The 224337-nt window shown below is 64.4% G+C and carries 215 protein-coding genes (1 of these 215 only partly in view); 108 read left to right on the plus strand and 107 right to left on the minus strand.

Annotated features, from left to right (window positions below; translation table 11 throughout):
- Window positions 1–234, minus strand: a 234-nt coding sequence (locus QCE64_RS27675) for a membrane dipeptidase (protein ID WP_309927423.1), incomplete at its 3' end; no start/stop codon positions are given.
- A gap of 513 nt (window positions 235–747) precedes the next feature.
- Here QCE64_RS27675 and QCE64_RS27680 point away from each other — a divergent pair.
- A complete protein-coding gene (locus tag QCE64_RS27680; RefSeq protein ID WP_310007422.1) occupies window positions 748–1743 on the plus strand; it encodes a GlxA family transcriptional regulator in 996 nt (331 codons plus the stop codon).
- A 3-nt stretch (window positions 1744–1746) separates the two neighbouring features.
- Here QCE64_RS27680 and QCE64_RS27685 read toward each other — a convergent pair whose 3' ends face one another.
- Together QCE64_RS27685 and fdhA are read right to left on the minus strand one after the other, a co-directional pair.
- Window positions 1747–2277 carry a GNAT family N-acetyltransferase gene (locus QCE64_RS27685; protein ID WP_309927427.1) on the minus strand — a complete coding sequence of 177 codons (531 nt, stop codon included), beginning with the start codon at window positions 2275–2277 and terminating at the stop codon, window positions 1747–1749.
- Window positions 2278–2328: 51 nt separating this feature from the next.
- Window positions 2329–3525, minus strand: coding sequence for a formaldehyde dehydrogenase, glutathione-independent (gene fdhA / locus QCE64_RS27690; protein WP_309818915.1), 1197 nt, complete (start codon window positions 3523–3525; stop codon window positions 2329–2331).
- Window positions 3526–3764: 239 nt separating this feature from the next.
- Between fdhA and betI the strand changes: the two genes are divergently transcribed.
- The 4 genes from betI (at window position 3765) to QCE64_RS27710 (ending at window position 9580) form a co-directional block, all read left to right on the plus strand.
- Window positions 3765–4352 (plus strand): transcriptional regulator BetI, encoded by a 588-nt coding sequence (gene betI / locus QCE64_RS27695; RefSeq protein ID WP_310007424.1) that lies wholly within the window; start codon window positions 3765–3767, stop codon window positions 4350–4352.
- 26 nt (window positions 4353–4378) lie between these two features.
- Window positions 4379–5848 carry a betaine-aldehyde dehydrogenase gene (gene betB, locus QCE64_RS27700; RefSeq protein WP_310007426.1) on the plus strand — a complete coding sequence of 490 codons (1470 nt, stop codon included), beginning with the start codon at window positions 4379–4381 and terminating at the stop codon, window positions 5846–5848.
- 11 nt (window positions 5849–5859) lie between these two features.
- Entirely contained in the window at window positions 5860–7554 is a 1695-nt protein-coding gene (betA, locus tag QCE64_RS27705; RefSeq protein WP_310007429.1) for a choline dehydrogenase, read from the plus strand.
- Between the two features lie 127 nt (window positions 7555–7681).
- Window positions 7682–9580 carry a hypothetical protein gene (locus tag QCE64_RS27710; protein WP_310007431.1) on the plus strand — a complete coding sequence of 633 codons (1899 nt, stop codon included), beginning with the start codon at window positions 7682–7684 and terminating at the stop codon, window positions 9578–9580.
- Between the two features lie 1518 nt (window positions 9581–11098).
- On the opposite strand, the gene QCE64_RS27715 is transcribed toward QCE64_RS27710, so the two are convergent.
- From QCE64_RS27715 to QCE64_RS27745, 7 genes are read right to left on the minus strand one after another with little or no spacing between them, the layout of a single operon-like run.
- Entirely contained in the window at window positions 11099–11362 is a 264-nt protein-coding gene (locus QCE64_RS27715) for a hypothetical protein (protein WP_310007434.1), read from the minus strand.
- On the minus strand, window positions 11359–11796 hold the full coding sequence (locus QCE64_RS27720) for a dihydroneopterin aldolase (protein WP_309818925.1): 438 nt from the start codon (window positions 11794–11796) through the stop codon (window positions 11359–11361). Before QCE64_RS27720 ends, QCE64_RS27715 begins: the two co-directional genes overlap by 4 nt.
- On the minus strand, window positions 11793–12455 hold the full coding sequence (locus QCE64_RS27725) for a sarcosine oxidase subunit gamma (protein ID WP_309927438.1): 663 nt from the start codon (window positions 12453–12455) through the stop codon (window positions 11793–11795). The genes QCE64_RS27720 and QCE64_RS27725 overlap by 4 nt, the downstream gene beginning before the upstream one ends.
- Window positions 12445–15447: a sarcosine oxidase subunit alpha family protein gene (locus QCE64_RS27730; RefSeq protein WP_310007436.1), complete on the minus strand. Its 3003-nt coding sequence runs from the start codon at window positions 15445–15447 to the stop codon at window positions 12445–12447. Before QCE64_RS27730 ends, QCE64_RS27725 begins: the two co-directional genes overlap by 11 nt.
- Entirely contained in the window at window positions 15444–15743 is a 300-nt protein-coding gene (locus QCE64_RS27735) for a sarcosine oxidase subunit delta (RefSeq protein WP_309818931.1), read from the minus strand. The genes QCE64_RS27730 and QCE64_RS27735 overlap by 4 nt, the downstream gene beginning before the upstream one ends.
- 22 nt (window positions 15744–15765) lie before the next feature.
- Window positions 15766–17010 carry a sarcosine oxidase subunit beta family protein gene (locus QCE64_RS27740; RefSeq protein WP_309927440.1) on the minus strand — a complete coding sequence of 415 codons (1245 nt, stop codon included), beginning with the start codon at window positions 17008–17010 and terminating at the stop codon, window positions 15766–15768.
- Window positions 17011–17053: 43 nt separating this feature from the next.
- The gene (locus QCE64_RS27745) at window positions 17054–18448 is read right to left on the minus strand and encodes an L-serine ammonia-lyase (RefSeq protein ID WP_310007438.1); all 1395 of its coding nucleotides are present in this window, start codon (window positions 18446–18448) and stop codon (window positions 17054–17056) included.
- 274 nt (window positions 18449–18722) lie between these two features.
- Between QCE64_RS27745 and QCE64_RS27750 the strand changes: the two genes are divergently transcribed.
- The 7 genes from QCE64_RS27750 to QCE64_RS27780 all read left to right on the plus strand — a co-directional run bounded on the left by QCE64_RS27750 (window position 18723) and on the right by QCE64_RS27780 (window position 22997).
- The gene (locus tag QCE64_RS27750) at window positions 18723–19811 is read left to right on the plus strand and encodes a GlxA family transcriptional regulator (protein ID WP_309934245.1); all 1089 of its coding nucleotides are present in this window, start codon (window positions 18723–18725) and stop codon (window positions 19809–19811) included.
- A gap of 60 nt (window positions 19812–19871) precedes the next feature.
- On the plus strand, window positions 19872–20639 hold the full coding sequence (locus QCE64_RS27755) for a class II aldolase/adducin family protein (protein WP_310007440.1): 768 nt from the start codon (window positions 19872–19874) through the stop codon (window positions 20637–20639).
- Between the two features lie 13 nt (window positions 20640–20652).
- A complete protein-coding gene (locus tag QCE64_RS27760; protein ID WP_310007442.1) occupies window positions 20653–21153 on the plus strand; it encodes a hypothetical protein in 501 nt (166 codons plus the stop codon).
- A 9-nt stretch (window positions 21154–21162) separates the two neighbouring features.
- The gene (locus QCE64_RS27765; protein ID WP_309934252.1) at window positions 21163–21474 is read left to right on the plus strand and encodes a hypothetical protein; all 312 of its coding nucleotides are present in this window, start codon (window positions 21163–21165) and stop codon (window positions 21472–21474) included.
- Between the two features lie 241 nt (window positions 21475–21715).
- Window positions 21716–22195: a DUF2778 domain-containing protein gene (locus tag QCE64_RS27770; protein WP_310007444.1), complete on the plus strand. Its 480-nt coding sequence runs from the start codon at window positions 21716–21718 to the stop codon at window positions 22193–22195.
- Entirely contained in the window at window positions 22192–22488 is a 297-nt protein-coding gene (locus tag QCE64_RS27775; protein WP_310007447.1) for a hypothetical protein, read from the plus strand. The genes QCE64_RS27770 and QCE64_RS27775 overlap by 4 nt, the downstream gene beginning before the upstream one ends.
- Window positions 22489–22520: 32 nt before the next feature.
- Window positions 22521–22997 (plus strand): type VI secretion system tube protein Hcp, encoded by a 477-nt coding sequence (locus tag QCE64_RS27780; protein WP_309927452.1) that lies wholly within the window; start codon window positions 22521–22523, stop codon window positions 22995–22997.
- A 1-nt stretch (window position 22998) separates the two neighbouring features.
- Here the strand turns inward: QCE64_RS27780 and QCE64_RS27785 are convergent, their stop codons facing one another.
- The 7 genes from QCE64_RS27785 to QCE64_RS27815 form a co-directional block, all read right to left on the minus strand.
- The gene (locus tag QCE64_RS27785; protein WP_310007449.1) at window positions 22999–23946 is read right to left on the minus strand and encodes a choline ABC transporter substrate-binding protein; all 948 of its coding nucleotides are present in this window, start codon (window positions 23944–23946) and stop codon (window positions 22999–23001) included.
- 97 nt (window positions 23947–24043) lie between these two features.
- Window positions 24044–25036 carry a GlxA family transcriptional regulator gene (locus QCE64_RS27790; RefSeq protein ID WP_310007451.1) on the minus strand — a complete coding sequence of 331 codons (993 nt, stop codon included), beginning with the start codon at window positions 25034–25036 and terminating at the stop codon, window positions 24044–24046.
- Between the two features lie 11 nt (window positions 25037–25047).
- A complete protein-coding gene (gene choW / locus QCE64_RS27795; protein WP_309927458.1) occupies window positions 25048–25950 on the minus strand; it encodes a choline ABC transporter permease subunit in 903 nt (300 codons plus the stop codon).
- Window positions 25943–27121: a glycine betaine/L-proline ABC transporter ATP-binding protein gene (locus tag QCE64_RS27800; protein WP_309909234.1), complete on the minus strand. Its 1179-nt coding sequence runs from the start codon at window positions 27119–27121 to the stop codon at window positions 25943–25945. The genes choW and QCE64_RS27800 overlap by 8 nt, the downstream gene beginning before the upstream one ends.
- A 430-nt stretch (window positions 27122–27551) precedes the next feature.
- On the minus strand, window positions 27552–27704 hold the full coding sequence (locus QCE64_RS27805) for a hypothetical protein (protein ID WP_310007454.1): 153 nt from the start codon (window positions 27702–27704) through the stop codon (window positions 27552–27554).
- A 260-nt stretch (window positions 27705–27964) separates the two neighbouring features.
- Complete coding sequence (locus QCE64_RS27810) at window positions 27965–28933, minus strand: hypothetical protein (RefSeq protein ID WP_310007456.1); 969 nt, start codon at window positions 28931–28933, stop codon at window positions 27965–27967.
- Between the two features lie 175 nt (window positions 28934–29108).
- The gene (locus tag QCE64_RS27815; RefSeq protein WP_309927462.1) at window positions 29109–29792 is read right to left on the minus strand and encodes an MgtC/SapB family protein; all 684 of its coding nucleotides are present in this window, start codon (window positions 29790–29792) and stop codon (window positions 29109–29111) included.
- Between the two features lie 132 nt (window positions 29793–29924).
- Between QCE64_RS27815 and QCE64_RS27820 the strand changes: the two genes are divergently transcribed.
- Complete coding sequence (locus QCE64_RS27820) at window positions 29925–31049, plus strand: AGE family epimerase/isomerase (protein WP_309927463.1); 1125 nt, start codon at window positions 29925–29927, stop codon at window positions 31047–31049.
- A gap of 11 nt (window positions 31050–31060) precedes the next feature.
- Here the strand turns inward: QCE64_RS27820 and QCE64_RS27825 are convergent, their stop codons facing one another.
- Complete coding sequence (locus QCE64_RS27825) at window positions 31061–32602, minus strand: methyl-accepting chemotaxis protein (protein WP_310007459.1); 1542 nt, start codon at window positions 32600–32602, stop codon at window positions 31061–31063.
- A 272-nt stretch (window positions 32603–32874) separates the two neighbouring features.
- On the opposite strand from QCE64_RS27825, the gene QCE64_RS27830 reads away from it, so the two are divergent.
- A complete protein-coding gene (locus tag QCE64_RS27830; RefSeq protein WP_309934267.1) occupies window positions 32875–33315 on the plus strand; it encodes a PaaI family thioesterase in 441 nt (146 codons plus the stop codon).
- A 76-nt stretch (window positions 33316–33391) separates the two neighbouring features.
- On the opposite strand, the gene QCE64_RS27835 is transcribed toward QCE64_RS27830, so the two are convergent.
- The 4 genes from QCE64_RS27835 to QCE64_RS27850 form a co-directional block, all read right to left on the minus strand.
- On the minus strand, window positions 33392–34240 hold the full coding sequence (locus QCE64_RS27835) for an ureidoglycolate lyase (RefSeq protein WP_309925368.1): 849 nt from the start codon (window positions 34238–34240) through the stop codon (window positions 33392–33394).
- A 40-nt stretch (window positions 34241–34280) separates the two neighbouring features.
- Complete coding sequence (locus QCE64_RS27840; RefSeq protein ID WP_309925371.1) at window positions 34281–35024, minus strand: SDR family oxidoreductase; 744 nt, start codon at window positions 35022–35024, stop codon at window positions 34281–34283.
- Window positions 35025–35097: 73 nt separating this feature from the next.
- Window positions 35098–35934 (minus strand): amidohydrolase family protein, encoded by an 837-nt coding sequence (locus tag QCE64_RS27845; protein WP_310007461.1) that lies wholly within the window; start codon window positions 35932–35934, stop codon window positions 35098–35100.
- The gene (locus tag QCE64_RS27850) at window positions 35931–36977 is read right to left on the minus strand and encodes an aldo/keto reductase (RefSeq protein ID WP_310007463.1); all 1047 of its coding nucleotides are present in this window, start codon (window positions 36975–36977) and stop codon (window positions 35931–35933) included. Before QCE64_RS27850 ends, QCE64_RS27845 begins: the two co-directional genes overlap by 4 nt.
- Window positions 36978–37529: 552 nt before the next feature.
- Here QCE64_RS27850 and QCE64_RS27855 point away from each other — a divergent pair.
- Entirely contained in the window at window positions 37530–38318 is a 789-nt protein-coding gene (locus tag QCE64_RS27855) for an IclR family transcriptional regulator (protein ID WP_310007465.1), read from the plus strand.
- A gap of 90 nt (window positions 38319–38408) precedes the next feature.
- Window positions 38409–38954: a hypothetical protein gene (locus QCE64_RS27860; RefSeq protein WP_310007466.1), complete on the plus strand. Its 546-nt coding sequence runs from the start codon at window positions 38409–38411 to the stop codon at window positions 38952–38954.
- On the opposite strand, the gene QCE64_RS27865 is transcribed toward QCE64_RS27860, so the two are convergent.
- The gene (locus QCE64_RS27865) at window positions 38951–41383 is read right to left on the minus strand and encodes a GNAT family N-acetyltransferase (RefSeq protein WP_310007468.1); all 2433 of its coding nucleotides are present in this window, start codon (window positions 41381–41383) and stop codon (window positions 38951–38953) included. The two genes, QCE64_RS27860 and QCE64_RS27865, sit on opposite strands and share 4 nt — an antisense overlap.
- Window positions 41384–42090: 707 nt before the next feature.
- Between QCE64_RS27865 and parA the strand changes: the two genes are divergently transcribed.
- The gene (gene parA / locus QCE64_RS27870; RefSeq protein ID WP_309925386.1) at window positions 42091–42753 is read left to right on the plus strand and encodes a ParA family partition ATPase; all 663 of its coding nucleotides are present in this window, start codon (window positions 42091–42093) and stop codon (window positions 42751–42753) included.
- Between the two features lie 24 nt (window positions 42754–42777).
- Window positions 42778–43842, plus strand: a complete 1065-nt coding sequence (locus tag QCE64_RS27875) for a ParB/RepB/Spo0J family partition protein (protein WP_310007470.1) — start codon at window positions 42778–42780, stop codon at window positions 43840–43842.
- Between the two features lie 69 nt (window positions 43843–43911).
- Here the strand turns inward: QCE64_RS27875 and QCE64_RS27880 are convergent, their stop codons facing one another.
- Entirely contained in the window at window positions 43912–45279 is a 1368-nt protein-coding gene (locus tag QCE64_RS27880; protein WP_309925390.1) for a replication initiation protein, read from the minus strand.
- Between the two features lie 1702 nt (window positions 45280–46981).
- On the opposite strand from QCE64_RS27880, the gene QCE64_RS27885 reads away from it, so the two are divergent.
- The gene (locus QCE64_RS27885; protein WP_310007472.1) at window positions 46982–48181 is read left to right on the plus strand and encodes a DNA-binding protein; all 1200 of its coding nucleotides are present in this window, start codon (window positions 46982–46984) and stop codon (window positions 48179–48181) included.
- Window positions 48182–48252: 71 nt separating this feature from the next.
- On the opposite strand, the gene QCE64_RS27890 is transcribed toward QCE64_RS27885, so the two are convergent.
- Together QCE64_RS27890 and QCE64_RS27895 are read right to left on the minus strand one after the other, a co-directional pair.
- Window positions 48253–49248, minus strand: a complete 996-nt coding sequence (locus tag QCE64_RS27890) for a tyrosine-type recombinase/integrase (protein ID WP_309934275.1) — start codon at window positions 49246–49248, stop codon at window positions 48253–48255.
- A 256-nt stretch (window positions 49249–49504) separates the two neighbouring features.
- Window positions 49505–49861 (minus strand): DUF2471 family protein, encoded by a 357-nt coding sequence (locus tag QCE64_RS27895; protein ID WP_309925399.1) that lies wholly within the window; start codon window positions 49859–49861, stop codon window positions 49505–49507.
- 276 nt (window positions 49862–50137) lie between these two features.
- On the opposite strand from QCE64_RS27895, the gene QCE64_RS27900 reads away from it, so the two are divergent.
- Entirely contained in the window at window positions 50138–50326 is a 189-nt protein-coding gene (locus tag QCE64_RS27900; RefSeq protein ID WP_309925401.1) for a CsbD family protein, read from the plus strand.
- A 178-nt stretch (window positions 50327–50504) separates the two neighbouring features.
- On the opposite strand, the gene QCE64_RS27905 is transcribed toward QCE64_RS27900, so the two are convergent.
- Window positions 50505–51101 (minus strand): XRE family transcriptional regulator, encoded by a 597-nt coding sequence (locus QCE64_RS27905; protein ID WP_309925404.1) that lies wholly within the window; start codon window positions 51099–51101, stop codon window positions 50505–50507.
- A 161-nt stretch (window positions 51102–51262) separates the two neighbouring features.
- On the opposite strand from QCE64_RS27905, the gene QCE64_RS27910 reads away from it, so the two are divergent.
- A complete protein-coding gene (locus QCE64_RS27910; protein WP_309935394.1) occupies window positions 51263–52465 on the plus strand; it encodes a glycine C-acetyltransferase in 1203 nt (400 codons plus the stop codon).
- 141 nt (window positions 52466–52606) lie between these two features.
- Window positions 52607–53644 carry an L-threonine 3-dehydrogenase gene (tdh, locus tag QCE64_RS27915; RefSeq protein WP_309927466.1) on the plus strand — a complete coding sequence of 346 codons (1038 nt, stop codon included), beginning with the start codon at window positions 52607–52609 and terminating at the stop codon, window positions 53642–53644.
- A gap of 4 nt (window positions 53645–53648) precedes the next feature.
- Here tdh and QCE64_RS27920 read toward each other — a convergent pair whose 3' ends face one another.
- Window positions 53649–54287 (minus strand): YceI family protein, encoded by a 639-nt coding sequence (locus tag QCE64_RS27920; RefSeq protein ID WP_309934277.1) that lies wholly within the window; start codon window positions 54285–54287, stop codon window positions 53649–53651.
- Window positions 54288–54470: 183 nt separating this feature from the next.
- Here QCE64_RS27920 and QCE64_RS27925 point away from each other — a divergent pair, with 183 nt between their 5' ends.
- Entirely contained in the window at window positions 54471–54989 is a 519-nt protein-coding gene (locus QCE64_RS27925; protein WP_309925407.1) for a hypothetical protein, read from the plus strand.
- 21 nt (window positions 54990–55010) lie between these two features.
- Here QCE64_RS27925 and QCE64_RS27930 read toward each other — a convergent pair whose 3' ends face one another.
- Complete coding sequence (locus tag QCE64_RS27930) at window positions 55011–55904, minus strand: LysR substrate-binding domain-containing protein (RefSeq protein ID WP_309935396.1); 894 nt, start codon at window positions 55902–55904, stop codon at window positions 55011–55013.
- Window positions 55905–56037: 133 nt separating this feature from the next.
- Between QCE64_RS27930 and QCE64_RS27935 the strand changes: the two genes are divergently transcribed.
- The 4 genes from QCE64_RS27935 to QCE64_RS27950 all read left to right on the plus strand — a co-directional run bounded on the left by QCE64_RS27935 (window position 56038) and on the right by QCE64_RS27950 (window position 61338).
- On the plus strand, window positions 56038–57219 hold the full coding sequence (locus tag QCE64_RS27935) for a M20 aminoacylase family protein (RefSeq protein WP_309934279.1): 1182 nt from the start codon (window positions 56038–56040) through the stop codon (window positions 57217–57219).
- Between the two features lie 28 nt (window positions 57220–57247).
- On the plus strand, window positions 57248–58570 hold the full coding sequence (locus tag QCE64_RS27940) for an MFS transporter (RefSeq protein ID WP_309934280.1): 1323 nt from the start codon (window positions 57248–57250) through the stop codon (window positions 58568–58570).
- A 120-nt stretch (window positions 58571–58690) separates the two neighbouring features.
- Window positions 58691–60403: an IlvD/Edd family dehydratase gene (locus tag QCE64_RS27945; RefSeq protein ID WP_309934282.1), complete on the plus strand. Its 1713-nt coding sequence runs from the start codon at window positions 58691–58693 to the stop codon at window positions 60401–60403.
- Between the two features lie 14 nt (window positions 60404–60417).
- Window positions 60418–61338 carry a dihydrodipicolinate synthase family protein gene (locus QCE64_RS27950; RefSeq protein WP_310007474.1) on the plus strand — a complete coding sequence of 307 codons (921 nt, stop codon included), beginning with the start codon at window positions 60418–60420 and terminating at the stop codon, window positions 61336–61338.
- 6 nt (window positions 61339–61344) lie between these two features.
- On the opposite strand, the gene QCE64_RS27955 is transcribed toward QCE64_RS27950, so the two are convergent.
- A complete protein-coding gene (locus QCE64_RS27955; RefSeq protein ID WP_310007477.1) occupies window positions 61345–62325 on the minus strand; it encodes a helix-turn-helix domain-containing GNAT family N-acetyltransferase in 981 nt (326 codons plus the stop codon).
- 211 nt (window positions 62326–62536) lie between these two features.
- On the opposite strand from QCE64_RS27955, the gene QCE64_RS27960 reads away from it, so the two are divergent.
- Together QCE64_RS27960 and QCE64_RS27965 are read left to right on the plus strand one after the other, a co-directional pair.
- Window positions 62537–62758 carry a hypothetical protein gene (locus QCE64_RS27960; RefSeq protein WP_310007479.1) on the plus strand — a complete coding sequence of 74 codons (222 nt, stop codon included), beginning with the start codon at window positions 62537–62539 and terminating at the stop codon, window positions 62756–62758.
- Window positions 62759–62823: 65 nt separating this feature from the next.
- Complete coding sequence (locus QCE64_RS27965; protein ID WP_310007481.1) at window positions 62824–63870, plus strand: Gfo/Idh/MocA family oxidoreductase; 1047 nt, start codon at window positions 62824–62826, stop codon at window positions 63868–63870.
- Here the strand turns inward: QCE64_RS27965 and QCE64_RS27970 are convergent.
- Window positions 63867–64793: a LysR family transcriptional regulator gene (locus QCE64_RS27970; RefSeq protein ID WP_309934288.1), complete on the minus strand. Its 927-nt coding sequence runs from the start codon at window positions 64791–64793 to the stop codon at window positions 63867–63869. The two genes, QCE64_RS27965 and QCE64_RS27970, sit on opposite strands and share 4 nt — an antisense overlap.
- A gap of 111 nt (window positions 64794–64904) precedes the next feature.
- Here QCE64_RS27970 and QCE64_RS27975 point away from each other — a divergent pair, with 111 nt between their 5' ends.
- A complete protein-coding gene (locus QCE64_RS27975) occupies window positions 64905–65684 on the plus strand; it encodes an SDR family NAD(P)-dependent oxidoreductase (protein WP_310007483.1) in 780 nt (259 codons plus the stop codon).
- 58 nt (window positions 65685–65742) lie between these two features.
- On the opposite strand, the gene QCE64_RS27980 is transcribed toward QCE64_RS27975, so the two are convergent.
- Complete coding sequence (locus QCE64_RS27980) at window positions 65743–67152, minus strand: MFS transporter (protein WP_309925427.1); 1410 nt, start codon at window positions 67150–67152, stop codon at window positions 65743–65745.
- 264 nt (window positions 67153–67416) lie between these two features.
- On the opposite strand from QCE64_RS27980, the gene QCE64_RS27985 reads away from it, so the two are divergent.
- Entirely contained in the window at window positions 67417–68184 is a 768-nt protein-coding gene (locus QCE64_RS27985; RefSeq protein ID WP_309925428.1) for an IclR family transcriptional regulator C-terminal domain-containing protein, read from the plus strand.
- Window positions 68185–68427: 243 nt separating this feature from the next.
- On the plus strand, window positions 68428–68973 hold the full coding sequence (locus QCE64_RS27990; protein WP_310007484.1) for a Spy/CpxP family protein refolding chaperone: 546 nt from the start codon (window positions 68428–68430) through the stop codon (window positions 68971–68973).
- 249 nt (window positions 68974–69222) lie between these two features.
- On the opposite strand, the gene QCE64_RS27995 is transcribed toward QCE64_RS27990, so the two are convergent.
- Entirely contained in the window at window positions 69223–70557 is a 1335-nt protein-coding gene (locus QCE64_RS27995) for an MFS transporter (protein WP_310007485.1), read from the minus strand.
- A gap of 208 nt (window positions 70558–70765) precedes the next feature.
- Between QCE64_RS27995 and QCE64_RS28000 the strand changes: the two genes are divergently transcribed.
- The 5 genes from QCE64_RS28000 (at window position 70766) to QCE64_RS28020 (ending at window position 75506) form a co-directional block, all read left to right on the plus strand.
- A complete protein-coding gene (locus tag QCE64_RS28000; RefSeq protein WP_309934294.1) occupies window positions 70766–71152 on the plus strand; it encodes a TerB family tellurite resistance protein in 387 nt (128 codons plus the stop codon).
- A gap of 27 nt (window positions 71153–71179) precedes the next feature.
- Window positions 71180–71701 (plus strand): universal stress protein, encoded by a 522-nt coding sequence (locus tag QCE64_RS28005; protein ID WP_309925436.1) that lies wholly within the window; start codon window positions 71180–71182, stop codon window positions 71699–71701.
- A 26-nt stretch (window positions 71702–71727) separates the two neighbouring features.
- Window positions 71728–73344 carry an alkaline phosphatase D family protein gene (locus QCE64_RS28010; protein ID WP_310007487.1) on the plus strand — a complete coding sequence of 539 codons (1617 nt, stop codon included), beginning with the start codon at window positions 71728–71730 and terminating at the stop codon, window positions 73342–73344.
- A gap of 95 nt (window positions 73345–73439) precedes the next feature.
- Window positions 73440–74078, plus strand: coding sequence for a LysE family translocator (locus QCE64_RS28015; RefSeq protein ID WP_310007489.1), 639 nt, complete (start codon window positions 73440–73442; stop codon window positions 74076–74078).
- 135 nt (window positions 74079–74213) lie between these two features.
- Complete coding sequence (locus QCE64_RS28020; RefSeq protein WP_310007491.1) at window positions 74214–75506, plus strand: FUSC family protein; 1293 nt, start codon at window positions 74214–74216, stop codon at window positions 75504–75506.
- Window positions 75507–75539: 33 nt separating this feature from the next.
- On the opposite strand, the gene zwf is transcribed toward QCE64_RS28020, so the two are convergent.
- The 6 genes from zwf to QCE64_RS28050 form a co-directional block, all read right to left on the minus strand.
- Window positions 75540–77015: a glucose-6-phosphate dehydrogenase gene (gene zwf / locus QCE64_RS28025; protein WP_309925447.1), complete on the minus strand. Its 1476-nt coding sequence runs from the start codon at window positions 77013–77015 to the stop codon at window positions 75540–75542.
- A gap of 168 nt (window positions 77016–77183) precedes the next feature.
- The gene (locus QCE64_RS28030) at window positions 77184–78092 is read right to left on the minus strand and encodes a LysR family transcriptional regulator (RefSeq protein ID WP_309925449.1); all 909 of its coding nucleotides are present in this window, start codon (window positions 78090–78092) and stop codon (window positions 77184–77186) included.
- A 100-nt stretch (window positions 78093–78192) separates the two neighbouring features.
- Window positions 78193–80280, minus strand: a complete 2088-nt coding sequence (locus tag QCE64_RS28035) for a pyridoxamine 5'-phosphate oxidase family protein (RefSeq protein WP_310007493.1) — start codon at window positions 80278–80280, stop codon at window positions 78193–78195.
- A 51-nt stretch (window positions 80281–80331) separates the two neighbouring features.
- Window positions 80332–80952 carry a glutathione S-transferase gene (locus tag QCE64_RS28040; protein ID WP_309925452.1) on the minus strand — a complete coding sequence of 207 codons (621 nt, stop codon included), beginning with the start codon at window positions 80950–80952 and terminating at the stop codon, window positions 80332–80334.
- Window positions 80953–81115: 163 nt separating this feature from the next.
- Window positions 81116–81433, minus strand: a complete 318-nt coding sequence (locus tag QCE64_RS28045) for a hypothetical protein (protein WP_309925454.1) — start codon at window positions 81431–81433, stop codon at window positions 81116–81118.
- Between the two features lie 102 nt (window positions 81434–81535).
- A complete protein-coding gene (locus tag QCE64_RS28050) occupies window positions 81536–81721 on the minus strand; it encodes a DUF1289 domain-containing protein (protein WP_309925456.1) in 186 nt (61 codons plus the stop codon).
- Window positions 81722–81972: 251 nt separating this feature from the next.
- Here QCE64_RS28050 and QCE64_RS28055 point away from each other — a divergent pair, with 251 nt between their 5' ends.
- On the plus strand, window positions 81973–83991 hold the full coding sequence (locus tag QCE64_RS28055; protein WP_309925458.1) for an AI-2E family transporter: 2019 nt from the start codon (window positions 81973–81975) through the stop codon (window positions 83989–83991).
- Between the two features lie 9 nt (window positions 83992–84000).
- Here QCE64_RS28055 and QCE64_RS28060 read toward each other — a convergent pair whose 3' ends face one another.
- The 4 genes from QCE64_RS28060 to QCE64_RS28075 all read right to left on the minus strand — a co-directional run bounded on the left by QCE64_RS28060 (window position 84001) and on the right by QCE64_RS28075 (window position 88354).
- Window positions 84001–84234 (minus strand): hypothetical protein, encoded by a 234-nt coding sequence (locus QCE64_RS28060; protein ID WP_061120011.1) that lies wholly within the window; start codon window positions 84232–84234, stop codon window positions 84001–84003.
- Window positions 84235–84324: 90 nt separating this feature from the next.
- Window positions 84325–85884, minus strand: a complete 1560-nt coding sequence (locus QCE64_RS28065) for a methyl-accepting chemotaxis protein (protein ID WP_309934303.1) — start codon at window positions 85882–85884, stop codon at window positions 84325–84327.
- Between the two features lie 165 nt (window positions 85885–86049).
- Window positions 86050–86844: a 3-hydroxybutyrate dehydrogenase gene (locus QCE64_RS28070; protein ID WP_309934304.1), complete on the minus strand. Its 795-nt coding sequence runs from the start codon at window positions 86842–86844 to the stop codon at window positions 86050–86052.
- Window positions 86845–86953: 109 nt separating this feature from the next.
- Window positions 86954–88354, minus strand: coding sequence for a GntP family permease (locus QCE64_RS28075; RefSeq protein WP_310007495.1), 1401 nt, complete (start codon window positions 88352–88354; stop codon window positions 86954–86956).
- A gap of 322 nt (window positions 88355–88676) precedes the next feature.
- Here QCE64_RS28075 and QCE64_RS28080 point away from each other — a divergent pair, with 322 nt between their 5' ends.
- Together QCE64_RS28080 and QCE64_RS28085 are read left to right on the plus strand one after the other, a co-directional pair.
- Window positions 88677–90131, plus strand: coding sequence for a sigma 54-interacting transcriptional regulator (locus tag QCE64_RS28080; protein WP_309927468.1), 1455 nt, complete (start codon window positions 88677–88679; stop codon window positions 90129–90131).
- A gap of 91 nt (window positions 90132–90222) precedes the next feature.
- Window positions 90223–90480 (plus strand): hypothetical protein, encoded by a 258-nt coding sequence (locus tag QCE64_RS28085; protein WP_404987497.1) that lies wholly within the window; start codon window positions 90223–90225, stop codon window positions 90478–90480.
- An 11-nt stretch (window positions 90481–90491) separates the two neighbouring features.
- On the opposite strand, the gene QCE64_RS28090 is transcribed toward QCE64_RS28085, so the two are convergent.
- Window positions 90492–91055 carry a lipocalin family protein gene (locus QCE64_RS28090; protein ID WP_404987498.1) on the minus strand — a complete coding sequence of 188 codons (564 nt, stop codon included), beginning with the start codon at window positions 91053–91055 and terminating at the stop codon, window positions 90492–90494.
- Between the two features lie 535 nt (window positions 91056–91590).
- Here QCE64_RS28090 and QCE64_RS28095 point away from each other — a divergent pair.
- Window positions 91591–92523, plus strand: a complete 933-nt coding sequence (locus tag QCE64_RS28095; RefSeq protein WP_310007497.1) for an AEC family transporter — start codon at window positions 91591–91593, stop codon at window positions 92521–92523.
- Window positions 92524–92646: 123 nt separating this feature from the next.
- On the opposite strand, the gene QCE64_RS28100 is transcribed toward QCE64_RS28095, so the two are convergent.
- The gene (locus QCE64_RS28100; protein ID WP_310007499.1) at window positions 92647–92898 is read right to left on the minus strand and encodes a DUF4148 domain-containing protein; all 252 of its coding nucleotides are present in this window, start codon (window positions 92896–92898) and stop codon (window positions 92647–92649) included.
- A gap of 725 nt (window positions 92899–93623) precedes the next feature.
- Between QCE64_RS28100 and QCE64_RS28105 the strand changes: the two genes are divergently transcribed.
- Entirely contained in the window at window positions 93624–94178 is a 555-nt protein-coding gene (locus QCE64_RS28105) for an NADPH-dependent FMN reductase (RefSeq protein ID WP_309925474.1), read from the plus strand.
- Between the two features lie 82 nt (window positions 94179–94260).
- On the opposite strand, the gene QCE64_RS28110 is transcribed toward QCE64_RS28105, so the two are convergent.
- Window positions 94261–95595: a hypothetical protein gene (locus QCE64_RS28110; RefSeq protein WP_310007500.1), complete on the minus strand. Its 1335-nt coding sequence runs from the start codon at window positions 95593–95595 to the stop codon at window positions 94261–94263.
- Window positions 95596–95773: 178 nt separating this feature from the next.
- Complete coding sequence (locus QCE64_RS28115) at window positions 95774–98050, minus strand: response regulator (protein ID WP_310007502.1); 2277 nt, start codon at window positions 98048–98050, stop codon at window positions 95774–95776.
- Window positions 98051–98854: 804 nt separating this feature from the next.
- On the opposite strand from QCE64_RS28115, the gene QCE64_RS28120 reads away from it, so the two are divergent.
- The 8 genes from QCE64_RS28120 (at window position 98855) to QCE64_RS28155 (ending at window position 106498) form a co-directional block, all read left to right on the plus strand.
- Window positions 98855–99223 carry a response regulator gene (locus tag QCE64_RS28120; RefSeq protein WP_309819094.1) on the plus strand — a complete coding sequence of 123 codons (369 nt, stop codon included), beginning with the start codon at window positions 98855–98857 and terminating at the stop codon, window positions 99221–99223.
- 19 nt (window positions 99224–99242) lie between these two features.
- Window positions 99243–99863, plus strand: a complete 621-nt coding sequence (locus QCE64_RS28125; protein ID WP_309927472.1) for a chemotaxis protein CheC — start codon at window positions 99243–99245, stop codon at window positions 99861–99863.
- 18 nt (window positions 99864–99881) lie between these two features.
- Entirely contained in the window at window positions 99882–100823 is a 942-nt protein-coding gene (locus tag QCE64_RS28130) for a diguanylate cyclase (protein WP_309819098.1), read from the plus strand.
- Between the two features lie 237 nt (window positions 100824–101060).
- Window positions 101061–101909 carry a presqualene diphosphate synthase HpnD gene (gene hpnD / locus QCE64_RS28135; RefSeq protein ID WP_309925480.1) on the plus strand — a complete coding sequence of 283 codons (849 nt, stop codon included), beginning with the start codon at window positions 101061–101063 and terminating at the stop codon, window positions 101907–101909.
- A complete protein-coding gene (gene hpnE, locus QCE64_RS28140) occupies window positions 101909–103210 on the plus strand; it encodes a hydroxysqualene dehydroxylase HpnE (protein WP_310007503.1) in 1302 nt (433 codons plus the stop codon). Before hpnD ends, hpnE begins: the two co-directional genes overlap by 1 nt.
- Window positions 103207–105186, plus strand: a complete 1980-nt coding sequence (shc, locus tag QCE64_RS28145; RefSeq protein WP_310007504.1) for a squalene--hopene cyclase — start codon at window positions 103207–103209, stop codon at window positions 105184–105186. The genes hpnE and shc overlap by 4 nt, the downstream gene beginning before the upstream one ends.
- 53 nt (window positions 105187–105239) lie before the next feature.
- Window positions 105240–105896, plus strand: a complete 657-nt coding sequence (locus QCE64_RS28150; protein ID WP_310008588.1) for a phosphorylase — start codon at window positions 105240–105242, stop codon at window positions 105894–105896.
- 128 nt (window positions 105897–106024) lie between these two features.
- A complete protein-coding gene (locus tag QCE64_RS28155) occupies window positions 106025–106498 on the plus strand; it encodes a hotdog domain-containing protein (RefSeq protein WP_309819108.1) in 474 nt (157 codons plus the stop codon).
- Between the two features lie 47 nt (window positions 106499–106545).
- On the opposite strand, the gene QCE64_RS28160 is transcribed toward QCE64_RS28155, so the two are convergent.
- The gene (locus QCE64_RS28160) at window positions 106546–107481 is read right to left on the minus strand and encodes a VacJ family lipoprotein (RefSeq protein WP_309934313.1); all 936 of its coding nucleotides are present in this window, start codon (window positions 107479–107481) and stop codon (window positions 106546–106548) included.
- A gap of 47 nt (window positions 107482–107528) precedes the next feature.
- Window positions 107529–110195, minus strand: a complete 2667-nt coding sequence (locus QCE64_RS28165) for an MMPL family transporter (protein ID WP_310007507.1) — start codon at window positions 110193–110195, stop codon at window positions 107529–107531.
- A gap of 263 nt (window positions 110196–110458) precedes the next feature.
- On the opposite strand from QCE64_RS28165, the gene QCE64_RS28170 reads away from it, so the two are divergent.
- Window positions 110459–111076 (plus strand): ABC transporter substrate-binding protein, encoded by a 618-nt coding sequence (locus QCE64_RS28170; RefSeq protein WP_310007509.1) that lies wholly within the window; start codon window positions 110459–110461, stop codon window positions 111074–111076.
- Between the two features lie 4 nt (window positions 111077–111080).
- On the opposite strand, the gene QCE64_RS28175 is transcribed toward QCE64_RS28170, so the two are convergent.
- Complete coding sequence (locus QCE64_RS28175) at window positions 111081–111719, minus strand: response regulator transcription factor (protein ID WP_309819115.1); 639 nt, start codon at window positions 111717–111719, stop codon at window positions 111081–111083.
- Window positions 111709–113115 (minus strand): cache domain-containing protein, encoded by a 1407-nt coding sequence (locus QCE64_RS28180; protein ID WP_310007511.1) that lies wholly within the window; start codon window positions 113113–113115, stop codon window positions 111709–111711. The genes QCE64_RS28175 and QCE64_RS28180 overlap by 11 nt, the downstream gene beginning before the upstream one ends.
- A 162-nt stretch (window positions 113116–113277) precedes the next feature.
- On the opposite strand from QCE64_RS28180, the gene QCE64_RS28185 reads away from it, so the two are divergent.
- Together QCE64_RS28185 and QCE64_RS28190 are read left to right on the plus strand one after the other, a co-directional pair.
- The gene (locus QCE64_RS28185) at window positions 113278–115362 is read left to right on the plus strand and encodes a carbon starvation CstA family protein (protein ID WP_310007514.1); all 2085 of its coding nucleotides are present in this window, start codon (window positions 113278–113280) and stop codon (window positions 115360–115362) included.
- 10 nt (window positions 115363–115372) lie between these two features.
- The gene (locus QCE64_RS28190) at window positions 115373–115567 is read left to right on the plus strand and encodes a YbdD/YjiX family protein (RefSeq protein ID WP_310007516.1); all 195 of its coding nucleotides are present in this window, start codon (window positions 115373–115375) and stop codon (window positions 115565–115567) included.
- Between the two features lie 389 nt (window positions 115568–115956).
- On the opposite strand, the gene hpnH is transcribed toward QCE64_RS28190, so the two are convergent.
- The 3 genes from hpnH to QCE64_RS28205 all read right to left on the minus strand — a co-directional run bounded on the left by hpnH (window position 115957) and on the right by QCE64_RS28205 (window position 118556).
- A complete protein-coding gene (gene hpnH / locus QCE64_RS28195) occupies window positions 115957–117111 on the minus strand; it encodes an adenosyl-hopene transferase HpnH (protein ID WP_309819124.1) in 1155 nt (384 codons plus the stop codon).
- 13 nt (window positions 117112–117124) lie between these two features.
- Window positions 117125–118087 carry a 4-hydroxy-3-methylbut-2-enyl diphosphate reductase gene (gene ispH, locus QCE64_RS28200; RefSeq protein ID WP_309925502.1) on the minus strand — a complete coding sequence of 321 codons (963 nt, stop codon included), beginning with the start codon at window positions 118085–118087 and terminating at the stop codon, window positions 117125–117127.
- A gap of 82 nt (window positions 118088–118169) precedes the next feature.
- Complete coding sequence (locus QCE64_RS28205; RefSeq protein WP_309925503.1) at window positions 118170–118556, minus strand: hypothetical protein; 387 nt, start codon at window positions 118554–118556, stop codon at window positions 118170–118172.
- Between QCE64_RS28205 and QCE64_RS28210 the strand changes: the two genes are divergently transcribed.
- Window positions 118555–119757, plus strand: a complete 1203-nt coding sequence (locus QCE64_RS28210) for a glycosyltransferase (protein ID WP_310007517.1) — start codon at window positions 118555–118557, stop codon at window positions 119755–119757. The genes QCE64_RS28205 and QCE64_RS28210 overlap by 2 nt on opposite strands.
- Before the next feature lie 36 nt (window positions 119758–119793).
- Here QCE64_RS28210 and QCE64_RS28215 read toward each other — a convergent pair whose 3' ends face one another.
- The 3 genes from QCE64_RS28215 to hpnA all read right to left on the minus strand — a co-directional run bounded on the left by QCE64_RS28215 (window position 119794) and on the right by hpnA (window position 124056).
- Window positions 119794–120318: a hypothetical protein gene (locus tag QCE64_RS28215; protein ID WP_309925508.1), complete on the minus strand. Its 525-nt coding sequence runs from the start codon at window positions 120316–120318 to the stop codon at window positions 119794–119796.
- A gap of 232 nt (window positions 120319–120550) precedes the next feature.
- Window positions 120551–122800, minus strand: a complete 2250-nt coding sequence (locus tag QCE64_RS28220) for an NADP-dependent isocitrate dehydrogenase (RefSeq protein ID WP_310007518.1) — start codon at window positions 122798–122800, stop codon at window positions 120551–120553.
- 245 nt (window positions 122801–123045) lie between these two features.
- Window positions 123046–124056 carry a hopanoid-associated sugar epimerase gene (gene hpnA / locus QCE64_RS28225; protein ID WP_310007519.1) on the minus strand — a complete coding sequence of 337 codons (1011 nt, stop codon included), beginning with the start codon at window positions 124054–124056 and terminating at the stop codon, window positions 123046–123048.
- 172 nt (window positions 124057–124228) lie between these two features.
- On the opposite strand from hpnA, the gene QCE64_RS28230 reads away from it, so the two are divergent.
- From QCE64_RS28230 to QCE64_RS28250, 5 genes are all read left to right on the plus strand, one after another.
- The gene (locus QCE64_RS28230; protein ID WP_309925514.1) at window positions 124229–127378 is read left to right on the plus strand and encodes a response regulator; all 3150 of its coding nucleotides are present in this window, start codon (window positions 124229–124231) and stop codon (window positions 127376–127378) included.
- A gap of 17 nt (window positions 127379–127395) precedes the next feature.
- Window positions 127396–128232: a CheR family methyltransferase gene (locus tag QCE64_RS28235; protein WP_309925516.1), complete on the plus strand. Its 837-nt coding sequence runs from the start codon at window positions 127396–127398 to the stop codon at window positions 128230–128232.
- A gap of 2 nt (window positions 128233–128234) precedes the next feature.
- Window positions 128235–128843, plus strand: coding sequence for a chemotaxis protein CheB (locus tag QCE64_RS28240; RefSeq protein WP_309925517.1), 609 nt, complete (start codon window positions 128235–128237; stop codon window positions 128841–128843).
- Between the two features lie 62 nt (window positions 128844–128905).
- Window positions 128906–130045: a hybrid sensor histidine kinase/response regulator gene (locus tag QCE64_RS28245; RefSeq protein WP_309925518.1), complete on the plus strand. Its 1140-nt coding sequence runs from the start codon at window positions 128906–128908 to the stop codon at window positions 130043–130045.
- 83 nt (window positions 130046–130128) lie between these two features.
- Complete coding sequence (locus QCE64_RS28250) at window positions 130129–130425, plus strand: acylphosphatase (RefSeq protein WP_310007520.1); 297 nt, start codon at window positions 130129–130131, stop codon at window positions 130423–130425.
- A 34-nt stretch (window positions 130426–130459) separates the two neighbouring features.
- On the opposite strand, the gene egtD is transcribed toward QCE64_RS28250, so the two are convergent.
- Window positions 130460–131428, minus strand: coding sequence for an L-histidine N(alpha)-methyltransferase (gene egtD / locus QCE64_RS28255; protein ID WP_310007522.1), 969 nt, complete (start codon window positions 131426–131428; stop codon window positions 130460–130462).
- A gap of 405 nt (window positions 131429–131833) precedes the next feature.
- Between egtD and rarD the strand changes: the two genes are divergently transcribed.
- Entirely contained in the window at window positions 131834–132811 is a 978-nt protein-coding gene (gene rarD, locus QCE64_RS28260) for an EamA family transporter RarD (RefSeq protein ID WP_309925522.1), read from the plus strand.
- Here the strand turns inward: rarD and QCE64_RS28265 are convergent, their stop codons facing one another.
- The 3 genes from QCE64_RS28265 to QCE64_RS28275 all read right to left on the minus strand — a co-directional run bounded on the left by QCE64_RS28265 (window position 132812) and on the right by QCE64_RS28275 (window position 134336).
- Window positions 132812–133321: an Mpo1-like protein gene (locus tag QCE64_RS28265; RefSeq protein WP_310007523.1), complete on the minus strand. Its 510-nt coding sequence runs from the start codon at window positions 133319–133321 to the stop codon at window positions 132812–132814. It lies immediately after the preceding gene.
- 179 nt (window positions 133322–133500) lie between these two features.
- Window positions 133501–133974 (minus strand): hypothetical protein, encoded by a 474-nt coding sequence (locus QCE64_RS28270; RefSeq protein ID WP_309934329.1) that lies wholly within the window; start codon window positions 133972–133974, stop codon window positions 133501–133503.
- Complete coding sequence (locus QCE64_RS28275) at window positions 133971–134336, minus strand: hypothetical protein (RefSeq protein ID WP_309934331.1); 366 nt, start codon at window positions 134334–134336, stop codon at window positions 133971–133973. The genes QCE64_RS28270 and QCE64_RS28275 overlap by 4 nt, the downstream gene beginning before the upstream one ends.
- Window positions 134337–134405: 69 nt before the next feature.
- Between QCE64_RS28275 and QCE64_RS28280 the strand changes: the two genes are divergently transcribed.
- On the plus strand, window positions 134406–134732 hold the full coding sequence (locus QCE64_RS28280) for a hypothetical protein (protein WP_309934333.1): 327 nt from the start codon (window positions 134406–134408) through the stop codon (window positions 134730–134732).
- 285 nt (window positions 134733–135017) lie between these two features.
- On the plus strand, window positions 135018–135431 hold the full coding sequence (locus QCE64_RS28285; protein WP_309934335.1) for a hypothetical protein: 414 nt from the start codon (window positions 135018–135020) through the stop codon (window positions 135429–135431).
- Between the two features lie 131 nt (window positions 135432–135562).
- On the opposite strand, the gene QCE64_RS28290 is transcribed toward QCE64_RS28285, so the two are convergent.
- From QCE64_RS28290 to QCE64_RS28300, 3 genes are all read right to left on the minus strand, one after another.
- The gene (locus QCE64_RS28290) at window positions 135563–136126 is read right to left on the minus strand and encodes a transglycosylase SLT domain-containing protein (RefSeq protein WP_310007524.1); all 564 of its coding nucleotides are present in this window, start codon (window positions 136124–136126) and stop codon (window positions 135563–135565) included.
- 106 nt (window positions 136127–136232) lie between these two features.
- A complete protein-coding gene (locus tag QCE64_RS28295; protein WP_310007525.1) occupies window positions 136233–137642 on the minus strand; it encodes a DHA2 family efflux MFS transporter permease subunit in 1410 nt (469 codons plus the stop codon).
- 139 nt (window positions 137643–137781) lie between these two features.
- Window positions 137782–138336, minus strand: a complete 555-nt coding sequence (locus tag QCE64_RS28300; protein WP_310007526.1) for a phosphonate degradation HD-domain oxygenase — start codon at window positions 138334–138336, stop codon at window positions 137782–137784.
- A gap of 96 nt (window positions 138337–138432) precedes the next feature.
- Here QCE64_RS28300 and QCE64_RS28305 point away from each other — a divergent pair, with 96 nt between their 5' ends.
- The gene (locus tag QCE64_RS28305; RefSeq protein ID WP_310007527.1) at window positions 138433–138741 is read left to right on the plus strand and encodes a hypothetical protein; all 309 of its coding nucleotides are present in this window, start codon (window positions 138433–138435) and stop codon (window positions 138739–138741) included.
- Between the two features lie 76 nt (window positions 138742–138817).
- Window positions 138818–139399, plus strand: a complete 582-nt coding sequence (locus QCE64_RS28310; RefSeq protein ID WP_310007528.1) for a J domain-containing protein — start codon at window positions 138818–138820, stop codon at window positions 139397–139399.
- A gap of 10 nt (window positions 139400–139409) precedes the next feature.
- On the opposite strand, the gene QCE64_RS28315 is transcribed toward QCE64_RS28310, so the two are convergent.
- The 4 genes from QCE64_RS28315 to QCE64_RS28330 all read right to left on the minus strand — a co-directional run bounded on the left by QCE64_RS28315 (window position 139410) and on the right by QCE64_RS28330 (window position 142386).
- Window positions 139410–139658, minus strand: coding sequence for a hypothetical protein (locus QCE64_RS28315; protein ID WP_309925540.1), 249 nt, complete (start codon window positions 139656–139658; stop codon window positions 139410–139412).
- 342 nt (window positions 139659–140000) lie between these two features.
- Window positions 140001–140396: a VOC family protein gene (locus QCE64_RS28320; RefSeq protein WP_309925542.1), complete on the minus strand. Its 396-nt coding sequence runs from the start codon at window positions 140394–140396 to the stop codon at window positions 140001–140003.
- A 10-nt stretch (window positions 140397–140406) separates the two neighbouring features.
- The gene (locus QCE64_RS28325; RefSeq protein WP_310007529.1) at window positions 140407–140730 is read right to left on the minus strand and encodes a hypothetical protein; all 324 of its coding nucleotides are present in this window, start codon (window positions 140728–140730) and stop codon (window positions 140407–140409) included.
- Window positions 140731–140817: 87 nt separating this feature from the next.
- Complete coding sequence (locus QCE64_RS28330; RefSeq protein ID WP_310007530.1) at window positions 140818–142386, minus strand: hypothetical protein; 1569 nt, start codon at window positions 142384–142386, stop codon at window positions 140818–140820.
- A 358-nt stretch (window positions 142387–142744) separates the two neighbouring features.
- Between QCE64_RS28330 and QCE64_RS28335 the strand changes: the two genes are divergently transcribed.
- The 3 genes from QCE64_RS28335 to QCE64_RS28345 all read left to right on the plus strand — a co-directional run bounded on the left by QCE64_RS28335 (window position 142745) and on the right by QCE64_RS28345 (window position 146775).
- Window positions 142745–144940 (plus strand): SulP family inorganic anion transporter, encoded by a 2196-nt coding sequence (locus tag QCE64_RS28335; RefSeq protein WP_309927476.1) that lies wholly within the window; start codon window positions 142745–142747, stop codon window positions 144938–144940.
- Between the two features lie 87 nt (window positions 144941–145027).
- Window positions 145028–145555 carry a DUF3280 domain-containing protein gene (locus tag QCE64_RS28340; protein WP_310007531.1) on the plus strand — a complete coding sequence of 176 codons (528 nt, stop codon included), beginning with the start codon at window positions 145028–145030 and terminating at the stop codon, window positions 145553–145555.
- A 155-nt stretch (window positions 145556–145710) separates the two neighbouring features.
- Complete coding sequence (locus QCE64_RS28345) at window positions 145711–146775, plus strand: beta-propeller fold lactonase family protein (RefSeq protein WP_310007532.1); 1065 nt, start codon at window positions 145711–145713, stop codon at window positions 146773–146775.
- Window positions 146776–146828: 53 nt separating this feature from the next.
- Here the strand turns inward: QCE64_RS28345 and QCE64_RS28350 are convergent, their stop codons facing one another.
- On the minus strand, window positions 146829–149171 hold the full coding sequence (locus QCE64_RS28350) for a TonB-dependent receptor (protein WP_404987503.1): 2343 nt from the start codon (window positions 149169–149171) through the stop codon (window positions 146829–146831).
- A 191-nt stretch (window positions 149172–149362) separates the two neighbouring features.
- Between QCE64_RS28350 and QCE64_RS28355 the strand changes: the two genes are divergently transcribed.
- Window positions 149363–150412, plus strand: coding sequence for a histidine kinase (locus tag QCE64_RS28355; RefSeq protein WP_309935400.1), 1050 nt, complete (start codon window positions 149363–149365; stop codon window positions 150410–150412).
- Here QCE64_RS28355 and QCE64_RS28360 read toward each other — a convergent pair.
- The 11 genes from QCE64_RS28360 to QCE64_RS28410 form a co-directional block, all read right to left on the minus strand.
- Window positions 150322–151041 carry a response regulator transcription factor gene (locus QCE64_RS28360; protein WP_309819190.1) on the minus strand — a complete coding sequence of 240 codons (720 nt, stop codon included), beginning with the start codon at window positions 151039–151041 and terminating at the stop codon, window positions 150322–150324. The two genes, QCE64_RS28355 and QCE64_RS28360, sit on opposite strands and share 91 nt — an antisense overlap.
- Window positions 151038–152234 carry a pyrroloquinoline quinone biosynthesis protein PqqE gene (gene pqqE / locus QCE64_RS28365; RefSeq protein WP_309925553.1) on the minus strand — a complete coding sequence of 399 codons (1197 nt, stop codon included), beginning with the start codon at window positions 152232–152234 and terminating at the stop codon, window positions 151038–151040. Before pqqE ends, QCE64_RS28360 begins: the two co-directional genes overlap by 4 nt.
- A gap of 4 nt (window positions 152235–152238) precedes the next feature.
- Window positions 152239–152544, minus strand: coding sequence for a pyrroloquinoline quinone biosynthesis peptide chaperone PqqD (pqqD, locus tag QCE64_RS28370; protein ID WP_309819195.1), 306 nt, complete (start codon window positions 152542–152544; stop codon window positions 152239–152241).
- Entirely contained in the window at window positions 152541–153275 is a 735-nt protein-coding gene (gene pqqC / locus QCE64_RS28375; RefSeq protein WP_309927479.1) for a pyrroloquinoline-quinone synthase PqqC, read from the minus strand. Before pqqC ends, pqqD begins: the two co-directional genes overlap by 4 nt.
- A 38-nt stretch (window positions 153276–153313) precedes the next feature.
- A complete protein-coding gene (gene pqqB, locus QCE64_RS28380; RefSeq protein WP_310007533.1) occupies window positions 153314–154234 on the minus strand; it encodes a pyrroloquinoline quinone biosynthesis protein PqqB in 921 nt (306 codons plus the stop codon).
- Window positions 154231–154800, minus strand: a complete 570-nt coding sequence (locus QCE64_RS28385; protein WP_309925556.1) for a cytochrome b — start codon at window positions 154798–154800, stop codon at window positions 154231–154233. The genes pqqB and QCE64_RS28385 overlap by 4 nt, the downstream gene beginning before the upstream one ends.
- Before the next feature lie 30 nt (window positions 154801–154830).
- Window positions 154831–155697 carry a formylmethanofuran dehydrogenase subunit C gene (locus QCE64_RS28390; RefSeq protein WP_310007534.1) on the minus strand — a complete coding sequence of 289 codons (867 nt, stop codon included), beginning with the start codon at window positions 155695–155697 and terminating at the stop codon, window positions 154831–154833.
- Entirely contained in the window at window positions 155694–156635 is a 942-nt protein-coding gene (gene fhcD, locus QCE64_RS28395) for a formylmethanofuran--tetrahydromethanopterin N-formyltransferase (protein ID WP_309934345.1), read from the minus strand. Before fhcD ends, QCE64_RS28390 begins: the two co-directional genes overlap by 4 nt.
- A gap of 3 nt (window positions 156636–156638) precedes the next feature.
- Window positions 156639–158339, minus strand: a complete 1701-nt coding sequence (locus QCE64_RS28400; RefSeq protein ID WP_310007535.1) for a formylmethanofuran dehydrogenase subunit A — start codon at window positions 158337–158339, stop codon at window positions 156639–156641.
- On the minus strand, window positions 158336–159586 hold the full coding sequence (locus QCE64_RS28405) for a formylmethanofuran dehydrogenase (protein ID WP_309934349.1): 1251 nt from the start codon (window positions 159584–159586) through the stop codon (window positions 158336–158338). Before QCE64_RS28405 ends, QCE64_RS28400 begins: the two co-directional genes overlap by 4 nt.
- 1027 nt (window positions 159587–160613) lie before the next feature.
- Window positions 160614–161354: a HisA/HisF-related TIM barrel protein gene (locus tag QCE64_RS28410; RefSeq protein ID WP_310007536.1), complete on the minus strand. Its 741-nt coding sequence runs from the start codon at window positions 161352–161354 to the stop codon at window positions 160614–160616.
- A 13-nt stretch (window positions 161355–161367) separates the two neighbouring features.
- Between QCE64_RS28410 and QCE64_RS28415 the strand changes: the two genes are divergently transcribed.
- The 3 genes from QCE64_RS28415 to QCE64_RS28425 all read left to right on the plus strand — a co-directional run bounded on the left by QCE64_RS28415 (window position 161368) and on the right by QCE64_RS28425 (window position 164223).
- The gene (locus QCE64_RS28415) at window positions 161368–162405 is read left to right on the plus strand and encodes an ATP-grasp domain-containing protein (protein ID WP_310007537.1); all 1038 of its coding nucleotides are present in this window, start codon (window positions 161368–161370) and stop codon (window positions 162403–162405) included.
- Window positions 162402–163550 (plus strand): hydantoinase/oxoprolinase family protein, encoded by a 1149-nt coding sequence (locus QCE64_RS28420; RefSeq protein WP_309925569.1) that lies wholly within the window; start codon window positions 162402–162404, stop codon window positions 163548–163550. Before QCE64_RS28415 ends, QCE64_RS28420 begins: the two co-directional genes overlap by 4 nt.
- Window positions 163551–163635: 85 nt before the next feature.
- Window positions 163636–164223, plus strand: a complete 588-nt coding sequence (locus QCE64_RS28425; RefSeq protein ID WP_310007538.1) for an aspartate kinase — start codon at window positions 163636–163638, stop codon at window positions 164221–164223.
- Window positions 164224–164244: 21 nt separating this feature from the next.
- On the opposite strand, the gene QCE64_RS28430 is transcribed toward QCE64_RS28425, so the two are convergent.
- The 3 genes from QCE64_RS28430 to pqqA form a co-directional block, all read right to left on the minus strand.
- Window positions 164245–164949 (minus strand): (5-formylfuran-3-yl)methyl phosphate synthase, encoded by a 705-nt coding sequence (locus QCE64_RS28430; RefSeq protein WP_309925572.1) that lies wholly within the window; start codon window positions 164947–164949, stop codon window positions 164245–164247.
- A 28-nt stretch (window positions 164950–164977) separates the two neighbouring features.
- Entirely contained in the window at window positions 164978–165544 is a 567-nt protein-coding gene (locus QCE64_RS28435) for a DUF447 domain-containing protein (RefSeq protein WP_310007539.1), read from the minus strand.
- A 78-nt stretch (window positions 165545–165622) separates the two neighbouring features.
- The gene (gene pqqA / locus QCE64_RS28440; protein WP_008354335.1) at window positions 165623–165697 is read right to left on the minus strand and encodes a pyrroloquinoline quinone precursor peptide PqqA; all 75 of its coding nucleotides are present in this window, start codon (window positions 165695–165697) and stop codon (window positions 165623–165625) included.
- A gap of 366 nt (window positions 165698–166063) precedes the next feature.
- On the opposite strand from pqqA, the gene QCE64_RS28445 reads away from it, so the two are divergent.
- Genes QCE64_RS28445 through fba form a run of 7 tightly spaced genes read left to right on the plus strand, consistent with a single transcriptional unit; the run spans window position 166064 to window position 174119 of the window.
- Window positions 166064–167557: a form I ribulose bisphosphate carboxylase large subunit gene (locus QCE64_RS28445; RefSeq protein ID WP_309925574.1), complete on the plus strand. Its 1494-nt coding sequence runs from the start codon at window positions 166064–166066 to the stop codon at window positions 167555–167557.
- A gap of 28 nt (window positions 167558–167585) precedes the next feature.
- Complete coding sequence (locus QCE64_RS28450; protein ID WP_310007540.1) at window positions 167586–168002, plus strand: ribulose bisphosphate carboxylase small subunit; 417 nt, start codon at window positions 167586–167588, stop codon at window positions 168000–168002.
- Between the two features lie 13 nt (window positions 168003–168015).
- Window positions 168016–168927 carry a CbbX protein gene (cbbX, locus tag QCE64_RS28455; RefSeq protein WP_309934352.1) on the plus strand — a complete coding sequence of 304 codons (912 nt, stop codon included), beginning with the start codon at window positions 168016–168018 and terminating at the stop codon, window positions 168925–168927.
- 19 nt (window positions 168928–168946) lie between these two features.
- Window positions 168947–170053, plus strand: a complete 1107-nt coding sequence (locus QCE64_RS28460; protein ID WP_310007541.1) for a class 1 fructose-bisphosphatase — start codon at window positions 168947–168949, stop codon at window positions 170051–170053.
- Window positions 170054–170094: 41 nt separating this feature from the next.
- Window positions 170095–170967: a phosphoribulokinase gene (locus tag QCE64_RS28465; RefSeq protein WP_309925580.1), complete on the plus strand. Its 873-nt coding sequence runs from the start codon at window positions 170095–170097 to the stop codon at window positions 170965–170967.
- A gap of 35 nt (window positions 170968–171002) precedes the next feature.
- A complete protein-coding gene (tkt, locus tag QCE64_RS28470) occupies window positions 171003–173045 on the plus strand; it encodes a transketolase (RefSeq protein WP_310007542.1) in 2043 nt (680 codons plus the stop codon).
- Between the two features lie 36 nt (window positions 173046–173081).
- Window positions 173082–174119, plus strand: coding sequence for a class II fructose-bisphosphate aldolase (gene fba, locus QCE64_RS28475; protein WP_310007544.1), 1038 nt, complete (start codon window positions 173082–173084; stop codon window positions 174117–174119).
- Here fba and QCE64_RS28480 read toward each other — a convergent pair.
- Window positions 174113–174538: a type II toxin-antitoxin system VapC family toxin gene (locus tag QCE64_RS28480; RefSeq protein ID WP_309934358.1), complete on the minus strand. Its 426-nt coding sequence runs from the start codon at window positions 174536–174538 to the stop codon at window positions 174113–174115. The two genes, fba and QCE64_RS28480, sit on opposite strands and share 7 nt — an antisense overlap.
- Window positions 174519–174830, minus strand: coding sequence for a hypothetical protein (locus QCE64_RS28485; RefSeq protein ID WP_309934361.1), 312 nt, complete (start codon window positions 174828–174830; stop codon window positions 174519–174521). Before QCE64_RS28485 ends, QCE64_RS28480 begins: the two co-directional genes overlap by 20 nt.
- 99 nt (window positions 174831–174929) lie before the next feature.
- On the opposite strand from QCE64_RS28485, the gene QCE64_RS28490 reads away from it, so the two are divergent.
- Entirely contained in the window at window positions 174930–175478 is a 549-nt protein-coding gene (locus QCE64_RS28490; protein WP_310007546.1) for a thioredoxin family protein, read from the plus strand.
- Here QCE64_RS28490 and QCE64_RS28495 read toward each other — a convergent pair.
- Genes QCE64_RS28495 through QCE64_RS28505 form a run of 3 tightly spaced genes read right to left on the minus strand, consistent with a single transcriptional unit; the run spans window position 175475 to window position 179510 of the window.
- Window positions 175475–176875 carry a DUF6513 domain-containing protein gene (locus QCE64_RS28495; RefSeq protein ID WP_310007548.1) on the minus strand — a complete coding sequence of 467 codons (1401 nt, stop codon included), beginning with the start codon at window positions 176873–176875 and terminating at the stop codon, window positions 175475–175477. The two genes, QCE64_RS28490 and QCE64_RS28495, sit on opposite strands and share 4 nt — an antisense overlap.
- Window positions 176854–177453, minus strand: a complete 600-nt coding sequence (locus QCE64_RS28500) for a flavoprotein (protein WP_309819242.1) — start codon at window positions 177451–177453, stop codon at window positions 176854–176856. The genes QCE64_RS28495 and QCE64_RS28500 overlap by 22 nt, the downstream gene beginning before the upstream one ends.
- Window positions 177450–179510, minus strand: coding sequence for a sigma-54-dependent Fis family transcriptional regulator (locus QCE64_RS28505; RefSeq protein ID WP_309934366.1), 2061 nt, complete (start codon window positions 179508–179510; stop codon window positions 177450–177452). The genes QCE64_RS28500 and QCE64_RS28505 overlap by 4 nt, the downstream gene beginning before the upstream one ends.
- A 392-nt stretch (window positions 179511–179902) precedes the next feature.
- Between QCE64_RS28505 and QCE64_RS28510 the strand changes: the two genes are divergently transcribed.
- Window positions 179903–180379 carry a dihydroneopterin aldolase gene (locus tag QCE64_RS28510; RefSeq protein ID WP_309925594.1) on the plus strand — a complete coding sequence of 159 codons (477 nt, stop codon included), beginning with the start codon at window positions 179903–179905 and terminating at the stop codon, window positions 180377–180379.
- A 12-nt stretch (window positions 180380–180391) separates the two neighbouring features.
- Here the strand turns inward: QCE64_RS28510 and QCE64_RS28515 are convergent, their stop codons facing one another.
- From QCE64_RS28515 to QCE64_RS28555, 9 genes are all read right to left on the minus strand, one after another.
- A complete protein-coding gene (locus tag QCE64_RS28515; RefSeq protein ID WP_309925595.1) occupies window positions 180392–180802 on the minus strand; it encodes a hypothetical protein in 411 nt (136 codons plus the stop codon).
- 79 nt (window positions 180803–180881) lie between these two features.
- Window positions 180882–181391 (minus strand): formaldehyde-activating enzyme, encoded by a 510-nt coding sequence (fae, locus tag QCE64_RS28520; RefSeq protein WP_309925597.1) that lies wholly within the window; start codon window positions 181389–181391, stop codon window positions 180882–180884.
- Window positions 181392–181573: 182 nt separating this feature from the next.
- Entirely contained in the window at window positions 181574–182428 is an 855-nt protein-coding gene (locus tag QCE64_RS28525; RefSeq protein WP_310007550.1) for a triphosphoribosyl-dephospho-CoA synthase, read from the minus strand.
- On the minus strand, window positions 182415–183371 hold the full coding sequence (locus QCE64_RS28530; RefSeq protein WP_310007553.1) for a RimK family alpha-L-glutamate ligase: 957 nt from the start codon (window positions 183369–183371) through the stop codon (window positions 182415–182417). The genes QCE64_RS28525 and QCE64_RS28530 overlap by 14 nt, the downstream gene beginning before the upstream one ends.
- The gene (mch, locus tag QCE64_RS28535; protein ID WP_309925603.1) at window positions 183350–184354 is read right to left on the minus strand and encodes a methenyltetrahydromethanopterin cyclohydrolase; all 1005 of its coding nucleotides are present in this window, start codon (window positions 184352–184354) and stop codon (window positions 183350–183352) included. Before mch ends, QCE64_RS28530 begins: the two co-directional genes overlap by 22 nt.
- Window positions 184351–185544: an ATP-grasp domain-containing protein gene (locus QCE64_RS28540; RefSeq protein WP_310007555.1), complete on the minus strand. Its 1194-nt coding sequence runs from the start codon at window positions 185542–185544 to the stop codon at window positions 184351–184353. The genes mch and QCE64_RS28540 overlap by 4 nt, the downstream gene beginning before the upstream one ends.
- Window positions 185541–186470, minus strand: a complete 930-nt coding sequence (locus QCE64_RS28545) for a methylenetetrahydromethanopterin dehydrogenase (protein WP_309925606.1) — start codon at window positions 186468–186470, stop codon at window positions 185541–185543. Before QCE64_RS28545 ends, QCE64_RS28540 begins: the two co-directional genes overlap by 4 nt.
- A gap of 83 nt (window positions 186471–186553) precedes the next feature.
- Complete coding sequence (locus QCE64_RS28550) at window positions 186554–187609, minus strand: beta-ribofuranosylaminobenzene 5'-phosphate synthase family protein (protein WP_310007557.1); 1056 nt, start codon at window positions 187607–187609, stop codon at window positions 186554–186556.
- 150 nt (window positions 187610–187759) lie between these two features.
- Entirely contained in the window at window positions 187760–188134 is a 375-nt protein-coding gene (locus QCE64_RS28555; RefSeq protein ID WP_309925609.1) for a 4a-hydroxytetrahydrobiopterin dehydratase, read from the minus strand.
- A gap of 411 nt (window positions 188135–188545) precedes the next feature.
- Between QCE64_RS28555 and QCE64_RS28560 the strand changes: the two genes are divergently transcribed.
- The 10 genes from QCE64_RS28560 to QCE64_RS28605 all read left to right on the plus strand — a co-directional run bounded on the left by QCE64_RS28560 (window position 188546) and on the right by QCE64_RS28605 (window position 197711).
- Window positions 188546–190354, plus strand: coding sequence for a methanol/ethanol family PQQ-dependent dehydrogenase (locus QCE64_RS28560; RefSeq protein ID WP_309925611.1), 1809 nt, complete (start codon window positions 188546–188548; stop codon window positions 190352–190354).
- Window positions 190355–190451: 97 nt separating this feature from the next.
- On the plus strand, window positions 190452–190874 hold the full coding sequence (locus QCE64_RS28565) for a c-type cytochrome (protein WP_309819264.1): 423 nt from the start codon (window positions 190452–190454) through the stop codon (window positions 190872–190874).
- 64 nt (window positions 190875–190938) lie between these two features.
- On the plus strand, window positions 190939–191850 hold the full coding sequence (locus QCE64_RS28570; protein WP_309934378.1) for a substrate-binding domain-containing protein: 912 nt from the start codon (window positions 190939–190941) through the stop codon (window positions 191848–191850).
- A complete protein-coding gene (locus tag QCE64_RS28575) occupies window positions 191847–192593 on the plus strand; it encodes a hypothetical protein (RefSeq protein WP_309925615.1) in 747 nt (248 codons plus the stop codon). The genes QCE64_RS28570 and QCE64_RS28575 overlap by 4 nt, the downstream gene beginning before the upstream one ends.
- A gap of 377 nt (window positions 192594–192970) precedes the next feature.
- A complete protein-coding gene (locus QCE64_RS28580; protein WP_404987511.1) occupies window positions 192971–193429 on the plus strand; it encodes a glycoside hydrolase domain-containing protein in 459 nt (152 codons plus the stop codon).
- A 182-nt stretch (window positions 193430–193611) separates the two neighbouring features.
- Entirely contained in the window at window positions 193612–194583 is a 972-nt protein-coding gene (locus QCE64_RS28585) for a LysR substrate-binding domain-containing protein (protein WP_309819274.1), read from the plus strand.
- A 29-nt stretch (window positions 194584–194612) separates the two neighbouring features.
- On the plus strand, window positions 194613–195506 hold the full coding sequence (locus tag QCE64_RS28590; protein WP_310007561.1) for a quinoprotein relay system zinc metallohydrolase 2: 894 nt from the start codon (window positions 194613–194615) through the stop codon (window positions 195504–195506).
- A gap of 25 nt (window positions 195507–195531) precedes the next feature.
- A complete protein-coding gene (locus tag QCE64_RS28595; RefSeq protein WP_310007563.1) occupies window positions 195532–196410 on the plus strand; it encodes a quinoprotein dehydrogenase-associated SoxYZ-like carrier in 879 nt (292 codons plus the stop codon).
- A complete protein-coding gene (locus QCE64_RS28600) occupies window positions 196407–197354 on the plus strand; it encodes an MBL fold metallo-hydrolase (protein ID WP_310007565.1) in 948 nt (315 codons plus the stop codon). Before QCE64_RS28595 ends, QCE64_RS28600 begins: the two co-directional genes overlap by 4 nt.
- A 48-nt stretch (window positions 197355–197402) precedes the next feature.
- Window positions 197403–197711, plus strand: a complete 309-nt coding sequence (locus QCE64_RS28605) for an EthD family reductase (protein WP_309925625.1) — start codon at window positions 197403–197405, stop codon at window positions 197709–197711.
- An 11-nt stretch (window positions 197712–197722) separates the two neighbouring features.
- On the opposite strand, the gene QCE64_RS28610 is transcribed toward QCE64_RS28605, so the two are convergent.
- Together QCE64_RS28610 and QCE64_RS28615 are read right to left on the minus strand one after the other, a co-directional pair.
- Window positions 197723–198460, minus strand: a complete 738-nt coding sequence (locus QCE64_RS28610) for a Pr6Pr family membrane protein (protein WP_404987782.1) — start codon at window positions 198458–198460, stop codon at window positions 197723–197725.
- A gap of 50 nt (window positions 198461–198510) precedes the next feature.
- The gene (locus QCE64_RS28615) at window positions 198511–199908 is read right to left on the minus strand and encodes a dihydrolipoyl dehydrogenase (RefSeq protein WP_310007567.1); all 1398 of its coding nucleotides are present in this window, start codon (window positions 199906–199908) and stop codon (window positions 198511–198513) included.
- Window positions 199909–200142: 234 nt separating this feature from the next.
- Here QCE64_RS28615 and phnC point away from each other — a divergent pair, with 234 nt between their 5' ends.
- The 5 genes from phnC to QCE64_RS28640 all read left to right on the plus strand — a co-directional run bounded on the left by phnC (window position 200143) and on the right by QCE64_RS28640 (window position 204121).
- Window positions 200143–201015, plus strand: a complete 873-nt coding sequence (phnC, locus tag QCE64_RS28620) for a phosphonate ABC transporter ATP-binding protein (protein WP_309934387.1) — start codon at window positions 200143–200145, stop codon at window positions 201013–201015.
- 32 nt (window positions 201016–201047) lie between these two features.
- Entirely contained in the window at window positions 201048–202016 is a 969-nt protein-coding gene (gene phnD, locus QCE64_RS28625; RefSeq protein WP_309925632.1) for a phosphonate ABC transporter substrate-binding protein, read from the plus strand.
- Window positions 202017–202094: 78 nt separating this feature from the next.
- On the plus strand, window positions 202095–202835 hold the full coding sequence (gene phnE / locus QCE64_RS28630) for a phosphonate ABC transporter, permease protein PhnE (RefSeq protein ID WP_309821162.1): 741 nt from the start codon (window positions 202095–202097) through the stop codon (window positions 202833–202835).
- Between the two features lie 183 nt (window positions 202836–203018).
- On the plus strand, window positions 203019–203864 hold the full coding sequence (locus QCE64_RS28635) for a DUF4172 domain-containing protein (protein WP_310007569.1): 846 nt from the start codon (window positions 203019–203021) through the stop codon (window positions 203862–203864).
- A gap of 86 nt (window positions 203865–203950) precedes the next feature.
- Window positions 203951–204121 carry a hypothetical protein gene (locus QCE64_RS28640; protein ID WP_310007571.1) on the plus strand — a complete coding sequence of 57 codons (171 nt, stop codon included), beginning with the start codon at window positions 203951–203953 and terminating at the stop codon, window positions 204119–204121.
- Window positions 204122–204151: 30 nt separating this feature from the next.
- Here QCE64_RS28640 and phnN read toward each other — a convergent pair whose 3' ends face one another.
- Genes phnN through phnF form a run of 3 tightly spaced genes read right to left on the minus strand, consistent with a single transcriptional unit; the run spans window position 204152 to window position 206177 of the window.
- On the minus strand, window positions 204152–204712 hold the full coding sequence (gene phnN / locus QCE64_RS28645; protein WP_310007581.1) for a phosphonate metabolism protein/1,5-bisphosphokinase (PRPP-forming) PhnN: 561 nt from the start codon (window positions 204710–204712) through the stop codon (window positions 204152–204154).
- Entirely contained in the window at window positions 204709–205413 is a 705-nt protein-coding gene (locus QCE64_RS28650) for a DUF1045 domain-containing protein (RefSeq protein ID WP_309934394.1), read from the minus strand. Before QCE64_RS28650 ends, phnN begins: the two co-directional genes overlap by 4 nt.
- Entirely contained in the window at window positions 205410–206177 is a 768-nt protein-coding gene (phnF, locus tag QCE64_RS28655; RefSeq protein WP_309925640.1) for a phosphonate metabolism transcriptional regulator PhnF, read from the minus strand. The genes QCE64_RS28650 and phnF overlap by 4 nt, the downstream gene beginning before the upstream one ends.
- A gap of 161 nt (window positions 206178–206338) precedes the next feature.
- On the opposite strand from phnF, the gene phnG reads away from it, so the two are divergent.
- The 9 genes from phnG (at window position 206339) to QCE64_RS28700 (ending at window position 214204) form a co-directional block, all read left to right on the plus strand.
- On the plus strand, window positions 206339–206821 hold the full coding sequence (phnG, locus tag QCE64_RS28660; RefSeq protein WP_310007583.1) for a phosphonate C-P lyase system protein PhnG: 483 nt from the start codon (window positions 206339–206341) through the stop codon (window positions 206819–206821).
- On the plus strand, window positions 206818–207441 hold the full coding sequence (gene phnH / locus QCE64_RS28665; protein ID WP_309925642.1) for a phosphonate C-P lyase system protein PhnH: 624 nt from the start codon (window positions 206818–206820) through the stop codon (window positions 207439–207441). The genes phnG and phnH overlap by 4 nt, the downstream gene beginning before the upstream one ends.
- Window positions 207441–208541, plus strand: coding sequence for a carbon-phosphorus lyase complex subunit PhnI (locus QCE64_RS28670; RefSeq protein ID WP_309934396.1), 1101 nt, complete (start codon window positions 207441–207443; stop codon window positions 208539–208541). The genes phnH and QCE64_RS28670 overlap by 1 nt, the downstream gene beginning before the upstream one ends.
- Window positions 208538–209413: an alpha-D-ribose 1-methylphosphonate 5-phosphate C-P-lyase PhnJ gene (locus QCE64_RS28675; protein WP_309934398.1), complete on the plus strand. Its 876-nt coding sequence runs from the start codon at window positions 208538–208540 to the stop codon at window positions 209411–209413. The genes QCE64_RS28670 and QCE64_RS28675 overlap by 4 nt, the downstream gene beginning before the upstream one ends.
- Window positions 209410–210180 carry a phosphonate C-P lyase system protein PhnK gene (gene phnK / locus QCE64_RS28680; protein WP_310007585.1) on the plus strand — a complete coding sequence of 257 codons (771 nt, stop codon included), beginning with the start codon at window positions 209410–209412 and terminating at the stop codon, window positions 210178–210180. The genes QCE64_RS28675 and phnK overlap by 4 nt, the downstream gene beginning before the upstream one ends.
- Window positions 210181–210190: 10 nt before the next feature.
- The gene (gene phnL, locus QCE64_RS28685) at window positions 210191–210958 is read left to right on the plus strand and encodes a phosphonate C-P lyase system protein PhnL (RefSeq protein WP_309925648.1); all 768 of its coding nucleotides are present in this window, start codon (window positions 210191–210193) and stop codon (window positions 210956–210958) included.
- Window positions 210952–212085 (plus strand): alpha-D-ribose 1-methylphosphonate 5-triphosphate diphosphatase, encoded by a 1134-nt coding sequence (locus tag QCE64_RS28690; protein ID WP_310007587.1) that lies wholly within the window; start codon window positions 210952–210954, stop codon window positions 212083–212085. The genes phnL and QCE64_RS28690 overlap by 7 nt, the downstream gene beginning before the upstream one ends.
- Window positions 212086–212307: 222 nt before the next feature.
- Window positions 212308–213672, plus strand: a complete 1365-nt coding sequence (locus QCE64_RS28695) for an MFS transporter (RefSeq protein WP_309934403.1) — start codon at window positions 212308–212310, stop codon at window positions 213670–213672.
- A 244-nt stretch (window positions 213673–213916) separates the two neighbouring features.
- A complete protein-coding gene (locus QCE64_RS28700; RefSeq protein WP_309925654.1) occupies window positions 213917–214204 on the plus strand; it encodes a hypothetical protein in 288 nt (95 codons plus the stop codon).
- 64 nt (window positions 214205–214268) lie between these two features.
- Here the strand turns inward: QCE64_RS28700 and QCE64_RS28705 are convergent, their stop codons facing one another.
- Both QCE64_RS28705 and QCE64_RS28710 read right to left on the minus strand, forming a co-directional pair.
- Window positions 214269–215831, minus strand: a complete 1563-nt coding sequence (locus QCE64_RS28705; RefSeq protein ID WP_310007588.1) for a serine hydrolase — start codon at window positions 215829–215831, stop codon at window positions 214269–214271.
- Between the two features lie 130 nt (window positions 215832–215961).
- Window positions 215962–216396 (minus strand): VOC family protein, encoded by a 435-nt coding sequence (locus QCE64_RS28710; protein WP_309934405.1) that lies wholly within the window; start codon window positions 216394–216396, stop codon window positions 215962–215964.
- A 120-nt stretch (window positions 216397–216516) separates the two neighbouring features.
- Between QCE64_RS28710 and QCE64_RS28715 the strand changes: the two genes are divergently transcribed.
- Together QCE64_RS28715 and QCE64_RS28720 are read left to right on the plus strand one after the other, a co-directional pair.
- Entirely contained in the window at window positions 216517–217434 is a 918-nt protein-coding gene (locus QCE64_RS28715) for a LysR family transcriptional regulator (RefSeq protein ID WP_309925659.1), read from the plus strand.
- A 130-nt stretch (window positions 217435–217564) separates the two neighbouring features.
- On the plus strand, window positions 217565–218632 hold the full coding sequence (locus QCE64_RS28720) for an FUSC family protein (protein WP_309927481.1): 1068 nt from the start codon (window positions 217565–217567) through the stop codon (window positions 218630–218632).
- An 18-nt stretch (window positions 218633–218650) separates the two neighbouring features.
- Here QCE64_RS28720 and QCE64_RS28725 read toward each other — a convergent pair whose 3' ends face one another.
- Window positions 218651–220531 carry a PAS domain S-box protein gene (locus QCE64_RS28725; RefSeq protein WP_404987785.1) on the minus strand — a complete coding sequence of 627 codons (1881 nt, stop codon included), beginning with the start codon at window positions 220529–220531 and terminating at the stop codon, window positions 218651–218653.
- 550 nt (window positions 220532–221081) lie between these two features.
- Between QCE64_RS28725 and QCE64_RS28730 the strand changes: the two genes are divergently transcribed.
- The gene (locus QCE64_RS28730; RefSeq protein WP_310007589.1) at window positions 221082–222878 is read left to right on the plus strand and encodes an alkaline phosphatase D family protein; all 1797 of its coding nucleotides are present in this window, start codon (window positions 221082–221084) and stop codon (window positions 222876–222878) included.
- A 151-nt stretch (window positions 222879–223029) separates the two neighbouring features.
- Window positions 223030–223251: a hypothetical protein gene (locus QCE64_RS28735; protein ID WP_309819313.1), complete on the plus strand. Its 222-nt coding sequence runs from the start codon at window positions 223030–223032 to the stop codon at window positions 223249–223251.
- Window positions 223252–223258: 7 nt separating this feature from the next.
- On the opposite strand, the gene QCE64_RS28740 is transcribed toward QCE64_RS28735, so the two are convergent.
- Window positions 223259–224026 carry an AAA family ATPase gene (locus QCE64_RS28740; RefSeq protein ID WP_309934412.1) on the minus strand — a complete coding sequence of 256 codons (768 nt, stop codon included), beginning with the start codon at window positions 224024–224026 and terminating at the stop codon, window positions 223259–223261.
- Window positions 224027–224039: 13 nt separating this feature from the next.
- Window positions 224040–224337: the final stretch of an MDR family MFS transporter gene (locus QCE64_RS28745; RefSeq protein ID WP_310007591.1), read on the minus strand. 1232 nt of this gene lie beyond the right edge of the window; 298 of the gene's 1530 nt are visible here — the last part of the coding sequence; the start codon falls outside the window, past its right edge; its stop codon occupies window positions 224040–224042.

A 224337-nucleotide genomic window follows, 5' to 3' on the forward strand; every position in this document is an offset into this window, starting at 1 on the left:
CGCGCGCAGGATGTCGTCGGTCGTGCGCACGAGCGTCAGGATCTCGCTGTACTCGCGGATCTGCTGCTTCATCTCCGCGATGTTGTCGATGGTCTTCTGAAAGTCTTCCCACACCGAGACGGTGCAGTTGACGGCGGTGACGTTGCCTTTGCGCATGTCCTCGAACACGGAGCGCTCGAACTTCGAGATGTTCAGGCCGTCGATGATGATGCTGTTGTCGTGCAGGGTGCTCATCGTGAATTGCTCCGTGTTGCGCGGTAAATGGGAAAGCGTTCGCACAGCGACGCGAACGGTGTTTCGAAGCGAGGAGTCGGGTTCGACATGAAAGAGTCCGTGGGGTCATCAGGCAGGTCTGGCGCGGCTCGGAGCCGCTTCTCGCCGCCTTCTTTCGTTGCGTCTATTCTTGACTTTTGCCCCGTCGGTCAATTTACGAATTTAGACGTGTTCTTGACGTTTTCCGACATCCACGTCTGTTTTCGACAAGTGGCGAATCAGGATTCGGTGTAGCCCTTCGAACGGCAGTGCTTGCTGCACTGCGACGGGACGATCGTGCGCTGGACCGGTGCGCGCCTTTGTCCGTCAGGCCCTGCGTCAGTGCGCAGGTGCGTTCAAGCATGAGCGATGCCGTGAGCCGCTCAGGGTTTAGCCTGATGGCATGGTAGTTGCGATCGAAACCAAAATTGCAAAGTGGCAAAGCGCCGCGTCTGACGGCGCCAATCAAACAGATTCGAAGGAATCAGTTCTTACATGTCCCCCGATCGCACGGCGTCGCTGTCGCACTTCGCGTTCATGCCGCTTCCCAACTTCACGATGATCGCTTTCACCAATGCGATCGAAGTCCTGCGCATGGCGAACTATCTGACGGGACAGCCGCTGTATCGCTGGTCGATCGTCAGCCCGGACGGCGGCCCGGTGACCGCGAGCAATGGACTGTCCGTCGATACCGGTCCCGTGGATTGCGTCGGCCAACCGGATATTGTGTTCGTGGTCGGCGGCATCGACGTGCAGCGCGCCACCACCAACGAACATCTGTCCGCGCTGCGCCGCTTCGCGCGCACCGGCAGCGTGCTCGGCTCGCTCTGCACCGGCACCTACGCACTCGCCCGCGCCGGGCTGCTTGCCGGCTATGCATGCGCGATCCACTGGGAGAACATGTCGGCGCTCAAGGAAGAGTTCCCCGACACGCGCTTTCTCAAGGAACTGTTCGTCATCGACCGCGACCGCGTGACCTGCACGGGCGGCGTCGCGCCGCTCGACATGATGCTCAACCTCATCGCCGCACGGGTCGGCACGGCGCGCGTGACGCAGATCGCGGAGCAGTTCATCGTCGAACACGTGCGCGATACCAGCGCGCAGCAGCGCATGCCACTGGTGGCGCGGCTCGGATCGGCCAACAAGTCGCTCTTCGAAGTGATCTCGCTGATGGAGAACAACATCGAAGAGCCTTTGTCGCGGGAAGAACTGGCACGGCTCGCCGGCATGTCGCAGCGCCAGTTACAGCGGCTGTTCCGCGAGCATCTCGGCATGACGCCGACGCATTACTATCTGACGCTGCGCCTGCGCCGCGCGCGCGAGCTTCTGCTGCAGACCGACATGTCCATCATGCACATCACGATGGCGTGCGGCTTTCAATCAGCCTGCCACTTTTCGAAAAGCTATCGCGACGCGTTCGGCACCGCGCCAACCCGCGAGCGCCGCAAGCAGGTGCCGCCGCTTTCGTCGGTTTCGGCGATGGTCGCCTGACGTTCAGATGTGCATGCGCAGGCGCGTTTCGCAGACCTCGCAACCGCCTACCCGCTCCGTGCGGAACACGCCATCCAGCGTAAAGCCGAGCGCCTTGTAGAAGCGCAGGCCGCGCGCATTTTCCTCCAGCGCCCAGAGCGTCACCTGCCGATAGCCTTCGCTCGCGGCAGCGTTCACCGCCTCTTCGATCAGCATCCTGCCCGCGCCTTGCCGCCAATGCGGCGGATCGATATAGACCGCCTCGATTTCCGCATCCGTGCGGTTCTTGTCGTAGTCACGCGAGGCGCCCCACGCGATCCAGCCGAGCGTGACGTCGTTGCGCTGCGCCAGCATCACGCGCGGCATGCCGCGCGCGATCAGTTCAGACCATAGCGCCTGGCGCCGCGGCACCGAAAGCGAGGCGAGGAATTCTGCGGGGAAGATGGTCCGGTAAGCGACTTGCCACGCGTTGACGTGGATGCGCGCGATCTCCGCCGCATCGGCAGCAAGCGCGAGGCGGACGGAGAGCGCGGTGCGAAGATAGTCGGCGGTCATACATCGAGTATGCCGCCGTTTCGGCAGGAAAGCTCGAACTGATAAGCCGTCTTATGCGGCCTTCAGCAGCCCATGCGGATCGATGACGAATTTGCGCGGCGCACCACCGTCGAACTTGCGGTAGCCGTCGGGAGCATCATCGAGCGTCACCACTGAAACGTTCACGATGTCCGCAATCGGCAGACGGTCCCACAGGATGGCCTGCATCAGATTGCGGTTGTACTTCATCACCGGCGTCTGGCCCGTATGGAACGAATGCGACTTCGCCCAGCCCAGACCGAAGCGAATGCTCAGGCTGCCCTTTCGCGCGGCGGCGTCCACGGCGCCCGGATCGTCCGTGACATAAAGGCCCGGAATGCCAATCGCGCCCGCCGCCTTGGTGATCTCCATCAGCGAGTTGAGCACCGTGGCCGGCGCTTCGTGGCCGCTGTCCGAGCCATGACCGTGCGCCTCGAAACCCACGCAATCCACCGCGCAATCCACTTCAGGCTTGCCGAGCAGCTGCTCGATCTGCTCGCCGAGCGTCGCGTCCTTCGAGAGATTGATGGTCTCGAAGCCCATCTTGCGCGCATGCGCGAGACGCTCCTCGTTCATGTCGCCGACGATCGTGCACGCCGCGCCCAGGATGCGCGCCGAGGCCGCCGCCGCCATGCCGACCGGACCCGCGCCCGCGATATACACCGTCGAACCCGGACCCACGCCGGCCATCACGGCGCCGTGATAACCCGTCGGAAGAATGTCGGAGAGACAGGTGAGGTCGCGGATCTTGGACATCGCCTGATCCTTGTCGGGAAACTTCAGCAGATTGAAGTCGGCATACGGCACCATCACATACTCGGCCTGCCCGCCAATCCAGCCGCCCATGTCGACATAACCGTATGCGCCGCCCGCGCGCGACGGATTCACGTTCAGGCACACGCCCGTATGCTGAGCCTTGCAGGTCGGGCAACGGCCGCAGGCCACATTGAACGGCACGGAAACCAGGTCGCCGATGGCGAGCGTCTCGACATCGCGGCCCACCTCGATCACTTCGCCCGTGATCTCGTGGCCGAGCACGAGGCCGACCGGGGCAGTCGTGCGGCCCCGCACCATGTGCTGATCCGAGCCGCAGATATTGGTGGTGACGACGCGCAGGATGACGCCGTGGCCGATGTCGCGGCCGCGTGGATCGACCATCTTCGGATAGTCGATGGATTGCACTTCGACCTTGCCCTGCCCCAGATAAACGACACCGCGATTGCTGCTCATTGATCGTCTCCATGTTTCGTGGACGGCTCGCGCGACGTCCGTGCATGCACCTTTGCGGTCCATCGCGCCCGTGCATCGAGGGTAGCGCCGCTTGCACACCGCGACTGTCATTCAATGCGACGCGCGTTTGACTGAATCCGACATCGCCGCCCCGGACCGTTCCTTTCCGGTTTTTATTGATTGACCGTTCAAAATAAAAAACCTACCATCGGCGCACGATACTGACTGGAACGCCTGAGATGCCCAAGCTCGGCATGCGCGAGTTTCGCCGCGCACAATTGATCGACGCCACGCTGCACACCATCGACCAGTCCGGTCTCGCGGGGGCCACGCTGGCCTCCGTCGCGCAGCGCGCCAGCATCTCGACGGGCATCGTGAGCCACTATTTCGGCGACAAGGACGGCCTGCTCGAAGCCACCATGCGCCACGTGCTGCGGGCGCTTTGGCAAGGCACGGCGCGCCGCCGCAAGACGGCGAAGCCCGACCCGCGTTCGAAGTTGCGGGCCGTGGTCGCGGCGAATTTCGACGTCGAACAGGTGAACGGCCCGGTCATGAAAACGTGGCTGGCGTTCTGGTCGGAAAGCATGCACAAGGCCGAGCTGAAGCGGCTGCAACACGTCAACACGCGGCGTCTCCATTCCAATCTTTGCGCGGACTTCTCCCGCGCGCTGCCGAAGCCCGCCGCACGGCGCGCGGCGAGCGGGCTGGCCGCGCTGATCGACGGACTGTGGCTGCGCGGCGCGCTCGCCGGCGAGCCGTTCGACACCAAGGCAGCGCTGCGCCTGGCTTACGACTACATCGATCTCGTGCTGGACGCGCGCGGTTGACCTCATCTCACTTGAAGGAGCGCGACATGTCGGCTTTCGAAGAGCAACGGCTTTACATCGGCGGCGCCTACGTCGATGCAACCAGCGGCGAAACCTTCGACACGCTCGATCCCGCCAACGGCGAGTTGCTCGCCCGCGTACAGCAGGCTTCGCAAGCGGATATCGACCGTGCGGTGCGCAGCGCGCACGAAGGTCAACGTGAATGGGCCGCGCTGACCGCGATGCAGCGCTCGCGCATCCTGCGGCGCGCCGTCGATCTCCTGCGCGCCCGCAACGACGAACTCGCCGCGCTCGAAACGCGCGACACCGGCAAGCCCATTGCGGAGACGCGCGCCGTGGATATCGTCACGGGCGCGGACGTCATCGAGTACTACGCGGGACTGGCCACGGCCATCGAAGGCGAGCAGATTCCCTTGCGCGAGTCGTCGTTCGTCTATACGCGGCGCGAACCGCTCGGCGTGTGCGCGGGCATCGGCGCGTGGAACTATCCCATTCAGATCGCGTGCTGGAAATCCGCGCCCGCGCTCGCGGCGGGCAACGCGATGATCTTCAAGCCGAGCGAAGTCACGCCGCTGAGCGCGTTGAAGCTTGCGGAAATCTATACCGAAGCAGGCGTGCCCACAGGCGTCTTCAACGTCGTGCAGGGCGATGGACGCGTCGGCGCGATGCTGGCGGAACATGCGGGCATCGAGAAGATTTCGTTCACGGGCGGCGTCGAGACCGGCAAGAAGGTCATGGCACGCGCGGGTGGATCGACGCTCAAGGAAGTCACGATGGAACTGGGCGGCAAGTCGCCGCTCATCGTGTTCGACGACGCCCATCTCGAACGCGCGGCGGACATCGCGATGAGCGCCAACTTCTTCAGCTCCGGGCAGGTGTGTACGAACGGCACGCGCGTGTTCGTTCAGCGCGGCGTGATGGAGGCGTTCGAGGCGCTGCTGCTGGAGCGTGTGAAGCGCATCCGCACCGGCGCGCCCGATGATCCGCAGACGAACTTCGGTCCGCTCGCCAGTGCGGCGCAGTTGCAGAAGGTGCTGGGCTTCATCGAGAGCGGCAAACGCGAAGGCGCGCGGCTCATTGCGGGCGGCGCGCGTTTGACCGAGGGCATCTTCGCGCAAGGCCAGTACGTCCAGCCCACCGTCTTCACCGATTGCCGCGACGACATGCGCATCGTGCGCGAGGAAATCTTCGGTCCCGTCATGAGCATCCTTTCATTCGACGACGAAGACGAAGTGATCGCCCGTGCCAACGACACCGACTACGGTCTCGCAGCAGGCGTGGTGACGGAGAATCTGTCGCGCGCGCATCGCGTGATTCATCGGCTGCAGGCGGGTATCTGCTGGATCAACACCTGGGGCGAGTCGCCGGCGGAAATGCCGGTCGGCGGCTACAAGCAGTCCGGGATCGGCCGCGAGAACGGCATCGCCACGCTCAATGCCTACACGCGCATCAAGTCCGTGCAGGTGGAGCTCGGTCCCTATCAGCCCGTGTTTTAAGGAGCTTCACGATGAGCGCGAACGAATACGACTACATCGTCGTCGGCGCGGGATCGGCGGGCAATGTGCTCGCCTCGCGTCTCACCGAGGACGCGGACGTGACCGTGCTGTTGCTGGAAGCGGGCGGCCCCGATCATCGCTTCGACTTCCGCACGCAGATGCCCGCAGCACTGGCTTATCCGTTGCAGGGACGGCGTTACAACTGGGCCTATGAAACCGAGCCTGAGCCGCACATGAACAACCGCCGCATGGAGTGCGGTCGCGGCAAGGGACTGGGCGGGTCGTCGCTCATCAACGGCATGTGCTATATCCGCGGCAACGCGCTCGATTACGACAACTGGGCCTCGATGCCCGGTCTCGACAACTGGAGCTATCTCGACTGCCTGCCCTATTTCCGCAAGGCGGAGACACGCGACATCGGGCCGAATGCGTATCACGGCGGCGACGGCCCCGTACACGTGACGACGAGCAAGCCCGGCAACAACCCGCTCTTTGCCGCGATGGTCGAAGCAGGCGTGCAGGCAGGCTATCCGCGCACCGAAGATCTCAACGGTTATCAGCAGGAAGGCTTCGGTCCGATGGACCGCACCGTGACCGCGAAGGGAAGGCGCGCCAGCACCGCGCGCGGCTATCTGGACCGCGCGAAACCGCGCGGCAATCTCACGATCGTTACGCATGCAACCACCGACCGCGTGCTGTTCTCGGGCAAGCGGGCCACCGGCGTTGCCTATCTGCATCGCGGCGAACGCGTGACCGCGCATGTGCGCCGCGAGGTGCTCGTGTGCAGCGGCGCCATTGCCTCGCCTCAGTTGCTGCAACGCTCGGGCGTTGGACGGCCCGACTGGCTGAAGCCGCTGGAGATTGCCGTGGTGCATGATCTGCCGGGCGTCGGCGAGAATCTTCAGGATCACCTCGAGATGTACATGCAGTACGAATGCAAGGAGCCCGTGTCGCTGTATCCGGCGTTGCACTGGTGGAACCAGCCGGCCATCGGGCTCGAATGGATGTTGAACGGCACGGGCATCGGCGCGAGCAACCAGTTCGAGGCGGGCGGCTTCATCCGCACGCGCGACGACGATCCATGGCCGAACATCCAGTATCACTTCCTGCCTGTCGCGATCAACTACAACGGCTCAAACCCGATCCGCATGCACGGCTTTCAGGCGCACGTCGGCTCGATGCGTTCTCCGAGCCGTGGTCAAGTGAAGATCAAGTCGCGCGATCCGCACGCGCATCCTGGCATCCTGTTCAACTACATGGCCGATCCGCTCGACTGGCGCGAGTTCCGTGACGCCATTCGCATCACCCGCGAAATCATGCGTCAGCCCGCGCTGGAACGATACCGGGGCCGCGAGCTGCATCCGTCCGACGACCTGAAGAGCGACGCGGAACTCGATGCCTTCGTGCGCGCGAAGGCGGAGACCGCGTATCACCCGTCATGCTCGTGCAAGATGGGCTACGACGACATGGCGGTCGTGGATGGCGAAGGCCGCGTGCATGGCATGCAGGGTCTGCGGGTCGTGGATGCGTCGATCATGCCGCAGATCACGACCGGCAATCTCAATGCGCCGACCATCATGCTGGCGGAGAAGATCGCGGATCGCATCCGGGGCGTCGAGCCGCTGGCGCGGGTCGAGACGCCTTACTTCGTGGCGGGCGGAAAACGAGCGCGGGCGGCGCAGGTACTGGATCTGGCCGGACACTGATCGAGCCCGGTGAGGTTCGTCGTACTGCGGTACGACCGGGCTTGATTGGCTACGGTCTTTAATGGAATACGTGAAGGGCGGACGCATCGCTGCTCCCGCCCGACAACTCAAAGCCCGAGAGTGTTCCATGTCAGTCAGTTCCGTCGACAGCCGCCCTGCCGATTCAGCAACGCCCGCCGACTCGTCGGATTCCAGTACGTCGCAGCCCGTTCAACAAGACGCGCCTCAGCCAGAAAAGCCGGACGACAAGGACACAGGCGTCCAGGCCGACCAATCGCACGCGCCATCCATTCCAACTCAGCTCTCGGTCGACCCGCCGACCGACTCCACGCCTGCGCCGGACGCCACGGCGTCCGCACCCACGCCGCCAGCTCCGGAAGCATCCAAGCAGGACGACACCATCCTTCGAGGCGCCACCGCCGACGAACTCGAACGTCTCAACGAGACCTACGATCATGACGACAAAGCCTCTTGGCGCAATCAGGACAACGCCGCCAGCGCGCGCGAACTCAACAGCATCAACATGACGGGCCGTCCGGACTATGCCAAGGCGTTCCAGAATCAGTTGCCGGGCCTTCAGGCGCAGATCGCCGACATGCCCGACGACGCCTTGCGCGAACAGAACCTGGCTCAGCTCTCGATGTTCAGCACGGCTTTCGGGAACGCCGCCGATCCCGGCCAGCGCGCCATCATCGTCAAGCAGTTCGAGTCGTTTCGCCAAGCCGTGTCCGAAGAGCATGACGACACCCAGGCCGATCCCGTCAAGCATGCCGAGTCGATCTTCACGGCGCCCTTCGGCAGCGGCTATCTCGATGCCGACGGCAAGCGCGGCATCGAGCGTCTGGATAATCTGCGCGACAACTTCGAGAGCGCCACCACGTCTGCAGAGCGCGAAACCGCCATGGCCCAGGGCACCGCGCTCAAGCGTGTTCTGCAGTCGAAGATCGCCGACCGTATTTACGACGAGGTCGATGCAGCGAGACTCGCCCGCCAGAAGACCTTCGGCGAGGTGATCAAACGCCTGAACGAGACCTCCGGCATGACCATCTCCGACCCGGGCGACGATTCACCCGCACGGCTGGAGCACTTCGGCGCGATCCTGCAGGACGAGCAGCATGCGCTCGCCTTCACCGAACTGATGAAGATGAGCCCGGAGGGCTTCAGCAAGCTCAGGGAATGGGAGGACCGCACCCGCCGCCGGGACGCCAACGCGGAGCAAGCCGAGCAGAGCCATCTGTTCCATCGCTTCGAGTTGCCGCCTTTCTCCAGCATCTCCGATGTCCTCAAGAACCCGCCCTTGCCCAACGATGACTACGGCAAGAACCTGGTGGCCGGGTATCAATGGGCACAACGCCGGCTCGTGGCCGCGGAACAACGCATCAGCGTGCAAGGCAAGACCGACCTCAATCCGCTGCGCCGCGAATACCTGACCGCTTACTCACCGCCTCCGCCGGAATGGCTGCAGGAGCTCGACGAAGCGTTTTGCCGCCTGACCGTCGGCGCCATGCCGGTGGCGAGCCTGTTCACCAATTCGATCTGCCCGCACACTCATCTGAACGATACCGCTCGAACGTTCATCGATATGGGTGCGGGGGTGCTGGGCACAGCGCTGGGCTACAAGATGCCCGATGTGGACTTCGTCGGTCCGGCAATCAAGGGCGGCATGTCGAAGGCCGGCGCGCTGCTCGACCTGCTGCGCAAGCCCAAGGCTGTAGAAATAGCGGCCCCGGGCGCGGCGGAGGTTGCCCAGGCGGCCTCATCCGCAAAGGCGCCGCCGCTGAGCGACTCAACTCTGCCAGCGCACATATCAACGGCGAGCAGCCTTTGCCCCCGTCCTACAAGTACGACACGCCGATCACCCAATCGACGCCGGGCAGCGCGCCCGGCGTCATGGTCGACCAGCAAGGCCAGAACTTCATCACGATGGACGGTCAACCTTTTGCGGTCAAGTACGACAAGGACAACGGCACTTGGCGCGTCTACGATCGGAACAATCCGTGGCGGCCTTCGTTCCCGGTTCGGGTAAATGAGGAGGGCGTCTGGAAGTCCCATTCGGATACCGGGCTTGTCGGCGGAGCGCCGCGTCTTTCAGCCGAAGAGAAGAAAGCCATCCTGGACGATGTGAGGCAGCATCCCTACTTGACGCAGAGAGAGATAGCCCTCCGGAACGGTGTAAGCAGCGCTACGGTAGGCAGTATTCTGCAAGCGAACGACATGGAACAACGGGGACTCGAGCAGCAATGGCAAGCACGCGTGAACCAGCTCACCCCGGATGTCCGGTCGAGAATCACCGAGTCGCTGGCGGCCCATCCCTATCAATATGCGGAGATCGCCCAACAGTTCGACACCACGCCCGGCGTCGTGAAATGGCTGGCCAAAAACGCGCCGGAAAACCTGTCGTTAAAGACGACCGCTGAAGCGATCAAAACCGAACTCGCCGACTTTCCTGGGCTGGATCATGGGGAGCTGGCCAGAAGGTTCGATGTCACCCGCGAAGAGGTCGACGCCATCGCCGCCCTTCCGGTACAGAGTCCGGCGGGCGGAAATATGGCACGCCCCTTGAACAGAACTGCACGGATGCGGCCGGAAGTCATTCAAATGGTAACGAACTACCTGCAGGCTTATCCCGATGCAAGCTATTCGAACATCGCGGCAAAGCTTGCTGTCAATGCGCAGGCGGTCTCCAGCATTGCAACGGAAGCTGGACTGACGCGCGCGGTGCCCCGTGTGCGCATCTCAAATGCAACGACTGAAGCAATACAGCGCTACATCGCGACACATCCGGCTGCCGGGTCGAACGCCGTTGCCCGGGAGTTCGGCGTTTCAACCTATGCCGTCAGGAAAATCCAACAACGAACTTTGCGGCGGCAAGACCTGCAGCAGGCCGTTGCGACACACCCAACGATCAAGCACCGCGTGGTGCAGGATCTCCGGACGACATCTTTGACGTACGTTGAAATTGCCCGGAAAGAAGGAGCAGACGTCGCCACGGTCATCAAGCTTGCCGAAGCACAGGGATTGAACCGGGCCATGGCCCCTGCCGCCGAAGGCGCGCCACCGCCTGAAGCGGCTCAGGGCGCACCAGCCGCGCCTCCTGCCACCGAAATGGCGCCGCCAGGGCTCACGGAAGCCAACCAGGCCGACATCCGCAGTTTCATGGAGAACTGGGTCAGGCCCGAATACATCGCGCAGATGCTCGGGCTGGACGAAAACCTTGTCTCCCGGTACGTGCAGAACATCGCGCCGAATTACGCGACCACGGGTTACTTCCCTGTCAATCCCGCGCCGGTGGAGCGCAGCGCCCAGTGGTGGCAAGGATCTACATCCGAACAGCCGGGTTCGTCCACGCCATCCACCGCGCCGATGCTGACCCGGCAGGATCAGGAAACCGTCCAGATGCTCATGGGCGACAGCTATCAGTTTCCGCTGCAATCCATCGCGGACTGGATCCAGCGGCCCGTTGAAACGGTGCGAGCCTACATCCAGTCCGTCAACCCGGCGTACTTGCAGGCTCACGATTGATCGAGAGCACGCGACGCCCGCATCACATATCGAACCGTCCACGCGCCGTCGCGGCAATGCTCATCAACGCGTCCACGCTGAGCCGCGCCGCGACCGCCTTCACATAGTCGTGATGCCGGCTTTGCAGCGGCGCATCGAGATACTGGGCATGCAGATAGCGTATCAGCGCGATCCGCCGATGCTTCAGCGCAATGCTTCGGTCAAGCAACGCGAGCGCCGCATCCGCATCGTGCTTCTTGAAGGCACGTGCGGACAGCTGTGCGGCGGCATCGCGCGACGGATTCATGGCGTCGCGAATTCACGCGCAGCGCTACGCAACCGCCACGCCTCATGGTCCGCGCGACGCCAGTCCAGTTCCAGCCCGAGACGTTTCGTGCCCGGGCGGATCTTCGGCTTGTGCAGCGTGAGCGTCAGGGCATCGAGCGCGGGCCATTCATCGAACGAGAGCGCGGCAATCTCCACGGCCAGCGTTTCGAGGAGACGCGTATGCGGCTTCGTCTCGAGAAACGCGCTCACGCGATTACACCACGCTTCGTAGTCGATGAGGCCATCGTCCGATTCATCCGGCATCGCGCGGTAATGCAGGCTCGCATCGATGCAGACAGGCTGCGGCCCTTCATGCTCATGCTCGTAGAGACCGACGCGCGTCTGCACGATCAATTCGTCGACCACGACGCGCCAGCCTCGTCCGCCCATCTCCAGCGGCTCGAACGGCTTCATGAAAGCAGCGGCCCGGCGGCATCGAGCATGATCTTCACGAAGTAGTCCGCGAAGCTGCGGCGCACGATCAGCTCGAAGCGGTCGCCGCCCAGCGGCACCAGCGTCAGCGATGCCTTGAAGAAGTGGCTCTGCGCGCACTGGCCTTCGCCGAACAGCTTCGGATGCAGATCGAGCGGACAGCCGCGCGACAGCACCTCGCGCGTCTTCGGACCATCGATATCGAGCACCGTATAGCCGCTGCCGATATCCACCGCCGCCGAGAACTGGCCGACGAACGCTTCACGCAGCTTCGCTTCGAGCGGCGCGGGACGCGAGGCGTCGTGAGCGGCGTCGGAATGCACGAGCCATTCGTCGGGACCGAGCCACAGCATCGTGTAGCCATTGCCGCGCGCGACGGTGTTCGGCTTCTCGGGCGGCGTACAGCCGAGCACGTTCTGCACGGCCTTCACAAAACTCGCGTCACGCGTATCGCCACGCACGTTCACGAGTTCGAGGAACGGCCGCTCGGTAAGGCGGAATACCTTCGGCGAGCCGCCCTGATGCGCCTTGAGCAGCGCATCGGCGCCGACGAGCGGGGATTCCTGCCAGGTACCGCTCAGTCCTTGTGCGCCGATGGCACGATCGACGACCGCAGCGCCCGTTTTGATCTCATTCAACATGCTGACGTGCTCCTTCGCTGTCGTAGAACACCGAACTGGTGATTTTTGCCTTCACTTGCTTGCCGCTCGCGAGCGGGATCAGGACCGATTCGCCCATCTTGTCGAGTCCGCCCTTCACGACGGCCAGCGCGATCGAACGCTTCAGGATCGGGCTGTAATAGCTCGACGTCACGTGGCCGAGCATCGGCGCGGTGTCGCCCTGGAACGGGCCTGCCACGATCTGCGCGCCTTCCGGCAGCACGTATTGCGGATCGTCGGTCAGCAGGCCGACGAACTGCTTGCGTCCCTGCTTCGCCGTGTCCGAACGCGTCAGCGAACGCTTGCCGATGAAGTCCTTCGACTTCGCGACCAGTCCGCCCATGCCGAGGTCGTAAGGGGTCATCGAGCCGTCCGTATCCTGGCCGACGATGATGTACCCCTTCTCCGCGCGCAGCACGTGCATGGTTTCCGTGCCATACGGCGTGATGTCGAACTCGGCGCCCGCTTCCATCAGCGCTTCCCACACCGCTCGGCCGACGTTCGCCGGCACGTTGACTTCATAGGCGAGCTCGCCCGAGAAGCTGATGCGCATGATGCGCGCCGCCGCGCCCGCCACCGTGCCGTCGCGATAGCTCATGAACGGGAACGCCGCGTTGGCGAAATCCACGTCGTGACAGACCTTCTGCAGCACCTTGCGGCTGTTCGGCCCGACGACAGCAAAGGTCGCCCAATGGTCCGTCACCGACGCGAGCCGCACGCGCATGTCGGGCCATTCGGTCTGCAGCCAGCGTTCGAGCCACGTCAGCACGCGCGCCGCGCCGCCGGTCGTGGTCGTCATCATGTAGTGCTGTTCGCCGAGGCGCACGGTCACGCCGTCGTCGAAGATCATGCCGTTTTCGTCGAGCATCAGGCCGTAGCGGCACTTGCCCACTTCGAGCTTGCTCCACGGGTTCGTGTACATCCAGTTGAGCAGCTTCGCGGCATCCGGACCCTGGATGTCGATCTTGCCGAGCGTCGATGCATCGAGAATGCCCACGCTTTCGCGCGTCGCGAGCGACTCGCGCGCCACGGCCGCGTGCATGTCCTCGCCCGCCTTCGGGTAGTACCACGGACGCTTCCAGTTGCCGACATCCTCGAACATCGCGCCGTTCTCGACGTGCCACTCGTGAATGGCGGTCTTGCGCACCGGATCGAGAAACTCGCCCAGCTCGCGGCCCGCGAACGTGCCGAAGGTCACGGGCGTGTAGTTCGGGCGGAAGGTCGTCGTGCCGGTTTCGGGAATGGTCTTGTTCAGCGCCTGCGCGAGAATCGCCATGCCGTTGATGTTGCCGAGCTTGCCCTGGTCGGTGCCGAAGCCCATCGCCGTATAGCGCTTCACGTGCTCGACCGACTCGAAGCCTTCGCGCGCGGCGAGATAGATGTCCGCTGCGGACACGTCGTTCTGGTAATCGACGAACTGCTTCGGACCGCGCGTCGCCAGCTCCTTGTTGCCGACGATCCACAGCGGCAGCATCGGCGCCTCGACGATCTCGGCCACCTGCACCGGCTGCGGCTTCGCGACGATATGCCCCGCCGCTCGCGCTGCATCCGCGCCCGCCTCGACGCCAAACCGAAGGCCGCGCGCCAGCGAGAACTCGCCCGCGCATGCGCCGACGCTGCTCTCCGCCTGCATCGCCTTGCCCGGCACGAAGCACGCTTTCTCGTCGTGCCAGTGCGCCTTGCCGCCCGACTGCGCGAACAGGTGCAGCACCGGACTCCAGCCGCCCGACATGGCGACCAGATCGCATGACAGCTCTTCCTGCTTTTGCCCGACCTGTCCGTTCGCATAGGCCGCGACTTCCACCGACGCGACGCGCAGCTTGCCGTGCGCGGCCGTGATCACCGCGTTGTTCATCACGCGGATGCCTTGGCGGCGTGCGGCCGCCGGCAGCGTGCCCTTCGATTCGGCCGTGCGCGGATCCACGACGGTCACGGCAGCGCCGGCCGCCTTGAGGTCGAGTGCGCACTGATAGGCGTCGTCGTTGTTGGCGAACACCACCGCGTTGCGGCCCGGCAGCACCGCATAGCGATGCAGATACGTCGACACCGCCGACGCCAGCATGATGCCCGGCAGGTCGTTGTTGCCGAACACGATCGGACGCTCGTGCGCGCCGGTGGCGAGAATCACGCGCTTGGCGCGGACCTTCCACATCAGTTCGCGCGTGCCCTTGCGGGTCGAGACCGGCAGATGCTCGGTCAGACGCTGTGTGATCGTGACGAGGTTGTGGTCCTGATAACCGAACGCCGTGCTGCGCGACAGGATCTTCACGTCGGGCATGCGGCGCAGTTCGGCTTCGACCTTCTGCACCCATTGCAGCGCGGGCTTGCCGTCGATCTCCGCGCGGCACGACAGCAGCGAACCGCCGAGTTCGCGCTGGTCGTCGACCAGGATCACGCGCGCGCCGGACAGCCCCGCCGCATGCGCCGCCGCCAGACCGGACGGACCGCCGCCGATCACGAGCACGTCGCAATGCGCGAAGCACTTGTCGTAGCGGTCGGCATCGAGATGCTTCGGCGCTTCGCCGAGGCCCGCTGCGTCGCGAATCACTTCCTCGTACTTCGGCCAGAACTTGCGCGGCCACATGAAGGTCTTGTAATAGAAGCCCGCCGGAATGAAGCGCGCGATCTTCTGATTGACCGCCATGCGATCGTTCTCGATGCTCGGCTTCGCGTTCACGCTCTTGGCGACGAGCCCCTGATACAGCTCGACTTCCGTGGCGCGCGCGTTCGGCACCGTGTAGGCGCCGGTTTCCAGCTGCACGACGGCATTCGGCTCTTCCACGCCCGCCGTGATGATGCCGCGCGGACGGTGGTACTTCCAGCTGCGCGCGACGAAGCGCTCGCCGCTGGCGAGCAGCGCGGAGGCGAGCGTGTCGCCTTCGTAGCCCTGATAGGTCTTGCCGTTGAACGTGAAGGTCAGCGTAATGGCGCGGTTGATGCGCCCGCCCAGGCCGAGTCGGTCTTTCTGGCTCATTTCGACTGTGCTCCGTTGTCATTCATCACAGCCAGCGGACGGTCGAACGTCTCGTAGCCCTGAATCTCGTAGGAAACCGTATCGCGCTGCACCTTGAACCAGCGGCGGCAGCCTTGTGCGTGCATCCATTGCTCGCGCGCCGTGCCGCGGGGGTTCTTGCGCATGAAGAGGTAGTCGCCCCATTCGCGGTCGGTGAGCTTTTCGGTGTCGAGCGGACGCGCGATGTCCGCTTCGCCGCCGCAGGAGAATTCGGTTTCGGCGCGTGGCCCGCACCAGGGGCATTCGATCAGCAACATGGTTCTTTCCTCAGTGTGCGGGTCAGTGAGCCACGGCAGCCGCGCCGTGTTCGTCGATCAGATGGCCGGTATAGAAACGGTCCAGCGAGAAGGCCGCATTGACCGGATGCGGTTCGTCGCGCGCGATGGTGTGCGCATACGCCCAGCCCGAGCCGGGGGTCGCCTTGAAGCCGCCCGTGCCCCAGCCGCAGTTGAAGTACAGGCCCTTGACGTCGGTCTTGGAGATGATCGGGCAGGCGTCCGGCGAGACATCGACGATGCCGCCCCACTGCCGGTTCATGCGCACGCGCGAGAACACCGGGAACATCTCGACGATCGCCTCCAGCGTGCCTTCGATGATGTGAAAGCTGCCGCGCTGGCCAAAGCCCGTGTACTGGTCCACGCCCGCGCCGATCACGAGATCGCCCTTGTCGGACTGGCTGATGTACGCGTGCACCGCGTTCGACATCACCACCGTGTTCACCACCGGCTTGATCGGCTCGGATACGAGCGCCTGCAACGGATGGCTCTCAAGCGGCAGGCGCACGCCGGCCATGTCGGCCAGCGAGGTCGTGTTGCCCGCTGCAACCACCGCGACCTTCTTCGCCTTGATGAAGCCCTTGGTCGTATCGACGCCCGTCACCTGGTTGCCCTCGCGGCGAATGCCCACGACCTGGCAGTTCTGGATGATGTCCACGCCTGCACGGTCCGCGCCGCGCGCGAAGCCCCAGGCCACGGCATCGTGCCGGGCGACGCCGCCACGCCGTTGAATGGACGCACCCAGCACCGGGTAACGGCTGTTGAGGTTGATGGTCGGCTCGATTTCCTTGATCTGCTGCGGCGTCAGGAACTCGGCATCGACGCCGTTGAGGCGGTTTGCATTCACGCGGCGCTCGGTGTCGCGCACGTCCTGCAGCGTATGCGCCAGGTTCATCACGCCGCGCTGCGAGAACATCACGTTGTAGTTGAGGTCCTGCGAGAGGCCTTCCCAGAGCTTCATCGCCTTTTCGTAAAGCGCGGCGGATTCGTCCCACAGGTAGTTGGAACGCACGATGGTCGTGTTGCGCGCCGTATTGCCGCCGCCGATCCAGCCCTTCTCGAGAATCGCGACATTCGTGATGCCGTGTTCCTTCGCGAGGTAATAAGCGGTCGCGAGACCGTGGCCGCCGCCGCCGACGATCACCACGTCGTATTCGCGCTTCGGCTCCGGACTTCTCCACTGGCGTTCCCAGTTCTCGTGATACGACATGCCGTTGCGCAGCAGGCTGAATATCGAGTAGCGGCTCATGGTGTTTCCTTCTTCGTGCGGGGTGTTATGCGTTGAATCAGAATCAGCATTCGATGACGTTCACGGCCAGGCCGCCGCGCGACGTCTCCTTGTATTTCGTCTTCATGTCGGCGCCGGTTTCGCGCATCGTCTTGATGACCGAGTCGAGCGACACGTAGTGCGTGCCGTCGCCTTTCATGGCCATGCGCGCGGCGTTGAGCGCCTTGATGGCGCCCATTGCATTGCGTTCGATGCACGGAATCTGCACGAGCCCGCCGACCGGATCGCAGGTCATGCCGAGGTTGTGTTCCATGCCGATCTCGGCGGCGTTCTCGACCTGCGCAGGCGTGCCGCCCATGACCGCGGCGAGCGCGGCGGCGGCCATCGAGCAGGCGACGCCCACTTCGCCCTGGCAGCCCACTTCGGCGCCGGAGATCGACGCCGTTTCCTTGTAGATGATGCCGATGGCCGCGGCCGTCAGCAGGAAGCGCACGATGCCTTCGTCGTTCGCGCCGTGCATGAACTTCACGTAGTAGTGCAGCACGGCGGGAATCACGCCGGCGGCGCCGTTGGTCGGCGCGGTGACCACGCGGCCACCCGCGGCGTTTTCCTCGTTCACGGCCATGGCGTAGAGATTGACCCAGTCGAGCATCGACAGCGGATCGCGCAGCGACTCTTCGGAGCGCGAGCGCAGCGACGCGGACAGGTCCGCCGCGCGGCGCTTCACGTGCATCGGACCGGGCAGCTCGCCGCGTTCCTTGCAGCCGCGCTCGACGCAGGCGGCCATCACGCGCCACACGGCCAGCATGCCTTCGCGCACTTCGGCTCCGCTGCGGCTCGCGCATTCGTTCTGCATCGTCACTTCGGCGATGGAGAGACCGGTTTCGCGGCAGACGCGCATGAGGTCGTCGCCGGTGCGGAACGGATGCGGCACCGTGCCGCCCGCGCGCAGGCCGTTGACGCGATCGCCGTCGCGATTCACGACAAAGCCGCCGCCGACCGAGTAATACTCCTTCTCGACGAGCAACTGGCCGTTGTCGTCGAACGCCTGGAAGCGCATGCCGTTCGGATGCACGATGCTCGAACCGGGCGCGCCCGGCATCAGCTTGCGATAGAAGCCGATGTGCTCGCGCTCTTCGAACATCACTTCGTGCTTGCCGAGCAGCATCAGGCGCTTGCTCTTGCGGATGGCGTCCAGGCGCGGCGCGATCACGTCGGGATCGATCAGATCGGGCAGATTGCCTTCAAGGCCGAGCAGCACGGCCTTGTCGGTGCCGTGGCCCTTGCCGGTCGCGCCAAGCGAACCGAACAACTCGACGCGCACCCGCGTGACGAAGGCGAGCAGGTTGGCGTCCTCGATGTGGGACGCGAACCGGCACGCCGCGATCATCGGTCCGACGGTATGCGAGCTCGACGGTCCAATGCCGATCTTGAACAGATCGAAGACGCTGACGTTCATGTGCGAGTCCCTTTGCTTGGCTTTGACTGGGCGCAGCGCGGCAGGCGCGTGCGTCGTTTCGGTATGGCGCTCATTGCACCAAACCGCAAAAAGACTCGATAGAACAAAAGCGCCGTCGAAATGGGATGGCGGCGTCAGCGCGTGGCGCAGCGTGCACGCATCGGTGTAATCCCTAGGTTCTGAACCGGCCTGCGCGTTTTCTGACGCGGGTGCCGCGCGCCGCGCGCGAGTGCTATGCTCGCCGGATCACTTCGAGCCGCCGCACGTCACGCGCATGAACCCCGCAGAGTCCCTTCCACCGCTGTCCATCGACGGTCAATCGAAATCGCGTATCCGCTTCGGCATCATCCTGCTGCCGAACTTCACGCTGACCGCGTTCTCCGGTTTCGTCGACCTGTTGCGCCTCTCCGCCGACGAAGGCGATTTCAGCCGCCCCGTGCGCTGCTCCTGGAGCGTGATCGGCGAGACGCTCGCGCCGGTCCGCGCGAGTTGCGGCATCCAGGTCACGCCGTGGGAAACCTATGAGAAAGCCGAGCCGTTCGACTACGTGGTGGTGGTCGGCGGCCTGCTGCATTCCGGCCCCGCGACGAGCGATGCGACGCTGCAGTTCATTCGCCGCGCAGCCGCGGCGGATGCGACGATCGTCGGCATGTGTACGGGCGTGTTTTCGATGATGCGCGCCGGTGTGCTCGAAGGACACCGCATCTGCGTGAGCTGGTTTCACTACTGGGACTTCGTCGAGCGCTTTCCGCATGCGGATGAACAGGCGCTCGTCGCGGACCGGCTGTTCGTGATCGACCGGCGGCGCATTACGTGCTCGGGCGGACGCGCTTCCATCGACGTGGCCGCGGCCATTCTGCTGCGCCACTTCGAGACCGCGACAGTGCAGAAGGCGTTGCGCATCCTGCTCGTCGACGACATGCAGAAAGGCAACGCGCCGCAGCCGCATCCGCCCGGTCTCGCGCCGGCGACGCATCCGAAAGTCAAACGTGCGATCCTGCTGATGGAGCAGCACGTCGGGCGTTCGTTGACGCTGGACGAACTGGCCCACAAGCTCGACATGTCGACGCGCCAGCTTGAGCGTCTTTTCAAGGCGGAGACGGGCAAGGCGCCGCAGGCGTATGCGAAGCAGGTGCGGCTGCGCACGGCGGCATGGCTGCTGACGAGTTCGGACAAGACGGTGGCGGATATCGCGTCGAGCTGCGGCTTCTCGGATGCCTCGCATCTGGGCCGCGAGTTCCGCAAGCAGTTCGGCGTGCCGCCGATGATGTATCGAGAGCAAGGCGGTGCACAGGACGCGCAGGCCGCCGAGCAATCGATGGACTACGACGAGACTTTTCCGGGCCGCGCCCAGGCGCTGTAGAGCGCCTTCAGAGTACTTGGTTCACGTTTTCCGCGGCTCATCACACCAAGGAGGAACGGCATGGCGACTCACGGATACTCGCAGGAAGAATGGCAGGTGCGTTGCGATCTTGCGGCGCTCTATCGCGTGATCGGGCATTTTCGCTGGACCGACATGATCTTCACGCACATCAGTGCGCGCGTGCCGGGATCGGACCATCACTTTCTGATCAACCGCTATGGCGTGCTGTTCGACGAGATGCGCGCGTCGGATTTGGTGCGCATCGACAGCGAAGGACGGCCGGTCGAGCCCGGCGCCCGCGACGACCCGGAGCGCTATCGCGTGAACCCGGCGGGATTCACGATTCATTCGGCCATTCACATGGCGCGTCACGATGTGGCGTGCGTCGTACATACGCATACGGCGGCGGGTGCGGGGGTTTCGGCTCAGAAGCGCGGCCTGCTGCCGATCAGTCAGCATGCGTTGAAGTATTACGGGCATCTGGCTTATCACGATTATGAAGGGATCGCGCTGGATCTGGCCGAGCGGGATCGGCTCGTGAACGATCTCGGTTCGCATAACGCGATGATTCTCCGTAATCATGGGCTGCTGACTTGCGGGAAGTCGATTCCGGAGGCGTTTCAGGAAATGTATTTTCTTGAACGGGCTTGTGAGATTCAATTGCGGGCGCTGGCGGGAGGCGGGGAATTGAACTGGCCTTCGGAGAAGGTGTGTGAGGTGACGGCTTCGCAATATCGGCGGGATGAATCGGAGGGGATTACGCACATGCAGTGGGAAGCGGCGTTGCGGATGATTGAGGGTCGGGCTATGACGGATTATCGGAGTTAGTTCGATTTGCTTGTTGCTGATCGCAGTCTTATATGCCCTCGATTTTGTTGATCGGGGGCATTTTTGTTTTACAAATTTTTATGCATGTTTACGGCTTCAGGCGGTACCGTTCGATGCTCAGTCCATCACGAAAAGTCGAATGCCGTTTCAATACAAGTTCAATATTATTCGGAGAGGGCTTCATAGTAGCTGGCAAAGAACTAAACGCACCCTTCGTCATTTTCTGCAAATGGCCCTGTTTATCTGCGTCACTTTTCGCGCCGGAATTGCTTTGGCAGTCTTCTTGATAGAGAAGACATCCATCATGTCGGACTGGCTGGATGACGCCACTCGCTACGTCCTCAGGCTAACGCATTCGGACATCAATTATCACGAAGATATCTTCGTGATTTCGGATCTCACCGTTTTAATCGCGTGCTGGATTGTAGTAGACGTCACGGTGTTCGCGGCCTATGTTTTCGCTTCCAGATTTTGGCGTGGCAGGGAGCAAATCAAGAACGCGACTGCGAGGTGAGTCACTTCGATGCCTGTCTTCATTTTCGCAACAAAACGCATCTTCAAATTAATCCTTCAGTTTTCGCTTTGGCTCGTACTTTGGTATGGGCTCGGTGTTGTCCTTTTTCGTTATCTAAATGCGCGCGTCGAAGAAGCGCCGGGATGGATCGAATGGACCGTGCGCTTTGCGCTCGAAACCCTAGGCTACGGCGATGTGCAAGAACCTGAAACCATCGGCGCCTTTTGTGAGCTTGTCGCGCTCGTGCTCTGCTGGATATTCGTCGCGATGGTCTTGTTGATTGGATATCGATTGATCGCCCGATTCATTCACAGCGGCTGAAGCACGTGTGTTCTCCGTCCATGCATTTTGGTGCACGTTAAATTGTCAGGCGGTAAGAAAATCGTGCGCGGAGGCAACGAGTCTACTCTTATAGGTGCCAGCTCAAAGCGTATTCGATTTTCGCAGGTGGTGGCGGCAAGTTATCTATAAATTTATTACAGAACTTTTCACACTGCATGGCAATCAACCGCTAAGGTTGTGAGCGCGATTAATAACTCTACGAAGCGCGCTTGGAAAATCAATGCCAGTCAGCTGTGTATTCAAACTCAACCGACAGGTTTCCTCCGATCTGACCTGCACAGGTTTCGGCAGCATTGAGGCGTATTCAGGAAGAGGCGTGGGTCGTGACAATCCGGACGCCGTTTCGCTCGAAAGCGTGGGTCCCATTCCGCCTGGACGCTACTACCTTATTGATCGCCAAGCCGGCGGTCGTTTAGGTTGGCTTCGTGATTGGTGGACTGACTTAGTTATCGGTAGCGACCATACCCAATGGTTCACCCTCTGGAATCCCAAAACGGGCGACTCAACGATTGTAAATGGCGTCAAGCGCGAGAGTTTCAGGCTTCATCCGAACGGAGTCAGCGGGACAAGCATGGGTTGCATCACAGTAGTTGACAAGAAGGCCTTCGAAAAATTGAAAAGATTCATTCGTTCAAGGCCGCCGACTATCTCTATTCCTGGGACGTCATATAAGGCCTATGGCGTGGTGGAAGTTCAATGAAGAAGATGGCCTGGTTCGTTCTTCAGATTTCTCTTTGGATTTTCCTCTCCTACAAACTGGGCATTTTCCTTCTCCGTTTTATCGACGCGCACATTGAAGCGTGCCCGGAGTGGATTGAAAGGACCGTGCGCTTTGCACTCGATTCATTCGGCTACAACGACGTGCGGGATCCAGAAACCGTCGGTGCCGCCTGCGGCCTCTTCGCCCTGGTCCTCAACTGGATCTTCTCAGCCCTGGCCCTATGGCTGGCCTACCGCTTGATCACCCGCATCGTCCGTAGACGACATCAATAACCCCGCTTCCGTTCACCCTAAATCCCACCCCCATGCACTCCGACATCCTCCTCAACCTACAGGGCATCGACGGCGAATCGCAGGACAAAACCCATCCCAAAGCCATTCAGGTGATCTTCTGGGAATGGACCGTTTCCCAACCCTCCTCCATGCACGTCAATTCAGGGGGCGGCTCGGGCAAGGCGTCCTTCTCCGGCCTCGAATTCAAGCACGAGATCGACCGCGCATCGCCCAATCTGTTCCTCTACAGCGCCACCGGCAAGCACATACCCAAAGCGGAACTCATCATGCGCAAGGCCGGCGGCACGGCCCTCGAATACTTCCGGATCACCATGGAAGACGTGTTGATCACGAAGGTCCACCCATCCGCTGACGCCGGCTACGCCATCGAAAGCGTCGGCCTGTCCTTCGCGAAAATAAAGCAGGAATACGTCGTGCAAAACGCCCAAGGCGGCAGCATGGGCGCGGTCACTGCCGCCTTCGACATCAAGGCCAACAAGGCCCTGTAACTCAATTCGCCCCCGCCACATAAGTCTTCACCGCCGGCAGCCCGTCCTTCCCGTCGAACGTCTTCACACCCGCAAGCCACTTGTCCAGCACCGTCGGATTGGCCTTCAGCCACTCGCGCGCCGCCTTGTTCGCATCGGTCTTGTTCATGATCGGCAGCATCACGTGGTTCTCGATATCCGTCGTGAATTGCAGATTGGAAACCAGCTTCGCGACATTCGGACAACGCGAATCGTAATCCGTCGGCGTCACGGTCAGCACCTTGGCCTCGCCATAATTGGGACCGAAAACCTCATCGCCACCCGAGAGATAATCGATCTTCATCTGCACGTTCATCGGGTGCGGCTCCCACCCCAAAAATACGATCGGCTTCTTCTCGCGAATCGCGCGATTCACCTCCACCAGCATGCCCGCCTCGCTCGATTCCACCAGCTTGAACTTGCCAAGTCCATATTGATTCGAATCGATCATCTTCTTGATCAGCGCATTGCCATCATTGCCCGGCTCGATGCCATAGATCTTGCCATCGAGCTTGTCGTAGTTCTTCGCGATATCGTTGAAGTTGCGAATACCCGCCTGATACGCATAATCCGGCACCGCGAGCGTGTACTTCGCGCCCTTGAGATTCGGCGTCGCCAGTACCTTCACCTGATTGTTCTTTCTGAACGGATCGATGATCGGATCCATCGTCGGCGACCAGTAACCCAGGAACACGTCGATCTGCTTGCTCTTGACGCCCGCGAACGTAATCGGCACCGAGGCAATCGTCTTCGTCGGGTTGTAGCCGAGGCCCTGCAGGATCGTCGATGCGAGTCCGGTCGTCGCCGCGATATCGGTCCAGCCGACATCCGCAAAACGCACGTTCCTGCACGCCGCAGGCTCGGCCGCGTGCGCCACGCTCACACCCGCCAGCATCGCCGCAGCGAGCGACGCGATCCACAAACGCTTCATGTTTTTCCTCTCTCTCAGGTTCATCAGGACGCAAGTCAGCCCGCGCGCGGCCCGTCACGAACCGGCGCGGAACAGAATCATTCAGACAATGGACGCGCTAGGCCGAGAGGCGCCGCTCCACGCTGGGCGCATGCCCGAACTGCGCGCGATACGCCTTGCTGAAGTGACAAGGCGAATGAAATCCGCATACGCTCGTCACGCGTGCAATCGACGCATCTGTATTGCGCAACAGTTCGCGCGCGCGACGCAGCCGCAGCGTGAGGTAGTAATGCGTCGGCGAGACGCTGAGGAACATCTTGAACATGCGCTGCAAGTGCCGCTGCGACAAATGCACGAGCCGCGCAAGCTCATCGAGCGAGAGCGGCTCTTCGATGTTCGCCTCCATCAGCCGGACCACTTCCACGAGCTCGGCGCGCGAAAAGCCCACGCGGGCATCGACGGGAATGTGCTGGTAATCCGTCGAGCCGCGTATCCGTTCGACAATGAACTGTTCCGACACCTGCGCCGCATGCGCCTGCCCCAGCCGCATGCCGACGAGATTGAGCATCAGGTCGAGCGGCGCGGTGCCGCCCGTGCAGGTCAGTCTGTCCCGATCGATCACGAACAGTTCGTCAGCGAAACGCACATGCGGGAAGCGCTTGTTGACCGGCGACATGTCTTCCCAATGCAGCGTGCAGCGATAGCCATCCAGCAGCTTCGCGGCCAGCAAGGCATACGGCCCGGTGCAGATGCCGCCCAGCGGAATGCCCGCCTCATGCGCGCGTTGCAGAAGGCCGATCACCTTGTCGTCGACGTAATCCGCGACCTGCCAGCCCCCGCAGACGATCAGCACATCGGGCATGCCGGTTTCGTCGATCGTCATGGCCGGCTTGACCGTGATGCCGTTGCTGGCGCGCGCGGGTTCGCCGTCCGGCGTGATGATCGACCATCGATAATGCTGCGCACGGCCGACGTAATTGGCCATGCGCAACACCTCGACCGCGCTCGTGAACGCGATCATCGAGAAGTTCGGCAGCGTCACGAAGCCGAAGTGCGCGAGATTGGACAACGGTGAATCCACAGCCGCCGGGACGATCGCGTCGCGCTTCATGCACAAGCCTCTCAGCTTTGTTGGGTCGCCGGCGTGCGGCGCACTTTCATCACGCTCTTGAGACCCGCGAACAACGGAGCGCGCGCCATGCCAGGCGAACGGCCGAAGCTTTCCGTGATGCGGTCCAGGATGATCGCCAGCAACACCACGGACAGGCCGCTCTCGAAGCCCAGGCCGATGTCGAGGCGCTGGATCGACGCCAGCACGTCGTTGCCGAGGCCGCCTGCGCCCACCATCGACGCAATGATCACCATCGACAACGCCATCATGATGGTCTGGTTCACGCCAGTCATGATCGACGGCAGCGCGTTCGGGACCTGCACCTTGTAGAGCAGCTGCCACGGCGTGCAGCCGAAGGCCTGGCCGGCTTCCACGATTTCGCGGTTCACATGCTTGATGCCCAGCGACGTGAGACGCACGGCAGGCGGCATCGCGAAGATCACGGTGGCGAGAATCCCCGGCACGCGGCCGAGACCGAACAGCATGGCCGCCGGAATCAGGTAGACGAATGCGGGCATGGTCTGCATCAGGTCGAGCACCGGACGCACGATCATTTCCACCGTCCGGCTCTTCGAGGTCCAGATGCCGAGCGGAATGCCGAGCAGCAGGCTGATGAAGGTCGACGACAGCGTGAGGCCCAGCGTGATGACCATCTGATCCCAGAAGTTGGTCGCGTAGACCAGCAGCAGCGCGGCCAGCACGAACGCCGCGAATCGCCAGCCGACCCGCCACAGGCCAATGCCCACGAAGATGGCGATCATCAGCCACATCGGAATGGCCTGCAGGCCATGCTCGACCGCCGCGGCGAACGTTTCGATGACCTTGCCGATCGAGTCGAAGGTCTTCGCGTCGTGATCGAGGAGATAGTGGACACCGTGGTCCACCCAACTGCCAAGCGGAATGATTTCAGACATGGGAACCTCGATGGTGCGTAAGGACCTTCAGGACGTTGGCCTTGTTGATCGAACCGCAATAGAAGCCGTCGGCATCGACAACCGGCAGCGGCGCCGGACTCGCAACCACGCGGTTCACGACATCGTCGAGAGCCATGCCGCGCTCGATGCACTCGATGGGATTGATCTGCGGCACCGCGTTGCCATTGCCGTCGCGGCCGACGAAACCGCGAATGCGGCGCTCGCCGTCCATCACGAACGCGTAGTCCGCGCTGCCGTTGAGCGTCGCCGCCACGCTCGACGCGTCGATCTGCGGCGCATGCTTGATGAGCGGCACGGCATCGGTCTGCATCAGGTCGCCCGCGGTCAGATAGCGGCTCGTGTCGATACCCTCGAAGAAGGCCTCGACATAATCGTCGGCGGGATTGGTGATGATTTCCTGCGGCGTGCCTATCTGCACCACCCGGCCGCCTTCCATGATCGCAATTCGAGTGCCGATGCGCATCGCCTCTTCGAGATCGTGCGACACGAACAGGATCGTGCGACGCTGCTCGCGTTGCAGATCGAGCAGCACGTTCTGCATCTCCTTGCGCTTGAGCGGATCGAGCGCGGAGAAGGCCTCGTCCATGATCATCAGCGAGGGATTCACCGCCAGCGCGCGCGCCAGTCCCACGCGCTGCTGCATGCCGCCCGATAGTTGCGCAGGCAACTTCTGGGCGAACGGCGCGAGGCCGACTTGTTCGAGCACGGTCATCGCCCGTGTTTCGCGCTCCTTCTTGCCGACGCCCGCGACCTCGAGGCCGAATGCGGCGTTGGAAAGAACAGTGCGCTGCGGCATCAGTGCAAAGGACTGGAACACCATGCTCATGTCCTTGCGGCGCAGTTCGGTGAGTTCCGAGCGACGCACGGCGGCCACGTCGCGGCCGTCGATCAGCACTTTGCCGGCGGTCGGCTCGACGAGCCGGTTGATGAGTCGGATCAGCGTGGATTTGCCGGAGCCGGAAAGGCCCATCAGCACGAAAATTTCGCCTTCCTTGACGTCGAACGAGACGTTATGGACGCCGACGATCTGCCCGGTGCGCTTGAAGACTTCTTCCTTCGTCGCACCGCCGGCCAGCATGTCGAGCGCTTGCTTGGGACTGTTGCCGAAAACCTTGCACAGTCCCTCGACTACCACTTTGGGGGAATTCATCGAGTCTCTCCTGGCGGGGCGGACCTGCGTCCGCGCTGTGCATACATAGTTGCCAGAAAAAAGTCACGTCAGCCGACTAATTGCGACAGGCACATGTGGAAATACGACACTGGAATAAGGCCGGATGTGCGCAATGCTCGTCGGGGCCTTGCTGGATAAGGCTTTGCCGCCAGCGTAATGAAACGGCTCGGGGATTTTTGCGTGTCGCGTCAGGACAAGTCTGGATGCTTGTTGACGATGCAGGCGAGTTGCCGGGTAGACGTCAGACAGGCGAAAGGAAGGGCGATGCGATCGCGCGCAGGAGGCGCGTGGGGACAGCGAGGAGATGCTAGAAAAACTACATGTAGCGGTGACTTGGCGGGCGGGTCGTACGGCAAAGGGCCGTCGTGTGTTGCTTGTGTTGTGTTCCCGCGCCGCCGTCAGCGACGCATTACAGGCGAATGCCGAAAGCCGTACCGCGTGCCTTGCGCTGACGCTCCGAATCACGGAAACGTGCTTGGTAGCAGTAGTCTTTGTCGAGCGGAAGGTTCGGCGATTCGAACAGCGAAGCAAATTTTTGCAGCAGGGCGAAAAGGTAGCTCATGTCTGGCTCCGGTTAGCGTTAAAGGGTTTTCCCTTAGGACGCATTATAGGGTTTGCCCTGATTCATTCCAAGTGCGTCGCAGCATTTTCGAATAAATTTGTTGTAGTTTTTCTACATTTTACCGATTCCTGCGAGTGATTTCGCTGCTCTGAATGTGGGGACAGCCGGTAAACGCCCGTCCGGCCGCGTCTCGGCGTCGGAACACGCGAAAGCGCGACATGCCGCCGCAGCGCGTAACGATGAAACGGGAAGGCGAAGAATCAGTGTGCCGTCGAACCGGCGCGATGGTGCGCGGAACGCGCGTACTTCTTAGACGGATAGTCCGGGCTGTCCGCGCTCACCGGCTGCATCGGCGAGGCGTCGGTTCCGTACGGGTCGCGGCCATGCCGCAGGCTGACGGTGTCCGAGTCGGTATCGAAGAGCGAGGCAAGCGTCGCCTGTTGGTTGAGCATCAGTTGCTCCATGCGGTCCTGCTGCAATTTGCCGTCGCGGCCCATATGCACCAGCAGCACCGTCTGCGCGATACCGGTTGCCACGGTGACGAGCATCACGCAGACGATGATCGACAACATCGTCTTCATCCGGCGCGCGTGCGCGGTCGCGGACATGCGCTGCTCGATCATGACGGCGTGGAGCGCCTCCACCGTGTCGGCAAACGCGGCGGCCCGCGCGCGGTCAAGCTCGGGCCCGGCTCCGGCCTTGATCTGCGGCGGCACCTCGCCGGGCGCTCCAGAAGATTGCACCGGCTGCGACACCCCAACGGCGCCGTGCCCGTCGAGCGCGACGCTACTCACGCTTGCCGCACGCGGCACGGCGGCGGCGAGCGCACAGGATTTCGCTGGCTCCATGCCGTCGCCTTCGTTGGCTGGCGAGGGCTGCGCTTCGTCCTGAAACAACCCTTGCACCGGCTCGACCGGCGCCACGTTCGTCTTTGACGCCCGTTTCGCCGCGGCCGCCTCGGACGGCGACGCAGCGTGGTTCGACTGCACTGCTGCGAGAAACACCTCAGGCAGCTCGAAGCCTTCGAACGTGCCCTGACGGATATCGGTATTCAGTGCCTGAAGATGCGCGCGTTCGGCGTCTTCGGCGAACAGGTCGAGCGTTTCGCCATTGCGCGCGCCGTCGCTCAATTGCGCGAGACGCTGCGCGGAGCGCGCCGCGCGGGCGAGTTTCTTTTCGATGTCGACGCCGTCCTGTCTGGCCGGCGATTCGGGCTCCCGTCGCGGCATGGCGCGTCCGGCGGTATCGCCCGGGAGCGTGTCGGGCGTTTTGTTTGCAGCGGAATCTGGCATAGGTTCGAAAGGCCGCGGCCCTGGACGCACGGTGGTCCGGCGGTCGCGGCGAATTCTTCGAGAGGCCGCATTGTCTCACGCGGCGGGGCGCCGCCCGCATCCCTCAGGCAAATTAGCTGGCATCGTCCTCACGAAATTCGCGCACGACGTCGAGATGCCGCAAACGATCGCAGATCGCCTGATATTCCATCGCCGATGCGCGCGACAGCTCCACGCGCACTTCATCGAGATCGGGCGAGTCGTCGCTCTGCTGGACGACAAACTGCTTCACGCGCACGCTGCCGGGGCCCAGCGCTTCGTGCAGGCCATGAAACGTCAGCGAGCCGCGCTCGACCAGCATCGTCAGTTGCCGGCGCTGCTTGACGCTGATGAAGCGCCGTTCCAGCGGTTTGATGCCCGCGAGAATGACGAGAATGATCGCCGTCGCCGCGATCGACGCCGTGTACAGCCCGCCGCCCACCGCCAGCCCGATGGCCGCAACCGACCACAGGCTCGCCGCCGTGGTCAGTCCGCGCACGATCTCGCCGCGCAGGAGGATCGAGCCTGCGCCGAGAAAGCCGATGCCCGACACCACCTGCGCCGCGACCCGCGACGGATCGAGCACGACGTGATCGCCCTTCAAGGCTTCCTCGAAACCATAGGCCGACACGATCATGATCAGCGCCGAGCCGACGCACACGAGCATGTGCGTGCGCAATCCTGCTGCCCACGAGAGCCGTTCACGCTCGAAGCCGATCACGCTGCCAAGCGCCGCCGCCATCACGAGCCGCGAGATGATTTCAATATTGCCCAACATGTCAGTGACCTCCTCTGGTCGAAAGCCCGGCGAGCGGCCTCGAGAACCGGTCGGCGCCAGGCTGGTTTGTTATGCTTCCGTGCTGCGCGCCTCGGGCAAGGGCGCGTCCCCTGGGTCCATCCGAGTCTATCCATGCAGGATCAGCAAACCAACGCTCAGTCCAATGCTCAATCGCCGCTGCAAGCTGTGCGCCCGGACTCCGCCGCCGCGCTGCGCGCGCATTATGCGGATGTCGTGCTGCCGATATGGCGCGGTCCCGGATTCAACGCCGCGCTCGGCTTGGCGTACGAAGCCGTCGCGGCGCATGACCATGCGCCGCTGCCGCCCAGGCGTTATCGCGCGATGGCCTGCGCGCGGCAACTGTTCGCCTTCACGGACGCCGGCGACCTCGCGCATGCCGCCACGCTGTTCGACGCGCTACGGCACTATTTTCTGGACCGGCAAAACGGCGGATGGTTCTATAGCGTCGATGCGAACGGCGCACCGCTCGAGCGCCAGAAGGATCTCTACACCCATGCATTCGTGGTCTTCGCGTGCGCGCATTACGCCAAGCGCACCGGCTCGGCCGACGCCTTCGCGCTGCTCGACGAAAGCTCACGCCTGATCGAAGCACGCTTTTCGAGCGGCGGTGATCTGCTGAACGCGGTGCTTGCCGAAGACTTCGGCGCCACGCTCGAAACCCCGTTGCAGAATCCGCTGATGCATCTCGCGGAAGCATGGCTTGCCGCGCGCGAAGCCACCGGCGACGCCGCCTACGACCGGCGGCTTTTGCAACTTGCACGCTCCGTCGCGGACGCGTTCGTGCATGCGCCGAGCGGCTCGATCGCCGAATTGCCGATGGGCGCGCCAGGCAACCGGCTGGAGCCGGGCCATCAATTCGAATGGTTTTTTCTGGCGCTGGGAAGCCGGCACGAGGCGTTCGAGGCGGCCGGGCTCAACGAAGGACTCGCGCGCGCCTTCGAATTCGCACAACGTCACGGCGTGGACCCGGAAACGGGCGGGGTGTGCGCGGCCATCGACGAGAGTGGCCGCGTGATCGACGGCACCCAGCGCATCTGGGCCCAGACCGAATATCTGCGCGCGCTGGTCACGCGCGGCGAAGCGCCCGGCGAGCAGATCGCGCGCTTCGGCGCGCGCTTCCTGCATGACAAGGGCTGGGTGGAGGCCCGGTCGGCGCAGGGAGACGTCATTCGCGCCGAGATGCCGTCGACGACGCCGTATCACCTCGCGACGTCGTACGCGGCCTTGACTGACTGACGGGCGCTGTCTCAGGCGAGCTGGAACACCGACACCGCCGCCTTGAGCTGCCGCGTCTGCTCATGTAGCGACGACGCAGCAGCAGCAGCCTGCTCGACGAGCGCGGCGTTCTGCTGGGTCATTTCGTCCATCTGCGTGACGGCCTGGTTGACCTGCTCGATCCCGACGCTCTGTTCGAGCGACGACGCGCTGATCTCCGCCATCATCTGCGTCACGCGTGAGATCGACGCCGATACGTCGCGCATGGCCGCGCCCGCGCGTTCGACGAGCAGCGAGCCGTCGCTCACCTGCGCCACCGACTCGCCGATCAGCGCCTTGATTTCCTTCGCCGATTGCGCGGAACGTTGCGCGAGGCCGCGCACCTCTCCGGCCACGACCGCGAAACCGCGCCCCTGTTCGCCCGCGCGCGCCGCTTCGACGGCCGCATTCAGCGCGAGGATGTTGGTCTGGAAGGCAATCCCGTCGATGACGGAAATGATCTCCGCGATCTTGTCCGAGCTGGACGCGATGCCGCGCATCTTCTCGACGACATCATCCACGACGCTCGAGCCGCGCGAGGTGGCCTGCAGCGCTTCACCGGCCAGCGTGTTGGCCTCACGTGCGTGCTCGGCGTTCTGCCGCACCGTGGCGGTCAGCTCTTCCATGCTCGATGCCGTTTCTTCCAGCGAGGCCGCCTGGTTTTCCGTGCGCGCGGACAGATCCGCGTTGCCGCTTGCGATTTCGTCGGCGCCGAGGTTGATCGAATCCGACGTCGCGCGCACCGCCTTGACCGTGCTCGCGACGCTCGCCTGCATCGTCGCGAGTCCGGCGAACAGCCGGCCGATCTCGTTGCTGCCGCCGCGCTCGATGCGTTCATCCAGATGCCCGTTCGCGATGCGTTCGAAGTGCCGTCCCGCTTCCTCCAGCGGCGCGATCACGCCACGGCGCAGCGCCACGTGCGTTAGCGCGATGCCGGCCACGAGCGCCACCAGAATCACGATGCCGACCGCGCGAAACCATGCATAGCGCGTGTCGATCGACGCGAGATAGGCGCGCCCGGCCTCATCGCCGAAATTGACGAAATTTTGCTGTTCCGCGAGATAGCGGTCCTGGAAGCCTTGCGTGGGCTGATCCAGAAACGCCTGGATGTTGCCCGCATCGAGATACTGGACGAGCTCCGCCAGCGCCTTCGCATACTCCGCGTACTTGCCTTGCAGCGCAGTCGAGCGCGCGATGTTCTCGTCGCCGGTCTTGGGCGCATTCAGGAAGGCGTTGAAAGACTTGTCCGCCGCCGCGATCTGTGCGCGCGCGTGCTGCACGATGTCGGTCGGCTCGCTGCCGCCGCGCACCATGCGGGTGCCGGCGCGGGACAGGTTGATACGTGCATCCATCAGATGCTGCGTCGTCTGGTTGACTGCATTGACCTGCTTGAGCGCGATGTCGGAAAGATTGCCGACATCGTCATGCGTGCGTGAGAGGGACCAGAAACCGAGTCCCTCGGTGACCAGCTGAAAGAGACAGAACACCACCAGTACAGCCAGCAAACCCGTTGAAACCTTGATCCTTGCAAACATCACCCGCACTCCGAATTTGCGAAATCACACCCGCCCGAGCGGGAACAGTGAGGGTTTACGGCAATGCCGTCAGAAAGCTTGAATCGTTTGCGGAACCGGCTGTCTACGCGAATGCGGAGATCGCTGCGGGTTTGACTGGGCATCGTCGAAGGCGCACATCACGCGGCCCGAACGCTCCATTGCACAAAATTTGCAGGAGTTTCTTGCAGTGCGCGCGATCGCTTTCTATTGTCTTTGCAGGACGGCACCGAACCCACCCAAGGAGTGTCCGAATGGCCGAAATAGTCGATATCGCGCGCGGTGCGCTGAATGCGCAACCGTTCAGCGCCTTGCTTGGTACCAAACTGATGCAGGTCGATTCAGCGAGTCTCACGCTGTGTCTGACCATTAGGGACGAACTCAGGCAGCAACATGGCTTCGTACACGGCGGGGTGGTGAGTTATCTCGTGGACAACGCGCTGACCTTCGCCGGCGCGCTGCGGCTGGGCCCGAAGGTCGTGACGGGCGAGTACAAGATCAACTACTTGCGCCCGGCGGTCAGCGGCACGCTGATGGCCCGTGCGCGCGTCGTGCATGCCGGCATGACGCAGGCCACCTGCCAGTGCGACGTGTTCGTCACCGATGGCGGCGCTGAACGGTTGGTCGCCGTCGCACAGGGGACGATCACGCGCATCAATGACGGCGTCGCGAGCGAGCCGGTTTTCCACGCCTGAGCCGCATTCTTCCTTTATCCCGTCGTCCAGAAAAAAACCTCGCCGCAGCGAGGTTTTTTTCGTTGCGCCGCCAACGTTACTTGGCTGCGACCGTCTTCTGCGTCTGCTCGCCGAGCCCTTGAATGCCCAGCTTCATCGTCTGGCCGGCCTTCAGGTACACCGCGCTCGGCTTCACACCCATGCCGACGCCCGGCGGCGTGCCGGTGGAGATGACATCGCCCGGCTGCAGGCTCATCACCTTCGACAGATACGCCACCAGTTGCGCGACCGTGAAGACCATCGTCTTCGTGTTGCCGTTCTGATAGCGCTTGCCGTCGACTTCGAGCCACAGGTCGAGCTTTTGCGGATCAGCGATTTCGTCCTTCGTGACAACCCACGGTCCGATCGGGCCGAACGTATCGAAGCCCTTGCCTTTGTCCCATTGCGTGCCGTGCTCGAGCTGCCATTCGCGCTCGGAAACATCGTTGATCACGCAGTAGCCGGCGACGTAATCGAGCGCGCTGGCTTCGTCAACATACTTCGCTTCCTTGCCGATCACCACGCCCAGTTCGACTTCCCAGTCGGTCTTGACCGAGTTGCGCGGGATTTCGACGTCGTCGTCCGGACCGCTGATCGCGCTGGTCCACTTGTTGAAGATGACCGGCTCGGTGGGCACCGGCAGGTTCGACTCGGCGGCGTGATCCGCGTAGTTCAGCCCGATGCAGACGAACTTGCCGATACGGCCGACGCACGGTCCGATGCGCGGATTGCCGTCGACGACCGGCAGCGTCGCGACATCCACCGCGCGCAGTTTCGCCAGGCTCGCCTCGGTCAGCGTCGCGCCGGTGATGTCATCGACGACCTTCGACAGATCGCGAATCCGGCCCTCGGCGTCCAGCAGACCCGGTTTTTCCTGACCCTTGGGGCCGTAACGAAGCAGCTTCATCTGAGTTGATCCTCCTGGTTCGAAAAAGAACGATGACCGGTCAGTTCGACCAGCCACCATCGATGATGTGAATCTGACCCGTCGTGAACGACGAGTCGTCCGAGCCCAGATACAGCGCGAGCGCGGCGATTTCCTCGGCGCGGCCGACACGTCCCATCGGCTGGCGAGCGACGAAGGCGGCCTGCACCTGATCGACGGTGGCGCCCTGCGCCTTGGCCTGTTCCGCGATGCGGTCCTTGAGCGACGGCGACTCCACCGTGCCGGGACAGATTGCGTTGCAGCGGATGCCGCGCGTGACGAAATCGGCGGCAACGGACTTGGTCAGGCCGATCACGGCCGCCTTCGACGCGCCATACACGAAGCGGTTCGGCACGCCCTTGACGCTCGATGCCGCCGACGACATGTTGATGATCGACCCCCCGCCCGTCTCCAGCATTTTCGGCAGGAACGCGCGGATCGTACGATACATGGCCTTGGCGTTCAGGTCGAAGGCGAACTCCCAGTCTTCCTCGGTCGCTTCGAGAATCGAGCCGGCATGCACGTAACCCGCGCAGTTGAACAGCACGTCGACCGCCCCAATTTCCTGCGCGAGCGCGTTGACCGCCTGCGAGTCGCGGACGTCGAGCCTGCGCACTTCGAAGGGCTTGCCGTCGAGCGACTCCGTGCGGATATCGGTGGCGATGACACGCGCGCCTTCCTTCGCGAAAAGCTGAGCCGTCGCAAGGCCGATGCCCTGTCCCGCTGCCGTAATGAGCGCCGTCTTGCCTGCCAGTCTTTGTACCATCTACTGCTCCAGTCGAAGTTGTTTTTGAGACATCTTGGCTATAAGAGCCGGTTTGGGTTTCTTCCGAATCGCTTCAGAGTCGATAGAAATTTTGGGCGTTTGCGCCGAATATCGCGTCTTGCGCGGCTTTGTCGAGATGCGCGGTCAGACGGCTTGCCGTGGCGTGCCACACGGCATAGTCGCCGTTGAGATTGAGCACGGGCCAGTCGCTGCCCCACATCAACCGCGCGGACCCGAACTGTTCGACGAGATGCGCGACATAGGGTTTCAGCGTGGCCTCGGTCCAGCCAGCGTTTGCCTCAGTCGCGAGACCGGAAATCTTGCAGTGAAGTTGCTGCGGTAGTGCGGCTAGTCTCGCGATGCTGTCGGCCCACGGTTGCCAGCTGGATTCGATGCCGTCGCGGATCGGCGGCTTGGCCGCGTGATCGACGACGATTCTCAATGTCGGATAGCGCTCGACGAACTCGATCAGCGACGGAACATGCCGCGTGAAGATGAGCGCGTCGAAGGCCAGATCGAGATCGATCAAGCGATGGATCGCCGCCGGATGTGGCGCGTGGGCGATCCATGTGTCGTCGGGCAGATCCTGAAGCATCGGCCGCACGGCTTTGAACTTCGGGTCGCGAGCGAATGTGTCGATCATCTGCACGGCATCGGGCGAATCGAGCGGCACCCAGCCAACCACGCCGGCAATCGAATCCTCGGTGCGGGCCAGATCGAGCAGATAGCGCGTTTCATCGATGGTCGGCGCAGCCTGCACGACGACCGTTCGAGCGATACCGGTTGCTTGTCGCAAGGGCATGAGGTCATCGGGTGCGAAGACGCGGTAGAGCGGCTTCATGTCCGGCGTGAGCCAGCCGTAGTCGCCTCGCGCCGGATCCCAATAGTGTTGATGCGCGTCGATGTTCATCGCGGCACCGGCGCATCCGCATGCAGCAGGCCTTCGGCGCGCAATGCATCCCAAAGCGCCGGCGGAACCGGCGTCGCAAAAGATGCCGCGTTCTGACGCACTTCATCCGGCGTGCGGGCGCCCATCAGCACCGTGGCCACGACTTTATGCGCATAAGGAAACTGGATGGCCGCGGTCGACAGCGCTACGCCGTGCTCCCGGCACACGCGCTCCAGTTTGCCGACACGCTCGACGATGTCCTTCGGTGCATCGCCGTAGTTGAACTTGAGATCGCCATGCGCTTGATGGTCAAGCCCGCGTGCCAGAATGCCCGAGTTGAACGCGCCGCCCAGCAGGATGCTGACGCCACGCTTTTCGCATTCGGGCAGGAGATCGTCGAGGGTGTTCTGTTCAAGCAGCGTGTATCGTCCCGCGAGCAGCGCGCAGTCGATGTCGTACTCGGCCATCATCTCGCGCACTGCAGCGCCTTCATTCACGCCGAGGCCGACCGCCTTGACGCCGCGCGACTGCTTCAACTCGTCGAGCGCGCGAAAGCCGCCTTCGTTGGTCAGTTGCTTCCAGTAATGTGCGTTGTTTGCACCATGGGTGACCCGGCCGATGTCGTGAATCAGCACGATATCGATGTCCTTCATGCCAAGGCGCATCTGGCTGTCCTCGAAGGAACGCAGGATGCCGTCGAACGTGTAGTCGTAGATTGCCTGGAACGGCAGCGGCGCGGCCCAGCCTTCGCTGCCGTCGTCGGGCGTCGTGCGTGGGACGAAACGGCGCCCGACTTTGGTCGACAGCACGAAGTCTTCACGTGGATAGCGCCGCAATGCATCGCCAAGACGATGTTCCGCCTTGGTGTGGCCATAGTGTGGCGCGGTATCGAAGAAACGAATGCCGGCTTGCCAGGCGGCGTCGACCGTCGCACGCGCGGCTTCTTCAGTGAGTTCGTGATAGAGGCCGCCGAGCGGCGCAGTACCGAGCGACAGCGCGCTCACTTCCAGCGGCGTGCGGCCAATCTTGCGTCGGCGCGAAACAGCCTGGGTGTCTCCGGTCATGTGCAAGCCTCGGTGGTTTCCTTCAGTGTGAAGCGTTCTCGGCCGTGCGAGACGCCACAGTACCCTGTCGCGCTTCGCCTCGCAAACCTGCGGACCGGGACATTGACCTTATGAGGAATCCGCGAACTGCCGCTGCTTGCGATGTTCGAACTTCGAGGAGCTCGAGATCACGCGCGTTTGCAGCGGACTCGGCCAAGTGGCGATGCGCGCCTTTGATCGCAGTCGGCGCCGCGACGTCCGTGCCAACGCCTTTTGCTAACAGCGCGCGGCAATTCTCGCAGTGCGTCGATCTCCTGCAAGCCTCTCATCGGCGCCTGGTTTTGCGTGTACATGGCTGCCACTGGATTTACGGACGCCCATGCAAGCGCTCTGTCAGACATCATTTCCCGGCGCGTTTATTCATCAGTGAACGTAATATTCATATTCGCACGACACGAAGTCAAGAAAGCGTTGAGTCGGAACGGCAAGTAGTTTCCCGAACGCGCCGAAATGTGAACCCTTTCTGCGGCTTACACTGGCGCTCCTGACACCAGATATCCACCCAGACTGAGAATGCCTTCCGAACCGATGGACCAGGATGTCGATGCCGACCGCTACCGTGCACCCGCGCTCGACAAAGGCCTCGACATCCTCGAACTGCTGTCTGCGCAGAAGTCAGGGCTGACGCGCGCGGAAATCACGAAGCGGCTCGGGCGCAATGCGAGCGAGATGTATCGGATGCTGGAAAGGCTGGTTGCCCGTCAATATGTCGTGCGTTCGCCGGAAGGCGATCGCTACTCGCTGAGCCTCAAGCTGTACGCACTTGCGCATCTTCACCCGCCGATGAACCGGCTGATTGCAGCGGCCCTCCCAGCGATGCAGCGTTTCGCCGACGCTGCCGAGCAGTCCGTACACCTCGTGGTCTACGAGCGCGGGAATCTGCTGGTGATCGCCCAGGTGGATGGGCCTGGGACTTGGGGCATATCGGTGCGGCTTGGCGCGCGCGTCGGTCTGATCGATACCGGCTCGGGCCGCGTGATGCTTGCTTTTCAAACGGACGAGCAACGCGAACACATGCTCGCCGAACATACGAAGGTCAAGGGCGAGATGACCGTGGACGGTACAGTGCTGGACGCCGACTATCGGCAGATCCAGGAAGCGGGTTTTTCGAGGAAGGACAGCCAGCAGAGTTTCGGCGTGACAGACGTGACGTTTCCGTTGCTCGGTCCTTCGGGCCAGGCGATTGCCGCCCTCACCTGTCCATATATGCGACGCATCGACGACTATGTTGCACCGTCCGTTGAAGAAGTGACTGCCTTGCTGATGGAAGCATCGAACTCGCTTTCGATGACGCGTGACTGAGCACCGTGCGCGACGCGTTAGAATGGCGACCCTTCCAAAAGGCAAGGCGTCATGACGGCGCATTGCCGTGTTCAACCCGACGCATTTCCGATGGCGAAACTCCTTTCCGATACCGAATTCCTGCGCTTCTCCGAACTGCAGCAAAAGCAAGCCAGCTTCACCATCACGTCCGACGAAGCGGACGAGCTGCGCGAAATCGTCGCGCGCGCACAGAAGAAACGCGACGATCGGGCGGCTGCGATGCAATCGATCGAAACCTACATCGCGCAGTTCGAGATCTCACCGGACGAACTCTTCTCGGCTAAGCAGATCGGCGAAGCGGCGCGGACCTTTGGCCTCATTCCGGCCGCGAAAAAAGAACGCGCACTACCGCCTCAGTTGACGCACAACGGCAAGCCATATCAGTGGACCTCGCGCGCACTGCCCGAGGAGATTCGCGCGCCGCTCTTCGATGCGTTCGTCTCGGGACAGTCGGTCAAGCCGTTTATCGCGACGCTCAAGGACACATCGCGCTGTGCGCTGACCATTGCGCGGCTCGAGAAGGAAACGGGAAATTCGTATGCCGAAGCATTGCTCGATGAGCTCTCGATCTCGCGCGCGCAGGTCGATGACGCGCGAGACAAGCTCGCGGCCTAGTTCGAGGCCGGCTGTGTCGGCTTGACGCCCAGCCGCATCTTGAAGCCGACGACGCCTGGATCTTCAGTCTTCGTCAACTCGAAGCCGGCACGACGCGCCAGTGCGATCATGCCGGCGTTCTCCCGCAACGCCTCGCCCACCAGCCAGCGCGTGCCGCGCTTTCTCGCGTAGTCGATGATGCGCGAGAGCAGAAGCCCGCCTAAGCCCCTGCCTTTCATGTCCGAGCGCGCCGCCACGGCGAATTCGGCTGTCTCGTTGTCCGGATCGGCAATGGCTCGCGCGACGGCCAGCGTTTCGCCGGTGCCCGCATCGTCGGCGTGGGTGACGATCAACGCCATTTCCCGGTCGTAATCGATCTGCGTCATGCGGGCGAGTTGCGAGTGATCGAAGCTGCGCACGGCACCGAAGAAGCGAAGACGCAAGTCCTCCGCAGTATTGGCCGCGACGAAGGCGCGATGAGCGTCTTCGTCCTCGGGCCGGATCGGACGCACCGTAATGCGCATGCCACGCCAGTCCAGCGTCTCCTCGAGGCAGCGCGGATAAGGGACGATAGCCAACGGCTTGCGATGCACACCGAGTGTGAGTTGCGCCTCGTGCGCGGAGACGGAATCGCGCGTCACACGCAGAACCAGCCGAAGCGCGACGATTTCTTCGATATAGCAAACGAGTTGCGAAAGTGCGGTGAGTGCCGCGAGCAGCAACTCCGTTGGCAGTTCGCGCGAGCGCGGTGAGCGCATGACCAGATCCCGCGACAACACGGGATTGAGCGGCGGCAGCGCGAATTCGTGCAGCGCATCGGCCAGGCCCAGAGCCCCCTCGGCCTTGAACTCAAATACAGGACCGAACACACGATGGTTGAGCAGGCGCGCCTGGATCTCGACTGCGTCGCTCGCCAATGCATTCGATGGTCCGGGTTTGACCGGAATGCCGAAGCGTTCGAGTGCGCGTGCGGCTCGTTCTCCATCCAGTTCCGCTACGCCGTTCGCTAACGCAGCACGGATGTCGTTCTGCGCGGTGTGGAGATCTCGCGGGAGCTCGGCCGGCTGACCGTCCGGCGTCTGCATGAGCAGTTTGCGTCCTTGTCGAAAATCAACAAGACGGGCGAAGGCACGCGCCAGCCGATGCGGCGTCGTATGGACCGGGATTCCGTTCGTGTGCAGGGCGTCGCGGGTTGTGGAATCCACGCAACCGAAAAAGCACGCCAGCAATCCGCGATAGGCGTGATGGCGCTCATCGATCAACGCGCGTGCGACATCGGCTACGGGCGCACTGTGCGTCGGCGCGTGCACGATAAAAGCTGTGCCGGACTCGCGATGATCCGCAAGTGCGCGAATTGCGGAACCGAAATCGGCAGGCGTGGCATCGTCGCCAAGGAGAAGAGGATTACCGGCATGAGCGCGCGGAAGCGCAGCCGCGATGGCATCGCGCGTGGCGGCCGGCCAGTGAGCGAAATCGTCTCCTGCGCTGGAGAACGCATCCTGCGCAAGCGCGGCGACACCGCGGTCACTCGTGATCAACGTCGCGACGTCACTCGACGCGACCCGGCCGATACCCAGGGTTTCGATTTCATCGAGCAGATCATCGAGCGAATCGACGCGCACCAGACCCGCGCGGCGGAATACGGCACCGTAGAGCCGATCGAATGGATCGTCGCGACCGGTGCGCAGGACCAGCACGGGCTTGTTGCGCGCGGCGGCCCGGGCGGCGGAGATGAACTTGCGTGCGGAAGTCACTCTCTCGATGGCAAGCAGGATCGCTCGTGTGGAGGGATCGCTGGCGAGGAAATCGAGGATGTCACCGGAGTCGACATCGGCCTCGTCGCCCAGTGCAATGACTTTCGAAAAACCAAGGCCGCGTGCGTTCGCCCAGCCGAGAACGCCGTTAGTCAGCGCGTTCGATTCCGATACCCAGGCAACACCACCGGGTTTGACCTTGCAGGCGGGAGCTCCAAGACACGCACCGATGGCAGGTGTGACGACGCCTAGGCTCGATGGCCCTACGATGCGCATCAGGTAAGGGCGCGCAGCGGCGAGGGCCCGTGCGGTCCACTCCTGGGTGCCAAGACTTGCTGCTTTCCACTGCGCTGGTTGCGTGGCTGAGGAGCCTCTTTCTTGCCGATCGGCCTCACCGACGATTACTGCCGCCTTGGTTCCTCGTCTACCGAGGTCCTCGATGAGCGCTGGCCAAGTATCGGGGCGCGTACAAAGGATGGCGACATCAGCGCAGTCAGGCAATGCGGCGACAGTCGGATAGACGGGGGTATCGTTCAGCGTTTCATGCTTGGGGTTGACGGGCCATAGCGATCCAGCGAATCCGGCACATAGCGCGCGCGTCCAGACCATTTCTCCAACGCTTCCGCTCCGTGACGACGCACCGACCACGGCAATCGACTTCGGTCCAAACAGTGTGTCGAGGTTGCGAACGGTCATGGCAACTCCAGCATCGATGCTTGATAGAGCGCTCAAGGATAGGCGATTTCGCTTGATGGCATTGGCCGCGGCGGACAGTCGTGAGCCGTGCCTTTATGCGCATAAAGCCTCCCCATCGGATCCACGAGCTACGCCAGCGAGAGCTTCATATCGTTCGTGCGATGGGAGCGTCCAGGCTTTATGCGCATAAAGCTCGCAGTGATCGAGGCACACTGAGACGCTCATGCCTGAGACGACAGCAGGCAGCCGCCGAAAGATTCATTTCGCGACAAGTATCGGCGCTGATCGCGGGAAACCGGCAAGGGCTCGCCTTTCCTTTTGTTCTTGAATGTCTCAACGCCATAGCAAACGATGGCAAGCCTAAACGAGAAGAACCGTCCACGAATCACACGCGAACCACACTCAGGCCAAACTGCCTCGCCATGTGGCTTTATGCGCATAAAGATCTCGCAACGCGGGCAATTGGAAATGCGCCGCGGCCCCATTGAAACATCTGCGCATTGCCGTAACACGCGCAGCCGTGAAGCATTGACACCACCGCGCGGCGGCGTTGTTACTCAAACCTCCTGTCTTAGTTCGGCTCAATCGAAGCTTTATGCGCATAAAGCTAGGCCGAACGGCCAGCACACTCTGATTCAGCTAATTTGACTGGAAAAATCACTACGTCAATGTAGAATTCAACGAACTTCAAAAATTCGGAGCAGAACGTGGCAGCGGAAATCATAGCGATCACGCAGCAGAAGGGCGGGGTCGGCAAGAGCACCATTGCGATGCACTTGGGGGCAGCTTTCCACGAGAAGAAGAAGCGGGTTCTCGTCGTGGATGCGGATGGGCAAAACACACTTGTCCACTGGTCCAGCGCTGCCTCGGACGAGGCCCACGGTATTCCGTTTCCTGTGGTTAATCTGTCGGAAGCGGGGGGACAGATCCACCGGGAGATCAGGAAATTCGTCAACGACTACGACATCATCGTGGTGGATTGCCCGCCCTCCATTACGGAGAAAGTTTCCGGCGTGGTTCTTCTTGCAGCGAGTGTCGCTGTTATTCCGACGTCTTCATCACCAGCCGACTATTGGTCAAGCGTGGGCCTGGTCAAACTGGTCCAGCAAGCGCAAGTTATGAACGAAGACTTGCGCGCTGTCTTCCTCCTCAACAAGACCGAAGAGAAGCGCATGCTGACGCGCGAACTCAAGGTAGCCCTCGAAGAGCTTGGTTTTCCTCTGCTCAAAACTCAAATCCCCACCCGCGAGTGCTACAAGCAGGCAATGGCACTCGGCCAAACCGTGCTTCAGATGACCGATCGTGGTTCGCGTCTCGCTGCGATCGAGATTCGCGCCGTTGCCGATGAAATCCTCGGCATGCTCTCCTGACTTTATGCGCATAAAGGACCCTGAATGAAACCGTCCCAGTTTGCAAAGGGCTTCAAGGCCCGTCCCGACTCCACGAGCAGCGAGAAGCGCACGGCGCTTGACCGCCTCAATGCGATCGACGGAATCGTCGATATCCAGCAGGCAAGTCAGGCCGCTGCAAATGGCCGTTCCAGCGCCTTTGCTGCCGACGACACCGCCGATGTCACCACCGGCGCCGAAACCGATGATTACCGGGCCTGGAGACGAGCAAACCGTTACACCGCCGGTCAGATCATCGATTTGCCGCTCAAGTCAATCAAGCCAAGCCCATTCAATCCCCGCCACTTTTATCTGAAGACGTCGATCGCCGAACTTGCTGTCAACCTCGCGAAGCAAGGGCAGCAACAGGCTATCCACGTCATCCCGGACTACGCCAGCCCAGGAACCTTTTTCGTCAGTGACGGCGGCCGTCGCGTGCGCGCGCTGAAGGAGGCGAACAAGGAGACGGTCAAGGCGGTGGTGGTCGACTTGCCTATCGGCATCGAGAGTTACAAGCTTGGCTACGATCTCAACGTCCAGCGCGACTCCCAAACCGTGTTCGACAACGCCGTAGTCTGGCGGCGCTTCCTCGACGAGAAACATTTCCAGAGCCAGCGCGAATTGGCCGAGCATCTCGGACTCGACGAATCGACGATCGCAGTGGCCCTGTCCGTCGCCAAGCTTCCCGAGAACGTCATGCAGGAGATGGTCACTCGACCGGACCGGTTCGGCTCGAACATGGCCTATCAAATCGCGCGCTACCATACCGCCCGCGGCAGCGACGCTACGCTGCGCCTGATCAACAAGATCACGTCCGACGATCTCAGCACACGCCAGGTCGCTGATATCGTGAAGGGACGCGCGAGCGGTCAGGCTGGATCCAGGACACCGAGCCGTCAGCGCTATGCCCAGCGACTCGAAATCAAGCTGGACGGAATCGCGGTAGGTGATTTGAAGTCTTACGGAGAAGATCGGCTCGAACTTCGTTTGCGTGGCTTGTCGCGCGAAAAGCGTGATGAACTGCTGCATCAGATCGAGACGATGCTCGAATCGGGAAAGCTCAAGAAGTAAGTGTCGCCCGTCGTCGGGGCTGAGCCCTGCCGACGCTGTGGGCCAGTCGCCTTCCAGCGGAACCGAGGTTCAACCAGCGCGCGACTGGCTCAGCGTGAACGCGAGAAGGTCTCCATCGGTGGGCTCGCCCCAGGTCTTTCGCGCAAGCCAGTCGAAGAACGACGTTTCACCCAGTTTCGAATCCAGGCCGCGCTTGCGCCAATCCTCACGCATATGCGTACCCAGTCCCGGTAGCACATCTTCTTCGAACGACTGACGCGCAACTTCCCGTTCATCCTCACCTTGCTCGTCGTAGAGCACGCGTGCTTCCTTGCGTCGATAAGCCGAGAACTCGCTCAGCAGACGCGCCTTGAGATCGTCCGCGCCATTGACCGCTGCGGCCATCGCTGCACGCGGCACGGCACCGTTCGCAGCCGGCGGAGCGGCATCTACGGGAGGTGCGTAGCCTTTCTTGAGTGCATCCTTGAACAAGGCAGCTGCGCTCCGAACCGCCGGCAATGTCGTGCTGCGCATGCGCTGCTCCGTCATCTGCAAGGCCGCGCGAATACGGTTCTCTTCACTGTCTGCGTAGAGCGTTTGCGCATCCTTGAGCGGAATACCGATCTTTACCATCCGGTCGACCAGCGTGCTATCGAAGACATTCGGATGTTCGTCCAGCGCCAGCATGGGCTGTTTCCGCTCGGTCACGCGAAACTGGATCTCGGCGACTCGACGTCCCTCCCGGTGCTCCACCAACTCGACAAAGATGTTCGTCACCGCGTTCACTTCAGCAATGGCCGGACGCAAGTAATCCCGCTTAAAGTACTTGTATTCTCGTTTGGCTTCGTCGCCCGCTTCCGTGTCCGGCGTACCGGATAAAATCGGCCGCCACCACTCCCAGGTCTCGCGCATCGTTAGATGGCTGGGATTGGTCAGGTATCTCACGCAAATCTCATATAGCGCAAGGCCGGCGCTGCTGCGTAACTGACTCTGAAACTGAAGGCTCAGACGGGCGTACTGGACGGGATCGAGCAGCTTTTTCTTGATCTTCGGCGCGAAGGAAAACTCCACCCAGACCCGGCGTGTCGTTGGATCCTCGAGAATTTCGGCGTCAGCGATAAGCGTGGAAATGCCCCACTTGCGACCAGGCTTCTGACTCGATGTCCCCGTGCTCCATTCGACCTGCACTGAGACCATGCGCCGCAGATGTTCCTTGACCAATGCTGTGTCATTCGAATCGAATGCAGAGTTGGCCACAATATCCGACAACAGCGCGCGGTAAGTGTCACCGGATTCGTCCGCCTGCTGCGCAACGGCCAAGAGTACGTTGAACAACTTGCGAGTTAGCAGCGTGATCTTTCCGCTTTTTGGCTGAATTGCAATGGCTTCGACGGCCTTGCGCAGCTCCGCCGAGCTTGGGCTGACGACGTCGGTTTTCTTGGTGCGCTTGGTTGCCATGCGGTAAACGGATTCGAGATTGCGGTGAGCATACCGATTGGGGTGAACGGCGTCTATAGGGTCAATCTCACCGTCGAGCGGTGAAGCCTTGCAAGTCGTGTCGACTCACTGCGGTGCGATCCCGCAAACACTCACCCCTCACCGGTCGATCCCATCGGAGCAGCGCCGTATCCACGCGCGTAAACGGGAAGCGCCTTGTTTTCGAGGCTCCGGTGGACGAATCAATTAGTCCCGAAAAGACTCACCTTAAAAATTTTTCTGCTCGGCGGCCCTCGTGATGACGCTGGCGAAGTACGCCGGTGGTGGCCATGCAGTGCGTGTATCGGCGTCGAATGAAGTCGACGGATGCCACGAGGTGCCTCGATGGCCCAATCAATCCGAGATATCTCCCGGAAAACCTCACCTTTGCCCCGAAACCATTTGGTGCATATGCCTTCACGATGCCCATTCGACACGCCTTTGTGCTTGGCCAGCTCCCGAATTGCCTCACCTTAGCCCAGCAAAGGTGGCGCGAAGCCTCAAAACAACCGTAAGGCGTCTCCCGAAAATCCTCACCTTTCAGCAACTGCATGTCAGAACTCTCGTCTTTGCAGGCACTTATCTCGCTTTCCTCATGCCTATTCGAGCGTAAGAGCACCTGTAGAACCTCACCTTTTGTCCCTACCAGCTCTCGCCGCGGTGGATGTGACAGCTCCTGAAATGTCTCACCTTTCGCCGGATCCGAAACTTCGCGTCATCTATAACCCATTGTTTTAGAAGTATTTTTCAGAAAAAGAGAAAGTTTCGCCCTTATCGAAGAACTGCCGGGAGACTGCCGCGTCCCGTAATTCCTCACCTTTCTGATTGTGACTTGCATCAAAAACGAACGAGTCAGCATAGAGATGACGTCCCGAAAACTCTCACCTTAGGCTCGATAGAGGCCTTCCAAAGGAGAAGGGAAGACAAATCAGCGTTGGCTACTCCCGCAAGCTCTCACCTTTACCGGTTTCAGCAAGCAAAAATCGAGGCCAGCACCGCTTGGCGCCTGAAAAGACTCACCCTCATAGCGCGTTGAGTCCCGAATCGCCTCACCGATACGTAACAATTGCCGATTCAGTCCGAAATTTCGTTCTCTTCGGTTGCTCCCGAAAACTCTCACCTATGACTTGGGCTCGCCAACGATAATCAGCATGCAAATCAACGTATCGAGCCTGCCAAGTTCCCGGAAAGCCTCACTGCTGCTGAACACACGGTCCCTGAATCCGCTCACGATGCCTCCTGTTGAACCTCACGATGCTCCCCGAATCTCATCACCGCAGCTTCCCGTAGAGCTTCACCATCCATCCCGGAGGTTCTCACCCAATCGCGCGCAAAGCCTTATCCATCAAGGGTTTCGCTTGGCGTTAACGGTTTTAACTAGGTTCAAAGGTGTTTACTTTCTAACACTCTCAAGCTCCGCGAGTTCTCAGAAGAGCACAAACAGCAAACAGCCTTCGTGAAACAGCAGCGCATGGAACGCGCTAGCATTAATTTCATAAAAAACATAGAGTTGAGGCTTTTAGCTCACTATGTTTCACGAATAGGCCGCCTTGAGCGTCGATCAGCATGACCTATTCCGGCCAGCATCATGGCAAACCCGAGCAACGCTGTTGCAAAACTTCAAATTAGTATCAAACAGAACGTAAAACGTTATGATCGATATCTCGACATTGGCGTTTAAGCTATGAATCCAGACTTTCGCACCGCGCTTAGAGATGAAATCGAGACAATGCGAGCCAACGGCGCGCGGCGGCAGGATCTTTCCCAACATGCCTGCAAACGTCTCTTCTTTGACTTCGGCGTCAGGCCATCGGTAACGACGGTGCGTGAAATCACGCAAATCGGCAGCGCCAGCGATATTCCCCGAGACATCGACGCCTTTTGGACCGAGGTACGGACCACGCTTCGTCCCCGACTTGATGCGGGCGCGATTCCGGAATCGCTAAGAGATCGCGCCGGCGAGCTGTTCGCCGCGCTCTATGACGACGCACTTCAGCACGCCCGTAGCGCGCTTGCAGAAGACAGGGCTCATCTCGATACTGCCATACGAGCCGCTGAATCTCAGGCTCGCGACGCAGACATTCGCTGTGAAGCGACCGAGCAGGCGCGAGAACGGGCGGATGCGCGCGCCGAGGCCGAAGTCGCGCGTGTTGCCGTGCTCGAAGCCGAACTGAACTCACTCCGAAATCAGCGGGCTGAGGCACAGGCGGGCCTGCGCGAGATTGTCGCTCGTTGGGAAACCGAGAATGAAGCGCTTTCCGCTCGTCTGCAACAGGAGCAATCAACGGCGGCACGTCTGCACGACCGGGTTGATCAACTGCAGAACGAGATGCGTCAGAGCGCAGAGCACTACGCTCAGCAAATCAAGGATGCCGTCAAGGAAGCGGAACGGCGTGTAAGGCCCATGCTCGTCGAACTCGACTCCTTGCGTGGCATGGCAGCCACATACCAAGCGGGCACGCGCGAGACGAGTCAAAAGGAATTCGACTTCATTCAGCAACTGAGCGCGGCCAGAAGCCGCGCTGAGAGGCTTGAGTCTCAAGTGCGCGTTCAATCCGATGAAATCGACGCGCTTGTGCGCGAGCGCGACCTCCGGAGCACCCAAGCGAGCGTCAGCAAGGAAATTGGTGAACTGCTCGCGGTGCTGGCGGGAGACGGGCGCCTGAGTGCAGCGGAAATCGCCGGGCTCGGCACTCAGGTCGACAACTACGTCGTCACGCCGATCGTCTGTCCAGGCTGCGATGCTGGCGAGCCCGAGATGCAGCGCCACGAAGATGAGTTTGAGCTTTCCTGCCCGCATTGCGAAAGAACGTCGGGCGCGGTGGCGTCGAAACTGGCGGCGGTGGATGAGTTTTTCCGCTCCAGCCGCGTCAACCATCCCTGAGTGGCAGCAGAGCAATGCACCCGAAAATCAAAGGTGAGGATTTTCGGGACCACTGTCGAGGCGCCGTGGGCTCACGTATCGGCGCCCGATTCATGGGCATGGGCCAGATCTCGCTCCCGTATCTGCTCACCCATCCAGTCTTGCCACGCGCGATAGAGGCGGTGTGCTGACACTGTCTGCTGAAGCCCGAGCCACTGCCCAACTCTGTCTGGATCCGTTCCGTTCTCGAACAGTTCAGCTGCGTAAGTGTTACGAAGTGTTTGCGGACTCGCCCTGGCGACGCGCGATGCGGCAATGCCGGATGCGTCCACGACGGCGTCGATCGCACGCAGCATGGTCGCCTTGTGCATCGAGCGTCCGGCCAATGCCGCAGGGAACAGCAGATCGCCGGCATGTCCCGCTGCTTTGCGTTCTGCCATCCACTGGTCGAGCAAATCGAGCGCGAACGGCGCGAGGCGCGCCTGTCGGATCAGCAACGGGTTGGCCGCGTCCACGGTGAGATACGGCGCGCCGGTTGCGTAACACTCGACGGTCAGCTGCGCCGCTTCGCCCGTCTTCACGCCGGCGCCAAGAAAGGCCGCTACCAGCGCCCGATCGCGCCGCTCCTTCCAGCGCTGGCCGGCCAGCAGCGAGCCCAGGGGCGAGTGCAGATGCGCGATGAGCAAGGCACGCTCGTCGTGCGTGAGAAAGCCGGTTGGCTCGTTGTCGCGGGCCTTGCGCCATGCCGCGTCTCCATCCTGCGCGATGAATCGCGCAGGGTTCGTCGCCGCCGATTCGACTTCCCGCACATGATCGAGCACGCGCTCGATGAGTCGCAGATAGCGCATCCGCTGCGGCCGGCGAATGTCCAGTTGCGCCACGAATTGTTCGATGACAGGCCGTTGCACCGTATTCAGCGTCGCGCGACGAGACGTCAGCCACTCGAGAAAGTTGCCCCATTGCGCGCGATAAACGTCCGCCGACGATGCGCGGAACTCCTGTTGAGCAAGCCACGCGTCGAAGGCCGAGTGAGGGTCGGCTTGCCAGTCAGCGCGCTGTTGGTCGAAGAGATCGGAAGTGTTCGGCATGGTTTCGGTAGCGCGTGCCTCGCTGTGTTGCACTGTGCACAGGGTCGTGTGTCGTGCTTTCTACGTCAAGCACCGCTGTGATAGAGATCGGAACGCTCGTCTTGCGCGAGTCGGGTGCGGTGATAAAGCCCGCGAAACTCACTGATGAGAAAACTCTGATTTCTCGCCACCCACCGAGGAAGCATCGGGTGGCTTCGGCGGGAATTTAATGCTCGTGGGAGCACGCGGATTGTCCCGCGTGCCAGGACCCTTGGCCTCAGTGCGCGGCGATTGCCAGTTGCGGTCGGCCATGTCGAGCAGCGCGCTCGTAGGCATCGACAGCGAACGCGAATACTGCGGGTAAGGCGTCGGACGAAGCGACGTCGACTACGTCGTCGGTCTGAGGGAAATGGAAGTTATCAGGCCGCGAGAAGAGTTCGCGAAGCGTGGCTTCGTGCCGCCCGGCGAAGCCCAGATCCGCGACGGCCTCTGCTTCGATGGCATGCAGGAGGCGCCAGGTCAGCGGCACGCCCTTGTCGATATAGCGTGCGGCGATCTGCCGTGTGATGCGTTCCAGATCACGTACCGCACGAGCAAACTGCCTTCTGCTGAGACTTTCGCCGTTCGACTCCATGATTCACCCCTTTGCGAGCTGGTCTTATTGTACTGTATAAATATACAGTATTGGTGCGATGAAACTAGCGTCGCGCTACTGGTCGCGGCTGTATGTGCGATTCCGCCTACGCGTCTTTCAGACATCCGCCGCTATGCGCGCTTGCCAACGAAGCGCACTCTGGAGTCATGCTTGGGAATGGTCCTGGGCGAGGCGCGCAGAGAGCGGTTGAGAGCGGTTGAGTACGTCTGAACCGCATAGCGCACCCATTACGCTGCAAGACACGGGAGAACCGATATGAACAAGGATCAAGTGGAAGGCGTTGGCAAGCAAGTCAAGGGCAAGATCAACGAAGGCGTTGGCAAGATGACGGGCGACAAGGTCCAGGAAGCCAAGGGCGATATGCAGCAAGCCGCCGGTAAGGTGCAGAAGGGTGTGGGCGATGCACGCGAAGACGTCAAGGACAGCGTCAAAAAGAATCCGTAAGCGGATCTGACCGAGGCGATTTTGGCGCATCAGTTGCGCCGCTTTGAAGTGGGACGCTCATCGTTGAGCGTCCTTTTTTTATGCCGATCGGTCCAAGGAACCTTAGGCATGTCGAGTCGAGCGCGACGTCAGACGTTTATGCGCATAAAGCCCACCGCGGCGGTAAAGACCGCAGCAGCTACCCATGAATGACGATAAGGAGCGCCTTGGCTTCAGCACGTCCGACGTTGCAAATCGCATGCGCTTCATCTGCCGCATAACGCGCGGTATCGCCTGCTTTTAGTCGACGTGCCGATCCCGACGCCTTGATCTCTATAGCTCCGTTCAGCACGGTGAGATGTTCGCGCGTGCCGGGTTCATGAGCTTCCGAAGTAAGCGCCGCACCAGTTTGCAGCGTGAGTTCATACCACTCGAATTTACCGGCTAGCTCGATCGGCCCCCAGACACGCAGCTGATAGCCGCCGTTGTCGCCGGTCAAGGTCGGAATGTCGTGGGGGCTGGCGACGCGAATCGCTTCCACTGGCCTTTGTTGCGCGAATAGTTGATCGAGGCTGATCCCGAGCGCATTGGTCAGTCGCCATGCAACCGCGATAGTCGGATTGGCTTTGTCTCGTTCGATTTCCGACAACATCGATTTCGACACACCCGCCGCGCGAGACAGGTCGTCGAGCGTCAGCTGTCGCTCACTGCGCAAGCGCTGAATCATCTCGCCGACACGCGGCGGAGTCGCGCCGGCGGATTCGGTTGCCTTTCCTTCCGGTCCTGAACTTGCCATGACTCCCACAATCCCTTAGAGTGTTCGGTATATCGGAAATATGTTCGAAATATCGAACGTGTTCAACGTATTGAATGGACTATAACAGGGCTATTGGTTGCGCGCGCACGCATGTTGGACTGCGTGCAACCTCCACCGGCCGCCACGAACGAGGATTTGCCATGAACGACCGATACCTCAGTCATCTCCGCGAGACACTCGAAGAAATCAGGGCTGCCGGTTTTCACAAGACCGAGCGTGTGATCGCCAGCCCGCAGTCGCCAGACATTCGCCTTGCGAACGGAAACGGCGTGCTTAACTTCTGTGCGAACAACTATCTCGGGCTAGCGGACGATCGCCGATTGATCGATGCAGCCAAGGACGGGCTCGACATGGATGGCTTCGGCATGGCATCGGTGCGCTTCATCTGTGGAACTCAGACGGTGCACAAGGAACTCGAGCACGCCATCGCGCAATTCCTGAAGACCGAAGATGCCATTCTCTATTCCAGCTGCTTCGACGCCAACGGCGGCCTATTTGAGACGTTGCTGACCGAAGAGGATGCAATCATCAGCGACGAGTTGAATCACGCAAGCATCATCGATGGCGTACGACTTTCAAAGGCCAAGCGTCTGCGCTACAAGAACAACGATCTCGCGGACCTCGAAGCGCGTCTGCAGGAAGCCGACGCGGCCGGCGTCCGCTTCAAGCTCATTGCGACCGATGGCGTGTTTTCGATGGACGGCATCATTGCCGATCTCGCCGGCATCTGCGATCTCGCCGATCGTTATCAGGCGCTTGTCATGGTTGATGATTCGCATGCCGTCGGCTTCATCGGTGAGCACGGACGCGGTACGCCGGAACACTGCGGCGTGCTGGATCGCGTGGACATCATCACGGGGACACTGGGCAAGGCGTTGGGTGGCGCATCGGGCGGGTATGTCGCGGCAAGCAAGGAAGTCATCGACTTGTTGCGTCAACGCAGCCGGCCTTATTTGTTCTCGAACTCGCTGGCGCCGAGCATTGCGGCAGCATCGCTCAAAGTGCTCCAACTGCTCGCCAGCGACGAAGGCGCTTCTTTGCGCAAGCGGGTCAAGGAGAACGGCAGGCGTTTCCGCGGGGCGATGACATCGCTGGGCTTTGATCTCGTGCCCGGCGAGCATCCCATCATTCCCGTCATGCTGGGTGACGCACAGCTTGCGTCGAAGATGGCCGATGCGCTGCTCGACGAGGGCGTTTATGTCATCGGCTTCTCTTACCCCGTGGTGCCCAAGGGGCGTGCCCGTATTCGCACTCAGATGAGTGCAGCCCACACGTCGGAACAGATCGATCGCGCGGTCGAAGCATTCGGACGCGTCGGGCGCACGCTCGGCGTCGTTCGCTGAGCCTCAAGGCAGGCTTTATGCGCATAAAGCCTGAAACGGCCGCCTAAGCACCAAGGGACGCGTGCCGGGTCACAAGCCCGCACCACTCCATGCACGCGATTCCAGCACAAACCGTCAAGACCACCGTCAGGACCAAAAGCAATGAAAGCTCTCGCCAAACTGGAACGCGCCCCGGGCCTCACGCTTACACGAGTGAAGCGGCCCGAAGTCGGCCATAACGATGTCCTCATCCGCATTCGCAAGACCGCGATCTGCGGGACCGATATTCATATCTGGAAATGGGACGAATGGGCGCAGCGGACCATTCCCGTGCCAATGCACGTCGGACATGAATACGTTGGCGAGATCGTGGAGATGGGCCAGGAGGTGCGCGGTTTTGCCATCGGCGACCGCGTATCGGGTGAAGGTCACATCACGTGCGGCTTTTGCCGCAACTGTCGCGCGGGGCGGCGTCATCTATGCCGCAATACCGTTGGCGTCGGTGTGAATCGCGAAGGCGCGTTCGCCGAGTATCTCGTCATTCCCGCCTTCAACGCGTTCAAGATTCCCCCGGACATCTCGGATGATCTCGCCGCGATCTTCGATCCATTCGGCAACGCAACGCATACCGCCCTCTCGTTCAACCTCGTCGGCGAGGACGTGCTGATTACCGGCGCCGGGCCCATCGGCGTGATGGCGGCGGCGATTGCGCGGCATGTCGGCGCACGTAACGTCGTGATCACCGATGTCAACGACTACCGGCTCGAGCTCGCGCGAAAGATGGGTGCAACGCGTGCCGTCAACGTGTCGAATGAAAATCTGCGCGACGTGATGAGCGAAGTCGGCATGACCGAAGGTTTCGATGTTGGACTGGAGATGTCCGGCGTACCGAGCGCGTTCACCGCCATGCTGGAAGCGATGAATCACGGCGGCAAGGTCGCGCTGCTGGGTATCCCGCCGGCGCAGACTGCCATCGACTGGAATCAGGTCATCTTCAAGGGACTTGAGATCAAGGGAATCTACGGTCGCGAGATGTTCGAGACCTGGTACAAGATGGTCGCGATGCTGCAAAGCGGTCTGGATCTCTCACCCATCCTCACGCACACCTTCCCCGTCGACGACTATCAACGCGCGTTTGACACGATGCTCTCCGGCAACAGCGGCAAGGTCGTACTCGACTGGACCGCAGAAACAATCTGACACCTCACTGCGCCGAATCCGCGCGCGGCTTTGAAAACTCGGCCTGGATGGCGACGTGCACATCGTCGCCGACTGCCGGATACCACGTCGTCAGCCCGAACTGTGAGCGGTTGAAGTGTCCATCGGCCGAGAAGCCCAAGGTTTCCAGCTTCGTGAGCGGATCTACCGCGTGCCCGTTGAAGGTGACGTTCAGGCTGACCGGCCGCGTCGTACCGCGAATGGTCAGGTCGCCCGTCAGCGTGCCTTTGTCGTCACCCGTGCGCTGGAAGCCCGTGCTGACGAATACGATTGTCGGATAGCGCTCCACGTCGAACATGTCCGGTCCCTTCAGCATGCGGTCCAGCAGCGGTACATTCGTGTTGACACTCGATGCATCGATGGTCGCTCGCACCGAACTGCCGGACAATCCGTCCGCAATCCAGTCGAGTTGCGCCTTTGCCTTGTCGAATCGAATGACGAAGCGTGAATAGTGAAGATGATCGACGTCGAAACTCACATTCCAGTGATGCGCATCGAGTTGATACTGTCCTGGTGGAACGCTCGATTCGCTCGACGACACATGGTGCGTAACGACCTGCAACGGCGTGCAGGCCATCATCGACGCGACAAGACTGGTTGAAACCAGCGCCTTCAAAACGTTCATCGCTCACTACCTCGAATACGGAAATTACGAACTGGAAGATCGGATCGGACGCCTTGGAAACACACGCCCGCCGTCACGTCGATTTCGTGCGTCCACCCGATAATGACGCGATCCGGTAGAGTTCGCCTCGCCCTCTCTCTCAAAAAAAAGGCGCCGTCGCTGCCACGCGATGGCGGAGAACCTATGCGTCTGTCGCTACCCTGGCTCCGATCGTTTCATTCCGTGTTGCTGACCATTGCCGCAGTGCTGGCGTCCGGCTGGACATCCGCCGCTCATGCAAGTCTGTGCGGCGACGGTCTCTGGGCGGACGCGATGATCGCGTCGCATCACGTTCATCCGGACAAGGACTTCGAGCAGTTCAATCCGGGTATCGGCGTCGAATGCTGGGTCGCGCCGCAATGGGCGGTGACGGGCGGTTATTTCCGCAATTCGCTGTCGAAACCGTCTTTCTATGGCGGCGGTGTGTGGAGCCCGGATTTCCTGCACTGGCAGTATGTCCGTTTCGCGGTCATGGCCGGACTGATCTCCGGCTATGACTATGGCAGCTACGGAATCGGCCATAACCATACGGTCGGTCCCGTGGCCGCGCCGCTGATCATGCTCGAATACAAACGGGTCGGCGCCAATATCATTCTGATTCCGCCCATTCCATCGAGCGATCTTCCGTTCACGCTCGGCTTCATGCTTCGAGTGAAGTTCTGAGCCAGGCGATCCCGCTCCCCCTCACACCGTCCGGGCAGCATCTCTCAAACACTCGACCAACATCGTCGCGGCCGGCGTCAGCGGACTGTCGCGCCGCGTAATCACCCGCACTGATACCGCGGGCAACGGATCCGTCACCGGGAACACCGCGAGTCCGTCACGCGCCCACGGATGATCGAGCAAGCCCGCGGGCATCGACGCCACCGCATCCGATCCGCGCAACAGACCATGCGCGATGATGAAGCTCGGACATTCGATCACGCGTCGCGGCACCGCCAGCCCGCGCTTCGCATAGGCGTCGAGCAGCGCCTGAGTCGAGCTTTCCGGCGACGGATTCAACAGCCATTCGGCCTCTGACAATTCCGCGAGCGCCGTGGCATGCCGCAGCGGATGATCCGCGCGCCCGACAATCGAAGAGCGGCTCTCATACAGCTCCATGTGATCGAATTCCGGAGCGAGAAGCTCGGGCACGACCACCGCCACGACGAAGTCGAGCGAACCGTCGCGCAGACGCGGCATCGCCACGCCTGGAAAGCCCTCGATAAAGCTCACACGCGCATCCGGCATTCGCCGCCTGAACGCCCGATAAGCCTGCGGCAGGATCGAGAGCGCCGCGGTCGGCGTAACGGCCGCGCTCACGCTGCCCGCACCGGCGCCTTTCATCTGCGCGATGTCGTCTTCGGCACGGCGCATCTCGCTCACGATCAGATGCGCACGGACCCGCAACTGCTGACCGAACGCGGTCAACTGCACGCCGCGCGCGGTGCGCAGCACGAGCGCCACGCCCAGATCCTGTTCCAGTTCCTTGATGGCCTTGGTCAGCGCCGCCTGCGACAAATGCAGACTGCGCGCCGCAGCGCGAATGCTGCCTTGCTCGGCCGTGGTCAGAAACGCGCGCAGCTGGTGATACTTCATGCTCATGACCGACACCCTAGGGTTAGCACCGACAACTATCAGTAATCACGCATTCAATTTACCGTCTTTTGGTTGGCTTTTCGGCTTTATATGCTTGGTGCACGTCGAATCGCATCGAGCAAGGAGGAGCCTCATGTTGTCAGTCGAACCTGTAATCCCCGGCATTGCAGCCATCGCGCGGGAATTTGTCGAAGTACGCCGGCGCATCCATGCGCACCCGGAACTGGCCTTCGAAGAAACCCGGACCAGCGAACTCGTCGCCGGGATGCTCGCGCAATGGGGCTATGAAGTTCATCGCGGGCTTGGCCGGACGGGTGTCGTCGGAGTGCTGAAGCAGGGCGAGGGCGGCAAGCGCATCGGCTTGCGCGCGGACATGGATGCCTTGCCAATCGAAGAAGCCACCGGACTGCCCTACGCAAGCCAGCACGCCCGCACGATGCACGCATGCGGACACGACGGCCACACCGCCATGCTGCTGTGCGCCGCGCGCTACCTTGCCGAGAGCCGCCAGTTCTCGGGCACGCTGATCGTGATCTTCCAGCCGGCCGAGGAAGGCGAGGCGGGCGCGCGGGCCATGCTCGAAGACGGACTCTTCGAACAGTTCCCGTGCGATGCCGTATTCGGCCTGCACAACATGCCCGGCCTGCCCGCAGGCGACATGTTCTTCACGCCGGGTCCGGGCATGGCATCGTCGGATCGCGTGAATATCGTGGTGCGCGGCGTCGGCGGCCATGGCGCGATGCCGCACGCAGCGCGCGATCCGATGCCGGCCGTCGCCTCGATCATGCTGGGCCTCAACAGCATCGTGGCGCGCGAAGTCGATTCGCAGAAGCCCGCGGTGGTTTCGGTGGGCAGTGTGCAGGCGGGCGAAGCCAACAATGTGATTCCCGAAACCGCGCTGCTGAAGCTCTCGGTACGCGCGCTCGATGCAGGCGTGCGCGCGCTGCTGCAGGAACGCATCACCGCGCTCGTCCACGCGCAGGCGCTGGCCTACGGCTGCACCGCCGAGATCGGCTATGAACTCGGCTATCCCGTGCTGGTGAATCACGCAGGCCCCACGGCCTTCGCCACCGAGGTCGCCGTGCAGATGCTCGGCGCACAGCGCGTCGAACCGGCTGCGAAGCCGTTGATGGGCAGCGAGGACTTCGCCTTCATGCTCGAAGCGTGCCCGGGCACGTATGCGTGGATCGGCAATGGCGTCGGGTCGAAGGGCGGCTGCATGGTTCACAACCCGGGCTACGACTTCAACGACGACATCCTCGCGACCGGCGCGAGCTACTGGGTGCGCCTGGCCGAAGCCTGGCTCGCCGACTGACTTTCGGTCCGACACCGCGGAACTCACGATGAATACGTCCACACTGGCCAGCGCCACTTCCTCATCCATTGCTCCGGCTTCCGCCAGCCGGGCGGCGCGCACGCGCCTCGTTGCGGCGGCGGCTGTCGGCAACGCGCTCGAGTTCTACGACTTCACGGTCTATGCGTTCTTCGCGCTCGTCATCGGCAAGCTGTTCTTTCCGGTGCACGATCCAGTCGGCCAGTTGCTGCTCGCCGTGGCGAGCTTCGGCGTGGGTTTCTTCACGCGTCCCGTCGGCGGCTTGCTGATCGGCATGTACGCGGATCGCGCCGGACGCAAGAAAGCGATGCTGCTGACACTCGGCCTGATGGCGCTCGGCACCGCGATGATCGCGGTCGCGCCGACCTTCGCGCAAGCCGGCCTCGCCGCGCCGATCATTCTCGTGCTGGCGCGGCTGATCCAGGGATTTTCGGCGGGCGGGGAAGTGGGAGCGTCCACCACGTTGCTGCTCGAACAGGCGCCCGCCAACCGTCGCGGCTTCTATGCGTCCTGGCAGTTCGCCAGCCAGGGTTTGTCGGCGCTTGCGGGCGCGTTGACCGGCGTGGCGCTTACCGCGTCGCTGACTCAGGCGCAACTCGAAAGCTGGGGTTGGCGCGTGCCGTTCATCATCGGCACGGCGATCGTGCCGGTCGGCTGGTGGCTGCGCCGCACGATGGAAGAAGCGCCCCGCGATACCCTTGAAGCCGCGCCGAAGGCGGCGAAGCTCCCGCTCGTGACGGTGTTGCGCGAACATCGCCGCGCCGTGCTCAATGGCCTGGGCCTGACGATCGGCGGCACCGCGGCGCACTTCATCATCGTGTTCTACCTGTCCATCTACGGCGTGAAGACGCTCGGGCTACCGGGCTGGACGTCGATGTTGTCAGGCTGCGTGTCGGGCGCGATCCTCTTCGTCGTGGCGCCGATCGGCGGCTATCTGTCGGACCGCATCGGCCGCAACCGGCTTGCTCAAGTTACCCGCATCGCATTGATGATCGCGATCTGGCCGGCCTTCGTGCTGCTCAACAAAGTGCCGACCACCGGCACCTTGCTCACCGTGGTGACGGTGCTGTCCATCGTGCATTCGCTCAACGTCGGCCCGACCGGCGCGATGCTCGGCGAACTCTTCCCGCGTTCCGTGCGCGCGACGGGCGCGGCCATTGTCTACAGCCTCGGCGTCGCAATCTTTGGCGGCTTTGCGCAGTTCTTCGTCACTTCGCTGATCATCATCACGAAGAACGTGATGGCGCCTGCCTGGTATGTAATGGGCTGCGGCGTGCTGTCCGTGATCGCGGTGGCCTGCATGCGCGAGCGTTCGCAGGAGACGCTCGACTGAGCCTGAATCGTCGCGCCGCAATCCGGACCGGACAGGCGAACGAGGTGTATAACTCGACCTGTCCGGCGCACGAAAGCTTCCTCGCGCTGGACCCCAGGCCAACAAGAAAAGGGGACATCCATGCGCAAGCTGCGTTCGCAAAGCTGGTTCGGCGGTAGCGACAAGGACGCGTTCATCCATCGTTCATGGATGAAGAACCAGGGCATTCCTCACGACGAATTCGACGGCCGTCCGGTGATCGGCATCTGCAACACGTGGTCGGAACTGACGCCCTGCAACGCGCATTTCCGTGAGCTGGCCGACTACGTGAAGCGCGGTGTGCGGGAGGCGGGCGGCCTGCCGCTGGAGTTTCCGGTGATGTCGCTCGGCGAATCCAATCTGCGGCCCACGGCCATGCTGTTCCGCAACCTGGCGTCGATGGATGTCGAGGAATCGATCCGCGGCAATCCCATCGATGGCGTCATTCTGCTGGTCGGCTGCGACAAGACCACGCCCGCGCTGCTGATGGGCGCTGCGTCGTGCAATCTGCCTGCGCTCGCCGTGTCGGGCGGACCGATGCTCAACGGACGCTTTCGCGGCGGCACGATCGGCTCCGGCACGGGCGTGTGGCAGATGTCGGAGGAAGTGCGCGCGGGCCGGATGACGCAGGAAGAATTCGTCGACGCCGAATCGTGCATGAACCGCTCGCGCGGCCATTGCATGACGATGGGCACGGCATCGACGATGGCCTCGATGGTCGAATCGCTCGGCATGGGCCTGCCGCACAACGCGGCGATTCCCGCCGTCGACGCTCGCCGGCAAGTGCTGGCTCACATGGCGGGGCGGTGCATCGTGGACATGGTGAGGGACGATCTCACGATGGACCGGATCCTCACGCGCGAGGCTTTCGAGAACGCCATTCGCACTAATGCGGCCATCGGCGGTTCGACGAATGCGGTCGTGCATCTGATCGCGCTGGCGAAGCGCATCGGCGTTGCATTGACGCTCGAAGACTGGGAGCTCGGCAGCGAGGTGCCATGTCTCGTGAACCTCCAGCCATCGGGCGAATTCCTGATGGAAGATTTCTACTACGCGGGCGGACTGCCGGCGGTGCTGCGTCAGATGGGTGAGCAGGGACTGCTGCATCGCGACGCGCTCACGGTGAACGGGCGCACGATCTGGGACAACGTAAGCGACGCGCCGAACTACGATGAGAAGGTCATCACCACCTTCGCAAAGCCGTTCAAGCCGCATGCGGGCATCGCGGTGCTGAAGGGCAATCTTGCACCGAACGGCGCGGTGATCAAGCCATCGGCGGCAACGCAGTCGCTGTTGAAGCATCGCGGGCGCGCGGTGGTGTTCGAGAACGTCGAGGAACTGCACGCGAAGGTGGACGACGACGCACTCGACATCGACGAGCACTGCATCATGGTGCTGAAGGGCGCGGGGCCGAAGGGCTATCCGGGCTTTGCGGAAGTCGGCAACATGCCGCTGCCGCGCAAGGTGCTGCAGAAGGGCATCACGGACATGGTCCGCATCTCGGACGGCCGCATGAGCGGCACGGCCTACGGCGCGGTGGTGTTGCACGTGTCGCCCGAGGCCGCGGCGGGCGGGCCGCTGGCGCTGGTGCAAACCGGCGACATGATCGAACTCGACGTGCCGGCGCGGCGTCTGCATCTCGATGTATCGGACGAGGAGCTGGCAAGACGCCGCGCCGCATGGCAAGCGCCCGAATTGCCGCGACGCGGCTATTACCGTCTCTACGTCGAACATGTGTTGCAGGCGGATCAGGGCGCGGACCTGGACTTTCTCGTCGGTTCGAGCGGCGCGCCGGTGCCGCGCGACTCGCATTGAGCGGAGCGCGATCCATGTCCACGCAACTTCCGCCTCCGCCCGGCATGTGGCCGGTGCTCTACGCCTATTTCGATGCATCCAACCAGCTCGACACACGTGCCACGCGCATGCAGATCGACGCGACGCTTGCCGCCGGCGCGCCGGCCATCGTGACGCTCGGACTGGCGACCGAAGTGAATCGGCTGTCGGATGAAGAGAAGCGCTTGATGATCGATGTGTGCGCTGCGCACATCGCCGGCCGCGTGCCGCTCGCGGTGACGATTTCCGGCGACAGCGTCGCTGCGCAAGCCGCGCTCGCCTATCATGCGCTCGAACGCGGCGCGTCCTGGCTGATTCTCCAGCCGCCTTCGAAGCGCGGCGAGCCCGAGTCGTTCTACTACGACTTCTTCGCGGCCGTGCTCGAACGCACGGGCGCGCAGGCGGGCATCCAGAACGCGCCGGAATATCTCGGCGTGGGTCTGTCGCCGCAAGCGCTCGCGCAACTGGCCGGCGAGCGGCCCGGCTTCCGTCTGCTCAAGGGCGAAGGGCCGGCCGTGACGATACGCGCGACCATCGAGCATCTGCATGCACTCGGCCAGACTCTGTCCGTGTTCAATGGCCGGGGCGGACAGGAACTCATCGACAATCTGCGCGCCGGTTGCGATGGCCTGATCGTGGCGCCGGATGCGTTCGATCATCAGGTCGCGGTTCACACCGCGTTTGTCGAAGGCCGCGAGCAGGAAGCCGAAGCACGCTATGCAGAAGTGCTGCCCGAGATCGTCTTCGTGATGCAGTCCCTGGAAACACTCACCTGTTACGGCAAGCGCATCGCCGCGTGGCGCATGGGCTTCGACGTGGCCTTCGATCGCGGCGCACAGCCCACGCCGTTCGGCATCGAATGCGCGCGGCGTTTCGCGCAACGTCTCGGGCCGACGTCACGCGCCGTCAGGCTTTGAATCAACTCAGCCCGGTGACGTCGGACGCCGCGTGAAGCGCTGTTCGGTCACGGTGGCGCCCCATTGTGTGCCTTCGGCCTCTTCCGCAAGCGTGAAGCCGAACGACTCGTACAGATGGCGCGCGGCGTCGAGACTCTTGAAGGTCCAGAGGAAGGTTTCGTCGTAATGAGCATCGACGAAGGCCATCGCGCGCGCCATGAGTTCCCGGCCCATGCCGCTGCCCCGCAAGCTGCCGTCGATGATGAACCAGCGCAGATGCGCGACGCGCTTCTTCAGATCGCCGTCGATGGCGAGCGAGCCGAGCGTGCGCTCGCCTTCCATCACGAGCCACAAGGCCTGGCCCGGTGCCGGCAAACCTTCGGCGAACGCGGCGAGTTCCGTGGCGACCCTGCGCTCGAAGAACACGCCGAAGCCCGCATGATGCGCATAGAAGCGCGCGTGCAGGCTCGCGATATCGCCGATGCAGCCGGGCCGATAGCCATCGACGATACGTGCGTTGCTCACAGGCGGCGCGGCTGTGCGCGTGCGCTCGTGACCTTGCGCGAGCGCGTCTGCATAGAGCGCGAGGGAGCGCACCAGCGTCTGCTGATCTTCGGGTACGAGACGCCGCAACGCATCGGAGACCTGGTCGGTGGCGAACTTGTCGATCTTGCGGCGCAGTTTCTGCCCCGCCGCGGTGAGGTAGAGCTCGGACGAGCGGGCGTCGTCGCTCGATGTCTGCCGCGTCACCAGTTCCGCCGCTTCGAGCCGCGCGATCTGGCGGCTCGCATTCGACTTGTCGAGACGGAGAATGCTGGCGATATCGCGCGCCTGGATGCCTGGTTTCGCGCCGATCTCGATGATCGCGTGTACCGCCGAAGGCGCGAGTCCGCTGTCGGCGAGCGTATGCCGCATGAAGCCCAGTTCGCGTACGAGCTTGCGTGAGAATTCGCGCAGTTCGAGAATGGTCTGGGCGCGCGGCTGAAAGGGTGTATCGATGATGTCCATGCTTGCTCCGTCAATCACGCGACTGTTTTTCCTGGCTCGATATTAGTTGCGATGTGCAACTTTCGCAAGCCATCGGCGTTTCGGCGTGGTTCCCGAAAACGCTCACCTTCAATCGTCTGTGAATTACACGCCCGGAAGAGAGCGCAAGAATCGGCGTGCGTCCCTGCCGTGCAGACGCGATGCTGGTCAGTCCTGATTCAGGAGCACGTCGATGATGAAGTGCCTTACGCTGTCTCTCTGCCTGTGCGTCGCACTGCACGACGTGGCGCATGCAACGCAGGCATCGGCGCCTGTCGCGGCTTCGGCAGCCGAGCCCAGGACGCTCAAGGAACGCCTCGGCGACAAGGCCAGCGACCAGCAGCGTGTGGACAATTGCCATGTTCCGCCGGAGCGTCGTGGAACGAAGGTTCGCCCCGACACGTGCGCGCACTGAAGCGCACGCGATTGTGATACCGTTCCCGTGCGTGTACTAAATCGTACAAATAAGGAGAGCCCGCTGTGTCATCTCAATCGACTTCTTCCGTATTGCGTGTTGGCGTTCTCGGCGGCGCGAACATTGCGCGTCAGTTCACGCGCGACGTCCGTCCGAGCCAGACCGTGCGCGTCGTTGCCGTCGCGAGCCGCAGCGATGCAACTGCGCAGGTGTTCGCCGAAGCCAACCAGATCGATGCCTGGTTCGGCAGCTATGACGCCATGCTCGCCAGCCCCGACATCGACGCCATCTATCTTCCCTTGCCGAACAGCCTGCATGCCGAATGGGCGATCAAGGCCGCGAATCACGGCAAGCACATCCTGTGCGAAAAGCCGCTCGCGCTGGATCGCGATGAAGCTGCGCGCATGTTTGACGCCGCCGACCGCAACGGCGTGATGCTGCTCGAAGCGTTCCCGTTCTATTTCCAGCCGCAGACGGCCGCGATGATGTCGCTGATCGGCGAGGGCGCGGTCGGCGAGGTGCGCGCCATCCAGGCGTGCTTCGGTTTCACGGTGGGCAATCCGGGCGCGAACATCCGCATGAAGCCCGAACTCGGCGGCGGCGCGCTGCTCGACGCGGGCAGCTATCCGCTGAGCCTGATTCGACTCGTCATGGGCAGCGCGCCGAGCCGTGTCGATGCCGTGGCGACGTGGGCCGACAGCAACGTCGATATCAGTCTCATGGCGACGCTCGTCTATGAAGACGGCCGGCGTGCGCAGGTGTCGTGTTCGATGGATGCCGCGAATCATCGCTATGCAACCATCATCGGCACGCAGGGCACCATCGATACCGAGTACCTGAATCACACGAGCGACCAGGCGTCCGGCGATGCGTACGGCTATCTGCCGAGCCAGTTGCGCGTGCGGCGCGGCATTCCGAACTCGGTGCCGTTCGACGCGGTGCCTGCGGCAACGGGAAGCGGCTTCCTGTTCGCCGCCGAGAGCTTCGCGCGCATGGTCGCGACGCACGACACCGCCGCCATCGACTACTACGCGCAAGTCAGTCTCGACAATGCGGCGACGCTCGCGGCGATCATCGCCAGTGCGCGCAGCGGCAAGACCGTCACGCTTTAGGCGTCACTGCTGGCAGCCCCGGTCAGACCCACCACGAGATCAAGAAACGCGCGGGTCTTGGCCGGCGGATGATGCCGCGACGGATGATACGCATAGAGCGGAAAACGCTCGTCGGGCCAGTCGGGAAACAGGTCGATCAGCTTGCCGTTCTCCATCAGGTGTTCATGCCCGAGCGCGAGAATCTGCGCGATGCCATAGCCCGACAGCAGCGTGTTCAGCATCGTGCCGGGATCGTTGACGGTCAGGCGTCCGCGCGTCTCGACCGTCAGGCGCTTCTTCTTGCGATGAAACTCCCACACGAAGGGCCGTCCCGTTTCAGGATCGCGGAACTCGATGCAGGTGTGCGCGTCATCGGCGAGTGCTTGCGGCGTCGCGGGCTTGCCGCGACGCTTCAGGTAGGACGGCGCGGCCACCGTGTGGACCGGTGTATCCAGCAGCTTGCGCCCGATCAGGCTCGAATCGCGTGGCGCGCCAAACCGGATGGCGAGGTCGAAGCCGTCCGCGATCATGTCGCCGAGCCGGTCGCTCGTGATGAGCTCCAGTTCGAGATCGGGATGCGCTTTCAGGAACGCATCGAGCTTCGGTCCTAGCAGGAGCCGCGAGAAGATCGGATCCACATTCACGCGCAGGCGTCCGCGCACCGAGGTCGCGCTGCCCGATGCCATGGCCGCGGCTTCTTCCAGACCAAGCAGATGCGGCATGACGTGTTCGAAGAAGTGCCGGCCGTCGTCGGTGAGTGCGACGCTGCGCGTGGTGCGGTCGAACAGCCGGATCTTGAGGCGCGCTTCCAGCCGCGCAATGGCACGGCTCACGCCGGGCTGCGACATGCCGAGGCGGTCGCCCGCCGCCGCGAAGGTGCCCGCATCGACGATCGCCGCGAATACGCTGATGCCGTTCAGCATGCGTTCATTGAAACTGGCCATTCATGCCTCCGCGTCATTGACCTCGTGACATTCATGTTATCGCGAAGGCGGGAGATTGCGCGCAGAATGGGTCCGGTTCAATGGTGAAGGCCAAAGCAAGGGAGCAAGCACATGGCACGCATATTCATCACAGGATCGACGGACGGACTCGGCGCCATGGCGGCGCGACTGCTGCTCGACGAAGGACATCGCGTCGTGCTGCACGCACGCAATGCGGCACGCGCCGCTGACGCACATGCCGCCATGCCGGACGCCCAAGCAATCGTGACCGGCGATCTTGCGGGCATTGCCGCCATGCGCGACGTCGCCGCGCAGGTCAACGCACTCGGACACTTCGATGCGGTGATCCATAACGCGGGCATCGGCTACCGCGAACCGCGTCGCGTCGAAACCGAGGACGGCCTGCCGCAGGTCTTTGCGATCAATGTGCTCGCGCCTTACGTGCTGACGGCGCTGATCGAAAAGCCCGCGCGGCTCGTGTACCTTAGTTCGGGCATGCATCACGGGTCACGCGCGAACCTCGACGACCTCACCTGGACGCAGCGGCCCTGGCGCGGCGCGCAGGCTTATGCCGAAAGCAAGTTCATGGACGTGCTGCTGGCGTGCGCGGTGGCGCGTTACTGGCCGGGCGTGTTGTCGAATGCGCTCGAACCGGGCTGGGTGCCGACGAAGATGGGCGGCGCATCGGCCCCGGACGACCTGAATCTGGCGCATCGCACGCAGGCCTGGCTCGCAGTCAGCGACGATGAAGCCGCGCGCGTGACGGGCCGCTACTTCTTCCACATGCGGGAACGGGACTGCGATCCAGCCGCGCGCAACGAAGCGTTGCAAAATGCGCTGGTCGAACAGTGCGAGCGTCTGTCCGGCGTGAAAATCGAGCGCCAAGCATAAAAAAAACGGGCCCTGCGAGGTTGCAAGGGCCCGTCCAATCACTCCAACACAATCCGCATCAGGCGTGGCGTGCCTTGGCGACCTTTTCCACGTTCATCGAGTCGGCGCGCAGGCGCTCGTACTCCTGTTCGCTCATCGGCACAGCGTCCTTCTTGCCGAGATCGTTCAGGCGGATGCGATACGTCTCACGTGCCGAGTACGCTGCAATCGCGGCGATGATCGTCACGCCGAACGCAATCGCGCCGACCGTCAGCGGGATGTTGTTCGATCCCGGCGGCGCCACCGCCGCGAACAGCGCGGGCAGCAGGGCCGTGATGGTCGTGCCGATGTTCTGCGCAATCGCCATCGCCGAAACACGCGAGCGGGTCGGGAACAGTTCCGGGTAGAAGCTCGGGAAGATCGCGTTATAGCCTTGATACACGACGCCCCACATCAGCAGCGACATCAGGAACGCGAGCGGCACGTTGTGAATGCTGATCGCGTAGAGATAGCCGAACGACAGCAGGCCCGAGACCAGGGAGCCGCCGATCATCATCGGGCGTCGGCCGATCTTGTCCGACAGGTTGCCGACGAACGGAATCACCAGTACCGCAACGATGTTGCCGACCACCGGAATCCACAGATACACGCTCTTGTGGAAGCCGATGCCATACGAAGACTGCACCGCATAGGCCGCACCGAAGATCGTCGCGACGACGGGAATCACGTTCATCAGCGCCATGCAGACCACGCGGACCATGTCGGGCGTGCTGTTGGCGAAGGCTTCCTTGATCGGCGACTTGGGCAGGTCGCCGTGCGCGCCTTCGGACGTGAAGGCGGGCGTTTCATGCACTTCCTTCCGGATGATGTAGCCGGCCACCAGCACGAATGCGGACAGCAGGAACGGCACACGCCAGCCCCACGAATTGAACATGTCTTCCGGCATGAACGTGGCAAGCGGCAGGAACACGGCGGCCGCGAGAATCTGGCCGGCCTGCACGCCCTGCAGCGTAAAGCTCGCGTAGTAACCACGGCGTCCGAACGGCGCGTGTTCGAGAATCATCGAGCTGGCGCCGGAGATCTCACCCGCCACCGCAAAACCCTGGACCAGGCGCAGGACCACAAGCAGCGCGGGCGCGAACATGCCGATCTGGTGATAGGTCGGCAGGAGGCCGACGGCCATCGTCGAGAAGCCCATCAGGAACATGCAGATCAGCAGGACGTTCTTGCGGCCGTGCGTGTCGCCGAGATGGCCGAGCACGAATGCGCCGATCGGACGCGCCACGTAGCCCACGCCGTACGTTGCCAGCGACGCGATGATCGCCACTTTCGGATTGCCCGACGGGAAGAACAACTGCGGGAAAATCAGCGCGGCCGCTTGCGCGTAGATGAAAAAGTCGTAGTACTCGAGCGCCGAACCGATCCAGCCGCTCGCCGTCGCTTTTTTCGCCTGGCGGCCGCCGTGCGCGTCTTCCATAGGGCTAGCCATAGAAATGTCTCCGAAATAGGTTTATGGAGTTGAGCCTGGGAAACTGGCCGAGCGGCGGAGAGTCGAGTCTGAAAACACGCGTCGCTCTGAAAGTGATTGGAGAATAAGAGCGCAACCCCTTTCAATCAACATTCTGTGATAGATTTTGCGCGATTATCGTACGCGTGTGTGCGTTAATCGAACGCTTTTGGGGTTAGCACTAGCCAATGCGTTGCTTTAGCGGCCGAAACAGCCGCTGTTCCATAACTAAACAAGAATGTCTGCATGACTAAACCTGCACTCGACAAGCGCGACTGGATTGCGGGCCTGGAGAAGGGCCTGGCGATCCTCGAAGCCTTCGACGATCAGCACGCGCGCATGACGCCCACGCAGGCCGCCGTGCGCACCGGCCTCACGCGCACGGCCGCGCGCCGCTATCTGCTGACGCTCGCGCATCTCGGCTATGTGCAGACGGACGGCAAGCTCTTCAGTCTCACGCCGCGCGTGTTGCGCATGGGCTGGTCCTACTTCGAGTCGGCGCGTCTGCCGCGCATCGTGCAGCCTTATCTGCAACAGCTGAGTGCGCTGATCCACGAATCGGTCTACGTGAGCGTGCTCGATGAGTGGGACCTCGTCATCATCGCGCGCAACGGCTCCACGCGCGTGATGACCACCGGCTTCGTGCTCGGCGCGCGAGTGCCGGCTGCGTTGATGTCGGGCGGCATCGCGATGCTTGCGTATCGCGATGAAGCGGCCGTGCGCCAATGGCTGGACGACACCGAGTTCAAGCCCTTCACGCCGCTCACGATCACCGACAAGGAGCAGCTCTACGAGAAGATCCGCCATTCGCGCGTCGAGGGTTATGTCGAGATTGAGCAGCAATTGCAGATGGGTGTGCGCGGCGTCGCCGTGCCGATGAAGAACCGTCATGGCGAAGTGGTTGCCGCGCTTTCGGCCAACATGCCAATCGGAAAGGAAACGCGCGAAGCGGCGCTCGCTCGCGTGCTGCAGCCGTTGCAGGAAACGGCGTTGTCGATGTTGAACGTGATCTGAGTTTCAGCCGACCGGCCAGGACGCAAAGGTGAGGGTATTCGGGATCGGGCGCCTTCGTTCGAACAAAGCCCCTTGTTTGAAGGCTTTCCGACACTCGCAAACCGGCCAAAGGTGAGCGTTTTCGGGAATAAGGCAGAGCCCTCATTCTTCGCTCATTCACCATCCCTACACTCGGTCTCATGGTTGCAACAGCGAAAGCGCGCAACTCCATCCGAACATCGAACGAGGAAAAGGGGAACCGAGATGAGCCCGAACGTCAAAGCAAAACCTGTCGCCCATACGCACCTTGGCGGGCGTACCGCATTGCTGCTCAAGCTGTCGGTCGTGAGCGTGGTCACTGCGCTTTCACTTGGCGTCGGCTCCGCGCCGGTCTATGCGCAGACTGTGCCGCTGGACAGCAACACCGCCATCCACGTGCAGCCGGTCAACATGCGCACGCTGCATGACCAGTTGAATCTCACGCCCGATCAGGAAGTGCAATGGCAAGCCGCGCTCGATGCAATGCGTGAAAGTCACGCCGCCGAGCGCATGAACGCAGACCAGATGCAGTTGCGCATGCAGGCGTTGCTGAAGCAGCCGATCCTCGATCTTTCCGCGCTGCACGCGCTCGACCAGAAGACGGCGCAGCAGGACGCGCCGTTGTCCGGGCAATCAGCGAAGGCCTGGCTGACCTTCTACGGTTCGCTGAACAACCAGCAGAAGCAGACCTTCAGCGATGCGATGCGTCCGCAGTTCGAGAACATCGCGCATCATCCGGCGCGTCCTTACGATCCGCGAACCGGCCTCTGATGCGGCGGTGCGCTGTACACGCAGCGCAAAAAAACGGGCCGGCGCGCAAGGCAGCCGGCCCGGTCGCATCGCGTCAGTGGCAGGCAGCCGCGATGTGACGCACTCTCTCATGCATGCGGCATGCCAATCATCGCGACGAGGGCGTGAGCCTTGCGTGACAAGGCTCACGTCTTGAGACAGGAGAACATGCTGTCTCATGTAGCCCAACGCACTCGCCAAGCCTGTGCGGCCTCAGCCAACAGTCGTCACTCAATGCGCGGCCGCCATCGACGGATCCGCCTGGCCTTCGCCGGTGCGGATCGCGATCACGGCGAGCAGCGCGGCCGCGAGCGGCACCGCGAGCACGAGATAGAAGCCGCCCGGACCGCCGAGGTTGAGGAACATGCCGCCGACCGCCGAGCCCACGATCGCCCCCACGCGTCCCATGCCGATGGCCCAGCCCGTGGCGGTGGCGCGCAGTGTCGTCGGATAGGCGCTGACCACCAGATAGTTCAGCGCGATCTGTTGTCCGCCGATGCCGAGCCCCGCCGCGCCCGCGAGCGTGAACACCCATCCCCACGACGTACCCGCATAGGCCAGGCCGAGCGCAATGGCAATGCCCAACGCCAGCAGCGCGATCAACAGGCGTCGCGTGCTGATTTTCGGCAGCGCGATGGACAGCGGAATCGCGCAGACGATGAACACCGCATTCACCACGACCGTGCCGAACGGCGCCTGCGCGGCGGGCAGGCCGGCGGCCTTCAGCACCGTGGGCAGCCACGAAAGGAACATGAACCACGCGATCCAGTTGAAGAAGTACACGGCCCAGATCGCCACAGTGTTGCGCGCATTGCCTTCGCGGAACAGCGCGCCGACGCTCGCCCGCGCGGCAGCTTCATGCACGGCGAAGCGCGCGTCCGGCGCAAGCGGTTGCGAAACGATGCGCGCCAGCACCGCGCGGACGGCGCGATGATCGTCGCGCGAACGCGTCACGAGAAAGTGCAGTGACTCGGGCAGCACGAACCAGAGCAGCGCGAGCAGCACGAGCGGCGCCGCGCCGCCCGCGACGAACACGCCTTGCCAGCCGATCACGGGCAGCATGCGCGCGGCAAGCAGGCCGCCGAGCATGGCGCCGGCGGGCAGTCCGAGCAGCACGCCGGTCATGATCGCGCCGCGATGCCGCGCGGGACCGTACTCGGCGGCGAGCGCGAGCAGCACCGGCGTGCAGCCGCCCATGCCGAGGCCGGCGATGAAGCGCAGCGCGAGAATCTGCGTGGTATCACTCGCGAAAGCGGTCGCGAGCGAAGCAAGGCTGAACAGCGCGACGCCGCCGAGCAGCGCGGGACGCCGTCCCACGCGGTCACCGAACAGCCCGAGCGTCATGGCGCCGAGGGTCATGCCGAGCGTGCCCGCGATGAGAATCGGCGCGAGATCGCCGGGCGCGAGTCCGAATGCCGCGATGATCGCCGGGCCCGTATAGGCGATGGCCTGGGTATCGAAGCCGTCGAACAAGGTGGTCATGAAGCACAGCAGGAAGATCGTCCACTGGAAGGGACGAACGCGTTCGCGGTCGATCAGCGACGCGATATCGAGAGGCGGTCTCATGAAGTCTCCGTTGTGATTGGCATGCCGGAGAGTAAGAGCAGGGTGCGCCGCCCGTCCAATACCGATGAGGACTGAGGTCATACCGCCGAGGTATCGCGCTCATCTTCCGCTCATTCTGCGTTCCTACGATGCGAAGCAAAGGCGGTGCGTTCTCTCCAGTCATCACGTACGGCCTTTCCTTCAGGAACTTTGATCGAGGAGTTGAGCCATGCGTCACTATCCATCGGACAGCCCGCGTGCCGCGGCGCGCATCGTCGTGATGTCGCTGATCGCGGACGGGCATATCAGCGGCAAGGAAGTCGAAGCGCTCGAACGGCGCGGTTTTTACAGACGGCTCGGCTTGCATGCGGGCGAACTGCATGAAGTCGTGCGAGAGGTATGCGAGGACCTCACACGGTCCTCTTATCTGACGTGGGACGAAGCGTGCCGGGTCGATGCGGGCGTTGTCGAAGAGCTTGCGAAAGAAGTGCGCGACGAGCGCATCCGACGCGAGGTGCTGGCGCTGTGCCAGACAGCGGTGGTCGCGGATGGCCACATCACGTGGACCGAGGCGGTCGTGCTCGACGCCGTGAAGCGCGCGTGGCTCATGCACTGAGCCAGGTCATCGCAAGGAGGTGACATCATGCAGCAACATATCCTGGTAGCCGTGGGCCCGAGTCTCAGCCATGCCGCGCTCGCGCTCGGCATCGCGCGCGCCCGCGAAAGCAATGCACGCCTGACGGTGCTTCATGTCGTGGACCGTTTGCCGTTCTGGGCGCTCTCGTCGGTGCAGCACGACTTCGGCGCGTCGATGACCTGCATCGAGCAACAGGTGCGCGAAGTCGAGAAGCGCACGTTGCAGGCCATACTCGCATCGAGCGTAAACGGCGTGTGCGTCACGATCGACCTGCCGAACGGCGCGACGGTCGCACGCACGATCGCGCAGGCAGCGCGCGAGTTCGACGCGGACCTGATCGTCATCGGCCGCAGCCGGTCCGGCGCATGGCGCTTCTGGCAAGAGCGCATGGCCGACGCGGTGAGCCGTCACAGCAATCGCCGCGTGCTGATCGCGACGAACCGCGAGCCTGCCGACGCGGAGGCTGCAACAAAAGCGACACCATTGCGCTTTACCATCACCGGTTCGACGCAGCGCACACCTGCCTGATCGTACCGATCGAGAGGAAGCTCGCCATGCCGGATCGCATCGTCAAACCGTCCCGACGCACCTTGCTGAAGGGTCTTGTCTCCGGCACCGGACTTGCGCTCAGCGGCGCCGGTCTGGCCGACGCGCTGGTGCAAGGCGTGGCGCCCGCCGTCGTCACCTCGGACAAGTTGCGTCCGCAACTACCTGGCGGGGTGATGAGCGGCGATGTCACCGCAACGAGCGGCATCGTCTGGAGCCGCACGGACCGGCCGGCGCGCATGATCGTCGAGTACTCGACGAGCGAGAACTTCAGCACCTTCCAGCGGCGCATCGGGCCCGCGGCGCTGGAGGGCAGCGACTTCACCGCGCGCGTCGACCTGACCGGCCTGCCGCCGGGCGCGGATATGTTCTATCGCGTGCGCTTCCAGGATCTCGTCGATGGCAAGACCATCAGCGAAGCGGCGACGGGCCGCCTGCGCACCGCGTCGCTGGATGCGACGAAACCGGTCTGCTTCGTTTTCTCCGGCGATGAAGCCGGGCAGGGCTGGGGCATCAACGAAGGCTTCGGCGGCTACCGCATCTACGAAGCGATGCGCCGTGAAGCGCCGGACTTCTTCATCCATCAGGGCGACCAGATCTACTCGGACAGCGTGATCGAAGCCGAAGTCAAACTGCCGGACGGCTCGCTGTGGACCAACCTCGTGACCGAAGGCAAGTCGCACGTGGCGCAGACCCTCGACGACTATCGCGCGGCGTTCGCCTACAACCAGCTCGACCGCAACAAGCGCCGTTTCGCCGCCGAAGTCCCATTCCTCGTGCAATGGGACGATCACGAAGTGCGCAATAACTGGTATCCGGGACAGCAGATCGGCGCGGCGGAAAAGCGCTATCAGACGCGCGCCATCAACCTGCTCGAAGCGCGCGCGAAGCAGGCGATGTTCGAATACAACCCGTATCGCATCAACCAGCTGGATCCTGAGCAGGTGTATCGCGGCTTCCAGTTTGGTCCGCTGCTGGACGTCTTCATGCTCGACGAGCGCTCGTATCGCGGCGCCAATTCGCCGAACCGGCAGCCGCGGCTGGATGCGGACGCCGCGTTTCTCGGCTCGCAGCAGACGGCGTGGCTGAAGGCCTCGTTGCAGGCTTCGCGCGCGACGTGGAAGGTGATTGCGAGCGACATGCCCATCTCGCTCGTCGTGCCGGATGCGAATCCGGATGTGCCGAAGGGCACCTACGAAGCATGGGCCAACGCCGACAACGGCGCACCGCTCGGACGCGAACTGGAGCTGGCGGAGATCCTGCGTTTCATCAAGCAGGAGAACATTGAGAACGTCGTCTGGATCACGGCCGATGTGCACTATGCACAGGCGACGCACTACGATCCGTCGCGCGCGAAGTTCACCGACTTCAAGCCGTTCTGGGAATTCGTCGGCGGGCCGATCAACGCGGGCACCTTCGGTCCGAACGAGCTCGACACGACCTTCGGGCCCGAACTGCGCTATGTGAGCGTGCCGAAGGACAATCCGCAGAACCGCTCACCCGCGGCGCTGCAACAGTTCTACGGCCGCGCGAAGATCGACCCGGTGAGCCGCGCGCTGACCGTCTCGCTGCACGACCTGAACGGCAAGTCGCTTTACGAGGTGAAGCTGGACGTCGAAACCTGAAAATTGGCCTGCCGGTTCCGGCGTCATCCATGCATGGACGCCGCCGACGCGCCTTCGCGACAATGCGCACAACATTGAACGGAGACGCCCACGCCATGACCCCTCACGCCTTGTTCAGCGCGAACCTGCTGATTGCCTGGTCGGCGTATTTCGTCGGCACCGCGAGCCCCGGGCCGAGCAATCTCGCGATCATGTCGATCGCAAGCCAGTCCGGCCGCCGCGCCGCCTTTGCCTTCGCGGCAGGCGTGATGTCCGGCTCGTGCTTCTGGGCGATGCTCGCGGCGCTCGGACTGTCCGCGGCGCTCACCGCGTATTCGGGCTTTCTCACGGCTGTGAAGATCTGCGGCGGACTGTACTTGTTGTGGCTCGCGGTCAAGTCCGGACGCGCGGCGCTGCGTCCGCCGGTGCGGTCCTCCACCGCGCCCGCGCGCGACCTCGACGCCCGTGCGCTCTACACGCGCGGCGCGCTGCTGCATCTCACCAATCCGAAGGCGATTCTCGTGTGGATGTCGGTGGCGGCGCTCGGCTCGTCGGCGGGCGAGGGGCCCGGTCACATGCTCGTGGTGGTGGCGGGCTGCCTGTGTATCGGCGCGAGCGTGTTCGGCGGCTATGCCGCGCTGTTCTCGATGCCGTCCGCACGACGCATCTATCAGCGCATGCAGCGCGGCCTCGACGGCTGCCTCGCGCTCGTGTTCGGCGCGGCTGGCATCCGTCTTCTGACCTCGCGTTCCTGACTTGCGGCGCATTGCGTACATGGCGTCGCCGATGGCGCATATGCAACGCCCGATGCAATTCTTTCGTCAATTGTTTTGCGCTCGGCTCCGCAGGCGACTACGCTCAAGCTAAACGCCAGACGGATCCCGAGCCCGATGCCGACCGACGATTCACCCCGCAGCACCCCTTCCATCGAATCCCGCAGCAAGGCACTAGGCGCCGATGTCTTGCGCACCGTGCGCGACGCCTTCGTGTCGCTGGGACGTGAACTCGCCGCCTTTCGCCCGACGTCCGCGCGCGCACTCTTCGCGACCCAGGCCATGCTCTCGGTCGCGCTGGCCGTCGCACTGGCCTACGCGTTCCATCTGACCAACATCTGGTGGGCCGCCATCAGCGGCTTCGCGGTCATGCAGTCGAAATTCTCCGCCTGCGCGCAGCGCGGCGTGCATCGCGTGGTCGGAACCGTGGCCGGGGCCATCATCGGCGCGCTTGCCGGTCCGCTGATCGGCGACGTCCCGTGGATCTTCGTGCCGCTGCTCGGCGTGATTGCGGGCGTCTCGGTGTATCGCGCGCTTGCGTCCGATGCGGGCTATGCGTGGGTGCTGGGCGCCGTGACGTCGATGATGGTGACCTTCGAGGCGCATCGGCTCGTGTTCGCGTCGGCGACGGCTTCGTTCGCGTTGTTGCGTGTCGCCGAAGTGGTGGTGGGGACGTGCGCGTGCGTGGCGGTGTCGGCGCTGTTTCACGCGGGCCTGCAACACTTCCGCCGCACGCGCGGCGCGGCGCCGGTGCCGCGTGCGCAGGCTGCGTCCACGGTGGATCGCGTCGATGGCGCGAGCACGCAGGCCATCACCGTGATGCCTTCAGACGCGGCGCAGGCGGTGCAGGCCGTGTCGGCTTCACACGTTGCGCGCGCCGCGCAGGTTGCCCGCGAGATGCGCAGAAGGCTTGCGTGGCAGAGCGCATGGGCGGTCATGATCCTGGCCGCGCTGGCTTATGCGTGGAACCTGCCGGGCTTCGCACAGGCGATGGTGACCGCCGTCGCCGTGCTGATCCTGCCGGCCTCGGCGCTCGGCAAGCCGACGCGCAAGCCCGTTGCGGAGCGCATGATCCAGCGCTTCATCGGCTGCCTGCTGGCGGGGGCCGTGAGTCTCGCACTGCTGCCCTTGCTCGGCGATTCACCTTTGTTCTGCATGATCGCGCTGTGCGCGGGCGTGTGGATCGGCTGTCACGTGCAGACCGGAGCGCAGGGCGCGAGCTATGTCGGCCGGCAGTTCAGCATCGCCTTCATCATGGTGTTCGTGCAGGATCACCACTGGTCGTCCGACCCGACGCCCGCCGCGCTGCGGCTCGCGGGCATTCTCGGCGGAATCGTGGTGCTGTCCGCCGTGATGGCGGCCAGTGCCGTCTGGTGGGAGAAACGAACCGTGCGCACGGCGATGCGGTGACAGCATGCCGTCCGCATCGCCACGTTCAGTCCATCACGCTTCTTCTGCCCAGGCCAGATTCTCGCGCGCCATCAACGCGCTGGACGCCGCCGGTCCGAACGTGCCCGCCGTATAGCCGCGCGGACGGTCGCCGAGTTCCTTCCAGCCGTTGAGGATCGGCTCGACCCACGTCCAGGCCGCTTCCAGTTCGTCGCGGCGCATGAAATGCGTGAGCCTGCCGCGAATCACGTCGATCAGCAGCCGCTCGTACGCCTCCGCGCGCCGCTGCGTCATGGCCTGCTGCAAGTCCAGATTGAGCGTCACCGGCTGCATGTGCATGCCGCTGCCGGGTTCCTTCGCCATCATCTGCAACTGGATGGATTCCTCCGGCTGCAGCGTGATGGTGAGACGGTTGCCGTAGTGACGCGGGCCGTCGGGGATGATCGAGAACGGCAGGTCGGCGAAATCGATGACGATCTCCGAGCGGCGATTCTGCATCCGCTTGCCCGTGCGCAGGAAGAACGGCACGTTGGCCCAGCGCCAGTTGTTGATATGCGCGCGCACGGCGACGAAGGTTTCGGCGCGGCTGTCGGCGGGCACGTTGGCTTCTTCCAGATAACCCTTCACCGCCTCGCCGCCCACGGCGCCGGCCGTGTACTGGCCGCGCACGGTGTCGCGCGCGATGTCGGCGACACTCATCGGCCGCAGCGACTTCAGCACCTTGAGCTTTTCGTCGCGCACGGCGTCCGGATCGAGCGAAACGGGCGGCTCCATCGCGACGATGCACAGCAGTTGCAGCAAGTGGTTCTGCACCATGTCGCGCAATGCGCCGGTATGGTCGTAGAAGCCCGCGCGGCTGCCCACGCCCACCGTCTCCGACACCGTGATCTGCACGCTCTTGATGTACGGCGCCTGCCACAGCGGGCCGAAGATCGCGTTGCCGAAGCGCAGCACCATCAGGTTCTGCACCGTCTCCTTGCCGAGATAGTGATCGATCCGGTAGATCTGCTCTTCCTTGAAGTGCTTGCCGACTGCGTCGTTGATGGCTTGCGCCGACGCCAGGTCGTGGCCGAGCGGCTTCTCCAGCACGACCCGGGCGTGGTCGTCGAGGATGCCGGCGCTGTCGAGGTTGTCGCAGATGGTCACGAACAGCTCGGGCGAGGTCGACAGGTAGAAGACCCGCTGCGAGCCCGGGCGCGCGGCCTGGCCGAGACGCTGGAAGTCGGACGGGTTCTCCACGTCGACACGCACGTAGTCGAACAGCGCGAGAAATTTGTCCCACGATTGCGCGTCGAACACCTTGTCTTCGATGAACGGCCGCGCCTGCGCCTCCATGAAGTTCTTCAGATAGTCTTCGCGCGTCCAGTCCTTGCGGCCGATCGCGAGAATGCGCGTGTCGGCGGGCAGGTTGCAGTGCGAGTGCGCCATGTACAGCGCGGGCAGCAGCTTGCGCGCCGCCAGGTCTCCGCCGCCGCCGAAGATGATCATGTCGAGCGGGCGTTCGTTCGAGGGAGAAGTCGGTTGGGTCATGGTGCGTGAGCCGTGAAGGGGTCTGAGAAAGCCAAAGGCGCGGCGATCGGTCAGGATCGGACGAGACAGCTATGTTGCATGTTTTGCCGGTTTTTTGCACGGCAGCGTGCCTGACGGCCGTTCGATTCGACGCCGTCGCGCCCGCGTCCGGCCGGTCGCGCCGGGCGTTTAGCCGTTGTAGCTCAACGCGGGATCCGCGCGCAGCGTGGCGACGGCCAGATCGAGGAACGCCCGCACCTTCTGCGCGACATGGCGGCCTTCGCGATGCACGAGATGAACGGGAATGGCGGGCGGCTCGAAGTCCGGGAGCACAACGGCGAGCCGGCCTTCCTGCACATATTGCGCGACCTGATATGACAGCAGCCGCGCGATGCCGAAGTCCGCGAGCGCGGCGCCGATGGCGGAGTCGTTGGTGGTCGTGGTCAGGCGCGGATGCGCGCGCACGAGCACCTGCCGCTCACCGTCGTAGAGGCGCCATTCGGGCGGCGTCGATGCTCCGGTGGACGAGATGATGACGTGCGTGGCGAGATCGTCGGGATGACGGGGCGTACCGTGTTCCGCGAGATACGCGGGCGACGCGCACAGCACGCGCCGCACGTTGCCGACCCGGATCGCCTGCAATGACGAGTCCGGCAGTTCCGCGATGCGCACCGCGACGTCGATGCCTTCGTCCACCAGGTTCACGACGCGGTCGACGAACCAGCAGTTGGCATCGGCTTCGGGATAGCGGCGCAGATAGTCGATCACGATCGGCGTGACGTGCAGGCGGCCGAACATGACCGGCGCGGTGATCGTGAGCACGCCGCGCGGCGACGTGTGCGTGCCGGTGGCGGACAGTTCGGCGGTCTCGATTTCGCCGAGTATGCGGCGGCAGTCTTCGAAGAAGCCGCTGCCGGCGTCGGTGAGGCGCACGACGCGCGTGGTGCGCGTGAGCAGGCGCACGCCGAGGTGTTCCTCGAGTTCGGTCACGACCCGGCTCACGACCGACGGCGACACCTCGAGCTTGCGTGCCGCCGACGCGAAGCCGCCGGTTTCGACCACCGTGACGAAGGTCGACATTGCCTGGATTCGGTCCATGGGAGAAGCGTTGCATGCCGGCTGAAAGGATGCCGTGCATTCTCGGGGATATGTGCGCGGGGCACAATCCACCTCGCTGTCTCGGGGGCCTTTCCTGCCCTCACAAGTCGAGTTCGAGCGCAGCGTCCGAATCCGCTGCCGGCACGGCGCAGCAGATCAGGGCTTCGTCGTCGCCGACGTGAAACGCCGGTTCGTTCTCGTACGTCACCGCGCCTTTCGCGATGCGCGTCCGGCACGTGCCGCAGGTGCCACCGCGGCAGTTGAATTCCGGCGCGAGGCCGCTCGCTTCCGCGAGATCCAGCAGCGAACCGCCGTCCGGCTGCCATTGCGCCGCCGTGCCGGACTTCACGAACTGCACCGTCACCGGTTCGGCGGCGGCGGGACGCAGCGGCTTCACGTCCGCACCGCGATCCGCCGTGCGCCGCAACGCCGACGGACCAAAGGCTTCAGCGTGGATGCGCGTGTCGGCGACATTGAGCGCGCGCAGGCCGTCGTAGAGCGTTTGCATGAACGCGCCCGGGCCGCACAGGTAGAAGTCGTAGTCGTTGAACGGCAGGCGGCTCGTCAGCAGATCGAGATCAATCCGCCCCGACGCGTCGTAGTCGCGCCCGAGCACGGCGTCCCGCGTGTCGCTCAGCACGCGGATCAGGTTCACCGCGCCGCCCGAGCTTTGCACGAGCGCGTCGATTTCCTGCGCGAACGCGCGGCTGGCAAGCGCATGCGCCGACACGATCATCCAGGTTGGGCGTATGCGGCGCTTGCGCAGCCCTTCGTAGACAATGTGCCGCAGCATCGCGAGCATCGGCGTGATGCCGACGCCCGCTGCCATCAACACGGCTGGCCGCTTCTCCAACGCGTCGATCGTGAAATCGCCGGCCGGCGCGCGCGCCTCGATCGTGCTGCCGGTTCGCAACGTGTCGTGCAGCCAGGTCGAGACGCGGCCGTCGCGCTTCACGCTGATGCGGTACACGCCGTCCGACGGCGCCACCGAGAGCGTGTAGGTGCGGATCGACGGTTTCGTGTCGCCCGGCAACGTGACGCGGATCGGCAGATGCTGACCCGCGCGGTGCGGCACGAGTCCCGCGCCGTCAGCCGGTTCGAGATGGAACGAGCGGATCGAATCGCTCTCGTCGACGATCCGGCTCACGCGAAACGCGCGCCATGCATTCGCGAGCGCGGCGGCCTTCAGGCGTTCCGATACCTGCGTCCAGTCGCCGGTCATCAGTGCATTGGGCGACGCGCCGTCGTCGCGCGCCGTCCCGTGCAACGGCAGCGCATCTTCGCGGTACACGATGCGGTGCGGCTTGAAGCGCCACAGCCGCTCCGCGCCCTGGAAGGCGGCGATTTCCGGTGAATCGAGCAGCACGTGAGCCTCGCCCGAGAGTTGCAGCAGCGTGCCGTGTTCGAAATCCGCGAACACGAGGCCGGCGCGGCCGTTCTCGAGAATGTTGCCGAGCGTGTTGAAGAACAGGTTGCCGGCGAAGTCGGGAATGGTGAGAAAGCCGTCGTCGGAGATGCGCACGAAGCCCGGCTTGCCGCCCCGATGCGACACGTCCGCCTGCCGGTGCCCGTCATCGCGATCGAAGTACGACGCGACGTAGAACGAATCGGCGCCCGTGATCATGGCTTTGGCGCGCGGCGTCAGCGCGTCGAGTTCGACCGGCGCGACTGTGCCGGGCGTGCCCGGCTCGCGCACGAACTCGAAGTCGCGCAACTGGATGTATTGCGGGCAGTTGCCGTAGCTCTGCTCCACGGCGACGTCGAAGCGCGCGTGCGCCCCGTCGCGATGGATCACGCCGTTCATGCGGTTGCGGCGGCGCGTGTGCAGTTCGATGCCGAGCAAACCGATGGACGCGCCGTCCGCCATGCCGGTTTCGGCGGGATCGCGAGGATCGCGTGCGTGGCCGATGCGCAGCGTGTGTGCGTCGGGGGTCTGCATGAAACCGGGATGCCCGGCGATCAGCGTGGCCCACGGATCGCCGCGGCTGTCGACCGCGCCGACGACCACGAACGGCAGTTGCGCAAAGAACTGGCGATGCTGGTCCGGCATGTGGTCGCGCACGACGCGCCGGCCCATGCTGTCCATCCGCTCATGCACGCCCGCGGCCTTCTGCAGCGCGATTTCGCCGCGATGCCAGGGTGCGGGCGCGAGTTGGGGAACAGGATTGAGGACCGCTGGGCTGGACATGATGGGTTGCCTCCACACGCCGGTGAGGCGGCGTCGCCGCCTCGGATGACTTTACGCCGCGAGCCCCGCGGCTGTCTTTTTGAAGGGAACGAAACCGGGCAGCGCCTCGACGCGGCGCAACCAGGCGTTGACGTTCGCGTAACCCGACAGATCGACGTTGCCTTCGGGCGCGCTCGCGATATAGCTGTACAGCGCGACATCGGCGATGGTCGGATGCGCGCTGCCGATGTCCGCGATCCAGTCACGCGAGGCCAGTTGGGCATCGATGACGCCGAGGATCGAATGAGCGCGCGCGATGACTTCTTCCGTGTTGAATCTGGCGCCGAAGACGGTGACGAGACGCGCGGCGGCGGGCCCGAAGGCAATCTGCCCCGCTGCAACCGACAGCCAGCGCTGGACGGCGGCTTCCTTGGCGGGATCGTGCGGCAGCCAGTTCGTGTCGACCGACTTGCGGGCGAGATACACGAGGATGGCGTTCGAATCGGCGATGACGTGCTTGCCGTCGACCAGAACAGGAACTTGGCCGAAGACATTCAGCTTGAGGAAGTCCGGCGTCTTGTGGGCGCCTTTGGCGAGATCGACGAATTCTTCGTCATGCTCGATCGCCAGCAGATTGAGCATGAGTTGCGCACGGTGCGCATGTCCGGACAGCGGAAAGGTGTAGAGCTTCACGGCAAGATTCCCTGGTTGATTGTCGGCCGCGTTGCGGGTGCGGCCGGTGAATCAAGTATGGGTTCTTGCCTTCAAGAGGAGAATGGGACGGAAATTCAAATCACTCTTCTCGAAACGAGAATGGTGACGGGTAAAACGCTTCAAGACTCACCGCGCGGCAATGTTAGTTCGAAGCTGGCACGTTTGCCTTGTTGCCCGCGAGCGGCGAGCCATAGCCGCCGCTGTTGGCATTGTTCGGCAGGCCGTTGACGAGTTGCGCGCGGGGATCGGACGGGTTGAGGTTGAGCTCGCCGGCCTGCGCATTGCCGTGGGATGGATATTGGCTGCCGAGCGGCGCATTCGGCATGAGCTTCGTGCTGTTCTGCGGCGCGTACATGTCGGTTTCCGGGCTCGGATGAAGCTGTGCGAGCGCGGCGGGCGCCGCCAGGATTGCGGCAAGTGCGAAGGTGAGGGACGTGCAACGCGGAATACTCACTTTCATGACAGGCTCCTGTGAGGATGGGCCATACAGAAACCCAGTGTAGTCCTCCGGACGCAGGCATTTCCGCATCACCCTACCGCCGACCAGTCCAGCCTTTGTTCCTTATTTCTTCTTGTGTTTCTTGAGCTTGGCCTTGCGCTGCGGTTGCTCGTCGATGATGCGCACGCGATGCTTGTCCTTCATCTTCTTCCACTGCTTGCACTCGTCCTTCGTGCGCATGCAACCGATGCAGAAGCCGGTCTTGTCATCGAACTTGCAGATGCCGATACAGGGTGATTCGACTGCCATGATGTCCTTGTTCGTCGTTATGCAAAATGCGAGAGGCGACAGCAAGACCGTCGCATGTTCATTTGCGGGAAGCACGACGCGCTCCCGCATGTCCTCACCGTTGCAATGAATGAAGTAAAATCCGGCTCCCGCATCGTCTCACCTCAGGCGCGCGCAGGCGCGTCGAGCGGCACGCGCCTTGCTTGATGCGAAGCAGGCGGACAGCGACGTCGGCCGTGCCCCTTAGCCCTCTCCAGAAGCGAGCCGACTCCATGCCTCAAGCTCCCGGCCCGCGCCGGCCTCCCGCCAAGATCCTGCCGCCCGAGGCGCCGGGCGTGCGCGCGCTGGCCTCGCTGATTACCGGAGTCGTCGTGATCTGCGCGCTGTACTTCGGGCGCGCGGTAATGATCCCGATCATTCTCGCCATCCTGCTGAGCTTCCTGCTCGCTCCGTTCGTCGATTTCCTGCGCCGCCTGCGCTTCGGCCAGGTGCCTTCGGTGATCGTCGCGGTGGTGGTCGCGCTGTCGGTGCTGACGGCCGTGGGCGCGTTGATCGGCGCCCAGGTGGCGCAACTCGCCGGCGATCTGCCGAAATACCAGGTTGCCGTCGAGCGCAAGGTCGATGCCGTCCAGCGCGTCACGGTAGGCCGCGCCGACGAGTTCCTGGGCCGCGCGTCACGCGCCTTGAAGCGGATCTCGCCGGCCCGTGAGCAGGAGCAGAAGAACGAGGACAACCCGGCGTCGTCGCCCATCGACCAGCCGATGCCCGTCGAAGTCCACGAGCCGACGCCGACTCCGCTCGAACTCGCGCAGCGCTTTCTCTCGCCGGTCATCAGTCCGCTGGAAACCACCGGCATCGTGCTGGTGGTCGCGGTGTTCATCCTGTTGCAGCGTGAGGATCTGCGCGACCGCCTGATCCGCCTGTTCGGCTCGCGCGACCTGCATCGCGCCACCACCGCCATGGACGAGGCCGCGCGGCGCCTGTCGCGCTATTTCCTCGCGCAGCTCGGCATCAACATGGGCGTGGGCATTGTGATTTCCATCGGGCTTGCGATCATCGGCGTGCCGGGCGCGCTGCTGTTCGGCGTGATGACCGCGCTGTTGCGCTTCGTGCCATATGTCGGGACGTGGATCGCGGCGATCGTCGCCGTGGTCTTCGCGGCGGCCGTCGGGCCCGGCTGGGCGATGCTCGTCTGGACCATCGTGCTGTTTGGCGTGACGGACATCGTCGCGGGGCAGGTGGTCGAGCCGCTGCTATACGGGCACAGCACCGGTCTGTCGCCGTTCGCGGTGATCGTCGCGGCGATTTTCTGGAGCTGGATCTGGGGGCCGATTGGCCTCGTGCTCTCGACGCCGCTCACGCTCTGTCTCGTGATTCTCGGCCGTCACGTGGACCGGCTGGAGTTCCTCGACGTGCTGTTCGGCGACCGGCCCGCGCTCACGCCCGCCGAGAACTTTTATCAGCGCCTGCTCGCGAACGATCCCGACGAAGCGCTGGTCCAGGCCGAAACGCTGCTGAAGGAGCGTTCGCTGATCGCGTATTACGACGAAGTCGCGCTCGAAGGCCTGCGCTACGCGCACAACGACGTACTGCGCGGCGTGGTGACGGCGGACCAGTTGCGGCGGATCAACGAATCGGCGCTCGACATCATCGAAGGTCTGGAAGACGCCGCCGATACAGCCGTGACCGCGATTCCGAAGGAAGACCTGCCCGCGAGCTTCGAATCCCCTGACGAGAGGCCCGCGCTCCGGCCAGAAATGCCGCCCGCGCGTTTCGATCCGGAGAAGGAAGGGCACACGGCGTCGGTGCTGTGCATCGCCGGGCGCAGCGAACTCGACGATCTCGCCGCGACCATCGCCGTGCAGCTGTTCCGCAAGCACGGCCTGTATGCCGATCTCGCCGGCTACGAGCGCTTCTCGCGCGGCCGTTTCGGCGAAGTGGACCTGTCGGGCGTGATGATCATCTGCGTCGTGTCGTTCGACGCAGCCGAATCGCCGCCATATCTGCGCAACCTGCTGCGCCGGCTGCATCAGCGCGCGCCGGTGGCGGAGCTGATTGTCGGACTGGTGTTTCCGGATCGCGAGCTGCAGGGCGAAGTGCTGGTACGGACGAGTTCGGCGGCGGTTTCTTTCCGGGAACTGGTGGAGGCGTGCGTGGCCGCCGCGCGCCGTCAGACCACCGATGGCGCGCCGTGGGCCGGCCTGCGCGGCGCCGATGGCGAAGCCGCGCTCAACGGCCCGCCCGCGCCCAGCGACGCCCGCGAGGATGTGCCCGAACTGCGCAACGCTTGATGCCGCAGCTCAGCGGTTGCCGTCGAAAAGATCGTTGAGCATGGTGTCGAAGGCGGCCTGCGCGTCCTCGAGTTCCTGAAGCGCGGCGTCGAAGGTTTGCAGCGCCATCTGTGACGGACGGCCGTCGCCTTCGGGCGGAAACTGGGTTTGCAGCGCCAGGAAGGCGGATTGCACCTGGCGCGTGGCGTTGACGATACGTTCCATCGCTCGCGCTTCTTCCGCGCGATTGTTCTCTGCGGTCATCGGAGACACTCCTCGTGGGTCCTGCTTCGGCAATGCTCCGATAGTACCAAGCCATGCGGGTTTCGCGTTCCCGCCACGGCTGCGGTCCGCTTAGACGCGCGCGACGGTGAAGAGCCGCACGGCTTCGTCGAGCACCACGGCGCGCTCCGCGAGCCGTTGCGCCGTGGCCGCCGCCTGTTCGACGAGCGCCGCGTTCTGCTGGGTCGAATCGTCGAGATGGGCGACGGCCTGATTCACCTGCGCAATGCCGTCCGCCTGCTCGCCGCTGGCCTTCGCGACTTCCATGATGATCGTCGACACGCGGTTCACGGCCTCGTCGATGGCGCGCATCTGGCTCGTCGTGCGCGTGACGAGGCTCGTGCCTTCCGCGATCTGCGCGACGCTCGTCGCCACCACGCCCTCGATTTCCTTCGCCGACGCCGCGCAGCGCTGCGCGAGATTGCGCACCTCGGTTGCGACGACCGCGAACGAGCGGCCCGCCTCGCCCGCGCGCGCTGCCTCGACGGCCGCGTTCAGCGCGAGGATATTGGTCTGGAAGGCGATGCCGTCGATCACGTCGGTGATGTCCGCGATGCGCCGCGACGCCGCCGTGATGCCTGCCATCGTCTGCTCGACCTGGCTCGCGATGCGTCCGCCGTCGTCGGCTGCGGCCTGCGCTTCGCGGACGAGTTCCAGCGCGCGCACGGTGGCGTCGGCGTTGCCCTGCACGGTCGTGGTGAGCTGGTCCATCGTCGCGGCGGTCTGTTCGAGCGAGGCCGCCTGCATCTCCGTGCGGCGCGACAGATCCGTGTTGCCGCTCGAAATTTCGTTGGCGGCGTCGAGCATGCCGCCAATCTGCCCGCGCACGTCGAACACGATGGCCGCGAGATTCGCCTTCAACTGGCCGAGCGCGCGCTGGACGTCGCCGAGATCGTCGTGGCGGGCATCGGGCATGTCGACGGTCAGATCACCGGCGGCCATGCGCGCGGCAAAGCCGGACATCGTGCGCACGGGTGCATCCACCTGTCGCGACAAGGCGAGCCAGCCCGCCAAGCCGACCACCGCGCCCGCGCCGAGCGCGTACCAGAAGGGCAGCGGCGGCGCGCCGTGCCAGCCGGCCAGCGCGGCAAGCAGCATCGCGACGGGCATGGCCGCGAAGCCCAGTCCCAGGCGCGCGCGGACCGGCAGGTTCGCGAGCGCCGCGAGCTGTCCCGCGAAGCCTTTTCTCACGAGCGCGCCACGCACCAGCCGGTGCGACGCATCGCCGGTCTTCAGTTGCGCGTACAGCGTGGCGGCTTCGCGCACTTCGTCGCGCGTTGGCTTCACGCGCACCGACAAATAGCCGACCACCGTGCCGTGCTCCATGACCGGCGTGACGTTCGCGCGCACCCAGTAGTGATCGCCGTCCTTGCGGCGATTCTTCACCAGCGCGGTCCAGGACCGTCCGGCGCGGATGGTCGCCCAAAGATCGGCGAACGCTTCGCGCGGCATGTCGGGATGGCGGATCAGATTGTGCGGCTCGCCAATCAGCTCTTCGCGCGAAAAGCCGGAGACGGAAACGAAGGCGGGATTGCAGTACTGGATGTTGCCGGAGAGATCGGTGGCGGATACGAGCATCTCCGAGGCGGGAAATTCGAACTCTTGCTGGGTAATGGGCTGATTGTTGCGCATGATGTCCTTGCTTCGTTCTCGATGCGCGCCGTTCGTCGGGAGCGGCGCGCCGTGACTTACAAGGACATAACGGCTATATCCCCACAATCTTGAGGGGAATCCGAGCAAAACGCTCAAGTGCAGCGGGCTTTATGCCGATAACGCGCGCCCGCCGCGACGCGCTTTTTATTGCGCGCTCCAGCCGCCATCGATCTGCAGCGCCGAGCCGCGCATCTCGCTGGCGGCATCGGAACAGAGGAATACGGCCATGTCGCCGATCTGCTGTGCCGTCACGAATTGCGCCGACGGCTGCTTGTCGCCGAGCAGCTTGGTGCGGGCGGCATCGGCGGAGAGCGACTCGCGGGCGGCGAGATCGTCGATCTGTTTCTGCACCAGCGGCGTCAGCACGAAACCCGGGCAGATGGCGTTGACCGTCACGCCGCTGCGCGCGTTTTCGAGCGCGGCCACCTTGGTCAGGCCGAGAATGCCGTGCTTCGCAGCCACGTAGGCCGACTTGCCCGCCGAGCCCACCAGCCCGTGCACCGACGCAATGTTGATCACGCGGCCCCAGTTGCGCGATCGCATCTGCGGCAGCGCGACGCGCATCGTATGGAACGCCGAACTCAAATTGATCGCGATGATGGCGTCCCAGCGGTCCACCGGAAACTCGTCGATGGTCGCCACGTGCTGGATGCCCGCGTTGTTCACGAGGATGTCGAGGCCGCCGAACGTGTCGTTCGCGAAGGCGATCATCGCTTCGATCTCGTCCGGCTTGGTCATGTCCGCCGGGTGATGCACGGCTTTCGCGCCGGCTGCCTCGATCTGCTTGAGCGCGCCTTCGACATCGCCGAAGCCGTTGAGCACGAGGTTCGCGCCCGCGCGGGCCAGCGCCGTCGCGATGCCGAGACCGATGCCGCTCGTCGAGCCGGTGACCAGCGCCGTCTTGCCGGCGAGCGAAGTGTTCGATGCGGTTTGAGTCATACGCGGTGAATTTCCTTCGGTTGAATGTGGACTTCCGCGGAAGTGTGCGGCGTCGTGTGCGCGACGTGAATTGGGGTTGCCGTGGGTAAGGCGGCGGCAACCCGGCGCATCAGACGAGGCCGGTCAGGTAGTAGACCGTGATGACGAAGAACACGGCGAGCGTCTTGATGATCGTCACCGCGAAGATATCGCGATACGACTCGCGGTGCGTCAGTCCGGTCACCGCCAGCAGTGTGATGACCGCGCCGTTATGCGGCAGGGTGTCCATGCCGCCGGACGCCATCGCCACCACGCGGTGCAGCACTTCGAGCGGAATGTGCGCGGCCTGCGCGCCGGCGATGAACGTATCGGACATCGCGGCCAGCGCGATGCTCATGCCGCCCGACGCGGAACCTGTGATGCCCGCGAGCGCGCTCACCGAAATCGCTGCGTTGACGAGCGGGTTCGGGATGCTCTTGAGCGCATTGGACACGACCAGAAAGCCCGGCAACGCCGCGATCACGCCGCCGAAGCCGTATTCGGAGGCCGTGTTCATCGCGGCGAGCAGCGCGCCCGCGACCGCCGCGCGCGTGCCCACGGCGAAACGCTCTTTCACCCGACCGAACGCGGTCAGCAGCACGAGCACGATGCCGAGCAGCAGCGCGCCTTCGACGGCCCAGATCGCGACGACGGTCTTGACCGCCGTCGTGACGGGCGCGTGGATGCCGGGCAGCACCTCAGGCGCGACCGTGTAGCTTGCGCCGTACCACGTGGGAATCCACTTGGTCAGCGCGAAGTTGGCCACGCCGACGAGGATCAGCGGCGCGATGGCCAGCATCGGATTGGGCAGCGAGGTCGACTCGACGCGTTCCGGTTCATTCACGAGCGACGTGCCGTAGCCTTCGCCCTTGGCCATCGCCGAGCGGCGGCGCCATTCGAGGAACGTCAGGCCCACCACGATGATGAACACCGAGCCGATCACGCCGAGCCAGGGCGCGGCCCAGCCGGTCGTCTTGAAGAAGGTGGTCGGGATGATGTTCTGGATCTGCGGCGTGCCGGGCAGCGAGTCCATTGTGAAGGAGAAGGCGCCGAGCGCGATGGCGCCGGGCATCAGGCGCTTCGGAATATTGCTCTGGCGATACATCTCCGCCGCGAACGGATAGACCGCGAACACGACGACGAACAGCGACACGCCGCCATAGGTGAGCAGCGCGCACACAGCGACGATCACCGCATTGACGCGCGACTTGCCGATATAGCGGATCGCCGCGGCGACGATCGACTCGGAGAAGCCCGACAATTCGATCACCTTGCCGAACACGGCGCCGAGCAGGAACACGGGGAAGTAGAGCTTGACGAAGCCGACCATCTTCTCCATGAAGATGCCGGAGAACACGGGTGCGACGGCGGCGGGATCGGTGAGCAGGACGGCCGCGAGCGCGGCGATCGGGGCGAACAGGATGACGCTGTAGCCGCGATAGGCGGCGAGCATCAGGAACGCCAGGGCGGCGAGCACGATGAGGAACGACATTGAGTCTCCGTGAATGGTTTGTTCTTGAACGTCCCGTGCGCCTTTTCTGGAAGCGCCGGAGGCCGTTTCGACGCGGGTGACGCGCCGCGCGGGCAAATGCAGCTTTCGTGCCAGATCATGCGCAGCAAGGCGGGACGCGCTTCCGGCGAGCATGCTGGCGCGCTATTTCAGGACGATGTCTCCGAACCGGGACGAATCGAAAGCTGCAATTTTCCATTCGAGGCAGCTTCATTCGTTCGAAACTAGTGTCAATGCGGATTGCGCGTCAGTCTCCGAATTGAGATAGTCAGTCTCGAAAACGAGATGAGGAGACATGCACGGCATGCGCAACGACTGGATCAACGTCCCTGCGGACTATAGCGCCGTGATGCGTCGCGCAATGGAATCGCTGTTCAAGACCTTCGAGAATCTGAGCGAAGGCACCTTCATCGTCGATGCGGACGCACGCGTCGTGTGGATCAACAAGCGCTATGCGGCGCGCTTCGGCTTCGAGGATCCGCTGGACGCCATCGGTCTCGACTGCGAAAGCGTGATCCCCAACAGCCTGATGCGCGAAGTCGTTGCGACCGGCAAGCCGATCCTGCTCGATGTGCTGGAAACCGATCGTGAGCCGCTCGTCGTCACCCGTCTGCCCCTCAAGGACGAGGCGGGCACGACCATCGGCGGGATTGGCTTTGCGTTGTTCGACGAAATGAAGGCGCTCACGCCGCTCTTCGCGCACTATGCACGCGTGCAGCAGGAACTGATCGCCACGCGGCAGTCGCTCGCGCAGGCGCGGCGGGCGAAGTACACGTTTTCGAGTTTCGTCGGCACGAGTCCGGCGAGCCTCGAAGTCAAGCGGCAGGCGCGGCGCGCGGCACTGGTCGATTCGCCTGTGTTGTTGCTAGGCGAAACCGGCACCGGCAAGGAACTGCTCGCACACGCGATTCACGGCGCCTCGACGCGCGCCGGCAAGCCGCTCGTCACGGTGAACGTCGCGGCGATTCCGGACACGCTGCTCGAAGTGGAGTTCTTCGGCGCGGCGGCCGGCGCCTACACGGGCGCGGAGCGGCGCGGACGCATCGGCAAGTTCGAACTGGCCGACGGCGGCACGCTCTTTCTCGACGAAATCGGCGACATGCCGCTGCCGCTCCAGGGCAAGCTCCTGCGCGTGCTGCAGGACAAGGAGTTCGAGCCGCTCGGCTCGAACCGCATCGTGCGGGCAGATGTTCGTATTATCGCGGCGACCTCGGCGGATTTGCCCGCGCTCGTCGCGGCGGGGCGCTTTCGCGCGGACCTGTTCTATCGTCTGAATGTATTGACCATCCACGCACCGCCACTGCGTGAACGGCTCGACGATATCGAGGCGCTTGCCTACGCCATTCTCGAAGACCTCTCGGCGGATACGCGTCCGGGGCATGTCGGCCACTTCGTGCTGCACAAGGACGGCTTGCGGCTGCTCGAGGCGTATCCGTGGCCCGGCAATGTGCGCGAACTGCGCAACACGCTTGAGCGGGCGCTGATGCTGTCGGAGTCGCAGCACATTGACGCGCGCACGCTGAGTACGTTCATCGATGCCAATCGCGTGGTGCTCGCGGCGCAGTCAGAACCCGCCGTGACGGACAATCCCGAACCGCCGCTGCTGTCCCACGCGGACGCGATGGCGGACTTCGAGCGCCGCTATCTGTCAGATGCGCTGCGCGCGAGCGGTGGACGCGTGGCGGATGCGGCGGAGCGGATCGGCATCGGGCGCGCAACGCTCTACAAGAAGATCGCGGCGCTGGGGATTGCTGTCTGAGGCTTGCCGCGCACAACTACAGGGGCGCGAAAGCTCCGCGTGGCATACTCGCGAAATCGAAAATAACGACCAAGAATCAAAGGGGTAAGGGATGAAGATCGGCACGGCAATCGGCCTTTCAGTCATGCTCGCAGGCAGTGCGTGGGCGCTCGCCGGATGCAGCAGCGCGCCGCCGCTGTTCTCCGCCGATGGACGTCCCACGCAGCAGATCCAGTGCCCCGGATACGGCGGCTGGCGCAACTGCACCGACAACGCGAAGGCGCTCTGTCCGAACGGTTACGATGTCCTCGATCAATCCACCGACAACAATCAGAACACGCTGCTCGTCGCCTGCAAGGCGGGCCAGTAAGCCTTCAGGGTTCAGTCGTGCTGCGTCTCGCGCAGCATCGTGGTGTCGTAGCCGAGCGCCTGCGTCCGCGTCATCAGCAGCCGGCGCAGTTCCGCCGATGGCTTCGCATCGCGCGTGAGAATCCACAGATAGCGTCCGCTCGGCTCGCCGACGATCGACCAGGAATAGTCGTCGGCGTGATCGAGGATCCAGTAGTCGCCGACATAGAACGGCCCGAAGAACGACACCTTCAGCTTGGTGCCGTTCGAGCCCGGCACGACCTTCGCCCGTCCTTCGGCGGAACGATAGGGGCCATCAAGCCCGCCTTGTCGACAGCCGTTGATGACCGACACGAGGCCATCTTCGCGCCGCGCATAGTTCGCCGTGACCGCTTCGCAGTTACGTTCGAAGCGGTTCTCATAGCGGGCGAACTCGTGCCAATGACCCAGGTAGCGATCGAGATCGACCGCTTTCGACGGCTCCGGAACGTGCTCGTTGCCCTTCTTGCGCGCGCCGTTCGATGCGCACGCGGCCAGCGCGCCTATACCGCCGATCAGCACGAGCGCCGCAGCGCCCCAAGCCAAGGCTTTCTTCATTGTCATGTCGCTTCAACGCGTTAAAAGTGTTCGAAAAACAGGGATGCAGCAAGCTTCGTTCCGAATCGCGATGCTCCCGAAGATCCTCACCTTTCACGCGATTCAAACCGCTTGATGAGGTCCCGTGCGCCTCCCGCAGAGCATGAATACGCCTGAATGTGCGGGAAAAAGGCGTTTTCGGGGAGCTCGGACGATCGCGGCGGCTCACCTTTCGCGACGTCCCGAATTCCCTCACCTCAAGCCGGATGGATCGCTCGGCGCACGTCGACTCGTCCTTTTGCCCGATTGCATATCGTCACGACGAACGGCGAAGCCCGGGTCTCCGCGCTCAATTTAATGCGTTCTGAAACAGAGACTTGCATTGCGTACTTAAACATGGGAATCAGCTTGATCGAATATTTCGATATCCGTACGGATAAAGCTGGAGTGAGTCGCCTTGGCACCGCGCCACTCACCGTTGCCGCACTCCCGCAACGTCTCACCTTTTTGACTCGCGGTATCCTCTCGCACCTTCCCGGACACGCTCGTCACCGCCTTGCTCACGCCGCTCTTCACCATCATCCTGCCCGTCTTCGGTCTGATCTTTGCCGGCTACGCGTGCCGCAAACTTAACAAGCTGGGGCCGTCGGCCGCTTCGGAACTCAATCGCTTCGTCGTCTATCTCGCGCTGCCCGCGCTGCTCTTCGACATCATGGCAAGAACGCCATGGGCCTCGCTCGACCAGCCCGCGTTCATCGCCGCGTTCGGCATCGGCTCGGCGGTCATCTTCATCGCGACACTTGTCGTCCGCCTGCTTCAGGCGCGGCCGCTCGCGGACGCGAGCATCGACGGACTCAACGCGGCGTATCCGAACAGCGGCTTCATCGGGCTGCCGCTCTGTCTGCTTGCATTCGGCGACGCGAGTCTTGCACCTGCCGTCATCGGGATGATCATGACGGTGTGCGTGTCGTTCGCCATCGCGATCGTGCTGATCGAACTGGGGCTCCAGCGCGAAAAGCATCCATGGGCGACGCTCGTCAATGTCGCGAAGTCGCTCGCGAAGAATCCCTTGCTGATCGCGCCGCTGGCGGGCGCGGTGATGAGTGGCGCCGGCGTGCATGTGCCGCAGGGCGTCGAGGCATTGCTGAAACTGCTCGGCAATGCGGCCAGTCCAGGTGCGCTCGTGGCGCTCGGCCTGTTTCTCGGCGCGAAGACCGGCGCGCACGACAAGCGGACCATCGGCGCGCTCGTCATGCTCAAGCTGATCGCGCAGCCGTTGCTGACGTGGTGGCTGGCGTTTCATGTGTTCGAGCTGCCGCCGCTGTGGGCGAAGACCGCCGTGATCCTGAGCGCGCTGCCGACCGGCACGGGGCCGTTCATGCTGGCTGAGTTCTATCGGCGGGAGGGCGGCGTGACGTCGAACACGATTCTCGTCTCGACCGTCTGCTCGCTCGTCACCGTGACCGCCTGTCTGACGATGCTGCTTTAAGCCCATGCCGCAGCGCGGGCAAAAAAACGCCCGGCGCGGGTGCGTCGGGCGGAACCACCTTCTGTTCGATGGTGGAGGAGGGAGGGCTCAGACTGGCTTCCTCTGAATATGCGGCGCGAACGATCAGCGCGTGGTGTGGCCGTTGTCCGCATCGGCGCGCAGTTGCTGCGCATGGCGTTCCTGATACGGCCGCAGTTGCGGATAACTCAGGGCGTTGACGGCGTCCAGATCGCCGGCGCTGCGTGCGCTCGCCAGTTCCGCTTTGACTTCTGCGCGCGTCTTGCCACCGTATGTCGATTGCGCGAAGGCCGGAGCCGTCGCGAGCAGCGCAGACAACAGCACACCGCCGATCAACGTAGTTTTGGCGTTCCTCATGTCAACTCTCCTGATTCCGTTCCTGCGCCGGGTGACGCTTGAGGAAAAGTCTAGAAGGAAACCTATTGGACAAAAATACCGATTGAGCCAACACATTGTTGTCGAATGCGATTGAATGGCTGGCCCATGATTGTTGCGACATCAGTAACGATAAACCGGTCGCTTACGCATTTGTATGCAGAAGCTTCACAGATCGGGCTGAATCGGCGGTCAAAGCGCAACCTGACGCAAACTTGATTCGACCTATCAAATGATCCCGGTTTTTGTCACATTGATTGCTTCGCGGGCGGCCTTTGCAGCAGCAGACGCCACGCGAGCAACATTCTTGCAGCGCGGCTAGATCATCAGCCCGCCCCGTGCTGCGACGTCCTCTCCAGCCGACGAGCGGTCTAATTCGCGCAATCGAATCCGCAGTTGATTCGTTTGCGCGAGGCGCTTTGTTTCGTTTGCGTATCAAAACTAAACGCGCCGTAGGCTTGCGTTCAACTTATCCACAGTTTCTGTGGATAAAGATGGGGATAGAGGGGCGCGAACCGCGTCGCAGTGCGGTCCGAACTGGATTGCTCAATTCTTCGCAAAAATAGGCGCACGACGAAATCCAGGCGTTTTCAGCTTTCATGCGATCCGCCTATCATGAGGCTCGCGCGCGTCATCTTCGACCGCGCATGCGGACCGCTGAATGGGTCCGTGCCACCTACCTTTGGATCCTTTGACGGGGAGATCTCATGGCCTTGAAGATCGCGGTGATCGTAGGAAGCCTGCGGCGCGAGTCGTTCAACAAGCAGCTCGCGCACGCACTCGTATCACTTGCACCGGACGATTTCTCATTCGAGTTTCTCGATATCGGCAGCCTGCCGCTGTACAGCCAGGACTACGACAGCGATTACCCCGAGCCCGCGCGCGCGTTCAAGCAGAGGATTGCGGAAGCCGACGGGCTGTTGATCGTCACGCCCGAATACAACCGCTCGATGCCCGGCGTGCTGAAGAATGCGCTCGACTGGGGCTCGCGGCCGTGGGGCCACAGCGTGTGGGGCGGCAAGCCGGGCGCGATCATCGGGACCTCGGTGGGGGCGATCGGCACGGCGATCGCGCAGTCGCATCTGCGCGGCGTGTGCGCCTACCTCGACATCGCGCTGATGAACCAGCCGGAGATGTACATCAAGCACGATGACAAGCGCATCGATGCCAGCGGAAAAATCCTCGCGGACGACACGCGCCAGTATCTGCAAAGCTTCGTGGACAAGTATGTCGCGTGGGTGCGCGAGCGCGCGGCGGCTTGATGGCGGACGCGCGCCGACCGTTCGGCGGATAAAAAAATCGGCCCGCTTGCGCGGGCCGATTGTCTTTTCGCAGGAACGGGATTCAAACGTGATGGTGTCCCGTCACACGATCCCAGCCATGACGCACTGCGGCCTTGAAGCGCTCCCACGTGTGGCCTTCCGGATGCCGGCTTTCCCAGTCGCGCTGCATCTCATATTCCATCTGATCGTCCCACGCGCGGCTGCGGAAACGATCGTCGTTGCCGAGCATCGCGCCATAGCGGTATGCGCCCTGATAGTCCTCGTACGGCTCGCCGGTCGCCATGTATTTCGCGTCGTAGTCCGCGCGGAAATCCTCCTCATATTCCATGTACTCGTTCGGCACGCTCGGAGGCACTGCCGATCCGCCCGGACCGACCGGGCCGGCGGCCTGCGTTCCAGCCGAGGCGATGACCGGATCCGGCGACGATCCCACCGCGCGCGCCGCGCCGGCTTGATACGGCGCGGCCGGTTCGTCGAGCGGGCTCAACGGCTCGACGGAGCGCCATTCGGATCCTGTGTCGGTGCGCACGCCAGCCAACGGCTCGCGCAAAGTTGCCGGCGGAACGGCGCCGGTCGTGCTCAGCGGATCGCGACCAGCGAGGGCATCGCGTTCGGACAGCGAGTCACTTCCCAGTCCACCGGTCGTCCCGGTCAGCGGCTCAGTGGCGCTGCGCATCGACTGGCTCTGTGTCTGCGACGACACCTGACGTCCCAGCAACGGATCGTCTGCGGGATCGCTGACGTAATCGCGCGGCGCCACTGCGGCGGCGTCGCGACGCGTCAGCGGGTCGCCCAAGGGATCCGCGAGCGGATCCAGCAGCGGTTCCGCGGCCTGGTCCGAAGCATCCGTGCGCGGATAGGCGCGCGCGCCCGACCACGTCATGCTCGGATCATTCACCGGCTCGCGTCCCGGCACGGCGCTTCCACGTCCCAGACCGAGTTCGTCGAGCACCGAGTGATCGCGCTCGTTTTCAGCGCGTAGCGGCGCATCCGTCGCGCCGTGTTCGAGCGTAGTCCAGCTTGCGGCGCGTTCGTCGATGTCGATTGCACCCTGATCCGTCAGCGTCGCCCGCGCGATGTCGGCCTGCTCGACGCTGGGCGTATCCACCGCCACCAGCACTGCGCCGCGTCGCACGGCTTCCGAGTAATGCGCCACCTCGGGCGGCTGATCGCGGCCGCCGAACAGCATGCTGAAAAAACGCTCGATGCTCGCGAGCATGCCGGGTTGCTCGTGGGTTTCGGCGTCGGGCAAGTCGGAGGGCGCGGCGGCGTCGTCGCGTTTCGGATTGGCCTGGAGTTCGATGTCGGCGCGCGCAAAGCCGGCGGTCATGAGGGCCGAGCGTGCATCCTCGGCCTGCGCGTAGGTGTCGAAAACTCCGATAACGGTGTGTCGCATGTGCGCCTCCTGAGGATGGGCGAAAGGTCGTACCGGCGGAAGAGTGCCGCCGCACATGGACACGATCACGCAACTCGCGTGCCGGATGCCTGCGCATTGAGAACCGCCCGGCGAACGCCTGGCAGCGGGCGCGGCTTTTACAATGTCGTGTGCAAAAAGTCGACTTTGGAGACGTGCTTCAACGATCGACGGACCGCACATCCCGCTCGCCGGCAGAGGAAAGATCCATGCTCTGCGTGCGGGCGCGGATCGCGCGCAGCAGCGAATCCAGCAAGGCGATGTCGAAGGGCTTCGACAGCACGCGCGCGCCCACCTGCCGCGCGCGGTCCAGTTCCTCGGCGTAGCCGGTGACGAGAATCACCGGAAGCTGCGGTTCGAAACGCTGCAACCGTTCCGCCAGGTCGATGCCATTCATCTGCCCCGGCATGTGGATGTCGGACAGCACGACGTCGAAGGGAAAATCAGCGGGCGTCTGCGTGCGCGCGGCGTCGAGCACGGTCACGGCGGTATCGGCGTTGAAGACGTAGGTGACCTGGTGGCCCATCATCGTCAGCAGCGCCTCGGTGCCGGCCGCGACCTCCTCGTTGTCCTCGACCAGCAGCACGCGCAAACCCTCCGCTTCCGCCGCGACCGCCGCCTGTCCCGCAACCGGCCCGCCCTGCGCGGCCGCCGCGGCGCGCGGCAGGAACAGGCGCACGGACGTGCCCGCGCCGATCGCGCTGTCGATCGTCGCCAAACCGCCCGCGCGTTCGCAAAACGCAAAGACCTGCGGCAGCCCGAGCCCCGTGCCCATGCCCTTCGGCTTGGTGGTGAAGAGCGGCTCGAACGCGCGCCCGAGCACCTCGGCGCTCATGCCGACGCCGGTGTCGTCCAGCGCCAGCCGCGTGAAGTCGCCGGTGATCGGAAAGCCGTCTTCGTGGCGGAACTGCACGTTGTCGGCGCGCACGGTGAAGGTGCCGCCGTTCGGCATGGCATCGCGCGCATTCACCGCGACGTTGATCAGCGCCAGTTCCAGCTCGGCCGGATCGACACGGACAGGCCAGACGTCCGGCGCGACATCGACGTTCAACGCCACCTTCGCGCCGAGCGAGGCGCGCAGCAGCTCGCGCACCGACGGCACCCATTTGCCGAGCGTGATCGTTTCGCTGCGCAACGGCTGCTTGCGTGCGACGCCGAGCAACTGCCGCGTCAGCGACTGGCCGCTCTTCAGCGCCCGTTCCATGGCCGTGAGTTCGCGGTCGAGCCCGGGTGCGCCGCGCCGCCGCGCGATCTGCACATTGGTCGAGACGATCATCAGCAGATTATTGAAGTCGTGCGCCACGCTGCCGACGAGATTGCCGAGCGCTTCCATCTTGCGCGCCTGACGGTAGGCGGATTCGATCGAGCGGCGCATCGACGCTTCCGCCTGCCAGCGTTCCCACGCTTCCTCCTCGATGGCGAGTCGTCGCAGCGATTGCGCGATCACGCCCCACAGGACGATGCAGGGCGCGAAGATCGACAGCGCGAGCACGCTGAGATGGCTGTACCAGTCGGACCAGATGGTCGCGACGGGAAAGCCGCTCGACACATACAGCGGATAGTTGCCGATCCGGCGGAACGCGACGATTTTCAGCTGGTTGTCGAGTCCCGACACCATCCGCACGACGCCGCTGCGGAGTCCCGCGCGATAGGCATCGCGCAGCGGCGAGGCGGGCGCGAGCGACATGCGGTCGGGCGGACGCGGCGGATACCACGCGAGCACTTCGCCGTCCGTGCGCGCGAGGCCGAGCGACACACTCGGATTCTCGCCGATCAGCTCGCGATAAAAATCGGAGAAATAGGCCGGACGCAGCGCGATCGACACCATGCCGTCGAACTTGCCCGCCGGCGTGGTGCGCGCAACGGCCGTATTGAAGACCTGTTCGCCCGCAACGCGTCCCGTCATCACGCGGGAAATCTGCGCGAGCTGCTGCCCCGCACGCACGCCGGTGAAGTCGTCGCGGGTCGCGACGGAGATGTCGGGCGTGGGAAACGTGCGGCTGGTCGCGAGCAGGGCGCCGTCGGCCCCGAACACCGACGCCGCGGCCACTTGCGGATACGCCCCGGCGATCCCTTTCAAGCGCTGATGCAGGACGGCGCCATCGCGGCGGATGGCGCCGGCGTCGAGGTCGTCGAGCAGATCGACGATGCGCGCATTGAGCGTGACATTGAGGTCGAATACCTTGAGCGCGTGCTCCTCGGCGACGCGGGCGGTGCGGGTGACGAGTTCGGAAGCGTTGGCGACGCGCTCGTGATAGCTGGTCCACGCGATGACCGCGACGTAGACGCACGGCAGCACGATGGCGGCGACCAGCAGCGCGTACAGCGTCATGCGCTGCGCGGCGAAGTTGCGCTCAGGAATCGCCGGCAGCGGCGATTCGTCCTGCCGCGTGTCGGCGGCAGGTCCGGCGTCGGACGCGTCACGTTGCAACGTCATTTTTGGCAGCGAGTTGGAAACTTTACCCGGGCAAGAGGCGCCCAGGTGTCGTGCAAGCGGGCAGAACGGCCGTCACACCGTCGTTTCGACGGCCCAACCACAAGAAGCATGCACGAAACATGCCGCGGGTGCCCCGCACTTGTACAAGTCAGAAGCCGACAGCCATGAATCGGCCGGCAACTTAGCGAGATTATGGGCAGCGCAAACGTACACAAAAGTCACAACTTCACGTCATTACGAACGTATGAGATGAATCATCTCATACAAGTTCAACTTGTACCGATATAATCCTCGCCGCGCTATCCACCGAGTTGCTTTGACATTCTGATAGTCAGACAATGCAATCCTCCGACGTATTCGCCATCAGAGCGTCTCGGAGACCAAGCAGCCTCGCGGCGCGTACGGGGGAAGCAACGGGCTCGAAAGGCGGAAGCCGCCGAGCCACGCGACCAGACGAGGGACAAAAGGCCACGGTCCGTCCACCAGCCGGATCATGCAGGGGGCAGGCAACATGACGCCGTTCGAGACCCACACCGCCGCGCGCCCCATGCACATGGCGGCTGCGCCGCGCACGCCTGCCGGCTGGCGCGCTTACGCCCATATGCGGCGCGCCTGGCTCATCGCCGACGACCTCTCCCGCCGACAGCGTTCCTCCGGCCGCCGCGCCAGGGCCTGCGCATCTGTCAATCCATGAAGTGCCTTCTTAAAGATCGCTCGCTGGATGCCGTAATGAAATGCGAGTGCATGCCGTGTCGGACGACATGAATGTCCTCAGCCCGAAACCGCCTAACCACGCCGCCGCCCATGCCGTTGCCGATTGTCATTGCCGATGATTCCCTGCTCGCGCGCAAGGTGTTGACGCGCGCGCTGCCGCCGGACTGGGACGTCGAGATTTCCTACGCCACCAATGGGCGGGAGGCGCTCGAGCACTATCGGGCGGGCCGCGCCTCGGTGATGTTCCTGGACCTGACGATGCCCGACATGACCGGCTATCAGGTGCTCGACGCCCTGCAGCACGAGGATCTGAATACCTTTGTGATCGTCGTCTCCGCCGATGTGCAGCCGCTCGCCCAGGAGCGGGTTCGCGCGCTCGGCGCGATCGCATTCCTGCCGAAGCCGGTGACGCCCGAGGCATTGCGTCCCGTTTTGAAGGAGTACGGCATCCATGGTTGATACTGCCCCGAACGAAGCCCTGAGCGAAGCCCTGAACGAAGATCAGCGCGATGCGCTCCAGGAAGTCGCCAACATGGCGATGGGCCAGGCCGCGACGCGCCTCTCGAAGCTGCTCGGCACGTTCATCGAACTTTCCGTGCCGCGCGTGCGCGTGGTGAGCGTGGCCGACGCGTCCGCCGCGCTGAGCGAGATGACCGGCATCACGGATACGGTCACGGCGGTGCGCCAGGGCTTTCGTTCCGACATCAAGGGCGAGGCCATCGTGCTCTGCAAGAGCGCCAGCGTCGAGCAGCTGTGCGCGCTCGTCGACGATCCCTACACGCAGTCCACCTACGAAGCGACCACCCGCACCGAACTCGTCTTCGATGTGGCGACCGTGCTGATGGGCGCGTGCGTGTCGTGCATTCTCGACCAGCTGGGGCGTTCGCCCATCTTTTCGCCACCGGGAATGCTCGGCGAAGACATCGGGCTCGACGAAGTGTTCCAGCCCGCGATGCTCGCGTGGAAAACGGCGCTGCTGCTCGAAGTGAATTTCGCGCTGGAAGATCACAGCTTCCGCGCTCATCTCGTGATGCTGATGGCCGAAGACGCCATCGCGCACATGAACGAAGCGCTTGACGCGCTTCTCTCCAGTCTCTGAACGAGCCAGGATCCGGGCATGAACGAACTGAGACACGTGCTGAGTGAACTGGTGATCGAGCGCGTGGGTTTCGGCATCTTCGTGCTGGACCGCGATCTCAACGTGCTGATGTGGAACCGCTTCATGGCGGATCACAGCGGCAAGACCGCCGAGCAGGTGATCGGCAAGTCCATCTTCCTGAGCTTTCCGGAACTGCCGCGCGTGTGGTTCACGCGCAAGGTGGAAAGCGTGTTCCAGCTGGGCAGTTTCACGTTCAGTTCGTGGGAGCAGCGGCCGTATCTCTTCAAGTTCGATCACGACCGGCCCATCACGGGCGGCGTCGACTACATGCAGCAGGACTGCACCTTCATGCCGCTCACGCACGAGCGCGAGGTGCGCGCGGTCTGCGTGACGATTTCCGACGCCACGCACGCGAGCATGATGCAGCGCGCCCGCGACGAAGCCGTGGCGAAGCTGCAGGAGTTCGCCGACCGCGACGGCCTCACGGGCATCGCGAACCGGCGCTATTTCGAATTGCGCCTGGGCGATGAATTCCAGCGTTGGCAACGCTACGGCGGCGAGCTGTCGATGCTGCTGTTCGACCTCGATCACTTCAAGCGTATCAACGACGACCTGGGCCATCTGGTCGGCGATACCGTGCTGCGCGTGATGGCGGAGCGCGTCGCCCGGAGCGTGCGCGTGCAGGACGTGTTCGGGCGTTTCGGCGGCGAGGAATTCGCGCTGCTGCTGCCGTGCACGAACTTCGAGGACGCGATGATCGTTGCCGAGAAGGTGCGCCGCGCAATCGGCGAAACGCCCGTGGACGTGCAGGGCGCGTGCGTGCCGGTCACGGCGAGCGTCGGGGCGGCGCGTGCCCGCGCGGGCGTGACGTCGTCCTACGAGGCGCTGATCAACGAGGCCGACGCGGCGCTCTACACGGCCAAACGGGAAGGGCGCAATCGGGCGGTCGGGTTCGCCTGACGCCCTGCCGCGCGCGCCGCGCCGGCCGCCCGGCGCGGCCCGGGCGCAACCGTCGAAACTGTTGATATACTCTGAGCCGCTTTCCGGCGCAGTCGCAGCCGGTTCGCGCCGGCCTTCCTTTCCGCTCAGCCCCCGGTATCACACAAGCGCCAGGTTGTTCCGCGCGCATCGGGCTGTTTCCGAAGCCGGCGCCCGATCCCTAAATTTGCCCGTGGGGGCGCCACAGCGGAGTCCGTCTTGGCCGTTTCCAACATCGTCGCTGAAGAACCCGCGCCCGACGCCGCCAAGGCATCGTCGGGCAGCTCGTTCTATCTGGCGATGCGCATCCTTCCCGCCCGTCAGCGGGACGCGATGTACCAGATCTACGCCTTCTGCCGCGCGGTCGACGACATCGCCGACGAAGGCACCCTGCCGCGCCGCGAGCGCGCGATTGCGCTCGACCGCTGGCGCGAAGACATCGACGCCTGCTATGCGGGCGCGCCGAAACAGTCGCTGCAGGCGCTCACGCAGCACATCCAGGCTTTCCAGCTGTCCCGCGACGACTTCCAGGCCGTCATCGACGGCATGGCGATGGACGCCGCCGGCGACATCGTCGCGCCCGACGAAGCCACGCTCGACCTCTATTGCGACCGTGTCGCGAGCGCCGTGGGGCGTCTGTCGGTGAGGATCTTCGGGATGCACGAGGACGCCGGCCGGCGCCTCGCGCACCATCTCGGGCGGGCGCTGCAACTGACCAATATCCTGCGAGACATCGACGAAGACGCGGACATCGGCCGCGTGTACCTGCCGCGCGAACTGCTCGCGCGCGAAGGCATTTCCACGAGCGACGCGGCGAGCATCGTCGCCGACGCCCGTCTGCCGCGCGTCTGCGCCGTCCTCGCCGAGCGCGCCAGGAGCCACTACGCCCAGTCCGACGCGATCATGGCCGCCTCGCCGCGCGCCCAGGTGCGCGCGCCGCGCATCATGTCGGCCGCGTATCGCACGGTGCTTGACGCCAACCTGAAACGCGGCTTCGACCTGCCGCGCAATCGCGTGCGCACGCCGCGTTCGCGCCTGCTGTGGATCGTGGCGCGCAATCTGATCTGATGTCCCGGCGGGTCCACGTCATCGGTGCGGGCGTGGCCGGTCTCGCGGCGGCGGTCCAGGCGCAGCGGCGCGGCGCACGCGTCGTGCTGCACGAGGCCGAGGCGTTTGCCGGCGGTCGTTGCCGCTCGTTCTTCGATGCCAAACTCGGTGCAACGCTCGATAACGGCAATCATCTTTTGTTATCCGGCAATCAATCGACGATGGCGTATCTGCGGGCGATCGGCGCGACGGATGCGCTGACCGGGCCGGCGCACGCGGACTATTCGTTCCGGGATACCGCAAGCGGCGACGCCTGGTCCATCCGCATGTCGCCGGGGCGGCTGCCGCGCTGGATCTTCGACGCCCACGCGCGCGTGCCCGGCACCCAGCCCGCTGATTATCTGTCGCTGCTGCCGCTGTTCTTCCTGCGTCCGGGGCGCACCGTCGAGGACGCACTGCGCAGGAAGGATCGCGCGTGGGATCTGCTGGCGCGGCCGCTGCTGCGCGCCATGCTGAACGCCGATCCCTCCGAGGCCAGCGCCGAAACGGCAGCCGGCCTGCTGCGCGAGACCGTCGCGGCCGGTGGCCACGCGTGCCGCCCGCTGGTGGCGAAGAGCGGCTTGTCGCACGCGTTCGTCGACCCGGCTCTGCGGCTCCTGCAGTATGGCGGCGCCGATATCCGGCTGGGGGTGCGGGTGGCGGGCATCGGGGTAACAGGCACGGATTCGAATGAGCGTGTAAGCTCGCTGGCTTTCGAGCGTGCGCCGGGAAGCCTGAACGGCGCGGCGGAGCCGCTGGCGCTCGCGCCGGAAGACGGCGTCGTGCTCGCGGTGCCGCCCGCCGCAGCGCGCCGGCTCGTACCGGGCCTGAGCGCGCCGGACGCGTCGCGGGCCATCGTCACCGTGCATTTCGCGACTGATGCGCCACACGGCTTCGAGCCGCTGACGTGTCTGGTCAACGGCCAGTCGGACTGGCTGTTCGTCGCCGATGGCCGCGCGACGGTGACGTTCGCGAGCGCGGACCGCTGGCTCGCGACGCCGCACGAGGAACTGGCGCGGACCGCGTGGCAGGAAGCTGCCCGGGCGATGCGCCTGCCGGCCGCACTGATGCCGCCCTGGCAGGTCGTCGCGGAGGCGCACGCGACCTTTGCCGCGGTGCCCGCGCAGGAAGGCTTGCGGGCCGCGACGCGCACCCGCTGGCCCAATTTCACACTCGCGGGCGACTGGACGGCGACCGGCCTGCCCGCGACGATTGAAGGCGCGATCCGCTCCGGCCAGAAGGCCGCGGATGCGCTGCTGAACCCATCGATGGAACGCAGATGAACGACTTGTCCCTGTCGGCCGTGGGCGCGCAGGTTTCGAAATCGACACTCGATACCGCGATCAACCAGGCCACCGACGCGCTGCTCGCGGGGCAGCATCCTGACGGCTACTGGCTCTACGAACTCGAAGCGGACGCGACGATTCCCGCCGAATACGTGCTGCTCGTGCATTACCTCGGCGAGACCGCGGACCTGACGCTCGAAGCGAAGATCGGCCGCTATCTGCGCCGCATCCAGCGCGAAGACGGCGGCTGGCCGCTGTTCGACGGCGGCAGGATGGACGTTTCCGCCACGGTGAAGGCGTATTTCGCGCTGAAGATGATCGGCGATTCGCCGGACGCCGACCACATGCAGCGCGCACGCGGCGCGATCCTCGCCGCCGGCGGCGCCGAGAAGGTCAACGTGTTCACGCGCATCCTGCTGGCGCTGTTCGGCGTGGTGTCGTGGCGCGCGGTGCCGATGATGCCCGTCGAGATCATGCGCCTGCCGATGTGGTTCCCGTTCCATCTGTCGAAGGTGTCCTACTGGGCGCGCACGGTGATCGTGCCCATGCTCGTGCTCAACGCCAAGCGTCCGCGGGCGCGCAATCCGCGCGGCGTGCGCATCGACGAGGTGTTTGCGAATCCGCCGGTCAATACCGGCATGCCGGCGCGCGCGGGGCATCAGAAGCGCGGCTGGTTCGCGTTCTTCCGCGTGGTGGATTCGCTGCTGCGCGTCGCCGATCCGCTGCTGCCCAAGGGCGGGCGCGAGCGCGCCATCGATGAAGCGGTGCGTTTCGTCGATGAACGGCTGAACGGCGAGGACGGTCTCGGCGCGATTTTCCCGGCGATGGCCAACTCGGTGATGATGTACGACGTGCTCGGCTATCCGCCCGAGCATCCGAACCGCGCGATTGCCCGCAAGTCGCTGGACAAGCTGCTGATCGTCGATCCCGCCGACGACGGCGAAGCGTATTGCCAGCCGTGCCTGTCGCCGGTGTGGGATACGTCGCTGGCGGCGCACGCGCTGCTCGAAACCGGCATGCCGAAGGCGCGCGCGGCGGTGAAGCGCGGTCTCGACTGGCTGGTGCCGCTGCAGATCCTCGACGTGCGCGGCGACTGGATTTCGCGTCGCGCCCATGTGCGGCCGGGCGGCTGGGCGTTCCAGTTCGCCAATCCGCACTATCCGGATGTCGACGATACCGCGGTGGTCGCGATGGCGATGGAGCGCGCCGATCGCGAAAACGGCACGGCCATGTACGGCGAGGCGATTGCCCGGGCGCGCGAATGGGTCGTCGGCATGCAGAGCAGCGATGGCGGCTGGGGCGCGTTCGAGCCGGAGAACACCCAGTTCTACCTGAACAACATTCCGTTCTCGGATCACGGCGCGCTGCTGGATCCGCCGACCGTCGATGTCTCGGCGCGCTGTCTGTCGATGCTCGCGCAGCTCGGCGAAACCGCGCTGAACAGCGAGCCTGCGCGCCGTGCGTTCGAGTACATCGTCAATGACCAGGAACGCGACGGCAGCTGGTACGGACGCTGGGGCATGAATTACATCTACGGCACCTGGTCGGCGATGTGCGCGCTCAACGCCGCCGGCGTCGCGCCGACGGACCCGCGCATGAAGCGCGCGGCGGACTGGCTGATCGGCATCCAGAACGCGGATGGCGGCTGGGGCGAGGACGGCGAGAGCTACAAGCTCGACTACCACGCCTACGAGCCGGCGATCAGCACCGCGTCGCAGACGGCCTGGGCGCTGCTCGGGCTGATGGCGGCGGGGCTGGTGGAGCATCCGGCGGTCGCGCGCGGCGTCGACTATCTGATGCGCACGCAGCAGGCGCACGGCCTGTGGGACGAGACGCGCTTCACCGCGACCGGCTTTCCGCGCGTGTTTTATTTGCGCTACCACGGCTATCGCAAGTTCTTTCCGCTGTGGGCGCTGGCGCGCTACCGCAATCTGACGCGCGAAGGTCTCACGCGCGTCGTGGCGGCGATGTGAGCGCAGACGCGGGTCGTGCTTCTGCCGGCAAGCCCGTCGTGGCCGTGACCGGCATGGCGTTCGAGGCGAAGATCGTGCGCGGGCAGGGCGTGGACGTCGTGTTCGCGGCGCGCAGCGACTGGCTCGAACGCGCGCTGTCCGAGGCCATCGCGCGCGGCTGTTCCGGCATCATCAGCTTCGGCACCGCGGGCGGTCTGGCGCCGGATCTCGCGCCGGGCGCGTTGATCATTGCGGATAGCGTCTGCGGGCCGCTTGGTGAAGTGCCGACCGATGCCGCCTGGTCCGCGCGCATCGTCGCGGCGCTGGCGGGAACACCCGTGGAGCGTCTGACGCGGCGCGGCCCCATGGCCGGCGTTGCCGCGCCGGTGACGGGCGAAGCCGAAAAACAGGCGCTGCATCGCGCGACAGGCGCACTGGCCGTCGATATGGAATCGCACGTGGCCGGCAGCATGGCCCAGGCGCGGGGTCTGCCGTTCGCCGTATGCCGCGCGATTGTCGATCCGGTATGGCGCAGCCTGCCGCCCGCCGCCATGGCTGGCCTGCGGGACGACGGAACCACGGCCATCGGTCCGATCCTGCGTGAATTGCTGCGCCAGCCGTCGCAACTGGGCGGCTTGCTGCGCCTCGCCGGCGACGCCCGCGATGCCCGCAACACCCTCGTTCAGGCTCGCCGTGCGCTCGTAACGGCGCGGGCGCTCGCCTGCAACTGAAGCTTCCTTTATTTCTTGCTTTCTGCGGGTTAACCCCTATCTCGATATAATCAGGGAAAACCCTAATCACCCGCGCGCGTAGATTTCGGTCGAGATCGCGGCGCAAGTAGCAGAAAGTGAGGTATCAAATGAATTTTCATACTCGCAAGTGGGTCAAGCCGGAAGACTTGAACCCCAATGGCACGTTGTTCGGCGGCAGCTTGCTGCGCTGGATCGACGAAGAAGCCGCCATCTACGCCATTTCACAGCTGAACAATCAGCGCGTCGTGACCAAGTTCATGTCGGAGATCAACTTCGTCAGCTCGGCGCGGCAGGGCGACATCATCGAACTGGGTATCGCGGCGACGCATTTCGGCCGCACGTCGATCACGCTGCGCGCCGAAGTGCGCAACAAGATCACCCGCAAGAGCATCCTGACGGTCGAGAAGATGGTGTTCGTGAACCTGAACCAGCAGGGCGAGCCCGCGCCGCACGGCCGCACGAAAATCCGCTATGCCGATGAACTGTTCGAAGCCTATCGGCGCGATCAGGGCCCGGTCGAAGCGCCCGCCATGTCGGGAGATGATCTGTTCGAAGCGCAGGCCGAGGAAGCGGCACACTGAATGAAAATGGGCGCCGTCGAACGGCGCCCATTTTCGTTTGGAGTGACTTACTTGGCGGGCTGTGCCGCTGGATCGTCGTACTGCGGCAGGCCTTGCCCCTTGCTCGAACTGGGCGACGGCGCGCCCTGCGGCGCATTTTCCGCAGGCGCGGGCGACTTGCCGCCGACGCCGCCCGCCGGCGCCCCGGCTGCTCCGGCCGCGCCCGGATCGTCATACGTCGGCAAGCCTTGCTCCTGGCTGCTGCCGCCGCTCTGTCCCGGCGGCGCACTGGCGCCTTCCGGCGCGCTCGCGCCTTCGTCGCCGTAGTCAGGCAGCGTCGACGCGCCGCCGCCAGTCAGCAGGTACTGGCGGCGCTGCGTGTAGGCATCGCGGACAAAAGCGTATTTGTCGAGCGCGGCCGCCGAGAGCAGGTCGGTCGCACCGATCAGATCGGCCCGCGCGCTGACGAAATTCACGCCGTACAGCGGCCAGCGGATGTCGGCATCGGTATAGCTGATCGGATTCACGCGCCAGTCGACCAGCCAGGTGGTCGAGTCGCGGAACGAACTCGGGCCGAGCAGCGGCAGCACGAGATACGGACCCGACGGCACGCCGTAGTGCCCGAGCGTCAGGCCGAAATCCTGGTGATGCTTCGGCAGGCCCGCCGGCGACGCAATATCGATCAGCCCGCCGATCCCGAACACCGAGTTCATCGCGATGCGCATCAGATCTTCCGTGGCATCGGTGATCTTCAGTTGCAGCAGGTTATTGGCGAAGTTGGAGAAGTCGCCGAGATTCGAGAAGAAGTTGCTGACGGCGGTGCGGAACGGGCTCGGCGTGTAATCCACGTAGAACTGCGCGACGGGCTTCGCCACGTAGGTGTCGAGCGTGTCGTTGAACGTGAAGATCTTGCGGTTCATCGGCTCGAGCGGATCGCGCGGATTGCGGTCCGGGCCGGTTGCGCAGCCGCTGGTGGCGAGCATGCCCGCGATTGCCAGTCCCATTCCCAGGTTGCGCACTGCGCGAGGGGTCAACGCCGTCGATCCCGACTTCATTCTTCAATTCCTCTTAGGTTGTCATGCCGTTGAGCCGCGCGCAGCCTGGCCCGGTCCGCGGCGCGTACGCGGCGCGGTTTGCCCATCAGGACCGGCTGGAAGACCACGGCGCCGACCAGCGTGCAAAACAGCGACAGCGCCAGCAGCCGCCCCATGCTGGAGGTGCCCGGATGATGCGAGAACCACAGGCTGCCGAATGCGGTTGCGGTGGTGGCCGCGCTGAACATCACGGCGTGCGTGAGACTCGATTGCAGCAGGCGCGTCTGGCCGGAGCGCCACGCCATCACGAAGTAGATCTTGAACGCGACGCCCACGCCCAGCATGAGCGGCAACGCGATGATGTTCGCAAAGTTGAGCGGCATCCTGAAGACAACGCACAGCTCCAGCGTCACGATCGCGGAAACGAGCAACGGTACCAAAGTTCTCAGAACGTCGCCAAAACGGCGAAGTGCGATCCACAGCAGCACCGTGATCGCGGCCAGCGAGTACAGCGCCGCCTGCTGGAACGACTTGATGATGGTCTCCGCCGAATGGCGCACTGAAATCGGCCCGCCGATCGCGTCCGGCTCGGCCTTCTGGACAGCATCGGCGAAGCGGGCGAGCAGCGCGTCGTCGTTCGGATCGGCGCCGGGAGGAATCTTCGGCGAGACATCGACGAGCGCCTGTCCCTGCGGCGTCACCCAGGTCTCGACCATCTGCGGGGGCAGGCTCGCGCGAGTGATTTCGCTGGGCGTCAGCAGCGAACGCAGTTGCGCGAGCGCGATGCGCAACGGGTCGGCCAGTGCGTGGTCGGCGCGGTCGCGGGTAGCGGCATCAGCCTGGGCAAGCTGCGCGAGCGTCTGCGACAGCTGCTTCGCTTCCTTGTCGCCGGGGCCGGGATGCTCGTCGGCCGCGAGCGACAACTGGCTCGACACGCGCTTCAGCGCCGCGACCCTGATCTCGTCCGTCGCCGGGGCGGCCGTGGGCTGATCGAGCGCGGGCAACAGCTGGTCGGCGGCAGCCTTGATGAGCGCGAGCTTTTGCGGCTGGTCGCCGGGGATCAGCGACGACAGCGTGGTCGCGCGTCCGACTTCCGGCAGCTTGTCCAGCTTCGCGGCAATACGGTCGGCATCGGCAAGCGAGGGCGCCAGCACCGCGACATCGTTGACCGCGCCTTCGGGCGAATCCTTGAGCGAAAGCAGCGTTGCCATCGACTCGGTGTGCGGATCCTTCAGATGCAGCGGATTGAAGTCGAAGCGCAGGTTGAACAGCAGCGGCAGCGCGCCGATCACCACGACCAGCGTGCCGATCAGCACCGGCTTGCGATGCTTGTCGAGGAATTCATCGACGGGTGCGAGCACCGGAAAGCCCGGCGAGTGCGCCTCGCCCGGCGGCGCGAACACCTTGATCAGCGCGGGCAGCAGCGTCATGTTGGTGAGGTACGCGACGAACATGCCGACGCCCGCGATCAGGCCCAGTTCCGACACGCCGCGATAGGCGGTCGGCAGGAACGAGAAGAAGCTTGCGGCGGTCGCGGTGGCGGCGAGCGTCAGCGGCACGGCCACATGGCGTGCGGTTTCCGCGAGCGAGACGTCGAGCCGCTTGTGCTTGTAGCGCTCCTCGCGGTATTTCACGCCGAACTGGATGCCGAAATCCACGCCCAGCCCGACGAACAGCACCATGAACGCCACCGAGATCATGTTCAGCGCGTGGACCATCATGAGACCGAGCGCGGCCGTGATCGCCAGGCCGACGAACAGCGTGATGAACACCGCGAGAATCATGCGTTTCGAGCGCAGCGCGACCCACAGGATCATCAGCACGACCAGAAAGGTCAGCACGCCGTTGAGCGCGGCGCCGTCCTGCACGGATGCGAATTCCTCGTCGGCGAGCGGCTGCGCGCCGGTCAGATGCAGGCTGGCGCCATACTTTTTGTCGAGGCCAAGTTCGGCGGCTTTCGCGCGGATCTCGTCCGATGTGCCCGCCGCCGCCTTCAGCGCGTTGAAGTCCAGGTCGGGCAGGACGGTGATGAAGGCACGTCCCGGCGCATCCTTGTTCGACGAACCCGAATCCGCCAGTTGGCGCCAAGAGAACGCGGCCGGTTGATTGGCCAGCACGTGTGTCAGCACGGTGTTGGCATGGCCGAGCAGGCCGGCCATCTGGCCGAGATTGACCTGGCCAAGCGTCAGCGGCAGGTTGAGCGTGGTGTTGAGCGTCTGCGCGAGACCGGTGAGCGTCGGGTCGTGGGCAAGCGTGTTGATGAGCGGACGCGCCGAGACGAGCTGCTTCGTCACTTGCTCGACCTTGTCGACGGGCAGGTAGAGCAGGCCTTCGTGCTCGAAGAACGGGCCACCCGAAGGCTGCGACACCGACTTGAAGCGCTCCGGTTCCTTGGCGAGGGCGGCGGCGAGCTGGTTCGCGGCGGCGTCGGCGAACTCCTGCGCGGGCGCTTCCACCACGATAAGCAAGGTGGCTCCGCGCTGCGGAAAGGCCTGGTCGATGGCCTTGCTGCGCGCCGCCCACTCGGGTTCGGTCTCGATCAGCTGGCTGACGTCGGTGCTGATCTTGAAATGATGAACGACGTAGATCGTGCTCAGCACGCCGAGCAGGAGCGAAACGGCGATAATCCAGGCCGGGCGGCGGATGGCGAGGGTGACGAAACGAGTGATGTTGGACGTCAGCATGAAGACGCTACCTGTGTGTCCTGTTATTTTTGCGCATTGCTGCTACGCGCGAAGTGCATGATGCCGATCGCCGGAAAGCGCATCGCTCCGATCAAACGACGCGGTGTGCCGCGCAAGTATAGCGGGCGCTTCAGCACTGTCCGCGCTTGAACTGTCGCGGCGCTGCGGTGTCGATATACTTGCTGCACCAGCCGGCGGCAGCCTTGTGCAACGTCCAGGGCCGTAGAGCCCACGCCAACAAACCAGATCAGAGAACGGGTGCCATGAAACGCTATCTGTCCATTTGCTTCGCTTTCCTCCTTGCCTCGGTGGCCTTCACGGGCGAGGCAGCCGCACAAACGAGTCCCGATGCCGTCGTCAAGAACGCGGTGGAGGGCACGGTCGACGCGATGAAGGCCGACCCGCAGGCGCGCGGCGGCGACATGGCGAAGATCACGCAGCTCGTCCAGACCCGCTTCCTGCCCGCCACCGACTTCCAGCGCACGACGCGCATCGCGGTGGGCAAGGCCTGGGCCAGCGCCACGCCCGAGCAACAGAAGCAGCTGTATGACCAGTTCCAGACGCTGCTGGTCCACACCTACGCGGCGTCCCTGTCGCAACTGCGCGACCAGGACGTGAAATTCAAGTTCGACTCGCCCAACATCGATGCCAACACCAAGGACACGGTGGTCGAATCGCACGTCATCTCCACGGGCGGCGACAACCCGGTGCGCTACCGTCTGCAGAAGACCCCGCAGGGCTGGAAAATCTATGACATCGACATGATGGGCGCGTGGCTCATCCAGGTCTATCAGCAACAATTCGCGGGGCAGTTGCAGAAGGGCGGCGTCGATGCCCTGATCAAGTTCCTCGCCGAGCACAACGCCCGTTCGGCGGGCTGACGCGCTAGCGTCGGCGGTGCTCTACCGCGAATTTGATCAGCTCGGCCTGGCCGTCTATATCCAGTTTGCGCTTCAAATTCAGCCGGTGCGTTTCTACCGTGCGCACCGACAGCCCGTGCTGTTGCGCGATCTGCTTGCTCGAGAGGCCTTGCGCCAGCGCGTCGAGAATCTCGAGTTCGCGCGGCGTCAGGCGTTCGAGCGGGGTTTGCATTGAACGTGCCTGGATCATGCGCGCCGCCACGCCGGCGCTGAAGAAGGTCCGGCCGGCGAGCACCGCGTCGATGGCCTGGATGATTTCCGTCGCCGGCGAATCCTTCAGCACATAGCCGCTCGCGCCCGCGCGCACTGCCTGCATGACGTACTCGACGTTGTCGTGCATCGACAACATCAGCACGCGGATGTCCGGAAAGCGCTCGTGGAAGCGTGCCGCCAGCTCGATCCCGCTCATGCCCGCCATGCCCACGTCCATCAGCACGAGATCGGGCGGATTCGCCTCGTCGGCGGCGAGGGCCAGTGCATCCGGGCCATTGCCCGCTTCGCCGATCACCCGCAGATGCGGCACGGAATCGAGGCGCGCGCGCAGGCCGTCGCGCACCAGCGGATGATCGTCGACGAGAATCAGGCGGGCGGGTTCAGCGCTCATCGGCGTGTCCTTGGAGATTGGGTGCGGCGAGCGGCAGCGGCACGCTCGCGACGATGACCGTACGGCCCAGTTGCGAGTCGATGCGCAGCGCACCGCCCAGTGTATCGAGCCGCTCGCGCATGTTGCGCAGGCCGAGGCCGCGCATGGGATCGGACAGCACGGCGGGCACGTCGAAGCCGACGCCGTTGTCCGTGATGTCGAGCGTCACCGCGTGCCTCGCGACGGCAAGCGTCAATTGCGCGCGCGACGCCTTGGCGTGCCGCGTGATGTTGTTGAGCGCTTCTTGTGCGATCCGGAACAGCACGGTGTTGATGGTGTCCGGCAGGCTTTCGCCCGTGCCGGTCGAGTCGAAAAGCACTTCGATGCCGTCCTGACCGTTCGATTCGCGCGCGAGTTGTTCGAGCGCGGCGGCGAGGCCGAGGTCGTCGAGCATCGCGGGGCGCAGCGCGTGGGAGATGCGCCGCACTTCGCGCAGCGTCCCGGCGAGCCGCCCGAGACCGGTCGAGAGCGCGGCTTCCGCGGTGGGTTCGCGCGCCGCGCTGCGTTCGAAGCGGGCCAGCGCCGATTCGAGCAGCAGCTTCACCGATACCAGCATCTGGCTGATGCCGTCGTGCAGTTCGCGCGAGAGGCGCGCGCGTTCCTGTTCCTGCGATTCCACCACTTGCCGCGCGAGGCGCCTGAGCTTGGCGTCGGCGCTGCGGTGCTCGCTGATGTTGAGCACGGCGGCGCAGATCGCGATGACGGCGAGCGCGGCCAGCGCAATGACGCCGATCCACGTCAGCGTGCGCGCGATATTCGAGGCGGCGCGGTCGTCGATGCGCGCGAGCGTCGTTTCCACGTCTTCGAGATAGATGCCGGTGCCGATCATCCAGCCCCAGCGTTCGAGCGGCACGACATAGCCGAGCTTGGGCGCGAGCAATCCCGTCGATGGCCTGCGCCACAGGTAGCGCACATAGCCTCCGCCTTGCGATGCCTGGCGGACGAGTTCCTGAATGGTCAGTGCGCCGTTGGGATCGCGCATCAGCCATAGATCGCGGCCGACGAGATCGGGCTGGCGCGGATGCATCAGTGACAGGCCGTGCATCGTGTAGACGAAGAAATAGCCGTCCTGGCCGAAGTCGAGCCGTTGCAGCGCGTCGAGTGCGAGGCGACGGCGTTCTTCGTCGCTGCGCGGGTCGCCGGGGGGCGGGCCATAGAACGGCGCGATCGTGCTCTTCGCGATCTCGACGTAATGCCGCAGCTCGATTTCCTTGCTCGAGACGTACGCGGCCTGCGTGGTGGCGTGCTGAACCTGCGCGAGCGACTGCGCCTGCTGCCGCACGCCGTAGGTGATGCCGCCGATCGCGAGCGCGAACGGCACGATGGCGAGCAGGAAGATTTTGACCTTGAGATTCATTGCAACAGGGTTTTCCGCTACGTGAAGGCACGCAGCGCGCGTACGTAGTCATGCGCTTGTAAGCGTTCCGGCGAAAGCGAATACTACCGCCCAATGCGTCATCGTGGCGCATGGCACGACTACGGAGCCTGGCTCCCAAGGTCATACAAACAAGGAGACGCCATGAATCGGGCTTCAGGATTCCTGGTCTGGATTGCGCTCGCGCTGCTGGGCGCGTTCGCATTCGGCACCATCGCGCTCGCGCACGGCGAACGCATCAGCGCACTGTGGATCGTCATCGCGGCGGTCTGTGTCTATCTCATCGCTTACCGGCTGTATTCGCGTTTCATCGCGGGCAAGGTGCTGCAACTCGACGGCCTGCGCATGACGCCCGCCGTTCGTCACAACGACGGCCTCGATTACGTTCCCACCAACAAATACGTGCTGTTCGGACATCACTTCGCGGCCATCGCGGGTGCGGGTCCGCTGGTCGGTCCGGTGCTGGCCGCGCAGATGGGCTACACGCCCGGCATGCTGTGGATTCTGGCCGGCGTCGTGTTCGCGGGCGCGGTGCAGGACTTCGTGATCCTGTTCATCTCGACGCGCCGCGACGGACGCTCGCTCGGCGATCTCATCAAGATGGAACTCGGCACCGTGCCGGGCGTGATCGCGCTGTTCGGCACGTTCCTCATCATGGTGATCATTCTCGCGGTGCTTGCGCTGATCGTTGTGAAGGCGCTGACGAATTCACCGTGGGGCACCTTTACCGTTGCGGCGACGATTCCCATCGCGATTTTCATGGGCCTGTACACGCGCTATATCCGTCCGGGACGGATCGGCGAAGTGTCCATCGTCGGCTTCGTGCTGCTGATGCTCGCGATCACGTTCGGCGGACACGTCGCTGCTTCGCCGGCCATCGCGCCGTGGTTCACGTTCACCGGCACGCAGTTCGTGTGGATCCTGGTCGGCTATGGCTTTATCGCTTCCGTCCTGCCGGTGTGGCTGCTGCTCGCGCCGCGCGACTATCTCTCGACCTTCCTCAAGATCGGCACCATCGTGGGCCTCGCGATCGGCATCCTGATCGTCGCGCCCGAACTGAAGATGCCGGCGTTCACAAAGTTCGTCGACGGCAGCGGTCCGGTGTGGTCGGGCAATCTGTTCCCGTTCCTCTTCATCACGATCGCATGCGGCGCCGTATCGGGTTTTCATGCGCTGATCTCGTCGGGCACGACGCCCAAGATGATCGACAACGAAATCAACATGCGCTTCATCGGCTATGGCGCGATGCTGATGGAATCGTTCGTCGCGATCATGGCGCTGGTCGCCGCCTGCGTGATCGAGCCGGGCATCTACTTCGCGATGAACAGCCCGGCCGCGCTGCTGGGCAGCACGCCGGAAGCGGTCGCGCAGACGGTATCGGGGTGGGGCTTCATGCTGACGCCGGACATGCTGACCTCGACGGCGAAGGCGGTGGGCGAGACCACCATCGTCGCGCGGGCCGGCGGCGCGCCGACGCTCGCGGTCGGCATGGCGCACATTCTTCACCAGGTGATTGGCGGCGAGGCGATGATGGCGTTCTGGTATCACTTCGCCATCCTGTTCGAGGCGCTCTTCATCCTGACGGCCGTCGATGCGGGCACCCGTGCCGGCCGCTTCATGCTGCAAGACCTGCTCGGCACGTTCCATCCGGCGCTGCGCCGCACGGAATCGCTGCCGGCCAACCTGATCGCGACGGCGCTGTGCGTGGCCGCCTGGGGTTACTTCCTGTATCAGGGCGTGGTCGATCCGTTCGGCGGCATCAATACGTTGTGGCCGTTGTTCGGCATCTCGAACCAGATGCTCGCGGGTATCGCGTTGATCCTCGGCACTGTCGTGCTGTTCAAGATGAAGCGCGAGCGTTATGCATGGGTGACGCTCGTGCCGGCCGCATGGCTGCTGATCTGCACGCTGACCGCGGGCTGGCAGAAGATCTTCGATGCCAATCCGAAGATCGGTTTCCTCGCGCACGCCGGCAAGCTGCGCGACGCCTACGACGCGGGTAAGGTGATGGCGCCGGCCAAGTCGCTGCCGGAGATGCAGCGGATCATCTTCAATGACTATGTCGATGCGGCGCTTGCGGGCCTGTTCATCTTCGTGGTGTTGAGCATCGCGGTGTACGGCGTGATGGCGGTGCTGCGTGCGCGTCGCGAAGCCCGTCCGACGGTGCGCGAAACGCCGTTCGAGCCGATGCCTTCGGGTGCGGGCGCGGCAGTGCGCTCGGGACATTGAGGACGCGGTGATGTTCGACGATATTCGACAAGCGGGACGGTATCTCGGCCAGGCAATGCGCCTGATGGTCGGGATGCCGGACTATGATGCCTACGTCACGCACATGCAGGCGACGCATCCTGACCAGGCGGTGATGTCGTATGCGGAGTTTTTTCGCGAGCGGCAGGAAGCGAGGTACGGGACGGGGGCGGGGAAGTGTTGTTGAGGTGAGGGGCTGCTTCGGTGTTGAAGAGAACGCGACGGTGATGAGCCGTCGCGTTTTTGTTTTGCGTCTCTCGCACAATTTATGACGCGCTTGCCACCATAAACGACGAAACAGTTCTCTTAGACTTTGTTCGGAATGGTTCTAATCGGAGTCTTGGAGGAGCAGTTGCAATGTCTGAGATTGAACAGCGTAAAACCAGCGAGCCTTGGGTGAGCAAGGACGCTCTCGCCGCTTAAAAGTTGCGGGGAAGTGTTCTGCTTTATATCGACCCATTCAAACCCGTGAGCCTCGAAGACCGGAGCGCGCTCAAAACCAGAAAGCGAAAGAAACGAAAAAAGGCGGATGACTCATCGTCATCCGCCTTCCACTCTGACGAGTACGCAGCCGCCTTAATTCGCCACAGCCGCCGTTTTCGCGCCCTTGTTCTTCTGCATGCGTCCGATCTCTTCCAGCTTGATCTCCACATGCTTCGAGAACACGTATTCAGCCGGGCGCTGCTTGTCGAACGGCAGGTCCTTCGCGAACGCGCCCGTCGTACGCGGACCTCGCAGCGCGATCTTCGCCGCCTTGAGCGGATGCGCCACCGTGTCCATCACGGCCGTCGCTTCGAAGCCGCAGTGGACCATGCAGTCCGCGCACTTCTCGTACTTGCCCGTGCCGTACTTGTCCCAGTCGGTGGTTTCCATCAGCTCCTTGAAGGTCTTCACGTAGCCTTCGCCGACCAGATAGCACGGCTTCTGCCAGCCGAACACCGTGCGCGCCGGGTTGCCCCACGGCGTGCATTCATACGTCTGATTGCCCGCGAGGAAGTCGAGGAACAGCGTCGACTGGCTGAACGACCAGTTCTTGCCGTTGTTGCCGCGCTTGAAAATTTCGCGGAACAGCGTCTTGGTCTTGTCGCGGTTCAGGAAGTGCTGCTGGTCCGGCGCGCGTTCATACGCGTAGCCCGGCGACACCGTGATCCCGTCCACGCCGATCGGGCCCAGCGTGTCGAAGAACTTCGCCACACGCTCCGGCTCGGCGTCGTTGAACAGCGTGCAGTTGATGTTCACGCGGAAGCCACGGCGCTTCGCTTCCTTGATGGCCGCGACCGCCTTGTCATACGTGCCCGGCTGCGACACCGAGTGATCGTGCGCCTCGCGGTCGCCGTCCAGGTGGACGGACCAGACGAAATACGGGCTCGGCTCGTAGTCGTCCATCTTCTTTTCCATCAGCAGCGCGTTCGTGCAGAGATACACGAACTTCTTGCGCGCCATGATGCCCTTGACGATCTGCGGCATTTCCTTGTGCAGCAGCGGCTCGCCGCCTGCGATGGAAACGACCGGCGCGCCGCACTCGTCGACCGCGCCGAGACACTCTTCCAGCGACAGGCGCTGGTTCAGGATCGGATCCGGATAGTCGATCTTGCCGCAGCCGTTACAGGCGAGATTGCAGCGGAACAGCGGTTCGAGCATCAGCGCGAGCGGATAGCGCTTGTTGCGGCTCAAGTGCTGCTTGAAGATGTAGGCGCCGACACGCGCCTTCTGAAGCATCGGAATAGACAATTGCCTGCTCTCCTTATTCTTCGCGAATGGCCGTGGCCGCGACGGCGGCGAGCGGTTGCATGAGCTTCGCGGGGAGTTTGAATTCGACCTTTTCCTCGCGGCCGTTCATCGTCGTGACTTCGACGGGTCCGAACGCGCGCAGGGCATCGATCACATGTTTGACCATTTCTTCAGGCGCCGATGCGCCTGCGGTGATGCCGACTGTCTGCACGTCGGCGAACCATTCCGGCCTGATCTCCGAACCGTCCGCCACGAGGTAGCTCGGCACGCCGCTTTCGGCGCCGATTTCCCGCAGACGGTTCGAATTGGAACTATTGGTGGCGCCCACGACGAGCAACACGTCCACCTGATCCGACAGCTCGCGCACCGCGGCCTGCCGGTTTTGCGTCGCGTAACAGATATCGCGCGTATCCGGCCCGACGATATCCGTAAAACGGCGCTGCAGCGCGTCGATGATGCCGCGCGTGTCGTCCACTGACAGCGTGGTTTGCGTGACGTACGCCACCGGGGTATCGATGTCGAGCGTCAGCTTCTCGACTTCCGCCTCGCTCTGCACCAGCACCACCTTGCCCGGAATCTGGCCGATGGTGCCTTCCACTTCCGGATGTCCGGCGTGGCCGATCAGAATCAGCGTGCGGCCCTGCGAGACATATTGCCGCCCCTGCACGTGAACCTTGGTGACGAGCGGGCAGGTGGCGTCGAGCACATCGAGACCGCGTGCGTCGGCATCTTTCTCGACGCTGCGCGCCACGCCGTGCGCGCTGAAGATGGCTACCGCGCCGTGAGGCACTTCGTCCAGTTCCTCGACGAAGCGTGCACCCTTGCTGCGCAGATTGTCGACCACATGACGATTGTGAACGATCTCATGACGCACATAGACGGGTGCGCCATGCCGTTCGAGGGCCCGATCGACGATCTCGATCGCACGGACCACGCCCGCACAAAAGCCGCGGGGTTGAGCAAGGATGATACGCATATTCGAACGAACTCCGACTGACGCGGGTTTCGGGGTTGGCCGGCGGCGAGCTCGCATGATTCCGGCGCGCTTTTCCAGCAATTCAGGTTGCGTGACGACTGTTTAACCCGACACTTGACAAACGGCGCAATAACCAAAACAGCAGACCGGAAAAAAAGACATGTTGGGGATGGGTCTGCGCGCCTAAGTTGACCGCGTATTCTAACGCGTTCCCTTTTCGGGCGCTCACTGCCTGCCATGGCCGACGGCGCGCCGCGGCGCACGCAAATACGGCGCTTTTCAGAACCCAGTAGACTGTCGGTCGCTTTCGGTCAGGCGCGGCCGTGCCGGGTGGCGTTTTAAAGCGCATCCACGCGCCGGCCTGCCCCTCGTGCCGGTCGCGCAACGCCCGCGTCGTCACGTCAGGAGCCGGTTGAAACCGCTCCGCCTTGCTTTTCCCGTTCTTACCCCAGCTAAACACCTGAAACATGCTACTGATTGCCTGGCTGTCCCTCCTGATCTGGCTCGTGCTGCTGTTCGCGCGCGGCGGGTTCTGGCGCGCCGAGCCCGTTCCGGCGTTGTCCGGTACGACCATTCACGCCGTCGGCAGCGCGGAAATCGCGCGGCGCGGCGCGTGGCCGGCGCTCGTCGCGGTGGTGCCGGCGCGCAACGAAGCCGATGTCATCGGCCGCGCGGTCGGCTCGCTGCTCAAGCAGGACTATGCGGGCGCGTTCCACGTGATCGTCGTCGATGACCACAGCACCGACGACACCGCGGGCGTCGCCCTCGCCGCCGCCCGCGATCTCGGGCTCGAAGACCGCCTGACCGTGCTGACCGCGCAGCCGCTGCCGCCGGGCTGGTCGGGCAAGGTGTGGGCGCAGTCGCAGGGCATCGGCGCGATTGATTCGCTCGGGCTGCCCGCCGAATATCTGCTCCTCACCGACGCCGACATCCACCATCCCGCCGATGCCGCCACGCAACTCGTCGCGCGCACGATTCTCGAAGACCGCGATCTGGTGTCGCTGATGGTCCGCCTGCGCTGCGATTCGCTGTGGGAAAAGGCGCTGATTCCGGCCTTCGTGTTCTTCTTTGCGAAGCTTTATCCGTTTGCCTGGGTGAACGACGTGCGCAAGGCCACTTCCGGTGCTGCGGGCGGCTGCATGCTGGTGCGGCGTTCGGCGCTGGCCGAGGCGGGCGGGATCGAATCGATCCGTCAGGAACTGATCGACGATTGCAGTCTCGCCGAGCGCATCAAGCATCGTTTCGGCCGCAACGCCGCGCGTCCGATCCGCCTCGACCTCGCGCAGACCAGCGAATCGCTGCGTCCCTACGACAGCTGGCGCGACGTCTGGAACATGATCGCGCGCACGGCGTTCACGCAGTTGCGTTACTCGCCGTTGCTGCTGATCGGCACGGTGATTGGCATGGTGGTCATCTATCTGGCGCCGCCGCTGCTGTCCCTGGCGATGGGCGCGCGCGCCTGGCCCGCGTGCGTGGCCTGGGCGCTGATGTGCATCGCCTACGGGCCGATGCTGCGTTACTACCGCAGGTCGCTGCTGTGGGCGCCGCTGCTGCCGCTGGTCGCGTTGTTCTATGTCAGCGCGACGATCGGCTCGGCCGTGCGTTACTGGAGCGGGAAGGGCGGGCAGTGGAAGGCGCGGGTGCAGGCGCCGACGCAGGAAGGTTTGTAAATCCCATATACCGGGCGGCTTCGCGACGAAGCCGCCTCACTTCTTCGTCAGCATGGCGTACAGCTCGACGACCATGTTCGGCGAAAACGTGAACGGCACCCAGCCGTGTCCGCCGTGACGCAGGACCAGCAGGCGGTCGCCGTTGGCGTATTTCTGCGTCGCCATGACCGGGTTCTTGGTCGCGGCGAAGCGCCAGCCCGGCGCAATCCCGGCGGGCTGTTCAGGCGTCATTGAGGCGCGCACGTTCGAGAGCTCTTCGATCAGTTCCGATACCCCTTCCGGCCCCAGCTTGACCGTTTTGCCCGCAATCGTCATTTCGATGGCGTCGCGATCCGGCCGCGACACGACGAGCCGCGGCGCTTCGTTCAGCGCGGGCGGTTCGGCGGGTGCGGAGGCGTCGCGGTTCAGCGCGGGCGGTTCGGCGGGAGCGCTGTCGGCGGCTTCACGGGGTTCGACGGCAGAAGCGGTAACTGAGGCAGAAGCAGAAGCAGAAGCGGAGGCGGTCTGAAGGAGCGTGTCGAGGCTCGACTCCAGCGCGCCGAGCTGGTCGTGTAGGTTCATGCGAATGGTGTCTTTGACTTGCGAGCTTGCGGCGAGGCACCGATTCTACCCGCTCGTCTTTGGCGAGGCCGATGCAGGTTGTAACCAATTGCTCCGAACGTGCGGATAACGCGACACTTTCCGCCGCCACAAAAAACAGGACCGGCGACCCTTTCGGGAGGCCGGTCCAGCGGAAGCGCATCCGCATGACGCGGATACGCCGGTACTGCCTTGGTACTGCCTTGGTACTGCCTTACTTCGCGCTGGCCGCCTGCTCCAGCGCGGCGTTGAGCGTCTTGCTCGGACGCATGACGGCTGCAAGCTTCTGCTCGTCCGGCTGGTAGTAGCCGCCGATATCCGCTTCCTTGCCCTGCACCGCGTTCAGTTCGTCGATGATCTTCTGCTCGTTGTCAGCAAGCGTCTTCGCGAGCGGCGCGAAGCGTTGACCCAGTTCGCGATCTTCCGACTGCGATGCCAGTTCCTGCGCCCAGTACATCGCGAGATAGAACTGGCTGCCGCGGTTATCCAACTGGCCGGTTTTCGGCGACGGGCTCTTGTTGTTGTCGAGCAGCTTGCCGGTGGCGGCATCCAGCGCCTTCGCGACGAGCTTCGCACGCGCGTTGTCGTTCTTGATGCCGAGTTCTTCGAGCGACACTGCCAGCGCCAGGAATTCGCCCAGCGAGTCCCAGCGCAGGTGGTTTTCCTGCACGAGCTGCTGCACGTGCTTCGGCGCCGAGCCGCCCGCGCCCGTTTCATACAGGCCGCCGCCGGCCATCAGCGGGACGATGGACAGCATCTTCGCGCTGGTGCCGAGTTCCATGATCGGGAACAGGTCGGTGAGGTAGTCGCGCAGGATGTTGCCGGTCACCGAGATGGTGTCCATGCCGCGGATCACGCGTTCGAGCGTGTAACGCATCGCACGCACTTGCGACATGATGTGGATCTCGAGGCCCGTCAGGTCATAGTCCTTGAGGTAGGTCTCGACCTTCTTGATGAGTTCGTTCTCGTGCGGACGATACGGGTCGAGCCAGAACACGGCCGGCATGCCCGAGTTTTTCGCGCGCGTGACGGCGAGCTTGATCCAGTCGCGGATCGGCGCGTCCTTCACGAGGCACATGCGCCAGATGTCGCCCTGTTCCACTTGCTGCGTGAGCGCTTCGATGACTTCGTTCGTCGCGTTGTCGACGATGCGCGCCGTGCCGTCCTGCGGAATCTCGAAGGTCTTGTCGTGCGAGCCGTACTCTTCGGCCTTCTGCGCCATCAGGCCGACGTTCGGCACCGTGCCCATGGTCTTAGGGTCGAACGCGCCGTTGGTCTTGCAGAAGTTGATGATTTCCTGATAGATGCGGGCGAAGGTGCTTTCCGGAATCAGGCACTTCGTGTCTTGCGGACGGCCATCGGCGCCCCACATCTTGCCGCCGGCGCGGATCATCGCGGGCATCGATGCGTCGACGATCACGTCGTTCGGCGCGTGCAGGTTCGAGATGCCCTTGGCCGAATCCACCATGGCCAGCGCCGGACGATGCTCGTGGCACGCGTGCATGTCGCGGATGACTTCGTCGCGCTGCGATTCCGGCAGCGTCTCGATCTTCGAATACAGATCCACGAGACCGTTGTTGACGTTGATGCCGAGTTCCTCGAACAGCTTGGCGTGCTTGGCGAACGCGTCCTTGTAGAACACCTTCACGGCGTGACCGAAGACGATCGGGTGCGACACCTTCATCATGGTCGCCTTTACGTGCAGCGACAGCATCACGCCGGTCTTGCGCGCGTCTTCCATCTGGTCTTCATAGAACTCGACCAGCGCCTTCTTGCTCATGAACATGCTGTCGACGATCTCGCCGTCCTGCAGCTTGACCTTCGGCTTGAGGACGATGGTCTCGCCGCCCTTCGTGACGAGTTCCATGCGGACTTCGCGGGCCTTGTCGTTCGTGATCGACTTTTCGCCGTGATAGAAGTCGCCATGCTTCATGTGCGCGACGTGCGTGCGCGAAGCCATGCTCCACTCGCCCATGCTGTGCGGGTGCTTTTTCGCATAGTTCTTGACGGCGAGCGGCGCGCGGCGGTCCGAATTGCCTTCGCGCAGCACCGGGTTCACCGCCGAGCCGAGACACTTGGAATAGCGCTGGCGAATGGCCTTTTCCTCGTCGTTCTTCGGCTCTTCCGGGAAGTTGGGCAGCTTGTAGCCCTTCGACTGGAGTTCCTTGATCGCGCTCGTCAGCTGATGCTGCGAGGCGCTGATGTTCGGCAGCTTGATGATGTTGGTGTCGTCGAGCTGGGTCAGGCGGCCGAGCTCGGCGAGGTTGTCGGGGACTTTCTGCTCATCGGTCAGGAATTCGGGGAATTCGCCGAGAATGCGGGCCGCGACCGAAATGTCGCTGGTCTCGACATTGACGCCGGCCGGCGCCACGAAAGTACGGATGATCGGCAGAAAGGCGCTGGTTGCGAGCAGCGGAGCTTCGTCGGTCAGGGTGTAGATGATGGTGGGTTGCTGATTACTCATCGCTTGTCTCGACATCCGAAAACGGGTTGGAAAAAACCGCCGGCCTGAATGACCCCTCCGGCAACAAACCGCTATTCTGCCTGAAATTGCGTGGCTCGCGTGTGAAAGCAGCCCCGTGAAAACCGCAAAAACAGGCGTTTTTATTGCTTTATCAACAACTTAACATTTTTCAAGTCTTATAGAAGACCTGCAATGTTTGCCGCCAGCGCCGCGTGCCGGGCCGTTTCACGAAATGATTCGATGCTTCACACCGTGAGATATCCGTTCGTGCGAAACCAGTCGAGCGCGTCCTTCAGTCCCTCGCGGTACGGCCGCGCGCAATAGCCGAGTTCGCTTTCGGCGCGCGCCGAGGTGAAGTACATCTTGTTCTTCGACATACGTAGTGCGTCGACGGTCACCATCGGTTCCTTGCCGCTGAACTTGGCGAACAGTTCCGCGCCGATCGCGACGGGATACAGCGGCCCGCGCGGCAGTTTGATGGTTGGCGGCTTGCGGCCGACGAAACCCGCGATATCCGTGAGCATCTGCTGCAGGGGCAGGTTCTCGCCGCCCAATATGTAGCGCTCGCCGATCCGCCCGCGTTCCAGCGCCAGGAAATGGCCGTTGGCGACGTCATCGACGTGGACGAGATTGAGGCCCGTGTCGACGAAAGCCGGAATCTTGCCCGTCGCCGCTTCCACGATGATGCGCCCGGTCGGCGTGGGACGCACGTCGCGCGGTCCGATCGGCGTGGACGGATTGACGATCACGGCCGGCAACGCGTTCTGCGCGACCATGCGTTCGACCGCGCGTTCCGCCAGCACCTTGCTGCGCTTGTAGGCGCCGATGGTGCTCTGCGGGTTCGAAGGCATGGTTTCGTCGGCGATGGCGCCCGAACTCGTCACCTTGAGCGTCGCGACGCTGCTCGTATAGACGATGCGCTCCACGCCTTCCGCCAGTGCGGCGCGCATCGTGGCCTCGGTGCCTTCGAGATTGGCGCGTTCGATCTCGCTTGGGTCCGGCGCCCAGATGCGGTAATCGGCCGCGACGTGGAACAGGAAGCGCACGTCCTTGAGCGCGGCGCGCATCGAGGCCTCGTCGCGCATGTCGCCGACCACGATTTCCGCGTTCAGCGACTCGACGTTCTTGCGCGGGCTGGTCTTGCGCACGAGCACGCGCACGTCGAAGCCGCGTTCGATGGCGAGCCGCGCAACCGCGGACCCGACGAACCCCGAAGCGCCGGTGACAAGCACGCGGGAGCCGGAAAAATCAGTCATTCTTACCTCGTTGAAAATGCGCCTGCGGCGGTGTTTTGTAACATCTGCCGCGCCGGAAAGCAGGCCTTTCGAGCCGCGGAGCCCGATGTGACAAGGCCTTGCGCGGCATGCTATGGTCCGTGCCTGCTACCGGCGCGAGCGTCGCGCAAAACTCGAACATAACCGGTGAACGATGCCTCAAGCCACTCGGAACCTCTCTTCCTGGATCTATTTCGCGATCGGGATCACGCTCGCCGTGGTGTTTGCCATCGACGTGCTGACGCCGATGCGCGTCGCAATCTGGGTGTTCTACATGCTGCCGGTCGTGATGTGCGTCTGGGTGGACCGGCCGTCGGTGCCGATCGTCACCGCGGTGGCTTCCTCGGCGCTGATGATCGCGGGATACGTATTCTCCGTCGCCGATCCGAGCGCCAGCCACGACGTGCTGCAACTCAACCGCGCGATGGGCATTCTCGTGCTGCTCGTGCTTGCGGCGGTGGCGCACCTGTATATCAAATCGCGGCTCGCGGTACAACGCACCGCCTGGCTGCAACAGGGCATCGTGCAGCTCGGCCTGCAATTGCGCGGCGAGCAGTCTCCCGCTTCGATCGGCGTGAGCATCCTGCGTTCGATTGTCCCGTACGTGGATGCGAAGGTCGGCGTGGTCTATGCGCTCGACGGCGACGCGCTGGTGCGGGTCGCAGGCTGGGCGCTGCCGGAAGACGATAGCGCGCCGCGCCGCATTGCGCGCGGCGAGGGGCTGGTCGGCCAGGCGATCATCGAAGGGCGTCCGCTCGAATTGCGCGACGCGTCGTCTCACTATCTGAAAGCCGGCTCGGCGCTGGGCTCGGCGGCGGCGACGCGCGTCGTGATCGCGCCGCTGTTCGCCGACGGCGAGGCGGCGGGCGCGCTGGAACTCGGTTTCGTCGGCAATGAGGGCCGTTTTGACGATGCCCGCGCGCTCCTCGATATGGCGTCGGAGCCGATCGGCATGGCGCTGCGCTCATCGCGCTATCGTGCGCGCCTGGTCGAACTGCTGGAGGAAACGCAGCGCCAGAGCGAGGAATTGCAGGTGCAGCAGGAAGAACTGCGCGTGTCGAACGAGGAACTGGAAGAACGCGGCCGTGCGTTGCAGGATTCGCAGGCGCGGCTCGAACAGCAGCAGGCCGAGCTCGAACAGACCAACGTGCAGCTCGAAGAACATACGCAACATCTGGAGCGGCAGAAGGCGGAACTGTTGCAGGCCCAGCAGGAACTGACGGCCAGCGCACTGGAAATGGAGCGCGCGAGCCAGTACAAGTCGGAATTCCTCGCCAACATGTCGCACGAATTGCGCACGCCGCTCAACAGCTCGCTGATCCTCGCCAAGCTCCTGCAGGACAACAAGCAGGGCAATCTGTCGGACGAACAGGTGCGCTACGCGGCGACCATCCACTCGTCGAACAGCGACCTGCTCGCATTGATCAACGACATTCTGGATTTGTCGAAGGTCGAAGCCGGGCAGATGGACGTGCAGTTCGCGCCCGCCGCCGTCGATTCCATCCTGGATGCGCTCAAGCAATCCTTCATGCCGGTGGCCGGCAGCAAGGGACTGGAGTTTCTCACCGAGCGTGGCGCGGGCGTGCCGGATTACTTCGTCACCGACAGCCAGCGGCTGTTGCAGGTCTTGCGCAATCTGCTGTCGAACGCGTTCAAGTTCACCGAGCGCGGCAGCGTCACGGTCGCGGTGCAGCGTTCGGGCGACAACGCGCTGCGCTTCGAGGTGCGCGACACCGGCATCGGCATTGCGCGCGACAAGCAGGACCTGATCTTCCAGGCGTTCCAGCAGGCCGACGGCACCACGAGCCGCAGATATGGCGGCAGCGGCCTGGGGTTGTCGATCTCGCGGGAGTTCTCGCGTCTGCTGGGCGGTTCCGTAGCGGTATCGAGCGAACTGGGCCGCGGCAGCGTGTTCTCCGTCACCCTGCCGATGACCGCGCGCGAGGGCACCGTCACGGCGAAGCTGGAAACGGCAGGTCCGCTGGGCGAGCCGGAAGCGGCGCTGAATGCGCCGGTTGTCCCCGCGCCCATGCCGGTGTCCATTCCGGCGCCCATTCCGGTGCAACCCGTCGCCACGTTCCCGGAAGCCGTGGGCATCGCCGACGACCGCGCGCAGCGGCGCCATCCCGACCGCGTGATCCTGGTCATCGAAGACGATCAGCCGTTCGCGCACATCCTCTACGATCTGGCGCACGAACTCGAATTCGACTGCGTGCACGCCGCCACCGCGACGCAAGGCGTGGAACTCGCGCGCTCGCTGCAGCCGAACGGCATCCTGCTCGACATCGGCTTGCCGGACCAGTCCGGCCTGACGGTGCTCGAATGGCTCAAGCACGATCCGCTCACGCGCCATATCCCGATTCACATCGTGTCCGCGACGGATCACGCCGATGTCGCGCTGCATCTCGGCGCCATCGGCTACACGCTCAAGCCGAGTGCGCGCGACGATCTCGCCAACGCCATCCGCAAGCTGGAGGCGCGTTCGTCGCAGGGCGTGCGCCGCGTGCTCGTGATCGAGGACGATCCGGCGCTGCGCCAGAGCATCCACGCGCTGCTTGCGAGTGAAACGGTGGCGATCGTCGAAGCAGGCTCGATTGCCGAGGCGCTCGATGAAATGCAGCGCGGCGTGTTCGACTGCATCGTCATGGATCTCGCGCTGCCCGACGGCTCCGGCTATGAACTGCTGGAACGCGTGTCCACGACAGGCGGGGTCGCGGCGCCGCCGGTCATCGTCTACACCGGGCGGCTGCTGTCGCAGGAAGAAGAACAGCGCCTGCGCCGCTATTCGAAATCGATCATCATCAAGGGCGCAAAGTCGCCGGAGCGTCTGCTCGACGAAGTCACGCTGTTCCTGCACAGTGTCGAGAGCGCGCTGCCGCCCGAGCAGCAACGCATGCTGCGCGCGGCGCGCCAGCGCGACGACGTGTTCGAAGGCCGTACCATCCTGCTGGCCGAAGACGACGTGCGCAACATCTTCGCGCTGTCGCGTGTGATCGAGCCGCTGGGCGCGACGCTCGAAATCGCCCGCAACGGCCGCGAGGCGCTCGAGGCGCTGGCGCGCCGCAATGACATCGACCTCGTGCTGATGGACATCATGATGCCGGAGATGGACGGCCTCACCGCGATGACCGAAATCCGCAAGCGCTCGGAGCACGCACGCCTGCCGATCATCGCGCTGACCGCGAAGGCCATGCAGAGCGATCGCCAGAAATGTCTCGAGGCGGGTGCGGACGATTACATATCGAAGCCCATCGACGTGGATAAGCTCGTGTCGTTGTGCCGCGTGTGGTTGCGCCAGCGATGACCGGACCAACCTCTGCAATGAACGACGCCAGGAACGAGGAAGAAGCGACGTTCGACATCGAACTGAAGCTGATTCTGGAAGCGATCTACTTGCGCTATCAGCACGACTTCCGGCATTACTCGGTGAGTTCGCTGAGGCGCCGGCTCGCGCAGGCCGTGCATGATTTCAACGTGCCGACGCTGTCGCATCTGCAGGAGCGCATCCTGCGCGACCCGGCGCTGTTCGCGCGGCTGTTCCAGTACCTGACGGTGCAGGTGAGCGAGATGTTCCGCGACCCGCAATACTTCCGCGCGATCCGCGAGCAGGTCGTGCCAATTTTGCAGACGTATCCGTCCATCAAGGTCTGGGTGGCGGGGTGCAGCAGCGGCGAGGAACTGTGGTCGCTCGCGGTGCTGTTCGCGGAAGAGAAGATCGCCGAGCGCACCGTGTTCTACGCCACCGACATCAACGCCGAGGCGCTGCGCCAGGCGGAAAGCGGCATCTATCCGCTGGAGCGCATGGCGGGATTCAGCCAGAACTATCTGGCGGCGGGCGGCAAGCGGTCGCTCTCCGACTACTATCACGCGGCTTACGGCGCGGCGAAGTTCTCGCAGGCGCTCAAGTCGCGCGTGGTGTTCGCGGATCACAGTCTCGCCACCGACAGCGTGTTCCTCGAAGCGCATCTGGTGTCGTGCCGCAATGTGCTGATCTACTTCGATCGCGCGCTGCAGGACCGCGCGCTCGGCCTGTTCAGCGACTCGCTCGTGCGGCGCGGGTTTCTCGGTCTCGGCAGCAAGGAGAGCCTGCGCTTTTCGACCCATGCCGATCGTTTCGCGGACTTCAATCCGCGCGAACGGCTCTACCAGAAGGTGTGACGATGTTCGACGCGCAGCGCATCGAAGCGGTCGTGATCGGCGCCTCGGCGGGCGGCGTCGAGGCCTTGAGCCAGTTGTTGCCCGCCTTGCCGGAGACGTTCGCGGCGCCGGTGCTGGTGGTCGTGCATGTGCGTCAGGGACAGCCGAGCCTGTTGCCCGGACTGTTCGCGTCGCGCTGTGCGCTCGAGATCGCGGAGCCGTTCGACAAGGACGAGATCGCACCGGGCCGCGTGTATTTCGCGCCGCCGGGCTATCACATGCTGGTTGAGGCGGAAGGCGGCGCGGCGCCGTCGATCGCCTTGTCGGTGGATCCGCCGGTGCGCTTTTCGCGGCCGTCCGTGGACGTGCTGTTCGAATCGGCGGCGCATGCCTGGCGTGAGCGGCTGCTCGGCATCGTGCTGTCGGGCGCGAACGACGACGGCGCACGCGGTGCGCGCGCCATCCGCGCGGCGGGCGGCGTGTGCTGGGCGCAGGACCCGGTGACGGCCACCGCGCCCGCGATGCCGCAGGCGGCGATCGCCGAGGGCGATGTGAGCGACGTGCTGACGCTGGACCAGATGGCGCTGCGGCTCGCGCAGTGCACGGGCAAGGCGCCGGGAGCGCGTCAATGAGCACATTGATGAATGCGCCAACGAGCGCAGCCAACGACACAGGCAAGGCAAGGAGTCACCCGATGACGCAACCCATCCACGTGCTGATCGTCGACGACATCCGCAACAACATCACGGCGCTCGAGGCATCCCTCGCGCGGCCGGATCTTTCGGTGCTGAAGGCCGAGTCCGGCCCGGCGGCGCTCGAACTGTTGCTGAAGCACGAAGTCGCGCTCGCGATCCTCGACGTCAATATGCCCGGCATGGATGGCTTCGAGCTTGCCGAACTGATGCGCGGCAGCCCGCGCACCGCGCACGTGCCGATCATCTTCCTCACGGCCACGGCGCAGGAAGCGAACCGCACGTTCCGCGGCTACGAAGCGGGCGCGGTGGACTTCCTCTACAAGCCGTTCGACTCGCGCATCCTGAACTCGAAGGTGGATGTGTTCATCCAGATGGAACGGCAGAAGCAGCAGCTGGCGACGCAGCTTGCCACCGTGCAGCAACTGCTCGACGCCAACGAGATGCTGATGGCCGTGCTCGGTCATGACTTGCGCACGCCGCTGTCGGCGGTGATTGCCTCGGCGGAATATCTCGCGCGTTTCGTGCAGGACGAGAATGTCGCCAACATCGGCACGCGCATCAAGTCGAGCGGCATGCGCATGGTGCGCATGGTCGATCAGCTGCTGAACCTCGCGCGCCTGCGCGGCGGGCGCGTGACCTTGCAGCCGCGCGCGGTCGAACTCAACACGCTGGCGAAGAACATCGTCGATGAATACGAGGCGCGCGTGGGCAAGGGGCGCATCTTCGTGCTGCGCCAGGGCGACACGCTGCTGCAGGGCGACGGCGATCTCCTCTCGCAAGTGTTCTCGAACCTGATCGGCAATGCGCTCCAGCACGGTCTCGAAGGCTCGGCCATCCAGGTGCGCCTGGACGGCTCCGCCGACAGCGTGAGCATCACCGTACAGAACGCCGGTGCGATCCCCGCCGACGTCCTGCCGACCATCTTCGCGCCGTACCGTTCGGGCCGGCGGCAGAGTGAATCGAGCGGGCTGGGACTCGGGCTCTACATCACGCGAGAGATTGCGGAGATGCACGGCGGCGAGGTGCGCGTGCGTTCGACCAATGACACCGGCACCGTGTTCGAAGTGACCTTGCCGCGCGTGCCGCGTCCGCGCACGGGCGAGAGCCCTGATGTCGCGCAGCCGTTCCGCCTGAGCTGAGCGCCGCTGGTCGGCCGGCCGCGACGCGCGCCGCCGCGCGTGTCTACAATGCGGCCTATGACCAGCAAACAAGGGAGAGCGCGATGACCGTTCCAGACCTGGATACGAGAATCGAAACCTATTACGTGCATGTGCGAGGCGTCGTGCAGGGTGTCGGCTTTCGTCATCACACAGTGCGCCGCGCGCATGCGCTCGGCGTGCGCGGCTGGGTTGCCAATCTGGAGGACGGCTCGGTGGAGGCAGTGGTGCAGGGCGCGGCAAATCAGGTCGACCTGATGCTCGAGTGGCTGCGGCGCGGACCGCCGCATGCCCGCGTCATCGAATTCCACAGCGAAGAGCGTCACGTCGAGAAGCGTTACGAGCGCTTCGAACAGCACTGAACGCCGCGCTTTCACGCCTCCCGACTGACGTCTCTTAACGCGCCACCAGCAAACTTTCCGCGAACTGCCATTCCTCGTCGAGCCACTGATGCGTGCATTCGAAGCCCGCGTCGGCGGCGATCGGCGCGACTTCGTCGGCCGCGTACTTGTGGCTGCTTTCCGTCCAGATCGTCTCGCCCTCGCGGAACCCGACGCGCAGATCCGCGCCGCGCACCTGCACCGTGAGCGCGCGCTTGGCACGCAGATGCATTTCGATGCTGCGTGCGTCGGGATTGAAGCGCGCGACGTGCTCGAAGGCATCGATCGGGAAATCGCCGTCCAATTCGCGATTGATGCGCGCCAGCATGTTCAGGTTGAACGCGGCGGTGACACCGATGGGATCGTCATAGGCGGAGATCAGGACCGGCAGCGGTTTGATGAGATCGGTGCCGAGCAGGAGCGCGTCGCCGGGCTGGAGCATGCCGCGGATCGAGCACAGGAAGCGCGTCGCCGCGAGCCGCGCGAAATTGCCGATCGTGCTGCCGAGGAACAGCACGAGCAGGCGCTCGCCGTCCTTGCGTTTCGCGCTGACTTCGGAGAGGCCGGCGAGGTAATCGCGCTCGTGTCCGACGATCGACACCCGTTCGATGTCGCCCAGTTCGCGCCGGCACAACTGCAGGGCGGTGCGCGAAATTTCAATCGGATGGTAAGCGGTGGGCTGTTTCTTACACAGCGCTTCGAGGATGCGGCGCGTCTTGCGGCCGCTGCCGCTGCCCAGTTCCGCGACCTGGATGTCGCCCGGCATGGCCGCGACGATGTCGGTGGCGTGGTCTTTCAGCACGCGTTCCTCGGCGCGCGTCACGCCGTATTCGGGCAAGGCGGTGATGACTTCGAAGAGCGCCGAGCCCACTTCGTCATACAGATACATCGACGGCAGTTCTTTCTGCGGCTGCTTGCTGAGACCGGTGTGGACCGCCTCGGCGAAGGCATTGGGAAAACGGGGCGACAGGGCGGGTTGAGTCATGACGTCTCCATTCATGCGGCGTTTTTGTGAGCGCCGTCGCGGGCATCGGCGACGGTGGCGCGGCGTGGGAGTGCGGACGATGCCGCGGATGCTGCGACGTGAACGGGAACGAGCCGGCAGGCTGCCGGTTCGCCAAGGATGACCGGTCGTCGTGACCGGCCGAAGACACATCGGACCGTGTGTGAACCGTCAGAGACACGGCTCGCGCAGCGAGGTTCAAGCCAATTCGAGACACCTTGAGCGTGCGGGACGAGCAACACGCGAAGCAAGAAGCGGGCACGCTGCCGCGCATTTCCGGAGAAGCGTTGGGCGGGTAGCAGGTTCCGGCCCGTTTAGAATGCGCCTTTCTCGTCATTCCCGCAGCAATGGCGGGCTTACCCCCTTCGGCGCACGGCGCTTCTCTCGATGAATCAGCATGACCTGGGGCGCGGCATCGCGCTCTCCGTGAGCGCGTCGGCGCTGTTCGCGCTCATGTCCGGTTATACGAAGTGGCTCACGCCGCTCGACGGACTCGATATCTTCGCCTGGCGCATCGTCTGGACGCTGCCGGGTGCGTTGGCGCTCGTTGTCCTGCGCCGGCGCTGGCCGCAATTTCGCGCGCTTGCCGCGAAGCTCGTGCGCATGCCGCGATTACTGGCCGCCTTCGTGGTGGCGGCCGCCCTGCTCGGCGTGCAACTGTGGATCTTTCTTTGGGCGCCACTGCACGGGCGCGCGCTCGAGGTGTCGCTTGGCTACTTCCTGCTTCCCCTTGCGATGGTGCTGCTCGGCCGCTTCCATTACGGCGAGCGGCTCGACGCGTTCCAGTGGGCGGGCGTGGCGGCGGCAGCGGTTGGCGTGGCGCACGAGCTTGCCATGACGCATGCGTTCGCCTGGCCGACGCTCGTCGTCATGTTGGGCTATCCGCCTTACTTCATGATCCGGCGCCGGCTCGATGTCGACCCGCTCGTCTCGTTCGCGATGGAGATTCTGTTCATCGCCCCCGTCGCGGTCGTCATGCTGTGCGTGCGTGGTTCGTTCGGCGTGGTTGCGGGCGCGCCGCACCTGTGGCTGCTGCTGCTTCCCGGACTCGGCGCGCTGAGCACGCTGGCGCTGGCTTCGTATCTGCGCGCGAGCCGGCATTTGCCGCTGGCGCTGTTCGGCATTCTTGGTTACGTGGAGCCCGTGCTGCTGGTGGGCGTCGCGGTGCTGTTGCTGGGCGAGCCGTTCTCGGCGGCGCAACTCGGCACTTATATCCCGATCTGGCTCGCGGTCGTGCTGACGGGCATCCACAGCGCGCGGCTGCTGATGCGCGAACGCACGATGCGGCGGATGCTGCCGGTGAGCGAACACCATGCGGGCGTCGAACACGAGACGGTGGCGGAGGAGATCGAGCGCACGGATTGATCAGCGCGTAACGGTGTCTGGCGTATGGATGGCGACGTACAGATCGCGTCGCAGTCCCAGTGCCGACAGCAACTCGACCAGAATGAAGAGCGGTCCGATCAGGAGGCTGACGACGTCATCGACGAAAGCGGGCTTGCGATGTTCGAAGCGCAGATGCCCGACGAACTGCAAGGCCCAGCCCGTCACGAACATGCCGACGCCGATCACCAGCCAGAGCGTCGTGCTCTGCATCGCGACCCAGTGTCCGAACCACGCGCTCGCCGCCGACACCATGCCCATGCCGAAGCCGAGCGGCAGATCGAGCCTGAGATAAAAGAGTGTGGCAAGCGCGAAGAGGATGACGGCGGGCGTCAAGGGAAAGGCGCCGGAGAAGACAGGCCATGCGGGCCGGCTCAGCAATGCGGCGATAGCCAGAACGATGAGCGGAATGCCGATGACATGCGTCGCGACATTGCGCGTGTCGCGATGATAAGCCGCGTACTGCGACAGATGCTCGGTCAGTGTGCGCATGACGGTCGTCTCCCGATGCGGTGAGTTGCCATCATGATAGGCCGCTATGGAGCAAATTTTTGAACCTGCGCTTGCCTCACGCAAAAAAAGCGAGCCCGCAGGCTCGCTTGAATCGAACGCACCGGATGCATGCTCAAGCAGTTATCCGGTGCGCGATGCGCTAATGACGCGGACCTCCCTTACTTCTTTGCCGCGTCGATCTTTGCATCGGCGGCCGCCTTGTTTGCGTCGCTTTGTGCCTCGACTTTTTGCTTGTCGGCCTTTGCCTGAGCTACATCGGCATCCTTGGCGGCGTCCTGTTTCTTCTTGTCTGCCTTGGACTGTGCGGAATGCTTCTTCTTGTTCGCCTTGGCTTGCGCCTTGGCGGCGTCGCCGCGCGCACCGGATGCCTGCTCCGGCGTGGTCGCCTGCGCTACCTTCGCGGCTTCCTTGTTGGCATCGGCTTGTGCCGATGCCTTGTCTTCATTCGCCGATGCCTGAGCCTTCGCGGCATCGTGCTGTGCGTCCGCCTTCTTCTGGTTGGCCGTTGCCTGAGCTTCGGCTTTTTGTTGGTTTGCCTTGAGTTGTGCCTTGCCTGCGTCGGTGGTGGCCGTCTGAGCGAAAACGGTGGTCACGAGCATGGCGGATGCGAGAGCAGCGACGAGTTTCTTCATGGTTTGACACTCCCTGATTCTTTTATGGTGAGCGCGTGGCGTAGTACGCCGCGCTGTCGGACATAACGCCGTGTTGATCGATGGAGTTGACTCGTTTCTCGTGACAAACGGTAACCAGTGGATAGCAAGTGAAACGGCGCCGGTAAGCGCGATTCGCGTGGTCGGCCATTGCGGCTTCGCTTTACCGGACCCATGGCAGAAACTGTTATCCAGGCGGCAAATTCAATTCCATTTGTAACTTCCGATGCTGGTTGGTGATCCATAAGAAGCTGAATGCGCCAAGCAATTTTCCAAGCAAATTTGCTGGAGAAATGCTTGCCGCCCAACTTGTAATTTTTGAAATGCGCGGTTACCAACTGCATCAGTTATTTCTTAGCTGACTGCTTAAGATGACTCCCATCAACCCGGCTAAACGGGAAATGGAGAAGCTCATGAAACGCGCAGCAATTGTGTTCCTGATGATCGGCAGTCTGACGATGGCGGGCCAGGCCTCGGCACATGGACGCGGCGGCTATGGCGGTCATCACGGCGGCGGCGGAAATGGCGGGGCGATCGTCGGTGCATTGATTGGCGGCGCGGTGCTGGGCGCGCTGGTGTCGTCAGTGGCGAACGCGCAACCGGCCTATGCACAACCGGTCTATCAACAGCCCGCGTACGCACAACCGGCCTATGCGCAACCCGTATATGCGCAACCGGCGCAGCCCGCTGGCTACTGCTATGACAACTATCGCGGCGGCTATGTGCCGTGCGGTTATTGAGGCAAGCGTCGGTGCGCCGCTCGCGGTAGTCGGGATGCACGATTCGCTTGAGGGGAAATTCGCGTCTTCTTTTTCCGAACGATGGAGGACAGCTATCCGCCCGGCGAATTGAACTTCACTTGTGACGGCGCCCGCGCTGACGGGGGGTGGAGGCAATCGGGCTAGCTGGCGGAGTGGGCGAGACGGATCACCAGGGATGCGCGGCACGTCGCTTGCGCTAATGCGAATACGGCTGCAGAGGCAAGAACATCGTCGCAGCCGACACGCAAACTCTGGAGATCCGAAATGAATGCGACTGCGAAGAAGCTGGTGATATCGGCGTTGGTGCTGGGCCTGTCGGGCGGTGCCTATGCTCAGGGAGGCGGAGGTGGCGGCGGTGCGGGCGGCGGCGCCGGCGGAGGGGCGGGTGGCGGTGCTGCTGCGGGCGGTTCGGCGGGCGCGGGTGGCAACGGTTCGGCGGGCGCCGGCTCGGGCGCAGCGGGCAAGGGCGGCGGCGTGGGCATGGGCGGCACCGGCATGGGCGGTTCGTCCGACGGCACGACCGGCACGGGCACGGGCGCCAAGAGCGGCATGGGCAATGACGCGACCAATGGCATGGGCCAGGATCAGGGAACCGTGCAGCGCAGCGCCCCGAACAACGGCAACATGAATTCGGGCGGCATGAAGTCGAACGGCAGCGGCACGCAGAAGGCCTATTGATGGACCGATGAACACGCCCCGATGGGTGCGATCGCCGCGACGTCGACGGGACGTACTTGCGGCATCCGCCTGGCGGCGTTGCTTGAAGCAGGAAGATTGAAGAAAGCGTGAAGCGCCTATGCGGCGCTTTTTTATTTTCCGGCCGCGGATGCCGGTTCGGCCGCTGCGGCCGGCTCGAACGTCCTGGCGCGCAGGCTGACCTTTTCGGCATAGGCGCGCGATCCGCCGTAGCTCTTCAGCGCCGCATCGACATCGCCCTGTGCGGAAGTCATGTAACCGTGCAGGATCGCCGAACCTGCCTCAATGTTGTCTTCCGGATCGGTCAGGTCGATGTTGCGCACCAGCGACTTGTGGGCCGAGGGCACCACTTGCATGAGCCCGGTTGCGTGGTTCGGTCCGCGGGCGGTTTCCTTGAAACGCGATTCGATCGAAATGATCGCGAGCAACAAGGCGGGCGGAAGCGAATACTTCGATGCCGATGTCATCACTGCCGAGGCGATGGTCTGCGCCTTCTCGCGCGCCACGCCGAACTTCTGTGTCAGATATTCCGACATCTTGTGACTTGCCTGCTCTGCCTTCGGGTCCTGCTGAACGGCGGAATCGCCGGCTGCCGGGACAGTCTGCTGCGCGAAGGCAGCGGACGCGCAACTCAGCGCGATGGCGAAGGCCGCAGAGAGGACAAGGTTTCGACGCATCGGATCGGGGAAGTCATGACGGAGCCGCATTATAGCCACATAAAAATTCCTTGTGGATCATGGACTTGTCTTTAATCTGAAGTTTCGTTGCGGGAATCGGAACGATTTACGTCGGCCCGGCTCGCTTGACGGCCGGGGCCGAGATGCCCTCGCCGGCGTCGGTGGAGAGCCGCAGGAACATCGGCAGGGACGCCAGCACCACCAGCGCGATCACGACAAAACCGCACGCCAGTTGCCAGCGTTCGGTCTGGACGCTGCCCGAAGCCAGCATGGTCGCCTGGATCGTGCCGGACGCCACCGTGACGCCGAGCGCCTTCATCAACTGCTGTGCGGTTCCCTGGAACGACGTGGCGGCGGCCAGGCGCGGTTTTGGCACGTCGGCGAAGGCGAGCGCGCCCATCGTCGCAAAACTGAGCGAGCGGCCGAGGCCGCCGAGCAGCAGGAGCAGGAAGATCGCAGCGGCGGGCCAGGCCTGCGACATCGTCGAACAGGCGAGCAGCACGGCCGCGAAACAGACGCTGCCCGCGCACAGCACCGTGCGCACCGAGAAATGCCGCAGCGCGAGCGCGGTCATTGGGCGCATGCAGAACGAGCCAAGGGCGCTCGCGAAGGTCACGAGGCCGCTGGCCGTCGCGCTGTAGCCGAAGCCGGTCTGCAAGGTCAGCGGGACGAGAAACGGCAGCGCGCCGGCGCCCGCGCGGAACAGGCTGCCGGCGACCGTCGCGGCATGGAAGGTGGGAATGGACAGCAGCGAGAAGTCGATGGCCGGATTCGCCGTCCGGCGGCAATGCAGCACCGTCACGCGAAACAGCAGCAGGCCCGCTGCCATGCAGATCCAGGGCACGCCGTCCGGCAGGACGCCGCGCCCAGCGCTTTCGATCCCGATCATGAACAGACTCAGCGATGCGCCCGACAGCAGCATGCCGCGCAGGTCGGGCGGCGTGCGGCTTTCGGGCGGCGAAGGCGGCAGCAGCTTCCACGTCAGCAACATGCCCGCGATGCCCACCGGCACGTTCACCCAGAAGATGCTGCGCCAGCTGAGGGCATCGGTGAGAAAGCCGCCGAGCGGCGGGCCGAGCAACGGGCCGACGAGCGCGGGCATCGTGAGCCAGGTGGTGGCCTGGAGCAGTTCTTCGCGCTTGACGCCGCGAAACAGGATCAGCCGCCCGACCGGCACCATCATCGCGCCGCCGAGCCCCTGCACGACGCGGGCGGCCAGCAATTGCGGCAGGTTCATCGCGGCCGCGCAGGCTATCGATGCCAGCGTGAACGTCGCGATGGCCCACATGAACACGCGCCGCGCGCCGAAGCGGTCGGCGACCCAGCCGCTGGCGGGAATGAACACCGTCAGCGCGACGAGATAGGCGGTGATGGCGCTGCTGAGATGGACGGGATCGACATGAAGGTCGCGGGCCATGGTCGGCAGCGCCGTCGCGACGATGGTGCCGTCCATGTTCTGCATGAAGAGCGCGCTCGCGACCACGGCGGCGGTCAAACGGAAGTTGCGTTCGTTCACGATGCCGCATCCGGAAGAGCGCCGAAGGCGTGTTGCAAGCTTTGCTGACTGACGTCCGTTCGATTCGATAAGGAAAAGGGTCGCATGCCGCACAGTCTAGCGCGATCAGCGCACGGCCGTTTCCGGCCGCCGGGCGTCCTTAATCCGCGATACGCGCCACGCCGGCCACCATCTCCATGAAATGCGGCAAGTCGGGCGTGACGCGGGAGGCGTCCTTCGCTTCGTCGTCCCAGCGACGCAGCGCGAGCGCATCCTGCGCATAGGGTCGGGCGAGGAAGGCGTGCGCGGCTTCATCGTCTAAAACGCCGCCCTGCAATTGCAGGCTGCGTACCGAATCGGCGGAGAGCCGCGCATGATAGGACGCATCAATGGCGCACAGGCAGCGCTTCGCATCGACGTGCAGCCGGATCGGTTCGAGCACGGCATCCGGAAACAGCGGCCGCAGGAAGGGCAGCGCGTAATACTGATGCAGATCGTCGATGCCGCGTTCCGTCGGCGTCTCGCCCTGCTGATTCAGCAGATGGCCGAGGTCATGCAGCAAGGCGGCCACGATCAGTTCGCGGCTCGCGCCGGCCTGTTCGGCGAGCGTCGCGCTTTGCAGGGCGTGCTGTAGTTGCGTGACCGGTTCGCCGCTATAGGCCATGGAACCGTGTGTGTCGAAGAGATGCTGGATGTCGTCAAGCGTAAGTGCCATGGTTGAGCTGAGCGTTGCCGGATCAAACCTGACATCATCGCGTTGCTTCATGACACGACGATGGCGCGCGCTGCAATGCGACAAGGAGCCCGTCCGATGCCGCTCTCGTTTCGCCGCCGTCCCGAACTCGCCGGCCTCAACTTGCGTTCGCGGCGCGAAGTGCGGCGCATCGCGTGGCACTTCGCACAACGGCACGGGACGCTGCATGCGCCGGCCTTCGTGTGGATCCTTTTCGTGCTGATGCACGTGCGCTATCAACTCGTGCCGGAGCGCCGCGAGTATCTTGCGATCACGCTCGTGCTCTTCGTCGTGGCAGTGGTGAACATCCGCCTGCACATCGCACATTACCTGAAGGCTGCGCGTGCGGTTTTCGACCGCATCGGCAGCGCTTTTCCTGTGAAGTGAAGCGGCGTGCTGCGCTGCCGCATCAACGGCGGGCCCGTGTTAGGATGCTCGGCGACCCGTACCCACCGAACGCACTATGGCCACGCTATACGAAACGCTCGGCGTGAACGAGCATGCCACCGACGAAGAGATCAAACGCGCGTATCGCAAGGCCGCCATGCGCTGCCATCCGGATCGCAACGTGGGCAACGAAGTCCAAGCCCACGCGCAGTTTCACGAGATCAAGGAAGCCTACGCAATCCTGTCCGATCGCGCCCAGCGCGAGGTGTACGACCGTACGTTCGCGGAAGAGATGCGTCGCTGGGAAGAGCGTGTGCGCCAGGAAGAAGCGGAACGCGCGGCACGCGAAGCCAAGGAACGCGAGGCGCGGGAAGCGCTGTATGCGGAACGCGTGTCGCTGGCGATGCGCTTTGCATCGCTTGGACATAATCGCGATGTTGTATTCGGTGTCCTGCTCGGCGCGCAATGCGATGAACCGGCGGCGCGGCAGATCGCGGACAGTGTGATCGCCCTGCATGAGTCACGTCTGCAGAGCAACGCAGAAATACTTGAAAAAGAAGAAGCCGGGAAGAACGAAGAGAAAGAGGCGAGTGCCGCTGGCCCGATGAACCCGCTCGGCGCAATGTGGTTCCAGTTCCTGAACAACATGCGCCTTTGAAAGTCATCGCTTATGCCGCCAGCATTTCGCCGCGCATGTTGCGTTGCCGGGGTGCGGCGGGATACACGCACCAATGTCCGTCGTCATGACGGAAGAAGAACAACGCTCTCGACGCCTTTCCGTTCAACGCTTCCACACACACATAACGCCGGCCGTCGGAACGGGTGCGGCTGAACTGCCTGACTCGCACCGGCATGCTTCCGGGCGCCAGCCACTTGTCCACCTGGTAACGAAGGGACTGCTCGTTCGCGCATTTCATTTCAGTCTCCAGCACGCGGCCTTCATGATCCGGATTACGGCGTGACGTACGCCGGTCTGAACCACTCGGAAACCCTTGCCGCAACGCATCACGTTCCTCACAAAGCGCTTTAACTCTACGCCCCTCGCCCTTGAGCGGAGCCGTTTTTGCGAAATAGCAACAGAGAGCTTCAAGCGCCTCGCCCCCGTTCGAGCACAAGCATCCTTACCGCCGATGGACCTATGCTCATGCAACGCGATGCCCGGATATGTACGCGAACGGTCATATGAAATGGCCGATGCGTACGCTAGCCGTCATAGGAGATGAAGCGAGCCGCATGCCCGAGCCAGGTGCCATCCGCAATCAGAGCGGACGCGCGAAGCTCAGTTCGTGACCGTCGGGATCGGTGAGATGGAAGTAGCGTTCGTGCCAGGGCGCATCGCGCGGTTCGAACTGCGGTTCGATGCCGTTTGCCTTGGCCCGCCGATAGAACGCGTCCACGTCGGACACATGGATGATGACGCGGCCCCAGAAGCGGATGGGCGCGTGGGTTTCGCTGGTGAGATTGAGGTACGAGTTGCCGAGCGCGAACGAGCTGAACGTCGCGTCGCCACCGCCGTACAGCAGGCGCAGGCCGAGCGCTTCATAGAAGCGCACGGCGCGCGCCATGTCGCCGGTGGCAAGCGTGATCGCGCTCAGGCTTTCGACGCATGCATCGTCGTCTTGATGCCGGGGTGTCGGCGAGTGCGAGTCAGTCATGCGTGATGGTTCATCCCGAGTGTGGATGGTGCGAGACGAGCGGCAGCACCGAAAGATCCGGATGCGTGCCGTCGATGATGCTCTTGCCGATGTGCCGCGCTTCATCGACGGCATCGGGCGCGCTGCGGTAGGCATCGTCGCCGTCGGCATGAAAATGGACCGCTTCTCCAGGCACCTCGGCATGCGCGCCGGGCCGGCACACATGGCCAATATAAACGAAGCGGTCCGCTGCAAGAGGCGGCGCATGTTCGGGCGTCGGCTTCAGTTGAGTCAGCACGTGGATCTCGAAGCCCTCGTACTGGAACACCTGCCATTGAGCGGGATCGTCAGGCATGATCGCCTCCTTGGTGTGGTTCGCTCGTCGATCCACGTTACTCCTGTTGTTGCGGCGAATCCATCGGGCATTGCCATCGCGAAGGCGTCAGCCGCCTCGCGCGTTTTTCAGCGGGATGCGGATCGGCCCGCCGATACTGTTGAACAGCAGGTCGCCATCGGGAAGATATTCGACCACGCCATACGCGCCGTTGCCGAGGTTGCCTTGCCCGAGCGAGACGCGATGCACCGTCTCACCCGTCTTCCAGTCCATGCCGGTGATCTCCCAGCCGCTCTGCGGGTAATAGCCGTTCACGAAGACCATGCCGGATCCCGTGCTGATGCTCGGCACCATGCTGACGGAGACGACATCGCCACGCGCCCAGACGCTGCGCCAGCGATGCGCCCGCGGATCCCACTCGAAGCGTTCGACGCCTGACGCCGGCGGCAGGACCGGACCGAGCGCGAGCACGTCGACGAGCCTGTCCTTGTCGCGCTTCCGTGCGGCATTGTTTGCGACGAACGCGCCGTAGCCGCTCACCGCCACCGAGCGTCTCGACTGGATGACATCGGGAAGCTTCGCGAGTCCCGCCGTGACCGGAATCTGACCGGCAACGCGCGCGGAGGGCGTGCCGGGGATCGGCTTCCATCCGGTGGGAATCGCGTCGCGCCAGAAGGCGACGAGGTTCATGCGGGCGGCGCCGTCGGTGATGACGACCAGCCGGTCCGCATCCTGACCGTTGCCCATCAGGGTGGGCGTCGATCCGGTTCCCTGGCTGTTTTCGTAGGGCGCTTTCCAGGCGCCGTCGGCTTCGTCTTCGGACAGCTTCGAGCCTGTCCACACGAGCTTGTGCAGCATGCGGCTGGAGGCAACATAGATGCCGCCGTGCGCGTCGATGCAGAACGAGTTGCTCACGACCTCGTCCGGTGCGAAGCGCACGGTGTACGCCTGGCCTTCGAGCGAACGGTCCAGCACGCTGAGCGTGTTGGCCGACGCCACGACGAACTTGCCGTCGTACGTCATGCCCATGCCGACGAGAAACGACCGGCCGATGATCGGCGTCATGTCGATGGTCTTGAGCAGCCTGATGCCTGCTTCGGGATGCTTGTCGTCGAGCAGCCCGAACTTGCTGATCTTGCCGTTCGTGCTGTTGAAGTAGACGTGGTTGTCGCGATCGACGAGCGAGTACGCGCCGTTCACCGCACGCGTCCAGTCGACGCCATAGGCCTCGGACACCGCCTTGCGAATCTGCTCGACCGACGTGAACGGCTGGTCGAGTACTTTGGCGTGCGTGGCGGCGGAGATGAGCCGGGTGTGCTGCGCCGGCATGCGCGCCACTTCACGCAGGCGTCCGCCGGAGATGTCGATATAACTGACGCCTTCGCTCGATACGCCCCACATATATCCCGGCGATGTCGAGGCGAGCGTCATCACGTTCACCGGACCTGCCACGACGCGCGGGAACTTGCGCGGATCGACGCTGAACAAGCCGCGCCTGACCGGCCAGGGAAACGCGTCGCTCTGGGCGGAATCGAAATGCGTGATGGCGAGGCGGGGCGCCGCGAGATACGGATTGACGGGCGGCTGCCCCGCGGACTGAGCGGCGGCGAACCCGGCGACGCACAGCAGCGACGCCGCCAGCGCGCGGCTGGACTTGCTGAACAGGATTGACTTCATCGTTGAAGAGTGAGGCGGCGCGGGGGGCCGTGACTGAAGGTGGTGCGGCGTGAGACCTGCGTGACTGTCCGCTGGCCGGTGGCGGAAAACAATCGGCCGGTTCCTATAAAGCAGGTGTTTCCGTTAAAAAAGCTGAAGCAGGCGCGATCGCCGTCAAATTGACACTGCGCGCGTGCCTGACGGATACTTTTTTCGCTCCGGGTCTGCACGATTTTTCACGGTCGTTTCAAGCGGACCGGGGCGCTTCGGGCGCAGGAAGCGACGCATCCGTTCCCCATTCGTCAGCCGTTTCGTTGCCCATCCTCGGGAGGGCGTCTTGAAGCCAGGCACGACCGGATCCAACGTACGCATGCACGCCATGCCGCGCCTCACCGCCCTCGCCGGCGACGTGACGGCGGGCACGGTCTCCACGCTCGTCATGCTGTGCTATGCGATGAGTCTCGGCACGCTGATCTTCAGCGCCGATCTCGCGCGTTACGCCGAACTCGGCGTTCCCACCGCGCTGGTCAGCTGCATCGTCACGGCGTTCGTCATCGCGCTCACCAGTTCGATGCGCATGAACATCGGCGGGCCGGACAGCAATGCCACCGCGTTTCTCGTCGGCGTGGCGGCGGGCGTCGCGAGCAGCGTGCGCGCGAACGGCGGCTCGCCCACGGTGATCCTGCTGACCGTGCTGGTCGCCATCGCGCTGTGCTCGCTCGTCACGGGCCTGATCCTCTTCGCCATCGGCTCCTCCAAGAAAAGCCGCTCGCTGCAATTCCTGCCCTATCCGGTGATGGGCGGCTTTCTCGCCGGCACCGGTTATCTGCTGATCGCGGGCGCGTTTCGCGTGCTGACCGGACTCACGCTCGACTGGCATACGCTGCCCATGCTCGCCCGCCTGTCATGGCTCGCGTGGGTCCCGGCGCTGTTCGTCGGCGCGCTTGCCACGCTGCTCGCGCGTCGCTGGCGCCATGCGGCCGCGATGCCGATCACGCTCGCCATCGGCATCGCGCTTTTTTACGGGCTGCTGCACGTCGCGGGCATCTCGCCCGAGGAGGCGCGCGGCATGGGCCTGCTGCTTCAACATGTGCCGGTGCATGCGCTGCACATACCGGAACTGCATCTGCCGTCGACGCTCGCGCACGGCGAGATCGACTGGCATGCGATCGTCGCGCATCTGCCGGAGACGCTCATCGTTACGTCGGTATCGGCGATCACGATCATCATGAACTCCACTGCGATGGGCGCAGCGACCGGACAGGACATCGACCTCAACCGCGAGATGCGCGCCGCCGGACTCGCGAACATCGCGAGCGGTCTGTTCGGCGGCATGGTCGGTTATCAGTCGTACAACCGCTCCATGCTCAACGCGCGCGCCGGCGCGACGAGCCGCGTCGCCGGCGTGTTCGCGGCGCTCGCCTGCCTGTTCGTGCTGATTGCATCGCCCGATCTCGTGTCGCTGTTTCCAGTGCCGGTGCTCGTCGGCATGCAGCTGTACATGGGACTGCGCCTGATGATGGACTGGCTCGTCGGCGCGTATCGCAGACTCACCTGGCACGAGTATCTGCTCGTGCCGCTGATCCTCGGCGTGATCGCGTTCTATGGCGTGATCGCGGGCGTCGTGGCGGGCGTGGTGGTCGCGTGCGTGACCTTCGCGCTGCTCTATGGGCGGGCCGGCTGCGTGCGCATGGAGTTCGACGGCCGCACGCGGACTTCCAACGTCGAACGCAGCATCGAGGAAACGCGGCTGCTGATGGACCGCGGCGACGAAATCTGCGGTGTCTGCCTGCAAGGCTTCCTTTTCTTCGGCTCGGCGCATTCGATGTTGCAGCGCATCCGCGAGCGAATCCGCGGGCATAAGCCGCGGCCGGTCCGCTATGTCGTGCTCGACTTCGCGTGGACCAACGGCATGGACGCATCGGTATCGCTGGCGTTCGTGAAGCTGCGCCAGGCGTGTGTCGCGATCGGCGCAGACCTCGTGCTCACGGCGTTGCCGGACGGCTCGCGCGCGCTGCTGGCGCGCACCGGGGCGCTGGCGCTCGGCATCCGCGAATTCGCGTCGCTCGACGCGGGGCTCGAATGGATCGAGGCGCAACAGCTCGCCGCCTCGACGCAGCGCGCGGCGGCTGGCGCGGCATCGTCCGACTTCCGCACGCTGCTCGCGCCGCACTTCACCGAACGCGCTTTGGCGCAACTGGCCGCGCGGTTGGACCTGCGCGAGATCGACGCGGGCGAGGCGCTGTTCCGGCGCGGCGACGCGGGCGATGCGCTCTATATCGTCGAGGCGGGACGCGTGACGGTATCGCTTCCGCTGGCGGGCGGACGGTCGGTACGGCTGCGCTCGTTCGGGCCGGGGACCATCATCGGCGAGATGGCGGTGTACACGCATGCGCCGCGCAGCGCGGACGTGGTCGCCGACGAACCCGCCCGCTTGAGGCGCATGACGCTCGCGGCGCTGAGTGCGCTGGAGCAGGACGACGCGCTGACGGCACAGGAGTGGCATCGCTTCGTCGTGAAGATGATGGCGCTGCGGCTGGCGGTGGCGGACGAGGCGCTGCGGGCGGCGTCGTGAATGTGCGGCGGGCTTGATCGGCGCGCTTGCTCGACCGGCGGATGACCGGTATGTTGAACGCGGCCGCTCAACCTCGAGACCCCGACCATGATCCGCAGATTCCGCGCACCGCTGGCGCTGCTGCTGGCGCTCTCCGCTACGGGGCTGCATGCGCAGACGGCGCGGCAGACCATCGCGATTCCTGACTGCACGCTGATCGACGACAACGCCGCCTACAACGATGCCGCCACCAACCGCGATCAGGCCGCGCGCCTCGTGATGGTCAGCAGCGCATTGCGCGACGACCTGAATCAGCGCGGCCTGTTCCAGGTTGCCGACAACGCCGGCGCGCGCGACCTGATTGCGTCGCTGCAAGGCGCGCAGGACATGAGCGCCTGCAATGGCTGCGAACTGCGCGTGGCGAAGCAGCTCGGCACCACGCGCGCGGGCGTGTGCTGGGTGCAGAAGATCAGCAATCTGATCCTCAACATCAACTTGCGTGTTGAAGACGCCGCCAGCGGCAAGACGGTGTTCCAGCGCTCGGTGGACATGCGCGGCAACACGGACCTTTCATGGCAACGCGCAGCAAAGGCGCTCGCCGATCTGGTCGCCGCCGATCCCGCCGCCACGCGCTGACGCCGCACCCGACACACTCATACCGCCGGGCGTGCGGAATTCGGGAGTTTCTCCCGGCCCCGGGCGTTGCCAGTGCTGCGTCGATTGGGCTAAGTTGGCCTGAGCAGCCCGACCACACATCGTGCCGGACAGAATTGCAACCGCTGGAGACAAACATGCAAGTCAGAATCAAGGCGGCGCGTCTTGCCTGCGCGTCGGTGCTCGCGCCGTCGCTGGCCCTCGTGGCCGGCTTCGCGCAGGCCGCCGCGCCGACCGCCTACGTGACGACCGAAAACGCCGGTGTAGGCGTCATCGATCTGGACAAGCTTTCGCTCGACAAGACCTGGGACGTGGGCAAGGACGGGCCGCGCGGCCTGTCGCTGAACAAGGACGGCACGCGTCTCTACGTGGCCAACAAGGCGACCAGCGATCTCTCGGAGATCGATACTTCGACCGGCAAGGTCGTGCGCCGCGTGAAGATCGGCAAGAATCCGGAGTTCGTGCGCGTGTTCGGCGGCCATGCCTACGTCACCTACGAGCCCGGCGAAAACGGCGGCCCGCCGAAGCCCGGCGAGCCCGAGAAAGACGATGACGACGCCAGCTCGCCGCCGGCCGAGATCGCTATCGTCGATCTGAAGAGCATGAAGGTCACGCACTCGGTGAAGAGCGGGCATGAGACGGAAGGCGTCGAATTCTCTCCGGACGGCAAGCTGATCCTCGTCACCAACGAAGGCGACGATACGGTGTCGGTGTATCGCGTCGGCACGGGCAAGCCGGTGCGCACCGTCAAGCTTCCGAAAGGCTCGCGCCCGCGCGGCATCAAGGCGACGCCGGACGGCAAGGGCTATGTCGTCACGCTGGAGAACGCGAACAAGTTCGTCGTTCTCGATGGCGGCAGCCTGAAGGTCATGAAGACCGTCGACACGAAGACGGGCCCGTATGGCGTGTCGTTCGATCCGTCGGGCAAGCGCTTGCTCGTTGCCGCGTCACGCGACAAGACCTTGCAGGTGTTCGACGGCGCCACCTACGAGCACGTGCAGGACGTGCCGGTCGGCCAGCGCTGCTGGCACTTCAGCTTCACGCCGGACGGCTCGAAGCTGCTGCTCGCCTGCGGACGCTCGAACGCGGTCTATGTGCTCGACGGCGCCGACTACAAGGAGATCAAGCAGATCGGCGACTTGCCGCTGGCGTGGGGCATCGTCACGTATCCGCCGAGCGCGGGATCGATCGTCGGACGCTGAACGCCTCGCACGCAAGCAAGACGAAAACGGCCGCCTTCGAGCGGCCGTGGCCATTATTTCCACGCGTAGCGCATCCCCACCCAGACGCCGCGCGGCGCACCGACACCCAGGAACTGCTCGTTCACCGTGTCGCCGCCGTTGAAGGTGTGATTCGGCCCGTTGAAGAAGTTCTCGCCAAGAATCGCGAAGTTCGCATAACGCTTGTTCAGCAGGTTCTTGACGGTCGCATACACCTGCAACTGCTTGGTGACGTTGTAGGTGGTGTCGAGATCGATCAGGAAATAGCCCGCCACGCTGCCGTTCGTATCCTGGTTGTTCTCGTCGCCACGCGCGAAGATGTTGCTGCGGTAAGTAAGATTCGTGCCGATGTTCCAGCGCGCGAACGGGTTGTAGTCGACGCGCATCTTCACGGTGTTGGCGGGAATGCCCGGGATGCGGTCGCCGGAATGCACGGTGATGTTGCCGTCGTCGTCGGCGCTCGAATTGGACGCGCTGCTTTCCGTCCAGGTCGAGCGATAGGTCGCGTTCACATAGGCGTAGCTCGCCGCCACGCCGACCGGCCCCCATTGCGTGCGGCCCGCGAGTTCGAAGCCCTGGCGGCGCGTCTTGCCCACGTTCTGGAAGTAGCCGAGCGTGCTGGCCGCACCCTGGCTGCTGACGAACTGGATGTCGTCGGACAGCGTCGTGCTGTAGGCCGCCGCGCTCCACGTCGTGTGGTTGCCGAGCCGGCCGCGCGCGCCGATCTCGAAGGTGCGCGAGATGACCGGTTTCAAATCCGGGTCGGCGATGAAATCGTTGGGCAGCGAGCAGGGCGCGGCCGGGTCCGCGCACGCGAGTTCGATGGCGGTCGGCGAGCGCATGCCCTCGTTGTACGTGGCATAGGCGGTGAAGGCCGGCGTCGGATTCCAGTTGAAGCCCACGGCCGGGTTGAAGCGCGAGAACGTGTGGCGGCCGTCGAGCAGCGGCTGCACGCCGCTTTCATCGCCGATGGTCGCCTTCGACCAGTTATAGCGGCCCGCGAGCGTCATCGACCATTGCTCGGTGAAGGAGAAGGTGTTCTCGAAGTAGATGCCCCAGTTCTCGTTGCGCGTCTTGGCGTCGGTGGTCGGCACGAAGGAGCCGGTGCCGATGGTCGCGCGGTTGTCGGTGAACTCGGCCGCCTGCTCAGCCTGCGAGAAGTGCGAATTGGCGAAGTCGCCCGCCGCGCCGAGAATCAGCTGGTTGTCATGGCCGAACAGCTTGTTCAGCAGCGTGAGTTGCAGGCTCGCGCCATAGCTGTCCGTCACGATCACGGACTGGTCGTTGAAGGCCTGGGTGAGTTCGTCGGCGTCGTCGCCGTCCGGGTCGAAGTCGTCGTTGACGTTCGAGCTCACGTTCTTGTTGCGATAGTGCCGGTAGTACACGTTGCCGCTGATCTGGATATTCGGCGTGATGTAGTGCTCGGCGTTGATCGTGATATAGCCGACCTGGTTCTCGTTGGTGTCCGGGAACGTGTAGGCCTGGCGGAAGTTGTCCATGAACGAACGCGGGATGGTCTGCGAGCCGTTCAGCGTGTTGTCGGCGCCGCCCATCGAGACGGAGATCGTGGTATCCGCGTCCGTATAGCGGATCTTGCCGAAAGCCTGGCGCAGCTTGCTCGAATTGTGATCGGCCCAGCCGTTGTCGTTCGTGATGTTGGCGGTGAAGTAGTAGTCGAGATGATCGCCGATCACGCCGCCCTGCTCGATCTGCGCATACTTGCGCCCGAACGAGCCAAAGCCGGCATCCACGTTGCCGCCCGGATTGCTGCGGCCGTTCTTGGTCTGCACCGCAATGGCGCCGCCCAGCGTGTTGAGGCCGAAGGTCGGGTTCGAACCGGGGATGATCTGCATCGTCTGGATGGCGGCCTGCGGAATCAGGTCCCAGTTGACGACATCGCCGAACGGTTCGTTGATGCGCACGCCGTCCATGAAGACGGACAAGCCCTGCGGCGTCCCGAGCAATGGCGAAGCGGTGAAGCCGCGGTAGTTGATGTCGGACTGGGAGGGATTGCCTTGCGCATCGTTGATATCGACGCTCACGACGTTCTTCTGCAGGTAGTCCGTGGTGGTTTGCGAGTGCTGCGCTTCGATTTCCGAGCCGCGGATGGTCTGGACGTTCGCGGGCACTTTTTCGAGCGGCGTGCCGACGCCGACGAGCGGCGTCGTGCCGACCACCACCACGTTGGGCAACTGCACGGTCGGCGGCGCGCTTGCAGCCTCGACGGGCGCTTCGGCCGTGTCGGGGGCGGGCGGCGTCTGCGCCCATGCGGCCACCGTGATGCTGGCGAATGCGCTGCCGAACACGAGCCGCAGTCCTGCTCGGGGTTTGAACGGATGCGCGGGCGCGCGTCTGCGCGGCATGCTCTTCATCGTCATCTCCACTTGTCGTTATCGGATCTACGCGAAACCACGCGATGTCACGCGAAAGGAAGCTTCCCTTAATGAAAGCGTCGCATAAGAACACGCGCGTGGACCGGGAGCTTTTCCCGATCGCGCAGGGAAGGGTTCCCAATCGCGTCGCGCAGGACACGACCCACTCGGCCGCCGTGCGTAGAATGGATTCCGTGATGCCGACCGAATCCCTTCCTTCGCCCGCAACAGACGCCGACCAGCGTGCGCTGCCTTCGTCGCGCTCCTCCGTACGGCGCGATCTCGCGCTGGTGCTCGCGCTGACCTTCATGGCCGGCGCGCTGTTCGCCCACTTCGACTTCAGCGAATACGCCTACCGCCTGACGCGCGGCGCCGAGCGCTTCCAGCTCGACGAACTCCCGTCGACGCTCGTCGTGCTGGCCATCGGGTGTGCGTGGTTCGCGTGGCGGCGTTATCGCGAGGCGCAGTCGGAAGTGCGGCTGCGGCGCGCGCTGGAGGAAGAGGCGGAACATCTGCTGGCCGAGAACCGCCGGCTGGCGAATCAGGCGCTCGCCGCGCAGGAAACCGAGCGCCGTCACCTTGCGCGTGAACTGCATGACGAGCTGGGCCAGTACCTCAATGCCATGTCGCTCGATGCGGGGCGCATCCGCGATCTCTCGGCCGGACGTGAAGTGGAGATACACCGGCTGGCGCAGTCGCTGATGCAGAACGCGACGCACGTGTATCGCGAAATCGGCGGGATGATTCGCAAGCTGCGGCCCATCGGGCTCGATGAATTCGGCTTGCCCACGGCGCTCGAACATTGCGTCGATGGCTGGCGCGAGCGTCTGCCGGAAGCCCGCTTCACGCTGGCCGTGGACGGCGATTTCGACAACCTGAGCGATGCGCTCAACATCACGCTGTACCGGCTGGTACAGGAAGGCTTGACGAACGTGTCGAAGTTCGCGCGTGGCGCGCGGGTCGAGATCTACCTGGCGCGCGCGCCGGAAGAGATCGTCGTGACGATGGCCGACGACGGCCCCGGCGTCGATCTCGCGAAGCCGCGCAAGGGGCTGGGCCTGATCGGCATGCGCGAGCGCGTCGAGGCGCTCGGCGGCGCGTTTCAGATCGCGAGCGAGCCCGGCTCAGGCTTTCTGTTCTGCGCGCGCGTGCCGGCTCAGGCGGGGCTGCCGTTGCCCGTGACCGGCGCGAACGAAGCGAGCGAAGCCAGCGACGCTTCCGCCGACGAAGCGAAATCGGCGAAGTGAAGCCCCAGCCGGTTGGCGATCTGCGCGAGCTGCACGCCGTTGTCCACGCCGAACTTCTGCCGGATCACCGATTGATGATTCGCCACCGTCTTCTGGCTCAGCCCGAGCTTCTCCGCGATGCTCGTCAGCGTATAGCCCTGCACGAGCAGACGCAGCACCTCGAACTCGCGCGCCGATAACTGGCGTCCCGGCGGCCCTTCCTGGATCGTGGCGCGCAAGGCCAGCGCCTGCGAGATGTCCGGGCTGAGATAGCATACGCGCCGCGCCACCGAGCGCACCGCTTCGACGAGCACGTCGGGCGCGCTGGCCTTGGTCACATAGCCGCGCGCGCCGGCATCGAGTGCGCGGCGCACGAAGATCGCTTCCTCGTGCACGCTGAAGATCAGCACATGCGCGTGCGGTTCGCGCGCCAGCATGCGGCGCATCGCCTCGATGCCGCTCGCGCCGGGCAGCGCGAGATCCATCACGACGACATCCGGCTGCAACGCGCAGAACTTCTGGTAAGCCTCGGCGGCGTTCGCGGCCTCGCCCGCGACGTTCACATCGGGGCTCAGTTCGAGCAGACGCTTGTAACCTTCGCGGACGACGGCATGGTCGTCCACCAGCAGCACGGAGATATCGGCAGTCATGGCGTGTCTTCTCCTTCTTCTGAACCACTTGCGCGGGCTTGCGCCGCGATGCGCCGGGAATTCGCATCGTTGCGGAAGACGATGGGTTGCTCCTGCGGTTCCTGCCTGTTTGATGCTGCGCGCACGACTTCGATGACGCGCTCGTGATGCGGAGACTTGTCGCAGACCGGGTCCGCGTTCGCGGGGTCTTGCGTGAGCAGGTAGGCCTGACAGCGGCAGCCGCCCATGTCGATGGACTTCTCGTCGCAACTGCGGCACGGCTCCTTCATCCAGCCGAAGCCGCGAAAACGGTTGAAGGCGTCGCTCTCGTACCAGATGTCCTTGAGCGGCGTCTCGGTCACGTTCGGGAACGTGAGGCCCGGCAGCGAGCGCGCCGTGTGGCACGGCAGCGCCGCGCCGTCGGGCGCAATGCCGAGGAACACTGAGCCCCAGCCGTTCATGCAGCGTTTCGGGCGGCGCTCGTAGTAATCGGGCACGACGAAGAAGATCTTGCAGCGGTCGCCGATCTCCCGCCGATAACGCTCCACCACCGCTTCGGCTTCGTCGAGTTGTTCCTTGGTCGGCATGAGTTGCGCGCGGTTCGCGTGCGCCCAGCCGTAGTACTGCGTGTTCGCGAGTTCGAGATATTCGGCGCCCATGGCAAGCGCCATGTCGATGATGCGGCCGATGTGCGGCAGGTTATAGCGATGCAGCACGCAGTTGAGCACCATCGGAAAGCCATGCGCCTTGATGAGCGTCGCGACGCGCTTCTTGTAGTCGAAGGTCTTGGTGCTGGAGAGAAAGTCGTTAAGCTCCTGCGACGAGTCCTGGAACGACAGCTGGATGTGATCGAGCCCGGCCTCCTGCAACGCGCCGATGCGCTTCTCCGTCAGCCCGATGCCCGACGTGATGAGGTTCGTATAGAACCCCAGCTTGCGCGCCTCGGCGACGAGTGTTTCGAGATCGTCGCGCAGCAGCGGCTCGCCGCCGGAGAAGCCGAGTTGCGCCGCGCCCAGCGCGCGCGCCTGGCGCAGCACGTCGAGCCATTGGGCGGTGTCGAGTTCGCGCGTGTGGTCGGCGTAGTTCACCGGGTTGTAGCAGAACACGCAGTGCAGCGGACAGCGATAGGTCAGCTCGGCGAGCAGCCACAAGGGCGGCGCGATGGGCGTGCCTTCGTGCTCGGGCCGGGCGATCGGTTCGGACAGGTCGGTCATGACGCTACTCCAGCCAGCCTCGCGCGCGCGCGCCGGCGATGAACGCACGCACGTCGTCGCCGAGGTTGCTGGCGTTGAACGCTGCCTCCAGGTCCGCGACGAGCGCGGGAATGTCGCGCGTGCCGTCGCAGCGCAGAAGGATCTGCGCCGCGCTTTGATTGAGCTTCACCATGCCTTCGGGATAAAGCAGCACGTGCGCGTCCTGCGCCGGTTCCCACTGCAGGCGGAACAGGCGTTTTAGTTGCGGACGCAATGAATCGTCCGGCGCTTCGACGGCTTCCTGCCTGCGTTGCGTTGGGCTGTCGCTCATTGCGGAAAGGCCTTTTCGATGGAATCGAGCATGGTCCAAAGGATGTCGAGCTTGAACTGCAGGATGTCGAGCGCGCGCTGCTGTTCGCGGCGCGTCGTGAAATGCGCGAGCGTGACTTCGAGCCCGTGCTCGACATCGCGCTGCGCAAGCGACACGCGCGAACGGAAGTACGCGAGCCCGTCGGGTTCGATCCAGGTGTAGTGCGCGGGCCAGGTTGCGAGGCGGTCCTTGTGGATCTGCGGCGCGAACATCTCGGTCAGCGACGAGCACACGGATTCCTGCCACGGCGCACGCCGCGCAAAGCTCACATAGGCATCGACGGCGAAGCGCACGCCCGGCGTCACGAGTTTGAGCGACCATAAATCGTCGCGCGAGAGGCCGACCGCATCGCCAAGCCGCGCCCACGCCTCGATGCCGCCGGGCTGGTCTTCGTAACCGTCATGATCGAGAATGCGCAGCACCCAGCGGCGCCGCGTGTCGCGGTCGGGGCAATTCGACATCACTGCCGCATCCTTCAGCGGAATGTTGATCTGATAGTAGAAGCGGTTCGCGACCCAGCCGCGTATCTGTTCCTTCGAACAGCCGCCGCCGTTCATCTTTACGTTGAACGGATGATGGATGTGATACGCCGTGCCCTTCGCGCGGAGTTGCGCCTCGAACTCCTCGCGCGTCCACGCGGGTCCGTCTTCGGTCACTTTCGTGAAGACGGGGCCGGTGGTCGGGTTCAGCATCGGATCGAACATCAGGCGGTCTCCAGTGCGTGCAGAGGTCATAACTCGAAACTCATGCCGTCGAGCGCGACTTCGATGCCGTGCTCCGACAACATGCGCCGTTCAGGCCCGTCCTCGATGAGGATCGGGTTCGTGTTGTTGATGTGGATCAGCACCTTGCGCACGCCGGGGCGGTCGATCGAATCGAGCACCTCGATCATGCCGCCCGCGTCGCTCTGCGACAGATGGCCCATGTCGCGGCCGGTCTTCTTCGTGAGGCCGAGGCGGATCATCTCGTCGTCGGTCCAGACGGTGCCGTCCACGAGCAGCAGGTCGGCCGTGCGCATTGCATCGAGCACGTGCGGCTCCAGCGCGCCCAGTCCCGGTGCATAGAAAGCGCGCTTGCCGGTGGCGTTGTTCGTGAACATCAGGCCGATGTTGTCGCCGGTTTCAGGTGCATCGCGATGCGGCGAATAGGGCGGCGCCTTGCTGGAAAGCGGCAATGCGTCGATGCTCACGCGCGGCAGTTCGGGCACCGCGAGCGCAGCGCCGTCGAGCGCGATACGCCGGTGCTCTACGCCGCAGTAGTGCGAGAGGATCGAGGTCACCGGGAAGCCTGTCGAGAGGTCTTGCCACACGGCGTCGGTGGTGTAGAGCGGCAGCGGCGTGCCGCGTTCGCGCAGCATCAGCAGGCCGGTGACGTGATCGATCTGCGCGTCCATCGTGATGACCGCCGCGATGCCCGTATCGCGCACGCGCCGAGCCGGTTGCAGTTCCGGATTCGCGGCGATCTGAGCCAGGATGTCCGGAGAAGCGTTGACGAGCAGCCAGTCTTCGCCGTTGTCCGTCACGGCAATCGAGGACTGCGTGCGCGCGCGGGCGGCGATCGTGCCGCGCCGGACGCCGTCGCAATTGCGGCAATTGCAGTTCCATTGCGGGAACCCGCCTCCCGCCGATGAGCCGAGCACGCGGATTTTCACGGCCACATCCTCCGCAGGAGTCCGTCGCGGTCAATCAACTGATGTTTCATCGCGCCGAGAAAATGCAGGATGACCAGTGCGGCCATGATCCACGCGAGATAGCCATGAATGCCGAAGAAGATCTCGCGCATGTGTTTGTCGTCGGAACCCCATTGCGGCAGGGCGAGACCCCAGAACTTCGTGCCGAACTTGTTGAACGACGAGCCGAGGTAACCGGAGAGCGGCATTGCCACCATGCCAACATATAAAAGAGCCTGCGTAATGCTCGCGGCGGCGCGTTGCCACGTTCGCATCGGCGGCAGAGGCGGCCGGCCGTAGGCCAGGCGTACCAGGATGCGGATCAGCACCAGCAGGAAAACCGTGATTCCGAGCGATTTGTGGAAGTTGACGAGGTCCGACTTGAACGGCAGCCCGCGAGGCAGGCCCACCATATAGAAGCCGATGCAAAGCATGGCGATGATCGCGATGGCGATCAGCCAATGCAGCGCGATGATCGGGCGTGCGTAACGCTCGCTGGCTGCGTCGAGGCGGCCGTTGCGCGTTGCGGAGGTCCGCGCGGTGCTCATGAAGTCTCTCCCGTGAAATTGGATTTCGTTCTACAGGATACAAGTTTCATTTTTTCCCGCTGGCCAAGAATTGGCGATCAGCAATTCCCCCCGGCCATCCACGGCAAGGTCGCCCGCGTAGCGTCGCGGCAACACATGACCGGAACATGTCGAAAAGGGTGCCTTTGCGGGAGTCGCTTCCCGGGCGAGCATGCGGGTGAAGAGTCGCCAGAAGACCTCGAAGCCATGGCCGCCTTCGGTAAAGGTCGGTGGAATGACAGCGGGCGCGTGCGCGAGAAGCACCGTGCCGCGCCGCATGCCGTAGCACGGATGCGCGCCGACCTTCCCGCCGATGCATACCGTCCCCGCGATCAGGCGCGAGGCGGCGAAGTCGCCGGCATCGCCGCTGACGAGCACGGTGCCGCGTCGCATGCGGTCGGCGAGACGCGCGCCTGCGTTGCCGTGGATCACGAGCGTGCCGCCCGTCATGCCTTCCATGTCGCCGGGCAGCGCGGCAGCGGCGCAATCGCCGGCGTTGCCCTGCACGGTCAAGCGTCCGCCTTGCATTTCGCACCCGGTAAAGAGGCCGGCATCGCCGGCAATCTGCAAAGTGCCGCCCGACATGTTCAGGCCCGCGTAATCGCCGGCATGGCCGTGTATTGTCAGCGCGCCCTCGCTCATGTTTGCACCGAGACGGTCCAGCCAGGGCGCGTCGCCTTCTATCAGCAGAGAAGGCAGGTCGGCATGCTCGTGCCGGATGTCGAACAGATCGCCGAGCGCGCAGCGTTCGCCTGCGCCCTGCAACACGATGCGGGGCAAGTCAGCAGGTGCGGTGGCGGCGAGCGTCGCGGGCAGTAAATTCGACGCATCCACGCGAAAGCCCGGCGCAGTTTTGACGCGCAGCGTGATGGCGCTCATGCCCGGCTCCCGTCGATGCCGCGCGCCAGCTCGTGCAGCTTGAAGTGATATGGCCCGAGCTTGCCGCCGTAGTTGCCCGCGGAGACGCGCAGTACGCCGCCCGCGCGGCCGATGCGCGTCGCGGCCGCGATGCCCGCGGTCATGGCGGCGCCGACGTCCGCATCGGTGAAGCCGTCGATCACGATCTCCAGCACGCAGCCGACATCGGGCGTCAGTTCGCTCTTGGCCGAGAGGCCGACGAGCGTCGGACAAAAGGCATCGTTGGTGGACGCCGTGGCGCCCGCATATCTCGATCCGATCTTCGAACCCGAGCGCACGACGCCGCCCGGAAACGGCGTGATGATGTTCGGCAGCGCGTGCATGGCGGCGACGGCGGCTTCCGCGGCATGCAGCGCGCTGTCCATGTCGCGGGCGAGAAACAGCAGGTTGCCGCCGCCGACCGCCTTGACGGTCGCGGTGAATTCCTCGCAGACGAATTCGCCGTCCATCACCGGCACGCGCCAGTAGCGTGTGCCGTCGAGCACCTTGGAGATCTGCCAGCCGTCGCCGAAGAAGCGCAGCGCGGCGCCGAGCGGCGCGTTGTCGGAGAGCGGCGCGCGGCTCGTTGCGGGATCGATGCCGCCATACACCGCCGTGGTCGGACACGTCAGCACGCATTGGCCGACGCGCCGCGCAATCTGCTTCGCCAGTTCCTTCGTTGAGATCGCGAAGATCAGCACGGCCACGCCGGGTCGGCCGTCGGGCGTTTCGTCGCCTGACAGATCACGCTCGATGCCCGCCTCGCAGCCGCAGTCGATCACGGAAGTCGCAAAGCCTGTCAACGAGTTCGCCGCGTGGCGGGCCCAGACGGGCGTATGGGCAGTGATGACGAGGCGTGTGGCCTTCATCGGGAAGGCTTCGGCGAAGGTGTCGTCGATCTGCGTGTCGTTGATCTGCATGCGCTAGCCTCCGCCCGCCGAGAGGCACGCGACCGGCAGCAGCCGGCCGCCGTTGCAGCATGCGCAGATTTCGTCGTCGCCGATGGCGATGTTCTCGAAGCGCGTGGCGAGATGCGCCTGCGCATAGGCGCGCACGCGCTTTTCGATCGAGCGGTCGTAGTCGGGGCTGACGTAGTGAATGCCGCCGGTGGGTGTCGCGAGCAGCGTGCCGTCGCGCGCGATCAGTTCGCCGTCCTTGAACACGTACGCGGGCGAGGTGAACATGCGCTCGCGGTCGGCGTCGTCGCGATACACGGCGATGTCCGCCGCCGCGCCCGCGCCGAGATGCCCGCGATCCGTCAGGCCGAGCAGCTTCGCGGGGCCCGCGCGCGTGATGATCGCGATGTCGTACAGCGAGAACTCGCGCGTGATGTCGGCGAGGGCGCTGGCTGTTTTGGCATCGGCGTGCAATGTGTCGAGCTGGGCATCGCGGAAGGACTTGTCCATCAGCAGGCGAATCAGGTGCGGATAGCTCGTGAACGGGCCGCCGTTCGGATGATCGGTGGTCATCGAGACGCGCCAGGCATCGTCCACGAGCAGGAAGATTTCCAGTCCGATGATCCATTGCAGTGCGTTCACGAAGCTTTGCTCGCGATACTTGAACGGCACGATGCCGCAACCCGCGTCGCATTCGATATCGCCGAGGATCCATTTTCGTGGGCGGGCCATCGGCGTGTTCTTGAACTGCATCATCGTGTCGCCGGACGCGGTGACAGTCTGGCCGAAGATGACCTGACCGACGTCGATGGTCACATTGGGTCGTGCATTGACGGCTTCGGCAATGGCCCGCGCGCCCGACGAGAACTTGCGCGGCCCTTCGGCGCCGTAGCTGTGGAACTGGATGTGAGTCAGGTGGATGGGCAGGCCTTCGGCGGCGTCCATCGTCTTGATGGTCGATTCCACGTTGCCGGGCACGCCGAGATTGCTCGTGTGGACATGCAGCGGATGCGGCACGCGCAGCTCGTTCAGCGCGCGGGTCAGCGTGCGCAGCACGTCGCGGGGCGTGATGCCGTAGTGCACGTGCTTTTCGTCGACATCGAGCGAGCGCTGATTGAACTTGAACGCCGAGATGCCGCCCGGATTGACGACTTTCACGCCGAGCGCCTTGTTCGCATGCAGCGTCCAGCCGACGTAATCGCGCAGATGTTCGAAGTCGTCCTGCGCGGCGAGCATCTGGAGGAAGAGTTCGTCGTTGCCCATCATCACGTAGGCGCCGTGATCGATGATGGGGGTGTCGCCCATTTCCAGATGCGCGTGGCGGGCGTTCGACGCGATCATGGCCGGCTCGAAGGCGGCGGTGTAGCCCATTTCCGCATAGCGATAGCCGGTAGCGAGCGTGCCGGGCGTGCAGGTGCCGCATGAGGGCAGGCGCAGATAGCGGCCTTCGTCGGGACGTTCGGGGACGGCGCGCGGGTCGTCGCGATGATCTTCGGGCAGGAGCAGACGCGAGAGATTGGTCTTGCCGCCGCCGATATGCGAATGCAGGTCGATGCCGCCGGCCATGACGATCATGCCGCGCGCGTCGAAGTCGCGTTCCGGGGCGATGGTTTCTCCGTTTGCTTCGCTGACGATGCGGCCGTTGCGGATGAGGATGTCGCGTGTCTGGCCGTCGATGCCGTTGACGGGATCGTAGAGCGTGCCGCCGCGGAGTCGTGTGAGGCTCATGGGTGGGTCCTCGCCTGCGTGAGGCGTGCGGCGATGGCGGCGACGCTGGGCAGTTCGCTATCGCGCGCGGCGGTGAGGCGGGCAACCACGGAGGTATCGATGCGGAACAGATGTCCGCCGCTGTCGATGCCTGGCGTCGCGACGGGAATGAACACCGTAGCCCCTTTGCGTGGCGGCAGCCGGGTCGCGGGATGACCGAGCACGATGACGGGCAGATTGTCGTCGAGGGCGGCGGGAAGCGGTTCGGGGGTGAAGCTGGAGACCCAGAGCACGGCGTCGATTTCGCCTCGGCTCAGCAGGGTGTGTGTGCGATAGCGGTATGGATCGTGATCGAGCGGCATGCCGTAGGCGACGCGGGTGCGCAGCGGAAAGCCCGAGAGCCAGGTGGTGGTTTGATTGACGGAGAGGGCGCCGTCGTCGCCGGAGAGGGCGAGTGCGCCGGCGCGGGTGGTGCGGTTGAAGGCCTTGACGATGCGTTGCAGCGCTTCGATGGCGAGCGCGGCGTGCGGTGCGGGCAGCGCGGCGGGTTCGAAGATGAAGGCCGTGTAGTGCGCGGCGTGGATGCGTTCGGTCAGCGTGGCGAGTTCGGCGTGTGGGATGGGCCGACTGGATTCGAGGTGTGCGGACCAGAGCGCGAGGAGATCGAAGGGATCGTGGCCTGGGAGGATCGATTCGGTGTGCGGGGTGTGGGCGGCTTGATCGGCGTTGCATCCGATGAATACGATGGGGACGTCGCGATTGGGCTCGGCGATGCGGTCGTAGAAGCGTGGATAGCGTTGCGATGGCTGGCAGGCGAACACGACGATCAGATCCGCGCGCGAGCGAATTTCGGAGAGCGTGGTGAAGAAGGCGCCGCGATCCTGGAGTGCGCGGGTGGTATCGGCGAGGGTATCGCCGTGGAGATGATCGAGGATGGCGCCGCAACGGGCGGCTAGTTCATAGAGGGCGCGGGTGCCGGCGATATCCGTTGTGAGTCCGCCGAATAGCGGACGATGGGCTTTCGACAGGATCTCGGTGGCTTGCTTGAGCGCTGCTTCGGGATCGGTGGGTTGACCGTTGATCTCGGAGGAGCGGGGTGGATCCTGCGGAGCGATATGGGCAAGCGCTTTCTCGAGTCGCGGGCAATGGACGGCGAGGGACTCGGGGGTGAGGTCGTCGCATAGCAATGGGCAGAACGGACACGTCCAGAGGGGCTCTTCGCCGATGGCCTCGGCGGGTCGGCTTTCGGGTTCTGGTGTTGGAGGCATGGTTGAGCCCTTGAGCAAGCTCTATGCCGGTTTGACGGCTTGTTCCCGCTCTTGTGCTCCTATGGACTTCCCGCATTCACGTCGGTCTATTGGCACTGGCCCTCCCCGGGGCGGGGGTCTTCGCTCTCGTCCTTCGCGTGGGTTGCTTTTGTTTGCCAGCGCTTCTATGGACTTCCCGCATTCGCGTCGGTGTATAAGCACTGCCCCTCCCCGGGGCGGGGGTAACTTTCTTTGCCGCTGCAAAGAAAGTCACCAAAGAAAGCAGCTTTTTTTCCCGCCCAGCGTCATCTAGCGGCACGACACAGAACCATGTTTCTGGCCCGGCCGTAGAGCGTGCCCTCATAGGCCACACCGGGCGTGGATCGCGGACCCACTGGGACAAACTGCCGTTCAACGAACTGGTGCAGCACCTGAAAGCGCCGGCCCAGCGCTACGCGCTGCCGAAGGGTAAGCAAGGGATACCAACGTTGGGCTGATGCAGTGAGATGGATGCGTCAGCAAGCCGGCACGCGCAGACCCGATTGACCCGTCGGCGGCGCGTAGCGCTGCGCCGGAGCATGCAGGCGCTGCACCAGTTTGTCCTGTGGTGCGATGTCACAGTGGGTCCGCGATCCACGCCCGGTGTGGCCTATGAGGGCACTCTCTACTGCAGTGCCAGAAACGTGGTTCCGTGTCGTGCCGCTAGGTGACGCTGGGCGGGAAAAAAAGCTGCTTTCTTTGGTGACTTTCTTTGCAGCAGCAAAGAAAGTTACCCCTGCCCCGGGGAGGGGCAGTGCTAATAGACCGACGCGAAAGCGGGAAGTCCATGTAAGCGCAGGCGAACGACAAACCAGCCTAGGCGCCCCAAAATCTACGGGTATTCCATAAGAGCAAGGCGAACGCCACGAACAGCGAAACGAGAAAACCCTGCTCCAGGAAGCAACACACTGTCACGTACAAGACCAGCGCTGGGACAGCGCTTTCCAAACGATTACATCGAAACCGAAGCCCACCATCAACTGGCACAAAAATTGAGACACGACTCCAACTAAACCTTATCCCTGACATCAAGATGCTTAAGAAGAAGCGTCCCATCGTGAAGGGCAGACGCCACGAGCCACCCTGAAGCCCCGCATTGCGCGGCGAGCGCAAGATCGTCCCGCTGGCGAACCCCGCCAGCACCGATCACAACGCGCTCCCCGGCAAGCGCGCGCACGGCGCTGAACGTATCGAGATCCACCCCGGCCTCCGCGCCCACGTGATCGAGCGTCATCACGATCACCCGCCCCGGCCACCACGTGCTCTCGACACCCTCAGCACCGAGCGCCCCAAGCGCTCGCCCACCGCGATAGTCGAGCGACAGGACCGGCTCAAACCCGTACGCCGACGCTTCAGCGATCGCGCCCACGTCGAGCAGCGTCTCCGTGCCGAACACCGGCACGAGCGCCGCCCGCGAGGACGCCCGCGAAAGCCTCGCGATCCGCTCGACGCTCGCACGCATCGGCGCACACGCCGTGAAGCCGGCATCGAGCCAGATCTCGACTTCGCCGCCCAGCGCGTCGCAAAGTGCGGCCAGCACCGCTTCATGCGCGCCGCGCTGCATGATCGCGCCGAGATCGGCGACATACAGCGTCGCAGCGCCCGTAACCGCTAGCAACGCACGAGCAATCGCCACCGGTTCGCTCGTCGCGCACAAGGAGGACTGAATCGGCCGGTAACGCGAACGCTCGCCGCGCACCGCACGCACCACCTGACCGTCGAGCAGATCGAGAACGGGTATCACCTGCATGGATGGCTTTCCTTTGATCAAGATCTTCGTGTTCGAGTATCTCACCGGCGGCGGCATCGATCCGGACGCGGCATGCGCCGCCAGCCTCGCCGATCTCTCCGCACTCATCGTCGAAGGCCGCGTCATGCGCGATGCCCTCGCCGCCGATCTCCACGCGCTCCCTGGCATCGCGGTGACCGTCGCAGGCTCACGGTTCGAATCCGGCGCCGACGCCGCCCGCCACGTCCGCGCCCAGCCCGGCGAGCCGCTCACGCAATTCGTCGCCCGCATGGCCCGCGAGCACGACTATGCCTGCATCGTCGCGCCCGAATGCGACGGCCTGCTGCTCAAGCTCCATGACGCAGTCGGACAGGCCCGCTGGCTCGGCTGCGCCAAGGAAGCCATCCGCACCGCCTCCAGCAAGAGCGCCACCGCCGCCTGGCTCGCCGCGCGCGGCATGCCCGTCACGCCCGCGCTCGAAGCCGACGCCGCCGAGTCCGCCTCCGGACGCCGCTGGGTCGTCAAGCCCGACGACGGCGCCGGCGGCCTCGACACCCGCGTCTACGACGATCTCGCCGCCGCCCGCGCCGAATACGAAGCCCGCGCCGCAGCAGGGCGCAATCCTGTGTTGCAGGAATGGATCGACGGCGAGCCGCTCAGCCTCTCCATGATCTGCCGCGACCGGCTCGCGCGGCTCGTCAGCATCAACCGGCAACGCATCGGCCTGTCCGAACCGGCAAGCCCCGAACGGCGCGAACGCATCGTGCAGTTCGACGGCGTCGATGTCGATCGCATCGACCGCCACGGTCCTCAGGGACGCGCGCTCGAACGGCTCGCACTGCGCGTGGCCGAAGCGCTTCCCGGCCTGCGCGGCTTCGTCGGCATCGACGTGGTGTGGCATCCGGAACGCGGTCCGGTTGTCATCGAGGTCAATCCGCGGCCGACCGTCGCCTACGCGGAACTGAGCCGGCGCGGCGGCAGGAATCTCGCGGCGGAACTGCTGGCCGCGCATCGCGTGCCCGGCTTCGACGGCGAAGCCCACGCACTGCGTGCAGTCGGAGCCGCGTCATGAGGGCATCGGCATCCGGCGACGCACCCGTATTCGGCTGGGACGTGGGCGGCGCGCACGTCAAGGTGTCGCTGGCCAACCGCAAGGGCGAACTCGTCGATGTCGCCCAATGGGCCTGCCCGCTGTGGCAGGGCCTCGCGCACCTGGAACGCGTCATCGACGGCGTGTTCGAACGCTGGCCCGCCGCCGGCGAAGCCTCCGCCCGCCACGCCGTCACGATGACCGGCGAAATGGTCGATCTGTTCGCCGACCGCGCCGAAGGCGTGCGCACGCTCAGCCGCACCCTGGCGCAACGGCTCGGACCGCGCACGCTGTTCTTCGCGGGCGGCGCCGAGCACGACGGATGGCTCGCGCGTTCGGCCTGTGCGGAAGGCTGGCGCAAGGTGGCATCGGCGAACTGGCTCGCGACCGCGCGCTGGGCTGCTACCCGCATGCACGATGCGGTGCTGATCGATATCGGCAGCACGACCACCGACATCATTCCGATCATCGGCGGCGAAGTGCGGGCGCGCGGCACGAACGACGCCGCGCGCCTCGTCAGCGGCGAACTGGTGTATCAGGGCGTGGTGCGCACGCCCTTGTGCGGGGTGGCGCAGCGCATCGCGTTTCGCGGCGAGACGAGCGGCGTGATGAACGAATGGTTCGCGACGACCGCCGACGTCTATCGCCTCACCGGCGAACTCTGGGCCGCGCACGACCAGCATCCGAGCGCCGACAACGGACCGAAGACCGAGGCGGCCAGCCGCGCGCGCATCGCACGGATGATCGGCCGCGATGCCTCGGAAGCATCCGATGCCGAATGGAAACGCTTCGCGCAGACCTGGCGGCACGAGCAGTTGCGCACGCTGGCCGCCGGTCTCGCGCAGGTCGTGGCACGCGATGCGTCACTGTCGACGGCGCCCGTCATCGGCGCGGGTTGCGGGCGCTTTCTCGCGGCGGCGCTGGCGCGGCAGGAAGCACGCGGCTACGTGGATTTTGCGCGGCTCGCGGGCGTCGACGATGACGACGCAACGCGCGCCGAATGGGTCGCGACCTGTGCGCCGAGCGTGGCGGTGGCGTTGCTCGCCGCGCTGGCGACGACGCCCATCGAAAGCGCGCGGAACAACCAAACACAACCGTCGCACGATGCGTCGTCGCGTGCGGCGTGATAGTTTGCGAAACATAGCGGGTTGAAGAGGCGGTATCGAACCGGGTGCGTGGCCCGGCGGCATCATCGAACGAGGACAGGAACCTATGTGGGTGGTGAAGATCGGGGGAAGCCTCAGTCACGACCCGGCGCTGCGCGAATGGCTGACGCGGCTATGGGAAGTGGGCGGCGGGCGCGTCGTGATCGTGCCGGGCGGCGGCGATTTTGCGGACGCGGTGCGGCAATATCAGAGCGAATGGCAGTTCGACGATCTCGCCGCCCACAACATGTGCCTGCTGGCGATGGCGCAGTACGCGATCCTGATGCAGGGCGTCGTGCCTGAACTCGTGCTGGCGTCGAATGAAAACCGCATCCGGCGCGCGCTGCGCGATGGACGCGTGGCCGTCTGGGTGCCCACCGACCTGATGCGCACGACGCCCGACAAGATGACCAACTGGGACGTGACGTCCGACAGTCTCGCCGCGTGGCTCTCCACTTCGCTGAACGCGGAGCGCCTGATGATCGTCAAGTCGTGCGAGGTGGAGGCGAACGCATCGCTGGAGGCGCTCGCCGCAGATGGCATCGTGGACCGGCGCTTTCCCGCTTATGTGCGCGATGCGAATTATGTGGTCGAGATCATGGGAAAAGACGATCTCGCCGTCATGCGCGACCGCTTGCTGAACGTGACGGTGTAAGTAGCGGACGCCGAAACGTTGTCAAACGGAAGCGGCCACGGTTTCGCCGTGCAGCGCGCGCGCCCAGCGCTCGACCCTGCGCGGATCGAGCTTGCCGGAGCGTCCGTCGCGCTCGTCGCACAGCGCGCCGCGAAAGCCCGCGATATCCGGCGCAAGCAGGCGAATGGTGTGCAGGTCGCGCCAGCCGAGCGAACCCGCCACGGCGCTCATCGTGCCGCGCGCACGGGCATCGGCGATACAGGCGGCAAGCGTCTGCACATCGACGCAATCGAACAGCGTGCGGCCATTCTTGCCCGCCGTGTCGAAGACGATGCCGACAAACCCAAGCTGCGCCGCGAGCGCCGCCAGTGCGCGATCCACCCCTTCATCCGACAGCAGCACCGGCACCACCGCCGCCGGCAGGCTCGCGAGATGCCGCAGGCAGCGCTCCGCGCCCGCGCCAGGGGAGATGCCTACCTTCACGTAATCGACGCCCGCCGCCGCGACCTCGAGCACGCGTCCGGTGATGTCGTCGAGCGCGTGATTGGGCCAGTCGCCGATGGTCGCGCTGATCGGCCGCACCGGATACCGCGCCCGCAACGCAATGACGATCCGCGCGATATCGCCCGTCGCGACGCCGCCCAGCGCGCCCGCATGCGGTTCCTTCAGGTCGATCAGTTCGGCGCCGGCCTGCGCGGCATCGAAGGCTTCATCCGCCGAGCGGACGCTCGCGAGCAATGCGGTCATCGTTTGAACACTCCAGTGGGAAGACAGATCAGTCCGGCGTCTTCGCGCGATGCGCATCGACGGCGAGCAACAGCCAGTGCCATGCTTCGCGCTCGGCGTCGCCAGCCGTCTTGTCGATGGCAATGCGCAGATACGCAAGCTCGCTGTTCACCTTGTCGGCCGGCAGCATGAACAGCCGGCTCACCAGTATCGCGCCCTCGACGACCGCAGCCTGTGCACGATTGAAGCCCGGAAACGGTGCATGCGTCACGCGATGCACGCACGCCATGCGCAGCGTTGGACGCGTGTCGTCGTCATCGATCGCGGCGAGGCGCAACTCGATATGGGCAAGCGTCGTCGCGAGCCGTACGCTCGGCACCGTGTCCGCGGGCACTGTCGGCCAGTCGCGCTTGCGGCCCGTCACGCAGCCGGCAAACACGCGCACGTCGTCCGTCAGGTTGAGCACCGCGCTCTGCGTCGCGATGACGTTGTCGAGCGTAGTGGAAGGACGAAACGGCGCGAGGATCGCAAAGCCTTCTTCGAAGCGCACGCCCATCGGCGCAATGTGGGGCCGGCCATCGCGGTCTGCGGTCGTGACGACGGTTTCGTAAATCATGACGGGCGGCGCGGAGAGTCGGGACCGCACGAAGGAACCGCATCGCTTCGACGCGGCCTCGTGCGGATGCTTCCACCTTTAGCGGGTGGCGATGTACATCGTAATTTCAAAGCCAAAACGCATATCGGTGAAGCTGGGCGTAGTCCATTGCATGAGCGTTCCTCCAGTTGGGTGAGTGAATGCCTCGGATACCGCTTCAATGAAGTGCCAGTGCGGACGAATCCGCCCGACGGCCGGGAGGTGGCCGGCTTTGGCACGTTGCAAGCGTCATGCCAGTGAGTCGACGCGGGCGCACGGTCGATCCATTCGGCGAACGCGCACATCGACTGTGACAGAACCAGAACAAAGTGTTCCATCGCCCGTTCAGGAGCGCATCAGGGCTAACACCCAATAAGGCATCGCTTAAGGTCCTGCAAGCAAATCGTGAATTCCTTTCGCTGCGGCCAATGCTTACTCTGCATTCACAGCAGGGCAGTCATCAGGCGCACGTCCCTCTCATCTCACTGTCGAGGAAACGGAATGAACGACTTCAGCAAGGCCGCCGTCGAGGCGGCGCGCAATCCGTCCGATCCGCGCTCGCGCTATGCGGCCGGCGTCATGAAGTATCGCGAGATGGGCTACTGGCAGCCCGACTACATGCCGAAGGACACCGACGTGATCGCGCTGTTCCGCATCACACCGCAAGCGGGCGTCGAACCGGAGGAAGCGGCGGCGGCGGTGGCGGGGGAATCGTCGACGGCGACCTGGACCGTCGTCTGGACCGACCGCCTCACCGCGTGCGACATGTACCGCGCCAAGGCCTATCGCGTCGAACCCGTGCCCAGCATGCGCGCCGATGAACCGCAGTACTTCGCGTACATCGCCTATGACCTCGATCTGTTCGAGGAAGGCTCGGTGGCGAACCTGACCGCATCGATCATCGGCAACGTGTTCGGCTTCAAGCCCCTCAAGGCGCTGCGTCTCGAAGACATGCGCATCCCGGTGGCGTATCTGAAGACCTTCCAGGGTCCGCCGACAGGCATCGTCGTGGAGCGCGAACGGCTCGACAAGTATGGCCGCCCGCTGCTCGGCGCGACCGTCAAGCCGAAGCTCGGGCTGTCGGGCAAGAACTATGGCCGCGTCGTCTATGAAGGGCTGAAGGGCGGTCTCGATTTTCTGAAGGACGACGAGAACATCAATTCACAGGCATTCATGCACTGGCGCGACCGCTACCTGTTCGCGATGGAAGCCGTGAACCGCGCGCAGGCCGAAACCGGCGAGATGAAAGGCCACTATCTGAACGTGACAGCGGGCACGATGGAAGACATGTACGAGCGCGCCGAATTCGCGAAGGAACTGGGCTCGTGCATCGTGATGATCGATCTCGTGATCGGCTGGACTGCCATCCAGTCGATGTCGAAGTGGGCGCGCCGCAACGACATGATCCTGCATCTGCATCGCGCCGGACATGGCACCTACACGCGGCAGCGCAATCACGGCATCTCGTTCCGCGTGATCGCGAAATGGCTGCGCATGGCAGGCGTGGATCACGCGCATGCGGGCACGGCGGTCGGCAAGCTCGAAGGCGATCCCTTGTCCGTGCAGGGCTACTACAACGTGTGCCGCGATGCGCGCAACGAGCCGGACCTCGCGCGCGGCGTGTTCTTCGACCAGCCCTGGGCAGGCTTGCGCAAGGTCATGCCGGTGGCGTCGGGCGGCATTCACGCCGGACAAATGCATCAACTGCTCGACCTGTTCGGTGACGACTGCATCCTGCAGTTCGGCGGCGGCACGATCGGGCATCCGCAGGGCATCCAGGCCGGCGCGACGGCAAACCGCGTCGCGCTCGAAGCGATGGTCAAGGCCCGCAACGAAGGACGCGACATCGCTCACGAAGGGCCGGACATTCTCGAAGCCGCCGCGCGGTCCTGCACGCCGCTTCAGCAGGCGCTCGATACCTGGCGCGACGTGACCTTCAACTATGCATCGACGGATACGCCGGACTTCGCCGTGACGGCGACCGCCGCGGCCTGAGCCTGCCCACACGCATGGAGGAACCGACATGAAGATCACACAAGGCACGTTTTCATTCCTGCCGCCGCTGACCGACGAGGAGATCGTCGCGCAAATCGGCTATGCGCTGGATCAGGGCTGGGCCTGCTCGGTGGAGTACACCGACGATCCGCATCCGCGCAACACCTACTGGGAAATGTGGGGCCTGCCGATGTTCGACCTGCACGATGCCGCCGGCGTGATGATGGAAGTGAACGAATGCCGCAAGACGTATCCGCGTCACTACATCAAGGTGAATGCGTTCGATTCGGTGCGCGGCTTCGAGACGATGCGGCTTTCGTTCATGGTGAACCGTCCTGAAGAGGAACATGGCTTCCGCCTCGAACGTCAGGACGACAGGAACCGCGTGCAGCGCTACGCGCTCCGCACCTACGCCACCGACCGCCCCGCCGGCGAACGTTACTGATGAGGAGGCGAGAATGAGCGCCGAAGCCACGCTCGACGAAACCCAGGCGACGCATGCCGACCTGATGGCGTTGTACCGCGAGTCGCGCATCGGCGAGGTGCTGGCGGAACTGGACCGCGACCTGATCGGGCTGGCGCCGGTCAAGACGCGCATCCGCGAGATCGCCGCGCACCTGCTGGTGGAACGCGCGCGCGCGACGCTCGGCATCGCGTCGGGTGCGCCCACGCTGCACATGTGCTTCTCCGGCAATCCCGGTACCGGCAAGACCACGGTTGCGCTGCGCATGGCGCAGGTGCTGCACCGGCTCGGCTATATCCGGCGCAATCATCTCGTGTCGGTGACGCGCGACGATCTGGTCGGCCAGTACATCGGGCATACCGCACCCAAAACGCGCGAAGTGCTCAAGCGTGCGATGGGCGGCGTGCTGTTCATCGACGAGGCCTACTACCTGTACCGGCCGGAGAACGAACGCGACTACGGGCAGGAGGCCATTGAGATCCTGCTCCAGACGATGGAAAACCAGCGCGACGACCTCGTCGTGATTCTCGCCGGATACGAAGCGCGCATGGAAACCTTCTTTCACAGCAATCCTGGTTTCCGATCGCGTATCGCGCATCACCTCGTGTTCCCCGACTACGCGCCGGGCGAGTTGCTGCAGATCGCGGAGCACATGCTCGCCGACATGCACTACCGCTTCGACGACGACGCGCGCCGCGCCTTCGACGACTATCTCGCGCGCCGCATCCGCCAGCCAAACTTCGCCAATGCGCGATCGGTGCGCAATGCACTGGATCGCGCGCGGCTGCGCCAGGCGAACCGTCTGTTCGCGGCGGCCGAGCGGGGCGCGTGCCACGCCGATGCCAGCGCGTTGATGCAGCTCGACGCCAGCGACATTCGCGCGAGCCGCGTGTTCGCTGATTCGTGACCTTCATGGAGACTGCGCGATGCTCGATGGACGCACCACCTTATCGAAGTTCCTGATCGACACGTTGGATCGCCGGCCTGGCCCCGATGCGGCGAGCGGTCTGTCGGCGCTGCTGATCGATGTCGCGGCCTCGATCAAGACCATCGCTGCGGCGCTGACACGCGGCGCCTTGGGCGGGCAGCACGGCTCGGCGCAGTCGGTCAACACGCACGGCGAGGAACAGAAGAAGCTCGACCTCGTGACCAACGAGATCTTCCTCCAGCATTGCGAATGGGATGGCCTGCTGGCCGGCATGGTGTCCGAGGAAATGGACGAGGTGTACGCCATTCCGGAGTCTTATCCGCGCGGCGACTATCTGCTGGCGTTCGATCCGCTCGATGGCTCGTCGAACATCGACATCAACGGCGTGGTCGGTTCCATCTTCTCGGTGCTGCGGCGCGAAGGCGAAGGTGAGCGCAACGCGCGCGCCGCCGCCGACGCAGCCGCGTTCATGCGCCCGGGCCGCGAGCAGGTTGCGGCGGGCTATGCGATCTACGGACCATCGACGATGCTGGTGCTGTCCGTGGGCAACGGCACGCACGGCTTCACGCTGGAACGCGACGTCGGCAACTTCGTGCTCACGCATTCCGACATCCGCATTCCGGAAGACTCGTGCGAGTTCGCGATCAACGCGTCGAACGAGCGCTTCTGGGAGCCGCCCGTGCGCCGCTACGTGCAGGAATGCAAGGACGGCCGCACCGGCTGCCGCGCGCAGGACTTCAACATGCGCTGGATTGCATCGATGGTCGCGGAAGTGCATCGCATCCTGATGCGCGGCGGCGTGTTCATGTATCCGCGGGACTTCAGGACGCCCGAGATGGAAGGCCGCCTGCGGCTGCTGTACGAGGCCAGCCCGATGAGCTTCCTGGTCGAGCAGGCGGGCGGCCTGTCGATCACGGGACGCGAGCGCATTCTCGACGTTCAGCCCGGCGCGTTGCATCAGCGCGTGCCGGTGATTCTGGGGTCGCGTCACGAAGTGGAGCGGATCCAGCGGTATCACGGCGAATACGATCGCGGCGAGGACAAGCCGTTCACCTCGCCGCTGTTCAACGAACGCTCGCTGTTCCTGCCGGAGACGGAAGCCTGAAGCAGCGCCCGATACGACATCAACAGCCAGGGAGGCAGCGCATGTCAGTCAAGCATCCGATCGTCGCGGTGACCGGCTCGAGCGGCGCCGGCACGACCACCGTCATGAAGAGTTTCACGCACATCTTCCGCCGCGAAAAAATCAACGCGCAGATTGTGGAGGGTGATGCATTTCATCGCTATGACCGTCTTGGCATGCGCGAGGCCATGAAGCAGAGCGAGCGCGACGGGCAACTCAACTTCAGCCACTTCGGGCCGGAAGCGAATCTGCTGCGGGAACTCGAAAGCCTGTTCGAAACCTACGGCAAGAGCGGCGGCGGCCAGTTCCGCCATTACGTGCACGACGAGGCCGAGGCCACGCGCTTCAAGCAGGATGCGGGCACGTTCACGCCCTGGGAAGACGTCGCGCCCGATACCGACCTGATGTTCTACGAAGGCCTGCACGGCGCGGCCGTCACCGACGAAGTGGACATCGCGCGTCATGCGGATCTGCTGGTCGGCGTGGTGCCGATCATCAATCTCGAATGGATCCAGAAGCTGCATCGCGACCAGACGATGCGCGGCTATTCGCACGAAGCGGTGGTCGATACCATCCTGCGCCGCATGCCCGATTACGTGAACTACATCTGCCCGCAGTTCTCGCACACGCATGTGAACTTCCAGCGCGTGCCGACCGTGGACACATCGAATCCGTTCACCGCGCGCGAGATCCCGCAGCCCGACGAGAGCTTTGTCGTGATCCGCTTCGCGAAGCCGCGCGGCATCGACTTTCCTTATCTGCTGACCATGCTGCACGACTCGTTCATGTCGCGGCCGAATGTGATCGTCGTGCCGGGCGGCAAGATGGGACTCGCGATGCAGCTGATCTTCACGCCGATGATCCTGCAGTTGCGCGACCGTCGCGCGCGCGCCTGAGCAGCCCGTTTTCCCATTGCATCAAGGAGGCATCCATGAATGCCGTTGCTGAAGCTTTGCCTGTTCGCCAGCGCTCGCCCGAGATCCGCCAGATGGCCAACGCGCTGCGCATGCTCGCCGTCGATGCGGTACAGCAGGCGAACTCGGGTCATCCCGGCATGCCGATGGGCATGGCCGAGATCGCGGTCGCGCTGTGGACGCGTCATCTGAAACACAATCCGCTGGACCCTGACTGGCCCGACCGCGACCGCTTCGTGCTCTCGAACGGACATGGCTCGATGCTGCTCTACGGCCTGCTGCATCTGAGCGGCTATGACGTGTCCATCGATGACACCCGGCGCTTCCGGCAACTGGGCAGCAAGACGCCCGGTCACCCGGAAACGGGCGTGACGCCCGGTGTGGAAACGACGACCGGGCCGCTCGGGCAGGGGCTGGCGAATGCGGTCGGCATGGCGCTCGCCGAAACCTTGCTCGCGCGCGAGTTCAACCGGCCGGGGCATGAGATCGTTGATCATCGTACGTATGTGTTCGTCGGCGATGGCTGCCTGATGGAAGGCGTGTCGCACGAGGCGGCGTCGCTGGCGGGCACGCTGCGGCTCGCGAAGCTCACCGTGCTGTACGACGACAACGGCATTTCCATCGACGGTAATGTGGAAGGCTGGTTCGCCGACGACACGCCGAAGCGCTTCGAGGCGTATGGCTGGAACGTCGTGAGGGGATTGAACGGGCACGATGCCGATGCGGTCGCGCAGGCGTTGCAGGACGCGCGCGAGTCGGACCGGCCGACGCTGATCTGCTGCAAGACCGTGATCGGCCAGGGCGCGCCGACGATGGCGGGCACGCATGAGGTACATGGCGCGCCGCTTGGCGCTGAAGAGGCCGAAGCCACGCGCCGCGCGCTGGGCTGGGCGCATGGGCCGTTCGAGATTCCGTCGCCGGTGCGCGCGCTGTGGGACGCACGCGAGGCGGGCGCGGCGGCGCAGGACGACTGGAAGCGGCGCTTCGAGGCTTATCGCCGGGCGTTTCCGGACGAAGCCGCGGAGTTCGAGCGGCGGGCGCGCGGCGCGCTGCCCGCGAACTGGCGCGATACGGCGCATGCGCTGGTGCGCGAGGCGGACCGCGCGCGCGAGACCGTGGCGACCCGCAAGGCATCGCAACTGGCCATCGACGGTCTGGCGTGCGCCTTGCCGGAGCTGCTCGGCGGCTCGGCCGACCTGACCGGCTCGAATCTCACGCGCTGGAAGGGCGCGGTCGACATGACGCCGGCGTCCGGCCAGGCCAACTACATTCACTTCGGCGTGCGCGAGTTCGGCATGAGCGCGATGTTGAACGGCGTGGCGTTGCATCGCGGCTATCTGCCATTCGGCGGCACGTTCCTGACGTTTTCGGATTACTCACGCAATGCGCTGCGCATGGCGGCGTTGATGAAGACGCGCACGGTGTTCGTCTTCACGCACGATTCGATCGGGCTTGGCGAGGATGGTCCGACCCATCAGCCGGTGGAGCATGCGGCGACGCTGCGCATGATTCCGGGACTCGACGTGTGGCGTCCGTGCGATACCGTCGAGACGATGCAGGCGTGGATCAGCGCAATCGAGCGCGACAGGCCGTCGTGCCTGCTGCTGTCGCGGCAAAACCTGCCGTTCGTGCCGCGCGACGAGGCGCAGATAGACGGCATCGAACGCGGCGGCTACGTGCTGGCCGACTGGCCGGCGACGAGTGAGCGCGATGCGCGTCGCGTCGTGCTCATCGCGACCGGTTCTGAAGTGACGCTGGCGCTGGAGGCGGTGGAGCCGCTCAGGAATGAGGGCGTTCTTGCGCGCGTCGTGTCGATGCCGTCGACCACCGTCTTCGACCGCCAGTGCAACGCGTGGCGCGAGCGCGTGTTGCCGGAAGGCGTGCCGCGCGTTGCGATCGAGGCCGGGGTGACCGCATTCTGGCGGCAGTACGTGGGATTGCACGGCGGTGTGGTCGGCATCGACCGGTTCGGGGAATCCGCGCCGGCAAACGAACTGTTCGCGCACTTTGGCGTGACCACGGAGGCGCTCGTCGAGGAAGCGCGCCGCGTGGCGGCCTGACGCGTCATCAGCACGATCATCGAGAGGGAGTTCGACATGGCCTTCATTGCATTGAGACAGTTGCTGGATCACGCTGCCGAGCACGACTACGGCGTGCCCGCGTTCAACGTCAACAACATGGAGCAGGTGCAGGCGATCATGGCCGCGGCCGACGCAACCGGAAGCCCGGTGATCCTGCAGGCGTCAGCGGGGGCGCGCAAATATGCGGGCGAGCCGTATCTGCGGCATCTGGTGCTCGCGGCCGTCGAAGCGCATCCGGACATTCCGGTGGTGCTGCATCAGGATCATGGCGCGAGTCCCTCGGTGTGCCAGCAGGCGATCCGTTCCGGCTTCACGTCGGTGATGATGGACGGTTCGCTGATGCCGGACCAGAAGACGCCGGCGGAGTATGGCTATAACGTCGAGGTGAGTCGGCGCGTCGTGGAAGCCGCGCATTCGGTGGGCGTCTCGGTGGAGGGCGAGCTCGGCTGTCTCGGCTCGCTGGAGACGGGGCTCGCGGGCGAAGAGGATGGCGTGGGCGCGGAAGGCGCGTTGAGCCGCGATCGTCTGCTGACCGACCCGGATGAGGCGCGCGCATTCGTCGAGGCAACCGGCATCGATGCACTGGCGATAGCCATCGGCACCTCGCACGGCGCGTACAAGTTCAGCCGGCAGCCCACCGGCGACATTCTCGCGATTGACCGTATCGCTGAGATTCATGCGCGCATTCCCGATACGCATCTCGTGATGCATGGTTCGTCATCGGTGCCGCAGGAATGGCTGGCGATCATTCGCGAGCACGGCGGCGAGATGCCCGCGACCTTCGGCGTGCCGGTCGAGGAAATTCGGCGCGGCATTGCGAATGGCGTGCGCAAGGTGAACATCGACACCGATATCCGGCTCGCGATGACCGGCGCCATGCGTCGGGCGATGGCGGCGGCGAAGTCGGAGTTCGATCCGAGGCATGCGCTGAAAGCCGCGACGGCGGCGGCGCGGGATTTGTGCATCGAACGCTTCGAGGCGTTCGGGTGCGCCGGGCATGGGCAAAGGATCAGGCCTGTTGGGTTGGAGGTCATGGCGAGGAAGTATCACTGAAGCCGAAGCGAGGTCATTCGACGATTTACCGGCTGCCGTCCGGCGGGGAGGGCTTCGTTGAGGTAGCTGGCGAGTTCGGTGTCTGCGGTCAGGAAATCAAGTTCTTCGGTGATGGCCTGCGCCAACAGCACGCGGTCAAACGGATCGCGATGAACGAGGCGCAGGTAACGCACGACGCGCGCAAGCACGAGTCGCACCGGCAGCACGATGAACGGATGCTGCTCGAGCACGTCTATGGCGCGTTCAGCATCCGGTTCCAGTTTGCCTCGCGCGGCCTTGATGGACATCTCCCAGATGCTGGCCGTGCTGACGCAGACCTGTTGCGCTTCTTCTATCGCCTGGCGAAAGCGCGCGGACAGACGGCGGTCACGCGACACACGCCAGATATAGATGTGAGTGTCAAGCAGCACGCGCATCATCGACTCTTGGCTGGTCCGGTTCGTCCGGAAAGATGGGGCCGTAAAACGATTCGATGATGTCGTCAGGCAGTGGTTTCACCAATTCGTCTTCCAGCACCTCCTTGTCGACGTCCATGATGATGATTGACCCGCCCGCCTCGTTGCCGTGTTTGTCCACGATATTGCCGACGTTGCGTACTTTGAGGAGCAACGCTGGACGTTCGCCGCCAATAGCGACATCCTTTCCCTGAGCAACCATATCAAGGATGCGTGGCAGATCATTTTGTGCTTCTTCGACGCTGAAAATGTACATGAATGCTCCGGATGACTGATGGAAATCCCATGCTATCCGACCGCCTTCAACCCGCCAATACACCATTCGGCCAACCGATATCAAATAGGAGCTATCTCAATGCCCACCGCATCCCCGGCTACCGATCCCGGCACACAGGCAGCAGCTTTCACCTTGCCGGCAACCGACGGGAGCAACCATACGCTCGATTCGCTCAAAGGCGCGAACGGCCTCGTGATCGTCTTCATGTGCAACCACTGCCCCTACGTCAAAGCCGTGCTGCCGAACCTGATACGCGACGCGCACGAACTGCAATCGCACGGCGTGAACCTCGCGGGTATCAATTCGAACGATGCCAGCGTCTACACCGACGACGCCTTCGAGCGCATGATCGCGTTGACGCACGAATGGCGGCTGCCGTTTCCCTATCTGCACGATGAAACCCAGCAGGTCGCGCGCGACTATGGCGCGGTGTGTACGCCGGAAGCGCTCGGCTTCGACCGCGAACTCAGGTTGAGATATCGCGGACGTATCGATGCGTCGCGCAAGGAAGCATTGCCGCTGGCACGGCGCGACCTCTTCGAGGCCATGCTCGCCGTCGCGCACGATGCCGAACCTGACGACCCGCAATATCCCGCGCTGGGTTGCTCGATCAAATGGAAACGCTAGCCTTTGCGTCGCGTGCTTCCCGGCGCATGCCACGCGCTTAGATCCTCTTCCAGCCGGTCCACTTCGCATCCCCAGTCGAGCGGCTGGTCCTGATCGAAACGCTTGCCCAGTTGCCACGCAATCTCCGCGCGCGCCAGTTGCACGCCGAGATAGAACGCATGGCCGCCGTCGCTTTCCACCTTGAGTTCGGGAAAGAGCGCGAACGGATCGACGGCCACATGATGACCGTCGCGGTTATAGACATGAATGCCCTGCGACGACACCTGCACGCGAAAATTCGGATCGCGTACAGCGGCGGCGATCACGTCGATCTCGCCGGCGTCGTACGGAAACGGCCGCTTCGCATGCAGCGCTGAGAGGTCGCTGGAAATGCCTTTGGGCAAGGTCTGCGTTTCACGTGCGGCATGCATCACGCGGCGCGCGACGTCGGCTTCGCGCACGGCACGCCGCGCATGCAGGCTCACCGAGGTCGTCAGCACGGCTGCAACGCGCAGCTCCGCCGCCATGCCGAACAGCACTGCATTGATGCCGCTCGTGTCCGCTTCGGTCAGCTCGGTGACATTGCCGACGCCCATCATGATTGGCACATCGGGATAGCGCTCGCGCAAGGCCACATAGCGCGCGATGGACGCCGCCAGGCCAAAGGGAATCGGGTCGAGAATCGGATCGGCGAGAAAGGCGCGGCGGCGCTTCGTCATGGCGTCGATGGCGCGGTCCAGCGAAGCGACATCCGCAGGTTCGCGTGGCACCAGAACCGGCGTGGACGCAATCTCGTCGGCAATCCACGCCGTATCGACGTTCAGACTCATCACATAGTCCGCGCCCGCACGTCCGCCGCGCAGGAGTTCGTCTTCGCGCATCGAATCGACGCTGACACGGAAGCCCTGCTGCTTCAGCATCGCAACCGTCTCTTCGAGATGCGGAAACGGCGTCTCGGGCAGGCAGCCGATGTCGATCACATCCGCGCCCTGCCGCCGGTATTCGTGCGCGCGGGCCGCGATGCCGTCGAGGCCGAGGCGCGGCGCATCGACGATTTCCGCGAAGATCTCGGTCTCGTAGCGGGACAGGTCCACGTGCCGCGCCTCGCGTCCGAAGAACTGCGGCAGATCCTTGACCTCTTCCGGCCCGCGTTCCACCTTCACGCCATAGTGGGCGGCGAGGGCGTCGAGATCGCCGCGGCACCGGCCCGGCACGATCATGCGCTTCGTCCCTTCGGTCAACGGCACGGCGACGCGTCGTCGAATCATGTCGGCGGTCATCAGCCCCGCGACCTGCAGCCCGATCTCCCGCACTTCCCAGGTGAAAGGCGTGCGCTGCGCCGCCGGGGCGATGCTTTCGAGCACCTGCTGAAGGCTGAGTTGCGCGAGCCGGCCGGTCAGGAAGACGATGTGTTCCATGCAAGCTTCAGGGCCGACAGGCGTTGATCGAGCGCGGCTTCGAGTTCGTCGAGCGAGCGCGGCACGGTGGTATGCGCAAAACGCGCGAGCCGCTCGACATTCTCGAACTCGATCGCGCGCGGCCGCACTTCGACCCATTCCTTCGGCGCCTGGGTGATGACGGAAGCCTCGGTGTCGCAGGCAAACACGATGCCCGGCACGCATTGCTTGCCGGCCTGCGCGTAGAGATTGGTGGGCAGCGTGTCGGAGATGCCGAACGCGCATTTGGCGACGGTGTTGCTGGTCGCGGGCGCGATCACCACCGTGTGATAGTCGCCGTTATAGAGCATCCCGACGGGCACGCTGCTCGCGCTGTTGTCGCGGAACACCTTGAAGCGTTCGCGCAGCTTCGCGATGGGCCAGCCATACAGCGGCAACACTTCCTCTCCCGCCGACGACAGGAACAGATCGACGCCCGGCAGGCGCAGCGCGAGCGCGATCGATTCTTCGATCATGTGACCGGAGCCGGTCACGCACCACGCGAAACGCGCGTCGGGCTTGAACTCGTCGAGCCGGCGGGCGGGCGTGGGTGGCGTCATGCGTCGGCGGCGGCGTTGTCGGCGGGCGAATCGTGCGAAAGGCGAATATGCAGCCGATGCATCTTCCGATACAGCGTGTTGCGGCTGATGCCGAGCACCTTCGCGACATTGCTCACGTTCCAGCGGTGCTCGTCGAGCAGTTGCAGCACGGTCTCGCGCTCCTTCGCCTGGATCGCATTGAGCGACGAGACATCCGCGTCCTCCGCGAGATGCGCGGGAGGCGCACTCGCTGCCGGAGCGGGCGCACGCACGGAGACGGCCGGGCTTGCGCCGTTGGCGATCTCGGCGGGCAGATGCGCGCACAGGATCTCGGGACCGTCGCACAGGGCGATCGCCATTTGCAGCACATGGCGCAACTGGCGAATGTTGCCGGGCCAGGGGTACTTCAGCAGCGCGTGGCGTGCTTCCGCCGAGAGCCTGGGCGGATCGTCGGATTCGGTGTCGAGAATGTGGCCGATCAACGCGAGCGCATCGGCGCGTTCGCGCAGCGGCGGCAGATTGATCTCGATGCCGTTCAACCGGTAATACAGATCCTCGCGGAACAGGCCGTTCTGCACCAGTTCGATCAGGTTGCGGTGGCTCGCGCTGATCAGCTGGAAATCCACCTTGACCGTGGTCTCCGCGCCGAGCGGCGTGACTTCGTGTTCTTCGAGCACGCGCAGCAGACGCGCTTGCAGCGCGAGCGGCATGTCGCCGATCTCGTCGAGGAACAGCGTGCCGCCGTTCGCCTGCACGATCTTGCCGCGGCGCCCCTCGCGTTGCGCGCCGGTGAAGGCGCCCGCGCGATAGCCGAACAACTCGCTCTCGATCAGGTTCTCCGGCAACGACGCGCAGTTCACCGCGACGAACGGACCCGTGCCGTTCGGACTGATGCTGTGCAGCGCATTGGCGAACACTTCCTTGCCGGTGCCGGTCTGGCCGCGCAGGATGATCGGGATCTTGCGCTGGATCACGCGCGCCGCGAGCTGGATCTGCGAGGCCATGCGCGGATCGCCGAATTCCAGGTGCGAGAGCTTGTCGAGCCGGCCCGCGACCGTCGGCTCGCGGCCGGCGTCCTTCTTCGGCGGACGGGCGCGCGCGGGCGTCGCGGCGGGCTCGCTTATCAGGATGCGGGTGCTTCCCGCGGCGCCGTCGCGCGGCGTCTGCGCCGTCAAGAAAAAGCGCGTGTTGGTCTTCGCGCTGTACACCGTCACCGGATGGAACGAGCCGCGAATGCTGCGCGCGATCATGTCCTCCAGCGTCGCGTTGAACGCTTCCTCGATGCGCTTGCCGCACAGTTCGCCGGGCGACCGCAGATCGAGCTGGAATAGCGCGCTGCGGCTCGCCGCGAGCACGACGCCGTCGCCGCTCACGGCGAGCTTGCCCGCGTGCAGCGTGCCGACGAATTCCGGCCGGCTATGAAAGTGGATCAGGTTGGCGTGCTGGTAACGGGCATCGATCAGACGATTCTCGATCATCTGCCGCGACATGCCCACCAGCACCAGCGAATGCTGTTGCAGCAGCTTGGAGCGACTGGTCACGTCGAGCACGCCGGCGATCTCGCCGCGTTCGTCGAAGATCGGCGCGGCGGAGCAGGTGAGCGACGTATAGCGCGGATAGAAATGTTCGTGCTGGCACACGGCGATGCAATCGCGTTCGATCAAACACGTGCCCATGCCGTTGGTGCCGGCTTCGCGCTCGCTCCACAGGGCGCCGACGCGCAGTCCGTCGGCCGCGACGGCCTCGCCGAACGGCACCGACGAGACCTGATGCACGATGACGCCATCGGCATCGACGAGCACGACGGCCAGTTCCGGATCGGCGAGCTGCTGATACAGCGTGGTCATTTCGAGCTTCGACGACGCGATCAGGTCGCTTGCGGCTTCGCGGCGGTCGTTGAGCTCGTGCTGCGTGAGCACGGGCGGCATGACGAAGCGGCCGGGATCGAGCTGGAACTCGGTGAGGCAGCGCAGCCACGACTGCGCGACGGAATCGCTGGCGCGGCGGGCGGCCAGCGGGTTATGGACGATGTTCAGTACTTCCCGGACATGCGTGTCTACGTCAGCAAGCGACGACATGGGGGCAAGTCTCCGTTACGCCGGTTTCGGTGCGTGCCATGCACGCGGTCCGCCCGGCGCCGAATCTGTTGTGTACTCGGCTGGCGCTGCGGCGCTCTCAATTGCGCTGATTCGTTCTTGCTCTGCTTCTTGTGCTTTGGCATTCCGCACGCAGACGCGCCTCGTGGCCGGGCTGGAGAGCGTGATGGCTGCTGTCATGCCGCTGGTTTTGCGGCTATTCGGCAAGCCGTCCCGCCCGGTTCGCAAAAACTTTACCTCCGATGACGTATTGATTCAATAAGTAGTCGCATCGAAGGGGATAAACGCGCCCGCTTTTTGCTTTCACGTTACCTGTACTTTCGGCGGTGGGCGCCGGAAGCGCTCGATACAAGCGCGTGCGCGGCGAGGACTCCATGGGACGAAGCGAACCGATCAGCGATCCGAATTTCGTGGCGCCGCATGCTTCGGGCGAAGCGCGCGACGTGATGGATATCGTCTACATCGAAGGATTGACGGGGCAGACGGTGATCGGCATCGATTCGAGCGAGCTGCACGAGCCGCAGACGGTGCGCATGAATCTCGCCATCGGCGTGCCTTGCGTACGGGCCTGCCAGACGGACCGCATCGAGGATACGGTGAACTATGCGGCGGTGCGCGAGGCGATCCACGGCCTGCTCGCCTCGCATGGCGTGCAGTTGCTGGAAGCGCTGGCGGAACGCATCGCGCAGATGGTCATCCGGGATTTCGGGGCGCACTGGGTGCGCATATCGCTCGCCAAGCCGGCCAAGTTCGACGATGTCGACGCCGTGGGCGTCGTAATCGAACGCAGGCGCCCGGCCGGCGCGGCGGTGTCGCTGGCGTGGATCGGACGGGGCTACGTGCCGCAATGACGCGAGAGGCTCTTACTTCGCCGCGGCCGCCTGCTTGCCGATGCCGCACGCCTTGAACGCGTCCTTCTGGAGATCGCGGAATTTCCTGGTCTGTGCCTTGGCGCGGTCCACGCGGAATTCGGCGCCGCCTTCGCCGCCCAAGGTGGCGTACTTCGAGAAGGTGGACTGCTCGACGAAGTCGTCGTAGGTGAGCACCTTGGCGATCCTGTCGATGGCGCACGAACACTTGTACACGTTGACGAAGTCGTGGCCGTTGTCATCCATGCAGCCGAGCACGTATTCCACGCGCCCTTCCGTCGGATAGTTGTGACTCTTCACGGGCGCCGCCGCCGCGTCGCCGCCTGAGGCGCTTGCGGCGAATGACAGCGGTGAGATCAGCGAGAGGCAGGCGAACACCGTCAGCGCGCAGCAACGTGGGGTCATGCGAAGAGCCTCGTAGTCGTCGTGATGGGGCTTCGGCCGGTGCGCGCCGGAGCGCTGCCCGCACCAGCCGAAGATTGGATCAGCTCGGCGAGAACGGATGCGACATCGTTCCCTTCTTCGATACTACCTCCTTCGCCGACGGCTCGCCCGCCACCGCGCGCGCAAGCGCTTCCTTGGTCGCCTGATAGTTGAAGTCGTGGATCTTCTGGTCGTTGTCGGCTTCCCAGTGGATGAAGACGCCGACGCAGATGAACAGGTCGTCGGCTTCGTCGGCGGGAATCACGCCGCCTTCCACGCTGTCGGCGACCGCCATGGCCACCGCGCGCTGCGCCGGGCCGAACATCTGCACGGCCTGCTTCGCACCCTTGATCGTCACCTTGTTGAAGAGAATCGTGTTCGGCTTGGTCAGCAGATTCGGCGCGACCACGGCGAGCAGCGACGTGAAGCCATCCTTGTTGTTCGTGAGCGCGTGGCAGAACGCGGTCTCGGCAGCGGAGCCTCGCGGTCCGATGATCAAGTCGATGTGTGCGACCTCGTTGCCATCGCCGACGAGCGATTCGCCTACCATGACGCGGTTGATTTTGGCCATGCTGTTCCTCCAGTGAGTGTGGTTCTTGGGACTAGCGACATGCACTCGACTCGCGACGGCGTTCCCCAGCCGTCCGAGGCTCGCGGTTCGACCGGACTTTCGACGCGACCGCACAACCGGGAGTCTCCTAACAGGTTCCGTGCCAATTTTTTGTCCCGCGCAGCCATTGCTCGCGAGCGAGATCACGACACGGACTGGATCGTCAGCGCGACGAACAGCGTCGCCACCGCGAGGTCCGCGCTCGTGCCGGGATTGATGCCGCGCGACTTCAGTTCTTCATCCCAGACATCGAGTGCGGCGGACTGCGCGGAGCATCCCGCGTCGCGCCAGCGGGCGCGCTGCAAAGCGGCATCGCGGGTGACACTTTGCGCCGGCGCCGCGCCGTGCTTGCGCACAATGTGCGAATCGGGCCAGCGCGAGAGAAACGTCAGGAATGCGTCGAGCATCGCGCGTTGCTGTGCGTCCGGCGTTATCGCTCCTGCGGCATCGGTACTGGCGGCGAAGACATCCGCGAAGCCTTCCGCGTATTGACGCGCGATGCTGTCGCGATCGCCGGCGAGCGCCATGGCCGCGCGCAGCGTGACCGTGGGCGGCGCGTGCACCGATTGTTCAGACGCTTCGCCCAGCCCGCCCGGATTCGCGAGCGCGATGGCCTGATAGGCGAGGCGCGCATCGTCGATGTCCAGTGCGTCGAGCACGCGGCCGGTGGCGTCATGCCAGCGTGCGGCGGTCACGGGTTCGTCGGATGGCAGAAGCTCGAGCGCCGCGCAGAGCGGCGCCGCCAGCAGCACGATGCCGAGATTGGTATTGCAGCCGACACTATCGACGCTGCGTTGCACGGCTTCGAGAATGCGCGCGCCCACGGACGCGCGCGCGATGAACAGCCCCGCGGCCGCGGCCTGCGCGCTCTCGATGAACTGCGTCGCGGTCATCCCGTGCCCCGCGCTGGCGACGCTCACATTGCCGGGCTTGCGCGTCTCGACATCGAGCTCGCACGCGCGCAGGAACGTGGCGCGCGGCGGCTCAACGCGGTCCATCGCCGCTGGCGAGCAGGAGTGCGCCGCGCGACTCGGGCAGCTTGCGCGCGAGGAGATCGTCGACGAGCAGTGCGGCGATATCCACCGGCGTCACGCTCTGCAAGCCGCGCCATGCCGCCACGCCGTTCACTTCGAGCACGACGGGGGATCCGTCGCGCGACGGCATCAGATCGACACCGGCGTAATCCAGCCCGAGCGCCTGCGTGGCGCGCACGGCGATCTGTGCGAGCGGCGGCGTCAATTCGGCGGGCTCGCAGTGCGCGCCGCGCGCGAAGTTATGGATCCATCCCGCGCCGCCGACGCGCTTCATCGCCGCGACGGCCTGCTTGCCGATCACCAGCACGCGCCAGTCGAAGCCCGGCTCGCCCGCATCGACAAAGCGTTGCAGATAGGCGACCTGGCTGAACGGCCTGAGCGACGGCAGCCGCACGCCGGGCTTCTTCAGTCCCTTGCCCTGCGAACCGAACAGCGGCTTCATGACCACTTGCCGGCCCGCCGCCGTCTCGCGCATCAGCACGCGCTGCGCGTGCGCGGCCGATTCGCCGGCCCAGGTCGCGGGCGTCGGCACGCCGTAGCGATGCAGCAGGAAGCTCGTCATCGACTTGTCGACGCTACGCTCGATCGCGCGCGCATCGTTATAGACCGGCACGCCGCTTTCCCGCAGCGCGTGCAGGATGCCGAGCCGCAAAGTCACCTGCTCGAAGGTGCCCCCCGCGATGCCGCGCACGAACACGGCGTCGGGCAGCGTGCGGCCGAAGCCGGGAATCGCCAGGCCGTGCGGCGTCCAGGTCGTGTCGATACGGCATTCGGCCAGATCCACGCAACGCGCCTCCACGCCGCGCGCACGGAACGCCTTTTTGAGCCGGCCGGTGTGCCAGCCGGTTTCGTCAGTCATGATGGCTACGCGCGGCGTCGCCGGATTCACGACGCGTCTCCGAGCCATTGGGCGTCGAGAAGCGCCTTGTCCACCTTGCCGCCGTGCCAGGTCTTGCCGCTTTCGAGGCTCGACACCCACACCTCGGCGGGAGCGAACAGCGCGGCATCGATCTGATAGAAGTCGTAGTTGAAGGCCGTGAAGATGTCCGCGAACGGCCGCCCGTAATCGCGCGCATTCGACGACGGCAGTTCGGCGGCCAGGCGCTTCGCCGCCGCATCGCTTTTCACGGTCAGATGCACACGGCCGCCATACAGGATGGCGTCGTTGGTGCGGCCCATCGCCTGAATGCCGTCGGGCGCGGGCGGCGGCAACGGCGCGCTGCCGCTGCCTTCCACGATCTCGCCGAGATCCACGCCCAACACGTGCGTCTTGTGCAGCGCAACTTCCACGACCCGCGCGACGACCTGCACCGTGCCCGCCATGGACTGCGTCGGCGTGACGGCGATCACCAGCGCTTCCGGGGCGAGCCCGCAGTCGCCCAGCACCTTGTCGATGACGACCTGCGGCGGCACGCGGTCCACTTCCATCACCAGCGCGCCGCGCGCGTGCCGGTCGCGATAGCCGAGCTCGTCGAACAGCGCTTCCTTGCCGGCGAGCGCGCGCGCCGGTCCCGAGCCCAGCGAGAAAAATTTCTTGCCGCCGGTCTGCTCCTTGGTCGCGGAGAGGCTCCAGCCCGCGTATTGGCTCGCAAGACACGCGAGCACCGGCTGGCTCGTGTGTACTTCGATGAAGGCAGGCCAGAGCGGCGCGCCATCGAACGCGGCGCGCCGCGCGACCTGCCCGAGGCCGCCCATGCAGATGCGCGCGATCAGCAGGCCCGCCTCCGCGCTGCCCGGCGCGGCGACGCCCGCATCGACGATGACCGTGCCGCCGTCGGTGCGCGCGACGTGGACGCCGAGGCGCGCGGCGTCATCGACGAGCTGCGCGACGAGCCGCTCGCTCGATGCATTGACGCTCAGTGCGGGCGGCGTGAAGGAAGATGAGCTCATGAACGGGAGAGGGTATCGATACGTTGCAGGAGGCGCGCGTGTTCGCGCTCCATCGCGTCGCGCAGCGCGGCGAACGCGGGCGCGGTGAAGGTCATCGTGCAGACCGGCATGCCCGCTTCGATGCGCGCACCAGGCGAGGGCACGTCGTGGCAGGCGGGATCGGCGAAGCAGGCGTCGCTGAATTCGCGCGACACAGTAAAGCCTGTGGGCGCGAACACCACGCGTTGCCCGGCGAACAGCGGCGACGGATGCGTCATCGCTGCACAGCCCTGTGCGACCTGCGGCAATTCGCCGTGCAGGCAGGCATCCAGATGCGCGCCGACCAGGCCGCGCGGCCAGGCGTCGGGCCAGACGGTTTCGTAGAGCGCCATCGTCGATGACGGCCGCGCGTTGATTTCGAGCACGCTGAAGTCGTCGCCGTCGAGCAGGAAGTCGATGCTGTTCAGCCCCGTCAGGTCCGTCTTCCACACGATCGCCTCGATCGCCGCGATGACGCGCGCCGCCGTATCGGCGGGCAGCTGCGCGGGTCCGAGCGAACCCGCATGCACGAACGGCAGCCGTCCCGCCGCGACGGTCAACTGCTCGGCAAAGCCGATCACCACGGCTTCGCGTTGCGCCGCGACGAACAGCGCGGACATCGGGCGGCCCTGCGCGAGCCGCTGGAAATAGGCGCGCGGCACGGTGCGATCGACGTCGCCCGCCCATTCGACATGCGTGCCGCCGCAGCCGTCCGGCCGCTTGACGAGCCACCCTTCAGGTCCGGCAGGCGCGGCGAAGCTGACTTCCGGATGCGGGATGCCGGCTTCGTCGAGCAGGGCGAAGAAGCGCCGCGGGTCGCGCACCGCCAGCGCCTGCGCCCCGTTGCCGATGAAACGCGGCACGCCCGGCGCGCGGCTCAGCTCGTTGGCGAGCGGCTCCAGCCCGCTCGTCACGATGAGCCCGAGCATGCGCGGCAGGCGCGCGGCGTGTTCGAGCGCATCGTAGAGCCGCGCACGGTCGATCGACAGGCCGTTGCCGTCCGGCTTGCCGATGTCGAACCACAGGCCCGCATGTTCGCGCGTATCGCGGTCGCCGAAGATGTCGAGCGCCACGACATTGAGCCCGGCCCGCGCGGCCGATTGCGCGAGCAGCCGCGCCGACAGGCCTGCCACGGCCACGCGCGGCGCGCGGGCGCTTACGTGCGCCATCATGAACCCTGTCCGCCAACGATCGCGCGGGCTTCGTCGAATGCTTCGGGAAAGCCGAGATAGACCGGCTTGCCGCCGGTGCGCATGCGCAGGAAAAGCCGGTGCTCGGCCTGATACTTGACGTTGCCGATCGCCAGCGCGCCGATGCCCACCGCGTCCTGACGCGCCGCGCCCGCGAGCGGCTTGCCGTCGTCCATGACATTGACGCCCGCGATGCCTTCGGGCGGCACCGCGTTGACGTCGGCGGCGATCAGCAGATTCTTCGCGTGTACGAGATCGGCGGCGCTCATCACCTGCACGCCCGCGACGGCCGTCGCGAACACCACTTCGGCGCGCGCCAGCTCGCGGTGCAACTGCTCCGGCGAGCCGGTCGCGACGCCCGTGGTAGCGATATCGAAACGCCGGTTGACTTCGTCGCTGACCTGCGTGGCGCGCGACTGGCTCGAATGGCTCGCGACGACGACATCGGCGCCGAGCGAGGCCGCCATCGCCGCCGCCACGCGTCCGACCGCGCCGGTGCCGCCGAGAATGAGGACGCGCTTGCCGCCGAGATCGACGGAATGCGCGGCCTTCAGGTGCTTCTCAGCGAGCGCGACCAGCGCGGCGGCGGTCGTGTAGGCGCCGCTCGGGTCCGCGAAGACCGAGACCTCGAAGGGCGGCACCATCGCGTGGCGGGCTTTTTCGAGCATGTCGGCGGCGAGCATCACGTCGCGTCCGCCGATGAAGATGCCGGTGCGCGATACGCCTTTCGGCCCGCGCGAAAAGATCGCGTCCTGCGTGAGCTGCACGACGCTGCCCTCGTCCACGTTGCAGTACGGCACGAGGATCTGATAGCCGGCGTCGGCGGCCATGTTCACGTCGAACGGGCTCATTTGCGGCGTGCTCGTGAACATGTGCAGCACGTAAGGTCGTTCGGTGGCTTCGGGCATGGCGGTGGACTCGTGTGGGTATTGCTTTGAATCGCTTGGAATCGCTTGAAATCGATTGAAGCTGTTGTGTGCCGAAACGCCCTTCAGGCCGCGTCCGCGCCGCGCTGTCCCGGCGCCGCCGCGCGCCATGTCGCGCCGCGGTTGCGCGCGGCGGCGATGGTGTAGTTCAGCGATGCGCCCGGCGCGACGCGTCGGGCGGCCGCGAGCGCGCGCTCCGCGTCCTGCGCGCTCTCGACGAACGCGAAGCCCACCGGTCCCCACGAGGTCTGACCGATGCCGGCTTTCTGCTCGGCCGCGACGGCCTCGATCGCGCACGCGACAGCAGGGCTCGCGAAGACGCCGCCCTGCACCGGCGCGAAGTACTCGCCGATGGTCTGCTGCAGGTCGCACAACGCGTCCGCGAAGGGCGCGAAATCGCGCTCGGCGACGGCGGGCAGGATCCGCATCAGCACCAGATGACTGAGGTGTGCAGCGAGGTACGCAGGGAACGGCGCGAGCGAGGCGAGCCCGCGCTTCTCGTCATCGCCATGGAGTCCTTCGCGCGAGGTGTCGTCGATGAGCAGCACGCGCCAGGCTTCGGGAAAATCCTGACGCGCGATCAGCGGCGGCAGGAGCGTGCCGGCGGCGCGGCCGCCATCGACGATCAGACCGCCATGATCGAAACCATGAATGCCGATACCTGAACGCAGGCCGCGCGAGAGCACCCGGGCGATGTCGGCGGAGCTCGCGTCGAGGCCGCGCACGCGGGCGAATGCCGTGCCCAGCGCGAGCGCCAGCTGCGTGCCGGAGCCCAGGCCGGTGTGGGCGCGCGGAGTGTGATGCAGTTCGATGTCGAGTGCCGGACCCGCGCCGAAGGCTGCGTGCAGCGCCGCGAGATGCTGCTCGATGCGCTCGCGCTGCGCGACGCTCGCCGCGCCGTCGATGCCGCCATCGATGCGTCCATCAATGCGTCCATGATGTGCCGCTGCCGGAGCGTGCCGCACGGTAAGGCAGGTACTGTGTGCATCGATGGCCAGGCCCACGCTGCCGAACGAGCGTCCGAGCGAGGCGTTCGGATCGATGAAGCCGAGATGCAGCCGCGCGGGAGATTCGACTGTGATCGCCGAGGGAGGGGATAACCGTCCGGGAGAAGTGGGCATCACGGTCTGTGGTCGAGGCCAGGGGAACCGCGAACATGCAAATGCTGTACCAGAATGAGGAAGCGCGCCGGGCGCGTTCATGGCTGATGTACGAGGACGATCACGCGAAGCGAGGGCTTTCGAAACACCGCCCTCGCTTCGCCTTTGCCGCTAGTCGTACTTGATATAGCGGAAGCGCTGATCGTCGGATGGCGTGCCATCGAGCGGGCCGTCTTCCTTGCCGGGTTGCCAGTGCACCACGTCTTCGATCTTCCGGGCGAGCGTCAGATCCTTGTCCGTGATGCCCTTCGCCGAATGCGTCTTCAGCTTGACGATGACGAACGCATACGAAACCGTGAGATCGGGATGGTGCCACGCGGCTTCCGCGAGATGGCCCACGGTATTGACCACCATCAGCGTCCCTTTCCAGCCCTCGGTCTTGTACTTGCGCCGCAGCCACCCGTCTTCGAGATACCAGTGTGCGAGCGGACCCTTGAGTTGCTGCTTTACTTCCTCGTCGGAATACACCTTTTCGCTTTGAGCCATGACAAGGCCTCCATGAGATGAACATGCTGGTCGAGTATGCGCCGCGCCGGGCGCGCCCATCATTGCATCCTATAGAAAACCCTCAAGGCGGGCGCGATGCACCCTTGCTGCGCAGCGTCATGTCACGCACGCGTCCGCCATGTCCCGTCACGCCTGATGTTTCGCGTATTTGACACAGTATGTGTCGCCATCCGACATCGATCTCACCGCACGCGACAGCAAGCTGCGCCAAATTCCCGATTTCAGGCGGCCATTTAAAACCGGCATGGAATATGCAATTCGCCTCTCTACGCAAACGCCCGGCAATGAACCGGACGACGCGCAACCCGTTACCTGCATTTGAAGGCGCGCACGATGCAACCCGGTAGCGTGTTCATCCTGGGTCGGAAGCATCACCATTCTGGAGGAGACATGAACTTACGCACCCTGGTTCTTGGACTGGCGGTGGTCGCGACGGCAGGCCTGAATTCCTATGTCGCTCAGGCCGACTCGCAACTGGACAGCCTGATCAAGAATCCCTCGAACTGGGCGGCGCAGGCGGGCGATTATTCGAATCACCGCTATAGCACGCTCAAGCAGATCAACGAAAACAACGTCGGCAAGCTACAGGTGGCCTGGACCATGTCGACCGGTGTGCTGCGCGGCCACGAAGGATCGCCGCTCGTCATCGGCGATACGATGTACATCCACTCGCCGTTCCCCAACAAGGTCATTGCCATCAACCTGAAGGACCAGACCTTCATCTGGCAATACCAGCCCAAGCAGGACAATCAGGTCATTTCGGTGATGTGCTGCGATACGGTCAACCGTGGCCTGGCTTATGGCGACGGCAAGATCTTCCTCCAGCAAGCCGATACCAAGCTCGTCGCGCTCGACGCCAAGACCGGCGACGTCGTCTGGACCGCGCAGAACGGCGATCCGAAGAAGGGCGAGACCAATACCAATGCGCCGCACGTCTTCGGCGACAAGGTGCTGACCGGCATCTCCGGCGGCGAATTCGGCGTGCGCGGACGGCTCGTCGCGTACAACATCAAGGACGGCAAGGAAGCGTGGAAGGCCTACAGCGTCGGCCCCGACAACGAAATGCTGATGGACCCGCAGACCACCATGACGTGGACCGACGGCAAGATGGTGCCGGTGGGCGCGGACTCGTCGCTGAAGAGCTGGCAGGGCGACCAGTGGAAGTACGGCGGCGGCACCACGTGGGGCTGGTACGCATGGGATCCGAAGCTGAATCTTGTCTACTATGGCTCGGGCAATCCGGGCACATGGAACCCGACGCAGCGTCCCGGCGACAACAAGTGGTCGATGACCATCTTCGCCCGCGATCTGAACACGGGACAGGCCAAGTGGGTCTACCAGATGACGCCGCATGACGAATGGGACTACGACGGCGTCAACGAGATGATCCTCTCCGACCTGAACATGGGCGGCAAGAAGGTGCCGGCCATCGTTCACTTCGACCGCAACGGCTTCGGCTATACGCTGAATCGTCAAACGGGCGAACTGCTGGTCGCGCAGAAGTACGACCCGGCGGTCAACTGGGCCGACAGCGTTGACCTGAAGAGCGGCCTGCCGATCCGCAACGCAAGCTACTCGACGCAGAAGGCCGGTCCCGATCACAACGTGAAGAACATCTGCCCCGCGGCGCTCGGCTCGAAGGACCAGCAGCCGGCCGCCTTCGATCCGGGTTCGAGCCTGTTCCTCGTGCCGACGAATCACGTCTGCATGGACTACGAGCCGTTCCAGGTCGACTACGTGTCGGGTCAGCCGTTCGTCGGCGCCACCTTGTCGATGTTCCCGGGCCCGAACGAGAAGGGCGCGATGGGCAACTTCATCGCGTGGGACGCGGCCAAGGGCAAGATCGTGTGGTCGAAGCCGGAGAAGTTCTCGGTGTGGTCGGGCGCGCTCGCCACGGCCGGCGGCGTCGTGTTCTACGGCACGCTCGAAGGCTACATCAAGGCGGTGCGCATCAAGGACGGCAAGGAGCTGTGGAAGTTCAAGACGCCGTCCGGGATCATCGGCAACGTCTTCACGTATCAGTACCAGGGCAAGCAGTTCATCGGCGTGTATTCGGGCATCGGCGGCTGGGCCGGCATCGGCATGGCGGCGGGTCTCGAGAAGTCGACGGAAGGCCTGGGCGCGGTCGGTGGCTACAAGGACCTCGCGAAGTACACGGCCCTCGGCGGCACGCTGTTCATCTTCGCCATCCCGAGCTGATGCGCGTTCTCTGACCTGAGTGAAGGGCACGGCGGCTGCAAGGGCCGCCGCGCCGCGCTTCCCCCCATTACAAAGACATGTTCAAGGAGTCAGACGTATGAAAGGCCGATCACTCTTGATGCTGGCGATGACGCTCGCTGCGTCTTCCGCTTCGTTCGCGCAAACGCCTCCTCCGATGCCTGCGCAAGTGAAGCCGGTCGCGTACAAGGTCGTCGAGGGCAACAAGGTCGACAGCGACACGCTGCAGGGCTGGAAGACCTGGCGTGCACTCGCATGCGAACGCTGTCACGGGGCGAAGCAGGAAGGCATGGTCGGCCCTTCGTTGATCGACGCTTTCAAGACGCTGGACAAGACCGAATTCCACCGCACCGTGTTCGGCGGACGCGTGGACAAGGGCATGCCGGACTTCAGCACCAGCCAGATGATGCAGAAGAACTGGGAAAACCTGTACGCGTATCTGAAGGGACGCTCCGACGGCAAGATCAATCCGGGCGACTTGCAGGCGATCGATGCAAAATAAGGACGCGCGCCGCACGCGAATGCGGCCGACATCCGATGATTGCTTTCAACCCGGAGGTGCTTCGATGTCCAGTCGTCATGCAAGCCGCGCCGCTTCGTTTCGATTCCTCGCCGTGCTCTGCGCGGCGTGCGCGACGTTCCCGGCGCAATCCGCTTTTGCGCAGGGCGCGGGCGGGCCGCCGCCCAATCTGCCGGACAACGACGGCGCGGACGGCGTGCTGCGCGTGTGCGCCGATCCCAACAACATGCCGCTCTCGAACAAGAAGGGCGAGGGCTATGAGAACAAGATCGCGAGCCAGATGGCGAGCGACTTCGGCTACAAGCTCGAATACACCTATTGGCCGCAGCGCATGGGCTTCGTGCGCAATACGCTGCGCGAGAAGGTGCCGCAGAGCGAGCGCTTCAAGTGCGACCTGATCATCGGCGTGCCGAAGGGCTATGAACTCACGGCAACCACGCGGCCCTGGCTGCATTCCACCTATGCGATGGTGTTTCCGAACAAGCCTGAATACGCGAGCATCAAGTCGCCGACGGATCTCATGAACCTGCCGCCGGACCAGTTGAAGAAGATGAAGCTCGGCATCTTCGTGAAGAGCCCCGCGACCGACTGGCTCCTGACCCACAACCTGCTCAATCAGGCGGTGTCGTATCAGGGGCAGAGCGGCGATCCGGAAGCCTTTCCGGGCGAGATGATCGAGCGCGACCTGGCCAAGGGCGACGTCGATGCGGCGTTCGTCTGGGGGCCGATCGCGGGTTACTTCGTCAACCGCTCGGACAACAAGGTGCGGCTGGTGGCGTTCCCCGCCGGCCAGCCGATCCGTTTCGACTACGAGATCTCGATGGGCGTGCGCTATGGCGAAAAGGCGTGGCGCGACAAGGTGGACAACTGGATCGCATCGAATCAGCCGAAGATCGACGAGATCCTGACCAGCTATCAGGTGCCCTTGCTGCCGTTGCAACCGGCCTCCGCGCAATGAAGCGGGCACTGGGCGTTTGTGTTCTCGCGTGCGCCGCGCAGATGCTGACCACGGCGAGGGCGGCGGATGCGCCCGCCGCGTCCGCGCCGGCCGTGCAGATTGCGCCGGCGGAGCGCTTGCTCTTCATGCAGCCGCATCTGAGCGGCGTCGAGCCGCAGACGGAACTGGATTACGCGGTGGATTACTCCGGGCCGCCCGCGAAGGTGAACGACACGGTGCGCGTGCTCGTCATGAGTCCCGGCAACAGCCACAACGACGCGCGCGTGACCGACCGCACGGGCAACGTCAACGTGCCGGGCGGGCTGCCTTGCAATCCGATGATCATCTACTTTCTCGAACATGACATCGCCGAGATGGAGCAGCTGACGGGCGGACAGCGGCGTTACTTCCAGCAGCGCGTGCGGATGGCGCTGGCGGCGGGTCCGGCCATCACGCCGGTGTCGAGCGAGTCGCTCGGGCTCGGCAAGCATGCGAAGGCACAGCAGATCGTCATCCAGCCTTACCTGAACGATCCCAACGCGGACCGCTTCAAGAAGTACCTCGCCAAGCGCTACACCTTCGTGATGGCCGATGACGTGCCCGGACACCTGCTGATGATCCGCACGGAAATCCCCGGCGACGGCGGCGACTTCGCGCATCCGCTCGCGAAGGAAACGCTTGCGTATCAAGGCTCGCTCAAGAACATGAGCACGCCGGGCGGAGGACCGGTCAAGCCGTCCAACGCGCCTCGCGCCAGCAATTGAGTTGAACGGTTGAGCGGGATGTCTCGCGCTTCTCTTCCGACCTTCCTGCGCCATCCCTGGCCCGAGCGGATCCCGAACTGCGGGACGAACCGGTTGTCATCGGCGTGCCATATGCCGATTCCCCGCAGCAAACCACGCGCGCGCTAAGCAACGGCAATAAGCCGGTTACCACGGCGCCCGCGTTACCTTCATCCCGTGGAATTCGTCGATGACCTGCCGGGCGCCCGGCTGCACAAGGTCATCTGGACGCCCATTCGTATAGCTGAACAAACGCGTGAAGCGGGGTGATCGGACGATCAACGTTCGGTCCCGTGGACGTTCGTGTTCCCGACTTTCGAACGAACGCCCATCGCGCACGATGGCGGCAAGGTCAAACGGTGCTGCCGGGCCTGAGCAAGTACATTGCGCTTGGCTATCTGCCGGACGATGCGGGCATCGTCATTGATTCCAGCCATAGCAACGGCACGTCTTCGACGACCCTGGAATATGCGAGCAACGATTTCGCCGTCTCGCAGTTCGCGCAGGCCATGGGCGATTCGACGAACGCCACGAAGCTGCTCGCGCGCTCGCACAACTGGGCCAACGTAATGAAGTCCAACGCGACCGAGCTGAACGGCGTGTCGGTCACGCAGCCACGCAACCAGAAAGGCACGTGGCCGGCTTACACGACCACCGACCCCGTGGAAGGCACCGCCGAGGAATACATGACGTGGCAGCCGCTCGCCATGCTGAAGACCGAGCGCGCCGTCGCCGGCCTGGGGCGCGTATTCGTCCGCGACGCCGCAGCCGCCTTCACCGGGGGGAAGCGAGTTCTGAGGTTCGCCGTGCGCGGGTAGGAGCAGGACCGTGCTTGTACCGGGTTTTTCGGGCCGATTCGCTGGAGTAGAATCGGCCCGGCAGGAACCGACCTCAAGCAACGGACCTCGGCACGGAGAAGCACGATGGCGAAGTCGATCACCATGCGCAAGGCTTCTCCGATCACGACGCCACTGGCGCTCCGGCCAGAGGGCGCGCGTTCGTGAACTTCATCCGCTCCCTCACCCTCCGGCAGTTGCAGATCTTCGTCATCGCGGCGCGTTGCCCCAGCTTCGCACGCGCGGCCGAGGAACTGCACCTGACGCAGCCCGCCGTATCCATGCAGATTCGCCAGCTCGAAGACGCCATTGGCCTGCCGCTTTTTGAACGCGTGGCGCGGCGCCTCGCACTGACCGAAGCCGGCGAGCGCCTGTCGCATCATGCGAGCCGCATCCTCGGTGAAATAAAGGACGCCGAAGACGCGATGATGTCGCTCACGCAGGCGGACAGCGGCTCGATTGCGGTGAGCATCGTCAGTTCCGCCACCTACTTCGCGCCCAAGCTGCTGGCGCTGTATTCGCAGCAGTATCCGAAGGTCGATGTGCACTTCTCGGTCGGCAATCGTGAAACGCTGCTGCGTCTGCTGCAGGACAACGCCACCGATCTCGCCATCATGGGCCGTCCGCCGCCCGAACTCGGCACCACCGCCGAACCGCTCGCCTATCATCCGCATGTGATCGTCGCGCCGCTGTCGCATCCGTTGCGGCACGCACGCGGCTTCGACCTGCAGGAACTCGCGCACGACACCTTCCTGCTGCGCGAGCCCGGCTCGGGCACGCGCGCGGTCGCGGAACACGTGTTTCGCCAAAATCTCTTCGTGCCCGCGCGCAGCGTCACGCTGGGCAGCAACGAAACCATCAAGCAGGCCGTGATGGCCGGCATGGGCGTGAGCCTCATTTCCTTGCACACGCTGTCGCTCGAACTGCGCACCGGCGAAATCTGCATCCTCGACGTGAACGGCACGCCGGTCGAGCGCACCTGGCAACTCGTGCATTCGCGGTCCAAGCAGCTTTCGCCGACCTGTCTCGCGTTTCGCCGCTTCCTGCTCGAACACGCCGAGCCGTTCCTCGAACAGGAATATGCGCCGTTCGGCGTGCGCCGCCCGAAGCGCCTCGCGCAAGCGGGCGGCGCGTGATGGGGACGGCATCGCGCGGTGCGTTGTTCATGTTGCTTGCATGCGTAACCATCGCGCGTGCACAGACGGCCTTGCCGGTCACGCAGATTGCACCGGGCAATTACGCGCACCGCGGCCATGATGCGCTCGCGACGCCCGCGAACGGAGGCGACATCGCGAACGTGGGCTTTGTCGTCGGGACGCGTTGTGTGGCCGTGATCGACACCGGCGGCACGCTCGCGGAAGGCCGCGCGTTGCGCGCCGCCATCCGCCGGGTCACGCCGCTGCCGGTCTGCTATGTGATCAACACGCACATGCATCCGGATCACATCTTCGGCAATGCGGCGTTCAAGGACGATCATCCGCAGTTCGTCGGCAACGCGAGGCTGGCGCAGGCCGAAGCCGCACGCGCCGACAACTATCTGCGCGCGCTGCATCGCGAGCTCGGCGCGGCGGCGGAGGGCAGCGAGATCGTCCCGCCGACGCAGAGCATCCACGGCGAAGGGACGCTCGATCTGGGCGGCCGCACGTTGACCTTGCGTACCTGGAAAACCGCGCATACCAACAACGACTTGACGGTATACGATGAGAAGAGCGGCACGCTGTGGACCGGCGACCTGCTGTTCGCCGGATGCATTCCGGTGGTGGACGGCAGCGTGATGGGCTGGCTGGACGACATCTCGCGCATTCGGCAGATGAAACCGCGTCATGTCGTGCCGGGTCACGGTCCGCTGGACCCACCCTGGCCGCAGGCGCTGGATGCCGAAGCGGACTATCTCGCCAGCCTGGCGCGCGATGTGCGTGCAGCCATCAAGCAAGGCGAGACGTTGCAGCAGGCGGTGGACAGTGTCGGTGTGGACGAACGCGGCAAGTGGCTCCTGTACGACGAATACCATCGCCGCAATGTGACAGCCGCTTATGCGGAACTGGAGTGGGAACAGTAGCGCTGCGGCGCACTGGAGGGACATCATGAAGACCGCAGGGTTTGGCGCTCGCTTCGTTTCGGCAGCGAGCTTCGCTTCCGCCGTGCTTGTTCCAATGCTTGTTTCAATATCGACACAGGCTGCGCAGCCCGACGACAACCCCGACAAGAACGCGCGCTGGCAGGACTTCAGGCAAGGCACCTTCAAGGACCGGACGATCGACCCTCACGGCGACGCGGTCATCAAGCTCGATGCACCCGCACGCGCCGCCGACGCTTCCGTCGTGCCCATCGCGATCAACGCGCAGTTTCCGCAGACGCCGACGCATTACATCAAGGCGGTGTATCTCTTCATCGACGAAAATCCGGAGCCGTATGCGGGTTCGTTCGAGTTCACGCCCGAATCGGGCATCGCGACCATCGAGACGCGCGTGCGGGTCGAGGACTATACGTTCATGCGCGTCGTCGCCGAGACCAACGACGGCAAGCTCTACAGCGCGGTGCGTTTCGTGAAGGCATCGGGCGGCTGTTCCGCGCCCGCCGACAAGGACGACGACGCCGCCGAGCGCGCCGCCGGCGACGTCAGGCTGCGTACCGAAGGTGCGCCGGTGAGCGGCAAGCCCGAACTCGCGCAGGTGATGGTGCGTCATCCGAACCGCACCGGCATGGCGATGAACCAGATCACGCGCAACTACGCGTCGGCGTACTTCGTCCGCAAGGTGGCCGTCACGTATGCCGGCAAGCCCGTGATGACCGCCAACGTCAACTTCTCGATCAGCGAGAACCCCAACTTCCGCTTCTACTTCGTGCCGAGCGGCACGGGCGAGTTGCAGGCGCATATCGAAGACACGAAGAGCAAGTCATGGGATGGCGCCATGGCGGTCAATGCCCAGCCCGGCAGCACACAGACCTCGGCGATGAAATGACGCGGCGCGGCTGGCATGCGCGTCTTCGTGCGTGGTTCGTCGGGTACTGGCTGCTCGCGGCGAGCGCGCTCGCGCAGGCGGCGCTGAGCGGCATGCCCGCGCCGGTTGCCATTGCGCCGGGCGTGTATGCATTCATCGGCGACAACGGCGCCGTGGCGCCCGCGAATCACGGCATTGTCGCGAACAATGGGTTCATTGTCGGGACGGATGGCGTGACGGTGATCGACACCGGACCGTCCTACCGCTATGGCCGCGCGATGCTCGAGGCGATCCGCAAGGTCACGCCGCTGCCGGTCAGGCGCGTCATCATCACGCACCAGGCGCCGGAGTTCGTGTTCGGCGCGGCAGCGTTTCGCGACCAGGGCGTGCCGATTCTCGCGCATACCCGCGCGGCGCAGCTGATTCGCGAGCGCTGTTCGATCTGTCTGGCGAACCTGCGCAAGACACTCGGCGAAGACGAGATGGCCGGTTCGCGCGTGACCGTGCCCGATGAAACCGTCAACGGCACCACGGAGCTCGAAAGCGGCGGGCGCAAGCTGCAACTGCTGCATTTCGGGCCGGCCAGCACGCCCGGCGACCTCGCTGTACTCGATACCGAGACCGGCGTGCTCTTCGCGGGCGGACTCGTGTCGAACGGACGCATTCCCGAACTGCGCAACGAGCAGATTCCCGGCTGGCTCGCGGCGCTCGAAAACCTCCATGCGCTCGATCTGCATACCGTGGTTCCCGGCTTCGGGCCGCCCATGCCCGACGACGACATCCTGCAAACCGGCGTCTATCTGCGCGAACTCGATGCGGCGGTGAGGCAGGCCTACAAGAACGGCGTCGGCCTGACGGAGGCGATGCATACCGTGCAGGTCCCGGCGTTCCGCACCTGCAAGCTTTACGCGATCGCACAGCCGCAGAACGTGCAGCGCATCTATCTGCAACTCGAAAAGCAGTAGCACCTTCCGCCTGCTTTCCCGGCCGTACCAACCACAGGAGACATGACGATGGCCCAGCTCGTAGCGCTTTACAAGAAACCGTCCGACACGAAGGCATTCGATGATTACTATGTTTCGACCCACGCGCCGCTCGCGAAGACGCTACCGGGCCTGCGCAAGTATGAGGTGAGCACGGGGCCGGTGGCGGTGGCGTCGGGGGAATCGCCTTATCATCTCGTGGCGCTGCTGGAATTTGATTCGCTCGAAGCGATTCAAGGTGCGCTGGGTTCGGAGCAAGGGCAGAAGACGGCCGGCGATCTCGCCAACTTCGCGCAGGCGGGCGTCGATCTGCTGATGTTCGACACGAAGCCCGCCTGAGCCCGTCGAAGCTAATCGATGCGGCCGGAGGACGAATCGCCCGATTCGGCCTCCGGGTCTGCAAGGGTCAGATCTTCGCGGCGATGATTGATCGCCAGGAACACGCCCATGAGAACGAGAAAGGCAGCGACCAGCATCGTGGCGTTGACGAGCACGCGTTCGTAGCCCAGTTCCGAGACGTTGATGAACGGGTACGGATAGAAGTCTGAGAGACTGCCGCGCCATAGCGTAATGACGAGATAGCTGAGCGGATAGACGAGCCACAGCGCACAACGCCTGAGCGACAGGTGAAAGCGCGGCACGAACAGGAACCAGTACAACGCGGCGAGCGCCGGCACCACGGTGTGCAGCGATTCGTTGACGAGCGCGCGATAACCCGACGGTGTCCACAGATAGCGCAGCAGCGCGTTATACGCGATCCCCACGAAGACGATATACACGACGACCGCCGTCACGACAGTCGGCCGTCTGAAGAAACGCGCGACCGGAAAACGCGCTCGCGTGGCGACGCAGGTGAAGCAGAACGCCGTCAGCAGCACGGTCAGGTTCGTCAGGTAGCTGCTCATGCGCGCGACGCCATCCAGGACGGAGAAGCCGCGCCCGGCGAACCGCGCGATGGTGATGTCCGTCTGTGCCGCGAAGGCGAGCCACGCGATCATCGCGATGGTCGCGGCCACCGCAAGCGATGCCGTGCTGGGCGTGTTGAGCGGCAGATCGGGCTGGCGGGACTGAGGGGTGTCGGGGGGCATCGGCATGAAGTCATTCTACGTGCGCGCCGATGCCCTCGCAGCCGCGACCCTTACGCCAGCTCGAGCGCGGCGTCGCGCAGCGCGGTGCGCAGACCTTCCTCGACCACCGGATGGTAGAACGGCATGCGCAACATGTCGGCGACGGTGAGCTTCATTTGCAGCGCCCACGCCAGCAGATGCGCGATATGCTCCGCATCCGGCCCGATCCATTCGGCGCCGATGAATCGGCCGGTCGCACGCTCGGCATAGACATGCATGAGCCCGCGATTTCTCAGCATGACGCGGCTGCGTCCCTGATCCTCGAAGCTCACTTCGCCGGTGACGAACGATCCGGGCGCAAGGTCGGCATGACGTGCGCCGACCATCGCGATGCCGGGATCGGTGAAGGCGATCGCCAGCGGCGCGCGCCGTTCGAGGGGCTCGGCCTGCTCGTCCCGTGCAACACGCGCGGCATTGGCACCCGCCGCGCGGCCTTCGTCGGCGGCTTCGTGCAGCAAGGGCAGCACGCCGTTGGCATCGCCGGCGACGAACACCGGATGCGTACCTGCCTGCAAGGTCTGTGCATCGTAGACGGGCATGCCGTCGGCATCGAGTTCCAGCGATGTATCGCGAAGCCCGAGTCCGCCGATGTTCGGCTTGCGGCCGGCCGCGACCAGCACGTAATCGAACGTGTCTTCCAGCACTTCGCCCGTGTCCGATACATAACGCAGCCGAACTTCATCGCCTTCGCGCACCGCCGCCTGCACGTTCGCGCGCGGCTCGAAGCGGAAGGCCTCGCTGAAAGTCCGTTCCGCATAGGCGCGGATCGCGGGATCGGTCAGCGGACCCACACGTCCGCGCGCGCCGAGCACCGTCACCCGCACGCCGAGCCGTGCCAGCGCCTGCCCGAGTTCCAGCCCGATGACGCCCGCGCCGACCACGGCAACGCGCTTCGGCAGGTCATCCCAGGAGAACACGTCGTCGTTGATGACGGCGCGGTCGCCGAGCGCGCGATACGTCGCGGGCATGACTGGGCTCGATCCGGTCGCGATGACGACGGCCTTCGCGTGAACCTTCGTATGCTCGCCGACCATCAGCCAGCGATCGTCGATGAAGCGCGCATAACCGGTCAGCTTGTCTTCGGCGGGGAGGGCATCGACGCCCTCGACCACGAAGCCGACGAAGCGATCCCGTTCACGCTTCACGCGCGCCATCACCGCATGGCCGTCGATGCGCACCGCGCCGTCCACATGCACGCCGAACGCGTCGCCGTGACGCGCATGATGCGCGGCATCGGCGGCTGCGATCAGCAGCTTCGACGGCATACAGCCGACGCGCGCACAGGTCGTCCCATGCGCGCCGCCTTCGATGAGAAGCGCCGTTGCACCCGCTGCCTTCGCCGCGCGGTACGCGGAAAGTCCCGCGCTGCCCGCGCCGATGATGGCGACATCCGTATGGATCGTGTTCATGATGGTGTCCCGAGTAATGTGTCCTGCTTCCATGGGTACCATCATGGCGCGCACGCGTTGAAAGGTGAATGCTCGTTCGGATCGCATAGCGACTCGATCGTCTCAACACGATGTCCGCCCAAGTCATGTATTCATCTAGACGTCTCATGCGCGTCACCGGGACGTCACATCGGCTTCCTAGAATCTCCCGAACGTTTCAGCGTGCCCGTCCGGCGCGCGCCATCGAGGGAAGCTATGGACGCAATTCGCATCGAGCGTCTCACCAAGACGTTCAGGAGTGGCCGCAAGGCGCTGGATTCCGTGGATCTGCGCGTGCAGGAGGGCGAGATGGTCGCGCTGATCGGCGCGTCGGGATCGGGAAAATCCACGCTGCTGCGGCATATCGCCGGTTTTACGGCATCCGACCCCGCGCCGTCGCACGTCACCTTGCTCGGCCGGCCGATCCAGCAGAACGGCAAGATCGTGCGCGAAGTGCGTTCGATTCGCCGCGACGTCGCTTTCGTATTCCAGCAGTTCAATCTGGTCGGACGCCTCACGGTGCTGACCAACGTGCTGATCGGCGCGCTGTCCCGCGTGTCGTTGTGGCGCCGTCTTACGGGCCGCTTTCCGCGCGGCGAGCGCAGCTTCGCACTGGAATCCCTGACCGCGATGGGCATCGGCGAGCATGCGCTGGAACGCGCCAGCAATCTTTCCGGCGGTCAGCAGCAGCGTGCCGCGCTGGCCCGCGCGCTGGTGCAGCGTGCGCGCATCGTGCTCGCGGACGAGCCGATCGCGTCGCTCGATCCCGAATCGGCGCGCCGCGTGATGGACCTGATGCAGTCGCTCAATCGCGAGCATGGCCTGACGGTCGTGGTGTCGCTGCATCAGATCGATGTCGCCATGAAGTACTGCCCGCGCACCATCGCGCTGCGCGACGGCCGCGTGGTGTTTGACGGCGCCTCCGAGCGCCTGACGCCGCCGGTGCTGCGCGAGCTGTACGGCGCGTCGGCGGATGAACTGCTGACGACGCAGCGCGCCTCACAGGAACGCACAGAGGCACAGCCGTCTGAAGCGACCGATCAACGCGCACATGCCTCGCCGGTGTTCGCATCGGCGGCCGGCTCCTGAAGTTCGAACTAACCTCTTCTCTGGATCGCACCATGAAAGCAGCCCGTTTCATCCTGGCTGGCGCCGCGCTTGCCTGTCTCCTGACGCAGCCCGTGATGGCCGATACGATCAACTTCGGCATCATCTCGACAGACTCGTCCGCCGCGCTCAAGCAACGCTGGCAGCCGCTCATCGACGATCTCAACAAGCAGACCGGCCTCGACGTGAAGGCCTACTTCGCGACCGACTACGCCGGCATCATCGAAGCCATGCGTTTCAACAAGGTGCAGATCGGCTTTTTCGGCAATGCTTCGGCGATCGAAGCCGTGGATCGGTCGAACGGCGAAGTCTTCGCGAAGGTGAAGTACAAGAACGGCGAGGCGGGCTACTACTCGCTGCTCATCACGAACGCCAACAGCAAGTGGAAGTCGCTCGACCAGGTGCTGAAGAACACGAAGGACATCAACCTCGGTTTCGGCGATCCCAACTCGACGTCGGGCACGCTGGTGCCGTCGTACTATCTGTTCGCGAAGAACGGCATCAACGCGAAGACGGCCTTCAAGAGTGTGCTGCCGTCGAGCCACGAGGCAAACATGCTTGCGGTGGTCAACGACAAGGTGGACGTCGCCACCAACAACACCGACATGCTCGATACCATCAAGACCCAGCATCCCGAGCTGTATCCGAAGGTGCGGGTGCTGTGGAAGTCGCCGCTGATTCCGTCGGATCCGCTGGTGTGGCGCCGTGATCTGCCGCAGGCCACGAAGGACAAGCTGCGTACCTTCTTCGATCACTACGCGCAGAAGGATCCGCACGAGCAGCAGGTCATCAACGCAATCTCAGGCTATGCGGGCTTCGCCGATTCTTCGGACGCGCAGCTCGTGCCGATCCGCCAGATGGCGCTGTTCCAGAAGAAGCAGCAGATCCAGAACAACGCCAATCTCGACGACGCCGACAAGAAGGCCCAGGTTGCCGCGCTCGACCAGAAGATCGCCGCGCTCGACAACCCGGCGGCCAAGTAAATGAAGCCGCTCGACGTCACCACGTTCGAGGCCGGCATCGCGCGTCCCGCGCATACGGCGGCGGGAAAGCGCAGCTGGATGTCGATGTTCGGCTGGATCGCCGTCGTGGCCGTGCTCGGCCTGTCCTGGCACAGCGCTGACATGCGTCCGCTGGATCTGCTCGGCGCATCGGGCAACATGAGCCAGTTCGCGCGCGACTTCTTCCCGCCCGACTTCACCGAATGGCGCACGTATGTGCAGGAGATGATCGTGACGCTCGCGGTTGCGGTGTGGGGCACGGCGCTCGCGCTGGTCTGCGCCGTGCCGTGCGGGCTGCTGTCGGCGCAAAACATCGCGCCCGTCTGGATCTCACAACCCGTGCGCCGCCTGATGGACGCGTGCCGCGCGATCAACGAGATGGTTTTCGCGATGCTGTTCATCGTCGCGGTGGGGCTCGGGCCGTTCGCGGGCGTGCTCGCGCTGTGGGTGCACACGACGGGTGTGCTCGCCAAGCTGTTCGCGGAAGCGGTCGAAGCTGTCGATGCACGCCCCGCCGAAGGCGTGCGCGCCACCGGTGCGAGCAGTCTCGATGAAATCATCTACGGCGTGCTGCCGCAGGTCTTGCCGTTGTGGATCTCGTTTGCGCTGTATCGCTTCGAGTCGAACGTGCGCTCGGCGATGGTCGTCGGCATGGTCGGCGCGGGCGGGATCGGCGTCGTGCTGTACGAGGCGATTCGCTCGTTCAATTATGCGCAGACGGCGGCGGTGATGCTGATCGTGATCGTCATCGTGTCGCTGATCGATCTCGTGTCGGGCTGGGTGCGGGAGCGGGTGATCTGAGGCGCTTTTGCTGAACGCGCAATCGACTCATGATGTGAGTCAATTACGCGTCCAATCGCTTCATGAGCCTTACTGATTCGACTCAAGATTCGAGTCGAATAGTGAGGCTAATCGCCTCAAAGCCCATCCAGCGCCATGTCATCGCCTTCATCGCTCATCTGGCAAGCCCCCACGTGGCCCGGCATGCATTACGACGCCGTTCGCACAGGCGGCGAGCTGGCCCGCGCGCACCGGATTCAAGGCATCGTTGAAGGCAAGCTGGCGGGTCTGCGCTTCGACCAGCGCCTCGAACTCACCGCCGAAGCCTGGAGCCAGGATGCTGTCGCGACGGCCGCCATCGAGGGCGAGCGCATCGATCTCGCCGCCGTGCGCTCGTCCGTGGCACGGCGCCTGGGCGTCGGGAAGCAGGATGGCCCCAACGCGCCTCGAAACGTCGAAGGCCTGCTCGACATCATGGATGATGCCGTGCTGAAAAGAAACGCTCCGCTTACGCATGATCGTTTATGTGCGTGGCAGGCGGCGCTTTTTCCGACCGGTTACTCGGGCATGGTCAAGTTTCGGGTCGGGGCATACCGCGAACATGCCGAGCCGATGCAGATCGTCAGCGGGCAAGTCGGACGCGAACGGGTCCACTATGAAGCACCTTCATCGGCCCGCGTTCCAGCGGAAATGCAAACGTTCCTGGAGTGGTTCAACGCAAAGACCGAGCACGACACGCTGGTCAAGGCTGCGCTCGCTCACCTGTGGTTCGAAACGATTCATCCCTTTGAGGACGGGAATGGCCGCATTGGCCGCGTACTCATCGACCTTGTACTGGCGCGGGACAGCGGCGAGGTCAGCCGCCTGATCCGGACCTCACAGCGCTTGCTCGACAAGCGACGCGACTACTACGAGCAACTCGAACGCGCGCAGCACGGCGCTCTCGACGTCACCGAATGGGTCCTGTGGTTCGTGGAACAAGTGCGGGTGTCTGCGACGAAGCGTCGACTGCCGTGGATGCCGCGCTTCAGAAAGCCATTTTCTGGATGAATCATCAGGACAAGGTACTCACGACCCGGCAGCGCACAGTCGTCAACCTGTTGTTCGATGCCGGTCCTGAGGGTTTCGAGGGAGGCATGAGCACCAGGAAGTACGAGAGCATCGGCGGCACCTCGCGGGCCACGGCCTCGCGTGAACTCATCGAACTCGAGGAGATGGCGCTACTGCGAAAGGTCGGCGCAGGTCGTTCGACGCGCTACTACCTGAACATTCCAGGGTGGGGCCCGGAAGACACGGCCCTCGCATAGACGCCCTCTCACCCTTGGCCGCCCGATGGTTCAAACGTGACTGCCAAGCGTGAGCACGTCGAGAAACTGCGCGCCGGCATCCGCGAGCATGCCCGAGTTGTCGATCGTGACGAGGTTCGCCTGCGGGGGAAGGGCGAACGCAGGACGCCGCGCAAGACGCGCCTCGATCTGCCGTGCGTCTTCACGGCCGCGCCGTGCGAGGCGGGCGGCCAGCACGGCGGGCGTGGCATCGATATGCACGAACTGCGCGTGCGGATAGCGTTCGAGAGCAAGCCCCGCGTGCTGGCGCGAGCCGTTCACCACCACCGGCATGCCGCGCGCGAGCCACGCATCGAGTTCGATGCCGATGCCGTAGCGCAGCCCGAGGCTCTCCCAATGCATCGCGAACAAGCCATACGAAAGCCGCGAGGCGAATTCGTCATGCGTGAGCGCGATGTGATTCTCGCCGTCCGCGACGGCGCGCGTGATATAGCGATGCGCGAACATCACCCGCGTCCCGACGCGTTCGCGCGCAAAGCCGAGCAGCGAGTCCTTGCCCGCGCCCGACGGTCCCATCACGTAGATCAGTTTCGTGCTGTCCACTCCGCTCATGCTCCATCCTGTACGTTGTTGAACGGCAGGCGCTGCCACAGCATGAACGGCGCGCCCGGCTCCGGTTCGACGAAGAGCGCCGCGCCATGGACCGGCAGTGCGCCCAGCGTATCGATGCGCCGCGTCCAGTCCGACACGACCGCGTCACGCCGGCCGGCATCATCGAGCGAATCGGAGAGCGTCATGTGAAAGCGATATTCGTCGAACACGTACGGGTAGCCCCATTCACGCAGCAGTTCGATCTGCCGGGCGCTCATGCCTTCCGTGATGCGCCGCTCGATGTTCTCGTGCGAAGGCCGCTTGCGCAGCGGCGCCAGCGCGATGAGCGCGTCGCCGGCGAGTGCGCGCAGCGTGGCGTCGTCGTGCGGGGTGGCGGGACGCAGCGCGGCGAAGCGGCCGAGCGCTTCGGCGCGCACCGCCATCTCGAAGCGCGGCACCGTGCCGGCCCAGGCCCGCGCCGAGGCAAGCACATCCGCGAGTTCGACACCGGGCGCCATGTGAAAGGGCGCGACGAGCGTGGCGTGCCAGCCGTAGCGGCGCGGCGCGTGCGTGACGTCGTGCGCGGGAGTCGCGCTCTCGCGGCCGCTTTCGGGATCGCGCCCGAGCCATTCGCAACCTTCGCGCCACCATGCGGACGATGCAGGCGGCGCGTAATACAGCGCCACGCGGGGGTGGCGGGCATGCACCTGCGCGACGATCATGAGCCGTGCTCGACCATCAGTTGCACGCGGTCTGCCGCGAAGTGCGTGAAGCCGTACTTGATCGGCACGCCTCCCTCGTCGACATCGACGTTCTCGACCCACAGCACCGGCTGCTGGCGGTTGATCTGCAAACGCCGCGCTACTTCCGACGAAGGCAGCACGCTGCCGATACGGCTCCACTTGCGCATGTAATCCTTCACGCCAAACTGTTCGAGCGCGGCGCTCACGCCGCCCGCGGCATCGATGGCGTCCGGCAAGCCGTTGAAGCGCGCCGCCGGATACCAGTTGCGCGCGTAGGTCATCGGGATGCCATCGGAATCGTGGCGCGTTTCGATCTGATAGACCAGCGTGCCGGCGCGCACGCAGAGCGCCTTGGCCACGGTCGGATCCGCCTTCACGCGGTCCGAAGTCAGCACGACGCCGGCGGAGGTGTGCTTCTGGCTGCGCAGGTTTTCGGTGAAGCGCGTGCGCCGGCCAATCTGGTAGTCGATGGCGCCCGGCTGCACGAAGGTGCCGCGCCCCTGTTCGACGCTGACGAGGCCAGTGGCCGCCAGCCTGAGCATGGCGCGGCGCACGGTATGACGATTCACGTCGAAACGCCGCGCGAGTTCGGCCTCGCTCGGCAGGCGGCCTTCCTCGCCGAAGCTCTTGGCCGCGATCTCCGCGGCGAGGATCTGCTCGATCTGCCGCCACACCGAGACCCCCGCGCCGCGTTCGACCGCGTGCCCGGGAGCGTTGCTGTCGTGGATTGCGTTCGATGTCATGTCGCTGTCATTCCGGTACGTTTGAATATCGTTCTCTGGATTGTAGTGCGCAACTCGTGATGGAAATGTGAAACCCCCTCCACACGACCAAACGTCTAGACGACTAGATCAGACAACGAGTAGCATGCGACGGCCGAATCCTTCCCGACATGAGGAACGCAATGAGTACTTCAATGGAGCCGCACGACGCCGGCAACCGCCGCGCCTGGATGGCGGTGCTGGCGCGCACGTCGCGCGATGCGCTGAAGCAGGCGCTGGAAGCGGCGCTCGACGGTGCGCCGCTGCCTGACTATGAATGGCTGCGCGCGCCGGACATCGGCCTGGCGATGGTGCGCGGGCGCATTGGCGGCACGGGCGACGCGTTCAATCTCGGCGAAGCCACCGTCACGCGCGCCACGCTGCGTCTGCGCACCGCCAGCGGCCATGCGCCGGTGGGCGTCGCAGTCCACATGGGCCGCGACAAGGAGCGGGCGACGCTCGCCGCGCTCGCCGATGCGCTGTTGCAGACGCCTTCCCACGGGGCGCGCCTGCAGACGCGTTTGATCGAGCCGCTGGCCGCGCGTATTGCCGACGAACGGCGCCGCAAGGAAGCGGAAGCGGCGGCGACCAAGGTCGAATTCTTCACGATGGTGAGAGGCGAATGATGCAGATCGACATGACCACGCTCGTGCCCGGTTTCAACGATCCCGTACACGATGCGCAACGCGTGTTCCGCGCGTTGCTGGATGCACTGTCGCGTCCCGGCAGTGTGCTCGCGATCGATGCCGCGCTGCCGGACAATCACGCGATGCGCGACGCGCTTGCCGGGCGCGTGCCGCTCGCGGCGTTCGCCGCGTTGCTGGCGCTGGCGGATTATTCGACGCCGGTGCTCGTCGAGCGCGAAGATTCGGTGCTCGGCGACGCGCTGCGCTTCCATGCGAGCGCGCCGCTCACACGCGACCGCCGCGCGGCTGCGTTCGCCTATATCGACGACGCGCGCAACATGCCATCGCTCGATGCGTTCTCGCACGGCGACCCCGAGACGCCCGAAACGTCGGCGACGCTGTTCATCCGCGTGCCGTCGCTAACGGAAGGCGAGCCGCTCGTATGGAGCGGTCCGGGCATCGCGCAGACGCGTACGGTCGGCATCGCGGGTCTGCCGCCTGGGTTCTGGCGCGAACGTGCGGCGCTCGCCGCACTGTTTCCCTGCGGCATCGACTGTTGCTTTGTCGCGGGCGGCTCGCTGATCGGGCTGCCGCGCACGACTCACGTGGAGGTGAACTGATGTACGTCGCGGTCAAGGGTGGCGAACGCGCCATCGAACGTTCATGGGACGTACTCGCGAAGCAGCGCCGCGGCGATCTCGCCGTGCCCGAGTTGTCCGTCGCGCAGATACGCGAGCAGATGCGGCTGGCCGTGGCGCGCGTGATGACCGAAGGCTCGGTCTACGACGAGGACCTCGCGGCGCTCGCCATCAAGCAGGCAGCCGGCGATCTGGTGGAGGCGATTTTCCTGCTGCGCGCCTATCGCACGACGCTGCCGCGCTTCGGCTACACGCTGCCAGTGAATACCGAGGCAATGTGCGTCGAGCGCCGCATCTCGGCGGCGTTCAAGGATATTCCGGGCGGGCAGATGCTCGGCGGCACCTACGATTACACGCAACGTCTGCTCGACTTCACCTTGCTCGCCGAAGGCGAACCGGTTAGCGATGCAACTATTCCCGCGAAGACGGCATCGGTGGACGCCATGCCGCGCGTGCTGTCGATGCTCGACAAGGAAGGGCTGATCGAACAGGAACGCGTGCGGGAGAACGCGCCGGAACCGGGCGACCTGTCGCGCGAGCCGCTGTCGTTTCCCGCCGATCGCCCGACGCGTCTGCAAAATCTGGCACGCGGCGACGAAGGCTTCCTGCTGGCGGTCGGCTACGCGACGCAGCGCGGCTACGCGCACAGCCATCCGTTCGCGGGCGAGATCCGGCATGGCGAAGTCGCGGTGGAAATGCACATCGACGAACTGGGCTTTGCAGTGGAGATCGGCGACATCGACATCACCGAGTGCCAGATGATCAACCAGTTCGCGGGCAGCGGCGAGGTGCCGCCGGCCTTCACGCAAGGCTATGGACTCGCGTTCGGCCACTCGGAGCGCAAGGCGATGGCCATGGCGCTGGTGGACCGCGCCCTGCGCGCGCAGGAGCTGGGTGAAACGGTCGGCTCGCCGACCCAGGATCCCGAGTTCGTGCTGTATCACAGCGACAACGTCGAGGCGTCCGGCTTCGTGCAGCATCTGAAGCTGCCGCATTACGTCGACTTCCAGTCCGAGCTCGAACTGCTGCGCCGCCTGCGCGCGGCGCATGGCAAGGACGACCATCAGGAGCATGCGGCATGAACGCGCTGACCGAAGGCTATAACTTCGCCTATCTCGACGAGCAGACCAAGCGCATGATCCGCCGCGCGCTGCTCAAGGCCGTGGCGGTGCCGGGTTACCAGGTGCCGTTCGCGTCACGCGAAATGCCGCTGCCGTACGGCTGGGGTACGGGCGGCCTGCAGGTGACCTCGGCGATCATCGGCGCGCGCGATACGCTCAAGGTGATCGACCAGGGCTCCGACGAAACCACCAACGCCGTGAACATCCGCCGCTTCTTCGCGCGCACGGCGGGCGTGGCGACCACGACGCGCACCGCCGACGCCAGCATCGTGCAGACGCGTCACCGCATTCCCGAGACGCCGCTGACGGAGCAGCAGATCCTGGTCTATCAGGTGCCGATGCCCGAGCCGCTGTACCGGCTGGAACCGCGTGTGACCGAGTGCAGGAAGCTGCACGCGCTCGCGGACTACGGCCTCATCAACGTGAAATACTACGAGGACATCGTGCAGCATGGCAGCATCGCGACGACCTACGACTATCCGGTGATGGTGAACGATCGCTATCTGACGTCGCCCTCGCCGATCCCGAAGTTCGACAACCCGAAGATGCACATGAACCCCGCGCTGCAACTGTTTGGCGCGGGCCGCGAACGGCGCATCTATGCCATTCCGCCTTATACGAAGGTGAAGAGCCTCGACTTCGAAGACCATCCGTTCAGCGTGCAGAAGTGGGAGCATGCCTGCGCATTGTGCGGTTCGCGCGAAAGCTTCCTCGACGAGATGATCGTCGACGATCAGGGCGCGCGCATGTTCGTCTGTTCCGACAGTGACTTCTGCCACAGCCGGCGCGATGAGTCGGACAACGCGTCCGGCAACGAGGAGGCGCCCCAGTGAACGCATTGCTGAAAGCCACGCGCCTCACGAAGCGCTATGACGGACGCGGCGGCTGCGTCGACGTCGATCTCGAAGTCCGTGCGGGTGAAGTGCTGTGCATCGTCGGCGAATCGGGTTCGGGCAAGTCCACCTTGCTGAACGCGCTCGCGTTGCGCAGCGGCATCGATGGCGGCGCGCTCGCCTACACCACGTGCGAAGGCGAAACGCTCGACCTGCTCACGCTCGCCGAACCGCGCCGCCGCCTGCTGTCGCGCACCGAATGGGGCTTCGTGCACCAGAACGCACGCGATGGACTGCGGCGCAACGTGTCGGCGGGGGCCAACATCGGCGAGCCGCTGATGGCCATCGGCGCACGGCATTACGGGCACCTGCGCGAGACCTCGGCTGACTGGATGCAGCGCGTCGAACTCGATGCCGCGCGCATCGACGAGCTGCCTTCGGCGTTTTCCGGCGGCATGCAGCAACGCCTGCAGATCGCGCGTAATCTGGTGACGGGCCCGCGTCTCGTGTTCATGGACGAACCCACCGCCGGCCTCGACGTCTCCGTGCAGGCGCGCCTGCTCGACCTGCTGCGCACGCTCACCAGCAAGCTGCATCTGGCGGCCGTGATCGTCACGCATGATATCGGCGTGGCACGGTTGCTCGCGCATCGCCTGATGGTGATGAAGGACGGGCGCGTGGTGGAGAGCGGCCTGACCGACCAGGTGCTCGACGATCCGCAACATCCCTACACGCAGACGCTCGTCGCGTCCGTGCTGCCCGTTTGAGGTACGACAGATGACCACGAATGACTTCGTCACTCACGACCGGCTGATGCTCCAGGCACGCGGCATCGAGAAGACTTTCACGCTGCATCAACAGGGCGGGGCGCGCATTGCCGCGCTGGCGGGCGTGTCGCTGGATGTCGCGCGCGGCGAGTGCGTCGTGCTCGCGGGCGCGTCCGGCGCAGGCAAGAGCACCTTCCTGCGCTGCATGTATGGCAACTACCTCGCGACGCGCGGCACCATCGCCATTCGCGACGACAGTCAGCCTGCGCGTCACGTGATGCTGACGAGCGCCGAGCCGCACGAGATCCTGCGTCTGCGCAACACGACCCTGGGCTATGTGAGTCAGTTCCTGCGCGCAATCCCGCGTGTGAGCGCGCTCGATCTCGTCGCGGAGCCGCTGGTGTCGCGCGGCATCGAGGAGGAGGCGGCGCGCGTGCGTGCGCGCGGCCTGCTCGAACGGCTCAACGTGCCGCGCCGGCTGTGGAACCTCGCGCCCGCGACGTTTTCGGGCGGCGAGCAGCAGCGCGTGAACATCGCGCGCGGCTTGATCGCAGCGCATCCGCTGCTGTTGCTCGACGAACCCACCGCGTCGCTCGATGCCGAAAACCGCGACGTGGTCGCGGACCTGATCGTCGAGGCGCGCGAGCAGGGCGCCGCAATCGTCGGCATCTTTCACGACGAGGACACGCGTGCGCGCGTCGCGACCCGCATCGTGCGGCTCGAGAGCGCCGCCGCCGCATCCGTTCAAACCGATTCCGGAGTGTTGCAGACATGCTGATCAAGAATGCGCGCATCGTGACGCGCGACGAGGACTTCACCGGCACTGTGCGGATCGCGGACGGGCTGATCGCGGAGATCGCGCCGGGCAATACAGCCGCGCGCGAAGCCGAGGACTGGGACGGCGACTATCTGCTGCCGGGTTTCGTCGAACTGCATACGGACAACATCGAGAAGCATCTCGCGCCGCGTCCGGGCGTGCTGTGGAATCCCGAAGCCGCGATCATCGTGCACGACGCGCAAGTGGCCTCGGCGGGCATCACGACCGTGTTCGATGCGCTGGGCGTCGGCTCGCGGCCGGAAGACGGCGTGCGCGGTCGCGAATTGCAGGTGCAGTGCGCGCAGTCGATCGGCAAGTTCGTCGAGCGCGGCGTGCTGCGCGCCGATCATTTCCTGCATCTGCGCTGCGAAGTGGGCACGACGGACGTGGTCGAGGTCTTCGATTCGCTGAGCGCGCATCCGCTCTTCCGGCTCGCCTCGGTGATGGATCACACGCCCGGGCAGCGGCAATGGCAGGACCACGAGAAGTGGCGCAAGTATCAGGAACGCCACGGCAAGTGGAGCGACGAGCACGCGAACAAGATCCTCGCCGAATTGGCCGAGCATCAGGCGCGCTATGCGGCGAAGCATCGCGGGGAGATTGTCGAGCGCTGCAAGACGCTCGGCATCTCGCTCGCGAGCCACGACGACACGCTCGTGGAGCATGTCGAGGAAGCCGCACGTGATGGCATCGCGCTCGCTGAATTCCCGACCACGCTGGACGCCGCGCGCGCGGCTCGCGAGCACGGCATCGCGACGATCATGGGCGCGCCGAACGTGGTGCGCGGCGGATCGCACTCGGGCAATGTCTCCGCGCTCGATCTGGCGCGCGAGGGGCTGCTGGACATCCTGTCGTCGGACTATGTACCGTCGAGCCTGCTGATCGCCGTGTTCGATCTGGTCGCGAAGGCGGGCTGGTCGCTGCCGCGTGCGGTCGCGACGGTTTCCTGGGCGCCCGCGCATGCGGCGGGGCTGACGGACCGCGGCGCCATCGCCCTCGGAGCGCGCGCCGATCTCGTGCGCGTAGCTTCGGTGGACGGCGTGCAAGTGCCGCGCGAAACCTGGCGCGCCGGACGACGCGTGGCCTGAGCCCGGCGCTTCATTCCTGACAGCCTCACGTCAGCACGCCGTCATACGCGGGTAAGCCCGCGTTGACGGCGTGCGCTCTTCTTCAGTACCCTCGCTGGCGAGTTCGCTGTGAGAATCGGTGTTCGCGTAACGAACATTCTTGGTTATTCGCTAGCAGAAGCGCAATCGGTGCCGGGCCATGAATCGCGAGCCGCCCGCGCCCAATCTGACAAAGGGAATGAAGTGAGCAGAAGTCCTGCCGTGAACGTCCAGACGTTCATCAACGACCATCCGTTCTCGCCGTTTCAGTGGCTCATCTTCGGGATGTGCTTCGTGATCGTGCTGCTGGACGGTTTCGATACCGCGGCGATCGGTTTCATTGCGCCCTCGCTGGTGGCCGAATGGCATATCAGCCGTCCGGCGCTGGCGCCGGTCCTGAGCGCGGCGCTGTTCGGCCTCGCAGCGGGTGCGCTCCTGTCGGGGCCGCTCTCCGACAAGCTGGGCCGCCGCGCGATGCTGCTTTCGTCCGTGCTGATCTTCGGCGTCGCGTGCCTGGCTTCGTCGTTCGCGGCGGACCTGACGCAACTCACTGCGTTGCGCTTCGTCACCGGCCTGGGTCTGGGCGCGGCCATGCCGAACGCCGTCACGATGATGAGCGAGTTCTGCCCCGACAACCGCCGCGCCACGCTGATCAACCTGATGTTCTGCGGCTTTCCGCTGGGTGCGGCGTTCGGCGGGTTTCTCGCGGCGTGGATGATCCCGCACTTCGGCTGGCGCAGCGTGCTGCTGCTTGGCGGCATCGCGCCGCTGGTGCTCTCGGTGCTGTTGATCGCGACGCTGCCGGAGTCGGTGCGCTACATGGTGGCGAAGGCTCGGCCGGTCGAGAAGATTCGCGCCACGCTTGCGCGCATCTCGGTGGACGCGATGCAGGCCGGTTCGTTCTTCATGACCGAGAAGGCGCCCGCCGCCGCCGGGCAGAGCGGCATGAGCGTGGTGCTGTCGCGCTCGTACATCGTCGGCTCGGTGATGCTGTGGGTCACGTATTTCATGGGCCTCGTGATCTTCTACGCGTCCATCAACTGGATGCCGATCCTGCTCAAGGAATCGGGCCTCGCGCCGCAGACCGCGACGCTGATCTCCGCGCTGTTCCCGCTCGGCGGCGTCGGCGCCGTGCTGTGCGGCGTGCTGATGGACAAGTTCAACGCGAACCGCATCATCGCCGTGTGCTATGTGCTGACCGCCGTGAGCGTGTATCTGATCGGTCAGGCAGTGGGCAACGTGGGACTGCTCGTGCTGGTCGTGTTCGTCGCGGGCGTGCTGATGAACACCGCGCAATCGTCGATGCCCGCGCTCGCCGCCGCCTTCTATCCCACTCAGGGACGCGGCACCGGCGTGGCATGGATGCTGGGCATCGGGCGCTTTGGCGGGATCGCGGGATCGTTTCTCGTTGCCGAGCTGACGCGCCTGCATTTCAGCTTCGGCGGCATTTTCGCGACCATCGCCGTGGCGGGTCTGATTTCCGCTGTCGCGTTGTTCATCAAGCAGGCCGCGCATCCGCAGACGGCCATGGCAAATGAACTGGACTCCACGGAGCCCGCCGGACATTGACGGATGTGAGTTCTGCGTGAGTGAACGCCCCGCGTGATGCGAGTCACGCGGGGCGTTTTGTTTGGTAGCGCGCGTTGCAATCCGCCTTCTGTTTGCCGCTGCCGTGAGCGAAACGTCAGACCGTGGCATAGCGTGTGCTGACTCCTGAGATGCGACCGGCCGTCGGGTGCAGCGTTCCGACGGCCAGCAGGCATGACACGCCGCAAGAATCGCATTCCGACAATCGTCATCAGGAGCTTTCGATATGAAACGTTTTGCCCTTACCACTGCTGCCGGTGCCTTCGCTCTCGTGTGCGCATCCGCTTTCGCGCAGGACAATCCGCCGAGCTCGAGCACGGGCCTGCAAGCCGGCGACAACGCGCAGACGACCACGCAACCGGCTCATTCGATGTCGCATTCGCACAAGTCCTCATCGCATTCGAAGAAGATGCAAAAGAGCCCGATGGCAGCGGGCCCGTCCACCGAGCCGGGCGGCACCGCCACGCCGAGCGGTCCGGGTGCGCCGGTCACTGCGAGCGGCTCGGGCAAGTAACCTGCGCCGAAAAGCACAACGGGACGCCGTGCGGCGTCCCGTTGCGTTTGATGGCGTCCGACACTCAACGGATGAACGTGCCGAGTCCATCCGCATCGTAGTATTCGAGCGTCACGCGATCGCTCGAAAACGAAGCCTTCGAGATCGAACCCGGATTGGCGTTTTCGTTGACGAGCGTGAACGTGAAGACATCGCCGTCCCAGTGCGAAAGCGTGAGCGTCAACGGACGCGGCCCGATGACGATGACAAGCGCGCCATTCTGCTCGCTGACCTGGATCGGCCCGAAGTAGTCGTTCTGGTAAGTGCCGGTATAGGTGGACAACGCTCGCGCCGGCAGCGGTGCCGCGGGCGGCGTCGCGCCCACGAGCGAGCCGCTCGGCTTGGCGAGGGACGCCAGCGCATCGTTGTAGAGCTTGAACCAGTCGCGCTGGATCGAGCCGGTCTGCACGATGTCGAAGAACTGCTGGTTGAGCGCTTCCGCGACGCCGATCGGAAACGCATTCGTCAACGTGACAATGGCCAGATTCGTCGATGGCACGACCATGAAGTTGGTCGCCGCCCCCAGCGCGAATGCGCCCGAGTGACTGTACGACGGCCGTCCCGCGCTCGTCGTTCCCACGTTGAAACCATAACCGTAGTAGCCAGCCGGATCGCCGCCGCCGGGCGGAGAACTCTGCACCTGCGCGGTGGTGGCGGCCGCGAGCGCTGCGGCATCGACGATGCGCTTGCCGTTGAAGACGCCCGCGCCGAGCATCATCGCGAGCCACTTCGCCATGTCGTTGACCGACGAACTCACGCCGCCCGCCGGCGATTGCGGATCGGGCATCGTGCCCGTGCCCTGCACCCACGCATTGCCCACCTTGACGTGCCCGAGAGCGCGGTTCGGGCGCGCGACGAAATCGGCGTAACGGGAGCTGGTGCTGCTCATGCCGAGCGGTTGATACAGCACGTTGTCGGAGAGCGTTTCCCAGTCGATGCCCGCCGCCGTTGCAACGGCCTGCGCCCCCGCCGTGAGCCCGAAGTTGGTATAGAAGTACGAATGACGGAACGGATGCAGCGGCAAATAGCGCAGCCGTTGCAACACGTCCATGCGCCCATAGCCCATGTCTTCCAGCGTGTCGCCCGCATGATCGGGCAAGCCGGACTGGTGCGAGTAAAGATCGCCGATGGTCACGGCCGCGCTGACCTCGGCGTCCGACAACGTGAACCACGGCAATTGCGCGCGCACCGGCGTATTCCATGCAATCGAGCCGGTCCCGACCTGACGCGCCACGACGGCGGCGCCCACGGACTTGGATACCGACGCGAGCTGGAACACGGTGTCCGCATCGACTGCCTGACCTGAGCCCACGAGCCCCCTGCCGAGGACCGTGGCGTAGCCCGGCGGCGGGCCGCGCACGACCGCGACCGCCATGCCGGGAATGCCGGTGGCGGTCATCAGGTTGTTGGCGAGGGTATCGAGTTGCGCGAGCGCGGCGTTGACCTGCGCATCCGGCACGGGGCCGGTCGGGTTACTGCCGGAAGAAGTGGCTGCGCCGGAATCGTCGGAATCCGAACCGCCACATGCGGCGATCGTGCTGCACAGCGCCGCGCCGAGAAAGCGGCGGCGTCCTTGCGAAGGTCTCATACACGCGTCTCCCCGTTATCGTTACCGTTCTCGCGCACCGTGCGCTCGGCGGATTCTATATTGGAAACAATCCGTCAGACACGCGCAGCTTGCCTGAAAGCGGGAAGACGCGGCGTTCGAGCGGGAAGCCTTACTTGGCAAACAGCGAGGACATGTCGGCGAAGGCCTTGATCTCGACCGCGTTGCCCGACGGATCGAGGAAGAACATCGTCGCCTGCTCGCCGACTTCGCCCTTGAAGCGCACATGCGGCTCGATGATGAAGCGCGTCTGCGCGGCGCGCAGTTTGTCCGCAAGTTCTTCCCATTGGGGAATCGAGAGCACGACGCCGAAGTGGCGCACCGGCACGGCGTCGCCGTCGACGGCGCTGGTCGAGCGATGGCCGATCTCCTCCGGCGCCAGATGCGCGACGATCTGATGACCGTAGAAATCGAAGTCGACCCATGCTTCGGAACTGCGTCCCTCGGGACAGCCGAGCAAGTCGCCGTAGAAGGCGCGGGCGGCGGCGAGGCTATGAACCGGGAAGGCCAGATGGAACGGCGGCATGGCGTGCTGGGTGGTGTTCATGATGAAGATTCCTTTTCCATACGGGTACGGCGGGGACGAGCCGACAGTGTATTCATGAATATTTCTGTTTGAAAACGATATATTGCTGGACTGAGCCACACTTATTTCGATGAATCGAACATGTTGCGCGAACTCCAGACCTTTATCGCCGTGGCGCGTCACGGCACTTTTGCGGGCGCGGGAGCGCGCATCGGGCTCACGCAGTCGGCCGTCAGCGCGCAAATGCAGCGCCTGGAAGCGCACCTGGGCTTCGCGCTCTTCGACCGCACCGGGCGCTCGGCGACGCTCAACAAGGCGGGCAAGCGCACCCTCGAACTCGCCGACGAACTCATATCGCTCTATGCGCGTCTCGCGGAACCCGAAGGCGAGGGCGGGCGGGGCGGCTCGCTGTCGGTGGGCGCGATCGCTTCAGCGCATGCGGCGCTGCTGCCGGATGCCATTGCCGCATTCGGGCGGACGCTGCCGGCGTGGCGCATCCGTCTGGTGCCGGGCGTGTCGCTGAATCTGCTCGCCCAGGTCGATGCCGGGGAAATGGACATGGCCGTCATCATCCGTCCGCCGTTCTCGCTGCCGGCGGAACTGCAATGGCGCACCTTGAGCGCGGAGCCTTACGTGTTGCTGGCGTCCGGCGCGCGGCGTGGGGCGCACTGGCGCGACCTGCTCGAAACCGAGCCGTTCATCCGTTATGACCGGCGTTCGTTCGGCGGGCGGCAGGTGGATCTGTTCCTGCGCGAGCGGCGCATCGCGGTGCGCGAATCGATCGAGGCGGACGAACTGCCGGGTATCGTCGAGCTCGTCGCGCGCGGACTGGGCGTGGCGCTGCTGCCGGATTCGCGCGCGCTGCGGCCATGGCCGCGCGGCGTCATCGCGCTTTCACTGGGCGAGGATACGTTTCATCGCGAGATTGGTCTCGCCGAACGGGCGCGGCGCGCGCGTGCCGCCGAGCCCGACGCGGCCGCGCGGCTGGCGGACTGCATCGTGACAGCAGCACACGCGCCGAAGCGCGTTTCCATGCGCAAGCGCGGCGGCGTCGCCTAGAATGCGTGGCAGGCGCGGCTGCCTGCCGTGTCATTTCGCGGGGTTTCCAATGGACGACGAACAGCCTGCCGCCGGTCCGGACACATCGAACACGCGTCCCGCCAATACCGCCAATACCGCGCGCTCCGTCATGCGCTACGCCACACTGCGCGCCCAGGCGGCGCTCGACTGGCTGGACCGCGTCGATCCCGGCACGCACCGGCGCATCAAGGGCTTGCGGCTCGTGACCGCCTACGGTATCGCGGCGGCGCTCGGCGCCTTGCAGGACGTCACGCAAGGCATTCCTGGCGGCACGTTGGTGGGAGCGCTCGCGGGCGGCTTCGCGCTGTGGGCGAGCGTCTCCGAAGCCCGCACGACGCGTTGGGAATCGAGCCGCGATCTCGTCATCCTGTGTCTCGCCGCCGCATTCGGCGCGCTGCTGTTCGCGTGGTTCGGGCCGCTGTTCCGTCATCTCGGGCGGGGCGGTGCGGAACTGATTCTCGTGAGCGGCGCGTTCTTCGCGGGCTATCTGAAGCGCTTCGGGAGCACCGGCGCGGGCATGGGCTCGCAGTTGTACATCGGCCAGGTGCTTGCCTATGGATTGAATCTCACCCCCGGCGACACCGGCGCGATCCTGCTCGCGCTCATGATCGGCATGCTGGCGGCGCTCGTGCCGCGCGTGCTGTCAGGGCCGGCGGAACATCCGGTCGTGCTGCCGGCGCTGCGCTCGGAACCCGCCTACGGACGGGAGGCCGTTTCGCCCGCGCTCGCGATGGGCTTGCAGGCCGCCTGCGCATCGCTGGTCGTGGTGCTGCTCAATCGCGCGTTCTCGCTGCGGGAATCGGCCTGGGCGATCACGGCCTGCGTCTATGTGGTCGCGACGTCCGCGGTGGGCACGACGGAGCGCGTTCGCCGGCGCATCTATGGAACGCTCGTCGGCGTGCCGCTCGGCATCGTATGCCTGCCGCTTGCCGAGCACTGGCCGGTGGTGATCTGGGCGCTGGCCGCGCTGGCGATGATCGCGTATGCGATGTCCCTGCCGGAACGCTACGACATTGCCTGCGGCGCGTTCGGCTTCGTGCTGATCGTCACGCTTGCCGTCAACGGCATTCATTCGATCCCGCTGCTCGCCGCCCGCGCCTGGGAGACGCTGTTGGGCGGCGCGCTCGGATGGGCGGCGTCGCGGCTCATCTTTCCGTTGCGGCTGCTGCGCAACTGACGGCCACGGCGCCGCGCCTCAATGGCGCTGCGCCAGCGCGTCCAGTAGCGTATCGAGCTCCGCGAAATTGACCGGCTTGACGAGATGCCCCTCGAAGCCCGCCTGTGCCGAGCGTTCCTTGTCGCTTTCCTGTCCGAAGCCCGTCATCGCGACGACCATCGCGCCGCTGAGCAGCCGCAACGAACGCAGTGAACGCAGGACCGCGAAGCCGTCGATGTCCGGCAGCGCGAGATCGAGCAGGATCAGGTCGGGTGGAAAATGCCGCACCACGTCGATGCCTTCCTTGCCGTGATAGGCAATGCGCACGTCGTGCCCTTTCAGTTGCAGCAACATGGCGAGGCTGTCGGCGGAATCGCGGTTGTCGTCGATGACCACCACGCGCAGGCCGGTGCCGCTTGTCGCGTCCTGCGCGAGCACGCGATGCGGGCGCGGTGCGTCGTCGACGGATGCGTAAGGCAGGCGCACCGTGAACGTGCTGCCCTGGTGCGCGCCGGCGCTCGCCGCGCTGATGGAGCCGCCGTGCAGCTCGACGATCGAGCGGCACAGCGTCAGCCCGATGCCGAGCCCCGCTTCGCCCGGATCGAGGTAATGATCTTCCTGCACGAACAGGTCGAAGATGGAGGTCAGCCCTTTCTGCGAGATGCCGCGCCCGGTGTCGATCACGCGGATCAGCATGGCGCTGGGCTCGCACTCGACCGTCACCGTGATGGTGCTGCCGTGCGGCGAAAATTTCGAAGCGTTGTTGAGCAAGTTCTGCACGACCTGCACGAGCCGGGTGCTGTCGCCCATCAGGATGACCGGCTGGTCCGGCAGCCGGGTGGCGATCTGCTGCGTGCGTTCGTCGGTGAACGGCCGCACGAGTTCGATGCCGCGCGCGACGATGTCGCTGATGTCGGCGCGCGCGAGGCGCAGGTCGATCTTGCCGGTGGTGATGCGGCCCATGTCGAGCAGGTCGTCGACGAGCCGCCCGAGATGCGAGGTCTGCCGGTCGATGATGTCGCGGCACGCGGCCACGCGCGGGTTGAGGTCCGCTTCCATCTGCATCACGCCGACGGCATTGCGAACCGGCGCGAGCGGATTGCGCAGTTCGTGCGCGAGGGTCGCGAGAAATTCGCTGATGCGCCGCGATGACGCTTCGAGCTGCTCCAGACGCTTGCGTTCGCTCATGTCGCGCGTGACCTTGGCGAAGCCGCGCAGGACGCGATGTTCGTCGTACACCGCGGTGATCACCACGTTGGCCCAGAACAGCGAGCCGTCCTTGCGCACGCGCCAGCCTTCGGTTTCGACGCGTCCGGTGCGGATGGCCGTCTGCAACTGGGTTTCGGGGACGTTCGCGACGAGGTCCTCGGGGCAATAGAACGCGGAGAAATGCTTGCCGAGGATCTCCTGCGGCCGATACCCCTTGATGCGCATCGCGCCCGTGTTCCAGCTCGCGATGCAGCCGTCGGGATCGAGCATGAAGATGGCGTAGTCGCTGACGCTTTCGACGAGCAACCGGAAGCGTTCTTCCGACAGGCGCAGCTTTTCTTCCTCGGCGCGCTTGGCGGTGAGATCGCGCGTGTATTTGGCGTAGCCGATGATCTGGCCTTGCGTGTTGCGCGCCGCCGTGATGACGACATTGGCCCAGAACAGCGAGCCGTCCTTGCGTACGCGCCAGCCTTCGTCCTCGAAGCGGCCGGTGGTATAGGCCTGCTTCAACTCGTACTCGGGCCAGCCGCGCGCCACGGATTCCGCGGTATAGAAGCGCGACAGATGCTCGCCGATGATCTCGTGCGCCTCATAGCCCTTGATCTTGCGCGCGCCGGTGTTCCAGCTCGTGATGCGGCCGTTCAGGTCGAGCATGAAGATCGCGCAATCCTCGATGGCGTTGACGAGCGCGTGATAGTGCGCGTCGCTCATCGCGTGGCCGGGAAGGGCGAGTTCCGGGGCAGGGTGGGGGACGGCGGCTGCTTTCGATCGGGTCATGATTCTGTGTTTCAGTACGGCGTTGGCCTGCTTTGCGGGTTCGAACGATCGGTCTCGGAGAGACGGATGCTCGACGGACAGGGCCTATTGATAACACAGTTTGATCGGTTGCCGATGGCGCAGCCGGAGAAGCTCTGGATCTCAACGCCCTAGTGAACACTGGTTTTCATCAACAGTCACCTGGCTCATGTCCAGTGCGGGGGAACATGGATTGCAGATGGGCAGCAAGCGTCGGGCCATGCACGACGAGTCTGTCGATATGGCCGACCGGGACAGCTTCGCGCACGTGAACTTCTGCTTCCGGATCAGTGGGCTGGCGGGGCAGCTCCCCGTCACGCAAACGCCGCTTGACACTCCCCACCACCCTTCATAGCGTGTAAGGGTCCGGTTTCGAAAACGAGCCGCGCTCATCCGTCGGCAGGCCCGACGCATCCAGCGACCTCCCGCTCCTTCATCGCCCTGAAGTCCGCTCACGGAGGCTCTCATGGACCGTCGACGTTTCCTATCCCTGTCCGCGTTCTACACGGTGGCGGCTGCGTCCGGCACGCTCGCGGCCTGTCACTCCAGTCACGACGACGACAGCAACCCCGGCGGCGGCACCGCCCCGCCGCCCGCAGCCGGCGCCTTCGCTTTTCCGCAGGGCGTCGCGAGCGGCGACCCGCGCGATGTATCAACGGTGTTCTGGACGCGCTGTGTCGCGAACGGGAGTGCTTCACAAACGCCGGTCGCGCTGACCTTGCAGGTCTCCACGCAACAGGACTTCGCGCAGCTCGTCGCCAGCGTGCCCTTGAGCGCGGTGCCCGACTACGATTTCACCGTCCGCGCAAAAGTCACCGGGCTGGCCGCGCAGACCACGTATTACTACCGCTTCATCGCAGGCAGCGATGCCAGCGCGACAGGCACGACCCGCACCGCCGCCGCATCGACGGATGCCGTTCCGCAAGTGCGCTTTGCGTGGTTCGTGTGCCAGAACTGGAGCGCGAACCACTGGCAAGCCCTCAACCTGCTGGCCGCCGAAACCGATCTCGATTTCGTCGTGCATCTGGGTGATTACATCTACGAAGCGGGCTTCGCCGCGCCGTCCGGCACGGTGGAACCGGCGCATCCCACGATCACCCTGCCAAGCGGCGGCGTGTATGCCAACACGCTCGACGACTACCGCACGTTGTATCGCACCTACCGTGGCGACGCGCGCTTGCAGAACGTGCATGCGCGTTTTCCGGTCATCGCGATCTGGGACGATCACGAGTTCTCCGACGACTGCTGGCACGACCACCAGACCTATACCAACGCCAACCTGCAGCAGACCGCGCGGCGCCGCAACGCTAACCAGGCATGGGTGGAATACCTTCCGGTCGACTGGGGCGACGTGTCGTTCGATCTGAACAATCCGGCCTATGACAACATCCGCATCTACCGCGACTTCCACTTCGGCTCGCTGATCCATCTCGTCATGACGGACGAGCGGCTCTATCGCGACGATCACGTGGTGCCCGAAGCGGCGATCGCGCAGGCGCTCGGGCACGATCCGGTGAACGGCAACGACCTCGTCGGTTCGCGCTACTTCGTGCAGCAGCAGGTGCTCGCGCAGTTCGAGGCAGCCGACACGCAGCGCCTCGGCCGCGTGCCGTCCATTCTCGGTCCCACGCAGACGCAATGGTGGAAGGACACGCTGAAGGCATCGACGGCGATCTGGAAGGTGTGGGGCAACGAAGTGATGATGAACCGCCTGTGGCTCGACCTGAGCGCGCTCGCGCCGGCGCCCGACAACGTCGTGTTCGTGCTCGACTGCGACGCATGGGACGGCTATCCGTCGCACAAGGCGGATCTGCTGGCGTTCGTGAAGGCGCAGGGCATCAGCAATCTTGTCGCCATCACGGGCGACTTGCATGCGTTCCAGGCGGGCATCGTGCGCGACGTGCCGGACCCCGCGAACGGCACGCCGGTCATGATCGACCTGATGTCGGCGGGCATCAGCAGCCAGCCGTTCTTCGAGGACGTGAAGACCTATTCGGCGGGCATGCCGCTGGCCTCGCTGATCAGCGCGCCCGCGCTGTTCGACGCGTTCATCCGTCAGAACAATCCGGACATGCAGTACGCCGATCACGACGGCATCGGCTATGCGACCGCGACCGTCACGCCGACGCAGTTCATCGCAATCTTCAACAAGATGAAGTTCCTGAACGCCGACGGCAGCGCGCCCGCCGCGCCGCTGCAAAAGCGCACGCAACTGACGATCAACGCGGGCGCGGTGGCCGTGACGGTTCAGGACGACGTATGACGGGCGCCACCGCTTCGGAGTCATGCTTCCGGGGGGATTTCATCACGCGGGTGCAAACGTACACTGCGTGCACATTTCGGGAGATCGAGCCTGTGGCAGGCAGTGCGACGAGGCCCATGAAGTGAACCTTGAAACCCTCAGGAGCACGATCATGATCGGAAAACTCATCGGCGTTGTCCTGGCCGTGGCGCTGGCCGCCGGCTGCTACGCCCTCATCCGCGGCCACGACCCGCAGAACCTGTACATGGACGACAACGCGCTGCTGTCGCGTTACCTCTCCGATTCGCGCGCACTGGCCGCCGACAGCGAACCCGCCAGCACGAGCCTCGCCACCGTCAAGCACGCCAGCCCGCTGCTGGAGTCGCAGGACTGAGGGGCGTTCAGTCTTCGCCGTCGGTGTTGTCGAAGAGCGTGCGCAGCATGCGTTCCGGGTTGGCCAGAAACGCGCGCGTCACCTTGAAGTGCTCGGTGTCTTCGTACGCGACCCGTTCGATGCCGTCCGCCGTGAACTGGTAGATCCACGCTTCGGGGTAAGCCATCAGGATTGGCGAATGGGTGGCGATGATGAACTGCGAGGCGTCGGCGGTCAGGTCGTGGATGCGCGCCAGCGCGGCAAGCTGGCGCTGCGGGGACAGCGCTGCCTCGGGTTCGTCGAGCAGATAGAGTCCTTGCCCGCCGAAACGCTCCATCAGCAGCGTCAGGAACGACTCGCCGTGCGACTGCTCGTGCAGCGACCGGCCGCCGTACGACGAGATCACCGGCGCGCCGAGACCCGGTTCGGCGTCGAGTTCCTCGATCTGCGTGGCCACGTTGAAGAAGCTCTCGGCGCGCAAGAAGAAACCGTCGCGCGGCCGCTTCACGCCCTTTGCGATGCGCAGGTATTCATGCAACGGCGAGTGCGAAACCCGCGTGCCGAAGCGAAAGTTCTTCGAGCCGCCTTCGGGATTGAAGCCCATCGAAACGGCAATGGCTTCCAGCAGGGTAGACTTGCCCGAGCCGTTCTCGCCGACCAGGAACGTGACCTTCGGATGCGGCTCCAGCGTGTCCAGCCCGCGCACGGCGGGCAGCGAGAACGGATAGGCATCGAACGACGGCGCCTTGTCGCGCAACAGCGTGATGCGGCTGATGAAGCGGGTCGAGATGACCATCGGCGGCGGCGCGTCAGTGGAACGCCTGGTTCGCCGCGTTCTTTGCCGCATTCGCCGCATCGGTCGCGCCCACGGCCCCGACCGACTCGCGCTTCCGGCTCAAATCGATCTTCGGCATGAACAGCATCGACACCACGGCGCCCAGCGCGATCACGAACATCGCCGTGAAGGTCAGGTGCAGCGAATGATGCAGCACCAGGCGAATGTCCTCGTTGGCGGCGAAGTCGCCGGTCACGGACGTCAGCAGCGCCTTGAGCTGATCGGCATGGACGGGAGGCAGGCCGTCCGTGTGCGTGAGCCCGAAGTTCTGC

The organism is Caballeronia sp. LZ043, from assembly GCF_031451075.1.
GTDB lineage: Bacteria > Pseudomonadota > Gammaproteobacteria > Burkholderiales > Burkholderiaceae > Caballeronia.

What these genes read in the sequence shown, in the direction of transcription:
- QCE64_RS27680 (WP_310007422.1), top strand. Translation starts at nt 748, where the DNA reads ATGTCCCCCGATCGCACGGCGTCGCTGTCGCACTTCGCGTTCATGCCG.
- QCE64_RS27685 (WP_309927427.1), bottom strand. Translation starts at nt 2,277, where the DNA reads ATGACCGCCGACTATCTTCGCACCGCGCTCTCCGTCCGCCTCGCGCTT.
- fdhA (WP_309818915.1), bottom strand. Translation starts at nt 3,525, where the DNA reads ATGAGCAGCAATCGCGGTGTCGTTTATCTGGGGCAGGGCAAGGTCGAA.
- betI (WP_310007424.1), top strand. Translation starts at nt 3,765, where the DNA reads ATGCCCAAGCTCGGCATGCGCGAGTTTCGCCGCGCACAATTGATCGAC.
- betB (WP_310007426.1), top strand. Translation starts at nt 4,379, where the DNA reads ATGTCGGCTTTCGAAGAGCAACGGCTTTACATCGGCGGCGCCTACGTC.
- betA (WP_310007429.1), top strand. Translation starts at nt 5,860, where the DNA reads ATGAGCGCGAACGAATACGACTACATCGTCGTCGGCGCGGGATCGGCG.
- QCE64_RS27710 (WP_310007431.1), top strand. Translation starts at nt 7,682, where the DNA reads ATGTCAGTCAGTTCCGTCGACAGCCGCCCTGCCGATTCAGCAACGCCC.
- QCE64_RS27715 (WP_310007434.1), bottom strand. Translation starts at nt 11,362, where the DNA reads ATGAATCCGTCGCGCGATGCCGCCGCACAGCTGTCCGCACGTGCCTTC.
- QCE64_RS27720 (WP_309818925.1), bottom strand. Translation starts at nt 11,796, where the DNA reads ATGAAGCCGTTCGAGCCGCTGGAGATGGGCGGACGAGGCTGGCGCGTC.
- QCE64_RS27725 (WP_309927438.1), bottom strand. Translation starts at nt 12,455, where the DNA reads ATGTTGAATGAGATCAAAACGGGCGCTGCGGTCGTCGATCGTGCCATC.
- QCE64_RS27730 (WP_310007436.1), bottom strand. Translation starts at nt 15,447, where the DNA reads ATGAGCCAGAAAGACCGACTCGGCCTGGGCGGGCGCATCAACCGCGCC.
- QCE64_RS27735 (WP_309818931.1), bottom strand. Translation starts at nt 15,743, where the DNA reads ATGTTGCTGATCGAATGCCCCTGGTGCGGGCCACGCGCCGAAACCGAA.
- QCE64_RS27740 (WP_309927440.1), bottom strand. Translation starts at nt 17,010, where the DNA reads ATGAGCCGCTACTCGATATTCAGCCTGCTGCGCAACGGCATGTCGTAT.
- QCE64_RS27745 (WP_310007438.1), bottom strand. Translation starts at nt 18,448, where the DNA reads ATGAACGTCAGCGTCTTCGATCTGTTCAAGATCGGCATTGGACCGTCG.
- QCE64_RS27750 (WP_309934245.1), top strand. Translation starts at nt 18,723, where the DNA reads ATGAACCCCGCAGAGTCCCTTCCACCGCTGTCCATCGACGGTCAATCG.
- QCE64_RS27755 (WP_310007440.1), top strand. Translation starts at nt 19,872, where the DNA reads ATGGCGACTCACGGATACTCGCAGGAAGAATGGCAGGTGCGTTGCGAT.
- QCE64_RS27765 (WP_309934252.1), top strand. Translation starts at nt 21,163, where the DNA reads ATGCCTGTCTTCATTTTCGCAACAAAACGCATCTTCAAATTAATCCTT.
- QCE64_RS27770 (WP_310007444.1), top strand. Translation starts at nt 21,716, where the DNA reads ATGCCAGTCAGCTGTGTATTCAAACTCAACCGACAGGTTTCCTCCGAT.
- QCE64_RS27775 (WP_310007447.1), top strand. Translation starts at nt 22,192, where the DNA reads ATGAAGAAGATGGCCTGGTTCGTTCTTCAGATTTCTCTTTGGATTTTC.
- QCE64_RS27780 (WP_309927452.1), top strand. Translation starts at nt 22,521, where the DNA reads ATGCACTCCGACATCCTCCTCAACCTACAGGGCATCGACGGCGAATCG.
- QCE64_RS27785 (WP_310007449.1), bottom strand. Translation starts at nt 23,946, where the DNA reads ATGAAGCGTTTGTGGATCGCGTCGCTCGCTGCGGCGATGCTGGCGGGT.
- QCE64_RS27790 (WP_310007451.1), bottom strand. Translation starts at nt 25,036, where the DNA reads ATGAAGCGCGACGCGATCGTCCCGGCGGCTGTGGATTCACCGTTGTCC.
- choW (WP_309927458.1), bottom strand. Translation starts at nt 25,950, where the DNA reads ATGTCTGAAATCATTCCGCTTGGCAGTTGGGTGGACCACGGTGTCCAC.
- QCE64_RS27800 (WP_309909234.1), bottom strand. Translation starts at nt 27,121, where the DNA reads ATGAATTCCCCCAAAGTGGTAGTCGAGGGACTGTGCAAGGTTTTCGGC.
- QCE64_RS27805 (WP_310007454.1), bottom strand. Translation starts at nt 27,704, where the DNA reads ATGAGCTACCTTTTCGCCCTGCTGCAAAAATTTGCTTCGCTGTTCGAA.
- QCE64_RS27810 (WP_310007456.1), bottom strand. Translation starts at nt 28,933, where the DNA reads ATGCCGCGACGGGAGCCCGAATCGCCGGCCAGACAGGACGGCGTCGAC.
- QCE64_RS27815 (WP_309927462.1), bottom strand. Translation starts at nt 29,792, where the DNA reads ATGTTGGGCAATATTGAAATCATCTCGCGGCTCGTGATGGCGGCGGCG.
- QCE64_RS27820 (WP_309927463.1), top strand. Translation starts at nt 29,925, where the DNA reads ATGCAGGATCAGCAAACCAACGCTCAGTCCAATGCTCAATCGCCGCTG.
- QCE64_RS27825 (WP_310007459.1), bottom strand. Translation starts at nt 32,602, where the DNA reads ATGTTTGCAAGGATCAAGGTTTCAACGGGTTTGCTGGCTGTACTGGTG.
- QCE64_RS27830 (WP_309934267.1), top strand. Translation starts at nt 32,875, where the DNA reads ATGGCCGAAATAGTCGATATCGCGCGCGGTGCGCTGAATGCGCAACCG.
- QCE64_RS27835 (WP_309925368.1), bottom strand. Translation starts at nt 34,240, where the DNA reads ATGAAGCTGCTTCGTTACGGCCCCAAGGGTCAGGAAAAACCGGGTCTG.
- QCE64_RS27840 (WP_309925371.1), bottom strand. Translation starts at nt 35,024, where the DNA reads ATGGTACAAAGACTGGCAGGCAAGACGGCGCTCATTACGGCAGCGGGA.
- QCE64_RS27845 (WP_310007461.1), bottom strand. Translation starts at nt 35,934, where the DNA reads ATGAACATCGACGCGCATCAACACTATTGGGATCCGGCGCGAGGCGAC.
- QCE64_RS27850 (WP_310007463.1), bottom strand. Translation starts at nt 36,977, where the DNA reads ATGACCGGAGACACCCAGGCTGTTTCGCGCCGACGCAAGATTGGCCGC.
- QCE64_RS27855 (WP_310007465.1), top strand. Translation starts at nt 37,530, where the DNA reads ATGCCTTCCGAACCGATGGACCAGGATGTCGATGCCGACCGCTACCGT.
- QCE64_RS27860 (WP_310007466.1), top strand. Translation starts at nt 38,409, where the DNA reads ATGGCGAAACTCCTTTCCGATACCGAATTCCTGCGCTTCTCCGAACTG.
- QCE64_RS27865 (WP_310007468.1), bottom strand. Translation starts at nt 41,383, where the DNA reads ATGACCGTTCGCAACCTCGACACACTGTTTGGACCGAAGTCGATTGCC.
- QCE64_RS27875 (WP_310007470.1), top strand. Translation starts at nt 42,778, where the DNA reads ATGAAACCGTCCCAGTTTGCAAAGGGCTTCAAGGCCCGTCCCGACTCC.
- QCE64_RS27880 (WP_309925390.1), bottom strand. Translation starts at nt 45,279, where the DNA reads ATGGCAACCAAGCGCACCAAGAAAACCGACGTCGTCAGCCCAAGCTCG.
- QCE64_RS27885 (WP_310007472.1), top strand. Translation starts at nt 46,982, where the DNA reads ATGAATCCAGACTTTCGCACCGCGCTTAGAGATGAAATCGAGACAATG.
- QCE64_RS27890 (WP_309934275.1), bottom strand. Translation starts at nt 49,248, where the DNA reads ATGCCGAACACTTCCGATCTCTTCGACCAACAGCGCGCTGACTGGCAA.
- QCE64_RS27895 (WP_309925399.1), bottom strand. Translation starts at nt 49,861, where the DNA reads ATGGAGTCGAACGGCGAAAGTCTCAGCAGAAGGCAGTTTGCTCGTGCG.
- QCE64_RS27900 (WP_309925401.1), top strand. Translation starts at nt 50,138, where the DNA reads ATGAACAAGGATCAAGTGGAAGGCGTTGGCAAGCAAGTCAAGGGCAAG.
- QCE64_RS27905 (WP_309925404.1), bottom strand. Translation starts at nt 51,101, where the DNA reads ATGGCAAGTTCAGGACCGGAAGGAAAGGCAACCGAATCCGCCGGCGCG.
- QCE64_RS27910 (WP_309935394.1), top strand. Translation starts at nt 51,263, where the DNA reads ATGAACGACCGATACCTCAGTCATCTCCGCGAGACACTCGAAGAAATC.
- tdh (WP_309927466.1), top strand. Translation starts at nt 52,607, where the DNA reads ATGAAAGCTCTCGCCAAACTGGAACGCGCCCCGGGCCTCACGCTTACA.
- QCE64_RS27920 (WP_309934277.1), bottom strand. Translation starts at nt 54,287, where the DNA reads ATGAACGTTTTGAAGGCGCTGGTTTCAACCAGTCTTGTCGCGTCGATG.
- QCE64_RS27925 (WP_309925407.1), top strand. Translation starts at nt 54,471, where the DNA reads ATGCGTCTGTCGCTACCCTGGCTCCGATCGTTTCATTCCGTGTTGCTG.
- QCE64_RS27930 (WP_309935396.1), bottom strand. Translation starts at nt 55,904, where the DNA reads ATGAAGTATCACCAGCTGCGCGCGTTTCTGACCACGGCCGAGCAAGGC.
- QCE64_RS27935 (WP_309934279.1), top strand. Translation starts at nt 56,038, where the DNA reads ATGTTGTCAGTCGAACCTGTAATCCCCGGCATTGCAGCCATCGCGCGG.
- QCE64_RS27940 (WP_309934280.1), top strand. Translation starts at nt 57,248, where the DNA reads ATGAATACGTCCACACTGGCCAGCGCCACTTCCTCATCCATTGCTCCG.
- QCE64_RS27945 (WP_309934282.1), top strand. Translation starts at nt 58,691, where the DNA reads ATGCGCAAGCTGCGTTCGCAAAGCTGGTTCGGCGGTAGCGACAAGGAC.
- QCE64_RS27950 (WP_310007474.1), top strand. Translation starts at nt 60,418, where the DNA reads ATGTCCACGCAACTTCCGCCTCCGCCCGGCATGTGGCCGGTGCTCTAC.
- QCE64_RS27955 (WP_310007477.1), bottom strand. Translation starts at nt 62,325, where the DNA reads ATGGACATCATCGATACACCCTTTCAGCCGCGCGCCCAGACCATTCTC.
- QCE64_RS27960 (WP_310007479.1), top strand. Translation starts at nt 62,537, where the DNA reads ATGATGAAGTGCCTTACGCTGTCTCTCTGCCTGTGCGTCGCACTGCAC.
- QCE64_RS27970 (WP_309934288.1), bottom strand. Translation starts at nt 64,793, where the DNA reads ATGGCCAGTTTCAATGAACGCATGCTGAACGGCATCAGCGTATTCGCG.
- QCE64_RS27975 (WP_310007483.1), top strand. Translation starts at nt 64,905, where the DNA reads ATGGCACGCATATTCATCACAGGATCGACGGACGGACTCGGCGCCATG.
- QCE64_RS27980 (WP_309925427.1), bottom strand. Translation starts at nt 67,152, where the DNA reads ATGGCTAGCCCTATGGAAGACGCGCACGGCGGCCGCCAGGCGAAAAAA.
- QCE64_RS27985 (WP_309925428.1), top strand. Translation starts at nt 67,417, where the DNA reads ATGACTAAACCTGCACTCGACAAGCGCGACTGGATTGCGGGCCTGGAG.
- QCE64_RS27990 (WP_310007484.1), top strand. Translation starts at nt 68,428, where the DNA reads ATGAGCCCGAACGTCAAAGCAAAACCTGTCGCCCATACGCACCTTGGC.
- QCE64_RS27995 (WP_310007485.1), bottom strand. Translation starts at nt 70,557, where the DNA reads ATGAGACCGCCTCTCGATATCGCGTCGCTGATCGACCGCGAACGCGTT.
- QCE64_RS28000 (WP_309934294.1), top strand. Translation starts at nt 70,766, where the DNA reads ATGCGTCACTATCCATCGGACAGCCCGCGTGCCGCGGCGCGCATCGTC.
- QCE64_RS28005 (WP_309925436.1), top strand. Translation starts at nt 71,180, where the DNA reads ATGCAGCAACATATCCTGGTAGCCGTGGGCCCGAGTCTCAGCCATGCC.
- QCE64_RS28010 (WP_310007487.1), top strand. Translation starts at nt 71,728, where the DNA reads ATGCCGGATCGCATCGTCAAACCGTCCCGACGCACCTTGCTGAAGGGT.
- QCE64_RS28015 (WP_310007489.1), top strand. Translation starts at nt 73,440, where the DNA reads ATGACCCCTCACGCCTTGTTCAGCGCGAACCTGCTGATTGCCTGGTCG.
- QCE64_RS28020 (WP_310007491.1), top strand. Translation starts at nt 74,214, where the DNA reads ATGCCGACCGACGATTCACCCCGCAGCACCCCTTCCATCGAATCCCGC.
- zwf (WP_309925447.1), bottom strand. Translation starts at nt 77,015, where the DNA reads ATGACCCAACCGACTTCTCCCTCGAACGAACGCCCGCTCGACATGATC.
- QCE64_RS28030 (WP_309925449.1), bottom strand. Translation starts at nt 78,092, where the DNA reads ATGGACCGAATCCAGGCAATGTCGACCTTCGTCACGGTGGTCGAAACC.
- QCE64_RS28035 (WP_310007493.1), bottom strand. Translation starts at nt 80,280, where the DNA reads ATGTCCAGCCCAGCGGTCCTCAATCCTGTTCCCCAACTCGCGCCCGCA.
- QCE64_RS28045 (WP_309925454.1), bottom strand. Translation starts at nt 81,433, where the DNA reads ATGAAAGTGAGTATTCCGCGTTGCACGTCCCTCACCTTCGCACTTGCC.
- QCE64_RS28050 (WP_309925456.1), bottom strand. Translation starts at nt 81,721, where the DNA reads ATGGCAGTCGAATCACCCTGTATCGGCATCTGCAAGTTCGATGACAAG.
- QCE64_RS28055 (WP_309925458.1), top strand. Translation starts at nt 81,973, where the DNA reads ATGCCTCAAGCTCCCGGCCCGCGCCGGCCTCCCGCCAAGATCCTGCCG.
- QCE64_RS28060 (WP_061120011.1), bottom strand. Translation starts at nt 84,234, where the DNA reads ATGACCGCAGAGAACAATCGCGCGGAAGAAGCGCGAGCGATGGAACGT.
- QCE64_RS28065 (WP_309934303.1), bottom strand. Translation starts at nt 85,884, where the DNA reads ATGCGCAACAATCAGCCCATTACCCAGCAAGAGTTCGAATTTCCCGCC.
- QCE64_RS28070 (WP_309934304.1), bottom strand. Translation starts at nt 86,844, where the DNA reads ATGACTCAAACCGCATCGAACACTTCGCTCGCCGGCAAGACGGCGCTG.
- QCE64_RS28075 (WP_310007495.1), bottom strand. Translation starts at nt 88,354, where the DNA reads ATGTCGTTCCTCATCGTGCTCGCCGCCCTGGCGTTCCTGATGCTCGCC.
- QCE64_RS28080 (WP_309927468.1), top strand. Translation starts at nt 88,677, where the DNA reads ATGCGCAACGACTGGATCAACGTCCCTGCGGACTATAGCGCCGTGATG.
- QCE64_RS28085 (WP_404987497.1), top strand. Translation starts at nt 90,223, where the DNA reads ATGAAGATCGGCACGGCAATCGGCCTTTCAGTCATGCTCGCAGGCAGT.
- QCE64_RS28090 (WP_404987498.1), bottom strand. Translation starts at nt 91,055, where the DNA reads ATGAAGAAAGCCTTGGCTTGGGGCGCTGCGGCGCTCGTGCTGATCGGC.
- QCE64_RS28100 (WP_310007499.1), bottom strand. Translation starts at nt 92,898, where the DNA reads ATGAGGAACGCCAAAACTACGTTGATCGGCGGTGTGCTGTTGTCTGCG.
- QCE64_RS28105 (WP_309925474.1), top strand. Translation starts at nt 93,624, where the DNA reads ATGGCCTTGAAGATCGCGGTGATCGTAGGAAGCCTGCGGCGCGAGTCG.
- QCE64_RS28110 (WP_310007500.1), bottom strand. Translation starts at nt 95,595, where the DNA reads ATGCGACACACCGTTATCGGAGTTTTCGACACCTACGCGCAGGCCGAG.
- QCE64_RS28115 (WP_310007502.1), bottom strand. Translation starts at nt 98,050, where the DNA reads ATGACGTTGCAACGTGACGCGTCCGACGCCGGACCTGCCGCCGACACG.
- QCE64_RS28120 (WP_309819094.1), top strand. Translation starts at nt 98,855, where the DNA reads ATGCCGTTGCCGATTGTCATTGCCGATGATTCCCTGCTCGCGCGCAAG.
- QCE64_RS28130 (WP_309819098.1), top strand. Translation starts at nt 99,882, where the DNA reads ATGAACGAACTGAGACACGTGCTGAGTGAACTGGTGATCGAGCGCGTG.
- hpnE (WP_310007503.1), top strand. Translation starts at nt 101,909, where the DNA reads ATGTCCCGGCGGGTCCACGTCATCGGTGCGGGCGTGGCCGGTCTCGCG.
- shc (WP_310007504.1), top strand. Translation starts at nt 103,207, where the DNA reads ATGAACGACTTGTCCCTGTCGGCCGTGGGCGCGCAGGTTTCGAAATCG.
- QCE64_RS28150 (WP_310008588.1), top strand. Translation starts at nt 105,240, where the DNA reads ATGGCGTTCGAGGCGAAGATCGTGCGCGGGCAGGGCGTGGACGTCGTG.
- QCE64_RS28155 (WP_309819108.1), top strand. Translation starts at nt 106,025, where the DNA reads ATGAATTTTCATACTCGCAAGTGGGTCAAGCCGGAAGACTTGAACCCC.
- QCE64_RS28160 (WP_309934313.1), bottom strand. Translation starts at nt 107,481, where the DNA reads ATGGGACTGGCAATCGCGGGCATGCTCGCCACCAGCGGCTGCGCAACC.
- QCE64_RS28165 (WP_310007507.1), bottom strand. Translation starts at nt 110,195, where the DNA reads ATGCTGACGTCCAACATCACTCGTTTCGTCACCCTCGCCATCCGCCGC.
- QCE64_RS28170 (WP_310007509.1), top strand. Translation starts at nt 110,459, where the DNA reads ATGAAACGCTATCTGTCCATTTGCTTCGCTTTCCTCCTTGCCTCGGTG.
- QCE64_RS28175 (WP_309819115.1), bottom strand. Translation starts at nt 111,719, where the DNA reads ATGAGCGCTGAACCCGCCCGCCTGATTCTCGTCGACGATCATCCGCTG.
- QCE64_RS28180 (WP_310007511.1), bottom strand. Translation starts at nt 113,115, where the DNA reads ATGAATCTCAAGGTCAAAATCTTCCTGCTCGCCATCGTGCCGTTCGCG.
- QCE64_RS28185 (WP_310007514.1), top strand. Translation starts at nt 113,278, where the DNA reads ATGAATCGGGCTTCAGGATTCCTGGTCTGGATTGCGCTCGCGCTGCTG.
- QCE64_RS28190 (WP_310007516.1), top strand. Translation starts at nt 115,373, where the DNA reads ATGTTCGACGATATTCGACAAGCGGGACGGTATCTCGGCCAGGCAATG.
- ispH (WP_309925502.1), bottom strand. Translation starts at nt 118,087, where the DNA reads ATGCGTATCATCCTTGCTCAACCCCGCGGCTTTTGTGCGGGCGTGGTC.
- QCE64_RS28210 (WP_310007517.1), top strand. Translation starts at nt 118,555, where the DNA reads ATGCTACTGATTGCCTGGCTGTCCCTCCTGATCTGGCTCGTGCTGCTG.
- QCE64_RS28205 (WP_309925503.1), bottom strand. Translation starts at nt 118,556, where the DNA reads ATGTTTCAGGTGTTTAGCTGGGGTAAGAACGGGAAAAGCAAGGCGGAG.
- QCE64_RS28215 (WP_309925508.1), bottom strand. Translation starts at nt 120,318, where the DNA reads ATGAACCTACACGACCAGCTCGGCGCGCTGGAGTCGAGCCTCGACACG.
- QCE64_RS28220 (WP_310007518.1), bottom strand. Translation starts at nt 122,800, where the DNA reads ATGAGTAATCAGCAACCCACCATCATCTACACCCTGACCGACGAAGCT.
- hpnA (WP_310007519.1), bottom strand. Translation starts at nt 124,056, where the DNA reads ATGACTGATTTTTCCGGCTCCCGCGTGCTTGTCACCGGCGCTTCGGGG.
- QCE64_RS28230 (WP_309925514.1), top strand. Translation starts at nt 124,229, where the DNA reads ATGCCTCAAGCCACTCGGAACCTCTCTTCCTGGATCTATTTCGCGATC.
- QCE64_RS28235 (WP_309925516.1), top strand. Translation starts at nt 127,396, where the DNA reads ATGAACGACGCCAGGAACGAGGAAGAAGCGACGTTCGACATCGAACTG.
- QCE64_RS28240 (WP_309925517.1), top strand. Translation starts at nt 128,235, where the DNA reads ATGTTCGACGCGCAGCGCATCGAAGCGGTCGTGATCGGCGCCTCGGCG.
- QCE64_RS28245 (WP_309925518.1), top strand. Translation starts at nt 128,906, where the DNA reads ATGACGCAACCCATCCACGTGCTGATCGTCGACGACATCCGCAACAAC.
- QCE64_RS28250 (WP_310007520.1), top strand. Translation starts at nt 130,129, where the DNA reads ATGACCGTTCCAGACCTGGATACGAGAATCGAAACCTATTACGTGCAT.
- egtD (WP_310007522.1), bottom strand. Translation starts at nt 131,428, where the DNA reads ATGACTCAACCCGCCCTGTCGCCCCGTTTTCCCAATGCCTTCGCCGAG.
- rarD (WP_309925522.1), top strand. Translation starts at nt 131,834, where the DNA reads ATGAATCAGCATGACCTGGGGCGCGGCATCGCGCTCTCCGTGAGCGCG.
- QCE64_RS28265 (WP_310007523.1), bottom strand. Translation starts at nt 133,321, where the DNA reads ATGCGCACACTGACCGAGCATCTGTCGCAGTACGCGGCTTATCATCGC.
- QCE64_RS28270 (WP_309934329.1), bottom strand. Translation starts at nt 133,974, where the DNA reads ATGAAGAAACTCGTCGCTGCTCTCGCATCCGCCATGCTCGTGACCACC.
- QCE64_RS28275 (WP_309934331.1), bottom strand. Translation starts at nt 134,336, where the DNA reads ATGCAGTTGGTAACCGCGCATTTCAAAAATTACAAGTTGGGCGGCAAG.
- QCE64_RS28280 (WP_309934333.1), top strand. Translation starts at nt 134,406, where the DNA reads ATGAAACGCGCAGCAATTGTGTTCCTGATGATCGGCAGTCTGACGATG.
- QCE64_RS28285 (WP_309934335.1), top strand. Translation starts at nt 135,018, where the DNA reads ATGAATGCGACTGCGAAGAAGCTGGTGATATCGGCGTTGGTGCTGGGC.
- QCE64_RS28290 (WP_310007524.1), bottom strand. Translation starts at nt 136,126, where the DNA reads ATGCGTCGAAACCTTGTCCTCTCTGCGGCCTTCGCCATCGCGCTGAGT.
- QCE64_RS28300 (WP_310007526.1), bottom strand. Translation starts at nt 138,336, where the DNA reads ATGGCACTTACGCTTGACGACATCCAGCATCTCTTCGACACACACGGT.
- QCE64_RS28305 (WP_310007527.1), top strand. Translation starts at nt 138,433, where the DNA reads ATGCCGCTCTCGTTTCGCCGCCGTCCCGAACTCGCCGGCCTCAACTTG.
- QCE64_RS28310 (WP_310007528.1), top strand. Translation starts at nt 138,818, where the DNA reads ATGGCCACGCTATACGAAACGCTCGGCGTGAACGAGCATGCCACCGAC.
- QCE64_RS28315 (WP_309925540.1), bottom strand. Translation starts at nt 139,658, where the DNA reads ATGAAATGCGCGAACGAGCAGTCCCTTCGTTACCAGGTGGACAAGTGG.
- QCE64_RS28320 (WP_309925542.1), bottom strand. Translation starts at nt 140,396, where the DNA reads ATGACTGACTCGCACTCGCCGACACCCCGGCATCAAGACGACGATGCA.
- QCE64_RS28325 (WP_310007529.1), bottom strand. Translation starts at nt 140,730, where the DNA reads ATGCCTGACGATCCCGCTCAATGGCAGGTGTTCCAGTACGAGGGCTTC.
- QCE64_RS28330 (WP_310007530.1), bottom strand. Translation starts at nt 142,386, where the DNA reads ATGAAGTCAATCCTGTTCAGCAAGTCCAGCCGCGCGCTGGCGGCGTCG.
- QCE64_RS28335 (WP_309927476.1), top strand. Translation starts at nt 142,745, where the DNA reads ATGCCGCGCCTCACCGCCCTCGCCGGCGACGTGACGGCGGGCACGGTC.
- QCE64_RS28340 (WP_310007531.1), top strand. Translation starts at nt 145,028, where the DNA reads ATGATCCGCAGATTCCGCGCACCGCTGGCGCTGCTGCTGGCGCTCTCC.
- QCE64_RS28345 (WP_310007532.1), top strand. Translation starts at nt 145,711, where the DNA reads ATGCAAGTCAGAATCAAGGCGGCGCGTCTTGCCTGCGCGTCGGTGCTC.
- QCE64_RS28350 (WP_404987503.1), bottom strand. Translation starts at nt 149,171, where the DNA reads ATGACGATGAAGAGCATGCCGCGCAGACGCGCGCCCGCGCATCCGTTC.
- QCE64_RS28355 (WP_309935400.1), top strand. Translation starts at nt 149,363, where the DNA reads ATGCCGACCGAATCCCTTCCTTCGCCCGCAACAGACGCCGACCAGCGT.
- QCE64_RS28360 (WP_309819190.1), bottom strand. Translation starts at nt 151,041, where the DNA reads ATGACTGCCGATATCTCCGTGCTGCTGGTGGACGACCATGCCGTCGTC.
- pqqE (WP_309925553.1), bottom strand. Translation starts at nt 152,234, where the DNA reads ATGACCGACCTGTCCGAACCGATCGCCCGGCCCGAGCACGAAGGCACG.
- pqqD (WP_309819195.1), bottom strand. Translation starts at nt 152,544, where the DNA reads ATGAGCGACAGCCCAACGCAACGCAGGCAGGAAGCCGTCGAAGCGCCG.
- pqqC (WP_309927479.1), bottom strand. Translation starts at nt 153,275, where the DNA reads ATGCTGAACCCGACCACCGGCCCCGTCTTCACGAAAGTGACCGAAGAC.
- QCE64_RS28385 (WP_309925556.1), bottom strand. Translation starts at nt 154,800, where the DNA reads ATGAGCACCGCGCGGACCTCCGCAACGCGCAACGGCCGCCTCGACGCA.
- QCE64_RS28390 (WP_310007534.1), bottom strand. Translation starts at nt 155,697, where the DNA reads ATGAGCGCCATCACGCTGCGCGTCAAAACTGCGCCGGGCTTTCGCGTG.
- fhcD (WP_309934345.1), bottom strand. Translation starts at nt 156,635, where the DNA reads ATGCAGATCAACGACACGCAGATCGACGACACCTTCGCCGAAGCCTTC.
- QCE64_RS28400 (WP_310007535.1), bottom strand. Translation starts at nt 158,339, where the DNA reads ATGAGCCTCACACGACTCCGCGGCGGCACGCTCTACGATCCCGTCAAC.
- QCE64_RS28405 (WP_309934349.1), bottom strand. Translation starts at nt 159,586, where the DNA reads ATGCCTCCAACACCAGAACCCGAAAGCCGACCCGCCGAGGCCATCGGC.
- QCE64_RS28410 (WP_310007536.1), bottom strand. Translation starts at nt 161,354, where the DNA reads ATGCAGGTGATACCCGTTCTCGATCTGCTCGACGGTCAGGTGGTGCGT.
- QCE64_RS28420 (WP_309925569.1), top strand. Translation starts at nt 162,402, where the DNA reads ATGAGGGCATCGGCATCCGGCGACGCACCCGTATTCGGCTGGGACGTG.
- QCE64_RS28425 (WP_310007538.1), top strand. Translation starts at nt 163,636, where the DNA reads ATGTGGGTGGTGAAGATCGGGGGAAGCCTCAGTCACGACCCGGCGCTG.
- QCE64_RS28430 (WP_309925572.1), bottom strand. Translation starts at nt 164,949, where the DNA reads ATGACCGCATTGCTCGCGAGCGTCCGCTCGGCGGATGAAGCCTTCGAT.
- QCE64_RS28435 (WP_310007539.1), bottom strand. Translation starts at nt 165,544, where the DNA reads ATGATTTACGAAACCGTCGTCACGACCGCAGACCGCGATGGCCGGCCC.
- QCE64_RS28445 (WP_309925574.1), top strand. Translation starts at nt 166,064, where the DNA reads ATGAACGACTTCAGCAAGGCCGCCGTCGAGGCGGCGCGCAATCCGTCC.
- QCE64_RS28450 (WP_310007540.1), top strand. Translation starts at nt 167,586, where the DNA reads ATGAAGATCACACAAGGCACGTTTTCATTCCTGCCGCCGCTGACCGAC.
- cbbX (WP_309934352.1), top strand. Translation starts at nt 168,016, where the DNA reads ATGAGCGCCGAAGCCACGCTCGACGAAACCCAGGCGACGCATGCCGAC.
- QCE64_RS28460 (WP_310007541.1), top strand. Translation starts at nt 168,947, where the DNA reads ATGCTCGATGGACGCACCACCTTATCGAAGTTCCTGATCGACACGTTG.
- QCE64_RS28465 (WP_309925580.1), top strand. Translation starts at nt 170,095, where the DNA reads ATGTCAGTCAAGCATCCGATCGTCGCGGTGACCGGCTCGAGCGGCGCC.
- tkt (WP_310007542.1), top strand. Translation starts at nt 171,003, where the DNA reads ATGAATGCCGTTGCTGAAGCTTTGCCTGTTCGCCAGCGCTCGCCCGAG.
- fba (WP_310007544.1), top strand. Translation starts at nt 173,082, where the DNA reads ATGGCCTTCATTGCATTGAGACAGTTGCTGGATCACGCTGCCGAGCAC.
- QCE64_RS28480 (WP_309934358.1), bottom strand. Translation starts at nt 174,538, where the DNA reads ATGATGCGCGTGCTGCTTGACACTCACATCTATATCTGGCGTGTGTCG.
- QCE64_RS28485 (WP_309934361.1), bottom strand. Translation starts at nt 174,830, where the DNA reads ATGTACATTTTCAGCGTCGAAGAAGCACAAAATGATCTGCCACGCATC.
- QCE64_RS28490 (WP_310007546.1), top strand. Translation starts at nt 174,930, where the DNA reads ATGCCCACCGCATCCCCGGCTACCGATCCCGGCACACAGGCAGCAGCT.
- QCE64_RS28495 (WP_310007548.1), bottom strand. Translation starts at nt 176,875, where the DNA reads ATGGAACACATCGTCTTCCTGACCGGCCGGCTCGCGCAACTCAGCCTT.
- QCE64_RS28500 (WP_309819242.1), bottom strand. Translation starts at nt 177,453, where the DNA reads ATGACGCCACCCACGCCCGCCCGCCGGCTCGACGAGTTCAAGCCCGAC.
- QCE64_RS28505 (WP_309934366.1), bottom strand. Translation starts at nt 179,510, where the DNA reads ATGTCGTCGCTTGCTGACGTAGACACGCATGTCCGGGAAGTACTGAAC.
- QCE64_RS28510 (WP_309925594.1), top strand. Translation starts at nt 179,903, where the DNA reads ATGGGACGAAGCGAACCGATCAGCGATCCGAATTTCGTGGCGCCGCAT.
- QCE64_RS28515 (WP_309925595.1), bottom strand. Translation starts at nt 180,802, where the DNA reads ATGACCCCACGTTGCTGCGCGCTGACGGTGTTCGCCTGCCTCTCGCTG.
- fae (WP_309925597.1), bottom strand. Translation starts at nt 181,391, where the DNA reads ATGGCCAAAATCAACCGCGTCATGGTAGGCGAATCGCTCGTCGGCGAT.
- QCE64_RS28525 (WP_310007550.1), bottom strand. Translation starts at nt 182,428, where the DNA reads ATGGACCGCGTTGAGCCGCCGCGCGCCACGTTCCTGCGCGCGTGCGAG.
- QCE64_RS28530 (WP_310007553.1), bottom strand. Translation starts at nt 183,371, where the DNA reads ATGGCTCGGAGACGCGTCGTGAATCCGGCGACGCCGCGCGTAGCCATC.
- mch (WP_309925603.1), bottom strand. Translation starts at nt 184,354, where the DNA reads ATGAGCTCATCTTCCTTCACGCCGCCCGCACTGAGCGTCAATGCATCG.
- QCE64_RS28540 (WP_310007555.1), bottom strand. Translation starts at nt 185,544, where the DNA reads ATGATGGCGCACGTAAGCGCCCGCGCGCCGCGCGTGGCCGTGGCAGGC.
- QCE64_RS28545 (WP_309925606.1), bottom strand. Translation starts at nt 186,470, where the DNA reads ATGCCCGAAGCCACCGAACGACCTTACGTGCTGCACATGTTCACGAGC.
- QCE64_RS28550 (WP_310007557.1), bottom strand. Translation starts at nt 187,609, where the DNA reads ATGCCCACTTCTCCCGGACGGTTATCCCCTCCCTCGGCGATCACAGTC.
- QCE64_RS28555 (WP_309925609.1), bottom strand. Translation starts at nt 188,134, where the DNA reads ATGGCTCAAAGCGAAAAGGTGTATTCCGACGAGGAAGTAAAGCAGCAA.
- QCE64_RS28560 (WP_309925611.1), top strand. Translation starts at nt 188,546, where the DNA reads ATGAACTTACGCACCCTGGTTCTTGGACTGGCGGTGGTCGCGACGGCA.
- QCE64_RS28565 (WP_309819264.1), top strand. Translation starts at nt 190,452, where the DNA reads ATGAAAGGCCGATCACTCTTGATGCTGGCGATGACGCTCGCTGCGTCT.
- QCE64_RS28570 (WP_309934378.1), top strand. Translation starts at nt 190,939, where the DNA reads ATGTCCAGTCGTCATGCAAGCCGCGCCGCTTCGTTTCGATTCCTCGCC.
- QCE64_RS28575 (WP_309925615.1), top strand. Translation starts at nt 191,847, where the DNA reads ATGAAGCGGGCACTGGGCGTTTGTGTTCTCGCGTGCGCCGCGCAGATG.
- QCE64_RS28590 (WP_310007561.1), top strand. Translation starts at nt 194,613, where the DNA reads ATGTTGCTTGCATGCGTAACCATCGCGCGTGCACAGACGGCCTTGCCG.
- QCE64_RS28595 (WP_310007563.1), top strand. Translation starts at nt 195,532, where the DNA reads ATGAAGACCGCAGGGTTTGGCGCTCGCTTCGTTTCGGCAGCGAGCTTC.
- QCE64_RS28600 (WP_310007565.1), top strand. Translation starts at nt 196,407, where the DNA reads ATGACGCGGCGCGGCTGGCATGCGCGTCTTCGTGCGTGGTTCGTCGGG.
- QCE64_RS28605 (WP_309925625.1), top strand. Translation starts at nt 197,403, where the DNA reads ATGGCCCAGCTCGTAGCGCTTTACAAGAAACCGTCCGACACGAAGGCA.
- QCE64_RS28610 (WP_404987782.1), bottom strand. Translation starts at nt 198,460, where the DNA reads ATGCCCCCCGACACCCCTCAGTCCCGCCAGCCCGATCTGCCGCTCAAC.
- QCE64_RS28615 (WP_310007567.1), bottom strand. Translation starts at nt 199,908, where the DNA reads ATGAACACGATCCATACGGATGTCGCCATCATCGGCGCGGGCAGCGCG.
- phnC (WP_309934387.1), top strand. Translation starts at nt 200,143, where the DNA reads ATGGACGCAATTCGCATCGAGCGTCTCACCAAGACGTTCAGGAGTGGC.
- phnD (WP_309925632.1), top strand. Translation starts at nt 201,048, where the DNA reads ATGAAAGCAGCCCGTTTCATCCTGGCTGGCGCCGCGCTTGCCTGTCTC.
- phnE (WP_309821162.1), top strand. Translation starts at nt 202,095, where the DNA reads ATGTCGATGTTCGGCTGGATCGCCGTCGTGGCCGTGCTCGGCCTGTCC.
- QCE64_RS28635 (WP_310007569.1), top strand. Translation starts at nt 203,019, where the DNA reads ATGCATTACGACGCCGTTCGCACAGGCGGCGAGCTGGCCCGCGCGCAC.
- QCE64_RS28640 (WP_310007571.1), top strand. Translation starts at nt 203,951, where the DNA reads ATGAGCACCAGGAAGTACGAGAGCATCGGCGGCACCTCGCGGGCCACG.
- phnN (WP_310007581.1), bottom strand. Translation starts at nt 204,712, where the DNA reads ATGAGCGGAGTGGACAGCACGAAACTGATCTACGTGATGGGACCGTCG.
- QCE64_RS28650 (WP_309934394.1), bottom strand. Translation starts at nt 205,413, where the DNA reads ATGATCGTCGCGCAGGTGCATGCCCGCCACCCCCGCGTGGCGCTGTAT.
- phnF (WP_309925640.1), bottom strand. Translation starts at nt 206,177, where the DNA reads ATGACATCGAACGCAATCCACGACAGCAACGCTCCCGGGCACGCGGTC.
- phnG (WP_310007583.1), top strand. Translation starts at nt 206,339, where the DNA reads ATGAGTACTTCAATGGAGCCGCACGACGCCGGCAACCGCCGCGCCTGG.
- phnH (WP_309925642.1), top strand. Translation starts at nt 206,818, where the DNA reads ATGATGCAGATCGACATGACCACGCTCGTGCCCGGTTTCAACGATCCC.
- QCE64_RS28670 (WP_309934396.1), top strand. Translation starts at nt 207,441, where the DNA reads ATGTACGTCGCGGTCAAGGGTGGCGAACGCGCCATCGAACGTTCATGG.
- QCE64_RS28675 (WP_309934398.1), top strand. Translation starts at nt 208,538, where the DNA reads ATGAACGCGCTGACCGAAGGCTATAACTTCGCCTATCTCGACGAGCAG.
- phnL (WP_309925648.1), top strand. Translation starts at nt 210,191, where the DNA reads ATGACCACGAATGACTTCGTCACTCACGACCGGCTGATGCTCCAGGCA.
- QCE64_RS28690 (WP_310007587.1), top strand. Translation starts at nt 210,952, where the DNA reads ATGCTGATCAAGAATGCGCGCATCGTGACGCGCGACGAGGACTTCACC.
- QCE64_RS28700 (WP_309925654.1), top strand. Translation starts at nt 213,917, where the DNA reads ATGAAACGTTTTGCCCTTACCACTGCTGCCGGTGCCTTCGCTCTCGTG.
- QCE64_RS28705 (WP_310007588.1), bottom strand. Translation starts at nt 215,831, where the DNA reads ATGAGACCTTCGCAAGGACGCCGCCGCTTTCTCGGCGCGGCGCTGTGC.
- QCE64_RS28710 (WP_309934405.1), bottom strand. Translation starts at nt 216,396, where the DNA reads ATGAACACCACCCAGCACGCCATGCCGCCGTTCCATCTGGCCTTCCCG.
- QCE64_RS28715 (WP_309925659.1), top strand. Translation starts at nt 216,517, where the DNA reads ATGTTGCGCGAACTCCAGACCTTTATCGCCGTGGCGCGTCACGGCACT.
- QCE64_RS28720 (WP_309927481.1), top strand. Translation starts at nt 217,565, where the DNA reads ATGCGCTACGCCACACTGCGCGCCCAGGCGGCGCTCGACTGGCTGGAC.
- QCE64_RS28725 (WP_404987785.1), bottom strand. Translation starts at nt 220,531, where the DNA reads ATGAGCGACGCGCACTATCACGCGCTCGTCAACGCCATCGAGGATTGC.
- QCE64_RS28730 (WP_310007589.1), top strand. Translation starts at nt 221,082, where the DNA reads ATGGACCGTCGACGTTTCCTATCCCTGTCCGCGTTCTACACGGTGGCG.
- QCE64_RS28735 (WP_309819313.1), top strand. Translation starts at nt 223,030, where the DNA reads ATGATCGGAAAACTCATCGGCGTTGTCCTGGCCGTGGCGCTGGCCGCC.
- QCE64_RS28740 (WP_309934412.1), bottom strand. Translation starts at nt 224,026, where the DNA reads ATGGTCATCTCGACCCGCTTCATCAGCCGCATCACGCTGTTGCGCGAC.